Source organism: Mitsuaria sp. BK041 (assembly GCF_014193085.1).
Taxonomy (GTDB): domain Bacteria; phylum Pseudomonadota; class Gammaproteobacteria; order Burkholderiales; family Burkholderiaceae_C; genus Roseateles.
This window is the reverse complement of sequence record NZ_JACHYT010000002.1, coordinates 1,302,039-1,524,255: the sequence shown is the minus strand read 5'-3', so window position 1 is coordinate 1,524,255 and position 222,217 is coordinate 1,302,039. Positions and strand designations below refer to the sequence as shown.

General features: G+C 70.2%; 209 protein-coding genes and 1 tRNA gene (2 of these 210 only partly in view). 96 read left to right on the top strand and 114 right to left on the bottom strand.

Translation table 11 applies throughout. The annotated features are described in order from the left end of the window. From FHT38_RS22640 to FHT38_RS22600, 9 genes are all read left to right on the top strand, one after another. A protein-coding gene (locus FHT38_RS22640) for a S1/P1 nuclease (RefSeq protein WP_183493300.1) crosses the window boundary here: on the top strand, positions 1-600 show its 3' portion. The gene continues 441 nt to the left of window position 1, outside the view; 600 of the gene's 1,041 nt are visible here — the last part of the coding sequence; its start codon lies beyond the left edge, outside the window; its stop codon occupies positions 598-600. Between the two features lie 338 nt (positions 601-938). Continuing rightward, positions 939-2,051, top strand: coding sequence for a 6-carboxytetrahydropterin synthase (locus tag FHT38_RS22635; RefSeq protein ID WP_183493299.1), 1,113 nt, complete (start codon positions 939-941; stop codon positions 2,049-2,051). After that, entirely contained in the window at positions 2,048-2,695 is a 648-nt protein-coding gene (gene queE, locus FHT38_RS22630; RefSeq protein WP_183493298.1) for a 7-carboxy-7-deazaguanine synthase, read from the top strand. Before FHT38_RS22635 ends, queE begins: the two co-directional genes overlap by 4 nt. Before the next feature lie 393 nt (positions 2,696-3,088). Next, on the top strand, positions 3,089-3,403 hold the full coding sequence (locus FHT38_RS22625; protein WP_147239893.1) for a nucleotide pyrophosphohydrolase: 315 nt from the start codon (positions 3,089-3,091) through the stop codon (positions 3,401-3,403). Beyond that, on the top strand, positions 3,400-4,062 hold the full coding sequence (locus FHT38_RS22620; protein WP_183493297.1) for a PolC-type DNA polymerase III: 663 nt from the start codon (positions 3,400-3,402) through the stop codon (positions 4,060-4,062). Before FHT38_RS22625 ends, FHT38_RS22620 begins: the two co-directional genes overlap by 4 nt. 151 nt (positions 4,063-4,213) lie before the next feature. Next, a complete protein-coding gene (locus FHT38_RS22615) occupies positions 4,214-4,732 on the top strand; it encodes a GNAT family N-acetyltransferase (RefSeq protein WP_147239891.1) in 519 nt (172 codons plus the stop codon). A 3-nt stretch (positions 4,733-4,735) separates the two neighbouring features. Next, positions 4,736-5,068 carry an AbrB/MazE/SpoVT family DNA-binding domain-containing protein gene (locus tag FHT38_RS22610; protein ID WP_221213877.1) on the top strand — a complete coding sequence of 111 codons (333 nt, stop codon included), beginning with the start codon at positions 4,736-4,738 and terminating at the stop codon, positions 5,066-5,068. After that, complete coding sequence (locus FHT38_RS22605) at positions 5,065-5,547, top strand: putative toxin-antitoxin system toxin component, PIN family (protein ID WP_183493296.1); 483 nt, start codon at positions 5,065-5,067, stop codon at positions 5,545-5,547. Before FHT38_RS22610 ends, FHT38_RS22605 begins: the two co-directional genes overlap by 4 nt. Positions 5,548-5,562: 15 nt before the next feature. Next, positions 5,563-5,781: a hypothetical protein gene (locus FHT38_RS22600; protein WP_091729668.1), complete on the top strand. Its 219-nt coding sequence runs from the start codon at positions 5,563-5,565 to the stop codon at positions 5,779-5,781. Positions 5,782-5,817: 36 nt separating this feature from the next. Here FHT38_RS22600 and FHT38_RS22595 read toward each other — a convergent pair whose 3' ends face one another. Continuing rightward, positions 5,818-6,906, bottom strand: coding sequence for a hypothetical protein (locus tag FHT38_RS22595; protein WP_183493295.1), 1,089 nt, complete (start codon positions 6,904-6,906; stop codon positions 5,818-5,820). A 158-nt stretch (positions 6,907-7,064) separates the two neighbouring features. Here FHT38_RS22595 and FHT38_RS22590 point away from each other — a divergent pair, with 158 nt between their 5' ends. Beyond that, positions 7,065-8,045: a YafY family protein gene (locus FHT38_RS22590; RefSeq protein WP_183493294.1), complete on the top strand. Its 981-nt coding sequence runs from the start codon at positions 7,065-7,067 to the stop codon at positions 8,043-8,045. Between the two features lie 10 nt (positions 8,046-8,055). Here FHT38_RS22590 and FHT38_RS22585 read toward each other — a convergent pair whose 3' ends face one another. Together FHT38_RS22585 and FHT38_RS22580 are read right to left on the bottom strand one after the other, a co-directional pair. Further along, entirely contained in the window at positions 8,056-8,670 is a 615-nt protein-coding gene (locus FHT38_RS22585) for a cob(I)yrinic acid a,c-diamide adenosyltransferase (protein ID WP_183493293.1), read from the bottom strand. A 67-nt stretch (positions 8,671-8,737) separates the two neighbouring features. Then, complete coding sequence (locus FHT38_RS22580) at positions 8,738-9,049, bottom strand: hypothetical protein (protein WP_091729652.1); 312 nt, start codon at positions 9,047-9,049, stop codon at positions 8,738-8,740. A 268-nt stretch (positions 9,050-9,317) separates the two neighbouring features. Between FHT38_RS22580 and FHT38_RS22575 the strand changes: the two genes are divergently transcribed. Beyond that, positions 9,318-10,685, top strand: coding sequence for an FAD-binding oxidoreductase (locus FHT38_RS22575; RefSeq protein ID WP_255488971.1), 1,368 nt, complete (start codon positions 9,318-9,320; stop codon positions 10,683-10,685). Here FHT38_RS22575 and FHT38_RS22570 read toward each other — a convergent pair whose 3' ends face one another. The 5 genes from FHT38_RS22570 to FHT38_RS22550 all read right to left on the bottom strand — a co-directional run bounded on the left by FHT38_RS22570 (position 10,686) and on the right by FHT38_RS22550 (position 17,564). Next, positions 10,686-12,194, bottom strand: coding sequence for a SpoVR family protein (locus FHT38_RS22570; protein WP_254783525.1), 1,509 nt, complete (start codon positions 12,192-12,194; stop codon positions 10,686-10,688). 113 nt (positions 12,195-12,307) lie between these two features. Then, complete coding sequence (locus FHT38_RS22565) at positions 12,308-13,597, bottom strand: YeaH/YhbH family protein (RefSeq protein ID WP_183493291.1); 1,290 nt, start codon at positions 13,595-13,597, stop codon at positions 12,308-12,310. Positions 13,598-13,628: 31 nt separating this feature from the next. Next, complete coding sequence (locus FHT38_RS22560; protein WP_091729643.1) at positions 13,629-15,551, bottom strand: PrkA family serine protein kinase; 1,923 nt, start codon at positions 15,549-15,551, stop codon at positions 13,629-13,631. Between the two features lie 426 nt (positions 15,552-15,977). Then, complete coding sequence (locus tag FHT38_RS22555; protein WP_091729640.1) at positions 15,978-16,886, bottom strand: ParB/RepB/Spo0J family partition protein; 909 nt, start codon at positions 16,884-16,886, stop codon at positions 15,978-15,980. An 87-nt stretch (positions 16,887-16,973) separates the two neighbouring features. Continuing rightward, positions 16,974-17,564 carry an alpha/beta hydrolase gene (locus FHT38_RS22550; RefSeq protein ID WP_091729637.1) on the bottom strand — a complete coding sequence of 197 codons (591 nt, stop codon included), beginning with the start codon at positions 17,562-17,564 and terminating at the stop codon, positions 16,974-16,976. Positions 17,565-17,643: 79 nt separating this feature from the next. Here FHT38_RS22550 and argC point away from each other — a divergent pair, with 79 nt between their 5' ends. Together argC and FHT38_RS22540 are read left to right on the top strand one after the other, a co-directional pair. Beyond that, entirely contained in the window at positions 17,644-18,609 is a 966-nt protein-coding gene (gene argC, locus FHT38_RS22545) for an N-acetyl-gamma-glutamyl-phosphate reductase (RefSeq protein ID WP_183493290.1), read from the top strand. After that, positions 18,609-19,058 (top strand): GNAT family N-acetyltransferase, encoded by a 450-nt coding sequence (locus FHT38_RS22540; protein WP_183493289.1) that lies wholly within the window; start codon positions 18,609-18,611, stop codon positions 19,056-19,058. Before argC ends, FHT38_RS22540 begins: the two co-directional genes overlap by 1 nt. Before the next feature lie 25 nt (positions 19,059-19,083). On the opposite strand, the gene FHT38_RS22535 is transcribed toward FHT38_RS22540, so the two are convergent. The 4 genes from FHT38_RS22535 to mnmG all read right to left on the bottom strand — a co-directional run bounded on the left by FHT38_RS22535 (position 19,084) and on the right by mnmG (position 23,450). After that, positions 19,084-19,878 (bottom strand): GNAT family N-acetyltransferase, encoded by a 795-nt coding sequence (locus FHT38_RS22535; RefSeq protein ID WP_183493288.1) that lies wholly within the window; start codon positions 19,876-19,878, stop codon positions 19,084-19,086. Between the two features lie 13 nt (positions 19,879-19,891). Then, the gene (locus tag FHT38_RS22530) at positions 19,892-20,665 is read right to left on the bottom strand and encodes a ParA family protein (protein WP_091729619.1); all 774 of its coding nucleotides are present in this window, start codon (positions 20,663-20,665) and stop codon (positions 19,892-19,894) included. Positions 20,666-20,753: 88 nt separating this feature from the next. Then, the gene (gene rsmG, locus FHT38_RS22525; RefSeq protein ID WP_183493287.1) at positions 20,754-21,434 is read right to left on the bottom strand and encodes a 16S rRNA (guanine(527)-N(7))-methyltransferase RsmG; all 681 of its coding nucleotides are present in this window, start codon (positions 21,432-21,434) and stop codon (positions 20,754-20,756) included. 48 nt (positions 21,435-21,482) lie between these two features. Beyond that, positions 21,483-23,450: a tRNA uridine-5-carboxymethylaminomethyl(34) synthesis enzyme MnmG gene (mnmG, locus tag FHT38_RS22520; protein WP_183493286.1), complete on the bottom strand. Its 1,968-nt coding sequence runs from the start codon at positions 23,448-23,450 to the stop codon at positions 21,483-21,485. Between the two features lie 210 nt (positions 23,451-23,660). On the opposite strand from mnmG, the gene FHT38_RS22515 reads away from it, so the two are divergent. Both FHT38_RS22515 and FHT38_RS22510 read left to right on the top strand, forming a co-directional pair. Continuing rightward, a complete protein-coding gene (locus tag FHT38_RS22515; RefSeq protein ID WP_091729611.1) occupies positions 23,661-23,921 on the top strand; it encodes a YkgJ family cysteine cluster protein in 261 nt (86 codons plus the stop codon). A 90-nt stretch (positions 23,922-24,011) separates the two neighbouring features. After that, positions 24,012-25,013, top strand: a complete 1,002-nt coding sequence (locus FHT38_RS22510) for a tripartite tricarboxylate transporter substrate binding protein (RefSeq protein WP_183493639.1) — start codon at positions 24,012-24,014, stop codon at positions 25,011-25,013. A gap of 219 nt (positions 25,014-25,232) precedes the next feature. Here FHT38_RS22510 and FHT38_RS22505 read toward each other — a convergent pair whose 3' ends face one another. The 4 genes from FHT38_RS22505 to FHT38_RS22490 form a co-directional block, all read right to left on the bottom strand. Further along, positions 25,233-27,413, bottom strand: coding sequence for a peptidase domain-containing ABC transporter (locus FHT38_RS22505; protein WP_310737416.1), 2,181 nt, complete (start codon positions 27,411-27,413; stop codon positions 25,233-25,235). Further along, the gene (locus FHT38_RS22500) at positions 27,406-28,650 is read right to left on the bottom strand and encodes an HlyD family secretion protein (RefSeq protein WP_183493285.1); all 1,245 of its coding nucleotides are present in this window, start codon (positions 28,648-28,650) and stop codon (positions 27,406-27,408) included. The genes FHT38_RS22505 and FHT38_RS22500 overlap by 8 nt, the downstream gene beginning before the upstream one ends. 56 nt (positions 28,651-28,706) lie before the next feature. Further along, positions 28,707-28,895: a hypothetical protein gene (locus FHT38_RS22495; protein WP_091729598.1), complete on the bottom strand. Its 189-nt coding sequence runs from the start codon at positions 28,893-28,895 to the stop codon at positions 28,707-28,709. Positions 28,896-29,020: 125 nt separating this feature from the next. Continuing rightward, positions 29,021-29,734 carry a helix-turn-helix transcriptional regulator gene (locus FHT38_RS22490; RefSeq protein WP_091729594.1) on the bottom strand — a complete coding sequence of 238 codons (714 nt, stop codon included), beginning with the start codon at positions 29,732-29,734 and terminating at the stop codon, positions 29,021-29,023. 363 nt (positions 29,735-30,097) lie between these two features. Here FHT38_RS22490 and FHT38_RS22485 point away from each other — a divergent pair, with 363 nt between their 5' ends. Continuing rightward, positions 30,098-30,343 (top strand): hypothetical protein, encoded by a 246-nt coding sequence (locus tag FHT38_RS22485; protein ID WP_091729590.1) that lies wholly within the window; start codon positions 30,098-30,100, stop codon positions 30,341-30,343. Positions 30,344-30,345: 2 nt separating this feature from the next. Here FHT38_RS22485 and FHT38_RS22480 read toward each other — a convergent pair whose 3' ends face one another. The 4 genes from FHT38_RS22480 to FHT38_RS22465 all read right to left on the bottom strand — a co-directional run bounded on the left by FHT38_RS22480 (position 30,346) and on the right by FHT38_RS22465 (position 34,477). Beyond that, a complete protein-coding gene (locus FHT38_RS22480) occupies positions 30,346-31,524 on the bottom strand; it encodes an ABC transporter permease (RefSeq protein WP_183483602.1) in 1,179 nt (392 codons plus the stop codon). After that, positions 31,521-32,336 carry an ATP-binding cassette domain-containing protein gene (locus FHT38_RS22475; protein WP_091729580.1) on the bottom strand — a complete coding sequence of 272 codons (816 nt, stop codon included), beginning with the start codon at positions 32,334-32,336 and terminating at the stop codon, positions 31,521-31,523. The genes FHT38_RS22480 and FHT38_RS22475 overlap by 4 nt, the downstream gene beginning before the upstream one ends. After that, complete coding sequence (locus FHT38_RS22470; RefSeq protein WP_255488891.1) at positions 32,333-33,814, bottom strand: alpha/beta hydrolase; 1,482 nt, start codon at positions 33,812-33,814, stop codon at positions 32,333-32,335. Before FHT38_RS22470 ends, FHT38_RS22475 begins: the two co-directional genes overlap by 4 nt. Before the next feature lie 165 nt (positions 33,815-33,979). After that, positions 33,980-34,477 (bottom strand): MaoC family dehydratase, encoded by a 498-nt coding sequence (locus tag FHT38_RS22465; protein ID WP_183493283.1) that lies wholly within the window; start codon positions 34,475-34,477, stop codon positions 33,980-33,982. 202 nt (positions 34,478-34,679) lie between these two features. Between FHT38_RS22465 and gstA the strand changes: the two genes are divergently transcribed. After that, entirely contained in the window at positions 34,680-35,288 is a 609-nt protein-coding gene (gene gstA, locus FHT38_RS22460; protein WP_183493282.1) for a glutathione transferase GstA, read from the top strand. A gap of 33 nt (positions 35,289-35,321) precedes the next feature. Here gstA and FHT38_RS22455 read toward each other — a convergent pair whose 3' ends face one another. The 3 genes from FHT38_RS22455 to FHT38_RS22445 form a co-directional block, all read right to left on the bottom strand. Continuing rightward, positions 35,322-36,911, bottom strand: coding sequence for a thioredoxin fold domain-containing protein (locus tag FHT38_RS22455; RefSeq protein WP_255488890.1), 1,590 nt, complete (start codon positions 36,909-36,911; stop codon positions 35,322-35,324). An 88-nt stretch (positions 36,912-36,999) separates the two neighbouring features. Next, positions 37,000-37,488, bottom strand: a complete 489-nt coding sequence (locus FHT38_RS22450; RefSeq protein WP_183493281.1) for a GFA family protein — start codon at positions 37,486-37,488, stop codon at positions 37,000-37,002. Positions 37,489-37,615: 127 nt separating this feature from the next. Then, on the bottom strand, positions 37,616-38,407 hold the full coding sequence (locus FHT38_RS22445) for a helix-turn-helix domain-containing protein (protein ID WP_255488889.1): 792 nt from the start codon (positions 38,405-38,407) through the stop codon (positions 37,616-37,618). A gap of 121 nt (positions 38,408-38,528) precedes the next feature. Here FHT38_RS22445 and FHT38_RS22440 point away from each other — a divergent pair, with 121 nt between their 5' ends. Then, a complete protein-coding gene (locus FHT38_RS22440) occupies positions 38,529-38,864 on the top strand; it encodes a DUF2834 domain-containing protein (protein WP_183493279.1) in 336 nt (111 codons plus the stop codon). Here FHT38_RS22440 and FHT38_RS22435 read toward each other — a convergent pair. Beyond that, positions 38,840-39,568: a hypothetical protein gene (locus tag FHT38_RS22435; RefSeq protein WP_091729554.1), complete on the bottom strand. Its 729-nt coding sequence runs from the start codon at positions 39,566-39,568 to the stop codon at positions 38,840-38,842. The genes FHT38_RS22440 and FHT38_RS22435 overlap by 25 nt on opposite strands. A 383-nt stretch (positions 39,569-39,951) precedes the next feature. Continuing rightward, on the bottom strand, positions 39,952-41,241 hold the full coding sequence (locus FHT38_RS22430) for a DUF4397 domain-containing protein (RefSeq protein ID WP_183493278.1): 1,290 nt from the start codon (positions 41,239-41,241) through the stop codon (positions 39,952-39,954). A gap of 204 nt (positions 41,242-41,445) precedes the next feature. Between FHT38_RS22430 and FHT38_RS22425 the strand changes: the two genes are divergently transcribed. Both FHT38_RS22425 and FHT38_RS22420 read left to right on the top strand, forming a co-directional pair. Then, entirely contained in the window at positions 41,446-43,506 is a 2,061-nt protein-coding gene (locus FHT38_RS22425; protein ID WP_183493277.1) for an FAD-dependent oxidoreductase, read from the top strand. A 171-nt stretch (positions 43,507-43,677) separates the two neighbouring features. Next, on the top strand, positions 43,678-45,969 hold the full coding sequence (locus FHT38_RS22420; RefSeq protein WP_183483590.1) for an EAL domain-containing protein: 2,292 nt from the start codon (positions 43,678-43,680) through the stop codon (positions 45,967-45,969). On the opposite strand, the gene FHT38_RS22415 is transcribed toward FHT38_RS22420, so the two are convergent. After that, positions 45,970-46,323 carry a hypothetical protein gene (locus FHT38_RS22415; RefSeq protein ID WP_183493276.1) on the bottom strand — a complete coding sequence of 118 codons (354 nt, stop codon included), beginning with the start codon at positions 46,321-46,323 and terminating at the stop codon, positions 45,970-45,972. It lies immediately after the preceding gene. 142 nt (positions 46,324-46,465) lie between these two features. Then, the gene (locus FHT38_RS22410; protein WP_183493275.1) at positions 46,466-46,936 is read right to left on the bottom strand and encodes an Lrp/AsnC ligand binding domain-containing protein; all 471 of its coding nucleotides are present in this window, start codon (positions 46,934-46,936) and stop codon (positions 46,466-46,468) included. A gap of 114 nt (positions 46,937-47,050) precedes the next feature. Here FHT38_RS22410 and FHT38_RS22405 point away from each other — a divergent pair, with 114 nt between their 5' ends. Then, complete coding sequence (locus FHT38_RS22405) at positions 47,051-50,641, top strand: L-glutamate gamma-semialdehyde dehydrogenase (RefSeq protein ID WP_183493274.1); 3,591 nt, start codon at positions 47,051-47,053, stop codon at positions 50,639-50,641. Between the two features lie 82 nt (positions 50,642-50,723). Here the strand turns inward: FHT38_RS22405 and FHT38_RS22400 are convergent, their stop codons facing one another. Further along, positions 50,724-51,158 (bottom strand): hypothetical protein, encoded by a 435-nt coding sequence (locus FHT38_RS22400; protein ID WP_183493273.1) that lies wholly within the window; start codon positions 51,156-51,158, stop codon positions 50,724-50,726. A gap of 197 nt (positions 51,159-51,355) precedes the next feature. Between FHT38_RS22400 and FHT38_RS22395 the strand changes: the two genes are divergently transcribed. The 5 genes from FHT38_RS22395 (at position 51,356) to FHT38_RS22375 (ending at position 56,224) form a co-directional block, all read left to right on the top strand. Next, positions 51,356-52,795 carry a PLP-dependent aminotransferase family protein gene (locus tag FHT38_RS22395; RefSeq protein ID WP_091729525.1) on the top strand — a complete coding sequence of 480 codons (1,440 nt, stop codon included), beginning with the start codon at positions 51,356-51,358 and terminating at the stop codon, positions 52,793-52,795. 41 nt (positions 52,796-52,836) lie between these two features. Then, positions 52,837-53,652 (top strand): pyrroline-5-carboxylate reductase, encoded by an 816-nt coding sequence (gene proC / locus FHT38_RS22390; RefSeq protein ID WP_183493272.1) that lies wholly within the window; start codon positions 52,837-52,839, stop codon positions 53,650-53,652. A gap of 66 nt (positions 53,653-53,718) precedes the next feature. Beyond that, positions 53,719-54,279 (top strand): chorismate lyase, encoded by a 561-nt coding sequence (locus FHT38_RS22385; protein ID WP_091729518.1) that lies wholly within the window; start codon positions 53,719-53,721, stop codon positions 54,277-54,279. Between the two features lie 75 nt (positions 54,280-54,354). Then, positions 54,355-55,524, top strand: a complete 1,170-nt coding sequence (locus tag FHT38_RS22380) for an HPP family protein (protein ID WP_183493637.1) — start codon at positions 54,355-54,357, stop codon at positions 55,522-55,524. Positions 55,525-55,609: 85 nt separating this feature from the next. Next, the gene (locus FHT38_RS22375; protein WP_147239983.1) at positions 55,610-56,224 is read left to right on the top strand and encodes a DUF4337 domain-containing protein; all 615 of its coding nucleotides are present in this window, start codon (positions 55,610-55,612) and stop codon (positions 56,222-56,224) included. Between the two features lie 72 nt (positions 56,225-56,296). Here FHT38_RS22375 and ubiA read toward each other — a convergent pair whose 3' ends face one another. Continuing rightward, on the bottom strand, positions 56,297-57,214 hold the full coding sequence (ubiA, locus tag FHT38_RS22370; protein WP_183493271.1) for a 4-hydroxybenzoate octaprenyltransferase: 918 nt from the start codon (positions 57,212-57,214) through the stop codon (positions 56,297-56,299). A gap of 128 nt (positions 57,215-57,342) precedes the next feature. Between ubiA and FHT38_RS22365 the strand changes: the two genes are divergently transcribed. Together FHT38_RS22365 and FHT38_RS22360 are read left to right on the top strand one after the other, a co-directional pair. Next, the gene (locus tag FHT38_RS22365) at positions 57,343-58,533 is read left to right on the top strand and encodes a helix-turn-helix transcriptional regulator (RefSeq protein WP_310737415.1); all 1,191 of its coding nucleotides are present in this window, start codon (positions 57,343-57,345) and stop codon (positions 58,531-58,533) included. Positions 58,534-58,539: 6 nt separating this feature from the next. Beyond that, positions 58,540-59,145: a hypothetical protein gene (locus FHT38_RS22360; RefSeq protein ID WP_183493270.1), complete on the top strand. Its 606-nt coding sequence runs from the start codon at positions 58,540-58,542 to the stop codon at positions 59,143-59,145. Here the strand turns inward: FHT38_RS22360 and FHT38_RS22355 are convergent. The 5 genes from FHT38_RS22355 to FHT38_RS22335 form a co-directional block, all read right to left on the bottom strand. After that, positions 59,129-60,106 (bottom strand): branched-chain amino acid ABC transporter permease, encoded by a 978-nt coding sequence (locus FHT38_RS22355; protein WP_183493269.1) that lies wholly within the window; start codon positions 60,104-60,106, stop codon positions 59,129-59,131. The genes FHT38_RS22360 and FHT38_RS22355 overlap by 17 nt on opposite strands. Continuing rightward, entirely contained in the window at positions 60,103-60,990 is an 888-nt protein-coding gene (locus FHT38_RS22350) for a branched-chain amino acid ABC transporter permease (protein ID WP_183493268.1), read from the bottom strand. The genes FHT38_RS22355 and FHT38_RS22350 overlap by 4 nt, the downstream gene beginning before the upstream one ends. Before the next feature lie 89 nt (positions 60,991-61,079). Further along, positions 61,080-62,288: an ABC transporter substrate-binding protein gene (locus tag FHT38_RS22345; protein ID WP_091729485.1), complete on the bottom strand. Its 1,209-nt coding sequence runs from the start codon at positions 62,286-62,288 to the stop codon at positions 61,080-61,082. Positions 62,289-62,386: 98 nt separating this feature from the next. Further along, positions 62,387-63,097 (bottom strand): ABC transporter ATP-binding protein, encoded by a 711-nt coding sequence (locus tag FHT38_RS22340; RefSeq protein WP_091729481.1) that lies wholly within the window; start codon positions 63,095-63,097, stop codon positions 62,387-62,389. Next, positions 63,097-63,867 (bottom strand): ABC transporter ATP-binding protein, encoded by a 771-nt coding sequence (locus FHT38_RS22335; protein ID WP_183493267.1) that lies wholly within the window; start codon positions 63,865-63,867, stop codon positions 63,097-63,099. Before FHT38_RS22335 ends, FHT38_RS22340 begins: the two co-directional genes overlap by 1 nt. A gap of 390 nt (positions 63,868-64,257) precedes the next feature. On the opposite strand from FHT38_RS22335, the gene FHT38_RS22330 reads away from it, so the two are divergent. After that, positions 64,258-65,211 (top strand): MBL fold metallo-hydrolase, encoded by a 954-nt coding sequence (locus FHT38_RS22330; RefSeq protein ID WP_183493266.1) that lies wholly within the window; start codon positions 64,258-64,260, stop codon positions 65,209-65,211. A 39-nt stretch (positions 65,212-65,250) separates the two neighbouring features. Here the strand turns inward: FHT38_RS22330 and FHT38_RS22325 are convergent, their stop codons facing one another. Further along, positions 65,251-66,051, bottom strand: coding sequence for an ABC transporter substrate-binding protein (locus tag FHT38_RS22325; RefSeq protein ID WP_221213996.1), 801 nt, complete (start codon positions 66,049-66,051; stop codon positions 65,251-65,253). Positions 66,052-66,275: 224 nt separating this feature from the next. On the opposite strand from FHT38_RS22325, the gene FHT38_RS22320 reads away from it, so the two are divergent. Continuing rightward, positions 66,276-66,818, top strand: a complete 543-nt coding sequence (locus FHT38_RS22320; protein ID WP_091729465.1) for an outer membrane beta-barrel protein — start codon at positions 66,276-66,278, stop codon at positions 66,816-66,818. Positions 66,819-66,873: 55 nt separating this feature from the next. Here the strand turns inward: FHT38_RS22320 and FHT38_RS22315 are convergent, their stop codons facing one another. The 3 genes from FHT38_RS22315 to FHT38_RS22305 all read right to left on the bottom strand — a co-directional run bounded on the left by FHT38_RS22315 (position 66,874) and on the right by FHT38_RS22305 (position 70,481). After that, positions 66,874-68,514 (bottom strand): peptide chain release factor 3, encoded by a 1,641-nt coding sequence (locus FHT38_RS22315; protein ID WP_183493265.1) that lies wholly within the window; start codon positions 68,512-68,514, stop codon positions 66,874-66,876. A gap of 27 nt (positions 68,515-68,541) precedes the next feature. Continuing rightward, entirely contained in the window at positions 68,542-69,180 is a 639-nt protein-coding gene (locus tag FHT38_RS22310; protein WP_183493264.1) for a DJ-1/PfpI family protein, read from the bottom strand. A gap of 80 nt (positions 69,181-69,260) precedes the next feature. Then, on the bottom strand, positions 69,261-70,481 hold the full coding sequence (locus FHT38_RS22305; protein ID WP_183493263.1) for an acetate/propionate family kinase: 1,221 nt from the start codon (positions 70,479-70,481) through the stop codon (positions 69,261-69,263). Between the two features lie 292 nt (positions 70,482-70,773). On the opposite strand from FHT38_RS22305, the gene FHT38_RS22300 reads away from it, so the two are divergent. Further along, on the top strand, positions 70,774-71,736 hold the full coding sequence (locus FHT38_RS22300) for a phosphate acetyltransferase (RefSeq protein WP_183484184.1): 963 nt from the start codon (positions 70,774-70,776) through the stop codon (positions 71,734-71,736). Between the two features lie 78 nt (positions 71,737-71,814). On the opposite strand, the gene FHT38_RS22295 is transcribed toward FHT38_RS22300, so the two are convergent. The 3 genes from FHT38_RS22295 to FHT38_RS22285 all read right to left on the bottom strand — a co-directional run bounded on the left by FHT38_RS22295 (position 71,815) and on the right by FHT38_RS22285 (position 75,042). Beyond that, positions 71,815-72,339 (bottom strand): Dps family protein, encoded by a 525-nt coding sequence (locus FHT38_RS22295; protein WP_091729451.1) that lies wholly within the window; start codon positions 72,337-72,339, stop codon positions 71,815-71,817. A 438-nt stretch (positions 72,340-72,777) separates the two neighbouring features. Next, positions 72,778-73,893 carry a trypsin-like serine protease gene (locus tag FHT38_RS22290; RefSeq protein WP_183493262.1) on the bottom strand — a complete coding sequence of 372 codons (1,116 nt, stop codon included), beginning with the start codon at positions 73,891-73,893 and terminating at the stop codon, positions 72,778-72,780. Positions 73,894-74,121: 228 nt separating this feature from the next. Continuing rightward, complete coding sequence (locus tag FHT38_RS22285) at positions 74,122-75,042, bottom strand: hydrogen peroxide-inducible genes activator (protein ID WP_091729441.1); 921 nt, start codon at positions 75,040-75,042, stop codon at positions 74,122-74,124. Between the two features lie 95 nt (positions 75,043-75,137). Here FHT38_RS22285 and panB point away from each other — a divergent pair, with 95 nt between their 5' ends. From panB to FHT38_RS22270, 3 genes are all read left to right on the top strand, one after another. Next, positions 75,138-75,986 (top strand): 3-methyl-2-oxobutanoate hydroxymethyltransferase, encoded by an 849-nt coding sequence (gene panB, locus FHT38_RS22280; RefSeq protein WP_183493261.1) that lies wholly within the window; start codon positions 75,138-75,140, stop codon positions 75,984-75,986. A 2-nt stretch (positions 75,987-75,988) separates the two neighbouring features. Continuing rightward, a complete protein-coding gene (gene panC / locus FHT38_RS22275; RefSeq protein ID WP_183493260.1) occupies positions 75,989-76,822 on the top strand; it encodes a pantoate--beta-alanine ligase in 834 nt (277 codons plus the stop codon). A gap of 216 nt (positions 76,823-77,038) precedes the next feature. Beyond that, positions 77,039-77,758, top strand: a complete 720-nt coding sequence (locus FHT38_RS22270) for a peptidylprolyl isomerase (RefSeq protein ID WP_183483564.1) — start codon at positions 77,039-77,041, stop codon at positions 77,756-77,758. A gap of 9 nt (positions 77,759-77,767) precedes the next feature. Here the strand turns inward: FHT38_RS22270 and recG are convergent, their stop codons facing one another. Then, positions 77,768-79,948: an ATP-dependent DNA helicase RecG gene (recG, locus tag FHT38_RS22265; protein ID WP_183493259.1), complete on the bottom strand. Its 2,181-nt coding sequence runs from the start codon at positions 79,946-79,948 to the stop codon at positions 77,768-77,770. Between the two features lie 130 nt (positions 79,949-80,078). Between recG and FHT38_RS22260 the strand changes: the two genes are divergently transcribed. From FHT38_RS22260 to FHT38_RS22240, 5 genes are all read left to right on the top strand, one after another. Then, the gene (locus FHT38_RS22260; RefSeq protein WP_183493258.1) at positions 80,079-82,445 is read left to right on the top strand and encodes a YCF48-related protein; all 2,367 of its coding nucleotides are present in this window, start codon (positions 80,079-80,081) and stop codon (positions 82,443-82,445) included. Positions 82,446-82,682: 237 nt separating this feature from the next. After that, positions 82,683-83,444 (top strand): ABC transporter substrate-binding protein, encoded by a 762-nt coding sequence (locus tag FHT38_RS22255; RefSeq protein WP_183493257.1) that lies wholly within the window; start codon positions 82,683-82,685, stop codon positions 83,442-83,444. Positions 83,445-83,548: 104 nt separating this feature from the next. After that, positions 83,549-84,592 (top strand): tRNA preQ1(34) S-adenosylmethionine ribosyltransferase-isomerase QueA, encoded by a 1,044-nt coding sequence (gene queA, locus FHT38_RS22250; protein ID WP_183493256.1) that lies wholly within the window; start codon positions 83,549-83,551, stop codon positions 84,590-84,592. 71 nt (positions 84,593-84,663) lie between these two features. Next, positions 84,664-85,695, top strand: a complete 1,032-nt coding sequence (gene sigJ / locus FHT38_RS22245) for an RNA polymerase sigma factor SigJ (RefSeq protein ID WP_183493255.1) — start codon at positions 84,664-84,666, stop codon at positions 85,693-85,695. Positions 85,696-85,842: 147 nt separating this feature from the next. Beyond that, on the top strand, positions 85,843-86,517 hold the full coding sequence (locus FHT38_RS22240; RefSeq protein WP_183493254.1) for a PEP-CTERM sorting domain-containing protein: 675 nt from the start codon (positions 85,843-85,845) through the stop codon (positions 86,515-86,517). Positions 86,518-86,642: 125 nt separating this feature from the next. Here FHT38_RS22240 and argG read toward each other — a convergent pair whose 3' ends face one another. After that, positions 86,643-87,983: an argininosuccinate synthase gene (gene argG, locus FHT38_RS22235; RefSeq protein ID WP_183493253.1), complete on the bottom strand. Its 1,341-nt coding sequence runs from the start codon at positions 87,981-87,983 to the stop codon at positions 86,643-86,645. Between the two features lie 216 nt (positions 87,984-88,199). Here argG and FHT38_RS22230 point away from each other — a divergent pair, with 216 nt between their 5' ends. Both FHT38_RS22230 and FHT38_RS22225 read left to right on the top strand, forming a co-directional pair. After that, positions 88,200-88,508 (top strand): helix-turn-helix domain-containing protein, encoded by a 309-nt coding sequence (locus tag FHT38_RS22230; RefSeq protein WP_183493252.1) that lies wholly within the window; start codon positions 88,200-88,202, stop codon positions 88,506-88,508. After that, the gene (locus tag FHT38_RS22225; RefSeq protein ID WP_183493251.1) at positions 88,505-89,737 is read left to right on the top strand and encodes a type II toxin-antitoxin system HipA family toxin; all 1,233 of its coding nucleotides are present in this window, start codon (positions 88,505-88,507) and stop codon (positions 89,735-89,737) included. Before FHT38_RS22230 ends, FHT38_RS22225 begins: the two co-directional genes overlap by 4 nt. On the opposite strand, the gene FHT38_RS22220 is transcribed toward FHT38_RS22225, so the two are convergent. Together FHT38_RS22220 and FHT38_RS22215 are read right to left on the bottom strand one after the other, a co-directional pair. After that, entirely contained in the window at positions 89,734-90,330 is a 597-nt protein-coding gene (locus tag FHT38_RS22220) for a YigZ family protein (protein WP_183493250.1), read from the bottom strand. The two genes, FHT38_RS22225 and FHT38_RS22220, sit on opposite strands and share 4 nt — an antisense overlap. 39 nt (positions 90,331-90,369) lie before the next feature. Next, a complete protein-coding gene (locus FHT38_RS22215) occupies positions 90,370-91,149 on the bottom strand; it encodes an ABC transporter substrate-binding protein (protein ID WP_183493249.1) in 780 nt (259 codons plus the stop codon). Between the two features lie 112 nt (positions 91,150-91,261). Here FHT38_RS22215 and tgt point away from each other — a divergent pair, with 112 nt between their 5' ends. Beyond that, the gene (tgt, locus tag FHT38_RS22210) at positions 91,262-92,389 is read left to right on the top strand and encodes a tRNA guanosine(34) transglycosylase Tgt (protein ID WP_183483545.1); all 1,128 of its coding nucleotides are present in this window, start codon (positions 91,262-91,264) and stop codon (positions 92,387-92,389) included. Positions 92,390-92,451: 62 nt separating this feature from the next. After that, a complete protein-coding gene (locus FHT38_RS22205; RefSeq protein WP_183493248.1) occupies positions 92,452-92,952 on the top strand; it encodes a hypothetical protein in 501 nt (166 codons plus the stop codon). Positions 92,953-93,018: 66 nt separating this feature from the next. On the opposite strand, the gene FHT38_RS22200 is transcribed toward FHT38_RS22205, so the two are convergent. The 5 genes from FHT38_RS22200 to FHT38_RS22180 all read right to left on the bottom strand — a co-directional run bounded on the left by FHT38_RS22200 (position 93,019) and on the right by FHT38_RS22180 (position 97,271). Further along, positions 93,019-94,968 (bottom strand): MFS transporter, encoded by a 1,950-nt coding sequence (locus FHT38_RS22200; protein ID WP_183493247.1) that lies wholly within the window; start codon positions 94,966-94,968, stop codon positions 93,019-93,021. A gap of 57 nt (positions 94,969-95,025) precedes the next feature. Continuing rightward, entirely contained in the window at positions 95,026-95,853 is an 828-nt protein-coding gene (locus tag FHT38_RS22195; protein ID WP_183493246.1) for a DUF2145 domain-containing protein, read from the bottom strand. Beyond that, positions 95,850-96,296, bottom strand: coding sequence for a hypothetical protein (locus FHT38_RS22190; protein ID WP_091729364.1), 447 nt, complete (start codon positions 96,294-96,296; stop codon positions 95,850-95,852). The genes FHT38_RS22195 and FHT38_RS22190 overlap by 4 nt, the downstream gene beginning before the upstream one ends. A gap of 62 nt (positions 96,297-96,358) precedes the next feature. Further along, positions 96,359-96,829, bottom strand: coding sequence for a YiaA/YiaB family inner membrane protein (locus FHT38_RS22185; protein WP_091729361.1), 471 nt, complete (start codon positions 96,827-96,829; stop codon positions 96,359-96,361). A 178-nt stretch (positions 96,830-97,007) separates the two neighbouring features. After that, complete coding sequence (locus tag FHT38_RS22180) at positions 97,008-97,271, bottom strand: hypothetical protein (RefSeq protein ID WP_183483532.1); 264 nt, start codon at positions 97,269-97,271, stop codon at positions 97,008-97,010. Positions 97,272-97,345: 74 nt separating this feature from the next. Here FHT38_RS22180 and FHT38_RS22175 point away from each other — a divergent pair, with 74 nt between their 5' ends. Continuing rightward, the gene (locus FHT38_RS22175) at positions 97,346-98,110 is read left to right on the top strand and encodes a helix-turn-helix transcriptional regulator (protein ID WP_091729355.1); all 765 of its coding nucleotides are present in this window, start codon (positions 97,346-97,348) and stop codon (positions 98,108-98,110) included. 9 nt (positions 98,111-98,119) lie between these two features. Here FHT38_RS22175 and FHT38_RS22170 read toward each other — a convergent pair whose 3' ends face one another. The 4 genes from FHT38_RS22170 to FHT38_RS22155 all read right to left on the bottom strand — a co-directional run bounded on the left by FHT38_RS22170 (position 98,120) and on the right by FHT38_RS22155 (position 101,163). Next, positions 98,120-98,794, bottom strand: coding sequence for a CAAX prenyl protease-related protein (locus tag FHT38_RS22170; protein ID WP_183493245.1), 675 nt, complete (start codon positions 98,792-98,794; stop codon positions 98,120-98,122). 54 nt (positions 98,795-98,848) lie between these two features. After that, positions 98,849-99,256 carry a DUF2000 family protein gene (locus tag FHT38_RS22165; RefSeq protein ID WP_183493244.1) on the bottom strand — a complete coding sequence of 136 codons (408 nt, stop codon included), beginning with the start codon at positions 99,254-99,256 and terminating at the stop codon, positions 98,849-98,851. Between the two features lie 34 nt (positions 99,257-99,290). Continuing rightward, positions 99,291-100,193, bottom strand: coding sequence for an AraC family transcriptional regulator (locus tag FHT38_RS22160; RefSeq protein ID WP_183493243.1), 903 nt, complete (start codon positions 100,191-100,193; stop codon positions 99,291-99,293). Between the two features lie 61 nt (positions 100,194-100,254). Continuing rightward, a complete protein-coding gene (locus FHT38_RS22155) occupies positions 100,255-101,163 on the bottom strand; it encodes a LysR substrate-binding domain-containing protein (RefSeq protein WP_310737414.1) in 909 nt (302 codons plus the stop codon). A 159-nt stretch (positions 101,164-101,322) separates the two neighbouring features. On the opposite strand from FHT38_RS22155, the gene FHT38_RS22150 reads away from it, so the two are divergent. After that, positions 101,323-101,964 carry an NAD(P)-dependent oxidoreductase gene (locus FHT38_RS22150; protein WP_183493242.1) on the top strand — a complete coding sequence of 214 codons (642 nt, stop codon included), beginning with the start codon at positions 101,323-101,325 and terminating at the stop codon, positions 101,962-101,964. A gap of 31 nt (positions 101,965-101,995) precedes the next feature. Here FHT38_RS22150 and FHT38_RS22145 read toward each other — a convergent pair whose 3' ends face one another. Next, the gene (locus tag FHT38_RS22145) at positions 101,996-102,850 is read right to left on the bottom strand and encodes a 23S rRNA (adenine(2030)-N(6))-methyltransferase RlmJ (protein WP_091729347.1); all 855 of its coding nucleotides are present in this window, start codon (positions 102,848-102,850) and stop codon (positions 101,996-101,998) included. Between the two features lie 30 nt (positions 102,851-102,880). Continuing rightward, the gene (locus tag FHT38_RS22140; protein WP_183493241.1) at positions 102,881-104,089 is read right to left on the bottom strand and encodes a right-handed parallel beta-helix repeat-containing protein; all 1,209 of its coding nucleotides are present in this window, start codon (positions 104,087-104,089) and stop codon (positions 102,881-102,883) included. Positions 104,090-104,415: 326 nt separating this feature from the next. Between FHT38_RS22140 and FHT38_RS22135 the strand changes: the two genes are divergently transcribed. Continuing rightward, positions 104,416-105,492, top strand: coding sequence for an alkene reductase (locus FHT38_RS22135; RefSeq protein WP_183493240.1), 1,077 nt, complete (start codon positions 104,416-104,418; stop codon positions 105,490-105,492). Between the two features lie 22 nt (positions 105,493-105,514). Here FHT38_RS22135 and FHT38_RS22130 read toward each other — a convergent pair whose 3' ends face one another. The 3 genes from FHT38_RS22130 to FHT38_RS22120 form a co-directional block, all read right to left on the bottom strand. After that, positions 105,515-106,087 carry an MOSC domain-containing protein gene (locus FHT38_RS22130; RefSeq protein WP_091729337.1) on the bottom strand — a complete coding sequence of 191 codons (573 nt, stop codon included), beginning with the start codon at positions 106,085-106,087 and terminating at the stop codon, positions 105,515-105,517. Next, positions 106,053-107,366, bottom strand: coding sequence for a GAF domain-containing protein (locus FHT38_RS22125; protein WP_183493239.1), 1,314 nt, complete (start codon positions 107,364-107,366; stop codon positions 106,053-106,055). The genes FHT38_RS22130 and FHT38_RS22125 overlap by 35 nt, the downstream gene beginning before the upstream one ends. A gap of 166 nt (positions 107,367-107,532) precedes the next feature. Further along, a complete protein-coding gene (locus tag FHT38_RS22120) occupies positions 107,533-108,462 on the bottom strand; it encodes a DMT family transporter (protein WP_183493238.1) in 930 nt (309 codons plus the stop codon). A 107-nt stretch (positions 108,463-108,569) separates the two neighbouring features. Here FHT38_RS22120 and FHT38_RS22115 point away from each other — a divergent pair, with 107 nt between their 5' ends. After that, positions 108,570-109,070 carry an Lrp/AsnC family transcriptional regulator gene (locus tag FHT38_RS22115; RefSeq protein ID WP_183483519.1) on the top strand — a complete coding sequence of 167 codons (501 nt, stop codon included), beginning with the start codon at positions 108,570-108,572 and terminating at the stop codon, positions 109,068-109,070. A 33-nt stretch (positions 109,071-109,103) separates the two neighbouring features. Here FHT38_RS22115 and FHT38_RS25495 read toward each other — a convergent pair whose 3' ends face one another. After that, positions 109,104-109,919: a YafY family protein gene (locus FHT38_RS25495; protein ID WP_310737413.1), complete on the bottom strand. Its 816-nt coding sequence runs from the start codon at positions 109,917-109,919 to the stop codon at positions 109,104-109,106. A 2-nt stretch (positions 109,920-109,921) separates the two neighbouring features. Continuing rightward, positions 109,922-110,854: an NAD(P)-dependent alcohol dehydrogenase gene (locus FHT38_RS25490; RefSeq protein WP_183493237.1), complete on the bottom strand. Its 933-nt coding sequence runs from the start codon at positions 110,852-110,854 to the stop codon at positions 109,922-109,924. Between the two features lie 388 nt (positions 110,855-111,242). On the opposite strand from FHT38_RS25490, the gene FHT38_RS22100 reads away from it, so the two are divergent. Next, entirely contained in the window at positions 111,243-113,111 is a 1,869-nt protein-coding gene (locus tag FHT38_RS22100; RefSeq protein WP_183493236.1) for a phosphoenolpyruvate carboxykinase (GTP), read from the top strand. 203 nt (positions 113,112-113,314) lie between these two features. On the opposite strand, the gene FHT38_RS22095 is transcribed toward FHT38_RS22100, so the two are convergent. Continuing rightward, positions 113,315-113,557: a hypothetical protein gene (locus FHT38_RS22095; RefSeq protein WP_091729319.1), complete on the bottom strand. Its 243-nt coding sequence runs from the start codon at positions 113,555-113,557 to the stop codon at positions 113,315-113,317. A 297-nt stretch (positions 113,558-113,854) separates the two neighbouring features. Between FHT38_RS22095 and FHT38_RS22090 the strand changes: the two genes are divergently transcribed. Together FHT38_RS22090 and FHT38_RS25115 are read left to right on the top strand one after the other, a co-directional pair. Further along, positions 113,855-114,799, top strand: a complete 945-nt coding sequence (locus tag FHT38_RS22090) for a LysR family transcriptional regulator (protein WP_091729316.1) — start codon at positions 113,855-113,857, stop codon at positions 114,797-114,799. Further along, on the top strand, positions 114,796-115,617 hold the full coding sequence (locus FHT38_RS25115; RefSeq protein ID WP_221213874.1) for a UPF0149 family protein: 822 nt from the start codon (positions 114,796-114,798) through the stop codon (positions 115,615-115,617). The genes FHT38_RS22090 and FHT38_RS25115 overlap by 4 nt, the downstream gene beginning before the upstream one ends. Positions 115,618-115,657: 40 nt before the next feature. Here FHT38_RS25115 and FHT38_RS22080 read toward each other — a convergent pair whose 3' ends face one another. Beyond that, positions 115,658-116,473 (bottom strand): IclR family transcriptional regulator, encoded by an 816-nt coding sequence (locus tag FHT38_RS22080; RefSeq protein WP_183493235.1) that lies wholly within the window; start codon positions 116,471-116,473, stop codon positions 115,658-115,660. A 148-nt stretch (positions 116,474-116,621) separates the two neighbouring features. Here FHT38_RS22080 and FHT38_RS22075 point away from each other — a divergent pair, with 148 nt between their 5' ends. Beyond that, positions 116,622-117,824: a CaiB/BaiF CoA-transferase family protein gene (locus FHT38_RS22075; protein WP_183483511.1), complete on the top strand. Its 1,203-nt coding sequence runs from the start codon at positions 116,622-116,624 to the stop codon at positions 117,822-117,824. Between the two features lie 152 nt (positions 117,825-117,976). Next, a complete protein-coding gene (locus tag FHT38_RS22070; protein ID WP_404935748.1) occupies positions 117,977-118,741 on the top strand; it encodes a citryl-CoA lyase in 765 nt (254 codons plus the stop codon). Here FHT38_RS22070 and FHT38_RS22065 read toward each other — a convergent pair. Next, positions 118,728-119,570: a metallophosphoesterase gene (locus FHT38_RS22065; protein ID WP_183493234.1), complete on the bottom strand. Its 843-nt coding sequence runs from the start codon at positions 119,568-119,570 to the stop codon at positions 118,728-118,730. The genes FHT38_RS22070 and FHT38_RS22065 overlap by 14 nt on opposite strands. A gap of 195 nt (positions 119,571-119,765) precedes the next feature. Here FHT38_RS22065 and FHT38_RS22060 point away from each other — a divergent pair, with 195 nt between their 5' ends. Then, positions 119,766-120,188 carry a universal stress protein gene (locus tag FHT38_RS22060; protein WP_091729294.1) on the top strand — a complete coding sequence of 141 codons (423 nt, stop codon included), beginning with the start codon at positions 119,766-119,768 and terminating at the stop codon, positions 120,186-120,188. A gap of 48 nt (positions 120,189-120,236) precedes the next feature. Here FHT38_RS22060 and FHT38_RS22055 read toward each other — a convergent pair whose 3' ends face one another. Next, positions 120,237-120,455 (bottom strand): hypothetical protein, encoded by a 219-nt coding sequence (locus tag FHT38_RS22055; protein ID WP_183493233.1) that lies wholly within the window; start codon positions 120,453-120,455, stop codon positions 120,237-120,239. Between the two features lie 274 nt (positions 120,456-120,729). Here FHT38_RS22055 and FHT38_RS22050 point away from each other — a divergent pair, with 274 nt between their 5' ends. Next, positions 120,730-120,942, top strand: coding sequence for a hypothetical protein (locus FHT38_RS22050; protein WP_091729289.1), 213 nt, complete (start codon positions 120,730-120,732; stop codon positions 120,940-120,942). 31 nt (positions 120,943-120,973) lie between these two features. Here the strand turns inward: FHT38_RS22050 and FHT38_RS22045 are convergent, their stop codons facing one another. Then, on the bottom strand, positions 120,974-121,936 hold the full coding sequence (locus FHT38_RS22045) for a LysR family transcriptional regulator ArgP (RefSeq protein WP_183493232.1): 963 nt from the start codon (positions 121,934-121,936) through the stop codon (positions 120,974-120,976). Positions 121,937-122,057: 121 nt separating this feature from the next. Between FHT38_RS22045 and FHT38_RS22040 the strand changes: the two genes are divergently transcribed. The 4 genes from FHT38_RS22040 to FHT38_RS22025 all read left to right on the top strand — a co-directional run bounded on the left by FHT38_RS22040 (position 122,058) and on the right by FHT38_RS22025 (position 128,167). Then, the gene (locus tag FHT38_RS22040; protein ID WP_183493231.1) at positions 122,058-122,678 is read left to right on the top strand and encodes a LysE/ArgO family amino acid transporter; all 621 of its coding nucleotides are present in this window, start codon (positions 122,058-122,060) and stop codon (positions 122,676-122,678) included. 54 nt (positions 122,679-122,732) lie between these two features. Beyond that, positions 122,733-124,046 (top strand): D-amino acid dehydrogenase, encoded by a 1,314-nt coding sequence (locus FHT38_RS22035; RefSeq protein WP_183493230.1) that lies wholly within the window; start codon positions 122,733-122,735, stop codon positions 124,044-124,046. Between the two features lie 113 nt (positions 124,047-124,159). Then, positions 124,160-125,479: an Hsp70 family protein gene (locus FHT38_RS22030; protein WP_183493229.1), complete on the top strand. Its 1,320-nt coding sequence runs from the start codon at positions 124,160-124,162 to the stop codon at positions 125,477-125,479. 114 nt (positions 125,480-125,593) lie between these two features. Next, on the top strand, positions 125,594-128,167 hold the full coding sequence (locus FHT38_RS22025) for a S9 family peptidase (RefSeq protein ID WP_183493228.1): 2,574 nt from the start codon (positions 125,594-125,596) through the stop codon (positions 128,165-128,167). Between the two features lie 3 nt (positions 128,168-128,170). Here FHT38_RS22025 and FHT38_RS22020 read toward each other — a convergent pair whose 3' ends face one another. The 4 genes from FHT38_RS22020 to FHT38_RS22005 all read right to left on the bottom strand — a co-directional run bounded on the left by FHT38_RS22020 (position 128,171) and on the right by FHT38_RS22005 (position 132,854). Further along, entirely contained in the window at positions 128,171-128,992 is an 822-nt protein-coding gene (locus tag FHT38_RS22020) for a YecA family protein (protein WP_183483502.1), read from the bottom strand. Between the two features lie 448 nt (positions 128,993-129,440). Next, positions 129,441-129,950 carry a DinB family protein gene (locus FHT38_RS22015; protein ID WP_183493227.1) on the bottom strand — a complete coding sequence of 170 codons (510 nt, stop codon included), beginning with the start codon at positions 129,948-129,950 and terminating at the stop codon, positions 129,441-129,443. 79 nt (positions 129,951-130,029) lie between these two features. Continuing rightward, entirely contained in the window at positions 130,030-130,452 is a 423-nt protein-coding gene (locus FHT38_RS22010; protein WP_183493226.1) for a hypothetical protein, read from the bottom strand. Continuing rightward, entirely contained in the window at positions 130,449-132,854 is a 2,406-nt protein-coding gene (locus FHT38_RS22005; protein ID WP_183493225.1) for a S8 family serine peptidase, read from the bottom strand. The genes FHT38_RS22010 and FHT38_RS22005 overlap by 4 nt, the downstream gene beginning before the upstream one ends. Positions 132,855-133,118: 264 nt before the next feature. Between FHT38_RS22005 and FHT38_RS22000 the strand changes: the two genes are divergently transcribed. Further along, on the top strand, positions 133,119-133,898 hold the full coding sequence (locus tag FHT38_RS22000) for a DeoR/GlpR family DNA-binding transcription regulator (RefSeq protein WP_183493224.1): 780 nt from the start codon (positions 133,119-133,121) through the stop codon (positions 133,896-133,898). Beyond that, a complete protein-coding gene (locus FHT38_RS21995) occupies positions 133,895-135,058 on the top strand; it encodes an MFS transporter (protein WP_183493223.1) in 1,164 nt (387 codons plus the stop codon). The genes FHT38_RS22000 and FHT38_RS21995 overlap by 4 nt, the downstream gene beginning before the upstream one ends. A 4-nt stretch (positions 135,059-135,062) precedes the next feature. On the opposite strand, the gene FHT38_RS21990 is transcribed toward FHT38_RS21995, so the two are convergent. Continuing rightward, positions 135,063-136,025, bottom strand: coding sequence for a LysR family transcriptional regulator (locus FHT38_RS21990; RefSeq protein WP_183493222.1), 963 nt, complete (start codon positions 136,023-136,025; stop codon positions 135,063-135,065). Positions 136,026-136,125: 100 nt separating this feature from the next. Here FHT38_RS21990 and FHT38_RS21985 point away from each other — a divergent pair, with 100 nt between their 5' ends. From FHT38_RS21985 to FHT38_RS21975, 3 genes are all read left to right on the top strand, one after another. Continuing rightward, positions 136,126-137,661 carry a CoA-acylating methylmalonate-semialdehyde dehydrogenase gene (locus FHT38_RS21985; protein WP_183493221.1) on the top strand — a complete coding sequence of 512 codons (1,536 nt, stop codon included), beginning with the start codon at positions 136,126-136,128 and terminating at the stop codon, positions 137,659-137,661. Positions 137,662-137,762: 101 nt separating this feature from the next. Further along, the gene (locus FHT38_RS21980) at positions 137,763-139,418 is read left to right on the top strand and encodes a GGDEF domain-containing protein (protein WP_183493220.1); all 1,656 of its coding nucleotides are present in this window, start codon (positions 137,763-137,765) and stop codon (positions 139,416-139,418) included. Positions 139,419-139,686: 268 nt separating this feature from the next. Then, positions 139,687-141,957, top strand: coding sequence for a TonB-dependent siderophore receptor (locus FHT38_RS21975; protein ID WP_183493219.1), 2,271 nt, complete (start codon positions 139,687-139,689; stop codon positions 141,955-141,957). Positions 141,958-141,990: 33 nt separating this feature from the next. Here the strand turns inward: FHT38_RS21975 and FHT38_RS21970 are convergent, their stop codons facing one another. From FHT38_RS21970 to FHT38_RS21960, 3 genes are all read right to left on the bottom strand, one after another. Next, the gene (locus tag FHT38_RS21970) at positions 141,991-143,169 is read right to left on the bottom strand and encodes a diguanylate cyclase (RefSeq protein WP_183493218.1); all 1,179 of its coding nucleotides are present in this window, start codon (positions 143,167-143,169) and stop codon (positions 141,991-141,993) included. A 25-nt stretch (positions 143,170-143,194) separates the two neighbouring features. Beyond that, positions 143,195-144,349, bottom strand: a complete 1,155-nt coding sequence (locus FHT38_RS21965) for a diguanylate cyclase (RefSeq protein WP_183493217.1) — start codon at positions 144,347-144,349, stop codon at positions 143,195-143,197. 175 nt (positions 144,350-144,524) lie between these two features. Then, positions 144,525-145,799, bottom strand: a complete 1,275-nt coding sequence (locus FHT38_RS21960) for a septal ring lytic transglycosylase RlpA family protein (RefSeq protein ID WP_183493216.1) — start codon at positions 145,797-145,799, stop codon at positions 144,525-144,527. Between the two features lie 98 nt (positions 145,800-145,897). Here FHT38_RS21960 and FHT38_RS21955 point away from each other — a divergent pair, with 98 nt between their 5' ends. The 8 genes from FHT38_RS21955 to FHT38_RS21920 all read left to right on the top strand — a co-directional run bounded on the left by FHT38_RS21955 (position 145,898) and on the right by FHT38_RS21920 (position 152,039). Then, positions 145,898-146,596: a fumarylacetoacetate hydrolase family protein gene (locus FHT38_RS21955; RefSeq protein WP_091729217.1), complete on the top strand. Its 699-nt coding sequence runs from the start codon at positions 145,898-145,900 to the stop codon at positions 146,594-146,596. A gap of 25 nt (positions 146,597-146,621) precedes the next feature. Next, the gene (nadC, locus tag FHT38_RS21950; protein WP_183493215.1) at positions 146,622-147,482 is read left to right on the top strand and encodes a carboxylating nicotinate-nucleotide diphosphorylase; all 861 of its coding nucleotides are present in this window, start codon (positions 146,622-146,624) and stop codon (positions 147,480-147,482) included. 143 nt (positions 147,483-147,625) lie between these two features. Next, a complete protein-coding gene (locus FHT38_RS21945; RefSeq protein ID WP_183493214.1) occupies positions 147,626-148,417 on the top strand; it encodes a GntR family transcriptional regulator in 792 nt (263 codons plus the stop codon). After that, on the top strand, positions 148,414-149,223 hold the full coding sequence (locus tag FHT38_RS21940) for a transporter substrate-binding domain-containing protein (protein WP_183493213.1): 810 nt from the start codon (positions 148,414-148,416) through the stop codon (positions 149,221-149,223). The genes FHT38_RS21945 and FHT38_RS21940 overlap by 4 nt, the downstream gene beginning before the upstream one ends. Before the next feature lie 72 nt (positions 149,224-149,295). Further along, a complete protein-coding gene (locus FHT38_RS21935) occupies positions 149,296-150,021 on the top strand; it encodes an amino acid ABC transporter permease (protein WP_091729201.1) in 726 nt (241 codons plus the stop codon). Continuing rightward, complete coding sequence (locus FHT38_RS21930) at positions 150,018-150,671, top strand: amino acid ABC transporter permease (RefSeq protein WP_091729197.1); 654 nt, start codon at positions 150,018-150,020, stop codon at positions 150,669-150,671. The genes FHT38_RS21935 and FHT38_RS21930 overlap by 4 nt, the downstream gene beginning before the upstream one ends. Next, positions 150,655-151,473, top strand: coding sequence for an amino acid ABC transporter ATP-binding protein (locus FHT38_RS21925; RefSeq protein ID WP_221213872.1), 819 nt, complete (start codon positions 150,655-150,657; stop codon positions 151,471-151,473). The genes FHT38_RS21930 and FHT38_RS21925 overlap by 17 nt, the downstream gene beginning before the upstream one ends. 95 nt (positions 151,474-151,568) lie before the next feature. Next, positions 151,569-152,039, top strand: coding sequence for a DUF4440 domain-containing protein (locus FHT38_RS21920; RefSeq protein WP_091729191.1), 471 nt, complete (start codon positions 151,569-151,571; stop codon positions 152,037-152,039). Between the two features lie 15 nt (positions 152,040-152,054). Here FHT38_RS21920 and FHT38_RS21915 read toward each other — a convergent pair whose 3' ends face one another. The 6 genes from FHT38_RS21915 to FHT38_RS21890 form a co-directional block, all read right to left on the bottom strand. After that, entirely contained in the window at positions 152,055-152,681 is a 627-nt protein-coding gene (locus FHT38_RS21915; RefSeq protein ID WP_183493212.1) for a DUF4276 family protein, read from the bottom strand. A 4-nt stretch (positions 152,682-152,685) separates the two neighbouring features. Further along, a complete protein-coding gene (locus FHT38_RS21910) occupies positions 152,686-153,876 on the bottom strand; it encodes an AAA family ATPase (RefSeq protein ID WP_255488885.1) in 1,191 nt (396 codons plus the stop codon). A 204-nt stretch (positions 153,877-154,080) separates the two neighbouring features. Further along, complete coding sequence (locus tag FHT38_RS21905; protein WP_183493211.1) at positions 154,081-154,815, bottom strand: proteasome-type protease; 735 nt, start codon at positions 154,813-154,815, stop codon at positions 154,081-154,083. A gap of 51 nt (positions 154,816-154,866) precedes the next feature. Then, on the bottom strand, positions 154,867-155,730 hold the full coding sequence (locus FHT38_RS21900; protein WP_183493210.1) for a transglutaminase family protein: 864 nt from the start codon (positions 155,728-155,730) through the stop codon (positions 154,867-154,869). Between the two features lie 54 nt (positions 155,731-155,784). Further along, positions 155,785-156,753, bottom strand: a complete 969-nt coding sequence (locus FHT38_RS21895) for an alpha-E domain-containing protein (RefSeq protein ID WP_183493209.1) — start codon at positions 156,751-156,753, stop codon at positions 155,785-155,787. Positions 156,754-156,832: 79 nt separating this feature from the next. Next, positions 156,833-158,263: a circularly permuted type 2 ATP-grasp protein gene (locus FHT38_RS21890; RefSeq protein ID WP_091731745.1), complete on the bottom strand. Its 1,431-nt coding sequence runs from the start codon at positions 158,261-158,263 to the stop codon at positions 156,833-156,835. A gap of 234 nt (positions 158,264-158,497) precedes the next feature. Here FHT38_RS21890 and FHT38_RS21885 point away from each other — a divergent pair, with 234 nt between their 5' ends. The 7 genes from FHT38_RS21885 (at position 158,498) to FHT38_RS21855 (ending at position 167,193) form a co-directional block, all read left to right on the top strand. Then, positions 158,498-160,633 (top strand): diguanylate cyclase domain-containing protein, encoded by a 2,136-nt coding sequence (locus FHT38_RS21885; RefSeq protein ID WP_183493208.1) that lies wholly within the window; start codon positions 158,498-158,500, stop codon positions 160,631-160,633. 86 nt (positions 160,634-160,719) lie between these two features. Beyond that, positions 160,720-161,043, top strand: a complete 324-nt coding sequence (locus FHT38_RS21880) for a winged helix-turn-helix domain-containing protein (protein WP_183484171.1) — start codon at positions 160,720-160,722, stop codon at positions 161,041-161,043. 287 nt (positions 161,044-161,330) lie between these two features. Continuing rightward, the gene (gene modA / locus FHT38_RS21875; RefSeq protein WP_183493207.1) at positions 161,331-162,098 is read left to right on the top strand and encodes a molybdate ABC transporter substrate-binding protein; all 768 of its coding nucleotides are present in this window, start codon (positions 161,331-161,333) and stop codon (positions 162,096-162,098) included. Between the two features lie 21 nt (positions 162,099-162,119). Continuing rightward, a complete protein-coding gene (modB, locus tag FHT38_RS21870; RefSeq protein WP_183493206.1) occupies positions 162,120-162,788 on the top strand; it encodes a molybdate ABC transporter permease subunit in 669 nt (222 codons plus the stop codon). After that, positions 162,785-163,483 (top strand): sulfate/molybdate ABC transporter ATP-binding protein, encoded by a 699-nt coding sequence (locus FHT38_RS21865; protein ID WP_183493205.1) that lies wholly within the window; start codon positions 162,785-162,787, stop codon positions 163,481-163,483. Before modB ends, FHT38_RS21865 begins: the two co-directional genes overlap by 4 nt. A 35-nt stretch (positions 163,484-163,518) precedes the next feature. After that, positions 163,519-165,501 carry a patatin-like phospholipase family protein gene (locus tag FHT38_RS21860; RefSeq protein WP_183493204.1) on the top strand — a complete coding sequence of 661 codons (1,983 nt, stop codon included), beginning with the start codon at positions 163,519-163,521 and terminating at the stop codon, positions 165,499-165,501. Between the two features lie 138 nt (positions 165,502-165,639). Next, positions 165,640-167,193 (top strand): methyl-accepting chemotaxis protein, encoded by a 1,554-nt coding sequence (locus FHT38_RS21855; RefSeq protein WP_221213871.1) that lies wholly within the window; start codon positions 165,640-165,642, stop codon positions 167,191-167,193. Here FHT38_RS21855 and FHT38_RS21850 read toward each other — a convergent pair. Further along, positions 167,180-168,166 (bottom strand): NAD-dependent epimerase/dehydratase family protein, encoded by a 987-nt coding sequence (locus FHT38_RS21850; RefSeq protein ID WP_183493203.1) that lies wholly within the window; start codon positions 168,164-168,166, stop codon positions 167,180-167,182. The genes FHT38_RS21855 and FHT38_RS21850 overlap by 14 nt on opposite strands. A 122-nt stretch (positions 168,167-168,288) precedes the next feature. Next, positions 168,289-168,363 (bottom strand) — tRNA-Arg (locus FHT38_RS21845). 285 nt (positions 168,364-168,648) lie between these two features. Between FHT38_RS21845 and FHT38_RS21840 the strand changes: the two genes are divergently transcribed. Next, the gene (locus tag FHT38_RS21840) at positions 168,649-169,248 is read left to right on the top strand and encodes a cytochrome c5 family protein (RefSeq protein ID WP_147240591.1); all 600 of its coding nucleotides are present in this window, start codon (positions 168,649-168,651) and stop codon (positions 169,246-169,248) included. Between the two features lie 63 nt (positions 169,249-169,311). Here the strand turns inward: FHT38_RS21840 and FHT38_RS21835 are convergent, their stop codons facing one another. The 9 genes from FHT38_RS21835 to FHT38_RS21795 form a co-directional block, all read right to left on the bottom strand. Further along, positions 169,312-169,851 carry a DUF2946 family protein gene (locus FHT38_RS21835; protein WP_183493202.1) on the bottom strand — a complete coding sequence of 180 codons (540 nt, stop codon included), beginning with the start codon at positions 169,849-169,851 and terminating at the stop codon, positions 169,312-169,314. Between the two features lie 31 nt (positions 169,852-169,882). Next, positions 169,883-170,926: a YheT family hydrolase gene (locus tag FHT38_RS21830; protein ID WP_183493201.1), complete on the bottom strand. Its 1,044-nt coding sequence runs from the start codon at positions 170,924-170,926 to the stop codon at positions 169,883-169,885. A 13-nt stretch (positions 170,927-170,939) separates the two neighbouring features. Continuing rightward, positions 170,940-171,401 (bottom strand): nuclear transport factor 2 family protein, encoded by a 462-nt coding sequence (locus FHT38_RS21825; protein WP_091729141.1) that lies wholly within the window; start codon positions 171,399-171,401, stop codon positions 170,940-170,942. A gap of 69 nt (positions 171,402-171,470) precedes the next feature. Further along, a complete protein-coding gene (locus tag FHT38_RS21820; protein ID WP_147240588.1) occupies positions 171,471-171,686 on the bottom strand; it encodes a zinc-finger domain-containing protein in 216 nt (71 codons plus the stop codon). 54 nt (positions 171,687-171,740) lie between these two features. Next, positions 171,741-172,664 (bottom strand): branched-chain amino acid transaminase, encoded by a 924-nt coding sequence (locus FHT38_RS21815; protein WP_183493200.1) that lies wholly within the window; start codon positions 172,662-172,664, stop codon positions 171,741-171,743. Positions 172,665-172,716: 52 nt separating this feature from the next. After that, positions 172,717-173,130: a hypothetical protein gene (locus FHT38_RS21810; RefSeq protein ID WP_183493199.1), complete on the bottom strand. Its 414-nt coding sequence runs from the start codon at positions 173,128-173,130 to the stop codon at positions 172,717-172,719. A 70-nt stretch (positions 173,131-173,200) separates the two neighbouring features. After that, on the bottom strand, positions 173,201-173,593 hold the full coding sequence (locus FHT38_RS21805; protein WP_183493198.1) for an antibiotic biosynthesis monooxygenase: 393 nt from the start codon (positions 173,591-173,593) through the stop codon (positions 173,201-173,203). 60 nt (positions 173,594-173,653) lie between these two features. After that, a complete protein-coding gene (radA, locus tag FHT38_RS21800; RefSeq protein ID WP_183483432.1) occupies positions 173,654-175,012 on the bottom strand; it encodes a DNA repair protein RadA in 1,359 nt (452 codons plus the stop codon). Between the two features lie 219 nt (positions 175,013-175,231). Next, on the bottom strand, positions 175,232-176,698 hold the full coding sequence (locus FHT38_RS21795; protein WP_183493197.1) for a sodium:solute symporter: 1,467 nt from the start codon (positions 176,696-176,698) through the stop codon (positions 175,232-175,234). A gap of 162 nt (positions 176,699-176,860) precedes the next feature. Between FHT38_RS21795 and FHT38_RS21790 the strand changes: the two genes are divergently transcribed. Together FHT38_RS21790 and FHT38_RS21785 are read left to right on the top strand one after the other, a co-directional pair. Then, positions 176,861-177,493, top strand: a complete 633-nt coding sequence (locus tag FHT38_RS21790) for a LysE family transporter (protein ID WP_091729120.1) — start codon at positions 176,861-176,863, stop codon at positions 177,491-177,493. Positions 177,494-177,658: 165 nt separating this feature from the next. Further along, on the top strand, positions 177,659-178,543 hold the full coding sequence (locus FHT38_RS21785) for a DMT family transporter (RefSeq protein ID WP_175538385.1): 885 nt from the start codon (positions 177,659-177,661) through the stop codon (positions 178,541-178,543). A gap of 300 nt (positions 178,544-178,843) precedes the next feature. Here FHT38_RS21785 and FHT38_RS21780 read toward each other — a convergent pair whose 3' ends face one another. From FHT38_RS21780 to alr, 3 genes are read right to left on the bottom strand one after another with little or no spacing between them, the layout of a single operon-like run. Then, positions 178,844-179,611, bottom strand: coding sequence for a hypothetical protein (locus FHT38_RS21780; protein ID WP_183493196.1), 768 nt, complete (start codon positions 179,609-179,611; stop codon positions 178,844-178,846). 22 nt (positions 179,612-179,633) lie between these two features. Continuing rightward, positions 179,634-180,041: an alternative ribosome rescue aminoacyl-tRNA hydrolase ArfB gene (gene arfB, locus FHT38_RS21775; protein ID WP_183493195.1), complete on the bottom strand. Its 408-nt coding sequence runs from the start codon at positions 180,039-180,041 to the stop codon at positions 179,634-179,636. A gap of 31 nt (positions 180,042-180,072) precedes the next feature. Then, positions 180,073-181,176: an alanine racemase gene (gene alr / locus FHT38_RS21770; protein ID WP_183493194.1), complete on the bottom strand. Its 1,104-nt coding sequence runs from the start codon at positions 181,174-181,176 to the stop codon at positions 180,073-180,075. 219 nt (positions 181,177-181,395) lie between these two features. Between alr and lplT the strand changes: the two genes are divergently transcribed. Then, positions 181,396-182,673 (top strand): lysophospholipid transporter LplT, encoded by a 1,278-nt coding sequence (gene lplT, locus FHT38_RS21765; RefSeq protein WP_091729106.1) that lies wholly within the window; start codon positions 181,396-181,398, stop codon positions 182,671-182,673. Between the two features lie 63 nt (positions 182,674-182,736). Here the strand turns inward: lplT and FHT38_RS21760 are convergent, their stop codons facing one another. Further along, positions 182,737-183,678: a hypothetical protein gene (locus FHT38_RS21760; protein WP_147242530.1), complete on the bottom strand. Its 942-nt coding sequence runs from the start codon at positions 183,676-183,678 to the stop codon at positions 182,737-182,739. A gap of 231 nt (positions 183,679-183,909) precedes the next feature. Between FHT38_RS21760 and FHT38_RS21755 the strand changes: the two genes are divergently transcribed. The 3 genes from FHT38_RS21755 (at position 183,910) to FHT38_RS21745 (ending at position 186,545) form a co-directional block, all read left to right on the top strand. Further along, positions 183,910-184,770: a DMT family transporter gene (locus tag FHT38_RS21755; protein ID WP_183493193.1), complete on the top strand. Its 861-nt coding sequence runs from the start codon at positions 183,910-183,912 to the stop codon at positions 184,768-184,770. Positions 184,771-184,829: 59 nt separating this feature from the next. Next, positions 184,830-185,327 (top strand): glutathione peroxidase, encoded by a 498-nt coding sequence (locus FHT38_RS21750; protein WP_091729093.1) that lies wholly within the window; start codon positions 184,830-184,832, stop codon positions 185,325-185,327. 63 nt (positions 185,328-185,390) lie between these two features. Continuing rightward, positions 185,391-186,545 carry a DUF2332 domain-containing protein gene (locus tag FHT38_RS21745; RefSeq protein ID WP_183493192.1) on the top strand — a complete coding sequence of 385 codons (1,155 nt, stop codon included), beginning with the start codon at positions 185,391-185,393 and terminating at the stop codon, positions 186,543-186,545. Positions 186,546-186,594: 49 nt separating this feature from the next. Here the strand turns inward: FHT38_RS21745 and FHT38_RS21740 are convergent, their stop codons facing one another. Next, positions 186,595-187,065 (bottom strand): BON domain-containing protein, encoded by a 471-nt coding sequence (locus tag FHT38_RS21740; protein WP_310737412.1) that lies wholly within the window; start codon positions 187,063-187,065, stop codon positions 186,595-186,597. A 319-nt stretch (positions 187,066-187,384) separates the two neighbouring features. Here FHT38_RS21740 and FHT38_RS21735 point away from each other — a divergent pair, with 319 nt between their 5' ends. Then, positions 187,385-188,692 carry a glutamate carboxypeptidase gene (locus FHT38_RS21735; protein WP_091729083.1) on the top strand — a complete coding sequence of 436 codons (1,308 nt, stop codon included), beginning with the start codon at positions 187,385-187,387 and terminating at the stop codon, positions 188,690-188,692. Positions 188,693-188,719: 27 nt separating this feature from the next. Here the strand turns inward: FHT38_RS21735 and FHT38_RS21730 are convergent, their stop codons facing one another. Beyond that, positions 188,720-189,121, bottom strand: coding sequence for a PaaI family thioesterase (locus FHT38_RS21730; protein ID WP_091729078.1), 402 nt, complete (start codon positions 189,119-189,121; stop codon positions 188,720-188,722). Positions 189,122-189,261: 140 nt separating this feature from the next. Between FHT38_RS21730 and FHT38_RS21725 the strand changes: the two genes are divergently transcribed. The 6 genes from FHT38_RS21725 to FHT38_RS21700 all read left to right on the top strand — a co-directional run bounded on the left by FHT38_RS21725 (position 189,262) and on the right by FHT38_RS21700 (position 195,097). Then, on the top strand, positions 189,262-190,455 hold the full coding sequence (locus FHT38_RS21725; protein WP_183483412.1) for an amino acid aminotransferase: 1,194 nt from the start codon (positions 189,262-189,264) through the stop codon (positions 190,453-190,455). A 213-nt stretch (positions 190,456-190,668) separates the two neighbouring features. Next, on the top strand, positions 190,669-192,012 hold the full coding sequence (locus FHT38_RS21720; protein WP_310737430.1) for a D-amino acid dehydrogenase: 1,344 nt from the start codon (positions 190,669-190,671) through the stop codon (positions 192,010-192,012). 111 nt (positions 192,013-192,123) lie between these two features. After that, the gene (locus tag FHT38_RS21715) at positions 192,124-193,353 is read left to right on the top strand and encodes a serine hydrolase (protein ID WP_183493189.1); all 1,230 of its coding nucleotides are present in this window, start codon (positions 192,124-192,126) and stop codon (positions 193,351-193,353) included. An 18-nt stretch (positions 193,354-193,371) separates the two neighbouring features. Then, positions 193,372-194,280: an LD-carboxypeptidase gene (locus tag FHT38_RS21710; protein ID WP_183493188.1), complete on the top strand. Its 909-nt coding sequence runs from the start codon at positions 193,372-193,374 to the stop codon at positions 194,278-194,280. A 189-nt stretch (positions 194,281-194,469) separates the two neighbouring features. Next, complete coding sequence (locus FHT38_RS21705; RefSeq protein WP_183493187.1) at positions 194,470-194,778, top strand: type II toxin-antitoxin system RelE/ParE family toxin; 309 nt, start codon at positions 194,470-194,472, stop codon at positions 194,776-194,778. After that, entirely contained in the window at positions 194,750-195,097 is a 348-nt protein-coding gene (locus FHT38_RS21700; RefSeq protein WP_147242107.1) for a DNA-binding transcriptional regulator, read from the top strand. Before FHT38_RS21705 ends, FHT38_RS21700 begins: the two co-directional genes overlap by 29 nt. Positions 195,098-195,171: 74 nt before the next feature. Here FHT38_RS21700 and FHT38_RS21695 read toward each other — a convergent pair whose 3' ends face one another. After that, on the bottom strand, positions 195,172-198,081 hold the full coding sequence (locus tag FHT38_RS21695; protein WP_310737411.1) for a TonB-dependent receptor domain-containing protein: 2,910 nt from the start codon (positions 198,079-198,081) through the stop codon (positions 195,172-195,174). Between the two features lie 225 nt (positions 198,082-198,306). Here FHT38_RS21695 and dacB point away from each other — a divergent pair, with 225 nt between their 5' ends. Beyond that, positions 198,307-199,740 carry a D-alanyl-D-alanine carboxypeptidase/D-alanyl-D-alanine-endopeptidase gene (gene dacB / locus FHT38_RS21690; RefSeq protein ID WP_183493186.1) on the top strand — a complete coding sequence of 478 codons (1,434 nt, stop codon included), beginning with the start codon at positions 198,307-198,309 and terminating at the stop codon, positions 199,738-199,740. A 19-nt stretch (positions 199,741-199,759) separates the two neighbouring features. Here the strand turns inward: dacB and FHT38_RS21685 are convergent, their stop codons facing one another. The 4 genes from FHT38_RS21685 to FHT38_RS21670 all read right to left on the bottom strand — a co-directional run bounded on the left by FHT38_RS21685 (position 199,760) and on the right by FHT38_RS21670 (position 204,122). Further along, complete coding sequence (locus FHT38_RS21685; RefSeq protein ID WP_183493185.1) at positions 199,760-200,836, bottom strand: LD-carboxypeptidase; 1,077 nt, start codon at positions 200,834-200,836, stop codon at positions 199,760-199,762. A 74-nt stretch (positions 200,837-200,910) separates the two neighbouring features. Next, positions 200,911-201,519 (bottom strand): M15 family metallopeptidase, encoded by a 609-nt coding sequence (locus FHT38_RS21680; RefSeq protein ID WP_183493184.1) that lies wholly within the window; start codon positions 201,517-201,519, stop codon positions 200,911-200,913. Further along, positions 201,516-202,418 carry a LysR family transcriptional regulator gene (locus FHT38_RS21675; protein ID WP_091729036.1) on the bottom strand — a complete coding sequence of 301 codons (903 nt, stop codon included), beginning with the start codon at positions 202,416-202,418 and terminating at the stop codon, positions 201,516-201,518. The genes FHT38_RS21680 and FHT38_RS21675 overlap by 4 nt, the downstream gene beginning before the upstream one ends. 105 nt (positions 202,419-202,523) lie before the next feature. Further along, positions 202,524-204,122, bottom strand: a complete 1,599-nt coding sequence (locus FHT38_RS21670; RefSeq protein ID WP_183493183.1) for an ABC transporter substrate-binding protein — start codon at positions 204,120-204,122, stop codon at positions 202,524-202,526. Positions 204,123-204,389: 267 nt separating this feature from the next. Between FHT38_RS21670 and FHT38_RS21665 the strand changes: the two genes are divergently transcribed. After that, the gene (locus FHT38_RS21665; RefSeq protein ID WP_183483396.1) at positions 204,390-204,680 is read left to right on the top strand and encodes a type II toxin-antitoxin system RelB/DinJ family antitoxin; all 291 of its coding nucleotides are present in this window, start codon (positions 204,390-204,392) and stop codon (positions 204,678-204,680) included. Beyond that, positions 204,643-204,963 carry a type II toxin-antitoxin system YafQ family toxin gene (locus FHT38_RS21660; RefSeq protein ID WP_404935747.1) on the top strand — a complete coding sequence of 107 codons (321 nt, stop codon included), beginning with the start codon at positions 204,643-204,645 and terminating at the stop codon, positions 204,961-204,963. Before FHT38_RS21665 ends, FHT38_RS21660 begins: the two co-directional genes overlap by 38 nt. Positions 204,964-204,977: 14 nt before the next feature. Here the strand turns inward: FHT38_RS21660 and FHT38_RS21655 are convergent, their stop codons facing one another. From FHT38_RS21655 to FHT38_RS21600, 12 genes are all read right to left on the bottom strand, one after another. Beyond that, positions 204,978-205,955 (bottom strand): dipeptide ABC transporter ATP-binding protein, encoded by a 978-nt coding sequence (locus tag FHT38_RS21655; RefSeq protein ID WP_183493631.1) that lies wholly within the window; start codon positions 205,953-205,955, stop codon positions 204,978-204,980. A gap of 35 nt (positions 205,956-205,990) precedes the next feature. After that, positions 205,991-206,935 (bottom strand): ABC transporter ATP-binding protein, encoded by a 945-nt coding sequence (locus FHT38_RS21650; RefSeq protein WP_183493182.1) that lies wholly within the window; start codon positions 206,933-206,935, stop codon positions 205,991-205,993. Further along, positions 206,935-207,819, bottom strand: a complete 885-nt coding sequence (locus FHT38_RS21645) for an ABC transporter permease subunit (protein ID WP_183493630.1) — start codon at positions 207,817-207,819, stop codon at positions 206,935-206,937. Before FHT38_RS21645 ends, FHT38_RS21650 begins: the two co-directional genes overlap by 1 nt. A gap of 64 nt (positions 207,820-207,883) precedes the next feature. Further along, positions 207,884-208,894: an ABC transporter permease subunit gene (locus FHT38_RS21640; RefSeq protein ID WP_091729016.1), complete on the bottom strand. Its 1,011-nt coding sequence runs from the start codon at positions 208,892-208,894 to the stop codon at positions 207,884-207,886. A gap of 13 nt (positions 208,895-208,907) precedes the next feature. Further along, the gene (locus FHT38_RS21635; RefSeq protein ID WP_183493181.1) at positions 208,908-209,750 is read right to left on the bottom strand and encodes an N-acetylmuramoyl-L-alanine amidase; all 843 of its coding nucleotides are present in this window, start codon (positions 209,748-209,750) and stop codon (positions 208,908-208,910) included. Next, complete coding sequence (locus FHT38_RS21630; protein WP_183493180.1) at positions 209,747-210,745, bottom strand: N-acetylglucosamine kinase; 999 nt, start codon at positions 210,743-210,745, stop codon at positions 209,747-209,749. Before FHT38_RS21630 ends, FHT38_RS21635 begins: the two co-directional genes overlap by 4 nt. 187 nt (positions 210,746-210,932) lie before the next feature. Further along, entirely contained in the window at positions 210,933-214,364 is a 3,432-nt protein-coding gene (locus tag FHT38_RS21625) for a carboxypeptidase regulatory-like domain-containing protein (RefSeq protein ID WP_183493179.1), read from the bottom strand. A gap of 534 nt (positions 214,365-214,898) precedes the next feature. Continuing rightward, positions 214,899-216,425: a glycoside hydrolase family 10 protein gene (locus FHT38_RS21620; protein ID WP_183493178.1), complete on the bottom strand. Its 1,527-nt coding sequence runs from the start codon at positions 216,423-216,425 to the stop codon at positions 214,899-214,901. A 33-nt stretch (positions 216,426-216,458) separates the two neighbouring features. Further along, positions 216,459-217,625 carry a heparan-alpha-glucosaminide N-acetyltransferase domain-containing protein gene (locus FHT38_RS21615; protein ID WP_310737410.1) on the bottom strand — a complete coding sequence of 389 codons (1,167 nt, stop codon included), beginning with the start codon at positions 217,623-217,625 and terminating at the stop codon, positions 216,459-216,461. Next, complete coding sequence (locus tag FHT38_RS21610) at positions 217,622-218,863, bottom strand: MFS transporter (RefSeq protein WP_183493177.1); 1,242 nt, start codon at positions 218,861-218,863, stop codon at positions 217,622-217,624. Before FHT38_RS21610 ends, FHT38_RS21615 begins: the two co-directional genes overlap by 4 nt. A 151-nt stretch (positions 218,864-219,014) precedes the next feature. Continuing rightward, positions 219,015-219,917: an N-acetylmuramic acid 6-phosphate etherase gene (locus tag FHT38_RS21605; protein ID WP_183493176.1), complete on the bottom strand. Its 903-nt coding sequence runs from the start codon at positions 219,915-219,917 to the stop codon at positions 219,015-219,017. 169 nt (positions 219,918-220,086) lie between these two features. Beyond that, a complete protein-coding gene (locus FHT38_RS21600) occupies positions 220,087-221,532 on the bottom strand; it encodes a hypothetical protein (protein WP_183493175.1) in 1,446 nt (481 codons plus the stop codon). Between the two features lie 110 nt (positions 221,533-221,642). Here FHT38_RS21600 and FHT38_RS21595 point away from each other — a divergent pair, with 110 nt between their 5' ends. Then, positions 221,643-222,217, top strand: partial view of a phospholipase A gene (locus tag FHT38_RS21595; protein ID WP_183483376.1) — the 5' portion only. The gene runs 622 nt beyond the window's last position; the window shows 575 of its 1,197 coding nt (coding positions 1-575); its start codon is at positions 221,643-221,645; the stop codon falls past the right edge of the window.

The window sequence follows — 222,217 nt, the reverse complement described above, 5'->3', positions numbered from 1 at the left end:
CACGACATCGTGCCGGCGCTGAAGGCCGCGATCCTCGTGCTCAAGACCGGCCGGCAAACGCCGCCGATGGATTTCAACGAGCGCGAGGCGCTGGCACTGGTGGTCCACGCGCTGGGCGACATGCATCAGCCGCTGCACATGGGCTCGCTCTACCTGGACGCCGACGGCAAGCCCTATGACCCGGACCGGCAGGGCGCGGATGCGCTGACGCACACGGTCGGCGGCAATGCGATCACGATGCCGCGTCCGGACGGCACGCCGGGCGGCAACCTGCACAGCTACTGGGACGGCCTGCCAGGGCGCCTGAGCGCCGAGCAACTGGCCGCGATGCCGGCGCTCGCCAAGGCCGTGCCGCCGACCACGGGGAATCCGGACGACTGGCCGGTGCTGTGGGCGAGTGAATCGCTGCTCGGCGCGAGGGAGGCTTTCGAGGGCATGAGTTTCGGCGCCCGCCAGCAGAGCTTGCGCGGCCCGCGCTGGATGGGCACACCGCCGGCCGGTTATGAAGCCCGCAGCCTGGAACAGACCCGCGAGAACGTCATCAAGGGCGGCGCGCGTCTGGCGCAGCTGCTGCGGTCGATCTGGCCGGACAAGCCCTGAGCCGTTGAACCCGGCCTCGTGGCCAGCGCCCCGCTATCGCGGGGCTTTTTTTCGTCCTGACGGACGATCCGGTCTTGAGAACGGGCCTGTGCACAAGCCTGGGGATGGCGCTTGAACAACTCGGCGCTTGTCCACAGCGGCGTGGCCGCGCCGGAAGTTGTTGTCTCGCCATCCCGCCGTTGCCCCGGGTCCGGCCCACACCGTTGCGCCGGTCGCAAGTCCTTGTCGGGCCACGGAAAACGGTGGTTGTCCACAGAAACCCGCCAACACCTACCAATACGACCAAAGAGATATTCAACACAAGGAGATAAGAAAACCCGGCGTGTCACACTGTCGGGATGTCTGCTTTTCCTGCTTCCCTTTTCACCGCTTCGGCCGGCTTCGAGTCCGCCTGCCAGATCGACGCGCTGCCCCCCGGCCACCGCTCGCGCGGCCTGCACGGCCACAGCTACCTGGCCACCATCCGCGCCGAACTTCCCGCCGGCTGGGCCCCGTTTCCCGGCGCTGAAGTCAGCGCGCTGCGCGACTGCCTCGAGCGCTGCATCGCCCCGCTGGACCATGGGCTGCTGAACACGCACATCCCGCAGCCGACCGACGAGAACATCGCCCGCTGGATCCGCCAGCGCCTCGAATCCGAATTCCAGGTCCCCGGCATCACCCAGGTCGGCATCCAGAGCACCTCGAACTCGGGCGTGGACCTCGACGCCAACGGCCATGCCCATGTCTGGCGCCGTTATCGCTTCCAGGCCGCTCACCAACTGCCCAATGTTCCGATGGGCCACAAGTGCGGTCGCATGCACGGTCATGGCTTCGAGTTGATCCTGCATGCCAACCAGGACCTCGGCGAGCGCGACCTGAGCATCGACTACGACCACCTCGACGAGCTCTGGGCGCCGTTCCATGCGCAGCTGAACTATCGCTGCCTCAACGAGATCGAGGGCCTGTCCAATCCGACCAGCGAGCTGATCTCGTCCTGGCTGTGGGCGCGGCTCAAGCCGCAGTTGCCGGAACTGAGCTGGGTGACGGTGTACGAGACCGGCTCCAGCGGTGCGAACTTCGACGGCGAGCGCTACCGGATCTGGAAGGAATTCACCCTCGACAGCGCGGTGCAGCTCAACCGGGCGCCGGCAGACCATCCGCTGGCCGGCATCCATGGCCACACCTTCACGCTGCGACTGCACCTGAGCGCCGCGCTGGACCAGGTGTTCGGCTGGGCGATGGACTTCAGCGACGTGAAGCTGCTGTTCGATCCCATCTTCAAGGCCATGGACCACCATCCGCTGCATGAACTGGCCGGATTGCCGGACGCCGACACCGCCAGCCTGGCCGCGTGGGTGCTGCGTCAGGCCAAGGCCCAGTTGCCGCCGCTGGAGCGCGTCGACCTCTACGAGACCCGCGGCAGCGGCGTCATCGTCAGCCACGGTCCGTTCGAGGAGCTGATTCCGGTATGACCTACGCCGTCAAGGAAATGTTCTACACGCTGCAAGGCGAGGGCGCCCAGGCCGGCCGCGCGGCCGTGTTCTGCCGCTTCGCCGGCTGCAACCTGTGGTCCGGCCGAGAGCAGGACCGCGAGAAGGCCGTCTGCAGCTTCTGCGACACGGACTTCGTCGGCACCGACGGGCAGGGCGGCGGGAAGTTCGCCTCCGCCGATGCGCTCGCGGAGGCGATCGACGCGCAGTGGCCCAAGGACACCGACGGCCGCAAGACCGGCACGCCCTACGTCGTCTGCACCGGTGGCGAACCGCTGCTGCAGCTCGACGGGCCGCTCATCACCGCGCTGAAGGCCATCGGTTTCGAGATCGCCGTCGAGACCAACGGCACTCAGCCGGCGCCGGAGGGACTGGACTGGATCTGCGTCAGTCCCAAGGCGGACGCCGAACTCGTGCTGACCCGGGGCAACGAGCTGAAGCTGGTTTATCCACAGCCTCTGGCCTTGCCCGAGCGCTTCGCCGACCTGGACTTCGACCACTTCTTCCTGCAGCCGATGGACTCGATCCTGCAGAAGCAGAACACCCGCGAGGCCGTCGCGTATTGCATGGCGCATCCGCAGTGGAAGCTGTCGATCCAGATGCACAAGGTGGTCGGGATCGATTGACGCGATGCCGGGAACGGGCGGCAGTTGTCCCCAGTTCGGCGCTCGCTAGCGCATCCGGGAGCGGGCTGTAAAGCCAACAACGCTGTGGAAAACTTTCTGGCAACCGGGGGCTTCTCCACAGCCGGAGGGGGTCCACCCGGTCTTGTTGTTGGTTCATGCAACGCCAAACCGGCCCTCCGCGCACAGGGTTTGGATGCAGATAAGTCGTTGGCTTCAAAGAGGAATTTGGACTTGTCCACAAAATTACGGCCCTCTACTAAGACGACCAGAGAGATATATAAAACCTTGATGTTGAAAAGAGAGGCAGGAAATTTCGTCCCGGCGTTGCTGTGGGGCGCTTCCTGCGCACAGGCCGCTTGAGCGGGCGACGCCGGACTTGCACACTGCCGACCCATGGACATTGCCGACCTGCAACGACGGCTGCGCGAATTCGCCGCAGCCCGCGACTGGGACCCCTACCTCACGCCGAAGAACCTGGCCATGGCGCTGGTGGTGGAGTCGGCCGAGCTCGTCGAGATCTTCCAGTGGAAGACGGCCGAGGAGTCGCAGCAGCTGTCGCCCGACGAGCATCGCCACCTCGGCGAGGAAGTGGCCGATGTGCTGATGTACCTGCTGCAGATCGCGGACCGCGCCGGCATCGACGTGCCGGCGGCGGTCGACCGCAAGATCGCGATGAACGCGAAGAAGTACCCCGCGCCGACCGCATGAAACGCACGATCGCCGTCATCGACTTCGAGACCACCGGCCATTCGCCGCAGGGTGGAGGACGCGCCACCGAGATCGGCGTGGTGCTGCTGCGCGACGGCGAGATCATCGGCCAGTACCAGAGCCTGATGAACACCGGCGCCTGGATCCCGCCGATGATCGAGCGCCTCACCGGCATCAGCAACGAGATGCTCGAGGATGCCCCCGATGCCGCCCGCGTCATGCGCGAGGTCGCCGAGTTCACCGCCGGCTGTGGTTTCGTCGCGCACAACGCGGGTTTCGACCGCGGCTTCTGGCTGCACGAACTGGACCGCGCGGAAGCCGCGCCCCGCATCGCGCCGGAGTTCGCCTGTACCGTGAAGCTGGCTCGGCGGCTTTATCCGGAGTCGCCGAACTGCAAGCTCGGCACGCTGGCCAAATACCACGGCCTGCCCGACAACGGCCGCGCGCACCGCGCGCTCGCCGATGCGATGACCACCGCGCAGCTGGTGCAGCGCATGCAGCGCGACATCGGCACCGAACTTGCCGAGTTCCTCGGAGAGTTGTCCGTCGAGCACGAATTGCTGCTGCGCTTGCAGGCGGTCGCGCGGCCGCAATGGCACAAGGCGGCCACCGGCTTCGCGCGCGATTTCCGTCGGCATCTGCAGGCGTCGCTGGTCTGAAGTTCGGATGTGGTGACGTTCTGGTGCGTCGTCCTGGTGATGCCGTGTCCGGCGATCAAAGGTCAGCAAAACATTTGCTGTCAAGGTGCCCGTTTCGCCGCATTGGCTGGGACAATCCCGCCCTTTCCTGAATTGCGTTTGTTCTCAAGGTATGTCGAGTATTCAGATTCGCCCGGCCACGCTGCGTGATGCCAAGGCCATCGCCCAGATCCAGGTGAGTTCCGCTCAGGACGCGTACAAGGCGTTCTGGCCCGACACCGCCCTCAACGGGTTGTCCGTCGCCCAGCGCCAGGCCTACTGGCGCGAGGCCATCAACATGTGCGAGCCGCAGGTGCTGGTCGCGCACCTGGACAACGAGGTCATGGGCTTCGTCGGCTTCGACCGTTCGCGCGACAAGGGCACGCCGTCGACGACGGGCGAGATCTGGGCCATGTACGCGGCACCGTCCCACTGGGACAAGGGCGTCGGTCAGGCGCTGGTCGAGGCGGCGCAGGAAGGTCTCCAGGAAGAGGGCTGCACCCGCGTCACGCTCTGGACCTACAAGAACAACGAGCGCGCGATGCGCTTCTTCGAGATCGCCGGCTTCCGCGCCGAGTCGGACAGCGTCAAGGCGGTGGACGTCGAGGGCAAGCCGCTGGAGCAACTGCGCCTGCAGCGCTCGCTGGTCTGAGCCGTGCTGGCGAAGCTGACGTCCAAGAACCAGCTCACCCTGCCGAAAAACGTCACCGAGAAGCTCGGTCCGGTGCAGTACTTCGAGGTCCAGCTGCAGGCCGGCCAGGTGCTGTTGACGCCGGTGCGCATCCAGCGCGGCGATGCGGTGCGGGCCAAGCTGGCGGAACTCGAGCTCGGTGATGAGGTGGTCGCTCAGGCGATCGCCTTCGCGTCCAAGGCCGCCAGGCCGGCTGCGAAAGCGGCGGCAAAAGTGGCGGCGAAAAAGCCGGCGAGAACTGCGAAGTCCCCGGCCGCGAAACAGGCCGCTGGCAAGAAGACCCGCAAGTCCGCATGAACCGTCGACCGAAGCCGGCGGCGCCGGTGCTCGTCGTCATCGATCCCGCCCTGATCCTGAACGCCTTGCTGAGGTCCGGCGGCGAATCGCTGGGCCTGCGTCGCGCCTGGCAGCAGGGCGTGCTGCGCCCGCTGGTCAGTCCCGGGCTCGCGTCGACGCTGATGCGCGCGCTGGCCTATCCCAAGCTGCAGCTGTCCGCGGCGCAGCAGCAGGAACTGCTGGCTGATTTCCTGCCGTATGCGCAGGTCGTGAAGCCGCAGCGGCAAGCGCGTCTGGCCGGTGTGCCGGAGGACGCCCAGGCCCTCGTCGAACTGGCGCTGCAAGGCGAGGCCTCACTGCTGCTCAGCGACGATGCGGTGCTCGCGGAATGGTCTGCGAACAGTCGAAGCCAGGCCGCGCGGCAACTCTGCACGGTCCAGTCGATGTCCGCATGGTTCCAGGTGTTGCCCCCCTCCCAACGCGACCTGCTGCTTTGCTAGATTCCGCGGTCGCATATGGCCAGCTTCCAAGACCGCATCCCTGCCAACATGTGGCGCGTGGTGTTCTATGAACGCCGCGGCAATCGCGTCCACCTCGACCGCACCGGCCCCTGGCTGCCGGAAAAGACCCTCGCCCGCAACTGGGCCCACTGGTTCATCGAGCGCGGTTATCACGTCGCGCTGCAGGACCAGAACGGCGGCCTGGAGAAGCTGCACGTCGGACTGCCCGGTTGAGGCCGGCCGCCCACGTGCCGCGTCTCGCGTCGCCTCTCACGCCGCCGCGCGGAACCCCTGACGCTCAAGCGCCCAGCCGTCGGTGGGCGCGGCGTGGCTCTGCACGCGAATGTTGCTCAGCTGCTTCTTCGCGGCACGCTGCACCAGTTGTTCGGCCTGCTCGGGGGTCAGTTGTTGCGCGAAGTGCGTCCAGCGCTTCTGCAGCAGCGGATCGCGCCACGCGTCTTCCAGGGCCCAGCGGATCTCCATCGGATCGGTGAGCGACTGGCAGCGCAGCACGCGCGGCACCAGCGCCAGCACGAATTTCGAGAAATCCGCGCGCTGCTGCGTGGCCATCAGCGCCTCCAGGCGCGTCAGCCGCTGGCTCCAGCCGGGCGTCGCCAATTGGCGCGTCACCAGCGCCTGCAGCGCCTGGACGGGGTTGAACAGGCGCAGCCGATTGGGCGGCAGCACCAGCATCGGCAGTTGCGCGGCCAGCTCGTGTGCCATCGGCGTGACGAAGCTCGCCAGGATCGCCATCCGTTCCCAGGCCTCGGCGTTCAAACCGCCGGCCATCGTCATCGGGCCCTGGCGCAGGCTCTGGCCCATGGCCCAGCATTGCTGCCAGCTGCGGTCCAGCTTCGCGACGTTGGCGGCGTGGCTCATCAGCGCCAGGTTGCCAGCCGCATAACCGGCGTCGTCACGGACCCGGTCGATCGAGCGGCGCTGCGGGTGGTCCGCTTCGTCGCTGAACGGCAGGCGGCTGACCGGGCAATGGCTGGTGTCCAGCTGCTGCAGGTAGTTGGGCGTGACCAGCAGGGTTTCGAAGCTGCGGCCGCGCTGCCAGGCATGCAGGCGCAGCGAGAGCCACAGCTGCGTGTGCCGATGAGACTTCAGCGTGCGGGCGCCGAAGGTCGAGCGTCCCAGTTGCCATCCCTGCTGCAGCGGCGACTGGCGGAACAGCTGCTCCACCGGTGGCGTCAAGCCGTGATGGGCATAGTCCCAGCCCAGTTCGAAGCCGACGCGCTCATGGCTCGACGCGCCGGCTTCGTCCTTCCGGTCCTCCAGCGTGTCGGCGGCCGTCATCGGCAGGGCCAGTTGCTGGAGGGTGATGTCGTCGGCATTGCGGTGGATCGTGGCGACCATGGGCTGCTCCTTGAAGACTGGGATGCGGGTGGCCTGCGGCTACTGCTTCAGGCTTGGGATCCAGTATTCAAGTTGGGTAGCTCATAGAATGAGCCACCCCGAAATCGGTCAGCAGAAAGTCGGGGCTGACCCACCTAAATCTGTCAGGAGGCCCCCGCATGGATCGCACCGAGCGCTTCTACAAGATCGAGATGCTGATCCGCAGCCGCGGCTGCGTGAGCTTCGCGGAGATGCGCAAGCTGCTGGAGGTCTCGCCGGCGACGCTCAAGCGCGACCTGCAGTACCTGCGCGAGCGGATGGACGCGCCGATCGAATACGACGCCACGGAGAACGGCTATCGCTTCGGGCAGCAATGGCGGGGTCAGCGGCATGAACTGCCGGGCGTCTGGTTCAGCGAGAAGGAGCTGCACGCGCTGCTCACCATGCATCAGATGATGGCGGGTCTCGACGAGAACGGCCTGCTGAGCCGGCACCTGCAGCCGATGCTGGACAAGCTCACCGGCATGCTGGGCGGCGATGCCGCCGAGGCGCAGGAAATGACGCGGCGGATCAAGCTGATCTCGACGGCGCGGCGCCGTGTGCCGTCGGAGCATTTCGAGACCGTGGGCAGCGCGGTCGTGAAGCGCCAGCGGCTGCGGATGCGTTATCGCAAGCGGGGAGCGGGGGGCGGCTCGGTCAGCGAGCGCGTGGTGTCACCGCAGCGCCTGGTGCATTACCGCAATACCTGGTACCTGGACGCGTGGTGCCATGCCAGCGATGGGCTGAGACGGTTCGCGCTCGACGCGATGGAGGATGCGGAAGTCCTCGAAGGGCAGGCCGCGCGCAGCCTGCCGTTGAAAGAGCTCGAAGGGGAACTGGACCAGGGCTACGGGATCTTCGCGGGTGGCGATCCGCAATGGGCGACGGTGGTGTTCAGCGCGCAGATCGCCGCGTGGGTGTCGAGTGAGGAATGGCATCCGTCCCAGCGCAGCGAATGGCTGCCCGATGGACGCTGGCAGCTGGAACTGCCCTTCGTGGACGCGACGGAACTGCTGATGGACCTGCTGCGCCATGCCGGCCAGGTCGAGGTGCTAGCCCCGCCCTCGTTGCGCGAGGCTTACGCGAAGCGCCTTACCGCCGCTGCAGCTGCCCTTGCCTGAGCCCTTGTCCTCACGCCTGTCCGCGGTCTTCCTGAGCCTCTTGAGCCTCCTGCGCCTCATAGCGCGCCAACCGCTCGCTCTTCCAATAGACGTCATCACCCCCCTTGCCGTCGAGGTTGGCGCGATTGAGAACCCGCGCCAGCACGAACAGCAAATCCGACAACCGGTTCAGGTAGTGTCGCGGCGTGGCGTTGACGGCCTCGTTCGCGGCCAGCGTGACCACCGCCCGTTCGGCGCGGCGGGCGATGGTGCGGCAGACATGCGCGATCGCCGCGCTGCGGGTGCCAGCCGGCAGGATGAACTCCGCCAGGCGGGGCAGGGCGGCGTTGTGGTCGGCCAGCGCCTGGTCGAGGTGGAGCACCGCCGCTTCCTTGAGCAGGCTGTAGCCCGGCATGCACAGCTCGCCGCCCAGGTTGAACAGCTCATGCTGGATGGTGACCAGCAGTTCGCGCACCTCGTCGGGCAGCGGCTCGGCCAGCAGCACGCCGATCTGGGAGTTCAGTTCGTCCACATCGCCCATCGCCTGGATGCGCAGGTGGTCCTTGGGGACGCGGGTGCCGTCGCCGAGGCCGGTGGTGCCGTCGTCGCCGGTGCGGGTCGCGATCTGGGAAAGTCGATTGGCCATGGCGGATGCCGCGCGGGCTGCGGAAGTGCAAACCCGGCATCTTGCCGCAACTCGACCGGCAAGGCGGTCAGTTGCGGCTGCCGCTGCGATGGAAGACCGGGCGATGGTGCGACATGGCGGCGGCATGGCCATGCACGTCGTGCACGGTGTGTCTCGGGATGCCGACCGGCCGGGGCACATGCGGCGCCGGCTGACGGCCGCCGGGTTCGAGGTGGCCGCGGGCGGGCTGTCCGGGATCGATGTCCTCGTCGGCAGCGTCGCCGGGCAGGTGGCGGAGCTGATCCATCCACCAGACCCTCAGCCAATCCATGCGCAGGGTGGCCAGCACCACCAGCGCCAGCAGCAGGGCCCAGATCGTCCATAACCACAGGTGGGACATGGCGGACTCCTCGTGGCGCGCGACCAGGCGCGCGATCCGTTCATGCTGTCACTGTGCGGGTCGCGGCGCAAGCGGGACGATGCAAGTGAATGCAGCGACGCGTCTTCCTAGAATCCATCGCATCGACGAGCGATGACCCGCCGGCCGATCGGTGCTGCCGATCCGGGAACGGCGGCACCAGGAGACCACGATGAACGCGCCTCGAGAACTCGGTGACGACCAGGGAGACCCCGGCGCGCCGCACCAGCCGGTCTACGCCCCGCGCGCGATGCCGGCGGCGATGCTGGAGGCGCTGAAGGCGCGCTTCGGCGACCGCTGCAGCACCGCGATGGCCCTGCGCGAGCAGCATGGTCGCGACGAATCGCCCTTCGACGTGCCGCCGCCGGAGGCGGTCGTCTTCGCCGAAAGCAACGACGAGGTCGCCGCGGTGCTGGCCCTGGCCAACGCGCATCGCGTGCCGGTGATCCCCTACGGCGCCGGAACCTCGCTCGAAGGCCACCTGCTGGCGGTGCAGGGCGGCGTGAGCCTGGACCTGTCGCGGATGAAGCGCCTCCTCAGCGTCAACGCCGAGGACCTGACGGTGACCGTGCAGGCCGGCGTCACGCGCAACCAGCTCAATACGGAGATCCGGCACCAGGGACTGTTCTTCCCGATCGACCCCGGCGCGGATGCATCGATCGGCGGCATGTCGGCCACGCGGGCCAGCGGCACGAATGCGGTGCGCTACGGCACGATGAAGGAGAACGTGCTCGGGCTGACGGTCGCGACGCCGGACGGGCGGCTGATCCGCACCGGCTCCCGCGCGCGCAAGAGCAGCGCCGGTTACGACCTCACGCGCCTGTACGTCGGCAGCGAGGGCACGCTGGGCGCGATCTGCGAGATCACGCTGCGGCTGTACCCGCTGCCGGAGGCGGTGTCGGCGGCGGTCTGCTCGTTCGAGTCGATCGATGCCGCGGTCCGGACCACGATCGCGGTCATCCAGATGGGCGTGCCGATCGCGCGTTGCGAGCTGCTCGATGCCCACGCGGTGCGGGCGGTCAACCGCCATGACAAGCTCACGCTGCGCGAGGCGCCGATGCTGCTGATGGAGTTCCACGGCTCCGAAGCCGGCGTGGCGGAGCAGGCGGCCACCGTCCAGGAGATCGCCGCCGAGCACGGCGGCACCGGCTTCGAGTGGGCGACCACGCCGGAGGAGCGCACGCGCTTGTGGACGGCCCGGCATCACGCCTACCTGTCCGCGCTGCAGATGAAGCCCGGCTGCCGCGCGGTGACGACCGACACCTGCGTGCCGATCTCGCGCCTGGCGGAGTCGATCAATGCGTCGGTGGAGGAAGTCGAAGCCAGCGGGCTGCCGTACTTCATCGTCGGCCACGTCGGCGACGGCAATTTCCATATGGGCTACCTGATCGATCCCGCCATCCCGGCCGAACGCGAGACCGCCGAGGCGCTGAGCGCGCGGATGGTGGCGCGCGCGATCGCGCTCGAAGGCACCTGCACCGGCGAGCACGGCATCGGCCTGCACAAGCAGGGCTTCCTGCTCCAGGAGGCCGGGGAGGGCGCGGTCGATCAGATGCGAGCGCTCAAGCGGGCGCTCGATCCGAACGACATCATGAATCCGGGGAAGGTCTTCGCCTGATCAATGCTGCGGTGCCGGCACGCTCCACCGGCGCGTGACATCGCCGCGCGCATTGACGCTCTCCAGGTGGACGCCGAAGCCCCACAGGCGCGCCACATGCTTGAGCACTTCCTGGGCGTCGTCGTGCAGCGGGCGGTCCAGGTGCTGCTGGTGGCGCAGGGTCAATGAGCGGTCGCCTCTGAGGTTCACGTTCCAGACCTGGATGTTGGGCTCCCGCGTGGACAGGTCGTACTGCCGGGACAGGGTCTGGCGCACGTGCTGGTAACCCTGCTCGTCGTGGATCGCGGAGATCTCGTACTCCGCCTGGTGCTCGTCGTCCAGGATCGAGAACAGCCGGAAGTCGCGCATCATCTTCGGGCTCAGGTACTGCGCGATGAAGCTCTCGTCCTTGAAGTTGCGCATCGCGTGATCCAGCGTCGGCAGCCAGTCGCTGCCGGCGATCGCGGGGAACCATTCGCGGTCCTCGTCGGTGGGGTGCTCACAGATGCGCTTGATGTCGGTGTACATCGCGAAGCCCAGCGCATACGGATTGAGCTGCGCCATCGGCGGCTGGGCCACCACGTTGGTGTGGGACTTGAGCCACTCGATCATCATCCCGTCCGACAGGTAACCGTCGTCGTACATCGTGTTCAGCAGCTTGTGATGCCAGAAGGTGGCCCAGCCCTCGTTCATCACCTGGGTCTGCCGCTGCGGGTAGAAGTACTGCGCGATCTTGCGGACGATGCGGACGATCTCCCGCTGCCAGGGCTCCAGCAGCGGCGCATTCTTCTCGATGAAGTACAGCAGGTTCTCCTGCGGCTCGTCGGGGAAGCGCCGCTTCTCTTCCGCCTTGGCCTCGTCCTCGGGCCGGCGCGGCAGCGTGCGCCACATGTCGTTGACCTGCTGCTGGGCGTAGGACTCGCGGTCCTTGCGCATCGCCTGCTCCTGGGCTAGCGACAGCTTGGCCGGGCGGCGGTAGCGGTCCACGCCGTGGTTCATCAGCGCATGGCAGGAATCCAGCGTCGACTCCACCGCATCGAGTCCGTGGCGCTGCTCGCAGTCAGCGACATAGTTCTTCGCGTAGACCAGGTAGTCGATGATCGACGACGCATCGGTCCACATCCGGAACAGGTAGTTGTTCTTGAAGAAGCTGTTGTGACCGTAGCAGGCATGCGCGATCACCAGCGCCTGCATCGCCATCGTGTTCTCCTCCATCAGGTAGGCGATGCACGGGTCGGAGTTGATGACGATCTCGTAGGCCAGGCCCATCTGGCCGCGCTTGTAGTGGCGCTCGGTCGAGATGAACTCCTTGCCGTAGCTCCAGTGCCGATAGTTCACCGGCATGCCGACCGACGCGTAGGCGTCCATCATCTGCTCGGCGGTGATGACCTCCAGCTGGTTTGGGTAGGTGTCCAGGCCGTAGCGCTCCGCGGTCTGGCGGATCACCTCGTGGTACTGCTCGATCAGATCGAAGGTCCAGTCGCTGGGCGACTCGAGCGGCCGGTCGGGCCGCTTCTCCAGGGGCCGCATCTTCGTCAGCGGCGCGCGCACGCGGCGGCCGCCGTATTCGTTGGCGCCCACGCCCACGCCCACCTGGCGACGGTTCTCGAGACTGCTCATGGTGCTGTCCTCCGGCGTCGCGCTCACGCGGCCGCCCCTTCCTTCTTGAACAGGTCGCGGAAGACCGGATAGATCTGCGCGACCTCGACCGCCTTGCGCATCGCGAAGTGAGGCACGTCCTCCTCGAGCTTCGCGTACTCCTCCCACAGGTTCTGCTCGGCTTCCGCCACCTGCACGTAGGCGTAGTAGCGGCACAGCGGCAGGATCTTGTCGGCCAGCAGCTCGCGGCAGCGTCCGCTGTCGTGATGCCAGTTGTCGCCGTCGCTGGCCTGCGCGCCGTAGATGTTCCAGTCGCCGGAGGGGTATCGCGCCCGGATGATCTCTTCCATCAGGACCAGCGCCGAGGACACCACCGTGCCGCCCGTCTCCGTGGCGTGGAAGAAGTTCTGCTCGTCGACTTCCTGCGCCTGCGTGTGGTGGCGGATGAAGACGACCTCGATCTTCTCGTAATGCCGCGTCAGGAACAGGTAGAGCAGGATGAAGAAGCGCTTGGCCAGGTCCTTGCGGCTCTCGTCCATCGAGCCCGACACGTCCATCAGGCAGAACATCACCGCGCGCGTGGTCGGTTGCGGCACCTTGATGCGGTTGCGGAAGCGCAGGTCGATCGGGTCCAGGAAGGGGATGTTGGACAGGCGCTGGCGCAGCAGCACGATGCGGGCCTCGGTCTCCGCGACCAGCGCCTGGACCTCGGGCTTGCGCGCGTCCTCTTCCTGGGTGAGCGTCTGCAGCCGGGCTTCGAGCTCATGCAGCTCGCGCCGCTTCTCCATGCCCAGCGCGATGCGGCGCCCCAGCGCCCCGCGCATCGAGCGCACCACATGCAGGTTGGTGGGCGTGCCGTCGGTGACGTAGCCGGCGCGCACGGTCTTGTACTCGGGCGTTTCGGCGAGCGTGGTGCGCGCCAGGTTGGGCAGCGCCAGGTCCTCGAAGAAGACCTGCATGAACTCCTCCTTGCTGAGGTGGAAGACGAAGTCGTCCTCGCCCTCGCCGGAGTCGCTCGCCTGCGACCCGCCGCCGCCGCCCTGGCCGCCCTGCGGCTTGCCGATGCGGTCGCCCTTGATGTGCTCGGTGTTGCCGGGCCGCACCACCTCGCGGATGCCGCCCTCGCCGTGGCTGAAGACCGGTTCGCTCAGGTCGCGCTTGGGGATGTGCACGTCCTCGCCGCGCTCCATGTCCCGGATGCCGCGCTTGTCGACCGCCCGCCGCACCGCCTCGCGGATCTGGTCCTTGTAGCGGCGCAGGAAGCGCTCCCGATTCCCGATCGACTTGTTCTTGCCCGACAGCCGCCGATCGATGATCTGTTGAAGGCCTGTCATGTAGGGACCTTTCCGGTGGCGTCCGTTCGGCTCAGCTCGACTTCCGCACGCGCAGGTACCACTCGCACAGCAGCCGGACCTGCTTGGGCGTGTAGCCCTTGTCGACCATGCGCTGCACGAAGTTCTCATGCTTCTTGGCCTCGTCCGCGCTGGCCTTGGCATTGAAGCTGATCACCGGCAGCAGCTCTTCGGTGTTGGAGAACATCTTCTTCTCGATCACCGTGCGCAGCTTCTCGTAGCTGGTCCACGTCGGGTTCTTGCCGGCGTTGTTGGCCCGCGCCCGCAGCACGAAGTTCACGATCTCGTTGCGGAAGTCCTTGGGATTGCTGATGCCCGCGGGCTTCTCGATCTTCTCGAGTTCCGCGTTCAGCGCCGAGCGGTCGAACACCTCGCCGGTGTCGGTGTCGCGGTACTCCTGGTCCTGGATCCAGTAGTCGGCGTAGGTGACGTAGCGGTCGAAGATGTTCTGGCCGTACTCGCTGTAGCTCTCGAGGTAGGCGGTCTGGATCTCCTTGCCGATGAACTCGGCATACCTCGGCGCAAGCACCTCCTTGATGAAGCCGACGAATTTCTGTTCGGCTTCCTGAGGGAACTGCTCGCGCTCGATCTGCTGCTCCAGCACGTACATCAGGTGGACCGGATTGGCCGCCACCTCGGTCGAGTCGAAGTTGAAGACCTTCGACAGGATCTTGTACGCGAAGCGCGTGGAGATGCCGGCCATGCCTTCGTCGACGCCGGCGTAGTCGCGGTACTCCTGGATGGACTTGGCCTTGGGGTCGGTGTCCTTCAGGTTCTCGCCGTCATAGATCTGCATCTTGCTGAAGGCGCTGGAGTTCTCCGGATCCTTCAGCCGCGTGAGCACCGCGAACTGCGCCATCATCTTCAGCGTGCCGGGCGCGCACTTGGCCTCGGCCAGCGAGGAGTTGCGGATCAGCTTCTCGTAGATCTTCACTTCCTCGCTGACGCGCAGGCAGTAGGGCACCTTGACGATGTAGATGCGGTCGAGGAAGGCCTCGTTGTTCTTGTTGTTGCGGAAGCTCTTCCATTCGCTCTCGTTGCTGTGGGCGAGCACGATGCCGTCGAAGGGAATGGCGCCGAAGCCCTCGGTGCCCTTGAAGTTGCCTTCCTGGGTCGCCGTCAGCAGCGGGTGCAGCACCTTGATCGGCGCCTTGAACATCTCGACGAACTCCAGCAGCCCCTGGTTGGCCAGGCACAGGCCGCCGGAATAGCTGTAGGCATCGGGGTCGTCCTGCGCGTAGGTCTCGAGCTTGCGGATGTCGACCTTGCCCACCAGCGAGCTGATGTCCTGGTTGTTCTCGTCACCGGGCTCGGTCTTGGCCACGCCGACCTGCTTGAGCACGCTGGGCAGCCGCTTGATGACCTTGAACTTGCGGATGTCGCCGCCGTATTCGTCCAGGCGCTTGACCGCCCAGGGGCTCAGGATGCGATTGAGGTAGCGACGCGGGATGCCGTACTCGCGCTCGAGCAGCGGGCCGTCCTCGACCGGGTCGAACAGCCCGAGCGGGCTTTCGTTCACCGGGCTGTCCTTCAGCGCGTAGAAGGGCACGTGCTCCATGAGCTGCTTCAGGCGCTCGGCGATCGAGCTCTTGCCGCCGCCCACCGGCCCGAGCAGATAGAGGATCTGCTTCTTTTCCTCCAGCCCCTGCGCGGCATGGCGGAAGTAGCTCACGACCTGCTCGATCGCGTCCTCCATGCCGAAGAACTCGGCGAAGGCGGGATAGATCTTGATGACCTTGTTCTGGAAGATGCGGGACAGCCGCGGGTCGTTGCGCGTGTCCAGCATCTGGGGCTCGCCGATCGCCTTGAGCATGCGCTCGGCCGCGGTGGCGTAGGCAAGGGGGTTGCGCTTGCACTCGTCCAGGTACTCCTCCAGCGTGAGTTCCTCGACCTTGCTGCGTTCATAACGAGCCGCGAAATGGCTGATCACATCCATGCTGACCTCCGGAGTAGTTCGTAGGGAGGCGACGCGCGTCCAGGTGTGACCACGGACCTCGCATCGTCCAGGAAGTTCTGGCGACGTCCATGACTCAAGGCGTCATCAGAGCTTTCCGAGCTCAGCAAGCATTCAGCAAACGGCCAGCCCATGCTGGCCCAAAGTCCTTCGCCCTGTCGCGGATCGCGATCGACAACCTCAAGGGCGGCGCGGCTTTGGAGGCCATGCTACGCCCATCGAGAGCGATGCGCGATAGCAAGACGTGACCCCGTTGTACTCCCTCGTGCAACGTCTGTGAAGCACTGCCGTTGACGGCCCCCCGTGTGTGGGGCACCTGTGGGAAGTACGAAGAAGACAGCACGCGTCCCGCGTGCCATCCTCATGGATTGAGTCGACGGGCCGGCGCGCAACGCGGCCCGTCCGCCCTCACTCCTCCGCGCCTGGCGGACGCAGCTTTTGCAGCAAGCCGTTCAATTCGTCGAGCGAGCCGAAGCTGATCGCCACCTCGCCCTGTTCGCCGCGCTTGGTCTTCTTGCGGACGCGGATCTCGACCTGCGCCGTCAGCAGGTCCGACAGCTCTTCCTCGAGCCGCAGCACGTCGCGGCTCTTGTCCGACTTCACGCGCAGCAGCGGGGCCTGGCGGCCCGCGCCCTGCTGGCGCTGGACCAGCTTCTCGGCCTCGCGCACGCTGAGCTTCTTGGCGGCGATCTCGGTCGCGCTGGTGATCTGGTGGGCCCCGTCGAGCGCCAGCAGCGCGCGCGCATGGCCCATGTCGATGTCGCCGGCCATCAGCATGTTCTGGACCGGCTCGGCCAGGTTGAGCAGGCGCAGCAGGTTGGACGCCGCGCTGCGCGAGCGGCCCACCGCCTGCGCGGCCTGGTCATGGGTCAGGCCGAACTCGTCGACCAGCCGCTTCAGGCCCTGCGCCTCTTCCAGCGCGTTGAGGTCCTCGCGCTGGATGTTCTCGATCAGCGCCATCGCCGCGGCAGCCTCGTCCGGCACCGGCTTGACCAGCACCGGCACCTCGGCCAGCCCGGCCAGCCTGGCGGCGCGGAAGCGCCGTTCGCCGGCGATGATCTCGTAGCGGACCGCGCCCTGGGGCGCGATCGGGCGCACCAGGATCGGTTGCATGATCCCTTGCGCCTTGATGCTCTCGGCCAGCTCATACAGCGAGCCCTCGTCCATGCGCGTGCGCGGCTGGTACTTGCCGGCCTGCATCTGCGCCAGCGGCAGCACGCCGGGTTCGCCTTCGCGCACCGCCGGTGCGTCGCTCACTTTGGGGCCCAGCAGGGCCTCCAGGCCCATGCCCAGGCCCTTGGGTTTCTTTGTCGCCATGGGGCGCGATTCTCCGTGATTCCTTCGCTCTTCCGACGGCCCCCGCCGACCACCTTGCGGGGGAGGGCTCGCGGCCGACCGGGCGCCTCAGCGGGCGAGGCGCTGCAGCATCGCCCGCCCTTCCGGCCAGGCACCGAGTCCGGACGCCGCGTTCAGGTGGCCGAGCGGGCCCGCCAGGACGAATTCGGCACCCCAGTCCGCGGCCATGCCGGCGGCGCGTTCGGGGCGGCAGAAGGGGTCGTCGGTGGAGGCGACCACGATCGCCGGGAACGGCAGGCGAGGGCGGCGGATGGGCCGCCAGTTGTGCAGCTGGGGCGGGGTGTCCTCGCGCTCGGTGTCGGGCGGCGCGACCAGCAGCGCGCCGGCCACCAGGCGCGTGTGGCTGGAGTGGTCGGCCCAGGCCGCCACCAGCTGGCAGCCCAGGCTGTGGGCGACCAGCAGCGCGGGCCGTTCGACCAGGCGCGCATCCTGCTGGAGCACCTCGTCCAGGCGCGCCATCCAGTCGCCGCGGCGAGGCCATTCCCAGTCGTCCTGTTCGACACGCGTGTCGCCATGGCGGCGTTGCCACTCGCTCTGCCAATGGTCGGGATCGGAATTCAACCAACCCGGAAGCAGGTAGACCGGACCCGCCAAAAGGGGATCGTCGAGGTCATTCGAGGGAAGGGCGTGCTGTGACATCTGTTGGCCTTATGCTTCGCGCTTTCTTTGGCGCCATCGGGGAAGGGCCCCGGCGGCAGCGGATTTTGCAGGAGCGGCGATGAAGTACGCGGTGTATGTCGACGGGCAGGAAGGCACGACCGGCCTGCGCATCAATGAATATCTGGCGCAGCGCGCCGACATCGAGGTGCTGCGCATCGACGCCGACAAGCGCAAGGATCCCGCCGAGCGCGCCCGGCTGCTCAACGCTGCCGACGTCGCCTTCCTCTGCCTGCCGGACGCCGCCTCGCGCGAGGCGGCGGCGATGGTGACCAATCCCAAGACCTGCCTGATCGACGCCAGCACCGCGCACCGCACCGCGCCGGGGTGGGCCTTCGGCCTGCCGGAACTGGCCAAGGGCCAGCGCGCCAGGATCCGCGAATCGAAACGCATCGCCAACCCCGGCTGCCATGCGAGCGCCTTCATCCTGGCGGTGCGCCCGCTGGTCGATGCCGGCCTGCTGTCGCCCGACGCGCTGGTGACCGCGACCTCCATCACCGGCTACTCCGGCGGCGGCAAGTCGATGATCGCGGAGTACGAGGCCGGCGGTCAGCCGAAGCTGACGGCGCCGCGTCCTTACGCGCTGGGCCTGGCCCACAAGCATCTGCCGGAGATGATGGCCCACACCGGCCTGAAGCAGGCGCCGGTGTTCATGCCGATCGTCTCCAACTTCTACAAGGGCTTGGCCGTCACGGTGCCGCTGCACCTGAGCCAGCTGCGCGCCGGCACGACGCCGCAGCAGGTCCGCGACGCGCTGGCTGCGCATTACGAGGGCGAACGCTTCGTCCACGTGAAACCGCTGCGCGACCCGGACACGCTGGCGGGTGGCTTCTTCGACGTGCAGGCCTGCAACGACACCAACAACGTCGACCTTTTCGTCTTCGGCAGCGAGCAGCAGGTCCTCGTCATGGCGCGTCTGGACAACCTGGGCAAGGGCGCCAGCGGCGCCGCGGTGCAGAGCATGAACGTGCACCTGGGCGTCGACGAATCGCTGGGCCTGACCGGTCCGGACCTCAACAGCATCTGATGGCGGATCCGACGCGGATCGCCAGCCGCGAATGGCGCCGGGATGGCGCCGTTCCGCAGGCTGACCTGGACGCCATCCGCGACGGCGTCATCACCCACGGACGCCAGCAGACCCAGGGCAGCGACGCCCGCGACATCGCGGTGGCGCTTTACGACGGCGACGCGCTGATCGCCGGCGGTTTCGGCCGCACGGAGTTCCAGCGGCTCTACATCAGCTACCTGTGGGTCGATGCGGACCACCGCGGCCAGGGCTTGGGCGGCGACTGCCTGCGCCAGCTCGAGGCGCTGGCCCTGCAGCGCGGCTGCGTCGATGCGCTGATCGAAACCTTGCTGGACGAGGTTGCCGAGCTCTACGAGCACCTCGGCTACGCCTGCATCAGCCACGTCCACGACTTCGTGCCGGGCTTCACCCGGCACACCTTGCTGAAGGTCTGGCAGGCGCGCGACTGAGCCTCGCCGCGCGAGGCGAGGGCGCTCAGGCCCAGGCGCGAGGATCGTCGCTGCGGTAGTGGTAGCGGTAGGCCTGCAGGAAGCCCAGGCGGGCATACAAGCGCTGCGCGGCGTCGTTCTCGGCGCCGACCTGGAGATAGGCCGTCGTGGCGCCCTCCACGCGCGCCTGGGCCAGGAGCGCGGCGCAGAGCCGATGGCCGTGCCCACGACCGCGTTGATCCTCGGGCGTGAAGATGTCGAAGAGTCCCGCCATGCCGCCCACCGAGGTGCCGGCCGGCCCGGGATCGATGGCCACCTGACCGCAGGCGAGCAGCACGCCATCGCGTTCCAGCTTGAAGGCCTGATGACGCACGCTGGCTTCTTCGAGGCGCCGCGCATGGCCGGTGATCTCCTCGACGCTGGAGCGGCGCAGCGCGCCGATCAGTGCAGCGTAGTCGGCGGCGGAAAGCGGCGTCAGCGGGTCCGACGGACCGGGCTCGTCGAAGCCGTCCAGGGACGGCAGCACCATCACATCGGCCGGATCGAAGCGATGCCAGTGCATCGCGGCGAGGCGGTCGTCGAGGTCGTCCGGTTGGCTGAACGGGGTGAGGCGCAGGATCAGCGGCAGCCCGGCCTGCTCGAAGCTGACGCGGCAGCGGCGCAACAGCTCTTCCAGGGGAAGCGATCCCCCCGCAAGGGGGTTCACACAGCGAGACCGCTTGGCCTTGCCCGGCGACAAGCGCAGCAGCCACCCCTCCACCTGGGCTTCACGTGGCGCCGACGCTGCGTTGAGACCGGCCAGTTCGGCGCGGCGGGCGAGGGCGTCCAGTTCCGGCGACATCGATGGGACGCGCTCAGCGCATGCCGCCGACGCGCTTCACCATTTCCTTGGCGAAGTCGATGAAGGCATGCGCACCCTTGGATCCACCATCGAAGACCACGCCGGGCAGACCGTAGCTGGGCGCTTCGGCAAGACGGACGTTGCGGGGGATGACGGTGTCGAAGACCTTCTCGCCGAAGTGCGCCTTCAGCTGCTCGCTCACCTGCTGCTGCAGGGTGATGCGCGGATCAAACATCACGCGCAGCAGGCCGATGATCTGCAGGTCCGGGTTCAGGTTGGCGTGGATCTGCTTGATCGTGTTGACCAGGTCGGTCAGGCCCTCCAGCGCGAAGTACTCGCACTGCATCGGCACGACCACACCGTGGGCCGAGCACAGGCCATTGAGCGTCAGCATGGACAACGAGGGCGGGCAGTCGATCAGGACGAAGTCGTAATCCTGCGCGGCGGCGGCCAGCGCGGTCTTCAGGCGCTGCTCGCGGCGTTCCAATTCGACCAGCTCCACCTCAGCGCCCGCCAGTTCCCGGTTGGCGCCCAGCACGTCATAGCCAGCCTTCTCGCTGCGCTGCCGGGCTTCGGCGATGGTGGCCGATTCCAGCAGCACGTCGTAGACAGTGAGGGCCAGGGCGCGCTTGTCGATGCCCGACCCCATCGTCGCGTTGCCCTGCGGATCCAGGTCGACCACCAGCACGCGCTGGCCGACCTTGGCCAGGCCGGCGGCCAGATTCACGGTGGTGGTCGTCTTGCCGACGCCACCTTTTTGGTTCGCAACGCAAAAGATCTTGGCCATGAATGCTGGGAGAACGAACTCGGGAGAGGGCGCAGCTTAACCGCTGGCGCAAGGGTCGGCGACGCAGAGTCGCCGGGAGAGGGCGACCTCAGGCTGCGGATGTCGCTTCCGCCCCAATGGGGCGAATCCAGAGCAGGCAGCGCTGGGCGTCAAGCCCGGGCACGATCAGCTGTTCCACGTGAAACACGCTCAGGTCCGGGGCCCGTTGACGGAGTTCAGCAAGCTCCTCGACCGGTTGCTGCCCCTTCATGGCTGCCCACACGGCGCCGGGCTTCAGGTGCATGCGGGTCCACTCGGTGAAATCCGCCAACGAGGCGAAAGCCCGCGAGGTGATGACGTCGAACGGCGCCGTCTTCAGCTGCTCCACGCGGGAGTGCTCTGCATGCAGATTGGGCAGGCCGATCTCCGCCGCGACCTGAGCGATGAAGAATGCCTTCTTGCCGACGGTGTCGACGCAGGTCACATCAATGCTCGAATCGCAGATCGCGATCACCACGCCAGGCAAACCGCCACCGCTGCCGACGTCCATCAGGCGAAGCGGCTGGCCGGCGGCATGGCGGCGCAGGGGAGGGATCAGGCTGAGGCTGTCGACCAGATGCTGGGTGAGCATGGCCTCGGGATCCCGGACGGCCGTCAGGTTGTAGACCTTGTTCCACTTCGACAGCAGCTGGAGGTAGGCGATCAGCTGATCCAGCTGCTGGTCGTTCAGACCGAGCGCCAAGGTCTGGGCGGCGGCGGCAAGTCGGGAGCGCAGGTCGAGGTCGGTCATCAACGGCGTGGTCGGTCGATTCAGGATCGGAACGTGGGAAGGGATGAATCAGGCGGCGGCCGATTCGGCGGTTGCATCCTGGTCGGTAAATCCCTTGAAGCGGCCCTTGCGCAGGTGGATCAGCAGCAGCGAAATCGCCGCCGGTGTGATGCCCGAGATGCGCGAAGCTTGGCCCAGGGTTTCGGGACGATGCTTGTTCAGCTTTTGTCTGGCCTCGAAGGAGAGGGCGGTGACCAAGCCGTAGTCCAGGTCTTCGGGCAGCTTCAGGTGCTCGTAGTTGGAGGCGCGGGCGACGTCCTCCTGCTGCTTGCTGATATAGCCGGCGTACTTGACGCTGATTTCGATCTGCTCGACCACCGCATCGCTCAAGTCCGCGCCGACGGACGCGGCCAGCGCGGCGCGCGACACGCCGGCTTCCGGACGTGCAATTGCCGCCACTTCAGCGATGGTATTGAAGGTGACGCCAGGGCGGCGAAGCAGGTCGATGAGGTTGTATTCGCGCTCGAGCGGCTTCCCGACCAGACGTTCCGCATCGGCGGCCGGAAGGATGTTCGGATGCACCCAGGTCGACTTCAGTTTCTCTGTTTCACGTGAAACAGCATCACGCTTGCGGTTGAAAGCATCCCAGCGGGCATCGTCCACCAAGCCCAGTTGCCGCCCCGCTTCGGTCAGTCGCATGTCGGCGTTGTCCTCGCGGAGCTGGAGCCGGAACTCGGCGCGACTCGTGAACATCCGGTAGGGCTCGGTGACGCCCTTGGTAATCAGGTCGTCGACCAGCACGCCCAGATAGGCCTGGTCGCGGCTAGGCAGCCAGGCGTCCTTGCCTTGAACCTGCAGCGCCGCGTTCAGGCCGGCGAACAGCCCCTGAGCGGCCGCTTCCTCGTAGCCGGTGGTGCCGTTGATCTGGCCGGCGAAGAACAGGCCCGCGATGGCTCGCGTCTCGAAGCTGGACTTCAACTCGCGCGGGTCGAAGTAGTCGTACTCGATCGCATAGCCCGGGCGCAGGATGTGCGCGTCTTCCAGTCCCGGGATGGACTGGACGGCCGCCAGCTGGATGTCGAAGGGCAGGGAGGTCGAGATCCCGTTCGGATAGAACTCGTGCGTCGTCAGGCCTTCGGGCTCCAGGAAAATCTGATGCGAGTCCTTGTCGGCGAAGCGATTGATCTTGTCCTCGATGGACGGGCAGTAGCGCGGACCCACGCCCTCGATCACGCCGGTGAACATCGGACTGCGGTCGAAGCCGGAGCGGATGATCTCGTGCGTGCGGGCATTGGTGTGGGTGATCCAGCAGGGCAACTGCCGCGGATGCTGCGCGGCGCTGCCCATGAAGCTGAACACCGGCACCGGGTCCAGGTCGCCCGGCTGTTCGGCGCACTTGGAGAAATCGATGGTGCGGCCGTCCAGGCGCGGCGGGGTGCCGGTTTTCAAACGGCCTTGGGGCAGCTTCAATTCCTTGAGCCGGCCGGACAGCGACACGGCCGGCGGGTCGCCGGCGCGACCGGCGGCATAGTTGTCCAGGCCGATGTGGATCCGGCCGTCGAGGAAGGTGCCGGCGGTCAGCACGACCGCCCGGGCGCGGAAGCGCAGGCCCGACTGGGTGACCGCGCCGACGACGCGGTCCCCCTCGACCATCAGGTCGTCGACGGCCTGCTGGAACAGCATCAAATTGGGCTGGTTCTCCAGCCGGCGCCGGATGGCGGCCTTGTAGAGGATGCGGTCCGCCTGCGCGCGGGTGGCGCGGACCGCCGGGCCCTTGGAGCCGTTGAGGATGCGGAACTGGATGCCGCCCTCGTCGGTCGCCGCGGCCATCGCGCCGCCCAGCGCGTCGACTTCCTTGACCAGATGGCCCTTGCCGATGCCGCCGATCGACGGGTTGCAACTCATCTGGCCCAGCGTCTCGATGTTGTGGGTCAGCAGCAGCGTGCTGACGCCCATGCGGGCCGCCGCCAGTGCGGCCTCGGTGCCGGCATGGCCGCCACCGACCACGATCACGTCGAACTCTTTGGGATAAAACATGGCAAGGCGTCCAGCGGAATCGGCGATCGGTCGATCGAGGCCATCGCGGCGCGCGGAAGGCGCGAATCCAGGCGATGGACAGCCGGCTGGCGTTCAGATGAGGGAAGGGCGCGATTTTACGCGGGGCTGTGGATAAGTCACTGCCTCAGGGAGATAGCGGGCGGACCTTGTTGGCGTCTGCGAAGGGCGTGCGGCGACAATCCCGCCGTCATGAACTGCCGCCCCCACTGCGCCGCCTGCTGCATCGCCCCGTCGATCAGCAGCCCGATCCCCGGCATGCCCGACGGCAAGCCGGCCGGCGTGCGCTGCATCCAGCTCGACGACGAGCTGCGCTGCCGGATCTTCGGCCGGCCGGAGCGGCCCTCGGTCTGCGGATCGCTGCCGCCATCGGAGGACATGTGCGGCGACTCCCGCGAGCAGGCGATGCGCTGGCTCGGCTGGATGGAGGAGCAGACCGCGCCCCCGGCCTAGGCCCTCACGCGGCGCCGACGGACCGACAGCGCCTTGAAAGCGCGTGTTCGTAGAGTCATCCTCTCCAGAAGAACCGACCGGAGACATCGCATGACCCCCACGAACGAGGACCGCCGCCGCTTCCTCCTCCAATCCGCCGCGCTCAGCGCCACGGGCACGACCCTCGGCGCAAGCGCCCCCGCCTTCGCGCAATCCACCTGGCCGTCGCGCAACGTGCGGCTGGTCGTGCCCTTCGCGCCCGGCGGCAGCAGCGAGATCGTGGCCCGCGCCACCGCCGCCGAACTGAGCAAGACGCTGGGCCAGGCGGTCTACGTCGACAACAAACCCGGCGGCGGCGGCAACATCGCGATGGTGGAGGTGGCGCGCGCGGAAGACCAGCACACGCTGATCCTCGGCCACATCGGGACGCTGGCGGTGAACCCGTACATCTACGACAAACTGCCCTACGACCCCAACCGCGACTTCAAGCCGATCACGCTGCTAGCCAAGGTGCCCAGCCTCTACGTCGTCCATCCCGACGTGCCGGCGAAGAACCTCAAGGAATGGGTCGCGCTGGTGCGCAAGAACCCTGGCAAGTTCAGCTACGGCTCGGCCGGCAACGGCAGCGCGGGGCACCTGGCGATGGAGTACCTCAAAATGGTCGCCGACCTCTTCATCCTCCACGTCCCGTACCGCGGCACCGGCCCACAATTGACCGACCTGCTGGCGGGACGGCTCGAGGCCGCGTCGGTCGGCGCGCCGGCCATTCTTCAATTCATCAAGGCCGGGAAGCTGCGCTGTCTGGCGACCGGCTCGAAGGAACGCCTGCCCCAATTGCCCGACGTGCCAACCGTCGCCGAGCAAGGCTACCCAGGCTTCGAAATGACCCAGTGGTACGGGCTGTGCGCGCCGGCCAATCTCGCGGCGGCAAACACGGACAAACTCGCCGTGGAATCGGCGAAGGCCATCCGATCGGTTTCTGCGAAGGAGCGCCTCAGCCACGATGCGGCGGAACCGATCGGCAATACGCCGGCGCAATTCGCGGCGTTCATCGCGCAGGAACAGCAGCGCTGGAAGCAGGTGGTGGCACGGGCGAAGATCAAGCCCGATTGAGGGGGCTTCTGTGACCCCTCCGGGGGGCCAATTGGGGTGCCCTCGGGAGGGCGACTGCGGTTGGCCAAGCGCGGGCTCTCCACGACGCGGGGGGCATCCCGTCCGGGAACCCCCCGCATCATTCCGGCCCCACATTCGCTCGCTGACGCCGCGTGCGCGTGGCACTGGCTGACGCCGTGAGGGCGTCGGGGCGGTGGCGGGGAGGGGGTGTCGGTTGGGTCAGCGGTGCTGGACCGAGCGCAGGTCCTGCACGACGCGGCCACCTTGCAGGCTGACGACGCGCTGCGCCGCGGCGATGGTCTCGGGGCGGTGCGCGATGACGATGCGCGTCAGCGAGAGCTGGCGCAGGCTGGCGTTGACGAGGCGCTCGCGCTCGACGTCGAGCGCGCTCGTCGCCTCGTCCAGGAACAGGAACTGCGGGCGCTTGTAGAGCGCTCGGGCCAGCAGGATGCGCTGGCGCTGGCCGCCGGACAGGCTCGAGCCCATGTCGCCGATCAGCGTCTGGAAACGCATCGGCATGGCCTCGATGTCCTCCAGGACGCAGGCCAGTCGCGCGCATTCGCGGACCCAGTCAGGATCGACGTTGAGGTCGAAGAAGCTGATGTTGTCGGCGATGCTGCCGGCGAAGAGCTGGTCGTCCTGCATGACGGTGCCGATGCGCTCGCGCCAGGCATTGGTGCCCAGCTGGGCGAGGGCGACGCCACCGATGCGGATCTCGCCGTGCTGCGGCGCGTGGATGCCCAGCATGAGCTTCATCAGCGTGGTCTTGCCGCAGCCCGACGGGCCGACGATGGCGACCGATTCGCCAGGCTCGATGCGCAGTGAGCAGCCGGCAATGACCTCCGGCTCGCCGTCGGCGTAACGGAAGCGCAGGCCGTCGAGCTCCAGCGGCGCCTCGCGCGGCACCGCGCGGCCGGGCGCGTCCAGGTCGGCCTCGGGCGCGGTGAGGACGATGTCGGCCAGGCGCTCGCCCTGCAGGCGCAGCATCTTGAGCGCGACGACCTTGTCGATCAGGCCGGCGATGCGTTGGCTGAATTGGTCCTTGTAGGCGAGGAACGCGAACAACATGCCGACCGAGAGTTCCTTGTCCAGCACGAGCATCGCGCCCAGCCCGACGATGGCGACACGCTCGAGCCCGAACAGCAGCTTGTTGCCCTGCGTCATGCCGAGCTCGAGCTTGCGGCCGGTCAGTGAGGCATTCATCTGCTCGACGACCAGGTTGGCGAAACGCGCGCCGCGATCGGCCTGCGCGTTGAAGAGCTTGATCGCCTGCGCACCGCGCAGCGATTCGAGGAAGTGGCTGTTCTGGCGCGCCTCGTGGGTCAGCGCTTCTTCCTGGGCGTCGCGCAGCGGCCGGAAGCAGGCCCAGCGCAGCAGCGCGTAGCCGGCCACGGCGGTCAACGCGACCGCCGTGAGGCGGCCGCTGTAGAGCACCATCATCGCCAGCGTGAGCAGGACCATGAGGCCGTCGAGCACGGCCTCGATGAAGCTGCCGGTCAGCGTCTTCTGGATTTCCTGGACGCTGGAGAAGCGCGACCAGATGTCGCCGAGATGGCGTTTCTCGAACCAGGCCAGCGGCAGCCGCAGGAGGTGCGAGAAGACGTTGGAGAGCCACTGCAGGTTGAGCGAGGCCGACAGGATCATCACCGCCCATGAGCGCAGCAGGCCCATGCCGACCTGCAGCAGCACGAGCAGCGCGAAGCCGATGCCCAGCGTGACGAGCAGGTCGCGGTCGGCGCTGACGATGACGCCATCGACGGTCCATTGCAGCAGGAAGGGCGCGAGCAGGCCCAGCAACTCGAGTCCGAGCGCGAGCGCGAGCACCTGCGCGATGGAGCGCTTGAGCCCGCTGACGTGGCCGAGCAGCTGCCGCCATTGGGGCGCCGGCGCCGGCGCCTTGCGGGCGAAGTCCATGCCGGGCCGCAGTTCGAGCGCGACGCCGGTGAAGTGCTTGGAGACCTCGGCCAGCGGCAGCCGGCGCTCGCCGTGCGCGGGATCGAGCACGACCGCGCGGTCGCCGTCGACGCGGTCCAGCACGACGAAGTGGTTGAAGTCCCAGTGCAGGATGCAGGGCGTGTGCAGCTTGTGCAGCGTGTGCGGCTCGGCGCGCAGCGCGCGGGCGGTGAGGCCGAGCTGCGCGCCCATGCGGACCAGGTCCGCCATCGTCAGGCCCTTGAGCGAGACGGCGAAGCGGTCCCGCAGCTCGCCCAGCGCCCAGCGCTGGCCGTGCGCCGCGGCGACCATGGCCAGGCAGGCGAGGCCGCACTCGGCGGCCTCGGTCTGCAGGATGACGGGACGGCGGCGGCGCCAGCCGAGGTTCAGCTTCGCCAGGAAGCCGGTGGGCGCGGCGCCCGGCGGCGGAGCGCCTGGCGGGGCGCCGGAGGCGGGGACGTCAGACACGGCGGGCGAGGCTCAGCAGCGGTTCGAAGATCCATTCAATCAGGCGGCGCCGCTCGAGCAGCACGTCGGCCTCGAGCAGCATACCGGGGCTGAGCGTCTGGTCCTGCCCGTAGGCCTCGACCGACTGGCGCTGCAGCTGCACGGTGATGCGGTACATCGGCTCGCCTTGCGCCATCGCGGCCGGCAGGCCGAGCTGGGCGAGCTCCGCGGCCTGCAGCGGGGTGCGCGCGACCTGCAGGACCTCGCCGGCCTGCTGGCCGAATTTCTGGTACGGGAAGGCCTGGTAGCGCAGCAGCACCGCCTGGTGCGGGCGCAGGAAGCCGACGGCGCTGGACGGGGCGTAGAGATGCGCCTGCAGCGGCGTGCGGGCGGGGAGCAGGGCGGCGAGTTGCGTGCCGGCCTGCACGACCTGGCCCGGCTCGGCCAGCACGGTGCTCATCTGACCGTCGCTGGGCGCGCGCAGCACGAGCCGGCGGCGCGCCTCGTTCTCGACGCCCTGCGCCTGCAGCGCGGCGATGTCGCGCGCGAGTTCCCCTTGCTGGACCTGTGCCTTCAAGGGAATCGCCTGAAGCTCAGCTTGCAAGCCCAACGCCTCCCGCTGCAGGTTTTCGCGCTCGCGCGAAAGTGCCTGCCGTTGGGCCTGCAAGCCAAGCAACTCCTCCCGCTTGGTCTGGACCTGGGCGCTCGATACGAACTGGTCCTTCGCCAGCGATTCCAGCCGTCCCAGACTCTGCTGCGCCAGCGCCTCGCGCTGGGCATGCAGCTGCAGCTCGGCATCGGCCTGGCGCAGCGTGGATTCGAGCGTGGCGATCCGCGCCTTCAGCGAGGCCGCCTGGCTCTGCGCGAGTTCCCGCTGCTGCGCCTGCGCGGCACCCAGCGATTGCTCGCGGTCCTTCAAGGTCCGCGACAGGCTGTCGCCCGTCGGATTCGCGCTGTCCAGGGACAACACGAACAGCACGTCGCCCTCACGCACCTGCTGCCCATCCTGGACGGGCCGTGCCACGACGGTGGCGCTCTGCGGCACGCTCAGCCGCATCACGCCGCGCTCGGGCACCAGCAGGCCGTTGACGCGGGCCTTGCGGGTGTATTCGGTACTGAACAGGAAGGCGCCGACCGCGACGACACCCCCCAGCGCCAGAAGGCTCAACCAGCGCAAGGTGGCGGGCCGATGCAGCTGCACCGATCCCAGCCAGGCCTGCTGCTGCGAGGCCTGGGCTTCGGCGCGGAAGAGCGCCACCACGATTTGCTACGCCTGGTTGCGAACCTGACGGATCGCGTGTGAGCCGCGAGGGCTCACCAGGTGCCCTTGGGCGCGGGTTCCACGTCCGCCGACGCGGCCGCGGCCAGCGTGGCATCGCTGCCGACCAGCCAGGTGCCCTTCGGGGCGCCGCCGCCGACGTGAACCAGGGCCTGCAGGTCCAACTCGACCAGACCTTCTTCGACTTGCGTGGTGACAGCGACGTTTTGCGGTTGGGCTTGCATAAGAGGCTCCAGATTCGGTGACGTGCCCGGAAAAGTGTTGAGCACGGGACGCATTGAAGCAGCGCGCCGCCTGACGCATAACTGTCAGCTCTTACAGTGTTTACAAGGTGCCGCCGCGGGCAGCATCAGCGAATCAGGCCCAGCCGGAGCGCCTTCAGCACCGCCTGATGCTTGTTGGAGCAGCCCAGCTTGTGCATCGCATTGTTGATGTGCAGCACCGCCGTGCGTTCGGTGATGCTGAGGATGGCGCCGACTTCCCAGGCGGTCTTGCCTTCCATCGTCCAATGCAGGCACTCGAGCTCGCGCGGCGTGAGCCGCGGCGATTCGGTGACCTTCTCCTCCGGCAGCAGCACGCGCAGCGCGGTGTCGACCGCGTGCACCGCGAACAGCTGCAGGTCCGCGACCATGCGCGTGAGCTGGCCCGAATCGCTGGGCAGCGGCTGGTCGCGATCGACGCCAAGCACGAAGTGCCGCCCTTCGGGCAGGTGCAGCGCCAGGCAGATGCCGGTGCTGTAGCCGAATTGCGCCTGCGATTCCCAGATGTCGCTCGCGCCGTGGCGGGCGTAGGTCTGGCGGTCCCACACGATGGGCATGCTGTTGCGCTTGCAGTGCTGCATGACCGGATCGCGGCGGCCGAATTCGGGCGCGTGCATCACCTCCGCATAACCGGCGGGGCAGTTGTCGATGGTGATGAACTCGGTGTCGGCCAGCGTGTGGTCCACCACCGTGATCGCCGAGACCGTCTGGAAATCCAGTTTTTGCGCGAAGCGGATCACCTCACTGCGGAACTCTTCGCGTGAGCGCGCTTCCAGGACTGATTGATAACCGCCTTGCAGCATTGATCGCTCCGGCCCATCGGCCGGCCTTGTGGGCCTCTTCGGGTGGCTGTCGCGGGGGGGCGCCGGGCTCGTCGGGGTTCCGCCACGCGCCCACTGCGACCGCATAGGCCACGTGACGCATTCACGCCCCTGACAGGGTTTACAGCTGGCGGGTCGTGCTCATCATGACCACACTGCTGGTCAAGGGGAGAAGCAGCAACCGCCGATCCGCAATAGCCAAACCAAACAATTCTGACAATGACACCAGCTTGGATTGTGTACGCGTGGCCACGAATATTGTGTGATGTGCAGCGTCTACCCCGCTTACAGTTCGCGCATTTGAGCACGCGCGTGTTGGTGGCGGGAGACGAGGATCACCCGGCCATGGGGCAAACCCTGTGGAGTGGCGAGTCGGAATTCGGCGCCGCCGGCGTGGCATGGGACTGGGTGCGCATGCCTTACGGCATCGTGTCGATGGTCGATCCGATGGCACTGGTGACCAATCTCCAGTTCCTGAATGGCGAGGGCGAGGTGCTCGCTCCCATCGAATCGGCCATCCAGCTCAACGGCATCGTGCACACGCTGCCGTGGCAGGAGCAGGTGCAGCTGGCGCTCGCGACGCGGCACTGAGCTCATCGCGCCACGGCCGCGCGCATCGAGCGCGCCACCAGCGCCAGCCCGGCCACGGTGAGCGCGGCGCCGACGATCACCGTCGGCATCACCTTCGCGAAGGTCAGCGGCTCGCCCTTGAGCACCTGCATCATGAGCAGGTTCTGACCCAGCCCCGGCACCCACAGGTGCCAGGAGGCCTCGCCGCCGGGATGGATGATGGCCACCACCGGCGCCAGCGAGATCGCGGTCACCACCAGCGTGGTGCTGGCCTGCGCTTCCTTGAAGGTCTTGGTGCGGATGGCCAGCGCCATCAGCACCGCCGCCAGGCCCGCGGCCAGCGGGATCTGCAGCAGCAGGAAGCGCAGCGCCTCGCTCCAGCCGAACTGGAACATCGCCGCCAGCGCGTCGCTGCGCATCAGCCACTGGCCGGGCAGGAAGCTGAGGTTGGACAGCACGGCCACCGCCAGGCCCGCCATCATCACCGCGGCCCACTTGCCGGCGACGATGGCGGCATGCGGCGCCGGATTGACCAGCAGCGGCTCGAGCGAGCCGCGCTCGCGCTCGCCGGCGGTGCTGTCGAGCGCGGCGGTCAGCGCGCCGTAGAGCACCGCCATCATGATGAACATCGGCAGGATCTGGGTCAGCCGCGTCGAACGCGCCTGCAGGCTGGCGAGGTCGCGTTCCTGGACCTCGACCGGCTGCAGCTGCCGCGCGCCGATGCCGCGCATCGCCAGCGTCAGCGTCGCGCGCTCGCTGCCGAAGCCCTGCAGCAGGCGGCCGATCGTGCCCACGCCGGCCTCGGCGCGCTGGTTGGCGCTGTCGGTGACGATCTCGATGCGCGGCGCCTCGCCGCCGGCCAGCAGCGTCTCGAAGTCGGCCGGCACGACCATCACCGGATCGCTCAGCGTGGACGAGCGCAGTTGGGCCTCGTAGTCGGCCGGCGCGGCCTTGATCGTGTAGTTCTGGCGCTCGAGGTAGTTGCGCAGCGTGGGCGCATGCTCGATGCCCACGGCGAGCAGCTCGCGCTGCTCGGCGCGCTCCTGCAGCGAGGCCGTCAGGCCCGACATCAGCATCAGCAGCAGCGGCCCCATCAGCACCGCCGGAACCAGTAGGCGCAGCAGCGTGCGGCGGTCGCGCAGCGCGTCGACGATCTCCTTGGCGAAGACGGTGCGGAAAGCCTTGAGGAAGGGACCGTTCATGCGGACTCCAGGTGGCGCGCGTGCGCGGCCTCGGGGAAGGCGAGGTCGACGAAGGCGTCCTCGAAGCGTTGCCGGCCGGTCTGCGCGAGCAGGCCGTCGACGGTGCCGGTCGCGACCGAGCGCCCATGCGACATGACCACGACCTGGTCGCAGAGCTGTTCCACCTCTTGCATGATGTGGCTCGAGAAGACGATGCACTTGGCGCCGCCAGCCGGCGAGCGCAGGTGGCGCAGCACCTCGCGCAGCGCGCGCGTGGCGACCACGTCCAGCCCGTTGGTCGGTTCGTCCAGCACGATGTTGGCCGGGTCGTGCACCAGCGCGCGGGCCAGCGCGGTCTTCATCCGTTCGCCCTGGCTGAAGCCCTCGGCGCGGCGGTCCAGGATGGCGCGCATGTCCAGCAGTTCCGCGAGCGACTCCGCCCGCGCCTGGGCCTGCTCCATCGGCAGGTCCTGCAGCCGCGCGAAGTAGACGATGTTCTCCCGCGCGGTCAGGCGCGGGTACAGGCCATGGGCATCGCCCAGGATGCCCATGCGCGACAGCGCCTCGCGCGGCGAGCGCAGCACGTCCACGCCGTCGACCTCGATCGCGCCCCGGTCCGGCGGGAACAGGCCCGCCAGCATCCGCAGCGAGGTCGTCTTGCCCGCGCCGTTGGGGCCGAGCAGCCCGGTGATGCGGCCGTTGGGCGCGTCCAGGTCCAGGTGATCGACCGCGACGACGGTGCGCGCCGGGCCCTTGCGGCCGAAGCGGGCCGCCAGCGAGCCGCCGCCGCCGCGCGTCTGGAAGGCCTTGTGGAGGGCATGCAGGCGGATCATCGGTCGGACTCCCGGACGGCGGAGGCGGCGGCCGCGAGGGTCGCCGGGGTGGGGGGCAGGAAGGCGGGCGGGCGCGGCAGCTTGAGGGCGCAATTCGCGTCGACGGCCAGGGCATCGGCATCCCGCGGCGCGTCGATGAAGCGGAACAGCACGTCGCGCATGCAGGGCAGCGCCAGCACGACGCCATGGCCCGCGGTGGGCACGACCACATGCCGCGCCTGCGCGCCCAGCGCGGCCTGCACGCGCTGTCCGTGACGCTCGGGCGTCGCGGGATCGCTGCCGCCGCTGGTGATCAGCACCGGATGGCGGGCCGGGGGGAGGGCATAGAACGCGGGCTCGACCGCGCCGCGCGGCCAGCTGGCGCAGACGCGCGCGTAGAGGTCGCGGTCCAGGGTGCCGAAGTCGGGCGAGGGCGCCTCGGTCGAGGCGGCGATGCGGGGCGCGTCCTCGGCGCAGATCACCGAGAAGTGCATGCCCTCGAAGATCCGCATCGCGCGCGAGCCGCCGCTGAGCTGGCCGGCCAGCCCCGCCAGCGCGTCGAAGCGGCCCAGCGACGCTTCATGGATGGCCGCCGGCAGCGCCGCGGCGACCTGGGGCGCGTACAGCGGCGGGCGCACCAGGCCCAGCAGGCCTTCGCGCGTCAGGGTGACTTCCTCCGGCCGCCCGGTCAGCGGATGGGTGAAGGCGACCTTGCGCGGCATGCCCTTGAGCAGCGCCTGCCATTCCGCCTTCAGCGCCGGATAGCGGGCCTGGCAGTCGGCGGCCTGGGCGCAGGCGGCGAAGCTGAGGTCCAGCGCGCGCTGCGCGTCCTGCGAGAAGCTGACCGGCAGCACCATGTCCGGCGGCGCGACGCCGTCGATGACGGCGCGGCGCACCCGGTCGGGGAACTGGCGCTGGTACTCGAGCGCCGCGCGGGTGCCGTAGGACGCGCCGATCAGGTTCCAGCGCTCGACGCCGAGCGCCGCGCGCACGGCGTCCATGTCCTGCATCGCGATCGTCGTGGTGTAGAAGCGCAGGTCGCCGTGGGGCAGCCGTTGCAGCGCGTCGCGGCATTGCTCGAGCAGCCGGACCTTGGCGCCGGGCTTGAGCAGCTCGTCCAGGCTGCGGTCGCTGTTGTCGGGGCAGGAGAGCGGCGCCGAGCGGCCGGTGCCGCGCTGGTCGATGAACACCAGGTCGCGGCGATAGTTCAACCGCGACAGCCGGGGCATCACCGAGGCCGTCAGCGCGATGGCGCTCTGGCCGGGACCACCGGCCAGCAGCAGCACCGGGTCGGGCAGCTTGTTGCGGGCCAGCGCGGGCACCACGACGTAGCGGATGTCGATGCGCACGCCGTCGGGCCGGGCCGGATCGAGCGGCCGGCTCACCTGGCCGCACAGCACCTCGGTGGAGACACCGTCGACCCGGCAGGCCTTCAGCGGCGGGGCCGCCTCGGGCGATGCGGCGCGGGCGCCGCCGGCGGCCAGCGCGAGCGCTGCCAACGCTGCTGCTGAAGCCGCCACTGAGGCCGCCGCCTTCGGTCGCAGGGCCGGGACCGGCCGGGCTCGGGGGGCAGGCCTTGCCCCGGGACGCGTCAACATGGACTCTCTCCTCCGTCGTGCCCGGCGATTATGGCCAGCGGGAGGGACGCGGCCGGGTGCCTTCGGTCAGGTCCCGCGGCGACCGAACATGCCCCAGCCTTCCATGGTCATGACCAGCTCGTCCTTCTGGTTGAAGACCTCCCAGCTCGAGCGCACCAGCCCGATGGCCGGGCGGCTGCGGCTGTCCTTGGTCTCGAGCACGGTCATGCGCACCCGCAGCGTGTCGCCGGGGCGCACGGGCTTGAGCCAGCGCAGCTGGTCGATGCCGGGGGAGCCCTGGCTGGTCGAGTCCAGCAGGTAGGCGTCGCACATCATCCGCATCACCAGCGCGCAGGTGTGCCAGCCGCTGATCGAGAGGCCGCCCAGCACCGAGGCGGTGGCGGCGTCCTCATCCAGATGCAGCGGCTGCGGGTCGTAGGCCGCGGCGAAGGCCAGGCCCTCCTCGCGGTCGACAAGGCGCGAGCCGAACTCACGGACCTGGCCGACGCTGAAGTCCTCGAAGGCATGGGTCGGGGAGGGGGTCGGGGCGGAAGTCTGGGCGGGGGTGGGCGTGGGGGAGCGCATCGATGAGGTCCTCGGACAAGTCTCGATCGGGCGACTGTAGGCGCGCGGCCGCCGGGCGATTGGCGCGACGGCGACATCCCCGCGCGCCGCCCTCGGCATTGCGCCCGTCCGGCTGGGCGCGTATGGTCCCCGGGTTCCGCTTCCCCAATCCGTTCCCCAATCGCCCGCTCGCTGCCGAGCGGGCCACGTCGAAGGAGACCCCATGAAGCTCTACTACAGCCCCGGCGCCTGCTCGCTGTCGCCGCACATCGTCCTGCGCGAGGCCGGCCTGGCCTTCGAGCCGGTGCTGGCCAGCACCAAGACCCACAAGCTGCAGGACGGGACCGATTACTACGGCATCAATCCCAAGGGGTATGTGCCGCTGCTGGAGCTCGACGACGGCCAGCGGCTGACCGAAGGGCCGGCGATCGTCCAGTACATCGCCGACCAGGCGCCCGACAAGCAGCTCGCGCCGGCCAACGGCACGATGGCGCGCTACCGGCTGCAGGAGTGGCTCAACTTCATCACGTCCGAGCTGCACAAGACCTTCAGCCCGCTGTTCAACCCGGCGGTCTCGGAGGACGCCAAGGGCGTGTTCCGCAGCAAGCTGCATGAGCGCTTCAAGTGGATCGACGGCCAGCTCGAAGGCAAGCAGTTCCTGATGGGCGAGCAGTTCTCGGTCGCGGATGCCTACCTGTTCACCGTCTCGAACTGGGCACAGCACGTGGGCGTGGATCTCGCCGGTTATGCCAATCTGGTGGCCTACCGCGGCCGCGTCGCGGCCCGGCCGGCCGTGCAGGAAGCGATGAAGGCAGAAGGCCTGCTGAAGTAGTCGGGCCCTCGGTGGGGGTGAGGGCCAGCGGCCTCACCCCTTCTTCAGCAGCGACTCGCAGGCGCCCTTGTCATCGGCGTCCTGCTTCGCGCACACGCCATCGAGCTGCGTCCGCAGCCGCGCGAGGGTGGCCTCATGCTGCCCCTTCGCGTTCCACGCCACCAACTGGCTGCCGACCTTCTGCAGCGCACGCGCGCTGCGCTCATAGAACGCGCCCTTGTCCTTCCCCGCCTCGGCCAGCAGCTGCGAGGCGGCCTTCTCGATGCGTGCCGCGTCCTGCGGCGCCAGCTCGACCAGCGCGCTCAGGTAATTCGATCCCCACTGCAACCGCGTCGCCGGCCCTTCGCTCTTGTTGAAGGCCTCCTCGTACCAGCGCAGCGCCTCTTCCTTGCGGCCTTGCTTGCGGGCGTTGCCGCCCAGCGAGCTCATCAGGTAATACGGGCTGTGGCTCTTGGCCAGGCTGGCCTTGAGCAACGCGTCGCTGTCGCTCCACAGGCCGGCGCGCCCGAGCAGGAAGGCCGCCGAGGTGATCACCGCCTGGCGCTCATAGCCGTCGGTGACCTCCTTGTCGACCTTGGCGGCATGCGCCTTCACCTCCGCCAGCAGCGGCGCGGGCAGCTTGGGCGTCAGCTCGGTCTTGGACTGGTCCAGCCGCGCCAGCTCGACCCGCGCGATCAGCGATTGCAGGCGGTCGGCCCGCGACAGGGAGGCGTCGGCCTCGAAGCGCTTGAGCGCCGCGTCGAACTTCGCGACCAGCGCCTGCCGCTCCGGACCCGCAGCGGGCGCCAGCGCGCGGACGATGTCGTCGCCGTTGTTGCTCAGCACATCCATCTGCGCGCGGGCAGCGGCCGGATCCGCCAGCACCTGCTCCACGCGGGACCGCAGCGCGGCATCCGCCTTGAGCGCGCCGCCGCCCTCGGTGGCGGCCAGCGCCTTGAGCCACAGCCGGGTGGTGGTCTCCTCATCGACGCCCTGGCTCGCCGCGGCCAGCCGCGCCAGCAGCGCGGGCCGCTGCGCGGCGGGCACCAACTGCTGCTCGTCGGTCTCCCAGGAATAGAAACCCAGCAGCTTCCACTCGTTGGCGGACAGCTTCCGGCCCGCCTGGGCGTCGGCCAGCACCGTCTTGACGGGGCGGCCGCCGGCCAGGCCCAGCTGCAGCACGCGCAGCACCTGCGGTGCGTCGACCTCGCCCGGCAGGCGCGTGAGCTCCTGGCCGTCGTTGCCGAACAGGATCATGGTCGGATAACCGCGCACCTTGAAGCGCGCGCCCAGGCGCTGGGCGCCGGGGTTGTCGCCGTCGATGTGGACCGCGACGAAGGCGCGCGACTGCTCGATGAAGTCGGCGCGGTTGAACAGTGTGGCCTTGAGCTGGTTGCACGGCGGGCACCACTTGGCGCCCCAGTACAGCAGCACCGGCTTCTTCTCGCCGCGGGCCTGGGCGAAGGCGCGCTCGATGTCGGCGTCGCCGGAGGCTTCCTGCCATGACACCGAGGACGCCGCGCTCGCGGCGGTCGCCACGGGCATCAGCGCCGGGATCGCGCCGATCGTGGACAGCGCGGCGGCAAGGACGGTCAGTCGGGCGGCCGAGCGCAGGCGCCGGGCGGTCGAGGTGCGGAAAGTCATGGCGGAACGCGCGGCCTCGTGAGCCGTTGGTGTCGAGGGAAGGCGGCATTGTGGCGCCGCGCCGGCCCGCCCGATATGCGGGACGCTTCTAACCTTGCTTGCCCCGCAGGATCGCGCCGCGCCGCAGGCTCTCGGCGGGCCAGCGCTCGCGGGTGTCGTAGTACTCGGGCACGGCGACGGCGCCCGGCGGCAGCTGCACCCAGGGCTGTTTGGAGGCGGTGAAGATGTGGATGTCCGGCGGCAGCCGGTCCGGCTCGTCGAGTGTGCCCACGCGCACGAAGCGCATCGCGTCGCCGGCGCCGGCGTAGTTGCTCCACACCGCGATCCAGCAAGTCGGGCAGCGCCAGATCTTCTGACCCTTGCCGCTCGCCGACGGGTTCATCACCGGTACCGGTTCGCCCGCGAGCAGCTCCACGCGGTCCGCCTCGATCAGCGCGTTGAGCGCGAAGGCCGCGCCGCTGGCGCGCTGGCACCAGCGGCAATGGCAGCAGTGGACGAACAGCGGCCGGCTGGTCATGCGGTAGCGGACCTGGCGGCAGTCGCAGCCGCCTTCGAAGCTCTCCGGGGTGTCGCTCATGGCGTGTCTCCTCCTGATCCGGAGGGCGCAGGATAGCCGGCCGAAAACGGCGAGTGCCAGCTCCGCGCCGCGCCGCCGCGCGAAACGGGGACGGCGCGGCTCGCGGCCGTCGCCGGCGGCGCAGGGCTCAGCCGTCCGCGAGCGCGCGCCGCGTCGCGGCGTCCGCGGGGAAGAAATGCTCCACGCGCAGCGACGCCAGCGTGACGTCCAGCGGCGAGCCGAAGCTGGTGAACGCCGAGAACAGGCTGAGCACGCCCGCCGACGAACGCAGCCGCGTGTGCAGCAGCGGCGTGTGGGCGTGCGGCGCGACGCGCTGCGGCACATGCGGACGCAGTTCCTCCAGCAGCGGCTTGAGCTCGGCGAAATGCGCGGCCTCGTGCTGGGCGCGGCTCCAGAGCGCGGCGCAGACCTCGGCCTCGTTCTCGCACAGGGCGCGCAGCCCGCCCGGCTGCAGGCAGGCGCGCAGCAGGTTGAAGCCGGGCTGGAGCATCGCCTCGGCGTCGACGCCCAGCAGCGTCATCAGCCGGTGCGCGCCGCGGTTGGCCATCACCAGGTTCCAGCCGCCGTCCAGCACCAGCGCGGGCGCGGGGTCGTGCGCGTCGAGCAGATGGCGCAGCGCCTCGCGCACCGCGCCGAGGTCGGGATCGTCGAGCGAGCGGCGCGGATAGTGCGGCGCGTAGCCGGCGGCCAGCAGGGCCTCGTTGCGGCGCGGCAGCGGCGCGTCCAGCGCGTCCAGCAGCGCGATCAGCATCTCGCGGCTCGGCCGCGCGCGGCCGGTCTCGATGCAGCTCAGGTGGCGCTGCGACACGCCCACGCGCAGCGACAGCTCGAGCTGGCTCAGGCGGCGCTCGCGGCGCAGCTGCGGCAGCAGCACCGTGACGGGGGAGGTCGCGGAGGTCGAGGCGGTGAACGTGTTCATGCGGGGCATGCTAGCCGCGGGGTGGAGGGCGGCAATGACCTCGGAGGTCATTGAGCCGGCGCGCGCCGCCGCCGAGACTGACCGCCATGTTCAACCCGTCGATGACCTCAAGGAGCCCGTCATGCTGAAGATCTCCCTCGCCCTGGTGTTGGCCGTGTTCGGCGCGTATTCGATGCACGTCGTCGTGGAGCTGGGTTACGTCGGCCTGTGGATGTCGCTGTTCGAGCGGCCCGGCAGCCGTCAGGCGGTGGCCGACCTGATGATCGCCTGCGTGCTGCTGCTGAGCTTCCTGTGGCGCGACGCGCGGCAGCAGGGCCGTCGCTTCTGGCCGTATGCGGTGATCACGCTGGCGGCCGGCTCGGTCTGTCCGCTGCTGTACCTGCTGCTGGCGCCCAAGGCCGCGACCGCGCCGGCGCCCCGGGCCGACGGCCTTCAGGCCTCGCCCAGCAAGTCCTGACCCTCGTCCAGCGGCGGCGCCTCGGGCGCCGCCTTCGCGAGCGCCATCCAGGTGCCGAAGTCCGGCTTCATCGGCCGGCGCGGCGCCGGACGGCCCAGCTCGAAGCGCCAGCCCTCGCCCAGCTCATGCGCGAACAGCACGCCGAAGGCGGGCGGGATTTCCTCCACCGCGGCGATGCCCGCGCGCAGCACGTACCAGCACTGGCCGCTCAGCGCGAGGTAGGCCTGTGCCTTGGCCGGGCGGCGGAGTTCCGAGAGCAGGTCGGCGCGGCTGACCTTGATCTCGTGGACGGCCGGTTCGAGGTAGTCCTCGACGGTGGTGTTGCGCACCGAATAGACGTCGGGCATCGCGTTGACCCAGCGCAGGCGGTCGGGTTCGTCCTCGCGCGGCAGTCCGGCGCGCAGCGACAGTCCGCGCCAGACCACGCGCCCCGCGCGCTGCAGCTCCACGGCCATCCGGCCGACCAGGTCCTCGTGCCGGTCGCGGGCGGCGCGGTTCCTGCGCAGGCCCAGGTGCAGGACCTCGATGCCGGGGGCGGTCAGCCGCAGCGTCTCGCGGCCGTGCGCGTCCTGCTGGCGCTCCAGCCAGCCCAGCGCCAGCAGCTCCACCTCCAGCATGTCCTGGCACGGCCAGCCCGCCGAGCGCCACAGCTGGCGCAGGCGGCGGATCTGGATCACGGTGGGACGGAGCGGCGGCGAGGACATCCGGCGATGTTGCCCGACAGGCATGGCGAAACCCGGCAGTAGCCACGTCGCGGCATGCGCGGTGCTGCCTGACGCGCTTGCCCGGCCGGGCCTGGACACGTGCTACCACGCGCCCCGTCGCCTATCACGCCGCCCGGTCGAATAATGGACGTCATGGCGACTATCAGGGCTCATAAAGGTTCTGATGGGAGCCCTAAACCCGACAGACCTCTTCCGGTCCAGCCATGCGGACCGCGAAAGGTGGGCGAGGATCTCAACAGGAGAAAAAAAGCCACGCCTCGTGAGAGGACGTGGCCAACAGGGAGGAAGTTGCCGGGGCCCGGAGCGTCGGGCCCGAGGGCCGGGCGAGGGCCCGGCCGGCGCATTCCAGCGCTTTCGGCGCGTCAGTTGTTGGTGCGTTCGCGGCGCAGCGAGCCCACCATCGCGGTGTTGTCGCCCATCACGAAGACGGTGTAGACGTACCCTGCCGCGATGCCCAGGTCGCTCAGCGAGTACACCGGCGTTGTCGACGACGGCGAGGTCACCGTCAGCAGCGCCGAGGTCGAGGCCGGCGTTGTCTGCGCCGTCGAGGCGGTCCCGGCCACCACGTTCGACGCCAGCGCGCTGTAGTCGACGTTCAGTGTCAGGCCGGTCGCGGCGCTCGCCACGCCGTTGACCAGGCGGATCTTGGCGGTCGTCGTCGGGCTGGTGGGCAGGCGGTTGTCATCGGTCAGCACCGCCAGCTGCGGACTCGCCGCCGGGCCCCACACCATCAGGGTGTAGTCGTTGCCCGCCACCAGCGTCGGCTTGGCGAAGGACATCAGCTGGCCGTTGACGTAGACCGACAGGTCGGCCGCGCCGGCCGTGAGGGTGGTGTAGTCGCCGATCGTCGGCGCGACCGAGGTGGGCATCAGCGCCGTCTGGCCGACCGAGCCCGACACCAGCGCGCTGCCGCCCACCGCCGCCACCAGCCGCGCCCGCGCGGTGGTATTGGGGAAGTTGGTCGTCGCGCCCTGCTGGATCAGCTGGATGCCGTTGACCAGCACGCCGCCGGCGCTGCCGGTCAGCACCAGCGTCGAGACGCCGGCCGAGGGCAGGGTGATGCTGGGGATGTCCAGGCGCACGTCGCTCTTGGAGCCGGCGGCGGTCAGGCGGACCCGGAAGGTGCCGCTGTTCAGCGACACGTAACCGCTGCCCGAGCCGGCCGCGATGCCGGCCGCCACCGTCGACGCGGTGTCCAGCGTCTCGTCCGCGCCGGTGACGTAGACGTCCATCGAGCCCGCGTCCGGCGCCAGGTTCAGCACCAGCAGCTTGGACTTGCCGGAGGCCGGCGCTTCCTGGTCCTCCTGCAGCAGCGTCGTCTGCAGCGAGCCCGCCGAGCCGTAGGCGATCATCGCGTAGTGGCTGCCGGCCGCCAGCGTCGGCGTGGACGAGGCCAGCGTGCTGCCGACGCTGTTGCTCTGGATCTCGGTGCCGGTGGCGGAGGTCTTCACGTCGGCATAGCTGCCGACCCCGGCGTAGGCCACGGCGGAGTTGACCGTCGTGCTGTCCACCGACATATCCAGCGCGGCATAGCCGATGCTGGCGTTGAGAAGGCGCATCTGCGCCGTGCTGCTGTCACCGCCGCCCCCGCAGGCGGTCAGCAAGGTGGCAGCGGCCACGCTCAGGCCCCAGGCCCAGGTCTTGAATCGCATCGTCCGACACTCCGATTGAGGATGGCGGGATTGAACGAGGCCCGTGTTGCTGCGGCTTGTGGCCGCTTGCCAGGTTTGTGTAGTTCCATATCAAGACTGACACAGCATTGCTGGCGCCTCGGCCCAGCGCGGGCGTACCTGGGGTCTTCCCTCCTGGGTTCCACTCTCTAAACGGCCGGCGGGCGCGCCGCTAGCATCCGCGCCATGAATGCCTACCCGCAGCTGCTGTCGCCCCTGGACCTGGGCTTCACCACCCTCAGGAACCGCGTGCTGATGGGCAGCATGCACACGGGGCTGGAGGACTCGCGCAAGCACATCGGGCGCCTGTCCGAGTACTTCGCCGAGCGCGCCCGCGGCCAGGTCGGCCTGATCGTCACCGGCGGCTACGCGCCCAACATCGCCGGCTGGGCCAAGCCCTTCGCCGGCACCTTGATGACCGGCGGCGCCGCGCGGCGGCACCAGGCCATCACGCGCGCGGTCCATGCCGAGGGCGGCAAGATCGCGCTGCAGATCCTGCACACCGGCCGCTACGGCTACCACCCGTTCAACGTCGCGCCTTCGGCGCTGAAGTCGCCGATCTCGCCCTTCACGCCGCATGCGCTGAGCGAGCGCGGCATCGAGCGCCAGATCCGCGCCTTCATCCGCTGCGCCGTGCTGGCGCGCGAAGCGGGCTACGACGGCGTCGAGGTGATGGGCTCCGAGGGCTACTTCATCAACCAGTTCCTGGTCGCCGCGACCAACCGGCGCGACGATGCCTGGGGCGGCGACTTCGCGCGCCGCATGCGGCTGCCGGTGGAGATCCTGACCCGCATGCGCGAGGCCGTCGGGCCGGACTTCATCATCATCTACCGCCTGTCGATGCTGGACCTGGTCCCCGACGGCGGCAGCTGGGACGAGGTGCTGCAGCTCGCGCGCGCCGTCGCCCAGGCCGGCGCGACCATCATCAACACCGGCATCGGCTGGCATGAGGCCCGCATCCCGACGATCGCCACCAGCGTGCCGCGGGCCGGCTTCGCCTGGGTCACGAAGAAGCTGCGCGACCAGCTGCACGCCGAGGGCCTGCGCATCCCGCTGATCACCAGCAACCGCATCAACACGCCGGAGGTCGCCGAGTCGGTGTTGGCCGACGGCTCGGCCGACATGGTCTCGATGGCGCGGCCGCTGCTGGCCGACCCCGCCTTCGTGCGCAAGGCCGCGGAGGGCCGCGCCGACGAGATCAACACCTGCATCGCCTGCAACCAGGCCTGCCTGGACCATGTCTTCAAGCAGGAGGTCGCGTCCTGCCTGGTCAACCCGCGCGCCGGCCACGAGACGCTGCTGCGCATCGTGCCGGTGGCCCCGGAGCAGCGGCGCAAGCGGGTGGCCGTGGTCGGCGCCGGACCGGCTGGCCTGGCCGCCGCGACGACGCTGGCCGAGCGCGGCCATGCCGTCACCCTGATCGACGCCGCCACCGAGATCGGCGGCCAGTTCAACCTCGCCAAGCGCATCCCGGGCAAGGAGGAGTTCCACGAGACGCTGCGCTACTTCAAGCGGCGGCTGGAACTGCTGGGCGTGACGCCGCAGCTGGGCCGGCGCGTCCGTGCCCAGGACCTGATGGACTACGACGAGGTGCTGCTCGCCACCGGCGTCACGCCGCGCGACCCGCGCATCCCCGGCCAGGAGGAAGGCGTCGCTCGGGGCCAGGTTCTGACCTACCTGGAAGTGCTGCGTGGCGAGAAGCCGGTCGGCCGCCGCGTGGCGGTGGTCGGCGCGGGCGGCATCGGCTTCGACGTGTCGGAGTTCCTGCTCGAGCAGGGGCACTCGCTGGCGCTGGATGCGCCCGCCTGGCGCCGGCATTGGGGCGTCGGCGATCCGCAGGAGACCCGCGGTGGCCTCGCCCGTCCGCAACCCCAGCCGGCGGAGCGCGAGATCACGCTGCTGCAGCGCCGCGCCGGCAAGCTCGGCGCCGGCCTGGGCAAGACCACCGGCTGGATCCATCGCGCGGCGCTGAAGACGCACGGTGTACGGATGATCGGCGGCGTGCAGTACGAGCGCATCGACGCGGCCGGCTTGTGGATCAGCCGGGGCGAGGATCGCACCGAGCCCGAGCGCATCGACTGCGACACCATCGTGCTGTGCGCCGGCCAGGAACCCTTGCGCGAACTCGAGGCGCCGCTGCGCGCGGCGGGCCGGTCGGTGCACCTGATCGGCGGTTCGGCCGAGGCGAAAGAATTGGACGCAAAGCGTGCAATCCTGCAGGGAACCCAGGTGGCGGCCTCGCTGTAAACCCTAGCGGCCCCTTCAGCCGCGCGCCGATACTCCGAAGGTCGAGCCAAAGGGAGCGGCCGCCACACGCGGTCGCCGCCGACCTGGGGCCAGCTGTTGCCCCTCCATTCATAAGAAAAGCTTGGGTGAGCCATGCGTCTTCGCCTGACCCGTCGTTGGGGATGCCTTGCCGTGTCCGCGCTGCTGCCTGCGTGCCTGAGCACGACGGCATGGGCCGGCGCGTCCGCGCCTGCGTCGGTCCAGGCGGCGGCGACCGGGATGGCCTCGCGCCTGCCGGCGTGGATCGATTCCGGCTCGACCGTGTTCTGGCTGGGCGCCGGCTGCGTGATCGGCGGCCTGACGCTGGGCGTGATGGTCAGCCTGTTCGTGCAGCAGCGCGGCCGGCTGCAACGCCGACGCGAGGAACTCAAGCGCGTGCGCCGCGAGCGCGCCCGCCTCAGCGCGCTGCTGAACGCGATCCCCGACCCGATGTATTTCAAGGACGCGAATGGCGCCTATGAGGGCTGCAATCCGGCCTTCGAGCGCGCCGTCGGCCTGAGCGAGCAGGAGATCATCGGCCGCCGCGACGCCGACCTGCCCAACCCGCCGGGCTGGGTCGACACGCAGGCCGACGGCCGCACGCTCACCTGGCGTGATGGCGCCGACGGCGGCGCCCGCTGCCTGGACGTGCTCAGCGCGCCGGTGGTCGACGACGACCAGTACCTCGGCCAGGTCGCCATCGCGCGCGACATCACCCAGCTGCAGCAGGCCACCGATGCGGCCCGCCGCGCCGCCACCGTCTACGAGCACTGCGGCGAAGGGATCATGGTCATCGACCACAACCTGCGCATCGTCGACGTCAATCCGGCGCTGGTCGCGATGGTCGGCCATGATCGCCAGACGCTGCTGGGCAAGCGCCCGCTGCTGCTGCGCGAGGCCGAGCAGGACCCCGAGAAGCTGCGCGCGCTGTGGGCCGACATCGAGTCCCGCGGCAAGTGGAGCGGCGAGGTCACCGAGCGCCACAAGAACGGCGAATCGATCCCGATGTGGGCCACCTTCGTGAAGGTGCCGGCGCCGTCGGGCGATCCCGACCAGGTGCAGTACCTGAGCGTGCTGACCGACATCTCCCGCATCAAGCAGACCGAGGCCGAACTGCTGCACCAGTCGCTGCACGACAGCCTGACCGGCCTGCCCAACGCGGCGCTGCTGCGCGACCGCATCTCGCGCCAGATCGGCAACGCGCAGCGCGAGCACACCTGCGTGGCGGTGCTCTACATCGACCTGGACGGCTTCCGCGACGTCAACGACATCGCCGGCCATGCCGCCGGTGATCAGGTGCTGCTGACGGCCGCGGCGCGTTTCGCCAATGTCACGCGGCTGAGCGACTCGGTGGCGCGGGTGGGCGCGGATGAATTCGTCGTGGTGCTGTCCGGCCTGGTCGACGAGGAAACCGCGATGCGCCTGGGCGACCGCCTGATCCAGGCGATGGACGAGCCGGTCATCATCGACAACCACCGCTTCAATGTCGGCGCCAGCATCGGCCTGGCGCTGTTCCCGGCCGACGGCACGCAGGTCGACGAGTTGCTGCGCAATGCCGAGGTCGCGATGGTGCGCGCCAAGCTGCATGCGCGCGGCTCGGTCCAGGCCTACCGGCCGGAGCTGACCCAGGCGGTGCAGCAGCGCTTCGAGCTGACGCACGCGCTGCGCCAGGCCAACGAGGCCGCGCAGTTCCGCCTCGAATACCAGCCGCAGGTGCGCCTGAGCGACGGCCAGCTGATCGGCGCCGAGGCGCTGCTGCGCTGGCGGCATCCGACGCGCGGGCCGATCTCGCCGGCGGACTTCATCCCGCTGGCCGAGGAGACCGGCTTGATCATTCCGATCGGCCGCTGGGTGCTGGAGCAGGCCTGCGCGCAGGTGGCGCGCTGGCAGGGCCAGGAGGGCAAGCCGCAGCAGGTCGCGGTCAACGTGTCCGCCCGCCAGCTGCGTCAGCCCGATTTCATCGAGACGCTGGACTTCATCCTCGGCGAGACCGGCTGCCCGCCCAGCGCGCTGGAGCTGGAGGTCACCGAGAGCCTGCTGCTGGAGGACGCCGAGCAGGCCATCAGCCTGCTGACCCGCATCTCCAAGCGCGGCGTGCGCGTGGCCATCGACGATTTCGGCACCGGTTATTCCTCGCTGGCCTACCTGAAGCGCATGCCGGTCAGCACGCTGAAGATCGACCGCAGCTTCGTCCACGAACTCAGCAGCGACGCCAACGTCGCCGCGATCGCGCGCACGGTGATCGTGCTGGCGCGCAGCCTCAACCTGGACGTGCTGGCCGAGGGCGTGGAGACGCTCGAGCAGGCCGAGTGGCTGCGCCGCGAAGGCTGCGACTGGGCCCAGGGCTGGTACTACGGCCGCCCGATGCCGGCCGAGGACTTCGTGCTCACGCCGCCGCCCGAGCCGCTGCGCCGCGCGCCGGCCAAGCGGCTGCAGCTGGCCTGATCAAGGCTCGCCGTTGCCGTTCACGCGGCGCCGGGGCGCGGTCGGCGGAGCCGGCTCGCTGACCCAGAGCCGCCATTCGCGGGCGCTGATCTCGCGCACTTCCAGGCCGCGCCTGAGGACGTAGCTCGAGTCATGCCAGCTCTCGACCGGACCGGCGACGGTGCGCTTGGGCGGGGGTTCGAAGCCGAACTCGGAGTCGCCGAAGCTGCTGCCGCTGTCCGCGTACTGGCTCTCGCCATGGCTGAAACGGCTCTCGCCGTAATGGCTGGGATACAGGCTGTCGGACCCGCCGCCGGTCGCCATCGGCCTGGACGCCGCGGGCGGGAGCTGTGGGAGGGAGGACCGGTACTTCATCGCTGGAACTCCGGGATCACGGGGAAGGGGCACTCCATGGTGATCCTCTCGGCCCGCGACCGTCAGCCCGCAGATGGAGGGGCTGGCGGGGGAGGACATCTCCCCCTTGAAATCACTTGCCGGCGCCGGCGGTGTGTGCAAGTCACAGCGGTAGCGCTGTCGTGTGCTTCACCTCTTCCATCACCGCGTAGGTCCGCGTCTCGCGCACACCGGGCAGCGTCCAGATGACGGCGCCGATGAACTCGCGGTAGGCCGCCATGTCCGACACCCGCGTCTTGAGCAGGTAGTCGAAGCCGCCCGCCACCAGGTGGCATTCCAGGATCTCCGGCCGCGCCTGCACCGCCGCGCGGAAGTTGTCCATGACGTCGTGGACGGTGCGGTCCAGCAGGATCTCGATGAACACCAGCATCTGCGCGCCCAGCTTGGCCGGATTCAGGCGCGCCTCGTAGCCGAGGATGAAGCCCTCGCGCGTCAGCCGCCGCACCCGCTCCAGCACCGCCGTCGCGGACATCTGCACCTCCTCCGCCAGCTTCAGGTTGCTGATGCGCCCGTCCTGCTGCAGCAGCGCGAGGATGCGCCGGTCGATCTTGTCCAGGTCCTGGAGGCCGCTCATGCTGGATTCCGTGCGGTGGATGGCTTAAACATTGGAGATTAATTCGGAGTCGTCCTTTTTACACTCCCGATATTCGCTAGGGGAGCGCCCCTCGCACGAACATTCGAGGATCCCATGACCGCTTTCGCCCTGCCGCCCGAGACCTCCCGCCTGCCCGACCCCTACCGCGAGGAGCTGCCGCTGGTGCGCGCGCTGGCCGCGCCGCTGCAGACGCTGCACTGGCCGGCGGTGGTCGACCAGGCGCGCCCCTGGGTGCAGCAGGTGCGCGCCAACCCGGCGCCGTTCTGGGCGATGGAGTCGCTGCTGCGCGAGTACCCCATCACCAGCGCCGAGGGCCTGGCCCTGATGCGCCTGGCCGAGGCGCTGCTGCGCGTGCCCGATGCGGAGACCGCCATCGCGCTGACCGCCGACCAGCTCGGCCGCGCCGACTTCGAAGGCGGCGCGGACGGCCCGCACAAGATGCTGGCCGGCCTGGCGGCGAGCGCGATCTCGCTGTCCAAGAAGTTCCTGCCGGACGCCGAGTCCGACGGCGGCCTGATGAAGCGCCTGGGCGCGCAGACGGTGGTGGCCGCGACGGTGCGGGCGATCCAGTTGCTGGGCCGCCAGTTCGTGCTCGGCCGCAACATCCAGGAGGCGATGAAGGAGGCCGACGCCGCGCGCAAGGCGCAAGCGCAGCTGCGCTTCTCCTACGACATGCTGGGCGAGGGCGCCCGCACCGAGCGCGATGCCGAGCGCTACCAGGCCTCCTACCTGAATGCGATCGCCGCCATCGCCGCCGGTCGCAAGGCCGAGTCGCCGGAGGGCAGCGACGGCATCTCGATCAAGCTGTCGGCGCTGTTCTCGCGCTACGAGGTGCTGCAGCGCGAGCGCGTCTACGCCGAGCTGCTGCCGCGCGTGTGGCAGCTGGTCGAGAAGGCGGCGCAGGCCAACATCAACCTGACGATCGACGCCGAGGAGGTCGACCGGCTGGAGCTGTCGCTGGAGCTGCTCGACGCGCTGGCGGCGCGCATCGCCACCCACTTCCCGCAGTGGCGCGGCTTCGGCCTGGCGGTCCAGGCCTACCAGACGCGCGCGCGTGACGTGGTGGAGGCGGTCGCCGCGATCGCCCGCCGGCATGGGCTGCGCTTCATGGTGAGACTGGTGAAGGGCGCCTACTGGGACGGCGAGATCAAGCGCGCCCAGGAGCAGGGCCTGCCCTGCTACCCGGTCTACACGCACAAGCCGCACACGGACGTGTCCTACCTGGCCTGCGCCCAGGCGCTGCTGCAGCACCACGACGTCATCTACCCGCAGTTCGCGAGCCACAACGCCGGCACCATCGCCGCCATCCTGCAGATGGCCCGCGCGCTGGGCGCCAAGTTCGAGATGCAGCGCCTGCACGGCATGGGCGAGGGCATCTACCGCGAGGTGCTGAAGGACGGCAGCATCCCCTGCCGCGTCTACGCGCCGGTCGGCGAGCACCGCGACCTGCTGGCCTACCTCGTGCGCCGCTTGCTGGAGAACGGCGCCAACTCCTCCTTCGTCCACCAGCTGGCCGATCCGACGGTGGCGCCGGAGGAGCTGCTGGCCTCGCCGATGACGCAGATCCAGGAGGCCGCGGCGCTGCCGCTGCCGGTGGCGCTGTACCGCGACGCGGCGGGCCGCGGCCGCGACAACTCCGCGGGCCTGGACCTGGCGGTGCCGGCGCAGCGCCAGCCGCTGCTGGACGCGCTGGCCGCCTGCAGCGTGCCGACGCTGACGGAAGCCTCGCCCGATGAAGTGGACGCGGTGATGGCGCGCCTGCAGGGCGGCTTCGCCGGCTGGAACGCGACGCCGGTGGCCGGGCGCGCCGCGGTGCTGCGCCGCGCCGCCGACGCGCTGCAGGCACAGCTGCCGCAGTACTGCGCGCTGCTGGTGAAGGAGGCCTACAAGAGCTTCGGCGACGCGATCAGCGAAGTCCGCGAGGCCATCGACTTCCTGCGCTACTACGCCGATGAAGCGGAGCGCCTGGCCGCCGATGGCGTCGCGCTGAACGGCCGCGGCGTGTTCGTCTGCATCTCGCCGTGGAACTTCCCGCTGGCGATCTTCGCCGGCCAGGTGGTGGCGGCGCTGGCCGCCGGCAATGCCGTGGCCGCCAAGCCGGCCGAGCAGACGCCCGCGGTCGCGGCCGAATGCGTGAAGCTGCTGCATGCCGCCGGTGTTCCCGAGGACGCGGTGCAACTGGTGCATGGCCGTGGCGAGACCGTCGGCGCGCGCCTGGTGGCCGCGCCGCAGACGGCGGGCGTGTGCTTCACCGGCTCGACGCAGGTGGCGCAGATCATCAACCGCCAGCTGGCGGCCAAGCCCGGCGCCGCGGCGCTGCCGCTGATCGCCGAGACCGGCGGGCTGAACGCGATGATCGTGGACTCGACCGCGCTGCCCGAGCAGGTCATCGACGCCGTCGTGCAATCGGCCTTCCGCAGCGCCGGCCAGCGCTGCTCGGCGCTGCGCCTGCTGGCGGTGCACGAGGCGGTGGCCGATGGCGTCATCGAGATGCTGCGCGGCGCGGTCAAGGAACTGCGCGTCGGCGACAGCGCCGACCTGGCGACCGACGTCGGTCCGCTGATCGACGACGAGGCCTTCCAGGGCGTCTCCCGGGAAGTCCAGCGCCTCAAGCGCGAGGCGACGCTGATCGCCGAGGCCGTGCCGGCCGATGCCTGCCCGCGCCTGCTGCCGCCGGTGGCGGTCGAGCTGCCGACGATCGCCTCGCTGAAGCAGGAGATCTTCGGCCCGGTGCTGCATGTCGTGCGCTGGAGCGGCGATGTGGACGGCGTCGTGCGCGAGATCAACGCGCTGGGTTACGGCCTGACGCTGGGCATCCAGACCCGCATCGACAGCCGCGCGCTGCGCCTGGCGTCGCAGGCGCGCATCGGCAATGTCTATGTGAATCGCAACATCATCGGCGCGGTGGTCGGCGTGCAGCCCTTCGGCGGCGAGGGCATGTCGGGCACCGGCCCGAAGGCGGGCGGCCCGCACTACCTGCTGCGCTTCGCGGCGCAGCCCAAGGTCGAGGCGACCGAAGCGGCGGCCCCGGCGTTGGTGACGACGGTCGCCGGCGCGGACCTCGGGCCGCTGTTCGCGGCGCACGAGGCCTGGGCCGAACGCGCGCTGGACGAGCGTGCCACCGCGCTGGAACGCGCCAGCGCCGGCCAGCCGCCGGTGGTGGCCGGAGCCTGGCGCACGATGGGCGCGGCCGCGCGCCGTGCGCTGGTGGATGTGAAGCTGCCCGGCCCGACCGGCGAGAGCAACGAGCTGCGCCTGCATGGCCGTGGCGTGATCGCGGTGCTGGCGCAGGGGGCGTCGACCGAGGAACTGGCGCGCGCGCTGGGCGCGGCGCTGGTGGCGGGCAACGCGGTGGCCGTGGTGGGCGGCGGCGACGCGGCGCAGGACCTGCGCACCGCGCTGATGCGCGGCGGCGTGGCGGCGGCGGCGATGCAGCTGCTGCCGGCCGACCAGCTCGGCGCGGTGCTGCGCGCGGCGAAGCTGGCCGGCGTGATCGCGCCCGCGGGCCTGCAGCTGGCGGCGCAGCGCGAGCTCGCCGGCCGCGACGGCGCGATCCTGCCGGTCGTGCCGATGATGGAACTGGCGGATGCGCGCCAGCTCTACCGCCTGGTCGCCGAGCAGACGCTGACGATCAACACCGCGGCCGCCGGCGGCAACGCCGCGCTGCTGGCAGGCGTGCACTGAGCCTCAGCGCTTCAGCGCCCCCCAAGCGCCCCCCAAGCGCCGCGTGCCTGGCGCTCGGTGCTCGGTGCTCGGCACCCGGCGCTCAGCCCCGAAGGCTGAACCGGCCGACGCCGTCCCGGGAGGGACGGCCGTCGATCCGCCACCAACCGGTGCGCGGCACGATCCAGGTCTCGCCCGCGCGCAGGCGCATCGGTTGCGGCCAGCAGTGGTCGGCCCACAGCGTGGGGGCGTCCTCGACGCTGACTTCGCCGCCGCGCAGGTGCAGCACCGTGCCGCGGGCCAGCCGCAGCAGCGTCGACTGACCGGCCGCCAGCGCGTGATCGTCGGCGTGGAGCGCCGAGCCCGGCGCGGATGCGGATGCGGATGCCGACGTCGCTCCCGACTGCGACTGTGATTCAGAGCGCGCGTGGGCTTGGCCTTGGCTTGGCGCCTTTGCCATCGCCTTCGCCAGACGGGTCGGCACGTGCTGCCCGGACCACGGCGCGGGCAGCCATCTCAGGACATGGGTGAGGAACATGAGGTCATCGCCCGACCGGTCGCGGGTCCGGGCGCCATGAGGATGATGGGGACCAGTGTTCCGATCGCCGCCGCGTCGCGACAGGTACAGCCGACCGATTTGTTCTGCGCAACAGCGCTCGCGCGCTTGCTGTTCCGTATCCACTGCCCGCCCGCTGTTCCGGTGTCGCGCGGATTGCCAGGCGCAGAATCGCCGCCATGGACGCCACCGACCCCCTCTACGCCCAGGTCGCCGCGCATTACCGCCAGGCCATCACCGCCGGCACGATGCCGCCGGGCAGCCGGATGCCGTCGGTGCGCACGCTGATGGGGCTGCACCGGGTGAGCCTCAGCACCGCGCTGCAGGCCTATCGGCTGCTGGAGAGCCAGGGCCTGCTGCAGGCCCGGCAGCGCGCCGGCTACTTCGTCCGCCCGCCACGGCCCACGCGCCTGGCCCGCGCGGCCGAACCGCGCCAGACGCAGGCGGACCCGGCGCGTTTCGTCGGCGTGCATGAGCGGATCTCGGACATCCTCACCCGCGGCATCGCGGCCAAGCCCGAGGTCAATCTGTCCGGCGCCTGCGCGCATCCTTCGCTGTATCCGACCCGTGCGCTGGCGCTGCACGGCCAGCGCCTGCTGCGCCGCCGTCCGGAGATCCTCGGCACCCAGCCCGATCCGCAGGGGCTGCTCGGGCTGCGCCAGGCGCTGTCGCGCCTGGCGCTCAATGCGCAGATCCAGCTCGACCCCTCGCAGCTGGTCATCACCCATGGCTGCACCGAGGCGCTGAGCGTCGCCCTGCGCGCGGTGACGACGCCTGGCGATGCCGTCGCCGTCGAATCGCCCACCTACTACGGCCTGCTGCAGCTGCTCGAAAGCCTGGGCCTGCGCGCGCTCGAGATTCCGACCAGCCCGCACACGGGCCTGTCGGTCGAGGCCCTCGAGGCCGCCGCCGCGCAGGAGCCGCGGCTGAAGGCGGTGGTGGTGGTGCCCAACCTGCAGAACCCGCTCGGCGCGGTGATGCCCGACACGGCCAAGCAGGCCTTGCTGGCGCGCTGCGAGGCCCGTGACCTGGCACTGATCGAGGACGACACCTACGCGCTGCTGTGCGACACGCCGCAGCGCGCGATCAAGTCCTGGGACACGACCGGGCGGGTGATCTTCTGCTCCTCGCTGCACAAGACGCTGGCGCCGGGCATGCGCGTGGGCTGGATCGCCGCCGGGCGCTGGCAGCCGCGGGTGGAGATCCTCAAGTACGCGCAGAGCCGGCCCAACGAGATGCTGGGGCAGGCGATCCTCGCGGAGTTCCTGGCCGGCGGCCAGATCGACCGCCACCTGCGGGCCCTGCGCGCGAAGCTCGCCACGCAGCGCGAGCAGATGGCCGCGGCGCTGTCCGACGAACTGCCGACCGGCACGCGCCTGTCCATGCCGCCGGGCGGCCCCAGCCTGTGGGTGGAATTGCCCGAGGGGCTGTCGTCGCTGGCGCTTTTCGACGCGGCGCTGGAGAAGGGCGTGCGGCTGGGCCCGGGGCTGATGTATTCGAACTCGGACCGCTTCGACAACTTCATCCGCATCAACGCCGGCAATCCGATGGACGAGGCGCAACGTCGCGCCATCGCGACGCTGGGCCAGCTCTGCGCGTCGATGCTGCGCGGGCGCTGACCGTCCTCCCGCCCGAGGGCCCGCGGCTACACTGCCGGCCCATGAGTTCCTGCATCGCATTCATCGGTGGCGGCAACATGGCCAGCGCCATCATTGGCGGCCTGCGCCGCGCCGGGCATCCGGCCGAGGACCTGCTGGTGGTCGAGCCTTTCGAGGCGCAGCGCGAGCGCCTGGCCGCCGACTTCGGCCTGCGTCCGATGGCGGCCGCCGATGCCGCGCTGTCGCGCGCCCGCGCGGTGGTCTGGGCGGTCAAGCCGCAGCTGTTCCAGGAAGCCGCCGCGCCGGTGGCGCCGCACGTGGGCGGCGCGCTGCAGCTGTCGGTGATGGCCGGCCTGCGCGCCGACGCGATCGCCCGCGCGACGGGCGCCGCGCGCGTCGTCCGCGGCATGCCCAACACGCCGGCGCTGATCGGGCAGGGCATCACCGGCCTGCATGCGAGCGCCGCCGTGACCACGGACGATCGCGCGCTGGTCGAGCAACTGCTGCAGGCGACCGGTCGCACGCTGTGGGTCGATGCCGAGGGCGACCTCGACACCGTCACCGCGCTGTCGGGCTCGGGCCCGGCCTACTTCTTCTTCCTCGTCGAGCACATGGTCGCCGCCGCCCGGGCGCTGGGCCTGGACGAGGCCAAGGCCCGCGAGCTCGCGCTGGCGACCTGCGGCGGCGCCGCCGCGCTGGCCCTGCAGTCGGGGGAATCGCCGACCGCGCTGCGTGAGAAGGTGACCTCCAAGGGCGGCACCACGCATGCGGCGATCACCAGCCTGCAGGCGGACGGCGTCGGCGATGCGATCGAGCGCGCGGTGAAGGCCGCGCATCGGCGCGCGGGCGAGCTGGGCGACGAGTTCGGGCGCGGCTGAAGCCCCGTGCTTCACGCGCTGCGTCGACGTCCGCCGATGTCCTGATCCAGAGTTCCGTTCCGACCGATGGGGATCGCCGATCGCTGGGGCCTGCGCGCGTGGCTGCGCGCGCCGGGCTCGCTGAGCAAGCGCCTGGCCGCGACCGGCCGCCGCTACGAGGTGCTGGTGCTGCGCCAGACGGTGGCGCCGCTGCGGCCGCAGGAGCGCGCCGCGCTCGGCTTGCCGCGTCGCGGCCTGACCGTGGTGCGCGAGGTGCTGCTGCATGTCGACGGCCAGCCGCTGGTGTGGGCGCGCTCGGCGGTGCATGGCCATTCGCTGGCGGGCCCCTGGAAGGCGCTCAAGGGACTGGGCAGCCGGCCCCTGGGCCATCTGCTCTACGACGATCCCCGCATCCATCGCAGCGAGCTGCAGCCGCGCCGCGTGACCCGCCATGGCGCGACCCACCGGCAGATGCAGCGCCAATGGCTGGCCGCGACCGGCACCGAGGCCCCCGCGCGGATGCAGTGGTCGCGCAATTCCGTCTTCACCCGGCACGGCCAGCAGCTGCGGGTGATGGAGATGTTCGTGCCCGACGTCGCGCTGCGCGACCCCGGGCCGCTGCGGCGCAAGTCGCGGCCGCGGCGCTGAACGCCGCCGAGCCGCGCGCGACGCCCACCGGAGACGCCGATGCCTGATCCGACTTCCCCTGCCGATGCCGGGCCGATGACGCTCGGGGCGCGCCTGGTCGGCGCGTTCCGGCGCTGGCTGCAGGCGCTGCGGCCCGCACCGATGCGCGTCGATGCCGGCGAGCGCCTGCGCGTGGTGGCCGGCGCGATCGCCGGCGTGCTGGTGACGGCCATGCTGATGGAGCTGCTGTCGCGCCATGCGCCGGGCGTGCCGCGCCTGGTCGCGCCGCTCGGCGCGAGCGCGGTGCTGGTCTTCGGCGTGCCCGCCAGCCCGCTCGCGCAGCCGTGGGCGGTGGTGGTCGGGAACACCGCGTCGGCGCTGGTGGGCATCGCCTGCGTGCACCTGTTCGGCGGCGTGCCGGAACTGGGCGCCGCCATCGCCGTCGGCGGCGCCATCGGGCTGATGTTCCTGCTGCGCTGCCTGCATCCGCCCGGCGGTGCGGCGGCGCTGCTGATGGTGCTGTCGGGCGCGCACGATTGGCACGTCGCGCTCGACACGGTGCTGCCGAACTCGGTGCTGCTGGTCGCGGCGGGCATGCTCTACAACGGCGTCACCGGCCGGCGCTATCCCCACCCGCAGGTGGCCGCGCCCGCCGCGGCGCCGGCTCGCGGCGGTGCGGCCGGCGAGGCGACCGCCTTCAGCGGCGCCGACCTCGAGACCGTGCTGGCCCATTACAACCAGGTGCTGGACATTCCCCGTGACGACCTGCAGGCCATCGTCGACGAGGCCGGCCTGCTGGCCGCGCGGCGGCGGATGACGACGCTGCGCTGCGCCGACGTGATGTCGCGCGAGGTGAAGACGGTGGAATGGGGCACGCCGCTGCAGGAGGCCTGGTCGCTGCTGCGGGAACACCACATCAAGGCGCTGCCGGTGGTGGACCGCGCGCGGCGCGTGGTCGGCATCGTGACGCTGGCGGACTTCCTGCGCGGCGCCTCGCTCGACCTGCACGCGGACTGGGCGACCCGGCTGCGACAGCTGATCCGCCCGACGCCCTCGACGCACAGCGACAAGGCGGAGGTCGTGGGCCAGATCATGAGCCGGCAGGTGCGGGTGGCCAGCGCGGACCGCCCGCTGGCGGACCTGGTGCCGCTGTTCGCGGCCACCGGGCACCACCACATCCCCATCGTCGGCGACGAGGCGCGGCTGGTCGGGATCCTGACGCAGTCCGACCTGGTCGCGGCGCTGGCCCGGGTGGATCGCCTGTAGGCCGCCTGGCGCGGCGATCCGTACAGGTCCCGCTCAGGTTCGCTCGGTATGCTGCGGCCGCTCCGTTTTCCTGGATGCCGCGCCGATGGACATCGACCCCGAAGAACTGATCGAGAACGCCCGCCAGGCCGTGGACCGGCCCGAGGCCGCCGCGCGCCCATCGCGGCTCAATGCCGTCGTGGCGGTGACCGTCGCGCTGCTGGCGACCTTCATGGGCATCTGCAAGGTCAAGGACGACAACATCAACCAGAACATGCAGCAGGCGCAGGCCGACAAGATCGACCACTGGGCCTTCTACCAGGCGCGCAACGCCCGCGAGGAGATCGCCAAGGCGGCGCTGACGCAGCTGAAGCTGCAGGCGCTTGGCGCGCCGGAGTCGGCCGCCGACGGCTACCGGCAGGCGATCGCGCATTACGAGACGCTGGCGGCCGAGCAATCGGCCAAGAAGGACGAACTGCGCAAGCAGGCCGAGGCCGACCAGCAGCGCTACGACGCGCTCAACTTCCGCGACGACCAGTTCGACCTGTCCGATGCGTTGCTGGCCATCGCGATCGCGCTGCTGGCGATCACGGCGCTCACGCAGATGTGGGCGCTCTTCGCGGTGGCCATGGTGCCGACGGTGTTCGGCGTGCTGATGGGCCTGGCGGGCCTGGGCGGCTGGCCGCTGCATCCGGACCTGATCGTCCAGCTGCTGTCCTGAGCCGCGCGCCGGGCTGGACGTGGGAACGGGCGCACGAGGCGCCCGTTTGTCATGGGATCGCGACCGCGGCGCTCAGCGCAGCGCCAGGTCCAGCACCGTGCCCGCGAAGATCGCGAAGCCGACCCAGTGGTTCTCGCGGAAGGCCTTGAAGCAGCCGTCGCGGCCGCGGTCCTTGATCAGCGTGTAGTGCCAGACCACCTGCGCCGCCGCGGCGGCCAGGCCAGCCAGGAACCAGTGGCCCATGCCCAGCCGCAGGCCCAGCGCCGCCCACAGCGCGAGGAAGACGACGTAGAAGGTCATCACCCCGATGACGTCGAAGCGGCCCAGCGTCAGCGCGGAGGTCTTGATGCCGATGCGGATGTCGTCGTCGCGGTCGACCATGGCGTATTCGGTGTCGTAGGCCAGCACCCAGAACAGGTTGGCGGCGAGCAGTCCCCAGGCCGACAACGGCACCGAGGCGGCGATCGCCTGCAGGCTCCACTCGCGCCCGCCCAGCGCCGCGGAGAAGGCCATCGGGATGCCGAAGGAGAACGCGACGCCCAGCACGGCCTGCGGCATCGAGACCCAGCGCTTGGTGAACGGATAGAGGATGGTCACCGCGAGCGCGGCGAAGGACAGCAGGATGGTGGGCGGGTTGGTCGTCAGCACCAGGCCGAAGGCGACCAGCGACAGCGCCGCGCCGAGCACCAGGGCTTCCTTCACCGAGACCAGCCCGGCGGTGACGGGTCGCTGGGCGGTGCGCTTGACGTGCTTGTCGAAGTCGCGGTCGGCGACGTCGTTGACGGCGCAGCCGGCGCTGCGCATCAGGAAGGTGCCGATCGTGAAGACCAGCAGCAGGTGCCAGCCCGGCCAGCCGTCGGCGGCCATCCACAGCGCGGAGAGCGTCGGCCACAGCAGCAGGTAGGTGCCGGCCGGCCGATCCCAGCGGATCAGGTTCAGGTAGAGCGACAGACGCGACGGCGCGGCGGGGGAGGGGGCGGCGGGAGTCATGGCGGGGATTGTCGCGCTCGCGCCCCTGATTGGGAGGCGGAAGGAACCGACTGGTCGCTCAGCGCAATGCTCGTTAAATCGAGCGTTAAGTCGATAAGGCTCGATTTAACGAGCATCGGCCCGCAGCGGTGAACGTCCGCAACTTGAAAAAACTTGATCCGGCGGCGAGCAACGCAGACAATCGATCGGCTATGCACAAGGTTGTCCACAGCGAGAACATCAGGGCCGCCCTTGCCCAGAAGGGGTGGACGCAGAAGCAGTTGGCCGAGGCGTTGGATGTGTCCGCGCAAGCAGTGACCTTGTGGCTCAAGGGAGAAGGCCTTCCGCGGCCGGACAAGCTCCTGAAGCTCGCCACCACGCTGAAGCTGTCGCTGGGGCAACTGGTCAAGTTCGAGGATCCGGACCGTCCCGTGATCGCGTTCAGGAAGCGGGCTGCCACCAAGACGACCCAACAGCATGTCGACGACGCGGTCACGCGCGGAAAGTTGCTGCGGGCGTTGGTGCCCTCGCTCCCGGAACTGAAGGCGCTTCGTACCGAACTGCCCAACCCGAGCGTCGCTTACGCGGACCTGCAAAGGGCCGTCAGTCAGACGCGAACCAAGCTGGGCATCGGGCAGGACGCGAAGCTCGCGTATTCGGTGCTCATCAGCGAATTCGCCGCGAACGACGCCTTCATCGTGCCCGTGCTCTGGGGCGAGAAGAGTCGCCACGAGAACGCGCTGCACATCCTGCTTCCAGCCACGCGCGTCACCTTCATCTACTTGAATCTTGACGCCCGGATCGAGGACTTCAAGTTCTGGATGGCGCATGAGCTGGCGCACGTCTATACGCCGCAGCTGGCCGGGACCGATGATGGCGAGGATTTCGCCGATGCCTTTGCCGGAGCGTTGCTGTTCCCTCAAGCGCTTGCTGAACGGGCATGGCGCGAGGTCTGCGCCTGCCGTCGCAAGGCCGACGTCATCGCCACGTTGAAGCGTCACGCTGCGGAGCACGAGATCTCGCTCTTCACCGTGTACCGTCAGGTGCAGGATTACGCCATGGCGCATGAAGCGAAGCCGCTGGCCTTGAATGAAGGGGTCGACATCCACGCGGTGCGAAGCGCGATTCGTGGCAGGACGGTCGCGCAGGATCTCTTCGGGAGCGAGCCGCCTGAACCGGCCGCCTATCTGGCTGCGGCCCAGAACGTGTTCCGCAGCGAGTTCTTCCCCTCGTTGCAGCGCATGTTCAGGGCCCACGGCACCGGCCCAGCATATCTGCAGCAGATCCTGGATCTGCCGCTCTCCGATGCGACCTCACTTCATGCGGCGCTGATGAGGTGATCTCCGTTGACGCTGCTGTTGCTCGATACCTGCGCGTACCTGCGATTGGCACGTCGCGTGAAGCCGTTGCTCGGCGTCGAGTTCGGGCAGAAGCGGTATGTGTTGACGGTGCTGCCCGACGTCGAGCAGGAAGTGCTGCGCAGCGGACGCCTGCGTCATCTCTTTCCCTGGTTCTCCAGCGATCAGACCGCGGCCGCTGAACGCCTCGCGCAGAGCGTCCGGCTGACAGCGGCGCAACGTCAGGAGCTCGAGATTGCGGCCAGGTTCCTGCACGACTGGGTCGTGGAAGAGGCCGTGAGCTTCGCGTCGAGGGGACGGACACCACCGAGCCGGGTGGACTGCCGCGTCCTGGCCTTCGGTCAGACGCATGGAGCGACGATCGTCACGGATGACCTGGCCATGCACGATCTGGCCGGCACCTTCGACATCGAGGTACTTCACGGGCATGAACTGTTGGCCAAGTTGCGCACGGCCAAGTTGATCGATAACGCGCTCGTCCGCGAAATCTACGAGGCACTCGACCGCAACTGCGATCTCCCGGCCTCCTGGCGCGCGGCCAAGCACAAGACCTTCCTGAAGGTCTTTGGCCCGGAGCTCAAGCGTTCTTCCTGAGCCGCTCCCACAACGCCCCCGCCTCGCCCACCAGTCCGCGGCGGAAGGCCAGCACGCACAGGATGAAGATCAGCCCGGTCACTAGGCTGACGGACTCGCCCAGGCCGGTGAACCACTGGATCCCGGTCACGCCGGCCAGCCACTGGCCCAGGTCGCCGATCTTGTTCTCCAGCGCGATGATCACCAGCGCGCCCACGATCGGCCCCACCATCGTCCCCATTCCGCCCACCAGCGTCATCAGGATCACCAGACCCGAGGTCGTCCAGATCGCGTCGGTCAGCGTCGCGAAACCCAGCACCAGCGTCTTGGTCGCGCCCGCCAGCCCCGCCAGCCCCGCCGACAGCACGAAGGCCATCAGCTTGAAGCGCGCCGCGTCGTAACCCAGCGAGGTCGCCCGCGCCTCGTTCTCGCGGATCGAGGTCAGCACCTGCCCGAACGGCGAATGCACCGTCCGGTAGATCAGCCAGAAGCCGAACACGAAGATCGCCAGCACCAGGTAGTACAGCGCGGTGTCGTTCTCCAGGTTGATGCCCAGGACGCTGCCGCGCGGCACCGACTGCAGGCCGTCCTCGCCGCCGGTGAACGGCGCCTGCAGGAAGTAGAAGAACAGCATCTGCGCCAGCGCCAGCGTGATCATCGAGAAATAGATCCCCGATCGCCGGATCGCCAGCAGCCCGAACACCAGCCCCGCCAGCGCCGCCATCAGCGTGCCGAAGGCGATGCCCAGCAGCGGCGGGAAGCCCCAGACCTTCAGCGCATGCCCGGCGGCGTAGGCCGCCGCGCCCAGGAAGGCGGCATGGCCGAAGCTCAGCAGCCCGGTGAAGCCGATCAGCAGGTTGAAGGCGCATGCGAAGAGCGCATAGCACATCACCTTCATCGCGAAGATCGGATACACGCCCAGGAAGGGCAGCAGCGCGATGGCGACGAACAGGGCGGCGTAGCCCAGCGGTTTCTTGTTCATTTCTCTTTGCCGAACAGGCCGGCGGGACGCACCAGCAGCACCAGGGCCATGATGACGAACACCACGGTGTTGGAGGCTTCCGGATAGAAGACCTTGGTCAGGCCCTCGATCACGCCCAGCCCCAGGCCGGTCAGGATCGAGCCCAGGATGGAGCCCATGCCCCCGATCACCACCACCGCGAAGACGACGATGATCAGGTTGGAGCCCATCAGCGAATTCACCTGCAGGATCGGCGCCGCGAGCACGCCCGCGAAGCCCGCCAGCGCCACGCCGCCGGCGTAGGTCAGCGTCACCAGCCGCGGCACGTTGACGCCGAAGGCCTGCACCAGCTTCGGGTTCTCGGTGCCGGCGCGCAGCGTCGCGCCCAGCGAGGTCTTCTCGATCAGCACCCACACGCCCAGGCACACCACCAGCGAGGCGACGACCACCCAGGCCCGGTAGTTCGGCAGGATCATGAAGCCCAGGTTGGTGGCGCCCTGCAGCGCCTCGGGCGCCGAGTAGGGCTGCCCGCCCACGCCGAAGAAGGAGCGGAAGACGCCCTCGATCACCAGCGTCAGCCCGAAGGTCAGCAGCAGGCCGTAGAGGTGGTCCAGCTTGTAGAGCCACTGCAGCAGCAGCCGCTCGATGACCAGGCCGAAGGCGCCCACGATCAGCGGCGCGATCAGCAGCATCGCCCAGTAGTTGACGCCGAAGTACTCCAGCCCCATCCACGCCAGGAACGCGCCCATCATGTAGAGCGCGCCGTGGGCGAAGTTGATGATGTTCAGCATGCCGAAGATGACGGCCAGCCCCAGCGACAGCATCGCGTAGAACGAGCCGTTCACCAGCCCCAGCAGCAGCTGGCCCAGCAGCGCGGGCAGGGGGACACCAAAGAAGTCGGTCATGCGTCGTCGCTCATCGTCATCGTCTTGGACATCGCGGCGGACCGGCGCGTGCGCGGCCAGGCCGCGCGACGCGCCAGCGCCGGTTCAGCTCACTTCTTGACCAGCGGGCACTTGGAGTCGGCCAGCTTGGTGAAGGCGTCGTCGCCCGGGATGCGGGTCACGACCTTGAAGTAGTCCCAGGGCTCGGTGGACTCCTTGGCCGACTTCACCTGCAGCAGGAACATGTCGTGCACGCCGCGGCCGTCTTCCTTGCGGATCGTGCCCTTGGTGTAGAAGTCGTTGATCGGCGTGGCCTTCATCTGGGCCACCACCTTGTCGCCGTCGTCGGTCTTGATGGCCTCCACCGCCTTCAGGTAGTGCGCCACCGCCGAGTAGTCCGCCGCCTGCAGCGACGAGGGCATGCGCTTCATCTTCTCGAAGAAGCGGCGCGCCCAGGCGCGTGCCTCGGGGCTCTGGTTCCAGTACCAGCTGTCGGTCAGGTACATGCCCTCGGTGGTCTTCAGGCCCAGCGAATGCACGTCGTTGATGAACATCAGCAGGCCGGCCAGCTTCATCGTCTTGGTGATGCCGAACTCGTTGGCCGCCTTGACCGCGTTGATGGTGTCGCCGCCCGCGTTGGCCAGGCCCAGGATCTGGGCCTTGGAGCTCTGCGCCTGCAGCAGGAAGGAGGAGAAGTCGCTCGCGTTCAGCGGGTGCTTCACCGCGCCCAGCACCTGGCCGCCGGACTTGGTCACCACCGCCGAGGTGTCGGCCTGCAGCGAGGTGCCGAAGGCGTAGTCCGCCGTCAGGAAGTACCAGCTCTTGCCGCCGGCCTTGGTCACCGCCGCGCCCGTGCCGTTGGCCAGGGCCACCGTGTCGTAGGCGTAGTGGATGGTGTAGGGCGTGCATTCCTCGTTGGTCAGGCGCGAGGTGCCGGCGCCGATCGAGATGAAGGGCTTCTTCTTCTCCGCCGCCACCTTGGCCATCGCCAGGCTGGTGCCGGAGTTGGTGCCGCCGATCAGCAGGTCCAGGCCCTGCGTGTCGAACCACTCGCGCGCCTTGGACGCGGCCACGTCGGCCTTGTTCTGGTGGTCGGCGAAGACCAGCTCGATCTTCTTGCCGGCGGCCATGCCCTTGGCATCCGCGATCGCGAGGCGGATCGCCTCCACGCCGCCGGCGCCGTCGATGTCCGCGTAGACGCTGGACATGTCGGTGATGATGCCGATCCTGACCACGTCGCCGGAAATCTGCGCCTGCGCGCCGAAGCTGCCGCAGGCCAGCACCGAGGCCAGGGCAAGGGTCTTGAGGGTCGTCTTCATCGCTTGTCTCCTTTTCTAACGGCCTCGTCGGGCCACGCGGGTTTCAGACTCGAAGCTCGAAATCAACGGGTGCGGTCACGCGGTGACCGCACGGGGATTCACACGCTCAGCAGCTCGTCGAGCAGCGCGCGCTTGCTCTCGAGCTGCGCGGCGGCGAAGGACTCGACCACCTGGCCGTGCTCCATCACGACGAAGTGGTCCGCCAGCGGCGCGGCGAAGCGGAAGTTCTGCTCCACCATCACGATGGTGAAGCCCTGCGCCTTGAGCGCGGTGATCATGCGGGCCAGCGCCTGGACGATGACCGGGGCCAGGCCCTCGGAGATCTCGTCCAGCAGCAGGATGTCGGCGCCGGTGCGCAGGATGCGGGCCACGGCCAGCATCTGCTGCTCGCCGCCGGACAGCCGCGTGCCCTGGCTGTGCCGGCGCTCGGCGAGGTTGGGGAACATCGCGTAGATCTCGTCCTCCGACATCACCTTGCCGCGCCCGCCCTTGAGCGTCGGCGGCAGCCGCAGGTTCTCCTCGGTGCTGAGCGACGCGAAGATGCCTCGCTCCTCCGGGCAGTAGCCCAGGCCCAGGCGCGCGATGCGGTGCGTGGGCAGCTGCACGGTTTCCTGGCCGTGGACCTTGATCGAGCCGCTGCGGCGGTCGGTCAGGCCCATGATGGCGCGTAGCGTCGTCGTGCGGCCGGCGCCGTTGCGGCCCAGCAGGGTCAACACCTGGCCCTGCGGCACGGCCAGGTCGATGCCGTGCAGGATGTGGCTTTCGCCGTACCAGGCCTGCAGGCCCTTGATCTCGAGCGCGTACGCCATCAATGGGCTCCCTGCAGCTCGGCGGCCTCGGAACCCATGTAGGCCTCGAGCACCTTCGGATGGCGGGAAACGGTGGCGTAGTCGCCCTCGGCCAGCACGGCGCCGCGCGCCAGCACGGTGATGCGGTCGGCGATGCTGCTGATCACCTTCATGTTGTGTTCCACCATCAGCACGGTGCGGCCTTCGGCGACGCGCTTGATCAACGCGGTGACACGGTCCACGTCCTCGTGGCCCATGCCCTGGGTCGGCTCGTCGAGCAGCATCAGCTCCGGCTCCATCGCCATCGTCGTGGCGATCTCCAGCGCCCGCTTGCGGCCGTAGGGCAGGTCGGCAGCACGCAGCGCGGCCATGTCGCGCAGGTCGACGAGCTCCAGCAGCTCCAGCGCGCGGCCGTCCAGCTGGCGCAGGCCGCCCAGGCCCTTCCAGAAGTGATAGCTCGTGCCGGTGAAGCGCTGCAGCCCGATGCGCACGTTCTCCAGCACCGTCAGGTGGGGGAACACGGCCGAGATCTGGAAGGAGCGGATCACGCCGCGGCGGGCGATCTGGGCGGGCTTCTCGCCGGTGATGTCGTGGCCGTTGAAGAGGATCTGGCCGCGGGTCGGCGTCAGGAACTTCGTGAGCAGGTTGAAGCAGGTGGTCTTGCCGGCGCCATTGGGGCCGATCAACGCATGGATGTGACCGCGCTGCACTTGCAGGTCGACGGAGTCCACGGCGGTGAAGCCCTTGAACTCCTTGGTCAGTTTGCGTGTCTCCAGGATGAGGGTGCTCATCGGCGCAAGGTGGGCGCCGGTGTGCGGAGCCTCTGTAGTGGAGCCAGGAATTTAGGGCCCCGGCGGGCGCCCTCGACAGCGTAAAACCCTTTACGCAGCATTGCGCAAGGGCTAACCCGGGGGCCTTCGTCAAGGGCGTGCCCGGCAGGTTCGGATCACGCAACAGGCGTCTTTCACGAGGCTGACGAACGGGGGCCAGGACGTGCCACAACAGCGGCACAGCGAACGCGTGTCACCGGAATCTCCTGCGGGAGAGCGGTGCTTCTTCCGATCGGGGAGCGCGCGCCGCGGGCCGCGTGGCTATGCTGCGCGCCTGCTCGAACGCAGGACATCCCCGAGGCGCGCCGGACGCGCCTCGCGACACGACATGACAAGCACAGGAGGTTCCTCATGATCCGTTCCGGAAAGTTCGCCGCCCTCGGTCTCGCGCTCGCGCTGGCCGCGGCGGGCGTGCAGGCGGCGGCCCCGCAGGTGAAGACCCAGGCGCCGGGCTACTACCGCCTGATGCTGGGCGATTTCGAAGTCACCGCCCTCAGCGACGGCACCGTCGACCTGCCGGTGGACCAGCTGATGGACAAGGCCAAGCCCGGCAGCGTCGTGAAGGCGCTGGGCAAGCAGTTCCTGAAGCCGCCGGTGGAGACCTCGATCAATGGCTACCTGATCAACACCGGCACCAAGCTGGTGCTGATCGACACCGGCGCCAATGGCGCCTTCGGTCCGACCACCGGCAAGCTGCTCGCCAACCTGAAGGCGGCGGGCTACCAGCCCGAGCAGGTCGACGAGGTCTACATCACCCACCTGCATCCCGACCATGCGGCGGGGCTGAGCAAGGACGGCCAGGCGCTGTTCCCGAACGCGGTGGTGCGGATGGACCAGCACGATGCCGACTACTGGTTGAACCTGGACAACGCCGCCAAGGCGCCGGCCGGGCACAAGGACTTCTTCGCTGCCGCGATCGCGGCGCTCAAGCCCTACAAGGACGCGGGCCGGCTCAAGCCGTTCAGCGGCGAGACCGAGCTGGTGCCGGGCGTGCGCACGCACGCGGCCTACGGCCACACGCCGGGCCACACGGTCTACATGGTCGAGAGCCAGGGCCAGAAGCTGGCGGTGTGGGGCGATCTGATGCATGTCGCCGCGGTGCAGTTCCCGGACCCGTCGGTGACGATCGCCTTCGACACCGATTCGAAGGCGGCGATGCCGCAGCGCAAGCTGGCCTACGCCGATGCGGCGAAGCAGGGCTACTGGGTGGCGATCGCGCATGTGTCCTTCCCCGGCATCGGCCACGTGGCCGCTGACGGCAAGGGCTATCGCTGGGTGCCGGTGAACTACAGCGTCAAGCCTTGAGGGGCAGGGCGACGGCGGGCGTGCCTCCCACCGACGCCCTCAATCGAAATACTGCTGCCGCAGGCGCTCGTAGCGCCCATCCCGCCTGAGGCGGTCCAGCGCGACCTGCAGCCGCCGCGCGACCGCCGGGTCGCTGTCGGCGGGCAGGCCGAACCAGTAGGCCTTGTCCACGTCCATCGACAGCACCGGCGTCAGCGTCGAGTACGGCAGCTTCAACTCGCGCAGGTGCCAGGCCGCGGCCCAGTCCAGCATCACGATCAGGTCCATGCGGCCGGCGAGCAGCTTGCGCAGGTTGGTGGCGTCGTCCAGGCCCAGTTCCAGCTCCTGCTCCGGCCGCAAGCCGTCCGCCAGCAGCTGACGGGCGGCGGCCGAGTCCCGCGACACCCCCAGCCGCAGCCCGTTGAGCTGCTTGAGGCTGGCCGGACGCACGTCCGTGCGGTGGCGCAGCCGGTACACGAGGATCCGGCGCGGACTGATCGGCCCGACCCAGCGGTATTGGTGTTCGCGCTCTGGCGTGCGCACCAGCGAGAACAGCACGCTGTCGGCGCGCCGCGCCGCTTCCTGCACCGAGCGCTGCCAGGGCAGCACCTCTATGCGCAGCCGCACGCCGGCCTCGGCGCTCATCAGACGCAGCAGCTCGGTGCTGAAGCCGCTCGCCTCGCCCGCTTCGGCGTAGTTCAGCGGCGGCAGGTTCTCGGTGAAGGCGACCAGCTCGCGCGGCGCGTCCTGGACCGCGCTGGCCGGCACCTGCGCGGCGATCGCCGTCGGCATCGCGCCCGCGATCAGGCCCGCCGCCAGCAGGAGGCAGCTCAGACGGCGCTCCTGCAGGGGCTCGATCACGTTCGGCATCGGCGCAGTGTAGGAAGCGGTGATGACACGGCGCCAACGGGGCGCCCGGTGAAACGTCAACAAGGTCACGGCATCAAGCCCGGGGAAGCCCTTTCCCTCCGAAGAGGGGAACGGCGTGCAGGCGCGCGCCCGTCGGCGCGGCGACGGCTATCCTGCGCGCCGCCGCGAAGTCGCCAGGATCGGCGCCGCGCTACGTTTCCCAGGGAGAACACCACATGAAGACGCTTCGGGTCGCCGCGATGGCCGCCCTGATGGCCACCGGGGCCACCTCCGCCACCTCGACCATGGCCGCCACCGCCGCCGAATTGGGCGAGCCGCTCGTTTATGCCTCGATCGCCGTGGGCGGTGTCGACGGCAGCCATGAGTCCTACAAGCGCGACGGCAGCCAGCTGTCGATCGGTTATGGGCTGGGTTATCGCTTCAATGCCAACTACAGCGTCGAGCTGTATTCACGCAGCCTGGAGTTCAAGATCTTCGGCCCGCGCCGCGACTTCGAATATCCGGACTCGCATGTCGGCATCGCGGCCGTGGGCCGCTATCCGCTGGCGCGGATGTTCAGCCTGACCGGTCGCGTGGGCATCGGCCGCACCAAGATGTCCCGCGACGACGGCGTGAACCCGAGCGACAAGACCACCGTGACCGCCGGCGTCGGCGCCGCGCTGGAGTTCGGCCGCCACGTCGCGCTGACCGCGGGCTACGAGCGCTTCTCCGGCATCAACACCGGCCTGTGGCTGGTGGGCTGGCAGCTGGCGTATTGAGCCACCGGTCGCCGGGGCGCCGCAGCGCCGGCCCCCGGGCCCGCCCCGCGCCGTCTCAGGCGTCCGTCTGCTTCTGGAAGACCAGGCCCGCGTGCTCGCGCAGCGCGTGGAACTTGATCTTGGGCCAGTTCTCCTGCATCGCGCGGAGCTCGCCGGCGTACTCGAGCAGCACCGTCGGCGCGTTGACCGCGTCCCAGGCGACGCGATGGGCGTTGTGGTCGATGAAGCGACGCAGCTCCTTCTCACCGCCGTCGGCCTCGTCGCAGGTCACCCAGCGCGCGACGTTGTAGCGCGCCGGCGTGATGCGGGCCTTGACGCCGTACTCGTGTTCCAGGCGGTGCGCGACGACCTCGAACTGCAGCTGGCCGACCGCGCCCAGCAGCAGCACACTGCCGGCCTCGGGGCGGAAGACCTGGATCGCGCCTTCCTCGCCGAGCTGGCGCAGGCCCTCGCGCAGCTGCTTGGTCTTGAGCGGGTCCGCCACCTCGACCGAGCGGAACATTTCCGGCGCGAAGAAGGGCAGGCCGGTGTACTGCAGCGCCTCGCCCTCGGTGATGGTGTCGCCCAGCTGCAGCACGCCGTGGTTGGGGATGCCGATGATGTCGCCGGCGAAGGCCTCGTCCAGCAGCTCGCGGCGCTGCGACAGGAAGCTCACCACCGTGTTGGGCCGCAGCTCCTTGCCCGAGCGCACGACCTTGAGCCGCATGCCGCGCTCGAAGTGGCCCGAGGCCACGCGCAGGAACGCGATCCGGTCCCGGTGCGCCGGGTCCATGTTGGCCTGGATCTTGAAGACCACGCCGGTGAACTTGGGCTCCTCGGGCTGCACCACGCGCTGCATCGCGGCGCGCTCGGCGGGCGCGGGTGCCAGCTCGACCAGCGCGTCCAGCACTTCCTGCACGCCGAAGTTGTTCACCGCGGAGCCGAAGAACATCGGCGTCTGCCGGCCGGTGAGGAACGCTTCCTCGTCGAAGGCGGGGGCCGCCTCGTTGACCAGCTCGATCTCGCCCTGCGCGTTCTCGTACTGCATGCCGAAGCGCTCGACATAGGCCGGGTTGTCCAGGCCCTCCAGCACTTCCTCGGTGCCGGCGGCGCGGTCCTCGCCGGGCGAGAACACGCGCATGCGCTGCTGACGCAGGTCCATCACGCCGTGGAAATGCTTGCCCATGCCGACCGGCCAGGTGAAGGGGACCACCGTCATGCCCAGTTCGCGCTCGATCTCGTCCATCAGCGCCAGCGGCTCCTGGACCTCGCGGTCCAGCTTGTTGACGAAGGTCAGGATCGGCGTGTTGCGCGCGCGGCAGACCTGCAGCAGGCGGCGGGTCTGCGGCTCCACGCCGTTGGCCGCGTCGATGACCATCAGCGCCGCGTCGACGGCGGTCAGCACGCGGTAGGTGTCTTCCGAGAAGTCCTGGTGGCCCGGGGTGTCCAGCAGGTTGATGACGCAGTCGCGGTATTCCATCTGCATCACCGACGAGGCCACCGAGATGCCGCGCTGCTTTTCGATCTCCATCCAGTCGGAGGTCGCGTGGCGCGAGGCCTTGCGCGCCTTCACCGAGCCCGCGATCTGGATCGCGCCGGAGAACAGCAGCAGCTTTTCCGTCAGCGTGGTCTTGCCCGCGTCAGGGTGCGAAATGATGGCGAAGGTGCGACGGCGGCGCACTTCGGACTGGATACGGCTGGGCTGATCGGTGGACATGACGGCTCTTGGGCGGCGAACCCGCGATTATCGGGGTTCTTCCTTGCCGCGACCCGGCCCCCAGGCCGGTGTCATGAACGGACGCACCCGCGCCAGCAGGCGCTCCACGTAGTCCGCCTTCTCGCCGACGGGCGCCGCGTAGGTGAGCGCGTCGCGCGTGGCGGCCTCGCCGGCCTTGCTCCACATCAGCCACGCCGCCAGGTATTGCGAGGCCAGGCAGCCGCCCGAGGTGGCCACCGGGCCGCGCGCATGGAAGGGTTCGTCGAGCACCCGCACGCCGGCCTCCACCAGCCAGGGCCGGGTGCTCGCGTCGGTGCAGGCCGGTGCGTCGCCCAGCAGCCCCAGGCGCGCCACCAGCAGCGCGCCGGAGCACTGCGAGGCGATCAGCTGCCGCGTCGGATCGATCTGCAGCCGGTCCAGCAGCGCCGAGTTCTCCGCGATCGCCCGCGTGTAGATGCCGGAGCCGAACCAGACCGCGTCGGCCTCGTTGGCCCATTCGAGCGGGCGTTTCAGCTGCACGGTGACGCCATTCATCGAGGTCACCGCCGGACCCGGCCCGCACAGCTCGGCGGACCAGCCCTGCGGCTTGAGCCGGTTCAGCAGTCCCAGCGGAAGGAAGCTGTCGATCTCGTTGAAGCCGTCGAAGGAGAGGATGGCGATGCGCATCGGAGGTCCCACCAGGCGATGCGGCCGACTGTAGCGCTCACACCCGCGCCGCCCAAGCCGGTGGGGTTATTGCCGCGGGCTCACTCGCCGGCCAGCAGGCGGAAGGTGTGGCGCGCCATCATGAGTTCCTCGTCGGTGGGGATGACCCAGGCCTCGCAGCGGCTGTCGACGGTGCTGAGGCGGCGTTCGGGCGGGCCGTCGCGGTTGGCGGCCTCCTGCACCGACACCCCCAGCCACAGGCAGCGCGACAGCACCCGGCGGCGGATCTCGGCCGAGTGCTCGCCGATGCCGGCGGTGAACACCAGGCCGTCGAGGCCGCCCATCTCGGCGGCCAGCGCGCCGATCTCGCGCGCGACGCGATGCACGAACACGTCGACCGCGAAGCGCGCCCGCGGCCCATCGCTGGCCAGCAGCTGCCGCATGTCGCTGGACACGCCCGACAGCCCCAGCAGCCCGGACTCCTTGTAGAGCAGCGTCTCCAGTTCGCGCGCGTCCATGCGGTGCTCGTCCATCAGGTAGAGCAGCACGCCCGGGTCGACGGCGCCGCTGCGCGTGCCCATCGGCAATCCGTCGACGGCGGTGAAGCCCATGCTGCTGGCGATGCTGCGCCCGCGATGCAGCGCACAGGCGCTCGCGCCGTTGCCCAGGTGCAGGACGACGACGCGCCCGTCCGCCAGCCGCGGCGACAGCGCCGGCAGCCGCGACGCGATGTACTCGTAGCTGAGCCCATGGAAGCCGTAGCGCCGCACGCCGGCCTCGAACAGCGCATACGGCAGCGCGAAGGCGTCGGCGACGTCGGACTGGCCGCGGTGGAAGGCGGTGTCGAAGCAGGCCACCTGCGGCAAGCCGGGCAGGGCGGCGAAGGCGCGGCGGATCGGCGCCAGGTTGTGCGGCTGATGCAGCGGCGCCAGCGGGACCAGCGTCTCCAGCTGGCCGAGCACCGCCGGCGTCACCACCACCGGTTCCTGGAAGGCCGTGCCGCCGTGCACGACGCGGTGCCCGATGCCCAGCATCGAGAGGCCCGGGAATTCGTGCCGGACGAATTCGACCAGGTGCTCGAGCGCCCCCTCGTGGCCGAGCTGCTCGCCCACCGGCCAGTCGCGCGAGCCCGCCTTCGTGCCGTCGGCATGGGCGGCTTCGAAATGCGGCGTCGCGGTGCCCAGGCCCTCGACCTGCGCGCGCAGTTCGAGCCGCAGGGGCCCCTGCCGGCGATCGTCGTGCAGCGAGAACATCGACAGCTTGATGCTGGACGAGCCGGCGTTGACGACCGCGATGAACTCGCCTTCCAGCCTTGGACCCATCGCTCACCCCTTCATGAGGACCGCCATCGATGCCAGACATCTGCCCGTTTCCAGCACCGCCGCGCGACCCCCGCGTCGCTTGATTTGTTGCAGCGCAGCATGCATCATCGACCGCGACTCGTCGTGAAAGCCCGAGGAACAAACAGGGTCAAGCGCGCGGCGGGTCGGGGCGTCGGAAAACTTGTCCGAGCGCGCGGCGACAACGGGACGCCGTGCCGTCTGCAGCACAGGGAGCCAGCCAGTGATCACCTCGTTCCGAAGCGCCGGAGGGCCGGCCGGCCAGGTGCCGTCCATCGCGCCATCCATCGCGCATCCGCCCAGCGCCCATCCCCATTACGACCGCCTCATCGAGGCCGTGCGGCACCTGCCGCCGCTGCGCATGGCCGTCGTGCATCCGTGCAGCGACGTGGCGCTGCTGGCGGCGACCGAGGCCGCCTCGCTCGGGCTGATCGAGCCGGTGCTGATCGGCCCGGCGGGCAAGGTGTCGGAGGCCGCGGCCGCCGCCGGCGTGGACCTGGCGCGCTTCACGCTGTTCGATGTCCCGCACAGCCACGCGGCCGCCGAGATGGCGGTGACGATGGCGCTCAAGGGCAGCGTGGACGCGCTGATGAAAGGCAGCCTCCACACCGACGAACTGATGGGCGCCGTCGTGCGCCGCGAGGGCGGGCTGCGCACCGCCCGGCGCATCAGCCACTGCTTCGTGATGGACGTGCCGGGGCATCCCCAGCCGCTGATCATCTCGGACGCCGCGATCAACATCGAGCCGACGCTGGAGGAGAAGGTCGACATCGTCCAGAACGCGATCGACCTGGCCCATGCGCTGCGCCTGCCCGAGGTGCGGGTGGCGCTGCTCTCGTCGATGGAGACGGTGAATCCGAAGGTGCCGTCGACGATCGACGCGGCGGCGCTGTGCAAGATGGCCGACCGCGGACAGATCACCGGCGCGGTGCTGGACGGCCCGCTCGCGATGGACAACGCGATCGATCCGGAGGCGGCCCGCATCAAGGGCATCGTGTCGCCGGTGGCGGGCCGGGCCAACGTGCTGATCGTGCCGGACCTGGACGCCGGCAACATGCTGGCCAAGAGCCTGAGCTTCCTGGCGCAGGCCTACGCGGCGGGCGTGGTGCTGGGCGCGAAGGTGCCCATCGTGCTGACCAGCCGCGCCGATTCGCGCACCGCGCGGCTGGCGTCCTGCGCGCTGGCCTCGATGCTGGCCGAGGCCCGCCGTGGCGGGCGCATCAAGGCGATCGGCTGAGACCGCGACCGGCCCACGAAAAAGGGGACCTCGCGGTCCCCTGGCTGCCGGCGGCGGGTGCGCCCGCCGTCGCGGCGATCACTCTTCCAGCAGCGAGCGCAGCATCCACGCGGTCTGCTCATGCACCGTCAGGCGCTGGGTGAGCAGGTCGGCGGTCGGTTCGTCGCTGGCCTTGTCGACCAGGTCGAACAGCGCGCGCGCGGTGCGGGCCACGCCTTCATGGCCGTCCACCAGGATGCGCACCATGTCCAGCGCCTTGGGCGGCGTGGCCGGCGCGTCCGGCAGCGAGCTCAGCTGCGCGAACTGGGCGTAGGAGCCCGGTGCCTTGTGGCCCAGCGAGCGGATGCGCTCGGCCACCGGGTCGACCGCGTTCCACAGCTCGGTGTACTGGGCCATGAACATCGCGTGCAGCGAGTTGAACATCGGCCCCGTCACGTTCCAGTGGAAGTTGTGCGTGGTCAGGTACAGGGTGTAGGTGTCGGCCAGCAGCTTGGACAGGCCCTGCGCGATCGCGGCGCGGTCCTTGTCGCTGATGCCGATCTGGAGGGACGGCGCACCCTTGGCGGAGGGCGCCTTGGCGGGAGAGGGGCTCTTCTTGGCCATCGAGGGACTCCTTCTGGGAATGGAAGACAAAAGACGCTGCGCAGCCTAACTGATCCACGGCCGCGGTCGTGTGAACGGCGCGCGCGTCAGACGACGCTGTGGCGCATCCAGTCGATCAGCGTCTGCGTGTTCAGCGCGGCGCCGGCGGCGACCAGCAGCCAGCCCACGGCGCGTTGCCCGGATCGAAGGGTCATGTCTTGCTCCTTGCAGATGAACCCGCGACGGGACGCGCCTCGGGCGCTGGCCGCGTTTGTAGGTCCTCGATTCGCCGCCGACATCTCCCGGACGGAGGATGCCGGCGGCCGATGAGGTGCTACTTTAGTGATTGACTATCGATACGACTATTCGAATAGCCTCACCGGCGTCATAGCCAGAATCAAACGCGGCGGCACCAACGAAAAAGCCGCCCGGAGGCGGCTTCGCTGGGGCGTCGGGCGATCAGGCCTGGACGCGACGGCGGCGGCTCCAGCCCAGGCCCAGCAGGCCCAGGCCGGCCAGCGCGAAGGAGGCCGGTTCCGGCACCGCATTGGCGTTGATGAAGTCGCGGTGGATGCTCACCGGCACGAAGCCGTTGAACTCGCCGAAGCTGCTGTTCAGCGCGTCATCCACGTCGCCCCAGAAGCTGCCGAAGGTCAGGCCGAAGGAGGTGACCGACGCCACCTTGCCGTCGATGAACTCCGGACCGCCCGAGTCGCCGCCGGCCGAGGACACCTCGTTGGCGCCGCGGCCGGTGTTGCAGAACTTGGCGCTGGGCGGCAGGCCCAGGCCGTCGACCGCGATGTTGCAGGCCAGGTCGTTGGCGGGCAGGCCGTTGTCGAAGTCCGACAGGTAGGTGTGCTCGATCTGCTCGGCCGGCTCGCCCAGGATGTCGGCCCAGACGCCGCCGAAGTCGGCGTCGCCGAGGCGGAAGTCATAGCGGTTGTCGCCCTGGCGCAGGCGGCCGGTGCCCAGGTTGTCGCCGACGTTGCCGCCGGTGTCCGAGCGCGCGCCGTAGCCGGCGATGTTGAAGTCCTTGCCGGTCAGGTCATCGCCTTCATACAGGCCGTGGGACTTGATCGACCAGTCCACCAGCTTGTCCAGCGACAGCACGGCGATGTCGTTCTGGTCGATCACCTCGCCGGTGTAGGCGGCGTGGACCGCGTAGTTGGTCACCTGGTAGGCGAACGAGGGCTGGTTCCAGGTGATGTTGTCGGGGTCGTTGCCGGTATAGAAGTAGACCGAGGTGCTCAGCGGGCGCGCGTTCGTGCCGTCGCTGACGCAGTGGGCGGCGGTCAGGATCGAGCGCTGGTTGGGCAGCAGCGTGCCGGAGCAGATGAACTGGCCGGCCGCGCCGTAATCCATGATCAGCGTCGCGACGCCGCCGTACTGCGAGCGCGGCGCGAAGTAGCGCGGATCGCCGCCGCCGGCGGCGGTGGCGGTCGAGGTCACGCCGACGATGGTGCTGGCGGCGGTCCAGCTCAGGCCATTGGCGGAGCCCGACACGGTGGTCGGGCCCGCATGCGCCACGCCCGCGGTCAGCAGCGCGGCGGCGAGGAGGGTGGGTCGAAGTTTCAAGATTTCCCCCTGATGCGATGGTTGGACATGGCGACGCCCCCAGGACCCTGCGTCCGGGGCGAGCGCGGCCACGGAGCCGGGTAGGCGCCGTGCGCATAGCGAGGCTATCGGTGACGACTTCGTGAGAAATTCACGGATACCCTGACGACCCCCGCTTCGAGGGGGGCGGGTCTTGCCAGCCCGTCGCGGCCCGTCGCGGCCGGCGGCGGGGGGACTACCGCGGGCCGGTCAGGAGAGCAGCTTCACGCCGCTGAGCTTGCAGGCGTAGACCGCGTTGCGCAGCGCGGCGACCGCCTCGTAGCGGGTGAAGGTGCGGCGCCAGGCCAGCACCACGCGGCGCGTCGGGGCCGGGTCCTCGAAGGGCACGTAGCGCAGGTGCGGCGGCACATGCTCCGGCACGCTCAGCGCCGGCACCACGGTGACGCCCATGCCGGAGGCCACCATGTGCTTGATCGTCTCCAGCGAGCTGCCCTCGAAGCTCTTGCGGATGCCCTCGGCGTCGGTGGAGAAGCGCGCGAATTCCGGGCAGACCTCCAGCACGTGATCGCGGAAGCAATGGCCGTTGCCCAGCAGCAGCATGGTTTCGGCCTTGAGCTCCTCGGCGCTGATGCGCTCCTTCTTCGCCAGCGGATGCACCGCCGGCACGGCGACGACGAAGGACTCGTCGTACAGCGGCGCCACCGCCAGGCCGGCGTCGGGGAAGGGCTCGGCCATGATGGCGCAGTCCAGCTCACCGGTGCGCAGCATGTCCAGCAGCTTCTGGGTGAAGTTCTCCTGCAGCATCAGCGGCATGCGCGGGTAGAGGTCGATGCAGTGGCGCACCAGCTCGGGCAGCAGGTAGGGCCCGATCGTGTAGATGATCCCCAGCCGCAGCGGGCCGTCCAGCGGGTCCTTGCCGCGCTTGGCGATGTCCTTGATCGCGCTGGCCTGCTCGATCACCGACTGGGCCTGGCGCACGATGTCCTCGCCCAGCGGGGTCATGGTCACCTCGTTGGCGCCGCGCTCGAAGATCTTGACGTCGAGCTCCTCCTCCAGCTTCTTGATCGCCACCGACAGCGTCGGCTGCGAGACGAAGCAGGCTTCCGCCGCGCGGCCAAAGTGGCGCTCGCGGGCGACGGCGACGATGTAGCGCAATTCGGTCAGGGTCATGGGCCGGCATTGTCCTCAGAATGCGGCCTTCTGGCACCGTCCCGTACACTGCCGCCCCACCCCAAGGGCCCCGGCCCATCCTCCAGGGGACACGCATGACCGAACCGACCCCCCCCTACGCCGCGCCGCGCCCGCAGGCGACCGCCGACCGCAAGCCCGTGACGCTGCAGCGCCTGCTCGACATGCATGCCGCCGGCGAGAAGATCGCGATGCTGACCGCCTACGACGCCACCTTCGCCCATGCGATGGAGGAGGCCGGCGTGGATTCGATCCTGATCGGCGACTCGCTGGGCAACGTGGTGCAGGGGCTGCAGACGACGGTGCCGGTCACGCTGGAGTCCATGGTCTATCACACCGCCTGCGTGGCCCGCGCGCGCCGCCTGGCCTGGATCGTGGCCGACCTCCCCTACGGCACGTATCACGAGTCGCCGCAGGTCGCCTGGCGCCATGCGATGCAGCTGGCGCAGGCCGGCGCCCACATGGTCAAGCTCGAGGGCGGCGGCTGGACCACCGACACGGTGCGCTTCCTCACCGAGCGCGGCATCCCCGTCTGCGCCCACCTCGGACTCACGCCGCAGACCGTCACCGCGCTGAGCGGCTACAAGGTCCAGGGCCGCGATGAAGCCGGCGCCGCGCAGATCCGGGCGCATGCGCGCGAACTCGTCGACGCGGGCGCGCAGATGCTGCTGCTCGAGATGGTGCCCGCCGCGCTGGCCGGCGAGCTCACGCGCTCGCTGGGCGTGCCGGTGATCGGCATCGGCGCCGGCGCGGAATGCTCCGGCCAGGTCCTGGTCATGCACGACATGCTGGGCGTGGGCGGCGGCCGCAAGCCTCGCTTCGTGCGCGACTTCATGCAGGGCTCGGCCTCGGTCGGCGAGGCCTTCGCCCGCTACGTCGCCGACGTCAAGTCCGGCGCCTTCCCGGCGCCCGAGCACAGCTACTGATCATGCAGATCCATCACGACATCGCCGGCCTGCGCGCCGCGCTCGCGGGCGACCGCCCGGTCGCCTTCGTGCCCACGATGGGCAACCTGCACGACGGCCACCTGGCGCTGGTGCGCCAGGCCCGCGCGGCGGTGGGCGAGGGCGGCCTCGTGGTCGCCAGCATCTTCGTCAACCGGCTGCAGTTCGCGCCGCACGAGGACTTCGACCGCTACCCCCGCACGCTGGCGCGGGATGCCGAGCTGCTCGAGGGCGCGAGCTGCGACCTCGTCTTCGCGCCCGACGAGCGCGAGATGTATCCCGAGCCGCAGGGCTACAAGGTGCATCCGCCCACCGAGCTGGCCGACATCCTCGAGGGCCACTTCCGCCCCGGCTTCTTCGTCGGCGTCTGCACCGTGGTGGCCAAGCTGTTCCAGATCGTGCAGCCGGACGTGGCCGTCTTCGGCAAGAAGGACTACCAGCAGCTGATGGTGATCCGCCGCATGGTCGACCAGCTGGCGATGCCGATCCGCATCCTGGCCGGCGAGACCGAACGCACTGCCGATGGCCTGGCGCTGTCCTCGCGCAACGGCTACCTGAGCGAGCAGCAGAAGCAGGACGCGCTGCTGCTGTCGCGCACGCTCAAGGCGATGATCGGCCGCTGGCAGGCGGGCGAGCGCGACCTGGACCGCATCGAGGCCGACGCCATGCAGGCGCTGCGCGACGCGGGCTGGGCGCCGGACTACCTGACGCTGCGCCGCCGGCATGACCTCGGCCCGGCGCGCGAGGGCGAGGCGTTGGTCGCGCTGGCGGCCGCCCGGATCGGCCAGACGCGCCTCATCGACAACCTCGAGTTCTGAAACCGACGGTGTCTTTCCGTCGCCGATCCTGGGCACTCCGGGGCGCGGATGGCGACGCTGGGTGACACCCATCACCCTGTGAAGGTGTCGTTAGGGAAAGCCCGATCGGTTTTCGTGCGGGCCGCGCACCGGGGCCATGACGTGTGTCGAGGCGACCACGATACTTCGCGCTTCTTTGCCAGAAGCGGGGGCCACAAGCTCCCATTGCGAGCCCCCATGAAGACGACTTCCTTCTCTTCCTCGATCGCCGCCGCTCCCCGGTGGCTGGCCCTCTCGGCCGCCCTGGGCGGTGCCCTGATGCTGGCCGCCTGCGGCGGTGGCGATGACAACGACAGCGGCAGCCCGGCGCAGAGCCCCAAGCCCAACCCGGTGACGACGCCGCCGACGCTCACCTGCAGCGCCGCCGGCATTGCCGCGTCGAACGCCAGCACTGCCGCGCGCACCGTGTGCATGCTGACCAGCGACGGCGAGATCGTCATCGAGCTGGACGCCCGCACGCCGATCACCACCGACAACTTCCTGAAGTACGTCAGCGCCAAGTACTACGACAACACCATCTTCCATCGCGTCGTGCCGAACTTCGTGGTGCAGGGTGGCGGCTTCTCGACGGGTTACGTGGCGAAGAATCCTGGCGCCAACCTGGGCGGCACGATCAAGCTGGAGACCAACGTCGGCCTGTCCAACACGAAGTACACGATCGCGATGGCGCGTGGCACTGCGGCCGACTCGGCGACCAGCCAGTTCTATTTCAACTCGGTCGACAACAGCGCGACGCTGGACTACAAGAGCGCCTCGCAGCCGGGTTATGCCGTCTTCGGTCGCGTCATCTCGGGCCAGGCCACGGTCGACAAGATCAACGCCGAGCCCCAGCTCTACAGCGGTTCGGAAGTGACCGCCACCGAAGTGCTGCTGTACTGGGCCATCCAGCTGAAGTAAGGGCCCTGACTAGGCCTTGAGGTACTCGGTCTTGTGACCGAGCCACCGCTCCACGTGCAGCCGCGCCGCCCGCGGCTGCTCGTCGAGCAGTTTCGGCGCCAGCGCGCGCGCGGCGCTCAGCAGCGGCGCGTCTTCCTGCAGGTCGGCGAAGCGCAGCAACTGCGCGCCGCTCTGCCGCGCCCCCATGAATTCCCCCGGCCCCCGGATGTCGAGGTCGCGCCGCGCGATCTCGAAGCCATCGGTGGTTTCGGCCATCGCGCGCAGGCGTGACTTGCCGGTGTCCGAGAGCGGCCCGGTGTAGATCAGCACGCACACGCTGGCGACCGAGCCGCGGCCGACGCGTCCGCGCAGCTGGTGCAGCTGCGACAGGCCGAAGCGTTCAGCGTGCTCGATGACCATCACGCTGGCGTTGGGCACGTCGACGCCGACCTCGATGACGGTCGTCGCGACCAGCACCTGCATCTGCCCGCCGCTGAACAGCGACATCACCGCCGCCTTTTCCGCCGGCGCCATGCGGCCATGGAGCAGCCCCACCATCTTTCCGGGCAGCGCGTCGCCCAGCTCGGCGTGGGTTTCGGTCGCGTTCTTGAGGTCGAGCGCTTCCGACTCCTCGATCAGCGGACAGACCCAGTAGACCTGGCGGCCGTCGTCGACGGCCGCGGCGATCTTCTCGATCACGTCGTCGCGCCGGCTGTCGGCGAACACGCGGGTCACGATGGGGCTGCGGCCGGGCGGCAGCTCGTCGATCGTCGACACGTCCAGGTCGGCGAAGTAGGTCATCGCGAGCGTGCGCGGGATGGGCGTGGCGCTCATCATCAGCAGGTGCGGCTCGAGCGGGCCTGAACCGGGCGGCACGCCCGGCCCGGCGGTGGCCGCCGCGCCGGCCGCCTCGTCCGCGAGCTTCTTGCGCAGCGCCAGCCGCTGCGCCACGCCGAAGCGGTGCTGCTCGTCGATGATGGCCAGCCCCAGCCGGTGGAAGCGGACCTTGTCCTCGATCACCGCGTGCGTGCCCACGATCAGCGTCGCCTCGCCCGAGGCGGCGGCGTCGAGCATCTTCTGCCGCGCCTTGCCCTTGACGCTGCCGGTGATCCACGCCACGCGGATGCCCAGCGGCTCCAGCCAGCCGATCAGCTTGCGGAAATGCTGCTCGGCCAGGATCTCGGTGGGCGCCATCAGCGCGCACTGCCAGCCGGCGTCGATGGCCACGGCCGCCGCGAGCGCCGCCACCACCGTCTTGCCGGAGCCGACGTCGCCCTGCAGCAGCCGGTGCATCGGCTGGGGGCGGGCGAGGTCGGCGGCGATCTCCTCGGCGACGCGGCGTTGCGCGCCGGTCAGCGCGAAGGGCAGGGCGGCGAGCAGCCGTTCATGCAGCCCACCGGGCGCGCCACGCAGCACCGGCGCGCGCAGGTGGGCGCGCTCGCGCTGGGCGCGCTGCTGGCTGAGCTGCTGCGCGAGCAGCTCCTCGAACTTGAGCCGTTGCCAGGCCGGATGGGTGTGATCTTCCAGTGTCGACAGGCCGGCCGACGGCGGCGGGTGATGCAGGAAGTTCAGCGCCTCGCGCAGCGGCGGCAGGCCGCGCGGAATCAGCGCCTGCGGCAGCACCTCGTCCAGCGGCGCGCGGCGCAGCGCCGAGGCGACCGCCTTGCGCAGGTAGGCCTGCGGCAGTTGCGCGCTGGTGGGGTAGACCGGCGTCAGCGACGCGGCCAGCGGCGTGTCCGCGTCGACCTTGCGGAAGCTGGGATGGACCATCTCCCGGCCGAAGAAACCCACGCGGATCTCGCCGCGCACGCGGGCGCGGGTGCCGACGGCCAGCGTCTTCTGGTGCGAGGGGTAGAAGTGGAGGAAGCGCAGCGTCAGCAGGGCGCCGTCGTCGTCGCGCAGCTTGACCAGCAGTTGCCGCCGGCCGCGGATCTCGATGCGGCTCTCGATCACCTCGCCCTCGCACTGCAGCGTGTCGCCATCGCGGGCCTGGCCCAGCGGCGTCAGCGTGGTCTCGTCCTCGTAGCGCAGCGGCAGGTGCAGCGCGAGGTCGATGTCGCGCGTCAGCCCCATTTTTTCCATCGCCTTCTGCGGCGCGGACTTGGCGGCCGGCGTCTCGGTCGCCGGCGCGCGCCCGCTCGGATCGGCCCCCGCGCGTTTCGCGGCGGGCGACGACGGCGGCGGCGGGACGGTGCTGCGGGCCTCGGACATGGCCGCGATTCTGCCTCGGCGTCTCCCCCGTTCGGGTGGAGCGGGTGCACCCGGGGCTGGCGCGGCAAGGGCCTCGGGCAGAATCCGCCCGCTTCAAAAAGAAGACAAATTGATACATCGGGAGGATTTCTTGAATACGAACAAGCGTATGCGCGCCGGCTGGGCCGGCGTGCTGATCAGTGCCGCGCTGCTGAGCGCCTGCGGTGGAGGCGGTGGGGGCGATGACGCGCCACCGCCGCCGCCGCCGGTCCAGGGCGTGGCCATTCCGGACAACCTGGCGATCGCCGCCGCCGCCTCGACCGACGTCACGTCCGGCACCGCCTTCACCAGCAATGCCGCGGCCACCACCGGCCTGAGCTTCGCGTGGAACTTCGGCGACGGCACGACCAGCACCGAGGCCAGCCCCAAGCACGACTACGCCAAGGTCGGCGACTACGCGGTGACGCTGAAGGTCTCCAACGCCGCGGGCGCTTCCAAGGAAGTGAAGTGGACGGTGTCGGTCAACAACCGCACCCACGTGCAGGGCCTGAGCTGCACCGGCGCCGAGGGCGCCGGCTGGTGCTGGCAGGCGCCGCGGCCGACCGGGACCGTGCCGGCGGCCTTCTTCTTCATCGACGCGAGCAATGGCTGGTCGGTCGGTGACAACGGCGAGATCCTGCGCACCCGCGACGGCGGCGGCAGCTGGACCAAGCAGGCCTCCGGCCTGACGACGCGGCTGACGACGATCCGCTTCTCCGACGCCAACAACGGCTGGGCCGCCGGCGACGCGGGCGCGCTGCTGCGCACCACCGATGGCGGTGCGCGCTGGACGCTGCAGCCGACCGCGCAGCCGCCGATGACCGGTGCCTCGCTGCAACTGGCCGGCGCCGGCACGATGGTGATGTCGATGAACGGCCTGATCCGCGCGACCGCGGACGGCGGCGCGACCTGGAGCCAGGCGACGCTGACGCAGGAGCCGATGCTGGCCGCCGACGGCACGCTGTGGTGGTTCGACAGCGGCGCGCTGCGCAAGTCCACCGACCTGGGCAAGACCTCGACGGTGGTGCTGCCGGCCACGCCCAACGTGCCGCTGAGCGGCTTCCAGGTCTTCGGCAACGCGGTGGTGGCCACCGGCACGAGCTCGAACTACGTGAACGGCCAGGGCTGGGTCTACACCCTCTCGATCCGCCAGAGCGCCGATGGCGGCCAGAACTGGGACACGGTCGTCCCGCAGGGGCTGCCGTCGACCGGCTACTTCTCCTCGGGCAATCCGCAGTTCGTCGATGCGTCCACCGGCGCCGTCGTCACCAACGGCACGCTGTACCGCAGCGTCGACGGCGGACGGAACTGGTCCGCGGTGGCAGCGCCGGCGAACGTGTACCCCGGGTTCACGGTCAGCTACAGCCTGGCCGCCCGCGGCGTCTGGATGCGGCAGTACTACGCCGCGTCCGGCCTCGGCACCGTGACCGAGCTCAGCACCGACCTGGGCCTGACCTGGCGCGCCGCGCGCCTGGACTTCGGCGGCCAGCTCACGCCCATCGACGGGCAGACCTGGCTGGTGACCGGCTGGGACAGCGTGACGCGGATCAGCACCGACCTGCGGACCTGGAAGCGCATCGCGGGTCCGGACGCCGATGCGGCGGGCAAGACGCTGCAGGCCTTCTGGTTCTTTGATGCCAAGCGCGGCCTGGCCCTGTCGGCCAAGGGCGACCTGATGGAAACCGCCAACGGCGGCCTGGACTGGACCGTCAAGGTCGGTGGGCTGACCAGCTCGGGCTACTACTCGATGCTGCCGCGCTTCCAGTTCGTCGACGCGAAGAAGGGCTGGCTGCTGGCGGCGGACGGTCGCATCTACCTCACCGACGACGGCGGCCTGAGCTGGCTCACGCCGCTGCAGTCGAGCGGGCGCACCGTCACCGCCTTCCACTTCATCGACGCGAGCACCGGCTTCGCGCTGGCCAGCGACTACCAGCAGTCGCAGCAGCGTCAGTTGCTGCTGGCGACGACGGATGGCGGCAAGTCCTGGACGCAGCAGGCGACGCTGGACGGCTACTACAACGACCTGAAGTTCAGCGGCCCACTCAAGGGCACGCTGGTCGGCAACGGCGGCGCGGTGGTGGTCACCAGTGACGGCGGCAAGACCTTCACCGGTCGCTTCTCCGGCACCAGCGCGACCCTCCACCAACTGGCCTTCAGCGATGCCGACACCCTCTGGGCGGTCGGCGATGGCGGCCTGCTGATGTCGAGCAAGGACGGTGGCGCGAGCTGGACCCTCCAGACCAACGTCAGCCTGCCGATGACCGGCCTGCGCGCTATCCGCTTCCTGACGGCGCAGCAGGGCTGGGCGGTCGGCGACAGCGGCACCGTGCTGATGACCACCGATGGCGGCGCGACCTGGAAGAAGCAGTTCGTGGGCACGCAGGGCTCGCTGACGCAGGTGTTCTTCGTCGACGCACGCACCGGCTGGGTCGCGGGCAGCGCCGGCACCTTGCTGGCCACCGGCACGGGCGGCCAGTAAGCCGTCGCACGGCCCGCGACGGCCCGCGACGGCCCGCGACGGCCCTCGACGGGCCGTCGCCCGTCCCCTGAAGCCGGCCCGGTCGCGAGACCCGGCCGGCTTTTTCACGGCCCTGCGTGATCGATTGCCGCTTCCGGGCCCGCAACCGGGCATTTCCCCCGGGTCGTCGAGGCGACCGCCGCCACGGTCCGCTGCTAGGCTATGCCGACCTCCCTGGCCCGTCCGCACCGACCGATCATGACCACCCGCCGCGACAGCCTCCTCCGGCTCGCCGCCGCCGCCTTGCCGCTGCTGCCGGCGCTGCCGGCGCGGGCGGCGGAGCGACCGCTGCGCCTGGTCGCGACCGAGTTCCCGCCCTACACCGGCAGCGCGCTGCCGGGCGGCGGCGTGGCCTGCGAGGTCACCCGCGCCGCGCTGCGGCAGGCCGGTCGCGAGATGGAGCTGAGCTTCCGGCCCTGGGCGCGTGCGCTGCTCGAGTTCCAGCGCGGCGACCACGACGGTGTCATCGGCACCTGGCGCTCCGAGGAACGCGAGCGCACCATGCGCTTCCCGCCGCCGCTGGGCATCGTGAACCAGGTCGGCTTCATGGCGCGGACCGACCGCAAGCGCCGCATCGATGACCTGGGCGCGCTGGCCGGGCTGCGCATCGGCGTCGTCCACGGCTACGTGAATCCGCCCCGCTTCGACGCGGCGAACCTGTCCGTCGAAGGCGCGGTGGACGACCTGGCCAACCTGCGCAAGCTGCTGGCCGGGCGCGTCGACCTGGTGCTGATCGACAAGGGCGTCGGCGCCCACCTGATGGAGACGCAGCTGCGCGAGGCGGCCGGCAGGTTGACCTGGCTCGATCCGGCGGTCTCGGAGATTCCGCTGTACACGGTGTTCTCCAAGGTCCGGCCCGAGGGCGAGCGCTTCGCCGCCGCGCTTTCCCGAGGCGTCGGCGAGCTGCAGGGCACTGGCCGGCTGGCGGCGCTGCTGCACCAGGGCGCGCGCTGGCAGTGAGGCCCCGCGGCCCGGCCGCGCCGGGCGCCCATGGGAGAATCGCCGCTTCCGTTCCCCCTCCGTTCCCTTCCGATTGGCACGGGTCCGTCCGGCCCTCAACGCGCATGTCCCGTCACTTCACGGTGAGCGATTTCGACTTCGCTCTGCCCCCCGAACTCATCGCCCAGCATCCCGCCGCCGAGCGCAGCGCCTCACGGCTGCTCGATGGCCGCGCCGACCCACCGGTCGACCGCGTGTTCCGCGAGCTGCCCGAGCTGCTCCATCCCGGCGACCTGCTGGTGTTCAACGACACCAAGGTCATCAAGGCGCGCCTGTACGGCGCGAAGGCCAGCGGCGGGGCGGTCGAGGCCCTGGTGGAGCGGGTGCTGCCCGGCACGCGCGAGGTCTGGGCCCACATGCGCGCCAGCAAGAGTCCCAAGCCGGGCGCGGTGGTGCGTTTCGCCAAGGCCTTCGATGCCGAGGTGCTGGGCCGCTGCGGGCCGGACGACGGCCTGTTCCACCTGCGCCTGTCCGGTGATCCGTTCGAGCTGCTGGAGCGGCACGGCCATGTCCCGCTGCCGCCGTACATCGCCCACGACGACTCCGCCGACGACGTGCGGCGCTACCAGACCGTGTTCGCGCGTGAGCCCGGGGCCGTCGCCGCGCCGACCGCCGCGCTGCACTTCGACGAGGCGCTGCTGGCGCGCCTGGCCGAGCGCGGCATCGGCACGGCGCATGTGACGCTGCACGTCGGCGCCGGCACCTTCCAGCCGGTGCGGGTCGAGTCGCTGGCTGAGCACAAGATGCACAGCGAGTGGTTCCAGGTCACGCCCGAGACCGTCGACGCGATCGCGCGCTGCCGCGCCGCCGGCGGCAAGGTCACGGCGGTCGGCACCACGACGCTGCGGGCGCTGGAGTCGGCCGCGCTCGGTGGTGGCCTGAAGGCCGGGGCGCGCGAGACCGACATCTTCATCACGCCCGGCTTCGACTTCCAGGTCGTGGACCGGCTGGTGACGAATTTCCATCTGCCCAAGAGCACGCTGATGATGCTGGTCTCGGCCTTCGCCGGTTACGAGCCGGTCATGGCGCTGTACCGCCACGCGATCGCCCAGCGCTACCGCTTCTTCAGCTACGGCGACGCGATGCTGCTGGAGCGCACCCGCGGCTGAGCCCGCCCGCCGGTGTCACAACCGGGTAGGCTGCGTCGTCTTGTGAGCAAGACGACACCGGACGACGCGCCATGCCCGACATCGATTCCTCCTCTGCTGCTTCCGATGGCGGCCACGCCGCGCCGGCGGCGGCCGACCAGTCCCCGGCGGCCCGCGCGCTGCGCTTCGACCGCGAGCACGCGCGCCCGCTGCGCGCGCTGGCCTACCGGATGCTGGGCTCCCGCGCCGAGGCCGAGGACATGGTCCAGGAAGCCTGGCTGCGCTGGGCCGATGTCGACGAGACCACGGTGCGGCACGTGGGCGCCTTCCTGTCGCGCCTGGTGACCAACCTCTGCCTGGACCGTCTGCAGTCGGCGGCGGCGCGGCGCGAGCAGTACGTCGGTGTCTGGCTGCCGGAGCCGCTGGTCGACGAGGCCGGCGACTGGTCGCCCAGTCCCGAGGCGCAGGCCGAGTTCGCGCAGGACGTGTCGGTGGCCTTCCTGTTGACGCTGGAGCGGCTGTCGCCGCTGGAGCGGGCCGCCTTCCTGCTGCATGAGGTCTTCGAGCTGGACTTCGACGAGATCGCGCGCCGCCTGGGTCGCAGTGCCGCGGCCTGCCGCCAGCTGGCGAGCCGGGCGCGGCAGCACGTCAAGGCGGACTACGCGCGCCACGAGGTCGAGGACGAGGAGCGCCAGCGCCTGTTCCAGGCCTTCATGGGGGCGCTGCAGTCCTTCGACGTCGAGGGCCTGGCCCGCGTGCTGACCGACGACGCGGTGCTGCTGGCCGACGGCGGCGGCAAGGCGTCCGCGGTGCCGCGGATGCTCGAGGGCGGCGCGCTGGTGGCGCGGACCTTCGTCGGCTTCGTCCGGATGCGCACCAGCCGGGACTGGCGCGTGCGGCCGGCGCAGGTCAACGGGCTGCCGGGCTACATCGTCTACGACACCGCCGGCGAGCCGATCCAGACGGTGGCGCTGCGACCCGCTGCGGCGCCCGGCCGCATCAGCGCGATCTACGTCCAGCGCAATCCGGACAAGCTGCGCCACCTGCCCCGCATGGAGCCCTTGGCGACCCCCGCACCGGATCGGCCCGCGATGCCCGATCCGGGGGCGGACACGCCCCCCTGAAGCGCGGGATGCGCCCATCCGGGGCGTGACGCAAGTCCCGACCCCCGATGCGGACTGTGGTGTCCCCCCGCGCCCACGGGGGGTTGTGAATCCCTACCTTTAGGGACAATCGCCGCCACAAGACCTCTTCACTGCTCGGGACCTCTCATGACGCCGTTGGTTCGTACTTCCATCGCTGTGGCCGCCACGCTGTTCAGCGGCCTGGCCGCCGCCACCACCATCGGCGGACTGGTGAACACCGGCGCCGGCCTGGCTGCCGGCAGCAAGGACAGCAACTACTCGTTCTCCGCGATCGGCAACGCGGCCGGCCTGAGCGGCAACGGCATCGTCAGCAACGGCAGCCTGGATCCGTTCCCGAGCTGGCTGGCCAACACGGCCAGCTCCTCGTGGCTGATCCCCGGCGCCAACCAGAACACGAACTACAGCCCGACCTCGAACTCGGTCTTCACCTGGTCGCTGAGCTTCGACCTGACCGGCTTCGACGCCAGCAGCGCGTCGTTCACCGGCCAGTGGGCGGCGGACAACAAGGGCGTGCTGCTGCTCAACGGCAACGTGATCTCGACGATCTCCAGCCAGCGCGGTTACGCGGGCTGGACCTCGTTCGCCGCCTCGACCGGTTTCCTGGCGGGCGTGAACACGCTGCAGTTCGTCGTCACCGACAACGTCGACCGCACCTACAACTTCACCGGCCTGCGCGCGGAGTTCCTGAGCTCCAACGTCAACGCGACGATCGCGCCGTCGGTGCCGGAGCCGCACAGCTACGCGCTGATGCTGGCCGGCCTGGGCGCGCTGGGCTTCGTGGCGCGTCGCCGCCGCGGCTGAACGCCCGCGCCCGATGAGCAGAAGCCGCTGAGAGATCAGCGGCTTTTTTCATTGCACTGACCACCGGTCGCCCAACGAAAAAGCCGCCGATGAATGGCGGCTTTCGAGCCAGAGGCGCGGAGGGCTTATTCGTCGCCGCCGGTCAGCAGCGGGATGGAACCCTCGGAGTTCTTGCCCAGCAGGCCCGCGCGGCTGTACACGCCGAGCTTCTCGCGCGTGTCGGCGATGTCCAGGTTGCGCATGGTCAGCTGGCCGATGCGGTCGGCCGGCGAGAACGCCGCGTCTTCCACCTTCTCCATCGACAGGCGCTCCGGCGCATAGGTCAGATTGGGGCTGACGGTGTCCATGATCGAGTAGTCGTTGCCGCGGCGCAGCTCCAGCGTCACCTCGCCGGTGATCGCGCGGGCGACCCAGCGCTGGGCGGTCTCGCGCAGCATCAGGCACTGCGGGTCGAACCAGCGGCCCTGGTACAGCAGGCGACCGAGCTTCATGCCGTTCATGCGGTACTGCTCGATCGTGTCCTCGTTGTGGATGCCGGTGACCAGGCGCTCATAGGCGATGTGCAGCAGCGCCATGCCGGGGGCCTCGTAGATGCCGCGCGACTTGGCCTCGATGATGCGGTTCTCGATCTGGTCGCACATGCCCAGGCCGTGGCGGCCGCCGATGCGGTTGGCTTCCATGAACAGCTCGACGGCGTTCGCGAACTGCTGGCCGTTGAGCGCGACGGGGACGCCTTCCTCGAAGCGCACGGTCACCGTCTCGGCCTTGATCGCGACGTCGTCCTTCCAGAAGGCCACGCCCATGATCGGGTTGACGATGTTCATGCCCTTGTTCAGGAACTCCAGGTCCTTGGCCTCGTGGGTGGCGCCCAGCATGTTGGAGTCGGTCGAGTAGGCCTTCTCCACGCTCATCTTGTAGTCGAAGCCATTGGCGATGAGGTATTCGCTCATCTCCTTGCGGCCGCCGAGTTCATCGATGAAGGTCTGGTCCAGCCAGGGCTTGTAGATCTTGAGCGCCGGATTGGCGAGCAGGCCGTAGCGGTAGAAGCGCTCGATGTCGTTGCCCTTGAAGGTCGAGCCATCGCCCCAGATGTTGACGCCGTCCTCGCGCATGGCCACGACCAGGGCGGTGCCGGTGACGGCGCGGCCCAGCGGCGTGGTGTTGAAGTAGGTGGCACCGCCGCTCCTGATGTGGAACGCGCCGCACTGGATGGCGGCGATGCCTTCGGCCACGAGCTGCGCGCGGCAGTCGATCAGGCGGGCGATGTCGGCGCCATAGGCCTTGGCCTTGCGGGGGATCTCGTCGTAGTCGGACTCGTCGGGCTGGCCGAGGTTGGCGGTGTAGGCGCAGGGGATCGCGCCCTTGCCGCGCATCCAGTGCACCGCGGCGCTGGTGTCCAGGCCGCCCGAGAAGGCGATGCCGACGCGCTCGCCGGCGGGAATCTTTTGGAGGATGGTTGCGGCCACGGGCAGTCTCGCGCGAAGTGGGAAAACAGCCGGCGATTCTAGGGCGCGCCCGGCGGGCAGGCTTCGCGGATGGGCGATACAGGGGTGAGGTGGCGCCATCCGGCGACGGCCAGCCAGCGTTTCGCCGCGTCAAAATGCCGCGAGACATAAGAGACCATTCAAGGTACGCTAAATCCAGAAATTTGAGATAACGGCCCTTTTAAGGATTTATTCGGCATGGACTTCAGACTGGCTTCCGCGAGAGAGATCCAGGACGAGATCGGCGCCCGGCTGCGCCATCAGCGCCTGCAGCGGCGGTGGACCCAACAGGAACTCGCCACGCGCGCTGGCATAGCGCTGAATGCCGTCAAGAACCTCGAGTCCGGTGGCAATGCCACCATTTCCTCCTTGGTGAAGGTGCTGCAGGTGTTGTCCCTCATCGATGAACTTTCGGACGCGTTCAAGGCGACCGCGACGCTCAGCATCGCGGACCTCGAGCGCCTCGAACAGCCGCAGCGTCAGCGGGCCAGGAGCCGCAAGACATGAACAAGGTCGATGTGGAATGGCGGGCGTGGGGGGAGTCCTGGACGCTGGGCACGCTCGCTGAGCGAGGCTGGGTGACGCTGTTCGAGTACTCGAGCGAGGCGCTGTCGCGGGGCGTCGACTTCTCTCCGCTGCACGTCCCCCTGCGGGCTCAGACGTACTCGGGTTTCCCGGACCATCTGGGCGGCGTGCCAGGTTTCATCGCGGATGCGTTGCCGGACGGCTGGGGCCTGCTGCTCATGGATCGTGTCTTCCGCAAGGCCGGCCGCGATCCGGCGCAGATCAGCACGCTGGATCGCCTGAGCTTCATCGCCGACCGCGCCATGGGAGCGCTCGCGTTCAAGCCGGCGAGCGACCTGGAGATCACGCAGGAGGACATGACCTTGCTCCAGTTGGCCCAGGCCGCTCACGACGTGATCGAGGACCGGGACACGGACGCGCTGAAGACGCTCGCGCTGGTCGGCGGCTCGCCGCAAGGCGCGCGGCCGAAGGCGTTGATCCAGTACGAGGTGCCGACCCGCAGGGTCAGCACGGATCCGGCAGCGGCGGGGGATCCCTGGCTCGTCAAGTTCCCGGCGCAGAACGAGCATGTCGAGGTCTGCGGCATCGAAGTCGCCTACGCGAACCTGGCTCGGGCGGCCGGCATCGACATGCCGGACACGCAGCTGTTCAAGATCTCCCCCAAGCTCGCGGCTTTTGGTGTCGAGCGCTTCGACCGCTGCGACGGCATGCGCGTGCCGGTGCAGTCCCTGGCGGCGCTGCTGCATGCCGATTTCCGCCTGCCCTCCGTCGACTATCAGCAACTGCTGCAGGCCACGCGATTCGCCACCGCCAGCCACCCGGAGGTGCTCAAGGCCTTCCGGCGCTGCGTGTTCAACGTGGTCTTCAACAACCGGGACGATCACACGAAGAACTTCGCCTTGAGGATGAACCGGCGCATGGCTTGGGAACTGGCGCCGGCGTTCGACCTCACCTTCAACACGGGGCCGGGCGGATACCACCAGATGTCCGTCATGGGCGAGGCGAAGTCACCGTCGCGGGACCATCTGCTCAAATTGGCGCGGGCTTGCGACATTGCCGAGGGCGCGGCTGCCGACACCATCGACGCGATCTGCGAGGCCGCGCGCGGCCTGGACGCGGCGCTGGACCGCGAGGGCGTTCGGCGGACCACGCGAAAAGCGATAGGCGTCGCGGTAGATGCGAACTTGCGGCGCTGTTCGGCGGCTGGCTAGTCCCGCTCGGACTTGAGCCACCCGATCCGCCCCTGCCCCGACTCGCCGAGCGAGGCCATGAAGCCCTCGGCCGCCGACTCCGGCAGCCGCAGCGTGACCTCGACGAGCGCGCCGTGCGCCACCTCGACCAGCTCGGCGCCCGCCTTCTCCGCCTCGCGCCGCAGCAGGCCTTCCTGCGCATAGGGCAGCGTGCAGCGCAGCGTCCGCAGCCGCACCATCGGCACCTTCTCCGCCTTCAGCAGCGCCTGCGCCACCGCGTCGGTGTAGGCCCGCACCAGTCCGCCCGCGCCCAGCTTCACGCCGCCGAAGTAGCGCACCACCGTCGCCAGCACGCCGTCCAGATCCTGGTGCCGCAGCACCTCCAGCATCGGCCGGCCGGCGGTGCCGCCGGGCTCGCCATCGTCGTTGGCGGCGGACTGGCCCCCCGCCATCAGCGCCCAGCAGACATGCGCGGCGCCGGGGTGCTCGGCGCGGAGCTGCGCGACGCGCGCCAGCGCGGCGGCCCGGTCGGGCACGGCCTCGACACAGCCGAGGAAACGGCTCTTCTTGATGATCAGTTCGGCGTGGACCGGCGCGGCAAGGCTCGAAGGCATGGGCGCGATTGTCGCGGCGCGCCGGTCATGCGGTCGCGCTCACGGCGTGTCGGAGAGATCGCCGAGATGCCGCCGCTTGATCGACTCCACCGTGCCGTCGCGCAGCATCTCATCCATGGCGTGGCGCATGCGGTCGCGGTCCTGCTGCGGCACGCGCTGGCGGGAGAGCGCCAGCGCGCCGATGCTGCGTTCGTGGGGCGCGTAGGACATCGCCACGAAGGACGCGAAGGCAGGGTCGGCCCGCCGGGCGCTCGCGAGGCTATGGGCGCCCAGCACGACGGCATCGCCCCGGCCGGCCTTGAAGATGCGCACCGCGGTCGGCTGGTCGGGGGCGTCGTCGATGCGGCCCTGGGTGCGCAGCGTCGCGATCCAGGACTCCAGCGTCGGCGTGAAGGCATAACCGCGCACGACGATCAGGCGCCGCTTCGAATCGGCGAGGAAGGCCGCCGGCGTCGTGAGCGCGCCCGCCAGCGCCGGCCGCATAACCACGTACTGGCGGGACTCGATGTAGGGGATGAACTCGACGAGCAGTTCGCGCTCGGGCGTCATCAGCGCGGAGACCGTCATGTCCATCTGGCCGGCGCCGATCTGCGCCCAGATGCGCACGCGGGATTCGGTGCGCGCCACCAGCTTGCAGCCGCTGCGGCGGGCCAGTTCGTCGATGACGTCCTTGTCGATGCCGGTCCAGCGGCCCTGGGCGTCGCGGTAGTAGAGGGCGCTGTACTCGTACAGGCCCACCGAGTACGGCCCGCAGGCGTGCGCGCTCGTCGCGGCCAGACAGGCGGCCGTCGCGGCCAGGGCGGCGATCCAGGACCTCAAGATGCTTCTCCCAGGAGTCTGCGCCCCCAATTGGGACGGGAGTCTACGTCGCCCCTGGGGGAGCCGGTCGGGCGAAACCCCCATCGAAGGGGGGCCGATAATCGCGGCCATCATGCTGAAGTTCGAACTGCTCAAGACCGAGGGCCGCGCGCGACGCGGCGTCATGACGCTCAACCACGGCGTCGTGCAGACGCCCATCTTCATGCCGGTGGGCACCTACGGCACCGTCAAGGGGGTGATGCCTCGTTCGCTCGAGGAGATGGGCGCTCAGATCATCCTGGGCAACACCTTCCACCTGTGGATGCGGCCGGGCCTGGACATCATGAAGCAGTTCGGCGGCCTTCATAAGTTCGAGAGCTGGAACAAGCCCATCCTGACGGACTCGGGCGGCTTCCAGGTCTGGTCGCTCGGCGAGATGCGCAAGATCAGCGAGGAGGGCGTGAAGTTCGCGTCCCCGGTCAATGGCGACAAGCTGTTCCTCACGCCCGAGATCTCGATGCAGATCCAGACGATCCTCAACAGCGACATCGTCATGCAATTCGACGAGTGCACGCCGTATGAGACCAAGGGTCAGCTGACGACCGAGAAGGAAGCCCGTCTCTCGATGGAGATGAGCCTGCGCTGGGCCAAGCGCTGCCAGGACGAGTTCGCGCGGCTGCAGAACCCGAACGCGCTGTTCGGCATCGTGCAGGGCGGCATGTTCGAGCAGTTGCGCGACGTGTCGCTGGCCGGGCTCAAGGACCTGGACCTGCCGGGCTACGCGATCGGCGGGTTGTCGGTCGGCGAGCCCAAGGCGGACATGCTGCGCATCCTGGACCACATCGCGCACCAGCTGCCCGACAACAAGCCGCGCTACCTGATGGGCGTGGGCACGCCGGAGGACCTGGTCGAGGGCGTGCGCCAGGGCGTGGACATGTTCGACTGCGTCATGCCGACCCGCAACGCGCGCAACGGCCACCTGTTCACGCGCTTCGGCGACCTGCGGCTGCGCAATGCGCGCTACAAGGCCGATGAGAAGCCGGTGGACGAGACCTGCAGCTGCTACTGCTGCGCCAACTTCAGCCGCGCCTACCTGCATCACCTGGACCGCTGTGGCGAGATGCTGGGCCCGATGCTGACCAGCGTGCACAACCTGCACTACTACCTCAACCTGATGAAGGAAGTGCGCGAGTCGCTGGACGCCGGCGACTTCGAGGGCTTCCGCACCCGCTTCCTGGCGGATCGGGCGCGCGGGATCTGAGCTTCGGAAACCCCGGGGGCGGATTCAGAGGGCCCTAAGACGCGGCGTGTGAAGATCGCCCGATGCTGAAGCTGCTCATCGCGCCGTTGCGCTGGCTGATCCGCGTCGTCCTTGCCGTCGTCATCCTCTTCGAGGAATGGGGCTGGGAGCCGCTGCAGCGGGTGATGGCGGCCATTGGCCGGCTGCCGGTGCTGCGGCAGCTGGAAGTCGTGGTGCGACGGCTGCCGCCGTACCTGGCGCTGGTCGTGTTCCTGCTCCCGGGCCTGATGCTGCTGCCGATCAAGCTGCTGGCGCTGTGGCTCATCGGCATCGGCCGCCCGGGACTCGGGCTCGCCGTGATCGTGCTGGCGAAGGTCGTTGGCACCGCGATCGTCGCGCGGATCTTCGCGCTCACGCATCCCGCGCTGATGACCCTGCCGTGGTTCGCGCGGCTCTATGGCCGTTGGACCGTCTGGAAGGAAGCACTGCTCGCCTGGGTCCGGGCGAGCGCGGTGTGGCGATCGGCGCGGGCGCTCAAGCTCAGGATCCATCGGTTGCTGCGACGCGGGACGCACAGCGCCTGATTGACCCATCCCGACCTGATCACCCCGTCCTTGACCCCTTGCAGCCTCTCCTCAGGACGGGACCACTCAGCCCCGCGCCTCCGACGGCTGCGGCCGGCTCGCCGCCGCAACCGGGTCGAGCAGGCCCTGCACCTTGGCCCGAAGCTCCTCGACGCTCACGTCGTGCGGCAACGGCGCCCCGACCTTCACCTCCAGCCGCCGTCCCGGGCGCAGGCTCCCCAGCCGCGCGGCGGTCGATTTGCCGTTCCTCGCGAACGCGGTCTCCCACAAGCCGCTCAGGCCCACCGGGATGACCGGCACCGGGTTGGCGTCGAGCATCCGGCGGATGCCGGGCTTGAACTCCGCCAGCTGACCATCGCGGGTCAGCGCGCCCTCGGGGAAGACGCACACCAGCTCACCGTTGCGCAGGGCCGCATCCACCGCGGCCAGCGCCCGCTCGAGCGTCTCGGGTTCCTTCTTCGCCGACGCGATGGGAATGGCGTTGACCTGGCGGAACAACCACGACAGCACCGGCACCCGGAAGATGCTCGCGTCCATCACGAAGCGGATCGGCCGCGGGCAGAGCGCGCTCAGGACCAGCGCGTCCACGTAGGAGACGTGGTTGGGCGCGAGGAGGGCCGGTCCTTCCTCCGGAATGTGATGGGCGCCCGTGGTGCGGAGCCGGTAGATCGTGTGGACCACGAACCAGCTCAGGAAGCGCCACAGGAACTCCGGAACGGTCCGGTAGATGTAGATCGCCACCAGCGCGTTCAGGCCGGCGCAGATCAGGATGATGCTCGTCACCGAGACGCCGTAGGCGAGCAGGCCGGCGGACATGCCGGCCGCGATGACCATCGCGACGGCGTTCAGGATGTTGTTCGCGCTGATGATGCGCGACTGCCGCTCCGGCGCGGTGCGCAGCTGGACGAAGGCGTACAGCGGGACGATGAAGAGGCCGCCGAACAGGCCCAGCAGCGCGACGTCGCCGAGGACGCGGAGGCTGCCGCTGGTGGCGAGGAACTGGGTCCAGGTCAGCGGCAGGCTGGCCGAGGAGGCCTGCAGCGCCGCGGCGAAGCTGTCGCAGGACCAGGCCAGGTCCGCGGTGAACAGCGACAGGCCGATGGAGCCGATGGGCACCAGGCCGATCTCCACCTTGTGGCCCGACAGGCGCTCGCACAGCAGCGAGCCCGCCGCGATGCCGATGGAGAAGGTGGCCAGCAGGACCGTCACCACCGTGGTGTCCCCTTGCAGCACTTCCTTGCCGAGCCCGGGAATGTGCGAGAGGACCACGGCGCCCACGAACCAGAACCAGGAGATGGCGAGCAGGCTGTTCCAGACGCCTTCGCCTTCACGCTTGCCCATCTTCACCGTCGCGAGGGTCTCGGACACCACGCTGAAGCGGAGCTTCAGGTCGGGCGCCGCCTCGCCGGTGGCGGGGATGAACAGACTGGAAGCCAGGCCCAGGATGGCGAAGGCCAGCAGCGCGATGGACAGCCAGAGCGGGTTGGTCGTCATCGCAGCCATGACGCCGGCCACCAGCGTGCCCAGGAGGATGCTGAGGAAGGTGCCCATTTCCAGCAGACCGTTGCCGCCGGTGAGTTCCTCCTTGGCCAGGACCCGCGGCAGCAGCGAGTACTTGACCGGGCCGAAGAACGCCGAGTGGCAGCCCATGGCGAAGATGGAGGTGAGCAGCACCGGCAGGCTCTTCATGTAGAAGCCCGCGCTGGCCACGACCATGATCGCGACCTCGGCGGCCTTCACCGCGCGGATGACGCGGGCCTTGTCGAACCGGTCGGCCAGCTGCCCGGCGTAGGCCGAGAACAGCACGAACGGCAGGATGAAGAGACCCGCCGCCATGTTCGCGACCAGCCCCGCGGACAGCGTCGTGTACTCGGTGGCGTGGAAGGTGACCAGCAGGATGACCAGCTGCTTCAGGAACGAGTCGTTGAACGCGCCGGCCAGCTGCGTGGCGAAGAACGGTCCGAACCGGCGCTGCCCCAGCAGGGCGAATTGGCTGGTGTGGGAAGAGTCGCTCATGGGAGGGCTCGCTGAGGGAGTCAGGGGGAGGGTGGGGGCGTTGGCGGCGGGGCCCGATCAGGGGCCGGCCGTGACGCGCTGCGTCGCCTGGCCGCGGCCGGTGCGGCTCAGCCAGCTGAAGATCGTGTCGGCCGTCGTGGTCTCGATGTGGCCGGAGAAGCGGCGCGCCGACGGATGGTCGTCGAAGGCGACGTTGGCCATGCCGATGCGCGCGCCCAGCCGCTTCGCGGTCGACAGGCGCAGGTCCGACGGCGTGTAGCCCTGGCGCTTGAGCCAGTCCTGCGCCTGGGCGCGGTTGAAGACCTCGCGCGGCGCGGCCGCCGCGGCCAGGGTCTCCAGCGCCCACTGGTTGCTCTGCTGGTACTCGCGCGACCAGGGGTAGGCCACCATGCTGTAGGCCGGCGTGTGCATGGCCGCGGCCCGCGCGTTCTCGCGCAGCAGCGGCAGCAGCGCCTGCTGCAGTTCGGGCTGCAGCACCGAGAAGGCGGCCTCGTAGCGGGCCGGGTTGTCCATGAAGAACTCGCCCAGGCCCTGCCGGTACAGGTCGGCCAGCGCCGTGCCGCACTGGTTGAGCTTGTGCATCACGCGCCAGACCGGCCTGGCGGTCGCGCCGCTGCCCGCCGTGTCGCGGTAGACGAAACCCACATGCGACCAGCGCAGGCCGTACTCGGTCAGGTCCTGGCCGGCGCGCGCGAGCAGCACCACCTCGGCGCCGCTGCGGTCCAGCGCCGCGGCGGTGGCCTGGGCGAGGTCCATGCCGCGGCGGATCTGGTCGGGCGAGGGCGGCTTGTCCTCGCACGGCCGGCCGGCCTGCGCCGGACCCGCCGCCAGCAGCGCGCCCAGCGCGGCGGCGACCAGCAAGCCCCTGGGGTGCGCGCCGCTCATGGCGTGACGCGGTCCCGGTGGGTGACGCGTTCGTTGTGGAGCAGCGAGGCGCCGATCTCGTTGGGGATGAAGGCGATGGCCTCCCCGGCGGCGGACAGCACGTAGCCGGTGCTGATCGCGGTCACGACGACGGCCGTGCCGATCGAGGTCGCGGCGCCGGCGACCACCTTGCCGGAGAACTCGACGCTGAGGCGCGCGCCGTCGGACGCGCGCTCCAGCACCCAGACGGTGCCGCGGGCGGTGCTCTCGATGGCGACGACCACGAAAGCCGCGCCGGCGGACAGCACCACCGACGGCGCGACCACCGAGATGGCGACCGGCACCGCGGACAGCGCCGCGCTGGCGTCGCTCGGTCCGCCGTGGGCGCGGGCCGCGCCGCTGGCGCCCAGCAGGGCGAGGGTGGTGGCGGTCAGGACGCTGATCAGGGACAGGCGGGCACGCATGGCGGAGCTCCTGGAAGGCGGGCGAGCGGGGCTTGGACGGGGCGGCGAGGCGGGCGGGCGCATCACTCGGCGGCCGCGACGGCTTCGCGGTGGGCCTCGCGGCGGCCTTGCAGGCGGGCCTCGGCGAGGTCGGCCTCATGCGCGTCGCGCAGCATCTTCGCGAGGGTGAACACGTTGGAGATCAGGTAGAGCCAGCACACCAGCAGGTAGGCCTTCCAGACGGGCTGGATCTCCATGCGCCACAGGCCCCAGCCGGTGAGCGCCATGGCCAGGCCGAAGCCGCTCCACACCACCAGGCCCCACATCGGGGTGTCGGTGCGGGTGGCCTGGTTGTCGCGGATGTACTTGGACAGCGCGAATGCCGTGGACAGGCAGAACACATAGCCCATGACCATGAAGGCCCGGTCCAGGTCGGCGCCCGGTAGCCAGGCCAGGCCGATGGCGCACAGCGCCACGCTGATGCCGAAGGAGATCCACACCTGGTAGCGCCAGGCCTGGGTGTCGCGCTGGACGCGGATGTGCGGGGTGTTCATGTCGTCGTTCCTCCTCGATGAAAGGTCCCTCGGGACCGATGGGTTGCCGGTGGCGATGGCGCGACTGTCGCCGTCCTCGCCGGGGCCCCCCTGATGTTTGGCGGCGAGTATCGCGCGCCGCCCGTTCCGGTATCGATCCGTGCTACCGCGCGGGACGGCCCGGTTCAGGGGGGGGCGATCAGGCGGGCGTCGGGCCGAAATGCCGGGCGGTCGCGTAGACCGACGCCCCCAGCGCTTGCCCTTGCCAGCGAGCCAGCCGCTTGAGGGCGAGATCAAACATCAGGGGGTGGTGGTCCCGCAACGCCCCCAAAGGAGCGACGTGGCTCTCATCGAGTACCCCCGCCCGGACGAGTTGCGGCAGGCGCACCAGCGGCAGCACGCCCGGCAGCGGGTAGTCGGAGCCATGCAGCAGCCGGTCGTGCCAGTCCTGGCGGCGCAGCACCGGCCGCTGCGGGATCGCGAGGCGGCCCCCGCGGGGTCGATCAGCGCTACCGAACTGCGCTAACGTCCGCCGCCATGGCGAGCACGCAATCCCTCATCGACCTCATCAAGGCCGAGCTGAAACAGGCCGGCATCAGCTACGCGCAGCTGGCGACGGCGCTGGACCTGTCCGAGTCCAGCGTCAAGCGCATGTTCGCCGCGGGCGGCGAGATGCCGCTGTCGCGGATCGACGAGCTGTGCCGCGTCCTCAAGACCGACTTCGCCGAGCTGTCCCAGCGCCTGGCGCAATCCCAGCCGCTGCGCCGCGAGCTGACGCTGCAGCAGGAACGCGAGGTCGTCGCCGACGAGAAGCTGCTGCTGACCGCCCTGTGCTGCCTGAGCCAATGGAGCTTCGAGCAGATCGTGGCGACCTACCGGATGAGCGAGGCCGACGTGACGCGCGCGCTGGCGCAGTTGGACCGGCTCGGCATCATCGAGCTGCGGCCGCTGAACCGCTATCGGCTGCAGGTCGCCAAGACCTTCCGCTGGCGACCGCAGGGGCCGGTGATGGGCTTCTTCCGCGAGCACGTCATGCAGGACTTCTTCGCCGGCGGCTTCGACAACGATGCGGAACTGCTGATGCTGGTCCATGGCCAGCTCAGCCCCGGCATGGCGCGCGAACTGCGCGACCGGCTGCAGCGTGTCGCCGAGGACTTCGCCCGCCAGCACCTGCTCGACCAGAAGCTGCCCGACCACGAGAAGCGCCAGTTCACGCTGGTGATGGGCATGCGCTGCTGGCTGTTCGAGCGCTTCAAGCACCTGCAGCGGCCGGCCGGTGTCACGAAGGCGATGAGCCGCTGATCGCGCCTGTCACCAGAACTCCCAGCGCCCGCTGTACACGACCCAGATCCCGAGCACGCCGTTCGTCACCGCGTGCGCGATGACGGCCGTCCACAGCTTGCCGGTGCGCACGTAAAGCCACGCATAGGCCGCGCCGGCGACGATCGCCGCCAGCCACAGCGTGTGCGCGAGCATGAAGACGAAGGTCGAGAGCACGATCGCCCGCAGGCCCGCCGCTCTGGGATCGACGCTCTCGAACCGCGGGCTGGCGATCCAGCGCATCAGGAAGCTGCGCCAGAAGAGCTCCTCCATCACCGGCACGACCAGCGCCGCGCCGATCCAGCGCACCGCGATCAGCGGCCAGTCGAGAGTGCCCGCCGTGGTCATCGGCACGAAGGGGGCGGTCGCGTCGCCGAGCCGCATCCACGGCGCATCCAGCGAGATCCAGAGCCCGAAGACGACCAGGCCGACGACGACGCTCAGTCCCGCCTCGCCGGCCGTGGGGCGGTTCTGGCGGGCGAACTCGCCATAAGCGCGCCAGAACCAGGCCAGCGCGCCACCGACCACGACGAGGTTCAGCGCATAGATCCAGCGCGGGTCGAGGCCCCAGGCTTTTTCCTCGGGCAGCGCGCCCCGCAGCGCCAGCAGCGACATGAAGAGCGCGAACGGGACGATGCGGGCCCAGGCGGCTTGACTCAATGGCATCCGGCGAATGTAGCGGCCCGGGGCGACAGCTCCATGCGGACAACCGAGCCCCGGTCAACGGTGCAGCGAGAGGCCCTTGGCCGCCCGGTCGACCGCCTTCCTCGTGCCCCGCAACGCCAGGCCGACCAGGTCCGGCCGATCCGCGTCGCCGGCCAGGAAGACCTGGCGGTTGGCCTCATCGTGACCGGTCGAGAACATCGCGTGGACATAGGGCACCAGCGTCAGACCGGCGTCCAGGCCCTTGCGGTGCGCCGCCTGCAGCCCGGCGAGGTCCGCCTCGAAGACCAGCATCGGCTGACCCAGCATCGCGGTGTAACGGCGCCCCCGCGCATCGACGTAGGGCTCGCCCAGGGCTTCCGGTGCCGAGGCGGCCACGCCGGTGGCCAGGAAGGCCACGACGTTCAATCGTTGCCAGGTCGCGAGGTCGTCGCGGACGATGAGCGCCACTTTCGTATCAAACATGGACATCGCACGGCGTGCTTCAACAATGAAGCCGTCATCGTCTGCGCGTGCCCGGCTCGGGGTCTAGAACGTTTGTGCAGCGGCGCCGATAGTCGGCCGGCGTGAGGCGGTAGGCGCGCTGGAACCAGCGGCCCAGGTGGCTCTGGTCGGAAAAGCCGACCGCCGTGGCGACCTCCGACGGCCGTTGGCCCTCAGCGAGCAGCGCCCGCGCCGCGCGCAGCCGCAGGCTCACCAGGTAGGCATGCGGCGACTGGCCGAAGGCCTGCTTGAACTGCCGCGTCAGCCGGAAACGGTCCATGCCGGTGTAGGCCGCAAGCTCGTCCAGGCCGATGTCGCCGGCCATGCCGTCGTGCAGGAAGTCCCGGGCGCGCACCATCGGGCGGGCGGCGTCGCCGCGCGGCGGCGACTCGCCGAGCTGTCCGGCGAGCAGGCCAATCAGCGCATCGAGTTGCTGGTCACAGGCGAGGCGGCCCTCGTCGAGGTGCAGCGCCAGGAAGGCTTGCCGGATGGCGGCGCAGAGCCGACTGTCGTCGGCCAGCGTGTGGCGGAAGGCGGGCTGCAGCGCGCTCAGCCCGCCCAGCTCATGGCGGGCCAACAACTGCGCCGTCCAGGCCTGCGGCAGGTACAGCATCGCGTAGGTGAAGCCGCCGGCCTCCGGCGCATGGCCGTCATGGATGGCGCCCGGCTCGATCAGGATCGCCCGGCCGGGCGTGCTCGTGTGCAGCGAGCGGTGGCAGCGGAAGCGCTGCACCCCCTGCAGCGTGACGCCGATGAGCAGTTCGTCATGTCCGTGCGGGTCGTAGGCGTGGCCGTCGAAATGGGCGCGCACGGTCTCGATGCCGGTGCGTGCGTCCCGCCGCAACTGGAGCCAATGACCATCCGAGGCCGCGTGCGTCGCGCCGTCCGCCTCCTTGGCCTTCACGGCCGTCGTCGTCATGGTCGTCATCGCCGTCGCCACCATCGTCGCCGTCGTCCTGCCTGCGGGAAGCCGTCGTCGATCATCCGCCGACATCGCGGACCGCGCCGAACGCATGGCGCAGCGCCTCGATCGCGTGCCGGACTTTCGCCGGCTGGGCATCGCGTTGCGGCGTCATCACGTAGACCGGCAGGGTCGGCAGCGACCAGCCCGGCAGCAGCGGCAGCAGGCGACCCTGCGCCTGCGACTCGTCGACGTCCTCGGCGCCGAGCATGGCCAGGCCCATGCCGGCCTCGCAGAACTGCTGCAGGCTGAGCTGGTTGTTGCTGCTGGCGCGCGGGCTGATGCGCAGCATCTCCTCGCGGCCCTCCGGGCCCACCAGCGAGAAGCTCCGGATCGCGCCCGTGTCCGAGCGCAGCAGCAGCCAGTCGTGCCGCGTCAGGTCCGACATCGACACCGGCACGCCGCGGCGCGCCAGGTAGGCCGGCGCCGCGTAGAGGCCGACCGTCTTCTGCCCGATCCGCTGTGCCGCCCAGCTGCTGTCGGGTAAGCGGCCGAAGCGCACCGCCAGGTCGATGCGCTTGGCGACGAGGTCGGTGAAGCCGTCGTCGACCTCCAGGTGCAGGCTCAAGCCCGGATGCGCCGCCAGCAGCGGCGCCAGCGCCGGCCCGATCTGCCGCGCCGCGCCGACCGGCGCGCTGATCCGCAGCTCGCCTTCCGGCGCGTCGCGCAGGTGGTTCAGCTGGGACTGCGCTTCCCGCGCGGCCGCCAGCATGGCCTGACAGCCCTGCACGAAGCGCTCGCCGGCCGGCGTCAGGCCGATGCGGCGCGTGGAACGGTGCAGCAGCGTGACGCCCATGTCGCGCTCCAGGGCGCGCAGCTGCTGGCTGACGGCGGAGGTGGTCGTCTGCAGCTGCCGGGCCGCCGCCACCAGGCTGCCCTGCTCGACGACGGTGGCCAGCACGGCCATGCGGCGGAGTTGATCCAACATTGCGGGGATTGTGTAGGCCGTCTAAAGAATGAAGGCGGATTCTGAGGACTTCATCGGCGATTGTGAAGTTCCTACAGTGGATCCCATCGCGACGCTCCTGTCGCATCCCCCCGAATTCCTCGGAACCACCCTCGGAATCTCCCTCGAAAGGACCCCCTCATGAAAGTCGCCCTGATCGGACCCACCGGCTTTGTCGGCAGCGAAGTGCTCAAGGAACTGCTGGCCCGCGGCCACGAGGTGATCGCGCTCGCGCGTGATCCGTCGAAGCTCGAAGCGCGCAGCGGCCTGACCGTGGTCCGGGCCGATGCCAAGCAGGCGGACCAGGTGGCCGCGGCCGTCGAGGGCGCGGACGCGGTCGTCAACGCCTTCAACCCGGGCTGGTCGGTGCCGGACATCCACACCGAGTTCCTGGAAGGCACCCGCGCCATCTATGCCGGCGTGAAGCGCGCCGGCGTGAAGCGCCTGCTGGTGGTCGGCGGCGCGGGCAGCCTGTACGTGGCGCCGGGCGTGCAGCTCGTGGACACGCCGGAATTCCCGGACCAGTGGAAGCAGGGCGCGCTGGCCGCGCGCGAGGCGCTCAAGCTGATCCGCGAGGAGTCCTCGCTGGACTGGACCTTCCTGTCGCCGGCCGTGCACCTGGAGCCGGGCGAGCGCCGCGGCAGCTACCGCGTCAGCCTGGACACGCCGGTGATGGACGCCCAGGGGCCGGCCCATGTGTCGACCGCCGACCTGGCCGTCGCGATCGTCGACGAGCTGGAGCGCCCGCAGCACATCCGCCGACGCTTCACCGTCGGGTACTGATCGCGTCGTCCGCGCCCGCGGGCGCGGGCGCTCAGGCGCTCTGCTGCTCGAGCAGGTAGTTGGCGTCGTCGTACTGGCCGAGCGTGTCCACCAGCGTGGGCAGGCATTCGGCCAGCTTGTCGTGCAACACGAAGGGCGGATTCACGACGAACATGCCGCTGCCCATCATCCCGAAGCCGCGTTCGTCCGCCTGCGCGACGGTCAGGCGCACATGCAGCCAGCCCTTCTTCGCGACGGGCTCGGCCGCGGCCTTCAGGCGCTGCACCAGCTGCACCGACTCGACCGTCTGCAGCTGCGGATACCAGATCGCAACCGTGCCGTCGGCGAAGCGCTGCAGCGACTCGCGCAGCGCGGCCACGACCTTGCCGTAGTCGGCCTTGATCTCGTAGGGCGGGTCGATCAGCACGACGCCGCGGCGCGACGGCGGCGGCAGCTCGGCCTTCAGCGACGCGAAGCCGTCCTGCTGCAGCACCTGGGTGTTGGGCCGGTCCTCCAGGTAGCTCGCGAGGATGCGGTGGTCGGTGGGATGCAGCTCGTAGCAGCGCAGCCGGTCATCGAAGCGCATCAGCATGCGCGCGATCGCCGGCGAGCCGGGGTATTGCTCCAGCTTCTTGCCGGGGTTGAAGTCGTGCACCAGCTGCACGTACTGCTGCAGCGGCCCGGGCAGGTCCTTGCGCGCGTAGAGGGCGGCGATGCCGCCCAGGTGCTCGGCGTTCTTCTGGGCGTAGCGGCCGTCGAGCGCGTAGCCGCCGGCGCCGGCATGGGTGTCCACCACGGTGTAGGCCTTGTCCTTCTCCGCCATGTAGCGGAGCACCTCGGCCAGCACCAGGTGTTTGAGCACGTCGGCATGGTTGCCGGCGTGGAAAGCGTGTCGGTAAGCGAGCATGGGCAGGACTGTAGCGTGCCGGCCCGGGCCTCACAGCTGGAAGGCGCCCGGCGAATACGGCGTTCCCGCCGGCACTTCCTGGAGCGCGCACGGATGCAGGTACTGCATCGCCGGCTTGAGCCGCTGCCCGTCGACCGCGCCCGCGTCCACCGCGCGCCCGATCAGCGGCGAGGCCGGCCGCAGCCGGAAATCGAATCGGTCCGGATCGACGAAGCTGTCCAGCTCGACGAAGTAGTTGTGGTGCTGTTCCCGGTCGGGCCCGGCCGGCAGCTCCTGCTTGCCGCACAGCAGGTTGTTGATCAGCCGCAGCTGCTGCGCGCGCTGCGCCATCCGCAGGTAGACGCCGCCGGCCTGCCGCCGGTCGACCAGCGTGTTGTTGATCAGGTGCAGCTCATGGCGCCGGTGCGTCAGCCCTTCGCTGCCGTAGGCGATCAGGTGGTAGTTCTCGGTCGACGGGCTCTGCTGGATCAGGTTGCCCATCACCAGCGCCAGGCCGCCGTTGGGGAACTCGAGCTCGAAGCTCGCGCGGCCGGTTTCGTCGGTCAGCCGGTTGTAGAAGATGTGGTTCACCGCCGCCCGCGACTTCAGCAGGTGGCCCGAGGCGCCGTGGTGGAAGTAGCTCGCCAGCACCGTCAGGCGGCCGATCGCGCCGACGTAGCAGGTGTGGGTGCGGCCCTCGCCGGGCGCGATGGGCCCGAAGTCGCAGGACTCGATGCGCAGCTCCATCGTCGGATCGTTCCCGGCGAGCAGGCCGTTCTCGTTGTCCTGGAAGCGGCAGTCGCGCAGCGTCAGCGAGCCGCGCTCCAGCCGCACGCCGGCGCCGTTGCGATCCGGCACGCGGGCGCCGATGAAGTCCAGGCCCTCGATCGTCATCCGTCGGCCGGTGGTGACGAAGATGCCCTTGCCCTGCGCATGCGCCCCGTTGGCCAGCAGCCGCACCCGCCCGCCGACGGCCCGCAGCGTCAGGTCGTCCTGCGGCCAGACGGCCACGTCACCGGGGTAGTCGCCGGCCTGTATTTCGACCGTCATGCCGGGCCGCGCCTGGGCGGCGGCCGCGGCGAGGGTCTTCACCGGATGGTCCGGACCGACGCGCAGCACCGCCGTCGCGCCGGCCGGGGCCTGGGCTCGCGCCCCGATGAGCCAGGGTGGCAGCGCCAGCAGGGCACCCGTGCGCAGCCACTGGCGACGGTCGACGCCGAGGACGGCACGACGGGGATCGAACGGGGAACCGGATGTCATCGGGGCCTCCCAGGTCATGGCGGTATCAGCATCGCGGGACATGCGCCGGGCCTGCAGGGCGCGTCGGCGCGCGTCATGCACACGTCAAAGCCCGGTCGGGCGCGCGCCGGGCGGGACAGCGCGCCATGGACGTGGCGCCCCGCGCGGACGGGCGAGTGTAGCCAAGCGACCTGGCGCGCCTGCGGCCCGCCGCCAAGCCCCCAGCGAGCGTCCGGACTGTCGCCAAGGCGCTGCGCCGGCCGGGTTCGCTCGCTAAGCTGCGGCCCATCCTGAACCGGCGCCCCGCGTGGGCGCCTTCGCCTTCCCTTCCGCATTCCAGAGTCACCATGCCCAGTCTCTTCGACCCCCTGCAAGTCGGCGCCGTCTCCCTGTCCAACCGCGTCGTGATGGCGCCGCTGACGCGCAACCGCTCCGTCGGCCTGGTGCCCGGGCCGCTGGCCGTCGAGTACTACCGCCAGCGCGCCTCGGCCGGCCTGATCATCAGCGAGGGCGCCCAGATCATTCCCGAGGGCCAGGGTTATCTGGATACGCCGGGGATCCACTCGCCCGAGCAGATCGCCGCCTGGAAGCAGGTCACCGACGCGGTGCATGAAGCCGGCGGCAAGATCGCCGTGCAGCTGTGGCACGTCGGCCGCATCTCCCATGCGGACTTCCAACCCGCCGGTGCCCCGCCGCAATCGGCGACCGACCGTCAAGCCAAGAGCAAGACCTTCACCAAGGACGGCTTCGTCGACGTGGCCGCGCCGCGGGCGCTGACGACCGAAGAACTGCCCGGCATCGTGCAGGCCTACGTCCACGCGGCCCATGCGGCGATGGCCGCGGGCTTCGATGCGGTCGAGGTGCATGGCGCCAACGGCTACCTGCTGGACCAGTTCCTGCGCGACAGCATCAACGACCGCAGCGACGCCTACGGTGGCTCGATCGAGAACCGCGCGCGGCTGCTGCTCGAGGTGATGCAGGCCATCGCCGAGGCGATCGGCGCCGACCGCACCGGGCTGCGCCTGTCGCCGGTCACGCCGGTCAACGACGCGGGCCAGGACAGCGATGCCCAGGCGCTGTTCAACCATGTCGTCGAGCAGCTGTCGCCGATGAAGCTGGCCTTCCTGCATGTGATCGAGGGCCACACCGGCGGTCCGCGCGATGTCGCGCCGTTCGACTACGGCGCGCTGCGCGAGCGCTTCAAGGGCGTGTACATCGCCAACAACGGCTACACCCGCGAGATGGCGATCGAGGCGGTGTCCAACGGCCACGCGGACGCGGTGGCCTTCGGCCGCAGCTTCATCTCCAATCCGGACCTGGTGCGCCGGCTGCGGCTCAATGCGCCGCTGCAGAAGGCCCATTCGGCCACGATGTACGGCGGCGGCGCCGAGGGCTACACCGACTATCCGGCGCTGGCGGACTGAGCGGGGCGCCGCAGGACGAGGGTCAATCCTTGCCCTTCGTCTTCGACCGGAAGAGCTCGGCGATCGAGACCTCGCGCGGCCCGGGCCGGACGGTGAAGGCCTGCCCCGCCGCGATGGTGCCGGGCTGCCGCACCGCGAGGTAGAACCCGCACCAGCCGCTCTGGGTCATCATCTTCGCGGCCTTGTTGAAGCCCATGACCGCGTTGAACTTGAAGCAGGGATAACGCGGCTCGCTGATCGCGAGCTCGCAGTCGGGGAAGACCAGCACGTCGCCGATCCAGGCGTCGCCTTCGAGCAGGCCGGTGATCGACAGGTTCTCGCCCACCGCGCCCCAGGGCAGCGGCGCCTCCCAGCCCGCGACCTGCGCCTGGGCGCGCACCGTGCGCCAGAAGTCGTAATGCTCGGCGGGGTACGCGTAGACCGCCTTGGACAGGCCGCCGTGGACGCTGGGATCGGCTTGCTCATCGCCCTCCACGCCGAGGGGGCGCACCTCGCGCGCCTCGGCCACGGGCTGCTTGCGGATGCCGGTCATCACCGGCCGGCCGTCGATGAGCAGCGGTTCAGCGCGGGCCGTGTTCAGACTGATCAGTTGCATCCGGCGATTCTGCCGCAGGCGTGGTTTCGACCAGGCCGGGCTCGCGCTGGCGCAGCGCCTCGCGCAGGGCATCGAGCTCGCGCGCCTGATGGCGCTCGCGCCGCAGGTGCTCGAGCGCGAAGGACAGGTCGCCGGCCATCTCGTCCAGCAGTCCCATCACCTGGGGATCGAAGAAGTCCGGCTCACCCGCGAGCAGGCTGAGCGCGCCCACCACCTCGCCGCCGCGGCGCAGCGGAAAGGCCGCCATCGATTCGACGCCCGGCGGGATCAGCGGCGCCCCGGGCGCCGTCAGGCTCGGATCCTCGAGCGCGCGGTTGCTGACCTGATGTGTGCCCTCGAGGACGGCGCGGGTCGCCATCGAGCTCCGCGCGAACGGCGCATCGGCACGCCAGCGCTGCGGCGCGCCGGGCATCAGGCGGTCGGCGGGGCCGTGGTCGGCGACGCGCTCGAAATGATCGCCATCGACCAGCACCACCGCGGCGAAGCGCGCATGGCCGGTCTCGACGCAGATGCGGCACAGGTCCTCGAACAGGTGCTGCTCCGCGCGGGGATCGTGGAGCGCCTCGGCCTCGCGGCGCACGATGCGCTGGTTGGTCTGCGACAGCGCCTGGTAGAGCCGCTGCAGCCGTTGGCGCGACTCCTGGCCGGCGCGGCGCTCCTCGTCGTAGCGGGTCCAGACGGTGCAGACGACAACGCCGCACAGGCCCGCGGTGAGCAGCACCAGCAGCAGGCCGAGGTGGGCGGCGTCGGTGGCGCCTTGCCGGGCGCGTTCGGTGTCGACGCGCGCCTGGCTGAGCTGGAAGGCGATCAGCTCGTCGAGCATCCGCATCGTGGCCAGGCGGCGCTGGTTGAGCTCGCGCAGGGCTTCGGGGGTCGGCGGCAGGTTGGCGGTCAGCGCGGCCCAGAGCTGGTCCAGCTGCGGCTGGGTGCGGGCGATCAGGGCGGTCTCGGCCGGCGCCATGCGGGTGGCCAGGTAGCGGCGCCAGAGCGCGCGGGTGGCATCGGCCAGGCGACGGCCGGCGCTGTCCAGCTGCGCGGCGTCGGGCTGCTGCGCCTGCGCGATCAGCAGCGCGCCCAGGTGCTGTGCGCCGAGCGTGTGCTCGATCTCCCGCAGCAGGTCCACCGGCACGAGGCGGTCTTCATAGAGGGATTGCGCGATGCCGGCCAGCCGGCTCGACTGCCACCACCCCAGCAGCGCCGACGCGGCCACCAGCGCAAGCGCGAGGCCCAGGACCAGGTACAGGCGGGCGCGGAGGCTGAGGCCGGTGGGAGCGGACATGAGCGTCGGGAACCTCGCGGTGGACGCGCCGAGCATAGGGGCTTTCGACGTGCCGGCGCGGCCCCGGCGGGTCGGGACTTGCCCGAGCAGCGTGGGGGCACAACGCTGGCCTGTCACCGGCGGAGTGCCTCGCCGGGTGAGCTCAGGTCCCGCTTACGGGGGGCCTTCAGCGGGGCGCCGTGCTGGCCCGGACGGCGAGCACCACGCCGAGGCTGACCACCATCACGCCAAAGGCGGTCAGCGCGGTGGGCGACTCGCCCAGCAGGGGGATGGCCAGCAGCGTCGCGAGCACCGGCGCCAGCGCGCCCACCATCGCGCACTTCGCTGCGCCGAGCAGTCGGATCGACATGCCATACAGCAGCGTCGAGAACAGGCCGACGCCCACGCCCTGGACCGCGGCGAACATCAGCAGCTCGTTTACCGGCGCCGCCGCGAGTCGCGACTCCACCAGCCCCGAGCCGACCAGGGCGGCGAGCGCGACCACCGACGGGTAGGTCGCGACCATGACGCCGGACAGCGGGTCCAGCCCCGCCAGCCGCAGGCCATGGGTGTAGATCCCCCAAAGGAGGCTGGCGAGCAGCAGCACGCCCGCGCCGACCATGGCATGCGGCGATTGCGCGCCGAACCCCCACACCATGAGGGCCACGCCCACCAGGATGAGGGCCAGCCGCCGCATCCGCGCGGGGGAGACCGGCTCCCGCCACAGCAGCCAGCCGATCACCGCGAAGGACACCGGCGTGGTGCCGGCGATGAGCGCGCTGACATGCGCGGCCGAGGTGAACTTGCCGCCCAGCGAGGCGATCAGGAAGAAGGGAAGTCCCGCGCCGCAAGCCACCATGACCCAGCATTTCACCGGCAGCGCCCGGAGCGCGGCGAACCGCGAGGGCAGGAAGGGCGCCAGCGCGAGCGCCGGCACCAGGAAGCGGATCAGCGCCACGTCGGTGGGCGCGAGGCTGGAGCTGCCGATGGCGCGGATCGACAGCGAGAAGCTGGCCCAGATCACCAGCGTCAGGCCCATCGTCAGCCAGCCCACCCACGGGCGGGGCGGCGCGGCGATCGAAAGGGGGGAGGCGGAGATGGGCTGGAGGGACTTCATGGCGTTCTCGTCGGACCCGGGAATTCTCGATTCGCCGGTCCAGCGGAAGCGTTCAAAGTCACGCGTTATCGGGCTTGTGGTTGGCAGAAGCTGCTAATGTCCAGCACATGGACAGCAAGGACTACCAAATCATCGCCGCTCTCCAAGCCAACGGGCGAATGACCAACCAGGAGTTGTCGGAGCAGGTGAGCCTGACGCCGACCCCCTGCCTGCGCCGGCTGCGCATGCTGGAGGAGTCCGGGATGATCCGCGGCTACACGGCGGTCGTCGACGAGGAGGCCTTCGGCCTGCCGGTGACCGCCTTCGTCGGTGTGAAGCTGAAGGAGCACACCGCCGACGCCGTGCGCAAGTTCGAGCGCGCCATCCAGGCGGTCGACGCCGTGCTGGACTGCTACGTGATGACCGGTCAGGTGGATTACCTGCTGCGCGTCCTGACGCAGAGCCTGAAGGACTACGAGCGCTTCGTCCGGCAGGAGCTGCACGCCATCCCCGGGATCCAGTCCATCGACACGAGCTTCGCCTATGGGCGGGTGAAGCGCAGCGTGGTGTTTCCGAGCCTGGATTTGAAGACGAAGCGGATCACCCGCGGGCCTCGCACAGGGGAGTGAGCCACCGGATCGCAGCTGACCCCATTCCGCCTTTCATCTATGGTGCGGCTCAGTTGCATCAGGCGATCCTTCGCCACCACCCTCGAGCGGCTCGGGCCGGAAGGTGGCGAGGGATGGCTCGTGCAGGCCGGCGTCGGTGGGACGGGACGCCAGGTCGGCGTCCGCCATGCGCCGGGCGTCGACCTGCGCGCACCATTCCTTCGCCATCTGCCGACGGCTGCGCGGATAAGTGTCTTCCAGGAACTCGACCTTGGAGATCCGGTCCGCCCGGAACAACCGGAAGTCCTGCCGCAACTCGCACCAGCCGGCGATGAAGCGCTGGGACTGGACGAAGCCCAGCACGACCGGCCAGATGATGCGCTCGGTCCGGCTGCCGTCCTGGTCCATGTAAGCGATGCGCATCTTGCGCTGCTCGCGCATGGCCTGCCGCACTCTTGCCAGATCGAGCCCCGACTCGTCCTCGCGCTCGCGGGCGACGTACATGGAGTCGTCGTCCAGCACGCGCCGCGCGTCGGGCGGCAGCACGCCGCCGATCTTGGCCAGCGCGTTCTGGGCCGCGAGCGCGAGCGCATCGTCGGTCTGGCGGCTCACCCATTGCGCGCCGACCACCAGGGCCTGGATTTCCTCGGTGGTGAACGACATGGGCGGCAGCAGGAAGCCGGGACGGAGGATGTAGCCGATGCCGGCCTCGCCCTGGATGTCCGCGCCCATGGCCTGCAGGGTCGCGATGTCACGCCGGATCGTGCGCAGCGACACGCCGGTTTCCTGGGCGAGCGTCTGGCCTGACACCGTTCCGCGGTGCCGGCGCAAGACCTGCATGAGATCGAACAATCGGTGGCTGCGGGTCACGTCTACTCCATGGCAACGAGGCCCTTTCCGTTGAGCTTCTTGCCTGCCTCGAGGTCGGTGAGCAGGCGGATGGCGTCGCTCAAGGGCACGATCTGCGCGACGGGCAGGCGCAGTGTGCCCTCCCCGGCGGCCCGGGCCAGGCCATCGAGGACCTCGGACCGGGGCGAACAAACAATGGGCTTGAGCCGCCGGTTCAGGATTGCGCGCAGGAACTTGGCCGGGGTCGGGTCGATGTCGAGGAACACGCCGTTCTTGCGCAGCAGGCCCAGGCCTTCGGCCACCGTCATGGTGCCCGCCGTGTCGTAGACGACGTCGTAGCGCTCCTCGAGGTCGGCGATCCGGGTGGTGCGGTAGTCGTGGACCGCGATCACGCCCAGGGCGCGGGCGCGCTCCATGGCGTCCGCGCCACAGATGCCGGACACCGTCGCCCCCCATCGGCGTGCGAGCTGCACGGAGGCCTCGCCCACGGCGCCGGTGCAGCCGTTGATGAGGACGTGCATGCCGGGCTTCAGCCGGGCCTTGTCGACAAGGCCGTTCCAGGCCGTCACGCCCGGTGTGCCCAGGCACGCCGCCTCCTCGAATGTCACGTTGCGAGGCTTCTTTGCCAGGAAGGCGTCGCTCGTGATGACGGCTGGCGCGAGCGCGCCGCTTTCCTTGATGCGGGCGGAACCGAAGACGGCGTCGCCGCGCTTGAAGCGGGTGACGCCGGGCCCGACCGCGGTCACCACGCCGGAGAAGTCACTGCCCATGGCGCGCGGAAAGGCCTTTCCGGTCACCAGCTTCAAGTAGCCATTGCGGATCTTCCAGTCAACGGGGTTGATCGCTGCGAACTTCACGTCGACGGCGACTTCGCCCTTGGCGGGCGCAGCAAGCCGGAAGTCCGCGAGCCTCATGCCGCCCGGGCCGCCGTACTGGTCGTATTGGATGCGCTTCATTGCGGGCCGGTCCTTCGCGGCGACGCTTCGACAGGGGACTGATCGACCGCCTGGATGGCGGCTGGGACGGGATGCATGGTGGGCTCCGGTGGGTGAGGGGAAGCCCAATGTAGGAAAACATGGTGCCAGTTCCCGGCACCATCGGTCCCACCTCGGGCGGCCTCCCGCGCGAGCGCACCCGAGCATCAATCCATTCCAGAAACGCATAACCCCGCCGAGCACGCGAGTTACGGCGTGATTACATTGGAACCAGTGTTCGGCGAGGCACCAGCCATGGCGTGCGGCATTGGGTCAGCTCCGCGGTCTTCTCCTCTGTAGGCAGAGCGGGAAGCCACCGGATCGGAGCTGACCCAATTCCGCTTTTCATATCCTCAAATTGGGAATCGCCATGAACCGACCTGTAATGGAAGGCTTGCGCCTGAACGTGCCGGCTTACGTGAAACACCAGCGCCTGATCGCCTGGGTCGCCGAGATCGCCGCGCTCACCGAAGCCAAGGACGTCTACTGGTGCGACGGCAGCCAGGCCGAGTACGACCGCCTGTGCCAGCAGCTCGTCGACGCCGGCACCTTCCAGAAGCTGAACCCGGCCAAGCGCCCCGGCAGCTACCTCGCATGGAGCGACCCCAGCGACGTCGCCCGCGTCGAGGACCGCACCTTCATCTGCACGAAGAACAAGCTCGACGCCGGCCCGACCAACAACTGGATGGAACCGGCCGAGATGCGCGCGCTGCTGCAAACCGGCGACAAGGCGCTCTTCAAGGGCGCGATGCGCGGCCGCACGCTGTATGTCGTGCCGTTCTCGATGGGACCGATCGGCTCGCCGATCGCCCACATCGGCGTCGAACTGTCCGACAGCCCCTATGTCGCCGTGAACATGCGCATCATGACCCGCATGGGTCGCGCGGTCCTGGACACGCTGGGCGACAACGGCGAGTTCGTGCCCTGCGTCCACACCGTCGGCGCGCCGCTCGAACCAGGCCAGGCCGACGTCAAGTGGCCCTGCAACAAGACGAAGTACATCGTCCATTACCCCGAGACGCGCGAGATCTGGTCCTACGGCTCCGGCTACGGCGGCAACGCGCTGCTGGGCAAGAAGTGCTTCGCGCTGCGCATCGCCTCGACCATGGGCCGCGACCAGGGCTGGCTGGCCGAGCACATGCTGGTGCTGGGCGTCACCTCGCCGGAAGGCAAGAAGCATCACGTCGCGGCCGCCTTCCCGAGCGCCTGCGGCAAGACCAACTTCGCGATGCTGATCCCGCCGGCCGGCTTCGAGGGCTGGAAGGTCACCACCATCGGCGACGACATCGCCTGGATCAAGCCCGGCAGGGACGGCCGCCTGTACGCGATCAATCCGGAAGCCGGCTACTTCGGCGTCGCCCCGGGCACGAACTCGCTGACCAACCCGAACTGCATGGCCAGCCTGGACAAGGACGTCATCTTCACCAACGTCGCGCTGACCGACGATGGCGACGTCTGGTGGGAAGGCATGACCGACACGCCGCCCGCGCACCTGATCGACTGGCAAGGCAAGGACTGGACGCCCGCGATCGCCAAGGAAACCGGCGCCAAGGCCGCGCATCCGAACGCCCGCTTCACCGTCGCGGCAACCAACAATCCGGCGCTGGACGCCGAGTGGGACAACCCCGCCGGCGTGCCGATCGACGCCTTCATCTTCGGCGGGCGCCGCTCGACCACCGTGCCGCTGGTGACCCAGGCGCGCGACTGGACCGAAGGCGTCTACATGGCCGCCACCATGGGGTCGGAAACGACCGCCGCGGCCGCCGGCCAGCAGGGCGTCGTGCGCCGCGACCCGTTCGCGATGCTGCCCTTCATGGGCTACAACATGGCCGACTACTTCCAGCACTGGCTGACGCTGGGCGCCAAGCTCGCCCAGTCCGGCGCGAAGCTGCCGGCGATCTTCTGCGTCAACTGGTTCCGCAAGGGCGCCGACGGCAAGTTCGTCTGGCCCGGCTACGGCGAGAACATGCGCGTGCTGAAGTGGATGCTCGAACGCGTGGACGGCCAGGGCCAGGGCGTCGAACACGCCTTCGGCACCAGCCCGCGCTACGAGGACCTGAACTGGCAGGGCCTGGCCTTCACGCCGGAACAGTTCAAGACCGTCACCCAGATCTCGAACGAGGACTGGGCGACCGAGCTCAAGCTGCACGATGAGCTCTTCACCCAGCTGGCCCAGGGCCTGCCGGCCGAACTGCCGGCCACCAAGGCCAGGATCGAACAGCGCCTGGCCCAGGCCTGATCGACGGCGGGCCACCCGGCCCGCAGCCCCGCTGCCCCGCAAACGGGGTGGTGCCTTCATCGGCGCCGCAAAAGGCAAAGCCCGCTCGAAGCGGGCTTTTGTTTTGCTCGGCCTGGAGCGCCTTTCGAGGAGAGCCTGCGCTCACCTTACGAGGGTTCCTGGCTTCGCGACCGGGCCTGTACGGCGCCCGGTGGGGCGGCGTGTCAGCCGTTGCGACGGGCGTTGGCGGCGCGCAGTTCAGCGGCGAAGGAGGGCATGCTCTCTTCATACTGGGCGGCGAGGGCCAGCAGCTCGCGCTCGGCGCGGGCCATCTTGGCGGACTCGATGCGGGCCTTCACGTTGGTGATGGTGCGGGCCCAGACGCGGGCACCGATGGTGGCGAACGTGCCGCCGCGACGCACCGTGCGGCTCAGCGGCAGACCGAAGGTTTGGGTAGCGACGCTCATGGCGATTTCCTTTGATTGGCTGGGTTGTGCGGCTCTGTAGAACCGACGGAACGAACTATAGGGTTTCCCCTAGACATGACGCCAATGAAAGATGGGCATCGAATGTATAAACGCCGTGCATATCATTGCGCGGCCCGCGTTCCGACCGTGACCGGCATCACGGTGTGCACCGCCAAGCGCGAAGGAATGCGCAATTCGCGCCGCGAATCACCCGTTGGAGTGCCGTCGTTGGAGCGCGTCGCCGCACCGATGTGCGCGCGTTTCCCGTGAAGAAGTGCCTGCTTTGGAGGGCCCCCCGTGAGCTTCCGCAACCTGGATCTCAACCTGCTGAAGGTCTTCGACGCCGTGATGGCGGAGCGCTCGATGACCCGGGCCGCGGAGCGGCTGTCGATGACGCAGCCGGCGGTCAGCCATGCGCTCAAGCGCCTGCGCGAGGCGCTGGGCGAGGACCTGTTCGTGCGCCAGGCCTTCGGGATGAAGCCCACGTCCCGCGCCGAGGGCCTGTGGCCCGAGGTCCGGTCGGCCCTGACGCGGCTGCGGGTGGCGCTCGATCCGGGCGACTATCAGCCCGGCTCGGAGGAATACACCTTCCGGCTGGCGATGGCCGACGCCACCGCGGCGCTGATCCTGCCGCCGCTGATGCAGCAGCTGGAGCGGCTGCGCGCGCTGGCCAATGTCCATGTGCTGCCGCTGACGACCCGCGATCCCCGCTCGCTGCTGGAGCAGGGCGAGGCCGACTTCGCGCTGGGCTACTTCCCGACCGCCGTCGCCGCGCTCAAGGGGCAGGGCGACATGGCGGCCATCCGCCAGCAGCGGCTCTACGACTCGTACTACGTCTGCGTGATGCGGCGGGGCCATCCGCTGGCGGACCAGGAACTGACGCTGGACGCCTTCTGCCAGGCGCATCACCTGCTGGTGAGCTTCTCCGGCCGGCCTTACGGCTTCGTCGACGAAGCGCTGGCGGCGCTCAAGCGCAGCCGCCGGATCGCGCTGACGGTCAACCAGTTCTTCACCGCCGGACGGGTGGTCGCGCATTCCGATCTGCTGACGGTGCTCCCTCAATCCTTCATCACCGCCACCGGTTATCAGGACGCGCTGATCTACCGGCCGCTGCCGATGCAGCTCTCGCCGGTGCACGTGGACCTGCTCTGGCACCTGCGCAATGAAGACCGCAGCGCCCAGCGCTGGATGCGCGAACGGCTGATCGAATCGGTCGCGCCCGGCGACAATCGCGCCCCATGAGCATTGCCCACGACCTTTCCGACGCCGAGTTCGACGAACTCGACGACCTTCTCGCCGCCACGCCCGCGCCGCTCGAGCCGCTCGATGCCTCGATGCTGGACGGCTACCTGGCCGGCGTGCTGGTGCAGCCGCGCCTGATCCCGATCGAGGAGTGGCTGCCGCCGGTCTTCGACTACGAAGGCCGCCCGCTGCCTGACGACGTCGACCCCGCCTGGCTCGCCCGCATCCGCGCGCTGGTGGAGCGCCGCTTCGCCTCGCTGAACCACAGCATGCTGGAGCAGGGCTGGTTCTATCCGCTGGTGCTGGATCTGGACGCGGAGGACGCGACCGAAGGCGAGAGCGGCGAGGGGAGCGGTGAGGCCGAGGAGCAGGCGCAAGACGCCGTCGAGGCCGCCGCCGAGATCGCGGCCGCCGAAGGCATCGATCCCGACGCGGTGACACTGCCCGAGGACCCGATCACCCGCGCGCTGCTGCCGTGGGTCGGCGGCTTCGAATACGCCGCGGTGACCTTCCCCGACCTGCACGAGCAGGCCGACGACAACGTCAACGCGCTGCTCGCCCGCCTGTACCGCCACCTGCCGGCCGAGACGCCGGAGGAGCGGGAGGTCGTCGAGCTGCTGGATCGCGAGCATCCGCTCAAGAACATCGACGAGGCGATCGAGGATCTGATCCTGACCGTGGTCGACCTCCAGGAAGCGACCGAGTCGCAGCGGTATCACGTCGAGCAGGTCCGCCGCGACGCTCCCAAGCTGGGTCGCAATGATCCCTGCCACTGCGGCTCGGGCAAGAAGTTCAAGAACTGCCACGGCGCGGCTTGATCGCCTCGCCGGGGGCCGCGGTCGCTGATGCGCGCGGCGCTCAGGCGCCGCCGCTGAACTGGTCGGGGCTGAGCGCGCGCGACGCGGCATCGAGCCGCGCGACGTCGCCTCCCAGCAATCGCGTCGCTTCCCGGGCGGCGCCCAGGACCGCCTGGCAAGCCGCCAGCATCGTCGTCGGAGGCGACAGGCGGATGCGCGGTCCGGAGACCGCGATCGCCCCGTGTGCCCGTCCGTCGGCCGCCAGCACCGGTGCGGCGACCGAGGCGGTGTCCGGCTCGCGCTCGCCGTAGGAATCGGCCCAGGCCCGCGTCCGGATGGCTTCGAAGCCGGCGCTCCGGTCCTCCGAGAACGCGCACAGCACCTTGCCCGAGGCGCCCTGGCGCAAGGCGTACTGCTGGCCCACCGCCACCGCGGCGCGCACCGAGCGCGCCGGCTCCCAGCGGTAGAGCGCGATGCGGGCGTCGCCGTGCCGGACGTAGAAGGACGCCGTCTCGCCGGTCTCCGCGCTCAGCTGCTTGAGCAGCGGCTCCACCGCCGGCCCGACCTGGAACGAGCGCTGGTAGATCGTCGCCAGCCGCAGTGGCGCCGGGCCGATGGCGTACTGGCCGTCGGACAGCCGGCGCACGAAGCCGCCGTGTTCCAGCGCAGCCAGCAGCCGCAGCACCGTGCTCTTGTAGAGATCGGTCCGGCGCGCCAGTTCCGCCAGCGACAGGCTGTCGTCGTCCTGACCGAAGGCCCCCAGGAGAGCGAAGGCGCGGTCGAGCACCGCCACCCCGCTGGAGTCAACGTCCGCTGACGAGCCCCCTCCATCGGCGGGTTCCGGGGGGCGGGCGGGGGCGGTCTTGCGGTCAGCCATGGGTATTCCCTCGTAATTCCCTTGTCTCAGGCCCTGTTCAGGCGGATCAAGTCGTCCTAGAGTTCTATCAGACAAATCAACGTTCTGTCAGATAGAACTTTCACCAACGCATGCGGACACAACGCAGGCATGCGCGACGGAGCCCACCATGAGCCTTTCCCCGCTGCGCGGCGTCCGCGTCCTGGACCTGACGAACGTCCTCGCGGGCCCATTCGCCTGCCACCAACTGGCCCACCTGGGCGCCGATGTCATCAAGGTCGAGGCGCGCGAAACCGGCGACCTGGCCAGGCAACTCGGTGCCGACCCCGCGCTCAACGAGGCGCGGATGGGCGCGTCCTTCCTGGCCCAGAACCCGGGCAAGCGCTCGATCACCATCGACCTCAAGCGCCCGGCCGGCCAGGCGGTGTTCCGCAAGCTGGTAGCGACCGCCGACGTGGTCGTCGAGAACTTCCGTCCCGGCGTGATGCAGCGGCTGGGCGTCGGTTTCGAGGCGCTTCGCCTGATCCAGCCGCGGCTCGTCTACTGCGCGATCTCCGGTTTCGGCCAGGACGGCCCGCTGCGCGACCTGCCGGCCTACGACCAGATCATCCAGGGCATGTCCGGGATGATGAGCATCACCGGCGACGCGGCGACGGCGCCGCTGCGCGTCGGCCATCCGGTCGCCGACACGATCGGCGGCCTGACCGCCGCGATGGCGATCGCCGCGGCGCTGGCCGACCGCGACCGCGATGAGGCCGTCTTCATCGACGTCTCCATGCTCGAGGCCGCGATGGCGACGATGGGTTGGGCGGTATCGAACCTGCTGGTCGCGGGCCAGGAGCCGCGGCCGATGGGCAACGACAACGTGACGGCCAGCCCGTCCGGTGCCTTCCGCACCGGCGACGGGCTGCTGAACATCGCGGCCAACAAGCAGGAGCAGTTCGAGGCCGTCTGCGACGTGGCCGGCCATCCCGAGTGGAAGACCGATCCGCGCTTCGTCGATCGCCAGGCGCGGCTGCAGCATCGGGCCGAACTCAAGCAGCGGCTCGAGGCCGCATTGGCCGCCCGGCCGGCCAGCGAGTGGTGGCAGCGCCTCAACGCGGCCGGCGTGCCGGCGGGGCCGGTGCTGTCGGTGAAGGCGGCGCTCGAGCAGCCGCAGATCGCGCAGCGCGGCCTGGTCGAGCGCTTCGAGGACGTGCCCGGCGTCGGCCGCGACATCCACGTGCTGCGCACCGGCTTCAAGCTCAATGGCGAGGCGCCGTCGGTGGACCGGCCGCCGCCGCGGCTCGGCGAGCACACCGGCGCCATCCTGGAGGAACTCGGCTACGGCGCCGCCGAGCGGGCGGCATTGATCGAGGAGAAGGCGGTATGAGCGGGCAGGAATTTCCGGCGGCGGATGGCGACATGCCGGCGCCCGCAATGGACGACGTCGCGCATGGGGCCGTGACGCATGAGGCCGCGACGGGCACCGCGTCCGCTCGTGATCCGCGCGTGGCGGACTGGTGGCGGACGTCGATCATCGAGATGTCGCCCGGCGTGATCCGCTACCGCGGTCATGCGATCGAGAACCTGATCGGTCAGGTCAGCTTCGCGCAGATGATCTGGCTGATGACGCGCGGCGAGCTGCCCGGCGCGGAGCAGGCCCAGTTGCTGGACATGGCGCTGATGGCGGCGGTCGACCACGGGCCGCAGGCGCCGAGCATCGCGATCGCGCGCATGGCGGCCACCTGCGGCGTGGGCCTGAACAACGCGATGGCGTCGGCGATGAACGTACTGGGCGACGTGCATGGCGGCGCGGGCGAGCAATGCGTGGAGATGCTGCAGTCGATCGCGGCGCGGATGGACGACGGCGCGACGCTGGAGGCGGCCGTCGCCGCGGGCCTGGACGAGGCCATCGCGCTGCGGGGCAAGTTCGTCTCGGGCTTCGGCCACCGCTTCCACCCGGTGGATCCGCGGGCGCCGCGGCTGCTGGCGCTGGTGGACGAAGCCGCGCAGCTCGGCGTGGTGTCGGGCCGTTTCGCGTCGATCGGGCGCGCGGTCGAGGCTGAGCTGCAACGGCGCAAGGACGGCCGGCGCATCCCGATGAACATCGACGGCGCGACGGCGGTGATCTACGCCGAGCTCGGCTTCCCGGCGCCGCTGGCGCGCGGCCTGTTCTGCCTGTCGCGCTCGGTCGGCATCCTGGCCCACGCGTGGGAGCAGACGCAGCAGGGCGGCCGCAACAAGGGCCCGATGCCGCGCGACTACCTCTGGACCTACGACGGCCCGCCGCCCGTCAGACCTCGATGACGAGCTCGGGCCGGTAGTCCTCCTGCTCGCCCTTGCTCGCGTAACCCAGCGGGTTCGCGACGACCCGGCAGCGGTGCGGCAGCTCGCCGCGCGGGCCCGAGGGCGACTCGACGACATAGTCGTGGGCGCAGTGCAGGTGCCCGTGCAGCCACAGGTCGGCGAAGGGGAGCAGCTCGTCGAGCGAGTTGCAGAAACCCGCGGTGCCCGGCGTCAAGCCATAGCGGGGATCGGCGCTGCGCAGGCTCGGCGCGTAGTGCGTGACGGCCACCGTCTTGCCATCGAACGGGACGGCCAGCGCCGTGCGCAGCCAAGCTTGGCAGTCCAGCGCGAGTTCCCGCTGGCCCTCGGCCAGCAGGTGCTGACCGTCGACCAGCGTCGAGTAGCGGCGCAGGTAGAAATTCGCGGCGCGGAAGGCCTTCTCGCGCGCCGCCAGCTGTTTCGTCACGGTGGCTTCGCGCGCGGCCAGCGCGTCGAAGTCGGCCCACAGCGTGGTGCCGATGAAGCGCACGTCGCCGATGACGATCTGCTCGCGGTCCAGCCACTCGATGCCGAGGTCGGCACAGGTCTGGCGCAGCCGCGCTTGGGCGGTGGTGAACTCGAGGCCGTCGTACTCGTGGTTGCCCGGCACGTAGAGCACGCGCCGCCATGGCGCGTCCGCGCGCCGCGGCGAGAAGCGGCCCAGGCCGAAGTCGTCGGTCACCAGCCGCGAGCCCGCCTGGTACGAGCCGACGTCGCCCGCCAGCACCAGCAGATCGACATCGGGCGCGGCGACGGTCTGGAAGTCGGTCTGGCGCTCGAGGTGGAGGTCGGAAATCAGTTGCAGGCGCACGGCGGAGGGACGGTTGAGCGGATGGCGGAGGAAAGGTCCGGGAACGCGGCCCGGGCGGCTCGCGACCGGCCGGGAAGCCCGCATTGTCCAACGTCAATTCAGCCGCCGCCTGCGCCCAGGGTGCGGCTTTCCAGAGGGCGCTCTGTGCCACACTGCCCCGCGGCCGGTCGTCGGCCGACAGAGAGGGACACCGCCATGAAGATCCTGGTCGCCGTCGATGGCAGCACCTATTCCAAGCGCATGCTGGCTTATCTCTCCGCCCACGACGAATGGCTGGGCGGAGCCCACGACTACACGGTGGTGCACGTGGTGGCCGGCGTGCCGCCCCGCGCGGCCGCGGTGCTCGACAAGGCGGTGCTGGCCGATTACTACCAGGAAGAGGCGGAGAAGGTGCTCAAGCCGATCCGTGCCTTCATGGACAAGCGCGGCATCAAGGCCCAGTACGTCGTCAAGACCGGTCACGCGTCGGACGCGATCACCGCCGTGGCGGAGAAGGGCCGCTTCGACCTGCTGATGATGGGCTCGCACGGCCACACGGCGCTGGGCAAGCTGGTGCTGGGCTCGGTCGCCACCAAGGTGATGGCGCACAGCGACGTGCCGGTGCTGCTGATCCGCTGACACCGCCTGGCCCAACGAAAAAGGCGCCCGACGGGGCGCCTTGTCGATTCATCCGCGGCGGGCCGCCATCCAGGACAGCGGCGAGCTGACCGTCGCCGGCGGTACGGCTTCGGACTCCAGGCCGTAGTCGCTGCGCCGGAAGTCCTCGTACTCGCTGTCGTCGCCGAAGCTCGCTTCCATGCCGAACGCGGTCCCCATGTCGGCCGGTTCCGGCTCTCGCGCGGCACTGGGGCGACGGAAAAGGCTCAGGGCGGAGGTGATGCGCATGATGGACCTCGTCGAAAAGCACGGGGTGAGTCCGCCGCCCGGTGCCGATGCGGAGCGCCGCGCGGTGATCCCCAGTTTGCGCGCCTTCGTCTTCGGGAGAATCCCCAGATCGCGGGTGCTCCGGAATCGTGTTCACAAATACACACAGATTGGGGTGACCCCGCCACAGCTGAGGCGGAATAACCACGCACCCCACTTAGGTGTGATCCCCCCCTCAATCGGGGGTGACTATGCTCCGGGCCTTCCCTAATACCTCCGCCGCCTGGCCCCCCTCATGTCCCCGCTGATCCACAAGTCGATGACCTGGGCCATCGTCAGCAGCGTCGTGCTGACCTCGGCGTGGCTGGCGAGCTCCGTCCAGGACAAGCACGAGCGTGGCGGTTTCCGCCTGCACCTGGCCCAGCAAGGCGCCGCGCCGGCCTCGGCCGTCCCGGCCGCCCAGCTCCAGCCCCAGACCAAGATCCAGCTGGCCGCGGTCAAGCGCTGACGCGCTGCGTCAACGCATCGACCCGCCGACCTCAGGCCGGCATCAACGCCTCCCGCGCGCCCCGCGCCAAGGCCTCGCCAATCTGATCCAGCAAGGCCGGCGGTGTCCTTCCTTCAGGGGCCGCGCGCCGGGGCTCTCCCCCGACGGCCGTCTCGCCGCCCAGCTTCCACTGGTGCCAGTACAGGGCGACCGCCACCTGCACCTCCGGCCGCAGCGCCACCAACTCGCCGCTCGCGAGCAGCGGCCGCACCTGCAGCTCCGGCGCCACGCCCACCCCCCAGCCCATCCGCACCGCGTTCACGTAGCCCTCGCTGGACGGCACATAGCGCGCGTTCAGCCGCGCCGAGCGCAGGCCCATCGCCTGGCGGACCCACTGCTGCTGCGCGTCGTCCTTGCGGTTGAAGACCAGGAAGGGCACCTGCGCGAAGTTGGCCTCGCCCAGCCCATGGGGCAGCATGCGCGCGGCGAAATCCGGGCTGGCGATGGCGATGTAGCGCATCACGCCCAGCGGCTGCGCGATGCAGCCGCGCAGCGCCTGCGGCACGGTGGTGACGCAGCCCAGCACCTCGCCCTGCCGCAGCCAGTCGTGGGTGAAGTCCTGGTCGTCGACGACCAGCTCCAGCCCGAAGCCCTCCCGCAGGCCGCGCTGCACCAGCGGATCGAGCGCCGGTAGCACCCAGGTCGCGAGGCTGTCGGCGTTCACCGCGATCGGCAGGCGCTCCGCCTGGGCCGACTGCACGCCCAGTTCCCGCACCACGTCCGAGCGCAGCGCCGCCAACTGGCGGGCATAGCGCAGCAAGCGCTTGCCGGGCTCGGTCAGCCGCAGCGGCCGGGATCGCACGACCAGCAACTGGCCCACCTGCGCTTCGAGATTGCGCAGGCGCTGCGAGACGGCGCTCTGCGTGATCGCCAGCGTCTCCGCGGCGCGCTCGAAGCTGCGCTCGTCGGCCAGCGCGGCCAGGCAGTCCAGCCCCGCAGCGTCCAGATCCTTCATCGAGGCCTCCAATAGCTCTATTAGCGGTCCTAATGTATGCGCTGAGATATTAATCCCGCTTCATGGAATGACGGCGGCTCACCACAATCCGCTGCTCCACCCGCCCGCCCAAACACCCCCGATGTCGTCCCCCAGCGCAGCCCTGTTGCAAGGCTGGCTCACCGGAGCCGGCCTGATCGTCGCCATCGGCGCGCAGAACGCGCTGGTGCTGCGCCAGGGCCTGATGCGCCAGCACGTGGCGCCGGTGGTCCTGGTGTGCGCGCTGTCGGACATGCTGCTGATCTGGCTGGGCGTGTTCGGGCTGGGCCGGCTGATCGCCGCGAGCCCGCTGCTGATGGAGGTCTTCCGCTGGGGCGGCGCGGCCTTCCTGCTGGCTTACGGCCTCAAGGCCGCGCTGCGCGCGATGTCGCCGCAGGCCGGCCTGCAGGCGCAGGCGGGCAGTGGCTCGCTGGGCGCGGTACTGGGCAGCACGCTGGCGATGACCTACCTGAATCCCCACGTCTACCTGGACACCGTGGTGCTGCTGGGCACCGTTGGCGCGCAGCAGCCGGCCGGCATGCAGCTGCCCTTCGCGGCCGGCGCCTCGGTGGCGTCGTGGATGTGGTTCTCGCTGCTGGGCTTCGGCGCGGCGGCGGTGGCGGTGCCGTTGCGCCGCCCGGCGGTCTGGCGCAGCATCGATGCCTTGATCGCCCTCGTGATGGCCATCCTGGGACTGCAGCTGATCCTGCGCCCGCTGGCCTGAAGCCCGCCCCACGCTGCATCGAAGCGGAACCACAAGTTCACCTGGAGCTCTCCCATGAAGGTCATCGTCCTCGGCGCCGGCATCATCGGCATCCACACCGCCTGGTACCTGCTGGACCAGGGTCACGATGTCGTCGTCGTCGACCGCCAGCCCGATGCGGCGCTGGAAACCAGCTTCGCCAACGGCGCGCAGATCTCGGTCTGCTTCTGCGAGCCCTGGGCCAATGCCGGCGCGCCGTTCAAGGTCGCCAAGTGGTTGCTGAAGGACGATGCCCCGCTGCTGTTCCGCCCGCGGCTGGATCCGGCGCAATGGCGCTGGGGCCTGTCCTTCCTGGGCCAGTGCACGACGGCCGCGTTCGAGCGCAACGTCGAGCAGCTGGTGCGCCTGGGCCGCTACAGCCACGAATCGCTGCAGGCGCTCGTCGCCGAGACCGGCATCCAGTACAACCGCCTGCAGAAGGGCATCCTGCACTTCTTCGGCAGCGAGGCCGACTTCGAGGCCGGCGCGCAGGGCGCCGAGATCATGCGCCGTCACGGCGTCGACCGCCGGGTGCTGAGCCGCGACGAGGTCCTGGCGATCGAGCCGGCGCTGCGCTCGGCCCAGCAGGCGGTCTTCGGCGGCACCTACACGCCCAGCGACGAATCCGGCGACGCGCGCGTCTTCACCCAGGCGCTGGCCAGGCTGGCCGAACGCCGCGGCGCGCAGTTCCTGTGGAACCACGACATCGTGACGCTGCAGCCGCAGGGCGACGAAGTCGCCGGCGTGCAGGTCCAGTCCCGCGAGACCGGCCAGACGCAATGGCTCAAGGGCGATGCCTACGTCGTGGCGCTGGCCTCCTACGCGCCCGGCCTGACCAAGCCGCTGGGCGAGCACCTCAACATCTATCCGGCCAAGGGCTACTCGGCCACGCTGCGGCTGAAGCGGCCGGAGCAGGCCAGCAGCGTCAGCCTGCTGGACGACGCGCGCAAGATCGCGATCTCGCGCCTGGGCGACTTCGTCCGCATCGCCGGCACCGCCGAGCTGGTGGGCCTGGACACCAGCCTGGACAGCCCGACCTCCAAGGTGCGCTGCGAGTCGCTGGTGCGCCGCTACGAGGAGCTGTTCCCCGGCGTCGCCGACCTGTCCGAGCCGAACTACTGGACCGGCCTGCGGCCCAGCACGCCGACCAACGTGCCCTACATCGGGCGCAGCCAGAAGGCCTCGAACCTGTGGATCAACGCCGGCCACGGCACGCTGGGATGGACGCACGGCGCGGGCTCCGGCCGCGCGCTGGCCGAGCTGATGAGCGGCAAGCGTCCGGACCTGGACTTCGGTTTCTACGGCGACGCGCTGCCGGCGCGCGCGGTGCGCAGCCTCCAGGCCGCCTGAGCGCCGGCCCGCCCGACTGGCGGAGCCCCTGCCGGCGTCATCGGCACGCCGGGACCCCGAAAAAAGGGCGCGGCTAGAATCCGCGCCCTTTTCGCATTTCCGACCGCCGCGCCATGTCCTCCCCGTCCACCGACCTGCCGCGCGACTTCTGCGCCATCGACTTCGGCACCTCCAACTCGGCCGTCGCCGTGCCCGACGCCGCGCGCCCCGGCGCGATGCGCCTGGTGCCGCTGGAGGACGACAAGGTCACGATGCCGACCGCGGTCTTCTATTACGCCGAGGGCCGCCACGATGCCGACGGCCCGCCGCGCGCCTTCGGCCGCGCGGCGATGGCCGCGTATGAGGAAGGCGTCGACGGGCGCCTGATGCGCTCGATGAAGAGCATCCTCGGCTCCAGCCTGATCGACCAGGTCACCGATGTCGGCGGCGGACGGGGCGTGAAGTACGCCGACATGCTCGCCGGCTACCTGAAGCGTCTGCGCCGGCAGGCGGCGCGGGGCGGGCACGAGCCGCGCCGCGTGGTGCTGGGCCGCCCGGTCTACTTCGTCGACGGCGAGCCCGAGCGCGATGCGGCCGCGCAGGCCTCGCTGGCCGCGGCGGCGCGGGCGGTGGGCTTCGAGGACGTGCACTTCCAGTTCGAGCCGATCGCCGCGGCCTTCGACTTCGAGCAGCAGGCCGATCGCGAGCAGCTGGTCCTGGTGGCCGACATCGGCGGCGGCACCTCCGACTTCTCGCTGGTGCGCGTCGGGCCGGAGCGCATCCGGCGACTGGACCGCCGCGACGACATCCTCGCCAACCACGGCGTCCACATCGCCGGCACCGACTTCGACCGCCACATCGAGCTGACCGGCATCCTGCGCGAATTCGGCTATCGCGCCCTCGGTCCCGCCAAGCCGGGCCAGACGCCGCGCGAGGTGCCCAGCGGCGTCTACTTCGACCTGGCGACCTGGCACCTGATCAACACCTGCTACAGCCCGCAGCGAGTGATCGAACTGCGCAACATGAAGGGCTTCTACGGCGACCCGCGCCATCACCAGCGCCTGATGACGGTGCTGGAGGAGCGCCTGGGCCATGAGCTCGCCCATCGGGCCGAGGAGGCCAAGATCGAGGTCGCGGCCGGCGGCGACTGCACGATCGACCTGGGGCTGATCGAATCGGGCCTGTCCGTCGCCTTGTCCGAGGCGGCCGCGATGGGCGCGCTGCGCGACGACATCGAGCGCATCGCGCAGGCGGGCCGCGAGACCGTCGAGCGGGCGGGGCTCCAGCCCTCGGACGTCGATGCGCTGTACTTCACCGGCGGCTCGACCGGCCTGACGGTGCTGGCCGACCGCATCGCCGCCGATTTCCCCGCGGCGCGGCCCGTGCGCGGCGACCGCTTCGCCTCCGTCGCCACCGGACTCGGGCTGCACGCCGCGCGTCTGTTCGCTGCGTGATCCGGACGTGAGCGAGCGGGCCTGAAACCTCGGGATCACCCCGAGCGACACGCCCCGTCAGCGGCGGAGGGCGCTGCTAGATTGCCGCCTTCCTTTGCTTCACGGTGTCGATCCATGCCCCAAGCGCGCGTCCCGTCGCTGATCCCGCTCACCCTGTCCCTGGCCGCCGCGTTCGGCGGGTTTGCCGCGAGCGCCGCCCGCGCCGCGCCGGCGGACGAGCCGGCCGCCACCTCGGCGCTGACCTCGGCCGCGACGCTCGCGCAGATCTACCAGCAGCCCTCGCCGGCGATCCGCGCGGTGCTCGATGCGAAGGCGCTGCCGAGCTACCTGGTCTCCCCCGACCAGCGCACGCTGGCCATCGTGGTGCCGCGCAAGCTGCGCACCGTCGCCGAACTGGCCCGGCCGGTGCTGCGCCACGCCGGCCTGCGCTACGACCCGGCGACCGACAGCCCGCAGCTGATCACCGCGATCGAGTCGCTGTCGCTACGCCCGCTGCAAGGCGGTGCCGAGGGCACCGAGCGCCCCGTCGCGCTGCCGGCCGGCGGCGCCTTCCATCAGCTGCGCTTCTCGCCGGACGGCAAGCGCTTCCTGCTGAACCGCCGCACCGACACCGCGGTCGAGCTGTGGGTGGGCGAGGTCGCGACCGGCAAGCTCAAGGCGGTGCCCCGGCTCAAGCTGCACACGATGCTGGAGAACGACGTCGTGTGGCTCAACGACCATGAGCTGGTCACGCTGACGGTGCCCGCCAAGCGCGGGCCGGCGCCGGTGTTCAACGCGCCGTCGGGGCCGTCGATCCAGGAATCCATCGGCCGCAACTCGCCGGAGCGCACGCAGCAGGACCTGCTGGGCAACGCGCAGGAGGCGGCCGTCTTCGCGCATCACGCGAGCTCGCAGCTGGCGCGCGTCGACCTGAACACTGGCGCGGTGCGGCCGATCGGCGAGCCGGGCCTGTTCAGCCACTTGGAGGCGCTCGGTACGCCGGGCCAGCTGCTGACGATGCGGCTGCTGGAGCCGTTCAGCTACCAGGTCGGCTGGGACGACTTCGCGGCCCAGGCCGAGGTGCGCGGTGTCGACGGCAAGGTCGTGCCCGTCGGCCGCACACGGCTGAAGGAAGGCGTGCCGGTCGAGGGCGTCATCACCGGGCCGCGTCACTTCTTCGCCTCGCCGGGCGCGGACGGCGCCGTCTACTGGGTCGAGGCGCTCGACGGCGGCGACACCCGCGTGCCCGCGCCGCACCGCGACCGCCTGATGCGGCTGGACGCGCCCTACACCGGCGAGGCCCGCGAGGTGCACCGCGTCGCGCAGCGGCTGAGCCGGCTCGATTTCCTCGAGGGCGGCCGGCAGGCGCTGGTGCAGGACTTCGACCTGGCGAAGATGCGCACCTCGACTGAGCTGGTCACGATGGACGGCGGCGCGGCCGCGCAGCGGCTGATCGAGCGCTCGGTGCGCGACCGCTATCGCGATCCCGGTACGCCGCTGCAGCGGATGTTGCCCACCGGCCGCGCGGTCGTGCGGGTCGACGAGGGCGCGCTCTGGTACTTCGGCACCGGCGCCAGCCCCGAGGGCGACAAGCCCTTCATCGACCGCCTGGGGCTCGCCGACAACAAGAAGTCGCGGGTGTTCCAGTCCGGCGCGCCGGTCAACGGCGGCGACGCCGCCCACCATGAGCGTCCGCTGGCGGTGCTCGATGGCGAGGGCCGCCGCGTGCTGACGGTGCGCGAGAGCGTCAGCGAACCCGGCAACGTGGTGCTGCGCAGCGGTCCGTCACTGGCCGAGCTGACGCCGCTGACGGACGTCAAGGACCCTGCGCCGCAGCTGCGCGAGATCCAGCGCGAGTTCGTGCGCTTCAAGCGCGAGGACGGCGTGGCGCTGTCGTTCTGGCTGTACAAGCCGCCCGGCTACCAGCCCGGCGAGCGCCGGCCGACCGTCGTCTGGGCCTATCCGCTGGAGTACACCGACGCCTCGACCGCGGGCCAGGTCAGCGGCTCCAGCAACCGCTTCAACGTCTTCCCGGGCACCAGCCCGCTGATGCTGCTGCTGGACGGCTACGTCGTGCTGATGGACGCGACGATGCCGGTGGTGGGCGATCCCAAGACGGTGAACGACAGCTTCATCGCGCAGATCACCGCCAACGCGCAGGCCATCATCGACAAGGCGGTGGACCTGGGCGTCAGCGACCGCGACCACATGGTGGTGGGCGGCCACAGCTATGGCGCCTTCATGACGGCCAACCTGCTGGCGCACACGCGGTTGTTCAAGGCGGGCATCGCGCGCAGCGGCGCCTACAACCGCAGCCTCACGCCCTTCGGTTTCCAGAGCGAGCGCCGGACCTACTGGGAGGCGCAGGAGGTCTACCAGAAGCTCTCGCCGTTCAACTACGCCGACCGGCTCAAGGAGCCGCTGCTGCTGATCCACGGCGAGCTGGACAACAACCCCGGCACCTTCCCGATGCAGAGCGCGCGGCTGTACCAGGCGCTCGCGGGCACCGGCGGCTCGGTGCGCTACGTCACGCTGCCCTTCGAGTCGCACGGCTACTCGGCGCGCGAGTCGGTGGGGCACACGCTGTGGGAGATGAGCGAGTGGATGAAGCGCCAGGTGGGGCCCGGCGCGCCGATTGCGTCCATCGCACCGAGCGCGACGCCGTCCGCCGCGGAGGACGCCGAGCCCAAGCCGCCCGCCGCGCGCTGAGCCTCAGCGGGGCCGGCGGGGCGGCGGTCCGCCGCGGCGCGGACCGGCGGGGCCGCCTGGGCCCCTCGGTCCGCCGGGACCGCCCGACCGCTGCGGCTTCGGCGCGGGGCGCGGCCGCGAGATGTCCGCCAGCAGCAGGCTGGCGCGCACCAGGCTCTCGACGGCCTCGTCCAGTTCCTCGGGCGGCTCCAGGCTCTCGATCTCCTCGAGCAGCGCGTCCGCGTCCTCGAGGTCCTCGGGATCCAGATGCATGTAGAGCTGGGCGAGCGGCTCGTTGAGCTCGGACTCGTCCAGGTTCATCAGCGCCGGGAACAGGTCGGCGGCCAGCGCGAAACCGGCGACCCAGGGCAGCACGGTCTCCGACGGGGACGCGTCCTCGTCGAGCTCGAAGACCCAGGGGTCGAACCACTGCCGATCGGCGATGGCCTGCTTGAGCTGATGCTCGCGGCGCTGGACCAGCTGCAGCAGCGGCTGGGCGTCGTAGCGCGCCGGGGCGGGCCGGCCCTCCTCGGCGTCGAGCACCCAGCGCCACCAGTCGGACAGCGGCACCGGCTTGGGCTGCAGGATCAGCGCGACCAGGAAGCCGTCGAGCATCGAGGCATCGAGCGGCTCCAGCGGCGCCGGGACTTCGTCGAGCAGCGACTGCAGCTCGTCGAGGTCGTCGTCGCTCCAGGGCTCCGGCGGCGCGCTGGGCGCGTCGATCGCGGGGCGGTGAGGCTGCGGACGCGGCCCGTGCGACGGCGTGCCGGCCCTGGCGGGCGAGCCCGAGGTCTTGCTTGCAGGCGGCCGGGGCGCGGACTTCTTGGGAGGCTTGGGCGCGGTCATGGGGCGGGATTATCCGGCGCGCGTGTGGGCCGCCTGAAGCGACCCCCGGCGCAACCGCGTTGTCCACGACACCAGCGACAGGATCCGCGCCCGGGCACGGCGACCGGGGTGCCTTGTGTGCGCCGGCGAACGGAAGTCATGGGTCGCGGCGTGAGATCCGCCGCGGTTTTCCGTAATGCGGAGTGCTCCTTACACCTGCTGACCAATTTCCCCAGGTATCCCACCTTGAGGGGATGCCGCGTCCTCAGGGTTCGCCCTAGAGTCCACCTCACGCCTTCCAACGGCGCGGCCTTCAGCCCCGATGGACGGCACCGATCCCAACGACGTCCTTTCTAGGACTTGCAACGCCCGGTCAGCTCCGCTGGTCGGGCGTCCTTTTTTGGGGGATGGCGGGGGGCACGAATTGGCCACCCGAAGTCATCGGAGGTCCGTGTCGGGTGAGCCCGGTTCAACCCTGCCCGCGCCGCTCCGGCTGATCCTGATGCAGGAACACCGCGAAGGTGTCCCACGGCAGCGGTGACTGGATCTGCTTGAGCATCCGTCCCACCTCGCCGCGGTGGTACCCGTCATGGGTCACCACATGGAAGAGCATCTCCTCGCGCGTCATCGCGCCGCGGCCGCCGTCGGTGAAGTTGAACGCGATGCGCTCGGCCAGTTGCTCGGGCGTGATGGCCGCGACGTACTCCAGCAACCAACGGTCTGACGCCGCATGCGCCGCGCGCAGCGCCTGCGGCGTGGGCGTGTCGACGGTGTTGTTGGCCTCGTAGCCGTGCGGCTGGCCGGTCAGATGGCCGGTGAAGATCTGGTTGACCACGTAGACGTGGTTCAGCACGCGCAGCGCCAGGTGGCGCGCTTCCCCGAACCGCTCGGCATCGAGGTCCTCGATCGCCCGCAGGAACCCGTCGTGGGCCCAGGCCTGGTAGCGGAACAGGGTCGACAGCATCGATGCGGTGCTCATGGGCGCTCCTTGGCAATCGGCCCGGGATGGGCCTCGGCTCGGCGACATCATGACAGCGCCGCTTCCGCCTCGCCGAAGGTCAGCTCGGGGGCACGGCCTCGTCCGGCTGGACGCCGATCACCTCGCAGCTCGCGAGCACCACCCGCAGCTGCGCGGCGGTGAGCTCGGCGACCAGCAGCGGCCGGCCGCCGACCGGCTCGCCCGCGGCCTTCGCCGCGTCGAGCGCGCGCCGTGCGCCGGCCATCGCGGCCGGCCCCGGCTTGAGCCGCAGCAGCACCCGGGCCGTGCGGTCCGGGCTGCGGTCCAGCGACGCGAGCAGCGCCGCGGCGCCTTCGATGGCCTCCATGGCAGGGCACTCCACGGTGGAAGAAAACAGCGGCGCGCCCGGCGAGCCGGCCACCGCGCCGTCGCCGCCCATCAGCGCGCAGGCCATGCCCATCAGGGCGGCGGCGATGCACGCCGGCATGCGCAGGCGCGACAGACGCGGTGACCGGGCCCTCATGGCTGGGCCGTCACGATGGTGCTGGTCGCCGGATTGTTGTCCAGCATCACCCAGCCCGGGCAGCTGTTGCCGGAGCAGGCCGCGCCCGTCGAGCGCCAGATGCGGCCATTGCCATGGCGCTGGTAGAGCCCGCTGGTGGCCGCCTCGATCTGCACGGTCGCGCCGTTGTTGTCGAGCATCGTCCAGCCCGGGCAGCTATTGCCGGAACACACCTGGCCGGTGAAGCGCCAGACCTTGCCGTCCGCATGGCGCTGGAACAGCCCGCCGACGTTGGCCGCGATCTCGCGCGCCGCCGGGTTGTTGTCCAGCATCGTCCAGCCGGGGCAGCTGTTGCCGGTGCAGGCCACGCCGGTCGAGCGCCAGATCGCGCCGGTGTCATGCCGCTGGTACAGCTGGCCGCCCGCCGCGGCCAGCGCCTTGGCATGCGGGTTGTTGTCCAGCATGGTCCAGCCGGGGCAGCTGTTGCCGGAGCAGGCCGCGCCGGTCGAGCGCCAGATCGCGCCGGTGTTGTGCAGCTGGTAGAGCCGCGTGCCGTCCGCGACGATGTCGATCGTGGCCGGGTTGTTGTCCAGCATCGTCCAGCCCGGGCAGCTGTTGCCCGAGCAGGCCGCGCCGGTCGAGCGCCAGATCTTCCCGTCCGCATGCCGCTGGTAGAGCGAGGTGCCGCCCGCCGCGATCTGCTTCGTCGCCGGGTTGTTGTCCAGCATCTGCCAGCCCGGGCAGGCATTGCCGCCGCAGCGGATGCCGGTATAGCGCCAGACCTTCCCGTCCGCGTGCAGCTGGTACAGCGCGTTGCCGCCGGCCGCGATCGCGCGCGTCGCCGGGTTGGCGTCGAGCAGCACCCAGCCCGGGCAGCCGGCGCCGTTGCAGGCCACGCCGGTGTGGGCCCAGATGCGACCGTCGGCATGCATCTGGAACAGCATGCCGCTGGACAGCGCGAAGGGCTGCGGCGCGAGCTGGTTCACCGCCGCTTCCAGATTGATGCGCCGGCGCGTGAGGTTGTTGCGCGTGTCGGTGATCGCGACGCCGGTGGCCTGCAGCGCGCCGAGGATGTCGCCGACGTTGGCGCCCGGGACGACCGAGCGGATCGCCGCGAAGGCGCCCGCCACATGGGGCGTCGCCATCGAGGTGCCGTTCTTCGCGCCGAAGCCGCCGCCGGTCACCGACGAGGTGATGCCCGATCCCGGCGCCAGCAGGTCCACCAGCGCCGCGCTGTTGGAGAAGCTGGAGACGAGGTCGCTCTTGGTTGTCGAGCCCACCGTCACCGCGGTCGAGATGCAGCCCGGCGCGCTGACGCCGGTGGCCGAGCCGTTGTTGCCCGACGCGATCACCGTGGCCACGCGCACGGCCAGCAGGTCGTCGATGACGTCCTTGCGGGCATCGGCATCGCAGGCCGCGGCGTTGACGCCGCCGCCCAGGCTCATGTTGGCCGAGACGATGTTGCGCGCCGCGCGCCGCTCCAGCACCCGCTGCAGGCCGCGGATCTGGTCCGAGGTGAAGCTCAGGATGCAGGGCGAGGCCTTGTTCGAGTTCGCGCAGGGCGTGTTCCCCGGCGAGTCGGTGAAGCGCGAGAACACCTGCACGGCCATGAGGTTGGCGTCCGGCGCCATGCCGTTGAAGGTGGTGGCGCCGGTGGCGCGGCCGGCGGCGATGCCGGCCACGTGGGTGCCATGGTCGCAGCCGCTGATCGCGCAGGCCGCGCCGGAGCCGACCGCCGTGCTGCTGGACGCGCCGCCCGGGCAGAGCGAGGTCGAGTTGTTGGCCGCCGAGGTCGTCGAGAAGCAGGCCTCCTCGACGACGCGCCCGTTCAGGAACGGATGGTTGGCCTGCACGCCGGTGTCGAGGATGGCCACCGTCGTGCCGGCGCCGCGCGCGCCCAGTGCATGGGCCTGCGGCGCCCGCACCAGCGGGCCGGACTCGGCCAGCGTTGCGGGCACCGGCACGTCCTCGGTCAGCTCGGCGATCTCGCCGTTGGCGACCAGCGCATCGAGCTGGGCCGCATCGACCTCCATCACCACCAGCGCGGTGTCGGGCAGGCCTTCCACCGCGTCGGCGCCGCGGGCTCGCAGGCGCAGCACCAGCTGGTCGCGTGCGCCGCGGATCGCGGGCGTCTCGCCGATCGCGCGCAAGGGCTCGCCGGCGGGACCGGCCCCGGTCGCGTGGGCCGACAGCCGCGCGATCACCCGCAGCTTGCGCGGCGATTGCAGCGCCTTCGCGCGCAGCGCCGAGTAACCGCCCACGCGCAGCGCCTCGCCGGTGCGCAGGGTCACGCCCTGGACCACGTCGGTCTCGGGCTTGAGGGTTTGTGCCGCGGCGGGCGTCATGCCCAGCAGCGCGGCGGTCGCGCCGCACAGGGCCGCCCAGGCGGCCATGCGACGACGCATCACAGTCAACGAAGTCATACCTGTCTCCTGACGGCCAACATCGACCGCCCGGGGCGACTTTCGGCGGCGGCGCTTCACGAAAAAACCCATGGACTAGGGAGGCCGACCCCCATGGGAGGGAAGGCGAGGCCCCTCGGATCAGGGATGTTTCCCCACGGCGGGGGAGGCAGCAGGGGCGAAACGGCCGCCGGCTGCCGTGCGAGCAGCGGCTGACAAACCATGCATAAACGTGCAAGAACGGGATTGATCATGCATACTCCGGCGCTTCAACCGAGGCGCGACATGACGCAACCCGACCTTCCCCAAGCCCGCCGACAGCTCATCGCCGAGCGCCTCTCGGCGGGCCAGTCCGTCGTGGCGGCGGACCTCGCCACCGAATTCAAGCTCTCCGAGGACGCGATCCGCCGCGACCTGCGCGCGCTGGCGGCCGATGGCCTGTGCCGCCGCGTCTATGGCGGCGCGGTGCCGGTGCAGGACAGCGACCGTCCGCTGGCGGCGCGGCTGCGTGAGGCGCCGGGGCGCAAGTCGGCGCTCGCGCGGGCGGGCGCGGCCACAGTCCGGCCGGATGAACTGGTCTTCATCGACACCGGCAGCACCAACCTCGCGCTGGTCGAGTTCCTGCCCGAGGACGCCGGGCTGACCATCGCCACCAACGCGGTCGACGTGGCGGCGGCCGTGCTGCGCCGGCAGGACCTGCGGCTGCTGATGCTGGGCGGCGAGGTCGACCGCCACCTGGGCGGCTGCGTGGACGCGGCCGCGGTCGATGCGCTGTCCCGGATGCGCATCGACCGGTGCTTCGTCGGCGTCTGCTCGCTGTCGGTGGCGGACGGCGTCATGACGACGCAGTTCAGCGAGGCGGCGTTCAAGCGCACGCTGATCCAGAACAGCCGCCAGGTCGTGGCGCTGCTGACCAGCGACAAGGCACGTGCTTCCGCTCCGCATCACATCGCCGACTTCGCGATGCTCAAGACGGCGGTGATCGAGCAGGACCTCGATGCCGGCGTGGTGCGCGGCCTGCGCGAAGCCGGGGTCGACGTGATCGCCGTGGAGACCGCGGCATGAGCGCCGCGCCGCAGAGCCTCACGGGCGCCGAGCCCGTGGTCGAGAAACCCGAGCATCGCCTCGCCGTGCGCCTGGCCTTCCTGGTGGCGGGCTTCGGCGTCGCCTGCTGGGCGCCGCTGGTGCCTTTCGCGCGGCAGCGGCTGGGCGTCGATGAAGGCGCGCTCGGCGTGCTGCTGCTGTGCCTGGGCTTGGGCTCGGTCGTGGCGATGGTCGCCGCCGGCATGCTGAGCACGCGCTTCGGCACGCGCTTGGTGATGGTCTGCAGCGGCTTCGGCATGGCGGCGCTGCTGCCCTTGCTGGCCTTCGCGGGCTCGCCCTGGACTCTGGGCCTGGCGCTGGCGGCTTTCGGCGCATGCCTGGGATCGCTCGACGTCGCGATGAACATCAACGCGCTGGAGGTCGAGCGCGCGGCGGGCAAGCCGCTGATGTCCGGATTCCATGGGCTCTACAGCGTGGGCGGCTTCATCGGCGCGGCCTTCATGACGCTGCTGCTGTCGATGGACTTCGAGCCGCTGCACGCGACGCTGCTGGGCGCCGCGCTGATGGCGCTGGCGGTCGTGGTCGCCTGGCCCTATGTGCTGGAGACGGCGCGCTCGTCCAGCGGGCCGCTGTTCGTGATGCCGCGCGGCCTCGTGTGGTTGATGGCGCTGCTCGCCGCGGTGACCTTCCTCGCGGAAGGCGCGGTGCTGGACTGGAGCGCGCTGCTGCTGATCGAGGCGAAGCTGGTCGCGCCGGCGCAAGGCGGCATCGGCTTCATGCTGTTCTCGATCGCGATGACCGCGGGCCGGCTCACCGGGGACGCGGTGGTCGCGCGCCTGGGCGATCGCCGGACGCTGGTGGTGGGCGGCGTGGTCGCGGTGCTGGGCGTGGCGGCCCTGCTGCTCGCGCCGGTCCGCGCGGTGGCCTTCGCGGGCTTCGTGCTGATCGGCCTGGGCGCGTCCAACCTCGTGCCGGTGCTGTTCCGGCGCGCCGGCCAGCAGGCGGTGATGCCCGCTGCATTCGCCGTCTCGGCGGTGACGACCGCGGGTTATGCGGGCGTGCTGCTCGGGCCGGCGTTGATCGGCTTCCTTGCTGCGGGCGTCGGACTGTCGACCGCGTTCTGGCTGCTGGCCGCGCTGCTCGCGCTGGTGCCCTTGAGCGCGGTGAAGGTCACGCGCTGAGCCCTCAGTAGCCGCCGCCCATCACGCCCTTGAGGTGGTCCACCAGCAGCCGTACGCCCTGCGGCGTGTGGCTGCTCCACGGATGGATGGCGTAGATCGCGTCGCCGAAAAAGCCCACGGCGCGCCAGTCCGGCAGCACCTCGACGAGACGGCCGTCGCGCATCGCGTCGCGGGCGCTGAAGTCCGGCAGCAGCGCGATGCCCAGCCCCGACAGCGCCGCGTCGCGCAGCACCTCGCTGTTGCTCGCGCGGAAGAGGCCTTGCACCGGCACGCGCAGGCGCTCGGGCGCCGGCGCGCTGGCGGCGCGCTCGAAGAACCATTGCGCCGGCCCCGGCCGCAGGTAGGGCAGGCAGTGGTGCTGCGCCAGTTCCGCCGGATGTTGAGGCCGGCCCGCGCGCGCGAGGTAGGCCGGGCTGGCCGTCAGCAGCGCCCGCGACGGGCAGAGCTTGAAGGCGACATGGGTGTCCGGCGGCGCGCTGGTGTGCCGGATCGCCAGGTCGAAGCCCTCCTGCGCCAGCGGCACCAGGCGGTCGGACAGGTCGAGCTCGATGCGCAGTTCCGGATACCGCTCGAAGAAGGCCGGCAGCGCGGGCGCCACATGCTGCCGCCCGAGCGCCACCGGCGCGGTCACGCGCAGCAGGCCGCGCGGCGCGCCGGCGGACTCGCGGGCCTCGCCCAGGCTGCGGCTGAGCAGGGCCAGGCCGGGCTCGGTCTGCTCGACCAGGCGCGAGCCCGCTTCGCTCAGCCGCACCGAGCGCGTCGTGCGCTGCACCAGCTGCTGGTCCAGGTGGCGTTCCAGGTCGGCGATCCGCTGGCTCACCGCCGCCTTGGACAGGTTGAGCCGCTGCGCCGCCTTCGTGAAGCTGCCCAGCCGCGCGACCGCGATCAGCGCCTGCAGCTGCGACCACAGGAGTTCGTCCCGGACTTCGGCGCGGACGGGGGAGGGGGCAGGGGAGCGCGGGGCCATTTGTTCAGTCTATCGAACAATGTGATCGGCGATCTGGCCTAGGCGGGGCAGGGCGCGCTGCCTAGACTCATGGCGATCCCCCAAGAAGCAGGAGACCGCCATGAGCCAGAGCGCCCCCGTCGCCCCCGTCGCATTCACCGACAACGCCGATATCACCCACTTCATCGCCGGCGAGCGCCGCCCGGCGAGTTCGGGACGCAGCCAGGCGGTCTTCAACCCGGCGACCGGCCAGGTGGCGCGGCAGCTGCAGCTGGGCAGCGCGGCGGACGTCGATGCCGCCGTCGCCGCGGCGCAGGCCGCCTTCCCAGCCTGGGCCGACGCGCCGCCGCTGCGCCGGGCGCGGGTGATGTTCAAGTTCCTCGAGCTGCTGAACCAGCACCGCGACCGCCTCGCCGCGATGATCACCGCCGAGCACGGCAAGGTCTTCACCGACGCCCAGGGCGAGGTCTCGCGCGGCATCGACGTCGTCGAGTTCGCCTGCGGCGTGCCGCAGCTGCTCAAGGGCGACTTCACCGAGCAGGTCTCCACCGGCATCGACAACTGGACCACCCGCCAGCCGCTGGGCGTGGTCGCGGGCATCACGCCCTTCAACTTCCCCTTCATGGTCCCGATGTGGATGGCGCCGATCGCCGTCGCCACCGGCAACGCCTTCATCCTCAAGCCCAGCGAGCGCGACCCCTCGCCCAGCCTGGCCATCGCCGAGCTGTTCCAGCAGGCCGGCCTGCCGGACGGCATCTTCCAGGTCGTGCAGGGCGACAAGCAGGTCGTCGACGCGCTGCTGCACCACCCCGACGTGCGCGCGCTCAGCTTCGTCGGCTCCACGCCGATCGCGCAGTACATCTACGAGACCGGCGCCCGCCACGGCAAGCGTGTGCAGGCGCTGGGCGGCGCGAAGAACCACATGGTCGTCATGCCCGACGCCGACATCGACCAGGCCGTCGACGCGCTGATCGGCGCCGCCTACGGCTCGGCGGGCGAGCGCTGCATGGCGATCTCGGTGGCGGTGCTGGTCGGCGACGTCGCGGACCGCATCGTGCCCAAGCTGGCGGAGCGGGCGAAGGCGCTCAAGATCAAGAACGGCATGTCGCTGGATGCCGAGATGGGACCGATCGTCACGCGCGAGGCGCGCGACCGCATCGAGGGCGCGATCGCCCACGGGGTCGCGGAAGGGGCGACGCTGGTCGTCGACGGCCGCGGCCATCAGGTGGAGGGCCTGCCGGACGGCTTCTTCACCGGCGGCACGCTGTTCGACCACGTGCGGCCGTCGATGCGCCTCTACAAGGAGGAGATCTTCGGCCCGGTGCTGGCCTGCGTGCGGGTGAAGGACTTCGGCGAGGCGCTGGAGCTGGTCAACGGGCATGAATTCGGCAACGGCGTCGCCTGCTTCACCAGCGATGGCAACGTGGCGCGCGAGTTCGCGCGTCGCGTGCAGGTCGGCATGGTCGGCATCAATGTGCCGATCCCGGTGCCGATGGCCTGGCATGGCTTCGGCGGGTGGAAGAAGAGCCTCTTCGGCGACATGCATGCCTATGGCGAGGAGGGCGTGCGCTTCTATACGAAGCAGAAGAGCGTCATGCAGCGCTGGCCGGCGAGCATCGCCAAGGGCGCCGAGTTCGTGATGCCCACCAGCAAGTAGACGGGTCGGGACTGCCATCGCCGCTGGGCCGGTGGTGAGCGCGCCGCCCGATCAGCTACGCTTGCCGGATGTTTCCGAGCGGCGATCCCTCCTCCGATCCGATGTCCCCGGCAGCCCTCGACGGCGTGCCGCTGAGCGAGCTGCTCGCGCGCGCCCGTCTGGCGCAGCAGCAGGCGCGCCTGGACGACGGCCTCGCGCTGGCCGATGCCGTCTGGCATCGCGCCGATGCCGAAGGCTTCATCAACGAGCAGGCCGAAGCCGGCAAGCTGCGCGGCTTCTTCCGCCTGCGCATGGGCGACCTGCCGGGCATGCTGGACGTCGGCGAGCGCGCGTTGCGACTGATGCGGCCGCTCGGCGCCAGTCCCGCCGCCTGCGAACTGCTGCGCTGGATGAGCCTGGCCGCCTGCGAGCTCGGCGCCTACGAGCAAGGCCTGGCCTGCGCGCATGAGGCGCTCAAGCTCGCCGGCGAGCTGGGCGACCTGCGGCTGCACGCCGTCGCGCTGAACGGCCTGGGCGCCTGCTTCGAGCGCATGGGCGACCCGTGGCAGGCCGAGCGCCTGATGAGCGAGGCGGCCGGCCTGCTGCGCACCAACCCCACGCCCTACGAGCGCGTGGTCACGCTGACCAACCTGTGCACCGTCGCGCTCGGCGCGTACCACCTGCAGCGCGACGGCGCCGCGCCCGAGCAGGCGCCGCGCACGCTCGAGCGCGCGCTGGAACTCGCCCGCGAGGCGCGTCCGCATTCGCTGCAACTCGGCGACCGCTACGGCATCGCGCTGACCGCCTCCAACTTCGGCGAGGTGCTGCTGCTGATGGGCCGCCTCGACGAAGCCGAGCCGCTGCTGACCGAGGCCCGCGACGACAGCCAGCGCGCCGGCTTCCGCCTGCTCGACTGGCGCCTGCGCTGCATGCTGGCCGAGCTGCAACTGGCGCGCGGCCAGTCCAGCGCCGCGTGGCAGCAGCTGCAGGCGCTGCATGAGGAGACGGTGGCGCTCGGCGCGAACGCCGGTGCCGATCCGCACGCCGCGGCGACCGCGCCCGCCGCGCCTTCGCAGGTGCCGCTGTTCCTGAGCCTGCGTCTGCATCACGCCAGCTACCGCGCGGCCCGGGCGCTGGCGCTGCTGGGGCCATCGCTGTTCCACCTGGAGCAGGCGCGCACGCTGGAGCGCCGTCGCGCGGTCGGGCAGCTGATGGCGCAGTCGCAGTACTTCGTCTCGCGGATGGAAGCGGAATTCGCCAGCGGCGCGACGAGCGGCGACACGCGCGACACGGCCGAGTTCAATGATCCGCTCACCGGGCTGGGCAACCGCCGGTGCCTGGAGGCCCGCATGCCGCCGCTGCTCCGCGCGGCGGAGCAGGAAGCGCGGCCGCTGACGGTCGCGCTGATCGACGCCGACGGCCTGCGCAACATCAACGAGCGGCATGGCCACGAGACCGGCGACCGCGTGCTGCAGGAACTGGCGCAGCTGCTGCGCGAGAACACGCGCGGCTCCGACCTGCTGCTGCGCTGGAGCGGCGAGGAGTTCCTGGTGGTCTTCCCCGACACCGTGGCGGACCGCGCCTTCGAGGTCTGCGAGCGCATCCGCGCCAGCGTGTCGGTGCATCCCTGGCACCAGCTCGCGGCGGGCCTGGACGTGACCCTCAGCATGGGCCTGGCGAACGCGCCGCCCTATGCGACCGACCTGCTGATCGCGCGCGCCAACGCCGCGGTCGAGCGGGCCAAGCACCTGGGTCGCAACCGCGTCGCGCTGGCCTGAAGACCGCACACAGGGACAGGCTTTGCCTGTGGCGCCTCCGCGCCTGTTTCTACAATGAGAAGAGTTCTCATCTGGCCGGTAAACCGGCGCGGTTGAGCCTCGCGCCAGCCTGATTCCCACGCTCCACCGCGCCCCGCGACCTTGGTCGCGCGCCCCGCGCGATGCCGGAGCCGGACCCGCAAGCCCATCCCCTCCACCTCCCTTCGGGGCCGGTGCGCCCGTGCGCGCCGGTGTGCGGGCTTGCGCCCGCCTGCTGCTGCTCTTTCCCATGTCGCGTTCTTCCCTGTCCCCCATCGCGGCCGCCGTCGCGCTGCTGATGTCCACCGGCCTGGCACTGGCCGAGTCCCACCCCCGGGCCGTCCGCGCCGCCGACGCGCCGGCGACTGAACCCGCCGGGTCCACCGTCTCCGCGGACGCCGCCGTCGCGGCCGCCTCCGACGCGGCGGAGCCGTCGTCCTCATCCGCGGCCGAAGACGGCCCGCGCGCCGGTCGCCGCAACGCGCTGGACCGCGTGACCATCAGCGCCGCGCGCAAGAAGCTCGAGGGCGCCAGCACGCGCCTGCCGCTGAGCGCGCGCGAGACGCCGCAGTCGATGAGCAGCATCGACGCGAGCCGGCTCGAGAACGAGACGCTGATCAGCATCAACGACGTGATGCAGAACATCACCGGCGTGAACGTGTCCTTCTACGACACGCAGCGCCCGCTGTACTTCGCGCGTGGATTCCAGATCACCGATTTCCAGATCGACGGCATCCCCACCTACAGCGGCAACACGCAGCAGGAGTTCGACACCGTCTTCTACTCGCGCATCGATGTCGTGCGCGGCGCCAACGGGCTGACCACCGGCGCGGGCGTCCCGTCCGCGACCGTCAACATGATCCGCAAGCGGCCCGAGAAGGCCTTCTCCGCCTACGGCGGCCTGGTGATGGGCACCGACGACTTCCACCGCATCGAGGCCGACGTCAACACGCCGCTGACCCAGGACGGCCGCCTGCGCGCGCGCTTCATCGCGGCGGCGCAGGAGCGCGACGGCTTCCGCCAGCGCCACAGCGAGACCAAGACGGCCTTCATGGCCACCGTCGAGGCCGACCTGGGCGCCAGCACCACCGTCACGCTCGGCTACCAGGACCAGAACAACGTGCCGCAGGGCCCGATCTGGGGCACGATCCCGCGCTTTGCCTCGGACGGCTCGCTCGCGGGCCTGCCGCGCGAGACGAGCTTCTCGCCGTCCTGGACCCGCTGGTCGCGCCAGAACGGCACCTTCTACGCGCAGCTGGAGCAGAAGCTCGGCGACGACTGGACGCTCAAGGCCATCGCCAACCACAGCGAAGGCGACACCTTCCGGCTGGCCACCTACGCCAGCGGTTATCCGGACCCGGTCACCGGCGCCGGGCTGAAGCTGCTGGCGGCCGTCGGCAAGAGCTGGGAGCGCCGCGACAGCCTGGACGTCTACGCCGCGGGCACGCTGTCGCTGTTCGGCCGCAAGCATGACCTGGTGATCGGCGCCAACGGCGTGAAGACCACGACCGTCACGCCCACGCTCACCTCGGTGGCCGCCTGGAGCTACGCCATCCCCGACATCCGCAGCTGGGATGGCAGCGCGCCGGCGCCGACCTTCAGCGCCACCGGCGCCAAGCGCGTCGCCGAGACTGAGCAGAGCGGCCTCTTCGCGATGGGCCGATGGAAGCTGCTGGAGCCGCTGTCGCTGGTGACGGGCGCGCGGCTGAGCTACTGGAAGACCGCCACCGACGCCTTCAACACGGCGGGCACCTACACCGGCACGACCGGCGCCTACAAGGTCAGCAACGAGGTCTCGCCGTATGTGGGCATCGTCTACGACCTGAGCGATGCGCTGTCGCTCTATGCGAGCTACACCGATCTGTTCAAGCCGCAGAACTACAAGGACCGCAACGACAACCTGCTCTCGCCGATCCGCGGCAGCAACACCGAGTTCGGCATCAAGGGCGAGTTTCTCGACAAGCGCCTGGCGATGTCGGCCGCGGTCTTCGAGGCCAAGCAGGACAACTACGCGGTGCGCGACGTCGCGGTGCCGGAGGGCTCGCTGCCGGACGGCAGCTCCGCCTACGTCGGCGTGAACGGCACCCGCACGCGGGGCTTCGAAGTCGACGTCGCCGGCCAGATCGCGCCGGGCTGGACGCTGAGCGCCGGTTACGCCAACACGCGCATCACCCGCCACGCGCTGGACCTGATCTACGCGAACCTGCCGCGCCACACGCTGCAGCTGAGCACCAGCTACCGCTTCGGCGGCGCCTGGGAGCGGCTGAGCGTCGGCGGCGGCGTGAACTACCAGAGCACCGTCACCGGCTACGGCATCGCGCATCCGACCCTGGGCACGACCACCGTCACCCAGGGCGCCTATGCGCTGCTGAACCTGCATGCGACCTACCAGCTCAACGAGCGCTTCAGCCTGGGCCTGTCGATCCGCAATGCGCTCGACAAGACCTACTGGACCAACCTGGACTATCCCAACTACGGCGATCCGCGCAGCGTGATGCTGAGCGTGCGCGGCCGCTTCTGACGCGGGTCGCGATCGCGCCGCTCAGCGCACTGCTCAACGCGCCGGTTCCAGCTCCACCGCCTGTACGACGTTGCGGCCCTGCGCCTTGGCGCGGTAGAGCGCCTGGTCGGCGCGCCGCAGGACCTCGGCGGCGCTGACGTCGGCGGCCGAGGACTCCGCGATGCCGAAGCTGGCCGTCAACGTCCAGGCCTGCCCTTCCCAGGCGAAGGCGTGTCCGGCCAGCAGCGCGCGCATGCGCTCCGCCACCAGCGCGGCGCCCGCGATGCCGGTGTGGGGCAGCAGCACGCAGAACTCCTCGCCGCCCAGGCGCGCGAGGCGGTCGACCTCGCGCAGGCAGGGCCGCAGCACCCGCACCAGTGCCTTCAAGGCCGCGTCGCCGGCCGCATGCCCCAGCGTGTCGTTGAGCTGCTTGAAGCGGTCCATGTCCAGCAGCACCAGCGCGTAGCCGTGGCCGCGCATCTGGCGCGAGTGCTCGGCATCGACCGCCTCGGACAGCGCGCGCCGATTCAGCGCGTCGGTCAGCGGGTCGCGCTCGGTGAGGCGGCGGATCTCCAGCACCAGCTTCATCAGCAGCAGGAAGGCGATCCAGCCGTTGATCAGCAGCGCCAGCACCAGCGACGCCCACAACCAGGCGATGTTGAAGTCGGAAGCGACATCGATGTCCGCGGTGCGGCCCGGCGCGAGCAGCGCCTCCACCGGCCGCGCCAGCAGCAGCAGGCCGACCGCCATCAGCGGCGCGGCCAGCGCCAGCGCCGCGCGCGGAGCCAGGCCGCGCGCGCGCAGCAGGCGCCAGGCATCGACCGCCGCCAGCATCGCCAGCGCCGCCATCGCGCCGTAGATCAGCAGCTTGTGCCCGAGCGTGTCCGGCCCGCCGGTGAAGCGCGCGACGACGATGCCCACGGCGATCGTCGCGCCGCCGACCGAGCGCCAGGGCGCGGGCCGCTCGCCCACCACCGGCACCGCCAGCCGGATCAGCGCGAAGGCGATCAGCGACAGCAGGTCCGACCACCAGTAATGCTGCGGCGACACCAGCCCGAGCGCCTCGTGGAGCAGGAACGAAGCGCCCAGCGCCGCGTTGGCGCCCGACAGGCAGGCACAGGCGCCGGGCGATTCGCGCAGGCCGGCGGCGATCATCAGCCAGACCACCGCGGCGATGCCGAACAGCACCACCAGTGCGGCGATCAGCGAGACCGGATCGGCGGCGGGCAGCATCAGGCGGGCTCCATCGTCGGGGGACTCACGCGAACTCCGCTTCGCCGGCGGCGCGCAGGACGCGGTTGCGGCCACGCGCCTTCGCGGCATACATCGCCGCGTCGGCCCGCGACAGCGCACCCTGGCCATGGGTGTCGCCGGCGCGCATGGTGGCGACGCCGAAGCTCGCGCTGATCGGCCAGAGCTTGTCGCCCCAGGCCAGCGGGTGTTTCTGCAGCAGCTCGCGCAGGCGCTCCGCGACCAGCATCGCGCCGTCGAGCTCGGTGTCGGGCAGCAGCACGGCGAACTCCTCGCCGCCGAGCCGGCCGAAGCAGTCGGTGTCGCGCAGCGTCGCGCCCAGGACGGCGGCCAGGTGCTGCAGCGCGGCGTCGCCGCCGGCATGCCCCAGTTCGTCGTTGATGCGCTTGAAGTGGTCCACGTCCAGCACCATCACCGCGTTGGCGCAGCCGCGCTCGGTCAGCGCCTGCAGGCGCGCGAGATGGTCCTCGATCGCGCGCCGGTTCAGCAGGCCGGTCAAGGCGTCGCGCCGCGTCAGGTGGCGCACGCGCGCGATCAGGCGCTGCATCACCAGCGCGATCAGGCCGGTGGCGATGGTCAGGTCGACGACCAGCCGCAGCATCGCCAGCGGCGCGTTGGCGCCCAGCCCGGTGAGGCCCAGTCCGGCCGACGTCCAGCCCAGCAGCCCGCCCGCGCGCCAGAGGCAGCCGCCGGCCAGCACGAGGTAGGGCGTCACGACGATGGCGGTCAAGCCGGCGCGGAAGCCGGCGCCGAGGGCGACGTCCCAGGCGGCCATCAGCGCGAGCACGCCGCCAGCGATGTTGGAGACGGCACGCGCCGAGGCCAGGTCCGGATCGCCCGCGGTGAGGGCGGTCGCCACCAGGCCCAGCACCACGATCGCGAGGATGTCCGGGGCCCCGTAGCGCACCCGCATCAGCCCGCGCACGCCGGCGGCGAGCAGTCCCGCCGCGATCACGTCCAGCGGCAGCGCGACCAGGCGCTCCATCGCGGCCGGCAAGGCGGGCCACCAGGCCAGCGCGCACACGCCGTGATAGGCGGAGAGCCGACGCGCCGCGCGCGGCGCGATGCGCAGCACCTCGCCCAGCGCGAGCCAGACGATGCACGCGACGGTATCGATGACGGCGATGACCATCAGCAGCGTGGCGGCGTCGAGCGGCGGCATGCGGGTCATCTTCGCAGGGCGATGCGCGGCGCACCATCGCGCCGTCGTCACCGGCCCCGGCTTCCTCTCCCAGGGACGAAGCGCCCCACGGCGCCCCGCGTGGAACGGGGCAATCGGCGTGCGGGCCGCGCCCGGTCAGGGTGACCGACGGGCGCTCGCCGGTGTTCCGCGGCGCTCAGCGGCGCTCGACCAGCACCGGCGTCAGCGACATCGCGGTGCGCACCCGGTCGGCGGCGGCGCGCGCGTCCTCGCGGCTCGCGAAGGGGCCGGCCTGCAGGCGGTGCAGGTTGCGGTCCTTGAAGATCGTCAGCATCGGTGCGATCTCCTCCATGCCGCGGGTGAACTGCTCGCGCAGCTGCTCCGCGCCTTCGAGCCGCGAGAAGGCGCCGAACTGCAGCCAGAAGCCCTGCGCCGCCGCGGCGATCTTGAGCGCGGGTACCGGCGCCTGCGGATCGGCCGCGGCGATGGCGCCGGCGGTGGCGACCGCCATGGCCTCGGCCTTGGACTGGCCGGACGGCGGCAGGTCGCTGCCGGGCGGCAGCGCGGTGATGGGGATCGGCGTCAGGCTGGCATCCGGCCTGGCGTCCGGATTGGCGGACGGCGTCGTGCCCGTTGCCGTGCCCGTGCCCGTGCCCGTCGCCGCGCCGGTCGACGTTCCCGGCTTGTCGGCGCGCGCCACCGCCGGAACCACCGGCACCGGCAGCGGCACCTGCGCCGGCACGGTCACCGGCGCGGCCGGCGGACGCAGCTGCGCGGTCGTCGTCGGATCGGGCGCGCCGCTGGGCGTCGCGGCGGCATAGACCGGCGTGTCGGGCGCGACCTTGGGATCGGGCGACAGCGTGTCGCGGTCGCGGGTCCAGGCGCCGGTGCGGATGTCCTCGTAGGTGATGCGCTCGATCTCGACCGGCGCCACGCCGTTCAGCACGCCCAGCTTGAGCGCGGCGGTGTAGCTCAGGTCGATGATCCGGCCCTTGTGGAACGGTCCGCGGTCATTGATGCGGACGATGACCTCGCGGCCATTCTTGGGGTTGCGCACGCGCGCGTAGCTCGGGATCGGGATGGTCGCGTGGGCGGCGGTCATCGCGTACATGTTGTAGATCTCGCCGCTGGACGTCGGCCGGCCGTGGAACTTGCGGCCGTACCAGGACGCCAGGCCCTTCTGGACCAGCGGCTTGTCGTCGGCGATCGGCTCGTAGCGCTCGCCCAGCACCTCGTAGGGCTTGTTGGGGCCGCCCTTGCGGATGGATTCCAGCCGCGGCACCGCGTCGGGCACCTTCTGCAGGTCGGGCGGGACGACGGCGTCGGGGCCGTCGCGGTCGGGCCAGGAGGAGGGCTTGGGGCCGCCCGGGGCGGGGCGGCTGGGGGTGGGACCGCGGCTGGCGCAGGCGGCCAGGATCAGGGCACACGTCAGGACGGCCAGGCGCTGGCCGGCGGGGCGGGCTTCAAACATGGCCGCAACCCTAGCAATGCCGCGTGGATTTGCCAAGGTTATGCTCCGCGCTCCCCTCCTTCCTTGCACGATCGTTGCGATCGTTACCTCCGCACGCCATGAGCACTTATGTCTTCCCCCCAGCGCCGCAGGCCGCCGTGGCCGTGCGCGGCAGCGATGCGCGCTATGCCGTGAGCCGCATCTTCTGCGTCGGTCGCAACTACGCGGCGCATGCCCGCGAGATGGGCAGCGATCCGGACCGCGAGCCGCCGTTCTACTTCACCAAGCCGGCCAGCGCGCTGGCGCCGTCGGGCGGCACCATCCCCTACGCGCCCGGCACGAAGAACCTGCATTACGAGATGGAACTGGTCGTGGCGATCGGCAAGCCGGTCTTCAAGGCCACGCCCGAGCAGGCCGCCGACGCGGTCTGGGGTTACGCCGCCGGCCTGGACATGACGCGCCGCGACCTGCAGAACGAGGCCAAGGCCATCGGCCGGCCCTGGGACCTGGGCAAGGGCTTCGAGCATTCGGCCGTCATCACTCCGCTGGTGCCGCGTTCGGAGCTGGGCGAGCTGTCCCAGGGCGCGATCACGCTGGCGGTGAACGGCGTCGAGAAGCAGCGCGGTGACCTGTCCGACATGATCTGGAGCATTCCGGAGCTGGTGGCCAACCTGTCGCAGTTCTATCACCTGGCGCCGGGCGACCTGATCTACACCGGCACGCCCGAAGGCGTCGGCCCGGTGAAGCCGGGCGACGTGATCACCGGCGTCATCGAGGGCTTCGGCGAGCTGTCGATCACCATCGGCGACGCCGAGTAATCCAGAGGCAGCCGGGACCGCGACGATGTTCGACCACAACGAGACCCTGGACGAGGCCCGCGCGCGCAACATCCGCGACGCGCTGTTCGAGGACATCGGCATCAGCGACTGGACCGCGCGGCTGGTGCCGTCGGGCCGGCGCGTGCAGGCCCATGTGCGGGTGCGCGAGGCGGCGGTGCTGTGCGGCCGCGACTGGTTCGAGGGCGTGTTCCTGGCGCTGGACGGCTCGTCGCGGATCGAGTGGCTGTACGACGAGGGTGCCGACATGGCGCCCGACACCCTCGTCTGCCGCATCGAGGCCGAGAGCCGCTCGCTGCTCTCGGCCGAGCGGCCGGCGCTGAACTTCCTGCAGCTGCTGTCAGGCACCGCGACGGCGACGCGCGCCCATGCCCGCGCCATCGAGGGCGCCAGTCCGAACCCGCGCGGCTGCGCGGTGCTGGACACGCGCAAGACCCTGCCCGGGCTGCGCCTGGCGCAGAAGTACGCGGTGCGCGTGGGCGGCGGCGCGAACCAGCGCCTGGCGCTGTACGACGGCATCCTGATCAAGGAAAACCACATCGCCGCGGCCGGCGGCGTGACGCAGGCGCTGCGGCAGGCGCAGGCGCTGAACGCCGGCGTGTCCATCCAGGTGGAGGTCGAGACCCTGGAGCAGCTGCGCGAGGCGCTGGCCGCCGGCGCGGTCAGCGTGCTGCTGGACAACTTCAGCGAGCCGATGATGCGCGAGGCGGTGGCCATCGCCGGCGGCCGGGCGCTGCTGGAGGTGTCGGGCGGCGTGGCCATCGACCAGCTGCGCTGGATCGCGGCCACCGGCGTCGACCGCATCTCGGTCGGGCGCCTCACCAAGGACGCCAAGGCGGTGGACTACTCGATGCGGGTCGAGGGCTGAGGCCAGGCACCGGGACGGTGCCTCGCACACCAAGCTTGTGCGCAACGGCGGCACGCGTGTGTCGTCCTGGCTTGCATACAAGACAGATGCGCCAGTGAGGCACGCGTGGCGGCCGCTGGCACGGAAGCTGCAATGCCCTGGGCATGGGCATCACCGCCACCGACATCAGCCAACGGATCATCGACGCCGTGCTCGCGCAGAAGCTGGCGCCGGGCACGCGGCTCGGCGAGCAGCCGCTGGCGCTGCTCTTCGACTGCAGCCGCACCATCGTCCGCGAGGCGCTGACGCGCCTGGCCGCGCGGGGCATCGTCACCGTCAGCGCGCGGCGCGGCTGGTACCTGATCGCGCCCTCGCGCGAGGAGGCCCGTGAAGCCTTCGAGGCGCGCCGAGTCATCGAGCTCGGCCTGCTGCGGGGCCGCCGCGCCCTGGACAAGCCGGCGCTGACGCGGCTGAAGAAACACCTGGCGCAGGAGAAGGCCGCGCTGCGCGGCGACGACGTCGGCGCGCGCAGCTTCCTGCTCGGCGACTTCCATGTCTGCCTGGCCGAGTGCCTGGGCAACAGCCTGCTCGCCGACACGCTGCGCGACTACACCGCGCGCACCACGCTGATCGCGATGCTCTACCAGTCGTCGCACGAGGCGGCGCAGTCCTGCCAGGAGCATGTCGCGATCGTCGCGGCGCTCGAGCGGGGCGACGCCGCGGGCGCCGAAGCGCTGATGGCCGCCCACCTGGCCAGCGTGCAGTCGGGCCTGCAGCTCGACACGCAGACCGACGACCCGCTGCATCAGCTGCGGCAGGCGCTGACGCCGCTCGCGTCGCCGGCCGCCACCGCCGCATCCGCCGCTCCCTCGACCTCCCGCCGCCCGCGCGCCGCGCGCCGCGACGGGTCCGACTCCGCCGATCCCGCCCCCGCCTACCTAGGAGCCTTGTTATGAGCCACGCCGTCCGTTCCTCCGTCCACGCGCTGCCGCGCCGCCTGCTGCTGGCCGCGGGCCTGGGCCTGCTCGCGCTGGGCGCCCAGGCGCAGACCGCGCTGGACACGATCACCAAGGCCAAGACCATCAAGATCGCCATTCCGACCGACTACCCGCCCTATGGCTTCGTCGGTCCCGACATGAAGCCGCAAGGCCTGGACGTCGCGATGGCCGAGTTGATCGCCGCCAAGCTCGGCGTGAAGGTCGAGCTGGTGCCGGTGACCAGCGCCAACCGCATTCCCTACCTGCAGACGAAGAAGGCCGACCTGGTCATCTCCACGCTCGGCAAGAACCCGGAGCGCGAGAAGGTCATCGCCTTCAGCTCGGCCTACGCGCCTTTCTACCAGGCGGTCTTCGCGCCCAAGAGCCTGGCGATCAAGAGCTTCGCCGACCTCGCCGGCAAGAGCGTCGCGGTCACGCGCGGCGCGATGGAGGACCAGGAGCTGGCCAAGGTCGCGCCGTCGACGCTGGAGTTCAAGCGCTTCGAGGACAACAACGCGACCATCGCCGCGTTCGCCGCCGGGCAGACGCAGGTGCTGGCCACCAGCGCCGCGGTCGCCGGCAACCTGATGCAGCGCCAGCCCGGCCTGAATGTCGAATACAAGCTGCTGCTCAAGGACAGCCCCTGCTTCATCGGCGTCGCCAAGGGCGAGGACGCGCTGCTGGCCAAGGTCAACGCGATCATCGCGGCGGCCAAGCAGGCGGGCGAACTCGAGGCCCTGTCCAAGAAGTGGCTGGGCCGCGGCGCTGGCGAGCTGCCGCTCTGAGCGGACGCGGATCGCCGCCGTGCCTGACGTGAGACCGACCGCGCCATTCGCTGGTCCCTCCGGGAGCCGCCCATGATCGAGTTCGACTTCGGCGCCGTCCTCGCCGAATGGCCGCTGCTGCTGCGCGGCCTGGCGTGGACCGTGGGCCTGACCGTGATCGCGGTGCCGCTGGGTCTGGCGATCGCGACGCTGGGCGCCTGGACGCGCGCCTGCGGCCCGGCCTGGGCGAGGCGCCTGGTCGGCGTCTATGTCGAGCTGCTGCGCAACACGCCGTTCATCGTGCAGCTGTTCTTCGTGTTCTTCGGCCTGCCGTCGCTGGGCGTGAAGCTGTCGCCGACCAGCGCCTCGCTGATCGCGATGACGCTGAACCTGGGCGCCTACGGCACCGAGATCCTGCGCGCCGGCATCCAGGCCGCGCCCAAGGGCCAGTGGGAAGCGGCGCAGAGCCTGGCGCTCGGGCCGACGCAGGTCTTCACGCGCGTGATCCTGCCGCCGGCGTTCAAGCGGGTGTGGCCGGCGATGACGAGCCAGATCGTGATCGTGATGCTGGGCTCGGCGGTGTGCGGGCAGATCTCCACCGAGGAGCTCAGCTACGCCGCCAACCTGATCCAGAGCCGCAACTTCCGCGCGTTCGAGGCCTTCATCGTCGCGACGCTGATCTACCTGGCGCTGTCCGTGCTGGTGCGGCGCCTGCTGCTGTGGGCCGGGCCGCGGTGGTTCTTCGGCGGCGCACCGGCGCCGACACGGCCGGCGCTGTGGCGACGCCTGGCCGGCACCGGCACGGGGAGCCGTCCATGATCGAGTTCACCCTCTGGGACATCCTGCGCAACCTGGCGCTCGCGCTGCGCTGGACGGTGGCGCTGTCGCTGATCGCCTTCATCGGCGGTGGCCTGGTCGGCGGCACCCTGCTGTGCCTGCGCATCGGCCTGGGCCGCAAGACGCAGCGCCTGATCGGCGCCTACGTCGCGCTGTTCCAGGGCACGCCGCTGCTGATGCAGCTGTTCCTCGCCTACTTCGGGCTGGCGCTGCTGGGCATCGAGGTGTCGGCGTGGACGGCGGCGTCGCTGGCGCTGACGCTCTACACGAGCGCCTACCTGGTCGAGATCTGGCGCGGCTGCGTCGAGGCCGTGCCGCGCGGCCAGTGGGAGGCCGCGCGCAGCCTGGCCATGAGCTTCGGCGAGCAGCTGCGGCACGTGATCCTGCCGCAGGCCGCGCGCCTGGCGATCGCGCCGACGGTCGGGTTCCTGGTGCAGGTGATCAAGGGGACCGCGCTGGCCTCGGTGATCGGCTTCGTCGAGCTGACCAAGGCGGGCGGCATGATCGCCAACGCGAGCTTCAAGCCCTTCCTGGTCTTCGGCTGCGTGGCGCTGTTCTATTTCGCGCTGTGCTTCCCCGTGAGCCTGGCTGCCCAACATCTGGAGAGGAAGCAACATGGCCGTGCTGCCTGAGACCGTGAGCGCCGATACCGCCAACGCCGCCGACGTCGCGACCGCCGCTTCCACGCCCGTGCCGGGCGTGCCCATCGTGCGCATCACCGCGCTGCGCAAGTCCTACGGGACCAACGAGGTGCTCAAGGGCATCGACCTGGACGTGATGCGCGGCGAGGTGATCGCGCTGATCGGCAAGAGCGGCTCGGGCAAGAGCACGCTGCTGCGTTGCATCAACGGCCTGGAGCAGTTCCAGGACGGCTCCCTGCGCGTGGCCGACAAGCCGCTGCTGCACGACAGCGCGATGGCGATGCGCGCGCTGCGGCAGCAGGTGGGCATGATCTTCCAGGGCTTCAACCTGTTCCCGCACCTGAGCGTGGGGCGCAACGTGATGCTGGCGCCGACGCTGGTGAAGAAGCGCTCCGACCAGGACGCCGCCGAGCAGGCGCGGACGCTGCTGGCGCGGGTGGGGCTGGCGGAGAAGTTCGACGCGATGCCGGACCAGCTGTCCGGCGGTCAGCAGCAGCGCGTGGCGATCGCGCGGGCGCTGGCGATGGAGCCGCAGGTGCTGCTGTGCGATGAGATCACCTCGGCGCTGGACCCCGAGCTGGTGGGCGAGGTGCTGCGGGTGGTGGAGTCGCTGGCCGAGGAGGGCATGACCCTGCTGATGGTCACGCACGAGATGAGCTTCGCGCGCAAGGTGGCGGACCGGGTGATCTTCATGCACCAGGGCCGCGTGCACGAGATCGGACCGCCGGCCGAGATCTTCGGCGCGCCGAGGACGCCGGAGCTGAGGCAGTTCCTGAAGTCGCTGGATGAGTGAGTCGCTCGGGAGGGGGCCGTCGAAAGGGGCGTGTCCATCGGCATGAGGGCGCGCGCGGCCTAGACTCCTCGGCCTACGTCACCAGGAGCCTCGCCATGCCCGACCGCCGCTCGATCCTTCGATCCCCCTTGGCATTGACCGCCGGCATGCTGGCGGTTTCGTTCATGGCGCCGTTGCAGGCGCAGGCGGTGGCGCCGAGTGGCGCGTCCGCGGTGCGCGAGGCCGAGATCGCCTTCGCCGCGACCATGGCCAAACGCGACTTCAAGGCATTCGCCGAATTCGTCGCGGAGGACGCGATCTTCATCAACGGCAGCAAGCCGCTGCGCGGCCGGGCAGCCGTGCTCGCGGAATGGAAGCGCTTCTTCGATGGCGCCGAGGCGCCGTTCTCATGGGCGCCCGATCTCGTCGAGGCGCTGCCGGACGGCACGCTCGCCTATTCGACCGGACCGGTGCATGCGAAGGGCAAGCTGGTCGCGCGCTTCGCATCGACCTGGCGACTCGATCCCGATGGCCGCTGGCGCGTCGTCTTCGACAACGGCAGCGACGTCTGCGACTGCAAGCGCTGACGGGCCGCTGCCACCTCAGGGTGCCTGAAGCGCCTCAAGAAGCGCGCGTCGAAATGCCTTGAAGCTTGAAGACCTGCATTCGTCAATGAGGATGCGCCGGCCGAGGCGTCGCGCGGTATCGATCTTCGGCAGACCTTCCTTGAAGTAGCCGTGATTCTGGAGAACTCGCTCAAAAGCCTCCCAAGTGCCGCCAAGGATTGCATCCGGATCTCTGAAGCCCTGGCGCTGGGGAACATTCGGTGAGACGCGAGGGAATTCTGCGCGGACGGCATCCCAGTCTCCAAAGTACCAAGCTTCCAGTTCCTCGATGGCAATGCGATTCACCACCTGCCAGGAAGGGTCGCGTCCCGCTTGGCCTTGCACACGAAGTCCTGCGCGGCTGGCCATTCTGTCCAAGCTTCGCTTCAAGCTCCGGCAATCCTCGTCGTCGCAGTCGACCAGGACAAAGAGCCGCCAGTCTTCCGGTAGCCACTGCGAGTAGCCCCTCAGGCGTGCTTCAAGCTTGGCGAGCAGGTCGGACTTCCCCTGGAACGCGTGAATCTCGAAGGTGGTCGTGGCAGGCAGGATGCGGGGCAGAAGCGACTGAAGGAACGCTTCCATCGATGGCTCCTCGACCAAGAGCGCGATGTGGCTCGTGGGCATTCGTTCAGCGCCCTCGCATCAAGGGGCGAGTTGGGGCACCCTGGTTCGTCAGCGGATCTCCGATACCAAGTTGCCCCTCCATCCAGAGATGTCCAAGGAGCGCTCCTTGTTCCATGAATTGCGGAATGCCCGGAAGATCCGACGCTCGCTGCACCTGCGTGTAGCCATGATCATCACGCCACAGTACCCGTACTTCATTGGCTCGCAGGACGTTGAGGAAGAAGGGCGAGTGGGTCGTGACCAGGAGTTGCGTCGAGTTCACCGCAGTGCGGCACTCCTCCGCCAGTTCAGGCAAGAGGCGAGGGTGGAGATAGTTCTCAGGCTCCTCGATGCCGATGAACGGCGGCGGCGCTGGATCATGAAGGAGCAGCAGATACGCCAGCATCTTGAGCGTTCCGTCTGATGCGAAACGGGCCAGGACCGGATGACTGAAGGGGGCGTCCTTGATCTGCAGCAGCAAACGACCGTCAGGCATCGTTTCCGCGAGCACTCGTTCAATTCGAGGCACTCGCTGGCGCAGTATCTCGAAGACTCTCTCAAGCCTTGCGGGATGAAGTTCGCCGAGGAACTGAATGACGTTGGCGAGGTTGTCGCCGGTACGAGTGAGTCGCTCTTGGGGTCCAGCCTCGGGTTGGCCCCTGGCGCTGTCGGCCGAGAGATACGAGACATACCAACCGGTGATGAACTCTCGCAGCGCTGCCACGCGAGGATGTTCCGCGAATTGCCCCAGCGCATTCACAGCGAGCAGATCCGGCGACTTCAGAGGGGTCTCAACGCGCCGGTCTTGTTCGTCAGGCTGTTCGCCGCTGGTTGCTCGCCCTTGCCCCATCCGATAGTCCAGGAACCTGAACGGCTGACCATGGCTACCGCGCTTCCATCGAAGCCACTCTTCCACCACCACTGGCCCACCGCCTTCTTCGTCCACGGCGAGGTGATACGTGATCAGTGGGAAATTCGGTTCGCGATACTTGATCTCAATGACGATCGGGCCGTCCGCGCCCCGTGTCTTCAACTCTCTAGCGCGGCCGCGCTTATCCCAGGCCCTTCGTAGGCCAAGCTCAAAACACTCGGCAAGGAATGCGAAGACGTCGAAGACCGTGGATTTGCCGCTGCCGTTAGGCCCAAGCAGTACGGTGAATGGAGTAAGGTCCTTGAACTCGACGTCCCGAAGTGCCCTGAAGTTCTGAACCTTCAAGTATTCAATGCGCGCCGGAGCGCGGGGACGGAGCCGAGTCCCGGCTGAGGAACGGGTGGCGGGCATCTCGTGATCTTTGCAGGCTTTGTCTGGCTCCGACGCCAGAAATCAAAGCGGCAAGTCTAGAGCCATCGGTCCCACTTGCAATGGGGAATCGGCGTGGCGGACTCCCACCGGGTGCCACCGCGAGATTGAGGTGTCACCTCACGCGAACCAGTCCTCGTCCGGCAACTGCTCGAAGACGCGCTTGAGGCCGCCGCCCCAGCCCTGGCTCACCTTCATGAAGTAGGGATCCTCCCGCGTGATGCGGTGGGGCTGCGCGGGCGCGAAGCTGTCGGTCTTGTAGAGCAGCATGTCGATCGGCAGGCCCACCGACAAATTGCTGCGGATCGTCGAGTCGAACGAGATCAGCGCGCACTTGGTGGCCTCGGCCAGCGAGCTGTCGAAATCGATCACGCGGTCGATGATGGGCTTGCCGTACTTGGATTCGCCGATCTGCAGGTAGGGCGTGTCTTCCGTGGCCTCGATGAAGTTGCCCTGCGGATAGACATGGAAGATCCGCGGCGGCTCGCCCCGGATCTGGCCGCCGACGATGAAGTTGGCGCCGAAGTCCACGCCCTGGTTGAGCTGGCCGGGACCATCGCTGTCGCGCGCGACCACTTCCTTGAGGGTCTTGCCCACCAGCTCCGCGACGTCGTACATCGAGGTCAGGTTCATCAGGTGCGCGCCCTGGCCGACCGCGCGCTGGCGCAGCAGGCTCACCACGCTCTGCGTCGTCGCCAGGTTGCCGGCGTTGAGCAGCGTGATCAGGCGTTCGCCAGGCTGCTCGAACACATTCATCTTGCGGAAGGTGGCGATGTGATCCACGCCCGCGTTGGTGCGGGAATCCGACGCGAACAGCAGGCCGGCACGCAGCCGCATGGCAACACAGTAAGTCATGGGGCGCGAGCGTAGCCGATCAATCCGCGCTTGTGGGCGAGGCGCCCTTCGTCATTGCTGGTCGGTCGTGCCGGGCTTCACGAGCACTTCGGCCCGCATGGTTTCGAGCCCGCCGCCTGTTCGTACGCCGCGCACGGGACAGGCGTCCAGATAGTCCGCGCCGATCGCCAGCTTCACGTAGCGACCATCGGCCAGGCACTGGTTGCTGATGTCGTAACCCAGCCAGCCGCCCGCCATGCCGTGCGATGCGTCATGACCGTCCGTCGCCGCCGTCGCCGTCGTTGCGGCGTCGGGCAGCCGCACCTCGGCCCAGGCATGGCTGGCCACGTGCTCGAAGTCGGTGGCCAGGTAACCCGACACATATCGCGCCGGCAGCCCCAGCAGCCGCGCGCAGCAGACGAAGACCTGCGCGTGGTCCTGGCAGACGCCGTGACCGGTGGCGAAGGCCTGCGCCGCCGGCGTGGCCGCATCGGTGTAGCCCCGCACGTAGGGCATGCGTTCGCCCAGCGCCGCCATCAGCGCCAGCAGCGCGCCGTGGGCATCGGCGGTCGTGGCGTCGGCGAAGCTCGCGGCGAACTGCCGCAGCGGCTCGTCCGCGCGCGTCAGCGGGCTGTCGCGCAGGAACAGCGGCGCGGGCAGCTCATCCTCGGGATCGGGCGTGGGGGGCGCATCGCTGGTGTCGACCTCGCCGACCGCGCGCAGGACGATGTCGCGCCGCGGACCGTCCAGGCTCAACACATGCATGGTGTTGCCGAACGCGTCCTTGCAGGCGCTCGCCGGTGCCGGCAGTTCCAGATGCCAGTGCAGCACGCGCAGGCCACGGCCCGCGCGCGGCGTGAGGCGCAGGTACTGCGTGCTGCGCGCCACCGGCGCGTCGTAGTCGTAGACCGTCTCGTGCGAGATGTGCAGGTGCATGCCTTGTCTCCGGGGGGCGTCCGCCGCGTCGGAACGACGCGGTCGGCGCCGAGGTCATTGCGCTTCGAAGTAGGCCTGCTGGATGTCCAGGCTCAGGCGGGCCGAGTCTTCCAGGAAGCCCGTCAGCCACGGATGCAGGCCCTGCTCGAGGATCTCGTCCACCGCACCGTACTCCAGCCGCAGCGCGAGCCGGCTGGCGCTCTGCTTGGCGGTGCGGCCGGCGTCCTCGGCGCCGCCGCGGGCCTCGATCTGCGGCAGGATGGACCGGATCTCGTCGCAGCAGGCGCGCAGCGAGCGCGGCACGTCCGGGCGCAGGATCAGCAGCTCCGTCACGCGGCGGCCGTTGAGGCTGTCGCGGTAGGCCGCGTGATACGCCTCGAAGGCCGAGAGCGAGCGCAGCAGCGCGTTCCACGCGTAGAAGTCGGGCGCGCTCTCGCTGGGCGCGTCGACCGGCGCCAGCGTGTCCACCGCCGGCGCGATCAGCTGGGACTTCACGTCCAGCAAGCGCGCGGTGTTGTCGGCGCGCTCGACGAAGGTGCCGAGCCGGATGAAGCAGTAGGCGTCGTTGCGCTGCAGCGTGCCGTAGGTGGCGCCGCGGAAGAGGTGCGAGCGTTCCTTCACCCAGTCGAAGAAGGACGATGGCTCGGCGAAGCCCTTGCGCGCGAGTCCTCGCGCTTCCAGCCAGCTGGTGTTGATGGCTTCCCACATCTCGGCGGTGATCTGGCCGCGCACCGCATGCGCGTTCTCCCGCGCCTGACGGATGCAGGACAGCACCGACGCCGGGTTGTCCAGGTCCAGCCCCATGAAGCGGAACAGCTGCTCGGCGCTCAGGCCGGGATGGCGCGCCTGGTAGGCCTCCAGCGTGCCGGTCACCGCGAGCGGCGCGGCCAGCTCCGTCGCGGCGCCGCGCGACTGCGGCAGCAACGACAGCGAATGCGTCACGTCGAGCATGCGCACGAGGTTCTCGGCGCGCTCCAGGTAGCGGCTCATCCAGTAGAGCTGGGCGGCGGTGCGGCTCAACATGTCGAGCCTCCTGCCGGGCCGCGCTCCAGGGATGCTGGCGCCGCGTCGACGGCCAGCGAAGGAAGTGGGCGTGCGCGCATCATGTTCTCTCCAGGATCCAGGTGTCTTTCGTCCCGCCGCCCTGCGACGAATTGACGACCAGCGAGCCAGCCTTCAGCGCGACGCGCGTCAGGCCGCCGGCCACCATGTTGACCTCGCGGCCCGAGAGCACGAAGGGCCGCAGGTCGATGTGGCGGGGCGCGATGCCGCGCTCGACGAAGGTCGGGCAGCTTGACAGGCACAGCGTCGGCTGCGCGATGTAGTTGGCCGGGTTGGCCTTGACCCGCTCCTTGAAGTCGGCGACCTCGGCCGCCGTCGACGCCGGCCCGACCAGCATCCCGTAGCCGCCGGCGCCGTGGACCTCCTTCACCACCAGGTCCGCCATGTGGTTCAGCACATGGTCGAGGTCCTCGGGCTTGCGGCATTGCCAGGTCGGCACGTTGTGCAGGATGGGCTCCTCGCCGAGGTAGAACCGGATCATGTCCGGCACGTAGGGATAGATGGACTTGTCGTCCGCGACGCCGGTCCCGATCGCGTTGGCCAGCACCACGTGGCCCTGCTTGTAGACCGACAGCAGCCCCGGCACGCCCAGCATCGAATCCGCGCGGAAGGCCAGCGGGTCGAGGAAGGCGTCGTCGATGCGGCGATAGATCACGTCCACGCGCTTGGGGCCGACCGTGGTGCGCATGAACACGAAGCCGTCCTTGACGAACAGGTCCTGGCCCTCGACCAGCTCGACGCCCATCTGCTGCGCGAGGAAGGCATGCTCGAAGTAGGCCGAGTTGAACGGTCCCGGCGTCAGCACGACGACGGTCGGGTTGTCCGCCGGGCTGGCCTGGCGCAGCGTGTTGAGCAGCAGCGCCGGATAGTGCGCGACCGGCGCGATCGCGTACTTGGCGAACAGCTCGGGGAAGAGCCGCATCATCATCTTGCGGTTCTCCAGCATGTAGCTGACGCCGGAGGGGACGCGCAGGTTGTCCTCGAGCACGTAATAACCGCCGTCGGCGTGTCGGATCAGGTCGACGCCGGTGATGTGGGCGTAGACGCCCAGCGGCAGGTCCAGCCCCTGCATCGCCGGCTGATACTGCGCATTCGCGAAGACCTGCTCGGCTGGGATCAGCCCGGCCTTCACGATCTCATGCTCGTGATAGATGTCCCACAGGAAGCGGTTGAGCGCGGTGACGCGCTGGCGCAGGCCGCGTTCGAGCATCCGCCATTCGTCGGCCGGGACGATCCGGGGGACGGTGTCGAAGGGGATGAGGCGCTCCGCGCCGGCCTCGTCGCCATAGACGGCGAAGGTGATGCCCACCTTGTGGAACAGCAGGTCGGCCTCGGCCCGCTTCTTCGCGAGCGCCTCCGGCGTCTGTGCGTGCAGCCAGTCCGCGAAGGCCTGGTAGCTGGGCCGGATCGCGCCGCTTTGCAGCAGCATCTCGTCGTAATGGCCGGCGGCCGGCAAAGTCAGCGCATGCATGGGGTCTCCAGGGACGGACCGCCTCCGGGCGGCGGCCCGGCGGGGCAGGTTGCAAGGCCCGTGCCCAGCCCGACGCCCTGGTGGGGCCGGCACGGGCCCGAGCTTGACCGGTTTTGGTGCGCCTGCAAAGCCTGCCCCGTGACGGTGCCTCGGCAGGTTCCGTCATCGCCCACCGCTGGTGCAGTGGCACTATCCCGCGTTGCGGCCGGTCGCCGCTCTCGATACAACCCCGTGATGCACGATCACTCCCAGGCGCTCCCGCCGCCTCCCACGCCCGGACGACCGGGCGGCTCCGCCGCCGCCGGCGGTCACGATGGTTTCATTCCGCCGCGCGGCTCGCGGGCCTCGCTCGGCCGCTGGCTCACCGCGATGGTGCTGGCTGCGGTGGCCACGGCGCTGTTGATCACCGCGCTGCTGATCGAGAACTTCGCCCGCGCCCACGCCGAGCGGCGCGCGGTGGAGTCGCTGCGGCAGGTGGCTGTGGACTTCCGCGACGCGCTCGACCGTGGCATGGCGCAGCAGTTCAAGGAAGTGCGGGTGCTGGCGCAGCTGGAGCCCTTCCGCCGCTTCGACGATCCCGAGGCGATGCGCCGCGCGCTGGATCAGGTGCAGGTCGGCTTCGACCACTTTGCGTGGCTGGGTGTGACCGACGCGCAAGGCAAGGTGCTCGCCGCCGCCGGCGGCCTGCTGGACGGGGTGGACGTCTCCAAGCGACCGTGGTGGCAGGGCGCGCGGAGCGGCCAGCCCTTCGTCGGCGACGTGCATGCGGCGCTGCTGCTGGAAAAACTCCTGCCGCGCCAGAACGAGCCCTGGCGTTTCGTCGACTTCGCGGTGCCGCTGCTGGATGGGCGCGGGCAGTTGCAGGGCGTGTTCGGCGTCCACCTGAGCTGGGGCTGGGCGCGCCAGATCAAGAGCGAGCTGATCGACGCGACCATGGCCTCCCACCAGGCCGACGCGCTGGTGCTGGGCAAGGATGGGGTGGTGATCCTGGGACCCTCGGACCAGGAGGGCAGGAAGATGCCGATCGGCGCGGAGAGCGGGCAGGGCCTGCGTCACCATGAGGCCGGCGGCGTCGAGTACTTCGCGGTGAGCGTGCCCAGCCAGGGCTACGGCCCGTATCCGGGACTGGGCTGGACGGTGCTCGTGCGCCAGCCGGTGGCCGTGGCGCTGGCCGACTACTACGGCCTGCGGCGTCAGATCGCGCTGAGCGCGATCCTGATGCTGGCGCTGGCGGTGCCGCTGAGCTGGTGGCTGGCCCGGCGCATGAGCCGGCCGCTGCGCGAGCTGGCCGCCGCGATCGCGCAGCGCCGTCATCTCAGCGAGGACCATTTGCCGGCCGTCGGTGGCTACCGCGAGGCGGCGGTGCTGTCGCAGGCGCTGAACGACCTGGCGCACCGCCAGGCCGATCAGGACCGCTCGCTGGCCGAGCTGAACGCGTCGCTGGAGCTGCGCGTGCAGGCGCGCACGCTGGAACTGCACGACGCGCTGCTGCGCCAGGAGTCCATCGAGCGCCGGCTGCGCACCATCGCCGACAACCTGCCGGTGCTGATCTCCTACATCGACTCGGAGCACCGGCTCCGGTTCCTCAACGCGACCTTCCGCGCCTGGATGGGCATGGCGCCGGAGGAGGCGCTGGACCGGCCGCTGGCTGAGGTCATCGGGCCGGTGCTGCACGAGCAGCGGCTGCCCTTCCTGAAGGCGGCGCTGGCCGGCGCGCGGCAGCGCTTCGAGACGCGCTCCGAAGCCAACGGCGTGGTGCGGGACCTGCTGGCCGAATACGTGCCCGACGTTCAGCCCGATGGCAGCGTGGCCGGCGTCTACACGCTGGCCACCGACATCACCGCGTTCAAGCAGGTCGAGCGGGAGCTGGACCAGCTCAGCCGCGTCGATCCGCTGACAGGGCTGCCGAACCGGCGGCAGTTCGAGTCCCGCCTGTCGGAATCGCTGGCGCGCAACCGCCGCAACGGCCGGACGCTGGCGCTGATGTTCCTGGACCTGGACCACTTCAAGCAGGTGAATGATTCGTTGGGGCATGCGGCCGGCGACGCGGTGCTGCGCGCCTTCGCCGACCGGGTGCGCGGCGCGATCCGCGAGACCGACCAGCTCTGCCGCCTGGCCGGCGACGAGTTCGTGCTGATCCTCGAGAACCTGAACGCGCCGGACGAAGCCGCCGGCGTGGCGCGCAAGGTGCTGGACGCGGTGAAGGCGCCGCTGACGCTGCAGGGCCAGCAGCTGCAGCTGTCCACCAGCATCGGCATCGCCTGCCACGACGGCGGCCAGGAAGGCGAAGTGGCGCTGCTCGGCCGCGCGGACGATGCGCTCTATGCGGCGAAGGCGGCCGGCCGCGGCTGCTGGCGGCTGGCCGATTGAGCGCGGCGGCATCAGGTTTAATGCGCGGCATGGTGGCCCGCTCGACTCCTCCTCCCGTGAAGCCCAAGCCAAGCCTCAAATTCCGCATGCGCGTGACCGTCGGCGACATCATCGCCATCGGGCCCGGGAAAATCGCCTTGCTCCAGGCGCTCGACGAAACCGGCTCCATCACGGCAGCCGCCAAGTCGCTGGACATGTCCTACCGACGCGCCTGGCTGCTGATCGATGAACTCAACCGCGCACTGAAAACGCCCGCCGTCGCCACCGCAGCCGGCGGCGCCAAAGGCGGTGGCAGCGCGCTGACCGAGTCAGGTCGGGCGCTGATCACGCTCTATCGACAGATCGAGGACACCGCACTTCAAGCTGCCAAGCCGGAAATCCGAGAGTTGATGAAACTGCTGGCGACTTGAGGCACGGCCACGGCGCGGCGCGAGGCGGCCAGGCACAGACCGAGCAGACGCCGGCAGCGCCGGTGCCCCTCCTCGCTCAAGCGCCTCCGCACGCTCGGCAATCGCTCGGAGGGGCACCGGCGCCGCCAGCGTCGACACACCGAGCCATTCAACGAAGCGCAGTGCGGTGGGGGAGCCCTTCAACGAGGCGCAGTGCGGGGGAGGGAGTCGGTCGGCGAAGGGGTGCGCAATATCCTGGGATATATTGCGTGGCTTCGTTTCGTCGACGGCTCCTACGAGGAATCGCCATGCGCTCGACCTCCCTTTCGATCACCCGACGCGTCGCCGCGCTGGCCCTCGCGCTGATGGCCTCGGGCCTGGCGCAGGCGGCCGAGATCACCGTCTCCGCAGCCGCCAGCCTGACCAACGCGTTCAGGGAACTGGCACCAGCCTTCGAGGCCGCGCATCCGGGCACGAAGCTCCAGTTCAACTTCGCCGCATCGGACGCACTCCTCGCCCAGATCGCCAAGGGCGCGCCAGTCGACGTCTTCGCCTCCGCCGACCAGGAGACGATGGACAAGGCCCAGCAACAGAAGCTGCTGGTCGAAGGCACGCGGCGCAACTTCGTCAGCAACGCACTCGTGGTGATCACGCCTGCGGAAGGCGGCGTGGCGTTGAAGACCCTTTCCGACCTGCAGCAGTCCGCCGTGAAGCGCGTCGCGGTCGGGCGGCCCGAGGGCGTGCCCGCCGGCCGCTACGCCAAGGCCGCCCTGGAGCAGGCCGGGCTGTGGTCGGCCATCGAGCCCAAGGCGGTCTTCGCGCAGAACGTGCGGCAGGCGCTGGACTACGTGTCGCGCGGCGAGACCGAGGCCGGCTTCGTCTACATGACCGACGCGCTGGTGTTCAAGGACAAGGTGCGCGTCCTGTTCGGCGTGCCGACCCCAGCGCCGATTTCCTACCCGATCGCCGTGACCTCCGGCGGCGCGAATGCCGAGGGCGGCAAGCGCTTCCTGGACTTCGTCACCTCGGCGACCGGCCAGGCGGTGCTCGCCCGGCACGGCTTCCAGAAGCCCTGATCGGCCGGGAGCGCAGCGCACGTGGAACCCGCCTGGATCGCGCTCGCGCTGTCGCTGAAAGTCGCCGGCTGGGCGACGGCGCTGAACCTCGTGCTCGGCGTGGCGGCGGGCTTCGCGCTGGCGCGTTTCCGGTTCCCGGGACGGGAACTGCTGGACGCGGTGCTGACGCTGCCGATGGTGCTGCCGCCGACGGTGCTGGGCTACTACCTGCTGGTGATCATCGGCAAGCGCGGCTGGCTGGGCGCCTGGCTGTGGGAGAGCTTCGGCATCAACCTGATCTTCACCTGGCAGGGCGCGGTGATCGCGGCGACGATCGTGGCGTTCCCGCTGGTGATGAAGTCGGCCCGCACGGCCTTCGAGGGTGTGGATCCGCAGCTCGAGCGCGCCGCCCGCGTGCTCGGCCTGGGCGAGTGGGCGCTGTTCTTCCGCGTGACGCTGCCGATGGCCTGGCGCGGCGTGCTGGCCGGCGTGCTGCTGGCCTTCGCCCGCGCGCTGGGCGAGTTCGGCGCGACGCTGATGGTCGCGGGCAGCATCCCGGGCAAGACGCAGACGCTGTCCGTGGCGGTCTATGAGGCGGTGCAGGCCGGGCAGGACGACACCGCCAACCTCCTGGTGCTGATCGTGTCGCTGACCTGCGTCGCGGTGCTGCTGGTGGCGGGCCGGCTGGCCGGTCCAAGGAGCGGCGCATGAGTTTCGAGCTGCGCATCCGCAAGCGCGTGGAGGGCGGCGGCCGCCGCTTCGAGCTCGATGTCGCCTTCACCACCGACGCTCGCCGCACGGTGATCCACGGCCCGTCGGGCGCCGGCAAGAGCCTGACGCTGTTGGCGATCGCGGGGCTGCTCAAGCCGGACGAGGGGTCGATCCGCGTCGACGGCCAGCCGGTCTTCGACAGCGCGTCGGGCATCGACGTGCCCGCCCGCGAGCGCCGCCTCGGTTTCCTTTTTCAGGACTACGCGCTGTTTCCGCAGCTGACCGTGCGGCAGAACATCGCTTTCGCGCTCAAGCGGGGCTGGCTGAATCCGTCGCGCCGTGAGGGCGGCGAGGCGGTGGACCGCTGGATCCAGGCCTTCGAGTTGGAACGCGTCGCGCAGCAGCGGCCGCACCAGCTGTCCGGCGGTCAGCGGCAGCGCACCGCGCTGGCCCGCGCGCTGGTCAACGAGCCGCGTGCGCTGCTGCTGGACGAGCCGTTCTCGGCGCTCGATCCGGAACTGCGCGGCCGCATGCGCGCGGAGCTGGACACGCTGCTGGCGCGCATCGGCATGCCGATGCTGATGATCACGCACGATCCGGAGGATGTGGCCCGCTTCGGCGACCGGCGCGTGATGCTGCGCGAAGGCGTCGTCCAGGGGCTGGCGACGTCCGGGGACGGGTCGGAGCGCTCCTGACACCGATGGTCGCCAGGGCGCCGAGAATCGGCGTCATGCACAGCGACGACCAGCGGCAGCCGGAGGCGGACGACGTCAGCCATTGCGACCTCGTCATGAAGGGCGGCGTGACCAGTGGCGTGATCTATCCGCGACTGGTGGCGGCGCTGGCCGACCGGTACCGGTTCAAGAACATCGGCGGCACTTCGGCCGGCGCGATCGCGGCCGGGGCGAGCGCGGCCGCGGAGCTCGGCCGCCAGCGCGGCCATGTCGGCGCCTTCGACCAGCTCGCGAAGCTGCCCGAGGAACTGGGCGCGGAGGTCGCTGCGGATCGGCGCCAGCCCGGCCGCAGCCGCTTGTTCACCCTGTTCCAGCCGGTGCCCGCACTGCGTCGCCACTTCGACGTGCTGTCGCGCGCGCTGGGCAAGTCCCGCGGCCAGGCCGTCGCCGCGGTGGTGGGCGGCATGCTCACCGTCCATGCGAGGGCCGCGTTGGGGGTGGCTGCGGGCGGGCTGCTGCTGGCCTGGCCGGCGCTGCATCTGTTGATCGACGGGACTGGCGCGTCGCCGGGCCTGCGCTGGCTGGCCGCGGTGGCTGTGGTGGGCATTGCGGCGCTGACCGCCGCGGCCGCGGTCGGGGCGACGGCCGCGCTGTTCGTCCGTGGGCTGGCGCGCGGCCTGCGCGACAACGGCTACGGCCTGTGCAGCGGCCTGACGCAGCCGGACCAGGGCGGCCGGACCGCGCTCACCGACTGGCTGCACGGCTACTTCAACCAACTGGCGGGCAAAAGCATCGATGGGCCGCCCTTGAGCTTCGGCGATCTGTGGGGGCCCGACCCCACGACGCGGCGCATCCATCTGGAGGTGATCACCAGCGCGGTGAGCCAGCAGATGGTCTACAGCATCCCGTTCCGGCCGGGAACGCCGATGTTCTATTACGACCCCCAGGAGTGGTCGAGGCTGTTCCCGCCCGCGGTGATGGCCGCGCTGGCGGCACCCTTCGCCGGCGGCGACGACGGGCCGGTGATCGAGAACGCGCAGGGGCGCGAGTTGAGACCGCTGCCGCGACACGGCGAGTTGCCGGTCGTCGTCGCGGTCCGGATGAGCCTGAGCTTCCCGCTGCTGCTGTCGGCGGTGCCGCTGTACGCGGTGGACTGGTCGCGCACCGCGAACCAGCGCGCGCAGGCCCAGGTCCGCGCGGCGGAGACGGCCGAGGCCCGGCGCCAGCTGCGCCTGCGGGCCACGCGGATCTGGTTCTCCGACGGCGGCATCGGCAGCAACATGCCGCTGCACCTCTTCGACGCGATGCTGCCGCGGCATCCGACCTTCGCCGTCAGCCTGAAGGCGCCGCATCCGGACCATGGCATCCAGCCCGCCGTCTCGGGCAACGAGGGGGGCCGCGTCTATCTGCCCGAGGACGATCGCGGCGGCCGGCTGCGCTATTGGCCGGAGCCGGACCTGGTCCCCGACTGGGAGGAGCGCGAGGCGGCCGCGCGCGAAAAGACGCCGCTGGCGGGGCTGGCGGGTTTCCTCTGGAGCATCGTCGGGACGATGCAGAACTGGCGCGACGAGATCCTGTTCCCGACGCCCGGCTTCCGCGACCGCATCGTGCAGATCAGCCAGAAGCCCGACGAGGGCGGGCTCAACCTGACCATGGCCTCCGGCACGATCGCGACCCTGGCGGATGCGGGCGGCCTGGCGGCACAGCGCCTGATTGCGCGCTTCCACCCGCAGGGCGCGGAAGGCGGCGCGGGCTGGGACGACCATCGCCGCGCGCGGCTCACGACCTTCCTGGGCGTGATGCAGCCGGCCACGCTCGAAGTGGTAGCGGCCGGCGCGCCGGCGGACTGGCTGGCGCTGCTCAAGGACGATCCGCGGTATCGGCGCTCGTCGGCGATGCGGGCGGAGGCGGACCGGTTCCTCACCGGGCTGCAGGGCCTGGGCGCGGCCGTGCCGCTGAAGCAGTCGGGACAGCCGCGCACGCTGGAGGTCGGCTCGCTCAAGCCGATCCCGCAGGTGCGCCTCGTGCCACGCGTCTGAGTGACAGCCACCCCGGTTCGCCGGGGGCGGGGCGCCGGCCCCTTAACGCCGGCCGGAGATCGGAGTACGGTTGCGCGTGCCACATCGTGCCGCGTCGAGGTCCGATCTCCCTTCGGGCCGGCGTCCGAGGAGAACCACATGATGTCCAACACGAACGCCCGGGGGTCCATCGGTCGTCGTCTGGGAATGGTCCAGACCGGCGTCCTGGTGATCGCGCTGATCGGATCGGCGCTGGGGTACTGGGGCCTGAACCGCGTCGCGGAGCAGACCGCCGCGATGTACACCGACGCGATCGTCACCGAGCGCACCGCGTCCGACTGGTACCGCAACGTGTTCAACGGCACGACGCGCACCACGGCGATCGCGGTCAGCGCGGACCCGGGCCTGGCGACCTTCTTCACCCAGGCCGCCGCCGAGGCGACCAAGGTCTCGACCGAACTGCAGCAGCGGCTCGACAAGCTGCTGACGAAGCCCGAGGAACGCGCCACCTTCGACAAGGTGGCCGAGCTGCGCAAGACCTACCTGACGGTGCGGGACGCCATCACCGCGGCGAAGAAACAGGGCGACATGGCGCAGGCCAAGCAGATCTTCGACGAGCAGTTCCAGAAGGCGTCGAGCGCCTACCTGGACGGCATCCGCGCCGTGGCGCAGCAGCAGCGCGACCAGCTGGACCAGGCGATCCTGGCGCTGGCCGCGACCAACGAACGCGCCCGGATCGCGCTGGTGGTGTTCGGGCTGGTGGCGCTCGCGGCGGGCGGCGCGCTGGCGGTGTGGCTGACGCGTTCGATCACCCGGCCGCTGGGCCAGGCGGCGCAGGTGGCCGACGCGATCGCGCGCTTCGACCTGACCGGCCGCATCGAGACCCGCGGCAGCGACGAGACCGCGCAGCTGCTGCGCGCGCTGGATGCGATGCAGGGATCCCTGCTGCGGCTGATCGGCGAGGTGCGCGGCTCGACGGACAGCATCGGCACCGCCAGCGCCGAGATCGCCAGCGGCAACATGGACCTGTCGGCGCGCACCGAGCAGACGGCGTCCAACCTGCAGCAGGCGGCGGCCTCGCTGACGCAGCTGACGGGCACGGTGCGGCAGACGGCGGATGCGGCGCTGACGGCCAACCAGCTCGCGAGCTCGGCCGCGGAGACGGCGCAGCGCGGCGGCTCGGTGATGGGGCAGGTGGTCACGACGATGGGCGAGATCAGCGACAGCTCGCGGCGCATCGCCGACATCATCGGCGTGATCGACGGGATCGCCTTCCAGACCAACATCCTGGCGCTGAACGCGGCGGTGGAGGCGGCGCGCGCGGGTGAACAGGGGCGCGGCTTCGCGGTGGTGGCGGGCGAGGTGCGCTCGCTCGCGCAGCGCAGCGCGGAGGCGGCCAAGGAGATCAAGTCGCTGATCGCGACCAGCGTGGACCGCGTGGAATCGGGTTCGCGCCTGGTGACCGACGCGGGCACGACGATGACCGACATCGTGACCAGCGTGCAGCGGGTGACCGACATCATTGCGGAGATCCGCGCGGCCTCGCAGGAGCAGAGCGACGGCATCAACCAGGTGAACGCCGCGGTGGGCCACCTGGACCAGATGACGCAGCAGAACGCGGCGCTGGTGGAGCAGGCCGCCTCGGCGGCGGAGAGCCTCAAGGACCAGTCGAAGCGGCTGTCGGCCGCGATCGCGGTGTTCAGGCTGGCGTGACCGGCCGGGCGTCGAGGCACTCGGCCTCGCGCGCCGGGGTCAGCGTGGCGACGAGCTTGCTGGCATCCCAGTCCGGCTCGCGCGGTGCCAGCGCCCAGGACAGCGTGTCGGCGGCGGTGTCCTCGATGGCGCGGCAGGTCAGGCCCGCGGCTGCCGCGCGCGTGGCGTCGCCGAGCAGCATGCCGCCATGGGTCGGGTCGTTCTCCGGCAGCCAGAGCGGGAGTTGGGTCCAGGGCGCCATGCCCAGCACCAGCAGTTGGTCGTCCGGCATCCAGGTGAAGCGCGCGCCGGCCTCCGGCGCGGCCTGGACGCAGGCGTCGAGCAGTGCGTGCATCGGCATCCGCGGCCCGACGGCATTGAAGCTGCCGGTGACCCGCGATTCGGCGAGGGCCAGGCAGAACGCCGCGAGGTCGCGGACATCGATGACCTGGACCGGACGTTCCGGCCGACCGGGCGCGAGGATCTCACCGCCGCGCGCGACGCGCGTCGGCCAGTAGGTGAAGCGGCCGGTCGGGTCGTGCGGTCCGACGATCAGCCCGGGCCGGACGATGGCGTGACGATCGGGCAGGGCGCGCGTGAGCGCCTCTTCCGCGCGGGCCTTGAGCGGGCCGTAGCCCTCGTGGCCCGGCGCCAGCGGCGCCGATTCGTCGAAGACCCGGTGCGGCGGGAACACGCCGTAGGCCGAGATCGACGAAACCAGGACCACATGCGGGGCGCCGGTGTCGAGCGCGGCGAGGCTGCGCTCGACCTGCGCGGGAGTGAAGGCGGTGCAGTCGATGACGGCGTCGAACGCGCGGCCGCGCAGAGCGCTCATGTCGCCGTCGCGATCGCCGACGAGGCGCTCCACTTCGGGGAACAGCCCGCGGCCGTGCCGGCCGCGGTTCAGCATCGTGACCGCATGGCCTCGCGCAAGCGCGGCGTCGATGACGTGGCGCCCGAGGAAGACAGTGCCGCCGAGGATGAGCAGTCGCATGGGGAGCTCGCGTCGCGATGGGACAGGGCGCAGTATCCGCCGTCGGCAGCACGCATCCGCAACGACGAGCGGCAATGAAAAAGCCGGTTGCCACGCGTGTGACAACCGGCTTCTCGGTGTTCTGGTGCGACCGGCAAGAATCGAACTTGCGACTAGGCCTTCGGAGGGCCCAATGATATCCACTTCACCACGGTCGCCATGGGAAGCGCGCATTCTAGCCTCGTTCTGGCCCCGCTCGGCCCAAGCCGATTCAAGTCGTTGAAACGGCACCAGGGCGAACCCGCTGCGCGACCCTCGCGCAACACCTGGCCCGCCCCCGTGCCGACCTTGACGAAAGCCCCAGGGTGGGGCGCCAGGGGGCTGGCTATACTGCGCCGATTTGCTGTTCCCCCGTCCGGTTTCCCGAGGGCCGATCAAGCCGCGAAACCCCTGCGAAACACGGACGCGCTTCTGCCGTAGTCGATTCGATTCACGAGGAATTCATGAGCGGAACCCAGGACCACGCCAACGCCCAGGACACGCACGCCGACGGTCACGACGCCCACGAAGGGCCCATCAAGACACCCAAGCAGTTGATCGTCGCGGTCTTCTTCGCGTTCGTGATCCCGATCGTGATCATCGTGATGCTCGCGAACTACGTGTCCAGCGAGATCAAGCCCGGCGCCGGCGGCAGCGGACTCGAGGAGCAGGCCGTCGCCGCCCGCATCCAGCCGGTGGGCTCGATCGAACTCAAGGACCTGGCCAACCCCGCCGCGATGAAGTCCGGCGAGCAGGTCTTCCAGGCGCAATGCGCCGCCTGCCACGCCACCGGCGCCGCCGGCGCGCCCAAGCTCGGCGACCATGACGCCTGGGGCCCGCGCGTGAAGACCGGTTTCGACACCCTGGTGCACTCCGCCCTGAAGGGCAAGGGCAACATGGGCCCGCAAGGCGGCGGCGACTTCAGCGACTTCGAGATTTCCCGCGCGGTGGTCTACATGGCCAACCAGGGCGGCGCCAAGTTCGACGACCCCAAGCTGCCGGCCGCGGCCGCTTCCGGCGCCGATGCAGGCGCCTCGGCGCCGGCGAACGCGGCCTCGCAGTAAGCCCTACTCGCGCCAATAGGAAAGCCGACCCGCGGGTCGGCTTTTTCACGCGTGGCGCCAGCCTCACCCCCGGGCGACGGCCCCCTTCGGGTCGAGGGGGGACAGCACCACCCCATGGCGGGTGACGAGCTCGGCGTGCGTCGCGTTCGTCATCGACCAGCGACCGGCTTCGATCGCGTCCGCCGCCGGCCCCATGTCCTGCGTGTGGACCAGCCCCAGGCCGAGGTCGGTCTCGAGGAACAGGCGATCGGCCTCGTCCAGCACCGCGCCGGTGACCTGCGCCTCGCGGCCGGTGTGGCTCAGCACGCGGCCGTCGGGCTGCAGCCGCCAGATCCAGGGCGCCGCTTCCAGCTGCACGTAGACCCGCTGCGGTCCGTTCTGGAAGAACCATGCCCCCGCGTCGTCGACGCCATAGTTGCGGTCGATGAAGCCGATCAGCTTGTCATGCACGATGCGGCTGCCCTTGACGGCCGGGAACGGGCCCGCCGCCTGGATGCGCTCGTCGCGCATGTACCAGTCGCCGCGTGCATCCAGCGCCAGCCAGCCGTAGCAGTGCGGCACGTTGGGCCACTTCTTCAGCGCGGCCTCGACGATCGCATCCATGGGCGCTCCTTCGGTCCTTGTGCGGGGCGGCTCAGAGCCGCATCGCCAGCCAGTCGGTGACCCGTTCGGGCATCGTGCGCACGTGGCCCGGCGGGCGACCCGACGGGAATCCGACATGGCCCCCCTCGCGGGGTTGCCACAGCGTCACGTGCGCGCCCACATGGCTCTGCGCCGGCAGGCTGTGGGCCGGCACGAACGGGTCGTTGCGCGCGTTCAGCACCAGCGCTGGCACGCGGATGCGCGCCAGGTGCGGCTTGGCGGAGGCGCGCAGCCAGTAATCGTCGACATCCCGGAAGCCGTGCAGCGGCCCGGTGAAGAGGTTGTCGAACTCGTAGAGGTTGCGCACCCGCCGCATCCGCTCCGCGTCGAACAGCCCCGGATGCTGCTTCAGCTTGCTCATGGCCTTGGGCATCATCGTGCGCAGGAACATGCGGGTGTAGACCAGCTTGTTGAAGCCCTTGCCGATCGCATGGCCGGCGGCGGTCAGGTCCAGCGGCGAGCAGATCGAGCTGACCGCCTTGACGGTGCCCGCGGCCGTGTCGCCGGCCTCCTGCGCCCAGCGCAGCAGCGCATTGCCGCCCAGCGAGACACCGGCCGCGATCATCGGCCCGCGGTGGGCCGCGCGGAACTGGGACAGCATCCAGCCGATCTCGACGTAGTCCCCCGAGTGGTAGGCCCGCGGCGCGAGGTTGAGCTCCCCCGAGCACCCTCGGAAGTAGGGCATCGCGAAGGCCCAGCCGCGGCGCTGCGCGACGGCGGCGAAGGCCTGCACGTACTGGCTGTCGACCGAGCCCTCCAGGCCGTGGAACAGTACCAGCAAGGGCCGCTCCGGTCCCGCGGCATGCGGACCGGTCGTGCCCGCGGCAGCCGTGGCAGCCGTGGCGGCGGAAGGGGTGGCATCGGTGGGGGCGGCCGGATCGACCAGCCACTCGACGTCGATGAAGTCGCCATCCGGTGTGTGCCACCGCTCGCGTCGGAAGCGCGGCGCGGGGCCGTCGTAGCGCCGCGCGAACAGCACGGGCCAGATCGTCTGGGCATGGCCTCCGGGCAACCAGGGAGGCGCCTGGTACTGCATCAGCGGACCTCTCTCAATGCAGGGTGGTGGGCGCGCCCACGGACACGATCGACAGTTCCTGCTTCACGTCCTGCGAGGTGCCGGGGCTGGCGTGGTGCGCCACCAGCCGCCAGCCCAGCGCCGTCTTCAGGTAGACATTCGTGGCCACGACCCAGGCGCTCTGCGTGCCGTCCTCGTCGGTGATCTCGACGCGCTCCAGCACCTGGTGGATCGCCGTGTCGCCGTTGACCAGCCGGCGCTGGCACTCGGGATGCACCGGGATCGCGCCGCGCGCGAAGATCTGCTCGAAGCTCGCCCGGATCGCCGCCGCGCCGACGACGCGCGGTCCGCCCGGATGCACGCAGCAGACCTCGTCCTCGTCGCCCCAGACGGCCATCAGGCGTTCCAGGTCGCCGGCCTGCAAGGCCTCGTAGAACTGCGCTTCGGTGTCCTCGGGAGAGGCCAGCAGCAGGGCGGTCTGAGGCTTGCGCACCATGGATCTCGTTCCTTGTTCAAGGGAGCGGGGCAATGACCGGATCCCCACGTCGGGGGACGGCCGGGGGGATCAGTGGCCGGAGGGCAGCTGCTCGCCGGCCTTGAGCTTGTAGAGCGTGCCGCAGTAGGCGCAGGTGCCTTCGCCGCCGTGGCTCAGGTCGATGTAGACGCGCGGGTGGTTGCTCCACAGCGGCATCTTGGGATTCGGGCAGAAGACGACGCCCGGACCTTGCAGGTCCTGCGCGGTGACTTCGACGGTGGCCTTGGGCGTGGTGGTGGTGCTCATGATCTTGTTCTTGCGGGCTGGCGAGGGCGGGCGCGTCCGGACGGGGGATCCCGATCAGACCAGCGTCAGCCAGTGGGCGTACTTGGGATTGCGACCGTTGACGATGTCGAAGAAGGCCGCCTGGATCTTCTCGGTGATCGGGCCGCGGCTGCCGATGCCGATCTCGATGCGGTCGAGCTCGCGGATCGGCGTGACCTCGGCGGCGGTGCCGGTGAAGAAGGCCTCGTCGCTGATGTAGACCTCATCGCGGGTGATGCGCTTCTCCACGAGCTTCAGGCCCAGGTCCTGGCAGATCGCGAAGATGGTGTTGCGGGTGATGCCGTTGAGCGCGCCCGCCGACAGGTCCGGCGTGTAGACGACGCCGTTCTTGATGATGAAGAGGTTCTCGCCCGCGCCCTCGGAGACGAAGCCCGAGGCGTCCAGCAGCAGCGCCTCGTCGTAGCCGTCCTCGGTCGCTTCCATGTTGGCCAGGATCGAGTTGGTGTAGTTGGACACCGTCTTGGCCTGCGTCATCGTGATGTTGACGTGGTGGCGGGTGTAGCTCGAGGTCTTGACGCGGATGCCGCGCTTGAGGCCTTCCTCGCCCAGGTAGGCGCCCCAGGCCCAGGCCGCGACCATCAGGTGGACCTTGTTGCCCTTGGGGCTGACGCCCAGCTTCTCGCTGCCGATCCAGGTCAGCGGGCGCAGGTAGCAGCTGGCCAGCTGGTTTTCGCGGACGACCGCCTTCTGCGCTTCCTCGACCTGCTCGATCGAGAAGGGCAGCTTCATGCGCAGGATCTTGGCGCTGTTGAACAGGCGCTCGGTGTGCTCGCGCAGCCGGAAGATCGCAGTGCCCTTGTCGGTCTGGTAGGCCCGCACGCCCTCGAAGGCGCCGCAGCCGTAGTGCAGCGTGTGCGTCAGGACATGGATCTTGGCGTCGCGCCAGTCCACCAGCTCGCCGTCCATCCAGATCTTGCCGTCGCGATCGTCCAGAGACATGGGTCTTCCTTTTCGGCCGCGAATCGGCCGGGTGCTGCAAAAGTCGTGGATTTTATGCGGCCGGGGTGTCGGAAGGGGCGCCCGTGTGCGCCTGCGCGTCCGCCGCGCGGATCAGCGTCCAGCGGGTGACCAGGCTCCGCGCCAGCACCACGTCCACCGCGTCGCCGCCGGCGTCGGTCCAGCGGTAGGTGTTCGGGTCGACCTTGACGCCGAGCGAGCCGCACATGCGGATCAGGTCCAGCAGCTTCATGCCGGCATGCAGCTTCGAATGGAGCATCACCGCGCTGGCGACATGGCCCAGCGGCGCATTCTGGGCGGTGCGCATGACGCGCATCAGCTGGGAGAACTGCAGCAGCAGGAAGAAGACGACGCAGGACAGGCCCAGGATCGCGCCCTTCCAGCCGAAGAAGACGCTGCCCGCGACGATGGCGGCCAGGGCGAGGAGGATGCCGGCGAGGCGGTTCATGCGAGGGAACTCCGAAGGGGGAAGAAAGGGGTGAAAGCGGGGGCAGCGGGAGGAGCGGCGCGGTGTCGCCTCAGCGCTGGGCGACGGGCACCGGATCGTCGGTCCCGGCGGATTCGTCCCAGTGGTAATGGCGCTCGACCTTGGCGATGCGCAGCTCGTAATGGCGGTACCAGTCGCGCCGGCCCTGGTCGCGGGCGGCGGTGTGCTCGGTGACCGCGCGCCAGGCCCGGATGTCCTCCAGGCTGCGCCAGTAGGAGACGGTGATGCCCAGGCCGTCCGCGCCGCGGGCGCTCTCCACGCCGAGGTAGCCCGGTTGCGCTGCGGCCAGCGCCGCCATGCGTTCGGCCATCGCGCCGTAGCCGTCGTCGGGCGTGGCGTCGGTGCGCTGGCTGCAGAAGATCACCGCGTAGTACGGCGGCTGGATCGACGGCGAGGCGGGCGGCGGGAGGTCGGTGGCGCTCATGGGGAGGTCCGTGGCGGTGGGCGTCGGGCGGAGCGCGCATTGTCGTCGCCCCACGCGGCGTCACATCCCGCGCAGGATCTCGATCGCGTCCTCGATGCGCGCCACCGCGTGCACCGTCAGCCCGTCGATCGGCTTCTTGGGCGCGTTGGCCTGCGGCACGACCGCGATCGAGAAGCCCAGTTTGGCCGCCTCCTTCAGGCGTTCCTGGCCGCGGGGCGCGGGCCGCACCTCGCCGGCGAGCCCGACCTCGCCGAAGGCGATGAAGCCCTTGGGCAGCGGCTTGCCGCGCAGCGAGCTCTGGATCGCCAGCAGCACCGCCAGGTCGGCCGCGGGTTCGCTGATGCGCACGCCGCCGACCGCGTTGACGAAGACGTCCTGGTCCATCGTGGCCACGCCGGCATGGCGGTGCAGCACCGCCAGCAGCATCGCCAGCCGGTCACGCTCCAGGCCCACCGAGAGCCGCCGCGGGTTGGGCCCGCCGCCGTCCACCAGCGCCTGCAGTTCGACCAGCATCGGCCGGGTGCCCTCCAGCGTGACCAGCACGCAGGAGCCCGGCACCGGATCGCCATGGGTGGAGAGGAAGATGGCGCTGGGGTTGGTCACGCCCTTCAGGCCCTTCTCGGTCATCGCGAAGACGCCGATCTCGTTGACCGCGCCGAAGCGGTTCTTGATCGCGCGCACCAGGCGGTAGCTGCTGTGGGTGTCGCCCTCGAAGTACAGGACGGTATCGACGATGTGCTCCAGCACGCGCGGCCCGGCCAGCGCGCCTTCCTTGGTCACGTGGCCGACCAGCACCATCGCGCAGCCGGTGGCCTTGGCGGTGCGGGTCAGCTGCGCGGCGCATTCGCGCACCTGCGCCACCGAGCCGGGCGCCGAGGACAGCTGTTCGGAATAAAGCGTCTGGATGGAATCGATGACGCAGAAGTCGGGGCGCTCGGCCTCGAGCGTGGCGAGGATCTTCTCCAGGCCGATCTCGGCCAGCACGCGCACCTGCGAGCCGTCCAGCCCCAGCCGGCGCGCGCGCATGGCGACCTGCGCGCCGGACTCCTCGCCGGTGACGTACAGCACCTTCATCTGCTTGGACAGCGCCTCGACCGCCTGCAGCAGCAGCGTCGATTTGCCGATGCCCGGGTCGCCGCCGATCAGCACGACGCCGCCGGTCACGATGCCGCCGCCCAGCACCCGGTCCAGCTCCTCGAGCGAGGTCGGCGTGCGGTCGAAGTCGCGGGCCTCGATCTCGGACAGCGTGGCCACGGGCTGGCTGCGGGCCAGCGCCTGGTAGCGGTTCTTGCCGCCGGTGGGCTCGGCGGCGGTCTCGACCAGGGTGTTCCAGGCGCTGCAGGACGGGCAGCGGCCCAGCCACTTGGCGCTGGTGGCGCCGCATTCGGAGCAGACGTAATGGGATTTCGGAGCAGCCATGGGGCGCGATTGTCGCCGCCCGCGCTGTGGACAACCCTGTTGAGAAGCCTGTGAATTCGCTGTGCGGCGGCTGTGATTCGCCTGTGACCGGCTTGTGGGCGGGATGTGGGCAGGGTGTGGGCGAGCGGGGGACAACCAGGCCCCCGCCTGTGGGCAAGCGGTGGGCAAGCGGCGTCGCCGCGGGGGAGGAGCTGTGGACAGGCTGGGGCCAGCCTGTGTTCAAGCGGCCTTCGGCTGGGGATAAGCAGCGGGGCGCGAGCCGAGCCACAGCCCCCCGAAGGTCAGGGCGGCATTGACCAGCAGCAATTCCAGCCCCATACGGTAGTCCCCGAAGAGGGTGGCCTGATGGGCGTCGACGATCCAGCACAGGGCCGGGGCCGCCAGGGCGATCCAGGGCAGGACGCCCGGGCGCAGGGTGCGCGAGCTCAGGATGCCGAAGGCGAACAGGCCCAGCAGCGGGCCGTAGGTATAGCCGGCCAGTTTCAGGATCAGGTTGACCATGCTGGGGTCGTCGAGCCAGCGGAAGCCCAGCGTCAGCAGCAGGAAGACCGCCGCGTACCCGAGGTGGACGGCCTTGCGGACGCGGCGCTTGCGGGCCTCGTCCCAGGCGCGCCGCTCCTGCAGGCCGAGCAGGTCGATGCAGGTGCTGGAGGTCAGCGCGGTGATGGCGCCGTCGGCGCTGGGGAACAGCGCGGAGATCAGCGCGACGACGAAGATCAGCTGCACCCACGCCGGCAGGTGGTCCATCACCACGGCGGGGAACAGCCGGTCGCCCTGCGCGGCGAGGCCCTGCTGGTGCGCGTACAGGCTCAGCAGGCCGCCCAGGAACAGGAACAGCAGCACGACGCCGGTCATGATGGCCGCCATCACCATCATGTTCTTCTGGGCGTCGGCCAGCCGCCGGACCGAGATGTTCTTCTGCATCATTTCCTGGTCCAGGCCGGTCATCGCCACCGCGATCGCGGCGCCGGCCAGCAGCTGCTTGGCCCAGTGGGCGGCGCTCATCGGGTCGGTGACGAAGACCTCGGCCAGCCCGGCGGCGCGCATCGCCTGCCAGCCGCCGGCCAGGTCCAGGCCCAGCGCGTGCAGCAGGAAGACCACGCAGATCACCAGGCCGGCGAGCATGCCGGTGGTCTGCAGCGTGTCGGTCCAGACGATGGTCTTGACGCCGCCCTCCAGCGTGTAGAGCAGGATCATCACGAGCACCAGCAGCGCGCTGAGCCAGAACGGCATGCCGAACTGGGCCAGCACCAGGTCCTGCAGGATGCGCACGACCAGGTAGAGCCGCGCGGTGGCGCCCAGCGTGCGCGACAGGATGAAGAAGCCCGCGCCGGTGCGATGCGCCGCCACGCCCAGGCGGGCGCCGAGGTAGCGGTAGATCGAGCTGAGCTGGAGCCGGTAGTACAGCGGCAGCAGCACGAAGGCCACCACCGCGTAGCCGGCGACCTGGCCCAGCATGATCTGGAAGTAGCTGAAGGCGCCGCTGCCGACCGAGCCCGGCACGCTGATGAAGGTCACCCCGGAGAGGGAGGTGCCGATCATGCCGAAGGCGACCAGCCCCCAGTGGCTACTGCGGTTGCCGATGAAAAAGCTGTCGTTGTCGGCCCGGCGCGAGGTCCACCACGCCACGGCCAGCAGCAGCGCGAAGTAGGCGGCGATGACGACGAGCAGCACGGTGGCGGACATGGCGCGGGATTATTGGAGCGCCGCCGCCACGGACGCATTCCGAATCGGACGGGGGACATAACCGGCCGGGGAGGGCGATCCGGACGCGCCTGGCGTTAACCCTGACCTTCGTCCGCTGGCGGGCGGCGTGCTACAACCTCGGGTCCGTCGAAGGAGTCGATCATGGAGTTGTCAGTCTGGCTGGGGTTCTTCGCGGCCTCCTGGGCCATCAGCCTGTCCCCGGGCGCGGGCGCCATCGCGGCGATGAGTGCCGGACTGAATCACGGCTTCCAGCGCGGCTACTTCATGACCATCGGGCTGATCCTGGGCATCCTGACCCAGATCGTGGTGGTGGGCGCCGGCCTGGGCGCGCTGATCGCGGCCTCCGAGCAGGCCTTCGCCGTGGTGAAGTGGGCCGGCGTGGCCTACCTGGTCTACCTCGGCATCCAGCAATGGCGTTCGCCGGCCCGGCCGCTGGTGGCGGAGCAGGCCGAGGCCAAGCAGGTCTCGCGCCGTGACCTGGTGCTGCGCGGCTGGGCGATCAACGCGGTGAACCCCAAGGGCACCGTCTTCCTGCTGGCCGTGGTGCCGCAGTTCCTGAACCTGCATCACAGCCTGACGCAGCAGTACGCGGTGATCGGCGCGACGCTGGCCTTCACCGACGCCGTCGTGATGGCCGGCTACACGCTGCTGGCGGCGCGGGTGCTGCGGGCGCTGCGTTCGGAGTCCCACCTGAAGGCGATGAACCGGATCTTCGGCTCCTTGTTCGTCGGTGCCGGCGCGCTGCTGGCGACCTTCAAGAAGGCCGCCGACTGAGGGCCGACGCGCCCCCATTCCGCAGGTTTCCGAAGTTCCCCCCGGCGGCCCGCGTCAGGACCGCCTCCCACCGAAGGCCGCCCCCAAAGGGCGGCCTTGTTGTTTTCCCCGGCCCGCTGAATGCGTCCCCGCGCGGGCGGCCGGTACAGATCGCTGCCGCACATCATGTCCACCGTTTCCGACCGCTGGTTGTTCTGGGGCCCGACGCTGATCTGGGCCAGCACCTGGCACGTGATCCTCTACCAGTTGGGCTCGGGGGTGCCGATCCTGAACTCGGTCGGCTGGCGCTTCGGGCTGGCGGCGCTGATGCTCGCGGGCTTCGCGCGCTGGCAGAAGCTGTCGCTGAAGCTGCCCTTGTCGGCGCACGGGCTGATGCTGGCGACCGGCATCGTGCAGTACAGCGGCAACTACTTCTCCGTCTATGAGGCGGAGCGCCACATCCCCAGCGGCCTGGTCGCGGTGCTGTTCTGCCTGATGGTGTTCGGCAATGCCCTGTCCGGGCGGATCTTCTTCGGCCAGCGGGTGACCGGGCGCTTCCTGGCGGCCTCGGCCGGCGCGGTCGCCGGCGTGGTGATGATCTTCTGGCCGGAGATCGCCTCGACCGGCGCGCGCCCGACGGCGGCCTACGGCCTGGCGATCGGACTGGCAGCGGTGCTGGCCGCCTGCATTGGCAACGTGCTGACGCTCACCCTGACCCGGCGCGGGCTGCCGCTGGTGCCGGTGCTCGCCTGGAGCATGGGCTACGGCGCGGTCTTCCTGCTGGTGGCGTCGGTGGCGACGGGGCAGGGCCTGAACTTCGCCTGGACCTCGTCCTATGTGCTGAGCCTGCTGTACCTGGCGGTGTTCGGCTCGGTGATCGCCTTCGTCCTGTACTTCAAGCTGGCGCAGCGCCAGGGCACGGCGCGCGCGGCGCTGACCGGGGTGGTGATCCCGGTGATCGCGCTGGGGATCTCCGCGATCTTCGAAGGCTGGCGGCCGACGCTGCTGGCGCTGGCCGGCATGGTGCTGTGCCTGGGCAGCATCTACGCGGCGACGCGGCCGCAGCGCTGAGTTCAGCCGCCGCAGGATCCGCTGGAGGACCTCAGGCCTTGAGCGCGGCGCCCGCCTTGCGCCGGCGCGCCGCCACGCCGATCGCGGCGACGCCGGCCAGCATCAGCGCTTAGCTCGCCGGCTCCGGCACCACCTCCGCATCGAGCTGGCGCAGGCTGCGGCCAGCGCCGCCACGGCGAGCATCCGCCCGCCCATCTTCTTGTGCATGAGGTCCCTCCCGAACCGAGGGGATTCTCTTCGTGTCAGTTCTGCAAAGCCGCCGATCACCCCCCGCATTCGCAGGGGGCTGCTCGCGCATCGTCACTTCGCCCAGCCGATCTCCGCCGCCGTCGCCGGACCGATGACCGTCTCGCCCAGGTTCGAGGGAATGCGCGCCTCGCCCTCGCGCACCGGGATGCGGCCGGCCATCAGTTCCGCGGCGGATTGCGGGTAGCGCGGCTCCTGCCGCGGCGCGGCGTAGCCGTCGGGAAACACCGGCGCCAGCGTCGAGCGGTCGTACTTGTCCGTCGCGCCGAAGGTGTGCAGCGCCTCGTGCGCGATCACCACCTCGTTCTGCGCCTGCTGGCCGCGCGCGGCGAAGAGATGCACCAGCCCCAGCCGCCCCTTCTCCAGCCCGATCGAGTGCGGCAGCGCGCCGGCGTAGTCCGGCGGGTGATACATCAGGAACAGCTTCACATCGGGCACCGGCGAGCTCGCCGGCGTCTGGCGCCAGGCCCACCAGCGCATCCGCAGGCTCCAGGCGATCGCCGACAGCGGATTGGCGCTGGCCGGCGCCGGCGGCGGGGCCACCCGCACGTGCTTGCCCAGCACCACCCGCACCGGCTGCGACAGCGGCACGCCGTAGCGCCGCGCCTCGTCCTGGAAGTAGGGTTCCAGCCGCGCGAAGGCCGACTCGTCCAGCCGGCCCAGGTAGGCCTCGGTCTCGGCGTCACCGCCGGCGCTGATCGGATAGAGCGTCACCACCTGCGGCCGCTTCCACGACTGCGCCTGCCAGCGGCCGACCAGCGTCGTGCCCGCCACCGTCACCAGGATCCCGAACAGGACCAGGATGCGGAGTGCCTTGAACATGTGTTCTCCCTCGTGAATGGCGTCAGTCGACGCGCACCTTGCCGCGTCCGGCCTTGATGTCGCCGCGCTGGGACTTGGCCTCCAGGCGGCGCTTCTGCGAGCCGTGCGTCGGCCGCGTCGGCCGGCGGGTCTTGGGCGTGTGGGCCACGCTCTGCGCCAGGGCGACCAGCCGCGCGATCGCGTCGGCGCGGTTCTGCTCCTGGCTGCGCGACTCCTGCGCCTTGATGACGACGATGCCCTCGGCCGTGATGCGCTGGTCGCTGAGCGCCAGCAGCCGTTCCTTGATCACCGCCGGCAGCGTCGAATGCCGGATGTCGAAGCGCAGGTGGACGGCGCTGCTGACCTTGTTGACGTTCTGCCCGCCGGGTCCGCTGGCGCGGATCGCGGAGATCTCCAGCTCCCAGTCGGCCGGCGTCCAGTCCAGGTGCATGACGCCGACGCGACCAGGCGCTCGCCGGGCCTCAGCCCAGGGTCTCGACGTGCACCGGCACGCGCCGGGTCAAGGCGCACATCAGCTCATAGCCGATGGTGCCGGCGGCACGGGCCACCTCGTCGATCGGCAGCACCGCGCCCTGCGGGCCCTGGCCCCACAGCGTGACCTCGCTGCCGATGCCCTCGGCCGGCAGGTCCGTCAGGTCGACCGCCAGCATGTCCATCGACACGCGCCCGATCGTCGTGCTGCGCTGGCCGCCGACCAGCACCGGCGTGCCGTGCGGCGCGTGGCGCGGGTAGCCGTCGGCATAACCGCAGGCCACCGTGCCGATGCGCATCGCGCGCTGCGCCACGAAGCTGCTGCCGTAGCCGACGCTGTCGCCCTCGCGCAGATGCTGGACCGCCAGCACCTTGGCCCGCAGCGTCATCGTGGGTTTCAGGCCCCAGTGGGCGATGTCGTGCTCGGGGAAGTCCGGCGCGCTGCCGTAGGTCATGATCCCGGAGCGCACCCAGTCGGCGCGCACCGCCGGGTCCTGGCTGTGGCGCAGGATCGCGGCGCTGTTGCTCAGCGAGCGCTCGCCGGGCAGGTCGGCCGTCGCCTCCTTGAAGACCGCCGTCTGGTGCGCGATGCCGCGCGGGCCGTCGGCGTCCGAGAAATGCGTCATCAGCGAGATCTCGTCCACCTGCGGCAGGGCGTTCAGCCGCGTCCAGGCGCCGCGGAAGGCGCTGGGCGTGAAACCCAGCCGGTTCATGCCGCTGTTGAGCTTGAGGAACACCCGGTGCGGCTCGTGCGTCTTGTGCATCGCCAGCCAGTCCACCTGCTGCTCGTGATGGACGGTGTGCCAGAGCTTGAGCCGCGAGCACAGCTCCAGGTCACGCGTCTCGAAGCAGCCTTCCAGCAGCAGGATCGGGCCGCGCCAGCCCAGGTCGCGCAGGCGCTGGGCCTCGTCCAGGTCGAGCAGCGCGAAGCCGTCGGCGGAGCGCAGCGCGTCGAACACGCGCTCGATGCCATGGCCGTAGGCGTTGGCCTTGACGACGGCGAAGACCTGCGCGTCCGGCGCGCGGGCGCGGGCACAGGCGATGTTGTGGGCCAGCGCGGGCTGGTGGACGATGGCTTCGATCGGACGCGGCATGGGTCGGCATTGTGCCGCGCAGGAACGGTTTCACGCCCCGCGGCGGTGCGAGGGGGGAGAGGTCGCAAGGGTCGGAAAAGCGGTGCGAAATAGCACAGAGCCGCTGTCCCGGGAAGGTCTGTTACGAAAACGAGCGCGTGCTATAAACCCGCCGCAGCGCTGCCTTTCCCCACCCCGTGGACCCAGCGTGATCACCGCAGTTCCAGGTATGCCGGGTCGATGAAAAAAGGCTTCTACACCATCATGTCAGCGCAGTTCTTCAGCTCGCTGGCTGATAACGCGCTGTTCGTCGCCGCCGTGGAACTGCTCCGCACCAGTGGAGCCGCCGAATGGCAACGCGCCGCGCTGGTGCCGATGTTCGCGCTGTTCTACGTGGTGCTCGCGCCCTTCGTCGGTGCCTTCGCCGACGCGGTCCCCAAGGGCAAGGTCATGTTCATCTCCAACACCATCAAGGTGCTGGGCTGCCTGAGCATGCTGGTGGGCGTCCATCCGCTGATCGCCTACGCGATCGTGGGCCTGGGCGCCGCCGCCTATTCGCCGGCCAAGTACGGCATCCTGACCGAACTCCTGCCGCCGTCCCAGCTGGTCAAGGCCAATGGCTGGATCGAGGGCCTGACCATCGCCTCCATCATCCTGGGTGCCGTCTTCGGCGGGCAGCTGATCGGCGCCAAGGCCTCGGCGGTGCTGCTGGCGATCGACGTGCCCTTCATCGACACCGGCATCGACACCCCGCCGGAGGCGGCCATCGCCTTCATGGTGGTGCTGTATTTCATCGCGGCGCTCTTCAACCTGCGCATCCCCCGCACGGAGGCCCCCCTCCAGCCCATCGCCCACAGCGCGACCGACCTGGTGCGGGAGTTCGCCGCCTGCAACTCGCGGCTGTGGCAGGACAAGCTGGGCCAGATCTCGCTGGGCATGACGACGCTGTTCTGGGGCGTGTCGGGCAACATGCGCTACATCGTCTTCGCCTGGGCCGCCGCGGCGCTGGGCTACGGCACGACGCAGGCGTCGGCGCTGGCGGGCGTGGTGGCGATCGGCACGGCGGTGGGCGCGGTGGTCGCCTCGGTGGCGGTGCGGCTGGACAAGGCCACCAGCGTCATCCCGCTGGGCATCGGCATGGGGCTGCTGATGCTGGTGCTGAACTTCATCGACAACCTCTACCTGGCCATCCCGTTCCTCATCTTGCTGGGCGGCATCGGCGGTTATCTGGTGGTGCCGATGAACGCGCTGCTGCAGCACCGCGGCCACAACCTGATGGGCGCCGGGCGTTCGATCGCGGTGCAGAACTTCAACGAGCAGGCCTGCATCCTGGGGCTGGGCGCGCTGTACACGATGCTGACCCGCTTCGGCACCTCGGCTTTCGGCTCGATCACGATCTTCGGCCTGCTGGTGGCGGGGATCATGTGGGTCGTCGGGCGCTGGCATGCGCACAACAAGCGCGAGCACACCGAGGAGCTCGAGCGCCTGCTCGCGATCGCGCGCAGCGACAAGCACTGAGGCCGCTCTCTCCCGCTTGCGGGAGAGGGCAGGGGTGAGGGCCAGCGGCGGTGGCCGGGCGGCTCAGCGCCGCGCGCGGCCTCGGCCGCTGGGCGGCGTCTCGACGACCAGGCCGCCGGTGGTCAGCACCTGCTCGATGTGCTCCGACCACGCGCGGCCAATCTTCAGGCAGCCGCTGTGGTTGAGGTGGATCTCGTTGTGCCAGTCGCCGCTGATGCCGCTGGCGCCGGGCGCGGCCGCGGCCAGCGGCACGGCGGTCGAATCGAACACGAACAGTCCCGGGAACTGCTCCTTGTCCGCCATCAGCGACTTCAGCAGTTGCGCCAGGTGCATCACCATCAGCCGGCTGACTGCGGCCCAGTCGGCCGCCGGGATCGCGTAGGCCTTCAGCGCCGGATACAGCCACGGCCCGTGGCCCGCATCCTCCGCGCCGGCCGGCCGGGGCATCGGCACCGCGTAGCAGTGCATGAACACCGGCTTGCCGGCGGACGGTCCCTGGTCGCGCAGCGTCAGCAGATGACGCAGGTTGGCCTTCAGGTAGTCCGCGTAGGTCGCCCAGCCCGGCTCCGAGAAGTAGCGGCCGACCCCCGCCGACGGCGGCCCCCATTCGGTCTGGCGGCGCAGCAGGCGCAGGTGCAGCGGCACCTCGGCGCCGTCGATCTGGGTCGGGGTCTGCGCCGCCTTGATCAGGTCGTTGCCGCCGACGGACAGCAGGATGCCGTCCCACACCGGCGATTCCGGCGCCGTCAGCAGGCGCACGAAGTCCGGCGCGGATTCGAGCTCGACCACCTTGGACAGGCTTTCGCGCTGGCCGGCGCAGTTGATCGCGACGGCGGGTTTGGTCAGCACCAGTTCCTGGAGCAGGTTCGCGTGCGCGCTGAGCTTGGCCTGGGCGGTGGAGAACCAGGAGTCCCCTTGGGCCAGCAGGCGCCAGTGGTAGCCCTGCAGGTCGGGCCCGGGGGTGGACTGCAGATCCTCGGGGGCGAAACAGGCCAGGTGATCCAAGAGAAGCTCTCCCTAGTTTGGTGGACGGGTCACACGCGACAGGGTAGGCCGCGTGCATGACAGGCGCACGGCGCCCCGATTGGAGGGCAGGGTCAGTCCTTGCGCCATGCTACAAACCCTGGGCATTGTTGGCCGCGCCGCGAGCCGGTTCCAAGTCCCTCCCCCGGGACTGTTGCGCAAGCCCCACCCCTGTCCCTTCCCTCTGTCCCCTGGCCCTCGCCTCGCTCCTGCATGCCGATCCTCGCCCTGATGCTCAACGCCACCATCTGGGGGCTGTCCTGGTGGCCATTCCGTCAATTCGAGGGGGCGGGCATGCACCCGCTCTGGACCACGGTGATCATGTACGCGCTGTCCTGGGCGGTGGTGCTGCTGAGCCAGCGCGGGGCGGTGTCCGAATGGCTGCGCTCCCCCGGCCTGTGGGTGGTGACGCTGGCGGCCGGGATGACCAACACCGCCTTCAACTGGGGCGTGTCGACCGGCGACGTGGTGCGGGTCGTGCTGCTCTTCTACCTGATGCCGCTGTGGGCGGTGCTGCTGGCGCGGGTGGTCCTGCATGAGCCCTTGACGGCGATGGCGGGGTTGCGGATCGCCCTGGCGCTGGGCGGCGCGCTGGCCGTGCTGGCGCCCGCGGACGGCGGCTGGCCGGTGCCGTCCAGCCTGCCGGACGTGCTGGGGCTGGTGGGCGGCATGACCTTCGCGTTCAACAACGTGATGCTGCGCCGCGAGGCCGCCCGCAGCCCGGGGGCGCGGGCGCTGGCGATGTTCACCGGCGGCGTGCTGGTGGCCGGCCTGTCGGCCGTCGCCATGGCGGGCCGCGGCCTGGCGCCCTGGCCCTCGCTGCCGGGCGCGGTCTGGCTGCTGCCGCTGGCGGGCATGGCGCTGCTGTTCTTCGTCTCCAACCTGTCGCTGCAGTACGGCGCGGCGCGGCTGCCGGCGAACGTCACGGCGGTCGTGATGCTGACCGAGGTCCCGGTGGCGGCGATCTCGGCGCTGCTGCTGGGCGGCGGCACGCTGGACGGCAAGACGGCGCTGGGCGGTGCGGCGATCCTGGGCGCGGCGATGCTGGCGGCCCTGGAGCGCCACCGCGCCTGATCCGCCGCGCCGCGCTAGGATGCACCCCGGCCCACCCGGCCCCAACGAGGAGGTCCCCCATGAGCGCCAATGGCAAGACTGCCTTCGACTTCGACGCCGTCAGCATCGCTGGCGAGCCGGTCGCGCTGTCGCAGTACCGCGGCCGCGTGCTGCTGATCGTCAACACCGCCAGCGAGTGCGGTTTCACCCCGCAGTTCAAGGGCCTGGAGGACCTGTGGCGCGACTACCAGGCCCGCGGGCTGGTGATCGTTGGATTCCCGAGCAACGAGTTCGGCGGCCAGGACCCCGGCAGCAATGAGGAGATCGCCTCGTTCTGCCAGCTGAACTATGGGGTCAGCTTCCCGATGATGGCCAAGGTCAAGGTCAACGGCGGTGAGGCGCATCCGCTGTGGCAGTGGCTCAAGGGCGAGAAGCCCGGGATCCTGGGGACGCAGGGCATCAAGTGGAACTTCACCAAGTTCCTGGTCGGGCGCGATGGCCAGGTGCTCAAGCGCTTCGCGCCGAACGACGCGCCGGCGGCGATCCGCGGCGAGATCGAGGCGGCGCTGGGCGGCTGAGCGGCCTCAGCGTCCGGGAAGGCCGGCCGCGACCGGACCGATCCGGCAACGCGGATTTGTCGGATGGCCGACATTCTGGCCGCGCACGACGGCCTGGAGGCCATCGCCATGGAAGACGCACTCGGGCGCATCGCCCACCACTTCGCCCGTTTCGCCGAGATCGACGGCCAGGATGACCCGCTGTACCGCGCCCTCGCGGCGGTCATCGGCGGCGATGCCGCGCTGATGGGCCTGCTCCTGGAGGCGCCGCCGACGCAGCGCCTGCCCGTGCTGCTACTGGCGGCGCTGCATGAGCGGATCCTCGCGGGCGATCCGCATCCGTTGGCGGCGTATTACGCCAGCGTCGGCGGGACGCGCGCGCCCGACGACGCCTTGCCGGCGACCCTGCGGGACTTCATCCAGCGGGAGGACCCGGCGCTGCGCGCGCTGATCCGCACCCGCACGACGCAGACCAACGAGACCGGTCGCTGCGCGGTGCTGCGGCCGGCCCTGCAGGCGCTCGCGACGCGGCTGGGCGGGACGGCGTCGGCGCCGGTGGAACTCGCGCTGTTCGACTTCGGTTGCAGCGCCGGCCTGAACCTGGGCGTCGACCGCTATGCCTATGACGATGGTGTCGAGGTCACGCCGGGCGCGAGCCCCGACGCGCCGGTGATCCGGACGCATTGGCGCGGCGAACGCCCCACCGGCCTGCTGGGCGCGCCGTGCTGGCGGGCGGCGCGGCGGATGGGCGTCGACCTGAACCCGGCCGACCCCGCCGACGAAACCGCCGCTCGCTGGTTGCGCGCCTGCCTGTGGCCCGGCGACGCCGCCCGGCGCGAGCGCCTGGACCGTGCGCTCGCCGATGCGCGGCGGCATCCGGTGCCGCTGGTCCGCTCGGCGGACGGCCTGTCAGTGCTCGAGCGCTGGATGGCGGACCTGCCGGCCGGCGTCACGCCGGTGCTCGTCAATGTCTGGGTGCTGGCCTACTTCGACGCCGAGGCCTTTCGCGCGCACGTCGAGCGCATCGAACGCCTGGTCCGCGAGCGCGGCCTGGCCTGGATCAGCGGCGAGATCGGCAAGCTGGCGCCGCTGCCGTCGCCGCCCGACTGTCCGCCGGGCGAGTCGCCGGGCAGCAGCACCCTGTGGACGCTGCAGTGGGCCGATGGCGGCGAGCCGCGGACCGGGGCGCTGGCGTGGTCCCACCCCCATGGCCGGTGGATCGAATGGCTGGAGGCTTGAAATCCGGCGTTCGAGGCCGGCGGCTGACGCAGGCGCCTCCACCGCCGGTTCAGTGAGAGGCCGCCGCGGCCGGTCCGCCCGGCACGACCTGGAGCTCGTTGATGACGGCCTCGACATCGTCCAGCTGCTTCACCAGCGCTTCCAGCGCCGCGGCGTCCCCGGCGCTCCGCACGCAGCCCTGCAGCCAGATCCAACGCCGCTGGCCGAGCGCCCAGACGCTGGTCGTGGCGGCGAAACGGCCGTCCGCGGCGATGGCTTTCTGCACCCGCGGCATGATTTCCTTGTCGTAGAGATAGGCGTTGGGCAGGCGGCAGCGGCCACTCTGGAAGCAGCTCGTGCCGCGCTCGATGCGACCGTGGGCCTGGGCCCGGACTTCAGCCTCGGTGAGCAGCGGGCCCGCCGGGACCGGGCACACCGAAGGCGGGATCGCCGACGTCAACTGGACGAAGGGATCGTCGAAGACATTGCGGCGGACGTCGTCGCCGAGCGCCGGGCCGGTGGCCAGGGCCAGGACCAGCACGACGCTCCCGAGCCGTCGGCGCCGTGCCGGTGCCGGGCGCGGGAAATCCGTGACAGGGGAGCGGCCCACGGGCGAGGGTGTCGATGGCATGAGCGCGAGCCTGCCTCAACGCGCGCCCGGCCGCCAGGGCCGCCGCGACGGCTGAAGGGCCTCAGCGCATCGGTGACGCCGCCAGGGATGCCGCGAGCGCTTGCGTCGCTCCGCACACGAAACACTTTCAGCGCGGACGGCGGAGCGGTCTGCCGATAGGATCGGCCCTTCCTTCGCTCCCCCGAGGGAGCGGCGACGACAAGCACCCCACCGATCGGAGACCTCGACGATGCTGGCTTCCTTCCCTGTCTGGCGCCGCGCGGCGCTCGCCCTGGCCGCGATGGCCGCCCTCGGCGTCCAGGCGCAGACCGTGCCCGAGCTGCAGGCCTTGGCCGCCAGGGAGCAGCCCCATCTGATGAAGACGCTGCAGCAACTCGTCGAGATCGAGTCCGGCAGCTCCGACCGCCAGGGCCTGGACCGCATCGCCGGCCTCATCGCCCAGCGGCTGCGCGAGCTCGGCGGGCAGGTGCAGCTGATCGATCCCGACACGACCATCGCGTCGCCGACCTCCGACGCCGGCGACGGCCCGGCCAAGGTGGGCCAGATCGTGCGCGCGTCGTTCAAGGGCGGCAGCGCCACCGGCAAGCGCGTGATGCTGATCGCGCACATGGACACCGTCTACCAGCGTGGCGGCCTGAAGCAGCAGCCCTTCCGCATCGACGGCAACCATGCCTACGGCCTGGGCATCGCCGACGACAAGCAGGGCGTGGCGACCATCCTCCACACGCTGGCGATGCTCAAGGCGGTCGGCTTCAAGGACTACGCGGAGATCACCGTGCTGATCAACGGCGACGAGGAGATCGGCTCGCCTGGATCGAACGCGTTGATCACCCGGCTGGGCGGCGAGCACGACGCGGTGCTGTCCTTCGAGGGCGGCGGCGGGCCGACGACGCCGGACACGGTGCGGCTGGCCACCAGCGGCATCGCGTCGGTGGACCTGAAGGTCAAGGGGCGCTCGTCGCATGCGGGCGCGGCGCCGGAGAAGGGCGTCAACGCGCTGTACGAGATGGCCCACCAGATCATGCAGACCCGCGACCTGTCCGACCCGAAGAACGGGAAGCACCTGAACTGGACGATGGCCAAGGCGGGCTCGGTCCGCAACGCGATCCCGGAGCGGGCCGAGGCCAACGGCGACGCGCGCGCGGACCGCGTCGCCGATTTCGACGGCATGGAGGCCGAGCTGCGCAAGCGCATCCAGAACAAGCTGCTGCCGGAGTCGGAGATCACGCTGAGCTTCGACCGCCGCCGGCCGCCGCTGCAGGCGACGGAGGCCTCGCGCGCGCTGGCCGCCAAGGCCAAGGCGCTGGCCGACGAGCAGAAGCTGGAGCTGGTCGTCCGTGACCGTCCCACCGGCGGCGGCACCGATGCGGCCTATGCCGCGCTGGCGACCAAGGCGCCGGTGATCGAGGGTCTGGGCGTGCGCGGCTACGGCGCGCACAGCAGCGACAGCGAGTTCGTCGTCATCGACGCCATCGCGCCCAAGCTCGTGCTGGTCACGCGCCTGGTGATGGCCATCGGCAGCGGCAAGGCGCTCTGACGAACCCCTCGGCGATTCAGGGACGGCTCACGCCTTCGGATACAGGACCATCTGCGTGCAGCGGAACAGCGCGATCGTCTTGCCCTCGTGGCTGACGGTCGCGTCCCAGACCTGCGTCGTGCGGCCCATGTGCACGGCCACGGCGGTGCATTCGATGACCCCGTCGCGGGCGGTGCCCAGGTGGTTGGACTTGAGCTCGACGGTGGTGAAGTTGCTGGCGCCGTCCGGCAGCGAGGCGATGCAGCCGTAGCCGCAGCAGGTGTCGGCCAGCGTGACGACGCTGCCGGCATGCAGGTAGCCGTTGGGCGCCATGACCTGCTGACGCACGGGCAGCCGCGCGTGGACGCGGCCCTTCTCGACCTCGACGATCTCGATGCCCAGGTGGCCCGGCAGGCAGGCGGCGCCACGCGCGTTGAAGTCGGTGATCATGTGATTCGGTGGGGCAGGTGATGCGAAGCCGGCATTGTCGTCGTGCTGTACCGGTGCGCCGGCGGCGGGGCTGTTGCGGTGCGGCGGGGTCCGGCTGGGGATAATGGCCGCCGCCGTTTGTCCAACCTGGAGTTCCCAGCATGTTCCAGCACGTCGACGCCTACGCGGGCGATCCCATCCTCAGCCTGAACGAGGCCTTCCAGAAGGACCCGCGCACGCAGAAGATCAACCTGTCCATCGGCATCTACTTCGACGACGACGGCCGCATCCCGATGCTGGATTCGGTGCGCCGGGCCGAGCTGGCCGTGGTGGAGCAGGCCGGCGCCCGGCCCTACCTGCCGATGGAAGGTGCCGCCAATTTCCGCACCGAGGTGCAGAAGCTGCTGTTCGGCGCCGACAGCGAGGCGCTCAAGAGCAACCGGGTGGCGACCATCCAGGGCGTGGGCTCGTCGGGCGGCCTGAAGGTGGGCGCGGATTTCATCAAGCGTTACTTCCCCGACAGCGCCATCTACCTGAGCGACCCGACCTGGGACAACCACCGCGCCGTCTTCGAGGGCTCGGGGCTGGAGTGCCGCAGCTACCCGTACTACGACGCCAAGACCGGCGGCCTGCGCTTCGACGCGATGCTGCAGGCGCTGTCGGAGGCGCCGGCGCGCAGCATCGTGCTGCTGCATGCGTGCTGCCACAACCCGACCGGCGTGGACCTGTCGCAGTCGCAATGGGACGCGCTGATCCCGGTGCTGAAGGAGCGCGAGCTGATCGCCTTCCTGGACCTGGCCTACCAGGGCTATGGCGATGGCCTGGAGCAGGACACCTTCGCGATCCGCGCGCTGGCCGCCGAGGGGCTGAGCTTCTTCGTCGCCAACAGCTTCTCCAAGAACATGAGCCTGTACGGCGAGCGCTGCGGCGCGCTGTCGGTCGTGTGCCCGGACGCGGCGCAGGCGGCCAACGTGCTGGGCCAGTTGAAGTTCACCATCCGCCGCAACTACTCCAACCCGCCGATGCATGGCGGCCAGGTCGTGGCCAAGGTGCTGGGCGACCCGGCGCTGCGCGCGCTGTGGGAGGGTGAGGTCGAGGAGATGCGCGAGCGCATCCTGGCGATGCGCAACGCGCTGTTCGAGGTCATCACGGCCAAGATTCCGGGGCGCAACTTCGATTACTTCCTGACGCAGCGCGGCATGTTCAGCTACACCGGGCTGACGCCGGAGCAGGTGGACCGCCTGCGCGAGGAATTCGGCGTCTACATCCTGCGCTCGGGCCGGATGTGCATCGCCGGCCTGAACACCCGCAATGTCGAAGCCACCGCGAACGCGATGGCAGCCGTGCTGGCCTGACCGACGTCTCCGTCTGGTCCCTTCGCCTGGGATTCATCCCCTCTCTCGACACCCCTCGCGCCCGCATCATTCCCTCTCCCCCCGGGAGGGGGAGAGGGTAGGGTGAGGGGGTTCTTGCCGTAGCGCTGCGGCAGATCGAAAGACCCCTCACGCCCGCCCTCTCCCCGCGCGGCGGGGAGAGGGAGTAACCCGGTTGGCACCGCATTTGCGCGCATTCAACAGGGTTATGGGTGGCGGCCTCGCTTTCATTGGCTGAGGGCGGCGCGAATCCGTACCCTCCCGGACCATTCAAGAATGAATTCGTCCGGGATGAAGCAACTCGTGGTGATCGGTGGCGGCGTCGTTGGCGTCACCACCGCCTGGGCCCTGGCGGAGGCGGGGCACCGGGTGACGCTGGTGGAGCGCGAGGCCGCGCTCGCCACCGGCGCGAGCCGGGCGAACGGCGGGCAGCTCAGCTACCGCTACGTGTCGCCGCTGGCCGATGCCGGCGTGCCGCTGAAGGCGCTGCGCTGGCTGCTGGACCCCGACGGCCCGCTGCGCTTCAAGCCCGATGGCACCGCCGCGCAGTGGCGCTGGCTGGCCGCCTTCCTCGCCCACTGCCGCGGTCCGATCAACCAGCGCACCACCGAGCGCCTGCTCGAACTGGGCGCCTTCAGCCAGCAATGCTTTGGCGAGCTGCAACGCCACGCGGCCCTCGACGCCATCGAGCTGCGCACGCCCGGCAAGCTGGTCGTCTACCGGAAGGCCGAGGAATTCGCCCGCGTGGCCGCGCGCGCGACGGGCGGACCGGAACGCGCGCTGACCCGGGACGAATGCCTCGCCATCGAACCCGCGCTGGGCGATGGCGGCGCGGACTGGCTCGCGGGCGGCATCTTCACCGCGGGCGAGGCCGTGGCCGATTGCCACGCGCTCAGCGTCCAGCTGGGCGAGCGCCTCGCGCGGCATCCGAATTTCCAGGGACGGCTGCAGGCGCATGCGACCGGCTTCGTCGTCGAGGGCGAGCGCGTCGTCGCGCTGCGCACCGACCAGGGCGAACTGGCGACCGGCGGGGTCGTGCTGGCGGCCGGGCTGCAGAGCGCGGCGCTGGCGGAACTGGTCGGCCTGCGGCTGCCGCTGTATCCGCTCAAGGGCTACAGCCTGTCCGCGCCGATCAACGGCGTGCACCGTCCGCCGACGGTCAGCGTGACCGACTTCGAACGCAAGACGCTCTACGCCCGCATCGGTCAGCAGCTGCGCGTGGCGGCGATGGTCGACCTGGTCGGCGAGGACACCCGCATCGATCCCAAGCGCCTGGCGGCCTTGCAGCGCAATGTGCGCGAGACCTTCCCGAAGGCCGCCGACTACGACCGCGCGGTGCCCTGGGCGGGGCTGCGGCCGGCCACGCCGTCCGGCGCGCCGATGCTGGGCGAGACGCCGCTGCGCGGACTGTGGCTGAATGTCGGCCATGGCGCCCTGGGTTTCACCTTCTCTTTCGGCTCGGCCCGCATCGTGGCCGACCTGGTCTCCGGCAAGCCCAGCCCGATCGCGCTGGACGGCCTGCAGCTGCGCGCTGCCTGAGGGCTCGCGGTGACGGACGGACGCAGCGCGCCCTCGCCCGCCGCGCCATCGCCCGCCGCGCCGGCGGACGGCCGCGCGCCGCTTCGTCCAGGCGCCCGTCCCGCACAGCCCTTGACCCACGGCGCCCTGGCCCAGACCTTGCGCGAGGCGGTCCTGGCGCAGGACTTCGGCGCGACGCTGGATCCGCAGGACGAGGGGCGACCGATCCGGCACTTCCCCAGCATCGACCTGGCCGTCGCGGCCTTCCCCGAGTCGGGACCGCCGGTGTGGGCGAACGTGGCGTTCTCGCGCGAGCATCCGCAGGGCTTGATCGCCGAGCTGCCGGCCGATGGCGGGCCGGTGCGCAACTTGCGCTTCCTGGCGGACCAGCGCGATGCCGACGGGAACTCGATCGCGTGGCGCCCGGGCTCGGATTGGTCCGCGATGGACTGGGTGCCGCTCGCGGGCGCCGTGGGCGAGGGCGGCGGCCGCGTGGTCGCGCCCTATCCGGCGTCGCTGCTGAAGCTGATGGTGCTGGTCGGCATCGGGCGGCTGGTCGACCAGGGACGCGCTGGCTGGTGGCAGTCGCTGGAATACGGCGGCCGCGAGCGCGTGGTGGCCGACTGGGCCTATGACATGGTCACCTGGAGCAGCAACGAGGCGACCTCGGCGCTGGTGACGCTGATGCATGCGGCCGGTGCGATCCGCCGCGACGGAGGACGCGAGGTGCGCAACGAGCTGCATGCGCTGTTCGCGTCGCTCGGGCTGACGACGCTGCGCCTGGCCAACACGACGGCCGAGGGCGGCTGGGGCAACGTGTCGGGGTCCGGCGTCGGGCAGATCCAGATGACGGCGTGGGACACGGTGCGCCTGCTCTGGTGGCTGGACCCGACCGCGCCCCGCGCGCCCTGGCTGGCGGCCGACGCGCCGCGGCTGTCGCCCGAGAGCCGCAACCAGGCGATGCATGCGCTGCAGGACCAGGCGCTGCATCAGGTGCTGTCGAGTGGTGCCTTGGCGGGCGTGCCGGGCTGGGTGCCGGGCCTGCCGGCGCGGCTGCCGTCGCGGTGGTTGCAGCCCGACGGATCGCTGCAGGCGGGCGAGGTGTCGCTGCCCGGCGACCTGCGGCGCTTCGCGGCCGGCGGCGAGGTCTGGTTCGCGCACAAGACCGGCAACACGGAGAACTACGCGTCCGATGCCGGCATCGTGCGCGGCATCGCGCCGCGCCGGCGCCATTACCTGATCGCGCTGCTGACCAGCCTCGGGTCGCGCTACGCTCCCGATCCCCGCTGCCCGACGACGTGGCGCATCCCGGCGCTCGGCGCCGCGATCGACGCGCGGATGGCGGCGTGGCTCGAGGCCTGAACTCGACGGTTGATCGTCATGCCTTCCACCCCCATGCTGCTGCCTCCCCTGCCCGAGCGCGCCTGCCTCGGCATCATCGCCCCCGCCGGTCCGCCGCGCGAAGGCAGGCTCGATCAGGTCGTGCCGATGATCGAGCGGCTGGGCTTTCGCGCGAAGGTGTTCCCGGGTTGCGCGGGTCCCGCCTTCCTCGGCCATCTCGCGGCGGACGACGACCGGCGGCTGAACGACCTGGAGGCCGCGCTGGCCGATCCCGACGTCGACGCCGTCATCGGCCTGCGCGGCGGTTACGGCTGCATGCGGCTGCTGGACCGGATCGATCGCGCGCTGCTGCGCCGCTTTCCGAAGCCGCTGATCGGCTACAGCGACCTGACGGCGCTGATGGCGCTGCGACAACAGGAGGGCCTCGCCAGCTGGCATGCGCCGATGCCAGCCTCGGACTGGTGCAAGGGGGAGTCGGGATGGGCCGATGCCGTCGCGCTCGCGCAGCGGCTCCGGCGGGGTCTGCGGGAAGGGGAGCGGCTTGGGCCTGCGCTCGCACCGCACCCGCTGAATCGCGGGACGGCACCCGTTCGCGGCGTGCTCACGGGAGGCAATCTCGCGGTCCTCGTGGCGCTGCTGGGCACGCCGTTCATGCCGGACCTGCGGGGCTCGGTGCTGTTCCTCGAGGACGTCGGGGAGGATCCCTACATGATCGATCGCCTGCTGTGCCAGCTGCGTCTGAGCGGAGGGCTCGACCAGCTGACGGGCGTGCTGCTGGGCAGCTTCAGTGATGCGGACTCGCCGGATGAGGTGCTGGCCGATTACTTCGGCGGGCTCGGCGTGCCGGTGCTTGCCGGTTGGCCAAGCGGCCATACGTCGCCGAACCTTCCGCTGCCGATCGGTGTGACCATCACGCTGAATCCGGTCGCGAGAACGCTCGAAGCCTGAACAGGTTGCCCCCATCGGAGGCCCGACCTCAGGGCGACGACTTGGCACGCAAGACCTGGCACTCTTCTCGTCCACGAAGATGCGAGGAGGTCGACATGGCTCGAGCCGTCTATCTGGTCCCAGGCTTTCAAAGGTGGAGGCGCAAGCAGGGCATGCGCAGACGGTGATCTCTGCCGTGCCGTGGCTGAAATGGAACGCGGCCTGATCGATGCAGATCTTGGTAGTGGACTCTTCAAGAAGCGGATTGCACGATCCGGCGCCGGCAAACGCGATGGCTTCCGCGTGATCGTCGCCCATCGACGGGGCGCGCCGTGGTTCTTCATCGAAGGCTATGCGAAGAACGTCCTCGCCAATATCGACGACCGGCAGCTTCAAGGTTTCAAGGCGATGAACGTCTCCCTGGCGGCGATGGACATCGTTCAGCGGGATGCCGCAATCAATTCTGGATTTCTGACGGAGGTGCTCTGTGATGCGCAAGCGCAAGTACGACTCGATTGATCGAATGGTGAAGACCGGACGCGGCATGCACGCCTGCGGGTTGGTCAGCGGTGAGCATTTCCAACGCCTGGCCTGGTGCGGCATTGCACCGCCGGCGCCGCTGACGCCCGACGAGGTCCGGGCCATCCGGGAGGAGGCGGACCTCAGCCTCTATGTCTTCGCGAACATGCTCAGCACGACAGCGCGGCTGCTGCGCCGCTACGAGCAAGGGCTGGATCGACCGACCGGTCCGCTCCTGCGATTCCTGCACACGATCCGGGAGCAGGGCGTGAAGCGCATCTTCCCCTTGACCTCGGCCGCACTGGGCGGCAAGGCGTAAAAAAGCCCGCCGGTTCCCCGGCGGGCTTTCGTGTGTCCGAGGCCGCCGCGCGAGGCGGCAGGCCATCGGAGCGATCAGAAGAACTTGTAGTCAAGTCCCAGCGTGAACGAGCGCCCGCGCGGGTCGGCGACGCGCGGCTCCCACGAGCTGCCCGAGCCGGTGTTGCTGTCGTAGCTGTTCGCGAACGGCGGGTCCTGGTCGAGGATGTTCTTGATGCCGGCCGTGATCGTCAGGTTCTTGATGCCGGTGTAGGCCACGCTGACGTGGTGCAGGTAGTACGGCTTGACCCACGGGTCGAAGGCCGGGGCCGTCGCGTTGCCGTTGGCGATGCCCGGCGGCACGTAGCCGTAGTAGCCCGTCGAGTACTGCTGGCGCAGCGACCAGGCCCAGTCGCCATAGGCGTAGGTGATGTAGGCGCTGTGCTTCCAGCGCAGGCCCAGCTCGCTCGAGCGCGTGAAGCGGCCGACCTCGCTCGGCCCGAAGGGCACGTTGTCCAGCAGCTTGGACTTCTTCTCCAGCAGGTAGGTGCCATCCAGGCCGGCCGTCAGGCGGCCGCCGTTGAGCGGCGTGCTGCCGCGCATCGACAGCTCCAGCCCGCGCGTGCGCGTCTCGCCGGTGTTGATCCAGCGCGTGTCGACGATCTTCAGCGCGCCGGTGCTGTCACGCAGGAAGGCCTCGGGGAAGAGCTGGTAGTTGTTCAGGATCTGCGACAGCGTCAGGCTCTGGATCTGGCCGTCGCGCTTGATGTCCCACAGGTCGACGCTCATGTTGAAGGCCGGCGAGGGCTGCCACACGAAGCCGATGTTGGACATCTTCGACTCCTCCGGCCGCAGGTCCGGCTTGCCGCCGAAGAGCGTGTTGAAGGTGATCGCCTGGCAGCCCGGCGCGTTGCTCACCACGTTGCCGGGGCAGGTCGCCGGATCCGGCACGCCGGCGCCGGTGTAGGGCGACTCGGTCACGCCATTGAACAGCTGGTTGAAGGTGGGCACCCGGAAGCCGGTGCTGTACGAGGCGCGGAACACCAGGCTCTCCAGCGGCTGGTAGCGCACCGACGCCTTCGGGTTGGTCGTGCTGCCGAAGCCGGTGTACTTGTCATAGCGCACCGACAGGTTCAGGTCGAGGTTCTTGACGATCGGGATGATGGTTTCGCCGAAGATCGCGCCCACCTTGCGCTTCACGCCGCTCAGCGCGTTGATGTTGTCGAACGGCGCGTTGTAGACCCAGGTGTTGATGTCGTTGGTGTTGACCGAGGTGTTGCCGTCGAAGCGGTACTTCTCGATGCGGTAGTCCACGCCCAGCGCCGCCATCACCTCGCCCGCCGGCAGCTTGAAGACCGGGCCCGACACGGTGGCGTCGAACTGGTCGGTCGTGTACTTGCCGCCATAGAGCTCCGTCCCCGCCGCCGAGATGGCGTTGAGCGCCGCCAGCGCCGCGGGCGTCTGCGACTCGCCCGCCAGCAGGAAGGGATTGAGCACGCCGGTGTTGATCAGGTTGGCCAGGCCGACGTAGTTGTGATAGCCGCTGCCCAGCGTCGAGGTGCTCTTGCTGTAGGCGTGCGAGGCGCCGGCCTTGTAGTCCCAGTCCTTGAGGAAGGGCAGCGGGCCGTCCAGGCTCAGCAGGTAGCGGCCGGTGTCGGTGTCGGTGCCGATGGCGCGCTCGCCGCATTCCATGCAGCGCCAGCGGAAGGTCATCGGCAGGCCCTGGTTGGCGGCCAGCGAGGGGAACTGCGCCACCAGCGCGTCGAACACCCGCTGGTAGCCGGCACCGCTGGACGGATAGGCCAGGTCGGCGAAGGGGTTGCGCGTGGTCGTCCCATTGGGCAGGCCCAGCGTCGAGGTCGACGCGGCGCTGCTGATCTGGTTGGGCGAGAAGTACTTGGTCGACTCCGACTTGCCCAGCAGCAGCTCGCCGGTCAGCAGGTGCTCGCCGAGCTTGAGCTGGCCGCGGGTGACCAGGTTGGTGTTCTTGACCGGCTGCTGGATGACCGCGGCGCGTCCGGTGTCCCAGGCGCAGCCGAACTGGTTGGCCGGCGAGGCGGAGGCCGAGTTCCACAGCTTCTCCGCATACGGCCCCATGCCCGGCTGCGAGGCGCAACCGGCCTGGCCGGGCAGGTCCAGGATGTTGACGCTGTTGATCGCGGCGCCGTTGTACAGCGGGCCGGTGTTGGCGTTGGAGCCCGGGCGGCTCAGCACGTTGCGGATGGTCGTGCCCGTCGTCGTGGGCAGGAACAGCGTCGCGAAGGGCGTGCCGCGCGTGTCAGGCGACAGGCCGCGCTCGGGCTGGAAGCTGTTGACGAAATCGCGCTGCGAGCCGTCCAGGCGCTTGTTGTCGGTCACCGACAGCACCGCCAGCAGATTGAAGCCGTCCTTGTCGATGTTGCCGGCGCCGCCGGTCAGCGACGCGCGGTAGATGTTGCCGCCGCCGTGTTCGGTCACGTCGGTGAAGGCGCTGGCCTGCAGGCCCTGGTAGTCCTTGCGCAGGATGAAGTTGATGACGCCGCCCACGGCATCGGTGCCGTAGGTCGAGGAGGCGCCGTCCTTGAGCACCTCGACGCGCTCGATGGCGGCCATCGGGATCTGGTTCAGGTCGACGACGCCGCCGTTGAGGCCGTGCGCGGCGATGCGGCGGCCGTTCAGCAGGATCAGCGTCGCGTTGGCGCCCTGCAGGCGCAGGTTGGCGGAGGTCGCGCCGTTGTTGCCCCGCGCCTGGCCCGACACCACGTCGGCATTGGAGGCCAGGTTGTCCAGGCCGTTGCCGTTGGCCGAGAGCGTGGCGATCAGCTGCTCGGCCGACACGATGCCCTGGCGGTCCAGGTCCCGGCGGGAGATCGTCTGCACCGGCAGCGCGCCTTCGTCCTGGATGCGCTTGATGCTCGAGCCGGTGATCTCCACCCGCTCCATCTTCTGGACCTCCTGCGACCAGGCCGCCGCATGGGCGCCCAGCCCCACCACCACGAGACAGCGAGCGAGTTGATTCAATTTCACGACCTTCTCCTTGTTAACCGGACCCGGCGTCCTGCAACGCCGCCAACGACGGAGGCGCGACCATTGGCGATCGACCTGTTGCGAGCTGCGAACGATCTTCAAGCACGAGACGATTTCAAGGTCCTAGGAACCTCACCCATTTGTTGCTTCCGTCCCGATGAATGCTTGTCGCGCGGCCATAACCTGCGGGAATGCAAAGGCGCCGGGCCGATACAGTCGCCCCTCATGCGATCGATCACCGCCCTTGCCCTCCTGGTCGCCGCGCTGGCCACGACCGGCTGCGCCACCTTCATCGACACGCCGCCCGCGCCGGTCCAGGCCGCCTTGCGCGAGGCCGGCGTGCCGGCCGCCTCGCTGGCGGTGGTGGCCCATCCGCTGGAGGCGCCCGGCACCGGCCTGCGCCTGAACGCGGACCGGCCGATGGCGCCCGCCTCGACGATGAAGACGATCACCGCGGTGGTCGCGCTGGACCGGCTGGGGGCGAGCAGCCGCGGGCAGACGCAGCTGCTGGCCGCGGGCGAGGTCCGTGATGGGCGACTCGACGGGCCGCTGGTGCTCAAGGGCGGGGCCGACGCGGACCTGGACTGGCCCGCGCTGTGGGCGATGCTGCGCGAGCTGCGGGAGCGCCATGGCGTGCGCGAACTGGCCGGCGGCATCGTCGTCGACCGCGGCCTGTTCCAGCCGTCGCGCTTGGACATCGACGCGCCGCGCTTCGACGAGCAGGCGGAATTTCCCTACAACGTCATCCCCGACGCGCTGCACCTCAACGGCAGCCTGCTGCAGTACGACCTCGCCGCCGACGAGCGCGGGCTGACGGCGCGGCCTTTCCCGCAGTTCGGCGCCCTGGTGATCGACACCAGCGCGGTGAGGCTCAACGACAAGCCCTGCAAGGACTGGGACGACGGCTGGATGCCGTCGCGCTTCGAGCCCTTGCCCGGCGGTGGGGGCCGGCTGGTGCTCGCGGGCGAGTTCCCGCGCGGCTGCCAGGTGACGCAGTCGCTGAACGTGCTGGACCGGCAATGGGAGACGGCGCAGGCCTTGCGCCAGTTGTGGGGTGAGTTGGGTGGGAGCTTGTCGGGCGAGATCCGCGAGGGCGCGACGCCGGAGGGCGCGCGCGTGCTGGTCCAGCATCGCGACCGCCCGCTGGCGGAGCTGCTGCGGCCGGTGATGAAGGTCTCGGACAACGCGCTGGCGCGGTTGCTGTTCCTGCGCCTGGGCGCTGCCGCGGCGCAGCCGGGCGAGGACACGCGCCAGGCCGCCGCGCGCGTCGTGCGCGACTGGTTCGCGGCGCAGCGTATCGACACCACGGGCATGACCCTGGAGAACGGCTCAGGCCTGTCGCGCACCGAGCGGGCGACCGCGGCGCAACTGGCGGCGATGCTGGGGGCGTCGGCACGCGGGCCGCACGGGCCGGAGCTGCTGGCGACGCTGCCGGTGGCGGGCGTCGACGGGACGCTGGCGCGGCGCATGAAGGGCACGGCGGCCGAGGGCCGAGCCCGCATGAAGACCGGCACGCTGCGCGACGTCGTGGCGCTGGCGGGCTACGTGCCGGACTCGACCGGCCGGACCTGGATCGTCGTCGCCATCGTCAACGACGAGCAGGCGATGAAGGCGCGCCCCGCCATCGACGCGCTGGTCGACTGGGTGGCGCGGCAATGAGCGCAGAGGGTGAGGTTCTTCAGCTCACCGCCGGCGACAGCAAGCGCACCGTTCCCGCGGTCGCGTCCATTTCCGCCGGCTGCCCCACCGGCACGGTGAACTTGCGCTTGATGTGGCCGATCATCGCCCCGCGGTACACCGGGATGTTGAGCGGCAGGAAGTAGTCGTCGAACACCTCATCCAGCGTCAGCGTGCCGTAGCTCCCATCCCCGGGCCCGCACTGGGTGAACTTGCCCAGCACCACGCCCGACAGCTGGTCCAGCGCGCCGCACAGCCGCAGCGTCGACAGCATGCGGTCGACGCGGTAGATGTACTCGTTGACCTCCTCGAGGAAGAGGATCGCGCCCCGCGTGTCGGGGAAGTAGGGCGAGCCGGCCAGCGAGCTCAGCACCGCCAGGTTGCCGCCCACCAGCGGTCCGCGCGCCAGGCCCGGTCGCAGCGTGCTGATGCGGTCCTCGCGCTGGACGAGGTGGGCCCCGCGCTCGCCCTGCGGGTTCTGCAGCAGGTCGGCCTGCGCGTCCATCGCCACGGCGCGGAAATGCTGGAGCGAAAACTCGTTCCACTCCGAGCCCGCGACCGGGCAGTGGAAGGTGATCAGCCCCGTCTGCTTGTGGATCGCGTTGACCAGGCTGGTCAGGTCCGAGAAGCCGCCGAAGAACTTCGGCTTGCGCCGGATCAGCGCGTAGTTCAGCTTGTCGACGATGCGGTTGCATCCCGACCCGCCGGTCAGGGCCAGGATCCCGGCCACCTCGTCGTCGGCGAAGGCGTCGTTGATGTCGGCGGCGCGCTGCACGTCGGTGCCGCCGAACTGGCCGTAACGGCCGCGCACGTTGGCCCCGAGCTTGACCTTGAAGCCCAGCGCCTCGAGCGACTCGACGGCGATCTCCAGCGGCTCGCGCTCATAGGTCGCGTTGGCGGGGCTGACCAGCGCGATCGTGTCGCCGGGGCGCAGTCGGCGTGCGCGCAGCGGCTCTGGCGCGGCATTGGGCCGTGCGGCGCGGGCCGGCGCGGCGGTCTGCGCCCGCGCCGGCGACAGCGCGCCCAGTGCGGCCGCCGCAGCGGCGCCGGTGAGGAGGTGGCGGCGGGAAGCGGTCATGAGGATCTCCGGAAGCAGCGACGTACGAGGGTTTCAGGCGCCTGTCGCAGCACGCGAGCGACGCCGGCCACCGCTCACAGCACCAGCGGCAGTTCGCGGCGCACGCGCTCGCGGTCGCCGAAGTCGAAGTGCCACCACTCGGTCGTGATGGTCTGGAAGCCGGCATGGCGCATCGCCGCGCGCAACCAGCCGCGATGGCGCAGCTGGTCCGCGGTGAGACCGCCCGCGGCGAGCTGCTCGGCCTCGAACTCGGGGTGCGAGGCCGGCGTCATTTCGTCGAAACCGGTGCCCATGTCGAGTTCGCGGCCCTGGTCGTCCAGCAGGGTCACGTCGACGGCCATGCCGAATGAATGGATCGAGCGCCGCGCCGGGTGGGCCAGGTACCTGGTGAGCGGCGTGCCCTCCAGTTCGGCCCACAGCGCTTCCTGCACCCGCTGCGGTCGCAGCGCATCCAGCACCACCAGCGTCATGCCCGGGCAGTGGCGAGCCAGCCAGGCGGCCGCCTCGGCGAGCGCATCGGCGGCCTCGCGGCGCAGGAAGGCGCAGTCCAGGCCGCCGTAGACGTTGCGGCCGACGAAGTTGTCCGGCGTCGCGTAGCGCAGGTCCACCGCGATGCCGGGGATGGTGAGCAGCGAGCGGAACTCGGTGTGCGCCGCGATCTCTTCGCAGGGAATGGCATTCATCCGGCGAGGCTGTCCAGGTTGGCGCGGGCCGCGTCCCGCAGGTAGGTGACCAGCCGGCGCGCCGCCTGGGCCAGCGGCGCGCTGGCGGAGGTCAGCAGGTAGAGGTGGATGGCCATCGGCGGCGCCAGCGGCCGGACCTTGACCCGGGTCGGGTCCGCCGACGCGGCGGTGAACGGATCGACGACGGTCATGCCCACGCCCGCCTCCACCAGCGCGCGGGCGAGTTGGTAAGTCTGGACGGTGATGCGGCTGTCCAGGTGCCGGCCCTCGGCCTCGCTGGCGTTGTGCAGCATGTGGCCCAGCGGATCGTCCTCGGCCATCGCGATCAGCTCGGACTGGATCTCCTCCAGCGGCAGCGGGCCGCTGCCCTGCGCCTCGGGACCCTGCACCGGGCACAGCGCCATCATCGTGCCGCTGGCCAGCACCTCGGCCTTGATGCCGGGGTGGCGCGGGTCCTGCAGGCTGAGCGCCAGGTCGGCTTCGCCCAGCAGCAGCGCCGAGACGATCTCGCGGGTGTGGTTGGTGCTGAGCTGGCAGCGGCTGCGCGGGAAGGCCTGCGCCCAGTGCGTCATCGCCGCCGGAATCACCGCGGCGCCCAGCGTCGGCGTGGCCATCAGGCGCAGCGATTCGGACTCGCCGCCGCGCAGGTTGGCCGCCAGGCGCCGGATGGCGACGAGGTCGCGGTTGAGCTTGTCGATCTCGACGAACAGCCGCTGCGCTTCCGGCGTCGGATACAGCTTGCCGCGCACGCGGTCGAACAGCGGCATGCCCAGCTGCAGCTCGCAGTGCTGCAGCACCTTCGTCACGGCCGGCTGCGAGATGTGCAGCAGCTGCGCCGCGCCGCTGATCGTGCCGGCCTGCATGATGGCGTGGAAGACTTCAATGTGACGAAGCCTCATGTCGGCCCCCCGTCCGACGAATACGTCGTCCGGCCCCCCGAGGGGGCCCGGCCCGGCCGGGGGCGGCCCGGCGCTCGGGCCGGCGCGCGAAGAGGAAGAGCAGGCTTATTCACGGTAGACGTTCTCGAAGACCACCCCGCCGTTGGGCTGCATCCTGAAGCCGCGCAGGTCCTTGCTGGTGGGGATGTAGACCGTCGAGTGTGCCATCGTGATCCACGGGCGCTCCCGCTTGAAGATCACCTGCGCCTGCTCGTAGAGCGCGATGCGCCGCGCCTGGTCGGGCGTGGCGCGGGCCGCGTCGATCAGGCGCTCGAACTCGGGGTTGCAGAACTTGACGCCCGACTTGTTGGTGGCGCAGCTGAGGTTGGGCGTCAGGAAGTCGTCGGCGTCGCCGCTCTCGCCGGACCAGCCGCTCATGTAGACCGAGTGCTCGCCGGCGTTGGCGCGCTTGAGGTACTCGCCCCATTCGTAGGTGCGGATCTGCGCGCGCACCCCGATGCGGGCCCAGTCCTGCTGGATCAGCTGCGCCATCAACTGGCCGTTGGGATTGGTCGGGCGCGTGACGGGCAGTGCCCAGAGGTCGATGTCCAGGCCGTCCGGGAAGCCGGCCTGCCGGAGCAGGGCCTTGGCGCGCTCGGGGTCGTACTCGTTCTTCAGCGTGCGGTTGTAGCCGGGGATGGCCGGTGGGAACGGGTTGACCGCCTGCATCGCGTCGCCGCGCGGGAACAGCGCGCGGAAGATCGCGTCGCGGTCGACGGCGATGTCCAGCGCCTCGCGCACCAGCCGGTTGTCGGTCGGCGGCTTGCGCAGGTTGAAGGACAGGTAGGAGATGTTGAGCGCCTGGATCTTCTCCAGCCGGATGCGTTCGCGATGGCGGTCGATGGCGGCGACGTCGATGTCGCGCAGCGGCGAGGTGATCTGGCATTCGCCGGCAAGCAGCTTCTGCACCCGCACCGCGGCTTCGCGGCTGATGGTGAAGATCAGCTTCTGCGTCTTCTGCGGTTCGCCCCAGTAGTCGGGGTTGGCTTCCATGCGGACGACGTCGTCCTTGGCATAGCTGCGGAAGCGGTAGGGGCCGGTGCCGATGGGCAGGCGGTTGATCTGCGCGGCCTTGCCCTCGCGCAGCAGCTGGGCACCGTACTCGGCCGACTGGATGCCCGCGAACGCCATCGCGAACCAGGTGACGAAGGTGACGTTGGGCTGCGCGAGGGTGAAGCGGACGGTGCGGTCGTCGAGCTTCTCCATCTTCGTGATCGCCTTGGCCAGGCCCAGGTTCTGCGGATAGATGAAGTTGGCGGGGAAGGCCTTGTTGAACGGGTGCTCGCGGTTGAGGAAGCGGCCGAAGGTGAACAGCACGTCGTCGGCGTTCATCGGCCGCGTGGGGGTGAACCACGGGCGGGCGTGGAAGCGGACGTGCTCGCGCAGCGTGAAGGTGAAGACGCGGGCGTCGGGGCTGATGGTCCAGGCGGTGGCGAGCGCCGGCTGCAGCGCGGTGCCGCCGCGCTCGAAGCGGACCAGCCCCTGGAACATCTGGTTGTTGACGTTGTTGGTGCTGGCGGAATCCCACAGGCCGGGATCGAAGCCCTCGGGGCTGGCGTCGGTGCAGTAGACCAGCGGCTTGGGCGCGGCGGCATCGGCCGCCTGGACGACGGGCAGTGCCGCGAGCAGCCACGCGGCCAGCGAGAGGGAAAGGGCAGGGCGCATCGGGGGGAGGGCTAGCCGGCGCATTGTCGAAACGCGGGCGCGACGGTCACAACTGAAATGGGGCGGTTGGACCATAACACCGGGTTATGCGGGCGCTCGATGCGCCCTGACGCCTGGTCTCGTACATCGAAGGCGTCAAACGCCCGAGCGCTCGGGGCGACGAACGCAGCATCCTCGTGGAGTATGCGCGATTCCCTCCGGGCCCATGCTGGCGTAGACTCCACATTTGTAGCCACAATGTCGCTACGTTTGAGCGAGAAGTCCATCATGAGCCTGGCCATCAAATCCACCGAACTGCGATCCCGCGTCGAGCCCGAACTCAAGGATTCCGCTGCCGAAGTGCTGGCCCAATGCGGCCTCACCCTGAGCGATGCGATCCGTCTCTTCCTCACGCAGGTGGTGTTGCACAACGGCCTGCCCTTCGAGGTGAAGGTGCCCAACGCGGAGACCCGCGCGGCGATGGAGGAAGCCCGTGCCGTCACCCGAGCTCGGTTCGGTTCCGGAAAGGAACTGATCGATGATCTTGAAAAAAAGGCCCGCCCGCGAAAAACGCGCTGAGCCCCCGCGCGTCACCGACTACGCCGCGAAATTCCTGCGGGACTGGGAACGGCTCTCGCATTCAGGTCGGTACGACATGGGCCGCCTCAAGGCGGCCATGCTCCTGTTGATCGCCAACGACGGGCCGTTGCCCGCCGAGTACAAGGACCACGCCCTCCTGGGCGACATGCGGGATCACCGCGAGTGCCACATCGGTGGCGACTTCCTCCTGATCTATCACCTGCGCGGCGACACCATCGTCTTCGTGCGCGCGGGGACGCACGCGGAGCTCTTCGGGCGCTGAGCGCGGACTGGCGTTCAGATCACATCACACGCCACCAGCCGCCCGTCCAGCTCACGCAGTTCGGGGCGGACCTCGGCGCAGCGCGGCAGGGCCAGCGGGCAGCGCTGGTGGAACGAGCAACCGGTCGGGGGTTTGAGCGGGCTCGGGAGCTCGCCGTGGATGCGGATGCGCTGGCGGCGGTCGGCCGGACGCAGCGCCGGCGTCGCGCTGATCAGCGCCTGCGTGTACGGGTGCAGCGGCCGCGCGAAGATGCGGCGCTTGTCGCCGTGTTCCACCGCGCGGCCCAGGTACATCACCATCACCTCGTCGGCCACATGCTCCACCACCGCCAGGTTGTGCGAGATGAACACGTAGCCGGTGCCGAACTCCTCCTGCAGGTCCATGAACAGGTTGAGGATCTGCGCCTGGATCGACAGGTCCAGCGCCGAGGTCGGCTCGTCCGCGACCACGATGCCGGGCTGCATCACCATCGCCCGCGCGATCGCGATGCGCTGGCGCTGGCCGCCCGAGAACATGTGCGGGTAGCGCTGCAGGTGCTCCGGCCGCAGGCCGACCTTGGCCGCCAGCGCCTCGATCCGCTCCCGCCGCTCGGCACGGCCCAGCGTCGTGTTGATCACCAGCGGCTCCGCCAGCGTCGACGCGATGGTCTTGCGCGGATTCAAGGCGGCGTAGGGGTTCTGGAACACCATCTGCACCTCGCGCCGCAAGGCCTTGCGCGCGGCCGCGTCGGCGGCATCACGACCGTGGATGCGCAGCGTGCCGGCGCTCGGCGCCTCGATCAGCGTCAGCGCCCGCGCCAGCGTGGACTTGCCGCAGCCGGACTCGCCCACCACCGCCAGGGTCTTGCCCGCCGCCAGCTCGAAGCTCACGCCGTCCAGCGCGCGCACCGTTGCGGCCGGCGCGAACCAGCCGCGGCTCACGCGGTAGTGGCGAGCCAGGTCGCGCGCCTGCAGCACCGGCGCCGCGCCTGTCGTCGCGTCCGCCACGGGCATCGAGGACGCCGGCATCGGCGCGTCGTCCGCGGCGCTCATGCGGCGGTCTCCTCGCTCAGCGGATAGAAGCAGCGCACGCCGGCGTCCAGCGCCGGACGCTGCGCGCGGCAGCGGTCCTGCGCACGCGGGCAGCGCGGCGAGAACAGGCAACCCGACGGCCGGTCGAGCGCGCCCGGCACGATGCCCGGAAGCGCCTGCAGGCGGCGTCCGCCGCGGTTGTGCTCGGGGATCGCGGCCAGCAGGGCCGCCGTGTAGGGATGCCGCGGCGACTCGAAGACATCGGGCAGCCGGCCCGTCTCGACCACCTGGCCGGCGTACATCACCGCCACGCGCTGCGCCATCTCCGCCACCACCGCGAGGTCGTGCGTGATCATCACCAGCGCCATGCCGCGCTCGCGCTGCAGGCGCAGCAGCAGGTCCATGATCTGGGCCTGGATCGTCACGTCCAGCGCCGTCGTCGGTTCGTCGGCGATCAGCAGCTTGGGCGAGCAGGCGATCGCCAGCGCGATCATCACCCGCTGGTTCATGCCGCCCGACAGTTCATGCGGATAGGCGCCCAGCCGGCTCGCCGCGTCGGGGATCTCGACCTGCTGCAGCAGCTCCAGCGCGCGCTGCCGCGCCGCCGCGCCGCGCAGGCCGAGGTGGGCCCGCAGCACCTCCTCGATCTGGTGGCCGACGGTGTAGCTCGGGTTGAGCGAGGCCAGCGCATCCTGGAACACCATCGCGATGTCCTTGCCCACCAGCCGCCGGCGCGCGGCCGCGGGCATCGCCAGCAGGTCCTGCTCCTCGAAGCGCAGCGAGGCGGCGCTGGTCACGCCGGGCGCGTCGATCAGCCCCATCAGCGCCATCATGCTGACCGACTTGCCGGAGCCCGATTCGCCGACGATGCCCAGCACCTCGCCGGGCGCGACATCGAGGTCGACACCATCCACCGCCGGGAAGGCGCCGAAGCGCACGCGCAGGTCACGGATCTCCAGCATCACGAGACCCTCTTCAGGCGCGGGTCGAGCGCGTCGCGCAGGCCGTCGCCCATCAGGTTGACGCTCAGCACCGAGGCCAGGATCGCGAGCCCGGGCAGCGTCACCACCCAGGGCGCACGCACGATGTAGTCGCGCGCCGACGACAGCATCGTGCCCCACTCGGCCATCGGCGCCTGGACGCCCAGGCCGAGGAAACCGAGGCCGGCGGCCTCGAGGATCGCGGCCGAGAAGCTCAGCGAGGCGTTGACGATCAGCGGCGCCAGGCAGTTGGGCAGCACCGTCGAGAACATCAGCCGCCAGGTCGACGCGCCCGCGACGCGGCTGGCGGTGACGTAGTCCTTGCCGAGCTCGGCGAGCGCGGCGGCACGGGTGAGCCGGACGTACTCCGGCAGGCTGCCGATGGCGATCGCGATCACCGTGTTCATCAGGCCCGGCCCGAGCACCGTGATCACGCAGATCGCCAGCAGCAGGCCGGGCAGCGCGAGCATCACGTCCATCAGCCGCATCACGACCGGCGCGAGCAGCCGCTGGTGGAAGGCCGCCAGCAGCCCCAGCAGCACGCCGGGGATCAGCGACAGCACGACCGAGGCGAGCCCGATGCCGAGCGACACGCGCGCGCCGTGCAGCAGCCGCGACAGCAGGTCGCGACCGAGTTCATCGGTGCCGAGCAGGAAGCGCGCCTGGCCGCCGTCCATCCACAGCGGCGGGGTCAGCATCGCCTCGCGGTACTGCCTCACCGGATCGTGCGGCGCGATCCAGGGCGCGAGCAGCGCCGCCAGCGCCAGCAGCGTGAACACGACCAGCGCCACCAGCGCACCGCGGTTGGCGGAGAAACCGCGCCAGAACTCGGCCAGCGGGCCGGGCGGCAGCACCGGCGGCGCCATGACGGGCGGGACCTCGGGTGGGAGGCTCGTCGGCGCCGGGCGGGTGGGATCGCTCATGCTCATCTCAGCCCTGCTTGCGGATGCGCGGATTGACCACGCCGTACAGCAGGTCCACCAGCAGGTTGACCGCGATGAAGGTGCAGGCCGAGATCAGGATGCCGGCCTGCACCACCGGATAGTCGCGGCGCGCGATGGCGTCGATGAGCCACTTGCCGATGCCGGGCCAGCTGAAGATGGTCTCGGTCAGCACCGCGCCGGCCAGCAGACTGCCGACCTTCAGCCCGATCACCGTGATGACGGGGATCAGCGCGTTGCGCAGGCCGTGCACCAGCACCACCCGCGCCGGCGACAGGCCGCGGGCGCGGGCGCTGCGCATGTAGTCCTCGCGCAGCACCTCCAGCAGGCTGGAGCGGGTCATGCGCGCGATCACCGCCGTCGTGCTGGTGCCCAGCACCAGCGCCGGCAGCAGCAGGTGGCGCAGCGCCGAGCGCCAGGCGCCGGCCTCGTCGTGCAGCGCCGCGTCGATCAGCATGAAGCCGGTGACGCGCTGCACGTCGTACTCGACGGCGATGCGGCCAGACACCGGCGTCCAGCCCAGCCCGACCGAGAACAGCATGATGAGGATCAGCCCCCACCAGAACACCGGCATCGAATAACCCACCGTGGCCACGCCCATCACGCCCTGGTCCAGCAACGAGCCGCGACGCAGCGCCGCGGCGATGCCCAGGGCCATGCCCAGCACGATCGCCAGCAGCAGCGCGAACAGCGCCAGTTCGGCGGTGGCCGGGAACAGCGCGCGGAATTCGTGCGAGACCGGCTCGTGCGACACCAGCGAGCGCCCCAGGTCACCGTGCAGCAGGCCGCCGACATAGTCCGCGTACTGGCGCCACAGCGGCTGGTCCAGGCCGAGCTCGTGCATCAGCCGCGCATGCGTGGCCTCGTCCAGCGCGCGCTCGCCCATCATGATCGCGATCGGATCGCCCGGCACCAGCCGGATCAGGCCGAAGGCGACCAGCGTCACGCCGATCAGCGTCGGCAGCAAGGTGGCCAGGCGGCGGAGGAAGAAGTTCAGCAAGGCAGGCGCCAGGTCAATACGCCGAGCGCACCTGCGAATCCGCGGCGCGCGGCTGCTTCATGAGCATCCCGCCGGGCGTGGTGACCACCTCCAGCAGCGCGGCGGTCTCGGCATCCATGTCGCCGGCGAAGTTGGCCGGACGGTATTTCATCTGGAAGGTGCTGATCACCTCGCGGGTGGCGATGTCGAACTCGCCGGTGCGCGGCATCTGGTAGCCCACCTGCGCCAGGCGCTGCTGGAACCAGTTCACGTCGGGCACCGGGCCGACCTCGTAGATGGCCCGCTTGACCTGCACCTGCGCCGCGTCCGGCCAGGCGATCAGACCGGCGTCGGCGAGCTGCTTCCAGGGGAACTCCGGACCCGGGTCCTGCTTGCGCCCCGGCGCGATGTCGTTGTGGCCGAGGATGCGATCGGAACGGATGCCGTGGCGCGCGACGATCTCGCGGGTCAGCTGGATGACGTCGTCGATCTGCTTCTGCGGATAGGGCGCGTAGACGCGGCCCAGCGGCGTGTCGGTGAAGCCGGCGTTGACGATCTCGATGCCGATCGAGGCCGAGTTCAGGTTGGTCGCGCCGCCCCAGTAGCTGACGCCGGCGTGCCAGGCGCGGCGGTTCTCGTCGACCAGCTGGTAGACCTTGGACGGGTTGTCCTGCACCAGGTAGTGCGCGGAGACCTTGCCGCCGGTGGTCAGCACCTTCATCGACTTGTCGAAGTCGAGCACCGTGTAGTGGAGGATCAGGAACTGCGCGCGGCTGTCCTGGTTCTCGGAGACATGCGTCTTGTCGATCTGCAGCGTGGGCGAGGCGCAGGCTGCGAGCAGCGCGGCGGCGGCGAGGGTCAGGAGCTTGGTCTTCATGGGGCGAGGGCCGCGCGCCGCGCAGCGGCCAGGGCGGTGTCGGGTTGTTGAACGGCGAGGGGCAGGTCGTGCGGCAGCGCGGCGCGCAGGCCGGCCTCGATCGCCGGGTGCAATTGCAGCACACGTCCGGCGGCGGTGACGGGACGCACGCCCAGGCGGCGCACGAGCGCCAGCGGCAGCCGGGCGAGCTCGCGGCCGGCGCGGTGCAGCAGCGCGAGGGCGTCGGGATCATCGGCCTCGGCCGCGCGCGCGACGGCCAGCGCGAGCCGGCCGATCGAGCCGCGCCGTGCCGCGTTGTCGCCGCCGTACATGAAGGCGCGGGTGGTCGGCCAGTCCGCGCCGCCGAGTTCGTCGAACAGGTGGCGCGCCAGCGCCGAATCCGTCCAGGCGCCGGGGGCCTCGTCCTCGCGTCGCCAGACCAGCGCCAGTGCCTCGCGGGCGATCCACTGGCCGCCGCCTTCGTCGCCGAGCAGCGGACCGCGGCCGCCGGCACGGTGCAGCGCGCCGTCCGCGTCGATGAAGGCCGCGATCGCGCCGGTGCCGGCGTAGACCAGGTAGCCCTCGCCGGGGCGGTAGAGCGCATGCCAGGCCTGGGCGATGTCGCTGTCGCAATGGATCTGCGCCGGCGCCAGGCCCAGCTGCTGCGCCAGCAGCGCACGCAGTTGCCGGCTGGCGGGGCCGTCGGGTTCGCCGAGCCCGGTGACGCCGGCCTGCAGGCCCCGCAGGGCGCCCGGTGCCGCGTGCGCGATCACCGCCGCGGCGAGCGATTGCAGCGTCTGCGCCAGCGCGACGCGGCCGGCGCTGCTGTCCAGCAGCAACGCGCTGAAGCCGCCGACCTCGCCGCGCGCCACCAGCGTGCCGTCGGGCCGCGACAGCGCCCAGCGCGTCTGCGTCCCGCCGGCGTCAAGCCCCAGGCCGAGCCCGGCGCCGGCGCGCGCGCTGCCCGGCCGGTCGGGCGCGTGGGCGGAGGCGGTGGCGTCGGGGGTGAGGCTCATGGGGGAGGGCGTGGCGCGCGGAGCTTAAGAGGCGCGTCGCGGGCCCGCCATTGTCAATGCGCGGGGCGGGTATGAGTTGGGCTCATGGCCGCCATGAAAAACGGGCTCCCGAAGGAGCCCGTGGTGTCCGCGAGGACCGGCCGTCGAGGCCGGTCGCCCGCAGAGAGCGTGATCGATCGTGCGTCGATCAGAACTCGTAGGCGGCCGTCACCTGGATGGCCCATTGCGATTCGCCCTTGACCTGGCGGATGGCCAGGTTGTCGTTGATCGCGTTGGCGTTGGTGCGGTAGACGTAGTTCCCTTGGGCATCGATGCCGGCGAAGTTCACGAAGCTGCGACGGTTGCCACCGGCGGACTGGAAGGTGACTTCGTCGATGCGGCCCCACTTCTTGTTGAGCAGGTTGCCGATGTTCAGGATGTCGAAGGTGACCTTGCCCTTGTGCTGCGGGAAGAAGCCGGGGACTTCCTGGCTGACGCGCAGGTCGAAGCTGTTCACGAACTGCGAGAACGAGCTGTTGCGCGGCACCACGGCGCCCTTGTACTTCGACAGGTCGGGGTTGTTGTCGACGATGTTCCAGAACGCCGCCTCGTCCGCCGGGGTGGCGAACTTGACGCCCGCCGCGCCGCGCGAGGCGGGGATGTACAGCAGGTCGTTGCCGGCGACGCCGTCGCCGTTCATGTCGTTCAGGAAGGTCCAGCTGTAGGGCTTGCCGCGACGGCCTTCCCAGAACAGGCCGACGTTGGTCTTCAAGTTGCTGATGAAGGCCTTCTGCCACGTCACGTTGGCGGTGAAGCGGTCGCGGATCATGTACGCCGAGTTGGCGGCCACGTTCTCGTTCGGATTGAAGACGGCGCGCGAGTTGAAGTTGGAGTTCGCCACCGACGAGGTCAGCGGGCTGACTTCCGACGCTTCCGTGTAGGTGTAGGCGACGCCGAAGCCGAAGCCGTCACGGGCCGGACGCTGGAACGACAGGGTGATGGCGTTGCCGTCGCCCTTCTTGGTCTTCGTGGCCAGGGTCACGTTGCCGAACGATGCGTTGGACAGTGCGCGCGAGCGGCCGTTGGCGCAAGCGCCGGTGGTGCTCAGACTGCCGTTCGTGTTGGTCCAGCAGTTCGGGCTGTAGCTCTGCGGCGTGTAGTACAGCGAGCGGCCGTCAGGACCGGTGGCGGTCGGGTCGCCAAGGTTCAGGTGCTGGTAGTAGATGCCGGTGTTGACCTTGGTGTAGACCCACTCGACGCCGAAGTTCATGCCGAAGAACGGCAGCTCCGCGTCGTAGGCGAGGTTCATCTTCCAGACGGACGGCTGGCCCAGGCCCTTCTGGATGAAGTCGACGTTGGCGGCCGGCGTTGCGCCTGCCAGGATCGGCTGGTTGTTCGGATCAGCGCTGAACACGCCCGAGGCGGTGCCCGAGCAGGCGTTCAGACCGGCCGTTCCACAACCGACCAGGCGCGTGGCCATGCCGGTGTTGGAGTACGGGTTGGTCAGCCAGACCGATGCCGCGGCGCCCTGGAACAGGCCCGCGCCGCCGCGGATCTGCTTCTTGTGGCCGGTGCGGCTGTCCAGCGCGTAGTTGAAGCCGAAGCGCGGCTGGAACAGGTTTTCGCCGTCGACGGTGGTCGAGTTGTCCAGGCCGAAACCGCCCGTGGCACGCGTCACGCTGCTGGCGCCCGTCACCGCGCCCGGCACGACGGCCGCGGCTGCGGCGGCGTTGTAGGTCGGCTTGTCGTTGGTGCTCAGCTGGTCGAGGCGGAAGCCGGCCGTGATGTTCAGGTCCTTGGAGACATTCCAGGTGTCCTGCAGGAACACGCCGGTCTGACCCAGCGTCCACTTGGCGATGCCGTCATCCAGCGTGCCGCCGGCCACGGGAACCTGGACCTGGTAGCTCGAGGGCCGACCGCGGGTGAAGTTCTCCAGCACCGCCGCCTGCACCTGCGCCGCGGAGGCGGTGTTGCAGTTGATCGCGCCAAAGCTGTAGGTCCAAGCGCTTTCGCAGCCGAACGTGTAGTTGCCGTTCACGTTCTGGAAGAACGCGTTGTAGATCTTGTTGCGCTGCAGGTCGCCGCCGAACTTGATCTCGTGGTCGTTCTTGATCCAGGTCGCGCCGAAGTAGGCGTCCAGGGTCTTGGTGTCCAGCACGTTGAACTGGCGGCTCTGCTCGGTGCCGAAGTTCACGAAGCGGTTGCCGGTGCTCGCGCCGGCCGGGGCGCCGTCGGGCAGCGCGCCGTTGAAGCGGATGCCGATCGCGGGCAGGTTGCTGTTGTTCTGCGGAACGCTGTTGTAGTCCCGGTTCGAGATCTTCAGCTCGGTCGAGAAGTCCGGCGTCCAGTCGGCGAACCACTGGCCGACGACGGTGTCGATCTTCTTCTTCTGCTGCCACCACTGCGAGGTCATCTGCAGGCCGGTCGCGCTGTAGCCGCCGAAGGAACCGTTGTTGGTGTCCGACTGCTCGGTGCGCGCGACGCGGATGCTGGCGCGGTGGTTGTCGTTGATGTTCCAGTCGATCTTGGCCAGATAGTCCTTGACCGACAGCTGCGACTGACCGATCACCGAGCCGGTGTCGATGCCGTAGGCGTTCTTTGCGGTCTGGGTGATCGCATCGAGCTGGCCTTGCGAGATCGCGTTGTTGGTCAGCGAACTGCCGATCGGCCCGAACTCGGGCTGGGCGCGGTTGCTCTTGAGCTCTTCATAGTTGACGAAGAAGAACAGCTTGTCCTTGAGGATCGGGCCGCCCAGGGTGAAGCCCTTGGTGTCTTCCTTGAAGGGCAGGAAATCGGTATAGCGCTGGTTGCCGCGGTCGAAGCGCTTGCCCACCATGTCGTCGTTGCGGTAGACGTAATAGACGCTGCCCTTGAACTCGTTGGTGCCCGACTTGGTGACGGCGTTGATGTTGGCGCCGGTGTAACCCTTCTGGGTCACGTCGTAGTTGGACAGGTTGACCTGCACCGACTGGATCGCGTCGATCGAGATCGGCTGCTTGGCCGTCGGCAGGTTGTTGGCTTCCAGGCCGAAACTGTCGTTGATGGCGACGCCGTCAATCGTGATCGAGTTGTAGCGCGAGTTCTGGCCCATCGCCGAGATCTCGCCGCGTTCCTTGTCGGTCTGCGCCAGGCGGGGATCGTTGCGGGCGTAGTCCTGCAGGTTGCGCGCGATCGACGCGTAGGCGTCCAGTTCGGCGCGGTTGATCTGCGTGCCCGAGCCCATCGTCGAGTTGTTGAACTTCGCCGCGGTGGCGCTGCCCGTGGTGACCACGGTCTCGAGCTGGGTGGAGCTCTTGCCCAGCTGCACGTCCAGGCCCAGCGTCTCGGCCAGGGCCAGGTAGACGTTCTCGCTGACCTCGCGGTCGCCACCCTTGGTGACGGTGATGGTGTAGGGACCGCCCACGCGCAGGCCGCGCGCGTTGTAGCGGCCGTCGGCATCGGTGGTCTGCGTGTTCGAGGAGCCGGACTCCTTGTGCAGGATCACCACCGTGGCGCCCGCGACGGGCTTGCCGTCAGCGCCGACCACGCGGCCGCCGATGGCCGAGGTGGTGTTCTGCGCCATCACCGGCGCGGCCGCCACGATGGCGACCGCGGCGGCCAGCGCCGTCCGCGAAAAACCCAACCAATCCTTCTGATTCATTCCTGTGCTCCTGTGCGACGTCAGACCGAAACCCGTTCCGAGGGGGCTGTGAACGTTCCGCAAACGTTTTCCGTCGCCGACTTCAACGCGATGTGGTGCGCGTCGCGGCGATGCCCGCCCTCGTTTGTTGTTGCGTCGGGCGCGCTCTTGGGCGCGCCATCTCCGCTTATGAAGCAAAAAGCCTACCAGCCGAAACCTGCCGCATCAATGCGGCAATATCGGGAGACCTCTCCTTCACAGCGCGTCGTCAATGCCTCATTCGAGCCCTTTTTCGGGGCGCTCACGGCGGCCTCACCAACGCGTCAGCGGCGCAGTCTGGATAGCCAATGTTGAGGAGCTGTGACAAGTGTTCACTGGCGTTTTCAGGTGAGGCACCTACGCCACACCGAAGCGCAACAGCGCCCAGGGACGGGGCGCGCGCGCCGTGGCGCAACCCGCCGATCGGCGTCGATGTTCGAGGGTTTCCCCTAGGGCTGATGAGCGCACGCCGCCGGGGTCGGTCGTTGCGCCGAATCGACAGTGAAGGCCCTGCGTTCAGGCGACGAACGAAGCGCGAGGGCCTTCCTCACCGATCGCATTGATCGCGGACAGCACCAGCGCCTCGCCCGGCGAGGGCCGCGGGATGCGACCGTCCGGCGGCAGGGCCTCGAAGCGCCAAGCCTGGCCGGCCGGGCGGCGCCAGAGCGCGAAGCCACGTGCCGGCGCGCCCGCCGCGGAGGCCCGCAGCGCGCCGTCCGACTCGCGCGACAGCGAGACGGCGCCGCATGCGGGCGCCGACAGCCAGGGCGTGGCGGGCGCGAGCGCCGCCTGCGCATAGGCCCCGTCGCGCAGCGCGTCGGCGATGCCGCGGCGGTTCTTCAGCAGCGCCACCATGCTGAAGTGCAGGTGACCGCCAGTGCCCGGCGCGGCGCGCGTGAGCGCCACCTGCTCGGCGATCTCCTCCAGCGGCCAGCCATCGGCCTCGTTGCCGGCGCGGCTGGTGAACAGCCCCGGCCAGACATGCCGCCCCAGCGGATTGAGTCCTTGCCAGGCCCGCATCAGCGGCTCGAAGGCTTGCGGCTTCTGCGCGCGCGGCCAGTAGAGCTGCGGCGCCAGGTAGTCCAGCCAGCCCATGGCCATCCAATGCTCGACGTGCGCGTAGAGCTTGTCGTACTGCGAGAACCCGGTGATGCCCGCCGGTCGCAAATCGGGCCGCGGCAGGCCGAAGGGACTGATGCCGACGCGCGCCGACGGCCGCAGCTCGCGCACCAGCTCGTACAAGCGCCGCACCAGCTGGTCGACGTTGTCGCGACGCCAGTCGGCCCGCGCCAGCGTGCCGCCGCCTCGGACGTAGCGCAGCCAGCTCGCGTCGTCGGGGAAGTCGATGTCCTGCTTGGCCGCGTCCTGGACCGGGTAGGGATAGAAGTAGTCGTCGATGTGCAGGCCGTCGACGTCGTAGCGGGTGAGCAGGTCGCGGCAGACCGCCAGCGTGTGGTCGGCGGCGCCCGGTTCGCCGGGATCGATCCAGAGCTGGTCGCCGTACTTCTTCACCCAGTCCGGCCGCGTGCGGCTCAGGTGGGTGGCGGCGGGCGCGGACTTGCCGCCGCTCTGCTTCGCGCGATACGGGTTCAGCCAGGCGTGGAGTTCGAGACCGCGCGCGCGGGCCTGCTCGATCCACAGCGCCAGCGGGTCGTAGCCCGGTCCCTGGCCCTGGACGCCGGACAGGTACTCGCTCCAGGGTTCCAGCGTGGAGCGGTACAGCGCGTCCGCGCTGGTGCGGACCTGCAGCACGATCGCATTCAGGCGCAGCGCCCGGGCGTGGTCGAGGATCGCGTGGATCTCGGCGATCTGCGCGGCGTCGCTCAGGCCGCGGCGGCTGGGCCAGTCGATGTTGGCGACCGTCGCCACCCAGGCGGCCCGGAACTCGCGCGGCGCGGGCGGCGGGCCGTCCTCGGCGGTGGCGGCCTCGGTCCGGGCCGGCACGGCGCTCGACCGTCCCGTCGAGCAACCCGGCAGCGCCGTCCCCAGGCTGCCGAACACCGGTGCGGCCAGGGCCGCGGTCATCCACTGTCGTCGTCGCATCGAAACTTCATCCGGCGGCGCCGTGCGGCCCGCTCACACTTTCACGATCCAGCCGCGCCGCCACATCGCCCACGCGATGCCGTAGAACACCGCCACGAAGCCGACGGCGAACAGCAGCGACGCGAAACGCGGATCCACCGGCAGCGCGCGCAGCGGCGCGAAGAGCCAGGCCTTGAGCGACACGCCCTCGGCGACGTGGACCAGCCCGAGCAGCCGGGCCACCAGCCCGGACAGCGCGAACAGGAACAGCGCGTTCATGCCGAACACCACCAGCGGCTGCAAGCGCCGCGCCATTGCGTCGCGCATCCGGGGCAATGGCGCGGCATCGAGGAGCCAGTAGAACACGCCGAACACGAGGCACCCCCAGCCGGTGGTCAGGAAAACGAAGGCGGGCGTCCACAGATTCTTGTTGATCGGCAGCGTCCAGGCATCGAGAACCTGGGTGGCCCAGAGGCAGCCCAGCCCAGCCACCATGAACCACATCGCCTTCTCGGCGGGATCGCGGCCGCGTCGTGCCAGCCAGCGGCCCGCCAGCAATCCCGCTATCTGGCTCGCGACGGCCGGCAGCGTGCTCAACAGGCCTTCGGGGTCCCAGGTCTTGCTCTTCGCCCACAGGTGCCCGCCCAGCAGCGCCCGGTCCAGCCAGGCGCCGACGTCCTCGCCCGGCTGCAGCGAGCCGCGGTGCCAGACGCCCTGCGCATCGGGCACGGCCACGAAGGTCTGGATCAGCCCGTAGCCCAGCAGCAGGCCGATGAACACGGCCAGTTGCGCGCGCCAGCCACACCACAGCGCGATCGGTGCCGCCAGGATCGTGATGAGTCCGAGCCGCTGCAGCACGCCCGGCAGCCGCACCGTCTCGAAGTGGAAGAACGGGAACAGGTTCAGCAGCAGGCCGATCAGGACGATGGTCGTCCCGCGCCGCCAGGCATGGCGCAGCAGCGCGCCGCGGTCGTCGACCCGGCCGCGTCGGGCCAGGCTGAAGCTCATCGAGATCCCGCTGATGAAGACGAAGAACGGGAAGATCCAGTCGGTGAAGGTCCAGCCATGCCACTGCGCGTGGCCGAGCGGCGCGTACAGCGCCGACCAGTCGCCCGGGTTGTTGACCAGCAGCATCGCCGCGATCGCGAAGCCGCGGAAGGCGTCCAGCGACAGCAGCCGCTCGCCGGCCGCCGGTCGCGTGCCGGGCGCGGCCGCGCTCACGCGCCGGGCTCCTTGCGGCCGAAGCCCTCGGGGATGCGGATCAGCGCGGTCATGACCAGCGACGGGATCGTCGCGAGCAGCACCCAGCCGAAGAAGTGCAGGTAGCCGAGCTGGTCCTGCAGCCAGCCGCTCCACATGCCGGGCAGCATCATGCCCAGCGCCATGAAGCCGGTGCAGATCGAGTAATGCGCCGTCTTGTGTGGTCCATCCGCGACCAGCACCATGAACATCATGTAGGCGGTGAAGCCCAGGCCGTAGCCGAACTGTTCCACGGCAAGCGCCGCGGCGACGATCCACAACGAACCCGGATGGGACCACGCCATCGCCAGGAAGACCACGTTCGGAAGGTGCATGGCGAGCACCATCGGCCACAGCGCGCGCTTCAGCCCCACGCGCGAGATCGCCCATCCCCCCAGCAGCCCCCCCACTGTGAGCGCGATCAGGCCCACGGTGCCGTAGACGATGCCGAGTTCCGTGTTGCTGAGTCCCAAGCCGCCCTGGTCCTGCGGGTCGAGCAAAAAGGGCACCGCCAGCTTCAGGAGTTGCGCCTCGGGGAAGCGATACAGCAGCAGGAAGCCGAGGATCACCGCGAGGCCGGGCTTGCGGAAGAACTCCGCAAAGATGTGGACGAAGGTGGCGCTGCTGCGCTCCGAGCGCGGCATCGGGGCGTCGGCGGCCGGGCGAGGCAGGCGCCACCAGTGATAGCCCGCCAGCAGCAGGAAGCCGCCCGCCATCAGCGCGATGACGGTCTGCCAGGCAAGGACCCAGCTGCCGTACGTCTTCTGCACCTCGCCGGCCAGCACGACAAGCCCGCCCATGCAGGCGATGTTGGCCAGCCGGTAGAAGGTGGAGCGCACACCGACGAAGGCGGCCTGCTGATGCTGGGCCAGCGACAGCAGGTAAAGGCCGTCCGCCGCGATGTCGTGCGAGGCCGAGACGAAGGCCATCACCCACAACGCCGCCAGCGACAGCTGGAAGAACGCCGGCAAGGGCAGCGCCAGTGCGACGGCAGTCAGCGCCGCGGCGATCAGGAACTGCGTCGCGACCGTCCACAACCGTTTAGTCGCGAACATCTCCACCAGCGGCGACCACAGCGGCTTGACCACCCACGGAAGGTAGAGGCCCGAGGTGAACAGCGCCATGTCCGTGTTGGAGATGCCGAAGTTCTTGTACATGACCGTCGACATCGACATCACGAAGACGTACGGCAGGGCCTGCGCGAAGTACAGCGTGGGCACCCAGGCCCAGGGACCTCGCGGCGACGGCGAAGCGGGAGTTACGGGAGAAGCGGGAGAAACAGGCGCGGCGGACATGGGCCTCAGTGTCGGTGCAAACGCAGCGGCGGCCGCATGGGGATTGCCGCGCTTGCGTGCGAGGGCCGCTTGCGGATCAACGCTCGGCCAGCGCCCGGCGCAGATTGCCCGCATGGCGCGCGAGCAGCGCGCGGGCCGCATCGGCATCGATCGCGCGCCGCAGCATCACGATCGCCGTCTTGACGTGGAAGCCGCAGCGCTCGAGCGCGGCACGCGCCGCCGGCTCGTCGGCAGCGCTGGCGCGCATCGTCAGCGCGACCGCACGGCGCACCAGCTTCGCGTTGGTCGCCTTCATATCCACCATCAGGTTGCCGTGGACCTTGTGCAGGCGGACCATCAGCGCGCTCGAGAAACTGTTGAGCGCGATCTTCTGCGCCGTGCCGGCCTTCAGCCGCGTGCTGCCCGAGATGACCTCGGCGCCGGTGTCCAGCAGGATCGGATGATCGCTGGCGGCCAGCACCGCGGCGCCCGGGTTGTTGGCCAGCGCCACCGTCAGCGCGCCCGCCGCGCGCCCGGCCGCCAGTGCGCCCAGCACATACGGCGTGTGACCCGAGGCGGCGATGCCGATGACGACGTCGTCCGGCGTCGGCGCGAGCGCCTCCAGGTCGCGGCGGCCCTGCGGCTCGTCGTCCTCCGCGCCTTCGACGGCCACGAACATCGCGCCCTCGCCGCCGGCCAGGACCGCGACGGCGCGCTCGCGCGGCCAGGAGAAGGTCGGCACCAGCTCGACACTGTCCAGCACCCCGAGCCGGCCCGAGGTGCCCGCGCCCGCGTACAGCAGCCGCCCGCCGACCACCAGCCGCGGCAGCGCCGCGTTCACGGCCGCCGCCAGCGCCCCGGCGGCCGCGCGCACCGCCGCCACGGCCGCGCGCTGGTCGTCGATGAAGACCTCCATCAGGCGGAGGCTGTCGTACAGGTCCAGGTCCGGGTGATGCTCGCTCGGGGTTTCAGTGTTCAGAGGCTGCGGGGAATCGGGCATGGTGCGGCCTACTCTAGTGGGCGCGCCCGGCGGCTGCCAATGAAACGGCGCGGGAACGCCATAACCGGTGGTGATCGCAAGGGCTCTGGCAAGGACTGCCACCTTCGGCGCGCAGGCCCGACCAGGGCATGAGGCCTCGCGTCCGCGAACCTCACGCCCTGTTCGAGCCTCACCGGCGGCCGGGCGTGCGGGCCTCGGCGTCGAGCACGGACTGGATCACCTCGGCCAGGGCGACCGGCGTGGGGGCCGGGTCCAGCTCGACCAGCACCATGTAGCCGCGGTCACGGCCCTGGGCGGTGAAGGCCTGCAGCAGTGCGATCTGGTCGCTGTGCACCATCGTGCCCTCCGGCGACCAGTACTCCATCGCCACCAGGCAACCGTCCGACGGCGTGCCCGGGTAGAAGCGGCTGCCGACGTAGTAGCGCGGATCGATGGTGCTGCCATGCATCAGCATCTCGTCGCGACCGGCGCGGCCCGCGAGCCAGGCCTCCTGCAACGGGGCGTAGTCGCGCCAGGACGCAGGCAGCAACGCGCGGTAGCGGTCCAGCGTCCAGGCCGGCTCGTCGGCGCCGGGGACGCGCTGCTCGTACTCGGCGACGCTGGCTTCGCCCGGCACCTTGGTGTGGAGGTAAGGCGTCGGGCCGATCCAGATGTTGGAGGCGGCGCGTCCGGCGCCCTGGATGGTGAACAGGCCCTGCGGAGTGTTGCCCAGCGTGATCGTGCCCGGCAGGCCGCTGCTGGACAGCGCCAGCTGCTCGATGTTGAAGAGCCCGCCATCGGCGCGTCGCACGAAACGGCCGTCGGCTTGCCGCACCAGCGCCAGGCCCATCTGCTGCCGGCCCGGTCGCTGGAAGCTGAACACCACCGGGTAGCCGGGGCGGATCGCCAGCAGGTCCGCCAGCGGCGGACGCGCCGGCTGCGGCACGCCCTGCGCCGTCGCCAGGGCCTGGGCCAGCGCCTGCAGGCGCGGCTCGTCTCGGTCGCGCTGCGCCAGTTGCGACTGGATCAGCGCCAGGTCCGCCGGCTGGCGGGTCTGCATCAGCGCATAGGCGGCGATCGCGAATTCGCGCGGCGCGGCCAGGCGCGGCAGCAGCGGACGCAGCAGCGGCGCCGCGTCGAAGGCGTAGAGCGTGAAGGCGGCCGTCAGCAGCGGGCGCTGGACCTCCGCCGGCTGGCTGTCCAGCGCGGGCAGCGCGGCCAGCAGCGCCGGGCGGGCGGTGTCGATCTCGGCCCGGTAATGGGCAACCAGTCGTAGCGCCTGCGCCAGTTCGCGCAAGGCGGCGCCGTCCTGCGGCGCGGCCAGTGCCTGCGCCGCGGCGGTGCGGATGCGGGCGCGGTCGTTGATCCAGCGCGCCTGCGCGTCGGCGCCGCTGCCGACGGTGGAGCGGAACTGCTCCGGCCGCAGCGCCTGCAGCGCGGCGGGGGCGAAGGGCCCGCCCGGCACGGCCTGAGGCGTGGAAGCCGGGGCCTGGGGCGCGCGCGACCACTGGGCGCAGGCGCTCAGCAGCAGCGGCGCGGCCAGGGCGGCCCATGCAGGCCAGCGGGGCTGGTGGGGCCAGGACTTGTCCGGCGCCGGGGCGGTCGACAAGGAAACGGGGGCGGTGGACGGCTGCATGGCGGCCGATTCTAGGGAGCGTGCCTCGGCAAGTTCTGCCGCCTGGGCCGGGAACGCCGTTTGCATCCCGCCCGCTTCGACTGGACTAGGACGGATGCACGATGGTGTCGATGAGGACGTGGCGCCTGCGCCTCGCGAAGGCGATGACGTGGGCGGCGGCGGTGCTGGCGGCACTGATCGCCGCCTGGTCGGACGAGGCGTCGGCGCAGGTCGCGGCGCTGCCGGCGCAGACTCCGGCCTTGAACGCCGCCGCGGCGGCGAAGACGCCGTCCGAGTGCGCCGCCATCGCGGACAACGACGCCCGGCTGGCCTGCTACGACCGCCTGCATGGCCGCGCGCCCGACGCGGCGCCGCCGTCGGCGGTCGCGCAGGCGGCGCCGGTGCCGGTGCCCGCCGCGCTGCCGGTGGCGGCCGCGGCCAGCGTGCCGCGGGTGGACGATCCGTGCTCGCGCCTGCCGGAGGCCTCGGGCAGCGCCCGCAACTACCTGGGCTCGACGCTGTCCGAGCGCTGGGAGCTGTCCTGCCGTGACCAGCTCCCGCGCTTCCTGCCGCGGCCCTACAAGCCGGTCTACCTGCTGCCGGTGTCCTGGACCTCGCGCTCCAACCGCTCCCCGGCGCCGTCGTCCGAAACGCCGGACAACGGCGTGGTGCAGGCGCTGGACCTGGACAAGAACGAAGCCAAGTT

What these genes read in the sequence shown, in the direction of transcription:
- FHT38_RS22635 (WP_183493299.1), top strand. Translation starts at nt 939, where the DNA reads ATGTCTGCTTTTCCTGCTTCCCTTTTCACCGCTTCGGCCGGCTTCGAG.
- queE (WP_183493298.1), top strand. Translation starts at nt 2,048, where the DNA reads ATGACCTACGCCGTCAAGGAAATGTTCTACACGCTGCAAGGCGAGGGC.
- FHT38_RS22625 (WP_147239893.1), top strand. Translation starts at nt 3,089, where the DNA reads ATGGACATTGCCGACCTGCAACGACGGCTGCGCGAATTCGCCGCAGCC.
- FHT38_RS22620 (WP_183493297.1), top strand. Translation starts at nt 3,400, where the DNA reads ATGAAACGCACGATCGCCGTCATCGACTTCGAGACCACCGGCCATTCG.
- FHT38_RS22615 (WP_147239891.1), top strand. Translation starts at nt 4,214, where the DNA reads ATGTCGAGTATTCAGATTCGCCCGGCCACGCTGCGTGATGCCAAGGCC.
- FHT38_RS22605 (WP_183493296.1), top strand. Translation starts at nt 5,065, where the DNA reads ATGAACCGTCGACCGAAGCCGGCGGCGCCGGTGCTCGTCGTCATCGAT.
- FHT38_RS22600 (WP_091729668.1), top strand. Translation starts at nt 5,563, where the DNA reads ATGGCCAGCTTCCAAGACCGCATCCCTGCCAACATGTGGCGCGTGGTG.
- FHT38_RS22595 (WP_183493295.1), bottom strand. Translation starts at nt 6,906, where the DNA reads ATGGTCGCCACGATCCACCGCAATGCCGACGACATCACCCTCCAGCAA.
- FHT38_RS22590 (WP_183493294.1), top strand. Translation starts at nt 7,065, where the DNA reads ATGGATCGCACCGAGCGCTTCTACAAGATCGAGATGCTGATCCGCAGC.
- FHT38_RS22585 (WP_183493293.1), bottom strand. Translation starts at nt 8,670, where the DNA reads ATGGCCAATCGACTTTCCCAGATCGCGACCCGCACCGGCGACGACGGC.
- FHT38_RS22580 (WP_091729652.1), bottom strand. Translation starts at nt 9,049, where the DNA reads ATGTCCCACCTGTGGTTATGGACGATCTGGGCCCTGCTGCTGGCGCTG.
- FHT38_RS22575 (WP_255488971.1), top strand. Translation starts at nt 9,318, where the DNA reads ATGCCGGCGGCGATGCTGGAGGCGCTGAAGGCGCGCTTCGGCGACCGC.
- FHT38_RS22570 (WP_254783525.1), bottom strand. Translation starts at nt 12,194, where the DNA reads ATGCGGCCCCTGGAGAAGCGGCCCGACCGGCCGCTCGAGTCGCCCAGC.
- FHT38_RS22565 (WP_183493291.1), bottom strand. Translation starts at nt 13,597, where the DNA reads ATGACAGGCCTTCAACAGATCATCGATCGGCGGCTGTCGGGCAAGAAC.
- FHT38_RS22560 (WP_091729643.1), bottom strand. Translation starts at nt 15,551, where the DNA reads ATGGATGTGATCAGCCATTTCGCGGCTCGTTATGAACGCAGCAAGGTC.
- FHT38_RS22555 (WP_091729640.1), bottom strand. Translation starts at nt 16,886, where the DNA reads ATGGCGACAAAGAAACCCAAGGGCCTGGGCATGGGCCTGGAGGCCCTG.
- FHT38_RS22550 (WP_091729637.1), bottom strand. Translation starts at nt 17,564, where the DNA reads ATGTCACAGCACGCCCTTCCCTCGAATGACCTCGACGATCCCCTTTTG.
- argC (WP_183493290.1), top strand. Translation starts at nt 17,644, where the DNA reads ATGAAGTACGCGGTGTATGTCGACGGGCAGGAAGGCACGACCGGCCTG.
- FHT38_RS22540 (WP_183493289.1), top strand. Translation starts at nt 18,609, where the DNA reads ATGGCGGATCCGACGCGGATCGCCAGCCGCGAATGGCGCCGGGATGGC.
- FHT38_RS22535 (WP_183493288.1), bottom strand. Translation starts at nt 19,878, where the DNA reads ATGTCGCCGGAACTGGACGCCCTCGCCCGCCGCGCCGAACTGGCCGGT.
- FHT38_RS22530 (WP_091729619.1), bottom strand. Translation starts at nt 20,665, where the DNA reads ATGGCCAAGATCTTTTGCGTTGCGAACCAAAAAGGTGGCGTCGGCAAG.
- rsmG (WP_183493287.1), bottom strand. Translation starts at nt 21,434, where the DNA reads ATGACCGACCTCGACCTGCGCTCCCGACTTGCCGCCGCCGCCCAGACC.
- mnmG (WP_183493286.1), bottom strand. Translation starts at nt 23,450, where the DNA reads ATGTTTTATCCCAAAGAGTTCGACGTGATCGTGGTCGGTGGCGGCCAT.
- FHT38_RS22515 (WP_091729611.1), top strand. Translation starts at nt 23,661, where the DNA reads ATGAACTGCCGCCCCCACTGCGCCGCCTGCTGCATCGCCCCGTCGATC.
- FHT38_RS22510 (WP_183493639.1), top strand. Translation starts at nt 24,012, where the DNA reads ATGACCCCCACGAACGAGGACCGCCGCCGCTTCCTCCTCCAATCCGCC.
- FHT38_RS22495 (WP_091729598.1), bottom strand. Translation starts at nt 28,895, where the DNA reads ATGCAAGCCCAACCGCAAAACGTCGCTGTCACCACGCAAGTCGAAGAA.
- FHT38_RS22490 (WP_091729594.1), bottom strand. Translation starts at nt 29,734, where the DNA reads ATGCTGCAAGGCGGTTATCAATCAGTCCTGGAAGCGCGCTCACGCGAA.
- FHT38_RS22485 (WP_091729590.1), top strand. Translation starts at nt 30,098, where the DNA reads ATGGGGCAAACCCTGTGGAGTGGCGAGTCGGAATTCGGCGCCGCCGGC.
- FHT38_RS22480 (WP_183483602.1), bottom strand. Translation starts at nt 31,524, where the DNA reads ATGAACGGTCCCTTCCTCAAGGCTTTCCGCACCGTCTTCGCCAAGGAG.
- FHT38_RS22475 (WP_091729580.1), bottom strand. Translation starts at nt 32,336, where the DNA reads ATGATCCGCCTGCATGCCCTCCACAAGGCCTTCCAGACGCGCGGCGGC.
- FHT38_RS22465 (WP_183493283.1), bottom strand. Translation starts at nt 34,477, where the DNA reads ATGCGCTCCCCCACGCCCACCCCCGCCCAGACTTCCGCCCCGACCCCC.
- gstA (WP_183493282.1), top strand. Translation starts at nt 34,680, where the DNA reads ATGAAGCTCTACTACAGCCCCGGCGCCTGCTCGCTGTCGCCGCACATC.
- FHT38_RS22455 (WP_255488890.1), bottom strand. Translation starts at nt 36,911, where the DNA reads ATGACTTTCCGCACCTCGACCGCCCGGCGCCTGCGCTCGGCCGCCCGA.
- FHT38_RS22450 (WP_183493281.1), bottom strand. Translation starts at nt 37,488, where the DNA reads ATGAGCGACACCCCGGAGAGCTTCGAAGGCGGCTGCGACTGCCGCCAG.
- FHT38_RS22445 (WP_255488889.1), bottom strand. Translation starts at nt 38,407, where the DNA reads ATGAACACGTTCACCGCCTCGACCTCCGCGACCTCCCCCGTCACGGTG.
- FHT38_RS22440 (WP_183493279.1), top strand. Translation starts at nt 38,529, where the DNA reads ATGCTGAAGATCTCCCTCGCCCTGGTGTTGGCCGTGTTCGGCGCGTAT.
- FHT38_RS22435 (WP_091729554.1), bottom strand. Translation starts at nt 39,568, where the DNA reads ATGTCCTCGCCGCCGCTCCGTCCCACCGTGATCCAGATCCGCCGCCTG.
- FHT38_RS22430 (WP_183493278.1), bottom strand. Translation starts at nt 41,241, where the DNA reads ATGCGATTCAAGACCTGGGCCTGGGGCCTGAGCGTGGCCGCTGCCACC.
- FHT38_RS22425 (WP_183493277.1), top strand. Translation starts at nt 41,446, where the DNA reads ATGAATGCCTACCCGCAGCTGCTGTCGCCCCTGGACCTGGGCTTCACC.
- FHT38_RS22415 (WP_183493276.1), bottom strand. Translation starts at nt 46,323, where the DNA reads ATGAAGTACCGGTCCTCCCTCCCACAGCTCCCGCCCGCGGCGTCCAGG.
- FHT38_RS22410 (WP_183493275.1), bottom strand. Translation starts at nt 46,936, where the DNA reads ATGAGCGGCCTCCAGGACCTGGACAAGATCGACCGGCGCATCCTCGCG.
- FHT38_RS22405 (WP_183493274.1), top strand. Translation starts at nt 47,051, where the DNA reads ATGACCGCTTTCGCCCTGCCGCCCGAGACCTCCCGCCTGCCCGACCCC.
- FHT38_RS22400 (WP_183493273.1), bottom strand. Translation starts at nt 51,158, where the DNA reads ATGTTCCTCACCCATGTCCTGAGATGGCTGCCCGCGCCGTGGTCCGGG.
- FHT38_RS22395 (WP_091729525.1), top strand. Translation starts at nt 51,356, where the DNA reads ATGGACGCCACCGACCCCCTCTACGCCCAGGTCGCCGCGCATTACCGC.
- proC (WP_183493272.1), top strand. Translation starts at nt 52,837, where the DNA reads ATGAGTTCCTGCATCGCATTCATCGGTGGCGGCAACATGGCCAGCGCC.
- FHT38_RS22385 (WP_091729518.1), top strand. Translation starts at nt 53,719, where the DNA reads ATGGGGATCGCCGATCGCTGGGGCCTGCGCGCGTGGCTGCGCGCGCCG.
- FHT38_RS22380 (WP_183493637.1), top strand. Translation starts at nt 54,355, where the DNA reads ATGACGCTCGGGGCGCGCCTGGTCGGCGCGTTCCGGCGCTGGCTGCAG.
- FHT38_RS22375 (WP_147239983.1), top strand. Translation starts at nt 55,610, where the DNA reads ATGGACATCGACCCCGAAGAACTGATCGAGAACGCCCGCCAGGCCGTG.
- ubiA (WP_183493271.1), bottom strand. Translation starts at nt 57,214, where the DNA reads ATGACTCCCGCCGCCCCCTCCCCCGCCGCGCCGTCGCGTCTGTCGCTC.
- FHT38_RS22355 (WP_183493269.1), bottom strand. Translation starts at nt 60,106, where the DNA reads ATGAACAAGAAACCGCTGGGCTACGCCGCCCTGTTCGTCGCCATCGCG.
- FHT38_RS22350 (WP_183493268.1), bottom strand. Translation starts at nt 60,990, where the DNA reads ATGACCGACTTCTTTGGTGTCCCCCTGCCCGCGCTGCTGGGCCAGCTG.
- FHT38_RS22345 (WP_091729485.1), bottom strand. Translation starts at nt 62,288, where the DNA reads ATGAAGACGACCCTCAAGACCCTTGCCCTGGCCTCGGTGCTGGCCTGC.
- FHT38_RS22340 (WP_091729481.1), bottom strand. Translation starts at nt 63,097, where the DNA reads ATGGCGTACGCGCTCGAGATCAAGGGCCTGCAGGCCTGGTACGGCGAA.
- FHT38_RS22335 (WP_183493267.1), bottom strand. Translation starts at nt 63,867, where the DNA reads ATGAGCACCCTCATCCTGGAGACACGCAAACTGACCAAGGAGTTCAAG.
- FHT38_RS22330 (WP_183493266.1), top strand. Translation starts at nt 64,258, where the DNA reads ATGATCCGTTCCGGAAAGTTCGCCGCCCTCGGTCTCGCGCTCGCGCTG.
- FHT38_RS22320 (WP_091729465.1), top strand. Translation starts at nt 66,276, where the DNA reads ATGAAGACGCTTCGGGTCGCCGCGATGGCCGCCCTGATGGCCACCGGG.
- FHT38_RS22315 (WP_183493265.1), bottom strand. Translation starts at nt 68,514, where the DNA reads ATGTCCACCGATCAGCCCAGCCGTATCCAGTCCGAAGTGCGCCGCCGT.
- FHT38_RS22310 (WP_183493264.1), bottom strand. Translation starts at nt 69,180, where the DNA reads ATGCGCATCGCCATCCTCTCCTTCGACGGCTTCAACGAGATCGACAGC.
- FHT38_RS22305 (WP_183493263.1), bottom strand. Translation starts at nt 70,481, where the DNA reads ATGGGTCCAAGGCTGGAAGGCGAGTTCATCGCGGTCGTCAACGCCGGC.
- FHT38_RS22295 (WP_091729451.1), bottom strand. Translation starts at nt 72,339, where the DNA reads ATGGCCAAGAAGAGCCCCTCTCCCGCCAAGGCGCCCTCCGCCAAGGGT.
- FHT38_RS22285 (WP_091729441.1), bottom strand. Translation starts at nt 75,042, where the DNA reads ATGACCCTGACCGAATTGCGCTACATCGTCGCCGTCGCCCGCGAGCGC.
- panB (WP_183493261.1), top strand. Translation starts at nt 75,138, where the DNA reads ATGACCGAACCGACCCCCCCCTACGCCGCGCCGCGCCCGCAGGCGACC.
- panC (WP_183493260.1), top strand. Translation starts at nt 75,989, where the DNA reads ATGCAGATCCATCACGACATCGCCGGCCTGCGCGCCGCGCTCGCGGGC.
- FHT38_RS22270 (WP_183483564.1), top strand. Translation starts at nt 77,039, where the DNA reads ATGAAGACGACTTCCTTCTCTTCCTCGATCGCCGCCGCTCCCCGGTGG.
- recG (WP_183493259.1), bottom strand. Translation starts at nt 79,948, where the DNA reads ATGTCCGAGGCCCGCAGCACCGTCCCGCCGCCGCCGTCGTCGCCCGCC.
- FHT38_RS22255 (WP_183493257.1), top strand. Translation starts at nt 82,683, where the DNA reads ATGACCACCCGCCGCGACAGCCTCCTCCGGCTCGCCGCCGCCGCCTTG.
- queA (WP_183493256.1), top strand. Translation starts at nt 83,549, where the DNA reads ATGTCCCGTCACTTCACGGTGAGCGATTTCGACTTCGCTCTGCCCCCC.
- sigJ (WP_183493255.1), top strand. Translation starts at nt 84,664, where the DNA reads ATGCCCGACATCGATTCCTCCTCTGCTGCTTCCGATGGCGGCCACGCC.
- FHT38_RS22240 (WP_183493254.1), top strand. Translation starts at nt 85,843, where the DNA reads ATGACGCCGTTGGTTCGTACTTCCATCGCTGTGGCCGCCACGCTGTTC.
- FHT38_RS22230 (WP_183493252.1), top strand. Translation starts at nt 88,200, where the DNA reads ATGGACTTCAGACTGGCTTCCGCGAGAGAGATCCAGGACGAGATCGGC.
- FHT38_RS22225 (WP_183493251.1), top strand. Translation starts at nt 88,505, where the DNA reads ATGAACAAGGTCGATGTGGAATGGCGGGCGTGGGGGGAGTCCTGGACG.
- FHT38_RS22220 (WP_183493250.1), bottom strand. Translation starts at nt 90,330, where the DNA reads ATGCCTTCGAGCCTTGCCGCGCCGGTCCACGCCGAACTGATCATCAAG.
- tgt (WP_183483545.1), top strand. Translation starts at nt 91,262, where the DNA reads ATGCTGAAGTTCGAACTGCTCAAGACCGAGGGCCGCGCGCGACGCGGC.
- FHT38_RS22205 (WP_183493248.1), top strand. Translation starts at nt 92,452, where the DNA reads ATGCTGAAGCTGCTCATCGCGCCGTTGCGCTGGCTGATCCGCGTCGTC.
- FHT38_RS22200 (WP_183493247.1), bottom strand. Translation starts at nt 94,968, where the DNA reads ATGAGCGACTCTTCCCACACCAGCCAATTCGCCCTGCTGGGGCAGCGC.
- FHT38_RS22195 (WP_183493246.1), bottom strand. Translation starts at nt 95,853, where the DNA reads ATGAGCGGCGCGCACCCCAGGGGCTTGCTGGTCGCCGCCGCGCTGGGC.
- FHT38_RS22190 (WP_091729364.1), bottom strand. Translation starts at nt 96,296, where the DNA reads ATGCGTGCCCGCCTGTCCCTGATCAGCGTCCTGACCGCCACCACCCTC.
- FHT38_RS22185 (WP_091729361.1), bottom strand. Translation starts at nt 96,829, where the DNA reads ATGAACACCCCGCACATCCGCGTCCAGCGCGACACCCAGGCCTGGCGC.
- FHT38_RS22175 (WP_091729355.1), top strand. Translation starts at nt 97,346, where the DNA reads ATGGCGAGCACGCAATCCCTCATCGACCTCATCAAGGCCGAGCTGAAA.
- FHT38_RS22170 (WP_183493245.1), bottom strand. Translation starts at nt 98,794, where the DNA reads ATGCCATTGAGTCAAGCCGCCTGGGCCCGCATCGTCCCGTTCGCGCTC.
- FHT38_RS22165 (WP_183493244.1), bottom strand. Translation starts at nt 99,256, where the DNA reads ATGTTTGATACGAAAGTGGCGCTCATCGTCCGCGACGACCTCGCGACC.
- FHT38_RS22160 (WP_183493243.1), bottom strand. Translation starts at nt 100,193, where the DNA reads ATGACGACGACGGCCGTGAAGGCCAAGGAGGCGGACGGCGCGACGCAC.
- FHT38_RS22155 (WP_310737414.1), bottom strand. Translation starts at nt 101,163, where the DNA reads ATGTTGGATCAACTCCGCCGCATGGCCGTGCTGGCCACCGTCGTCGAG.
- FHT38_RS22150 (WP_183493242.1), top strand. Translation starts at nt 101,323, where the DNA reads ATGAAAGTCGCCCTGATCGGACCCACCGGCTTTGTCGGCAGCGAAGTG.
- FHT38_RS22145 (WP_091729347.1), bottom strand. Translation starts at nt 102,850, where the DNA reads ATGCTCGCTTACCGACACGCTTTCCACGCCGGCAACCATGCCGACGTG.
- FHT38_RS22140 (WP_183493241.1), bottom strand. Translation starts at nt 104,089, where the DNA reads ATGACATCCGGTTCCCCGTTCGATCCCCGTCGTGCCGTCCTCGGCGTC.
- FHT38_RS22135 (WP_183493240.1), top strand. Translation starts at nt 104,416, where the DNA reads ATGCCCAGTCTCTTCGACCCCCTGCAAGTCGGCGCCGTCTCCCTGTCC.
- FHT38_RS22130 (WP_091729337.1), bottom strand. Translation starts at nt 106,087, where the DNA reads ATGCAACTGATCAGTCTGAACACGGCCCGCGCTGAACCGCTGCTCATC.
- FHT38_RS22125 (WP_183493239.1), bottom strand. Translation starts at nt 107,366, where the DNA reads ATGTCCGCTCCCACCGGCCTCAGCCTCCGCGCCCGCCTGTACCTGGTC.
- FHT38_RS22120 (WP_183493238.1), bottom strand. Translation starts at nt 108,462, where the DNA reads ATGAAGTCCCTCCAGCCCATCTCCGCCTCCCCCCTTTCGATCGCCGCG.
- FHT38_RS22115 (WP_183483519.1), top strand. Translation starts at nt 108,570, where the DNA reads ATGGACAGCAAGGACTACCAAATCATCGCCGCTCTCCAAGCCAACGGG.
- FHT38_RS25490 (WP_183493237.1), bottom strand. Translation starts at nt 110,854, where the DNA reads ATGAAGCGCATCCAATACGACCAGTACGGCGGCCCGGGCGGCATGAGG.
- FHT38_RS22100 (WP_183493236.1), top strand. Translation starts at nt 111,243, where the DNA reads ATGAACCGACCTGTAATGGAAGGCTTGCGCCTGAACGTGCCGGCTTAC.
- FHT38_RS22095 (WP_091729319.1), bottom strand. Translation starts at nt 113,557, where the DNA reads ATGAGCGTCGCTACCCAAACCTTCGGTCTGCCGCTGAGCCGCACGGTG.
- FHT38_RS25115 (WP_221213874.1), top strand. Translation starts at nt 114,796, where the DNA reads ATGAGCATTGCCCACGACCTTTCCGACGCCGAGTTCGACGAACTCGAC.
- FHT38_RS22080 (WP_183493235.1), bottom strand. Translation starts at nt 116,473, where the DNA reads ATGGCTGACCGCAAGACCGCCCCCGCCCGCCCCCCGGAACCCGCCGAT.
- FHT38_RS22075 (WP_183483511.1), top strand. Translation starts at nt 116,622, where the DNA reads ATGAGCCTTTCCCCGCTGCGCGGCGTCCGCGTCCTGGACCTGACGAAC.
- FHT38_RS22070 (WP_404935748.1), top strand. Translation starts at nt 117,977, where the DNA reads ATGTCGCCCGGCGTGATCCGCTACCGCGGTCATGCGATCGAGAACCTG.
- FHT38_RS22060 (WP_091729294.1), top strand. Translation starts at nt 119,766, where the DNA reads ATGAAGATCCTGGTCGCCGTCGATGGCAGCACCTATTCCAAGCGCATG.
- FHT38_RS22055 (WP_183493233.1), bottom strand. Translation starts at nt 120,455, where the DNA reads ATGCGCATCACCTCCGCCCTGAGCCTTTTCCGTCGCCCCAGTGCCGCG.
- FHT38_RS22050 (WP_091729289.1), top strand. Translation starts at nt 120,730, where the DNA reads ATGTCCCCGCTGATCCACAAGTCGATGACCTGGGCCATCGTCAGCAGC.
- FHT38_RS22045 (WP_183493232.1), bottom strand. Translation starts at nt 121,936, where the DNA reads ATGAAGGATCTGGACGCTGCGGGGCTGGACTGCCTGGCCGCGCTGGCC.
- FHT38_RS22040 (WP_183493231.1), top strand. Translation starts at nt 122,058, where the DNA reads ATGTCGTCCCCCAGCGCAGCCCTGTTGCAAGGCTGGCTCACCGGAGCC.
- FHT38_RS22035 (WP_183493230.1), top strand. Translation starts at nt 122,733, where the DNA reads ATGAAGGTCATCGTCCTCGGCGCCGGCATCATCGGCATCCACACCGCC.
- FHT38_RS22030 (WP_183493229.1), top strand. Translation starts at nt 124,160, where the DNA reads ATGTCCTCCCCGTCCACCGACCTGCCGCGCGACTTCTGCGCCATCGAC.
- FHT38_RS22025 (WP_183493228.1), top strand. Translation starts at nt 125,594, where the DNA reads ATGCCCCAAGCGCGCGTCCCGTCGCTGATCCCGCTCACCCTGTCCCTG.
- FHT38_RS22020 (WP_183483502.1), bottom strand. Translation starts at nt 128,992, where the DNA reads ATGACCGCGCCCAAGCCTCCCAAGAAGTCCGCGCCCCGGCCGCCTGCA.
- FHT38_RS22015 (WP_183493227.1), bottom strand. Translation starts at nt 129,950, where the DNA reads ATGAGCACCGCATCGATGCTGTCGACCCTGTTCCGCTACCAGGCCTGG.
- FHT38_RS22010 (WP_183493226.1), bottom strand. Translation starts at nt 130,452, where the DNA reads ATGAGGGCCCGGTCACCGCGTCTGTCGCGCCTGCGCATGCCGGCGTGC.
- FHT38_RS22005 (WP_183493225.1), bottom strand. Translation starts at nt 132,854, where the DNA reads ATGACTTCGTTGACTGTGATGCGTCGTCGCATGGCCGCCTGGGCGGCC.
- FHT38_RS22000 (WP_183493224.1), top strand. Translation starts at nt 133,119, where the DNA reads ATGACGCAACCCGACCTTCCCCAAGCCCGCCGACAGCTCATCGCCGAG.
- FHT38_RS21995 (WP_183493223.1), top strand. Translation starts at nt 133,895, where the DNA reads ATGAGCGCCGCGCCGCAGAGCCTCACGGGCGCCGAGCCCGTGGTCGAG.
- FHT38_RS21990 (WP_183493222.1), bottom strand. Translation starts at nt 136,025, where the DNA reads ATGGCCCCGCGCTCCCCTGCCCCCTCCCCCGTCCGCGCCGAAGTCCGG.
- FHT38_RS21985 (WP_183493221.1), top strand. Translation starts at nt 136,126, where the DNA reads ATGAGCCAGAGCGCCCCCGTCGCCCCCGTCGCATTCACCGACAACGCC.
- FHT38_RS21980 (WP_183493220.1), top strand. Translation starts at nt 137,763, where the DNA reads ATGTCCCCGGCAGCCCTCGACGGCGTGCCGCTGAGCGAGCTGCTCGCG.
- FHT38_RS21975 (WP_183493219.1), top strand. Translation starts at nt 139,687, where the DNA reads ATGTCGCGTTCTTCCCTGTCCCCCATCGCGGCCGCCGTCGCGCTGCTG.
- FHT38_RS21970 (WP_183493218.1), bottom strand. Translation starts at nt 143,169, where the DNA reads ATGCTGCCCGCCGCCGATCCGGTCTCGCTGATCGCCGCACTGGTGGTG.
- FHT38_RS21965 (WP_183493217.1), bottom strand. Translation starts at nt 144,349, where the DNA reads ATGCCGCCGCTCGACGCCGCCACGCTGCTGATGGTCATCGCCGTCATC.
- FHT38_RS21960 (WP_183493216.1), bottom strand. Translation starts at nt 145,799, where the DNA reads ATGTTTGAAGCCCGCCCCGCCGGCCAGCGCCTGGCCGTCCTGACGTGT.
- FHT38_RS21955 (WP_091729217.1), top strand. Translation starts at nt 145,898, where the DNA reads ATGAGCACTTATGTCTTCCCCCCAGCGCCGCAGGCCGCCGTGGCCGTG.
- nadC (WP_183493215.1), top strand. Translation starts at nt 146,622, where the DNA reads ATGTTCGACCACAACGAGACCCTGGACGAGGCCCGCGCGCGCAACATC.
- FHT38_RS21945 (WP_183493214.1), top strand. Translation starts at nt 147,626, where the DNA reads ATGGGCATCACCGCCACCGACATCAGCCAACGGATCATCGACGCCGTG.
- FHT38_RS21940 (WP_183493213.1), top strand. Translation starts at nt 148,414, where the DNA reads ATGAGCCACGCCGTCCGTTCCTCCGTCCACGCGCTGCCGCGCCGCCTG.
- FHT38_RS21935 (WP_091729201.1), top strand. Translation starts at nt 149,296, where the DNA reads ATGATCGAGTTCGACTTCGGCGCCGTCCTCGCCGAATGGCCGCTGCTG.
- FHT38_RS21930 (WP_091729197.1), top strand. Translation starts at nt 150,018, where the DNA reads ATGATCGAGTTCACCCTCTGGGACATCCTGCGCAACCTGGCGCTCGCG.
- FHT38_RS21925 (WP_221213872.1), top strand. Translation starts at nt 150,655, where the DNA reads ATGGCCGTGCTGCCTGAGACCGTGAGCGCCGATACCGCCAACGCCGCC.
- FHT38_RS21920 (WP_091729191.1), top strand. Translation starts at nt 151,569, where the DNA reads ATGCCCGACCGCCGCTCGATCCTTCGATCCCCCTTGGCATTGACCGCC.
- FHT38_RS21915 (WP_183493212.1), bottom strand. Translation starts at nt 152,681, where the DNA reads ATGCCCACGAGCCACATCGCGCTCTTGGTCGAGGAGCCATCGATGGAA.
- FHT38_RS21905 (WP_183493211.1), bottom strand. Translation starts at nt 154,815, where the DNA reads ATGACTTACTGTGTTGCCATGCGGCTGCGTGCCGGCCTGCTGTTCGCG.
- FHT38_RS21900 (WP_183493210.1), bottom strand. Translation starts at nt 155,730, where the DNA reads ATGCACCTGCACATCTCGCACGAGACGGTCTACGACTACGACGCGCCG.
- FHT38_RS21895 (WP_183493209.1), bottom strand. Translation starts at nt 156,753, where the DNA reads ATGTTGAGCCGCACCGCCGCCCAGCTCTACTGGATGAGCCGCTACCTG.
- FHT38_RS21890 (WP_091731745.1), bottom strand. Translation starts at nt 158,263, where the DNA reads ATGCATGCGCTGACTTTGCCGGCCGCCGGCCATTACGACGAGATGCTG.
- FHT38_RS21885 (WP_183493208.1), top strand. Translation starts at nt 158,498, where the DNA reads ATGCACGATCACTCCCAGGCGCTCCCGCCGCCTCCCACGCCCGGACGA.
- FHT38_RS21880 (WP_183484171.1), top strand. Translation starts at nt 160,720, where the DNA reads ATGCGCGTGACCGTCGGCGACATCATCGCCATCGGGCCCGGGAAAATC.
- modA (WP_183493207.1), top strand. Translation starts at nt 161,331, where the DNA reads ATGCGCTCGACCTCCCTTTCGATCACCCGACGCGTCGCCGCGCTGGCC.
- FHT38_RS21865 (WP_183493205.1), top strand. Translation starts at nt 162,785, where the DNA reads ATGAGTTTCGAGCTGCGCATCCGCAAGCGCGTGGAGGGCGGCGGCCGC.
- FHT38_RS21860 (WP_183493204.1), top strand. Translation starts at nt 163,519, where the DNA reads ATGCACAGCGACGACCAGCGGCAGCCGGAGGCGGACGACGTCAGCCAT.
- FHT38_RS21855 (WP_221213871.1), top strand. Translation starts at nt 165,640, where the DNA reads ATGATGTCCAACACGAACGCCCGGGGGTCCATCGGTCGTCGTCTGGGA.
- FHT38_RS21850 (WP_183493203.1), bottom strand. Translation starts at nt 168,166, where the DNA reads ATGCGACTGCTCATCCTCGGCGGCACTGTCTTCCTCGGGCGCCACGTC.
- FHT38_RS21840 (WP_147240591.1), top strand. Translation starts at nt 168,649, where the DNA reads ATGAGCGGAACCCAGGACCACGCCAACGCCCAGGACACGCACGCCGAC.
- FHT38_RS21835 (WP_183493202.1), bottom strand. Translation starts at nt 169,851, where the DNA reads ATGGATGCGATCGTCGAGGCCGCGCTGAAGAAGTGGCCCAACGTGCCG.
- FHT38_RS21830 (WP_183493201.1), bottom strand. Translation starts at nt 170,926, where the DNA reads ATGCAGTACCAGGCGCCTCCCTGGTTGCCCGGAGGCCATGCCCAGACG.
- FHT38_RS21825 (WP_091729141.1), bottom strand. Translation starts at nt 171,401, where the DNA reads ATGGTGCGCAAGCCTCAGACCGCCCTGCTGCTGGCCTCTCCCGAGGAC.
- FHT38_RS21820 (WP_147240588.1), bottom strand. Translation starts at nt 171,686, where the DNA reads ATGAGCACCACCACCACGCCCAAGGCCACCGTCGAAGTCACCGCGCAG.
- FHT38_RS21815 (WP_183493200.1), bottom strand. Translation starts at nt 172,664, where the DNA reads ATGTCTCTGGACGATCGCGACGGCAAGATCTGGATGGACGGCGAGCTG.
- FHT38_RS21810 (WP_183493199.1), bottom strand. Translation starts at nt 173,130, where the DNA reads ATGAACCGCCTCGCCGGCATCCTCCTCGCCCTGGCCGCCATCGTCGCG.
- FHT38_RS21805 (WP_183493198.1), bottom strand. Translation starts at nt 173,593, where the DNA reads ATGAGCGCCACCGACCTCCCGCCGCCCGCCTCGCCGTCGATCCAGCCG.
- radA (WP_183483432.1), bottom strand. Translation starts at nt 175,012, where the DNA reads ATGGCTGCTCCGAAATCCCATTACGTCTGCTCCGAATGCGGCGCCACC.
- FHT38_RS21795 (WP_183493197.1), bottom strand. Translation starts at nt 176,698, where the DNA reads ATGTCCGCCACCGTGCTGCTCGTCGTCATCGCCGCCTACTTCGCGCTG.
- FHT38_RS21790 (WP_091729120.1), top strand. Translation starts at nt 176,861, where the DNA reads ATGGAGTTGTCAGTCTGGCTGGGGTTCTTCGCGGCCTCCTGGGCCATC.
- FHT38_RS21785 (WP_175538385.1), top strand. Translation starts at nt 177,659, where the DNA reads ATGTCCACCGTTTCCGACCGCTGGTTGTTCTGGGGCCCGACGCTGATC.
- FHT38_RS21780 (WP_183493196.1), bottom strand. Translation starts at nt 179,611, where the DNA reads ATGTTCAAGGCACTCCGCATCCTGGTCCTGTTCGGGATCCTGGTGACG.
- arfB (WP_183493195.1), bottom strand. Translation starts at nt 180,041, where the DNA reads ATGCACCTGGACTGGACGCCGGCCGACTGGGAGCTGGAGATCTCCGCG.
- alr (WP_183493194.1), bottom strand. Translation starts at nt 181,176, where the DNA reads ATGCCGCGTCCGATCGAAGCCATCGTCCACCAGCCCGCGCTGGCCCAC.
- lplT (WP_091729106.1), top strand. Translation starts at nt 181,396, where the DNA reads ATGAAAAAAGGCTTCTACACCATCATGTCAGCGCAGTTCTTCAGCTCG.
- FHT38_RS21755 (WP_183493193.1), top strand. Translation starts at nt 183,910, where the DNA reads ATGCCGATCCTCGCCCTGATGCTCAACGCCACCATCTGGGGGCTGTCC.
- FHT38_RS21750 (WP_091729093.1), top strand. Translation starts at nt 184,830, where the DNA reads ATGAGCGCCAATGGCAAGACTGCCTTCGACTTCGACGCCGTCAGCATC.
- FHT38_RS21745 (WP_183493192.1), top strand. Translation starts at nt 185,391, where the DNA reads ATGGCCGACATTCTGGCCGCGCACGACGGCCTGGAGGCCATCGCCATG.
- FHT38_RS21735 (WP_091729083.1), top strand. Translation starts at nt 187,385, where the DNA reads ATGCTGGCTTCCTTCCCTGTCTGGCGCCGCGCGGCGCTCGCCCTGGCC.
- FHT38_RS21730 (WP_091729078.1), bottom strand. Translation starts at nt 189,121, where the DNA reads ATGATCACCGACTTCAACGCGCGTGGCGCCGCCTGCCTGCCGGGCCAC.
- FHT38_RS21725 (WP_183483412.1), top strand. Translation starts at nt 189,262, where the DNA reads ATGTTCCAGCACGTCGACGCCTACGCGGGCGATCCCATCCTCAGCCTG.
- FHT38_RS21710 (WP_183493188.1), top strand. Translation starts at nt 193,372, where the DNA reads ATGCCTTCCACCCCCATGCTGCTGCCTCCCCTGCCCGAGCGCGCCTGC.
- FHT38_RS21705 (WP_183493187.1), top strand. Translation starts at nt 194,470, where the DNA reads ATGGAACGCGGCCTGATCGATGCAGATCTTGGTAGTGGACTCTTCAAG.
- FHT38_RS21700 (WP_147242107.1), top strand. Translation starts at nt 194,750, where the DNA reads ATGCGCAAGCGCAAGTACGACTCGATTGATCGAATGGTGAAGACCGGA.
- dacB (WP_183493186.1), top strand. Translation starts at nt 198,307, where the DNA reads ATGCGATCGATCACCGCCCTTGCCCTCCTGGTCGCCGCGCTGGCCACG.
- FHT38_RS21685 (WP_183493185.1), bottom strand. Translation starts at nt 200,836, where the DNA reads ATGACCGCTTCCCGCCGCCACCTCCTCACCGGCGCCGCTGCGGCGGCC.
- FHT38_RS21680 (WP_183493184.1), bottom strand. Translation starts at nt 201,519, where the DNA reads ATGAATGCCATTCCCTGCGAAGAGATCGCGGCGCACACCGAGTTCCGC.
- FHT38_RS21675 (WP_091729036.1), bottom strand. Translation starts at nt 202,418, where the DNA reads ATGAGGCTTCGTCACATTGAAGTCTTCCACGCCATCATGCAGGCCGGC.
- FHT38_RS21670 (WP_183493183.1), bottom strand. Translation starts at nt 204,122, where the DNA reads ATGCGCCCTGCCCTTTCCCTCTCGCTGGCCGCGTGGCTGCTCGCGGCA.
- FHT38_RS21665 (WP_183483396.1), top strand. Translation starts at nt 204,390, where the DNA reads ATGAGCCTGGCCATCAAATCCACCGAACTGCGATCCCGCGTCGAGCCC.
- FHT38_RS21655 (WP_183493631.1), bottom strand. Translation starts at nt 205,955, where the DNA reads ATGCCCGTGGCGGACGCGACGACAGGCGCGGCGCCGGTGCTGCAGGCG.
- FHT38_RS21650 (WP_183493182.1), bottom strand. Translation starts at nt 206,935, where the DNA reads ATGCTGGAGATCCGTGACCTGCGCGTGCGCTTCGGCGCCTTCCCGGCG.
- FHT38_RS21645 (WP_183493630.1), bottom strand. Translation starts at nt 207,819, where the DNA reads ATGGCGCCGCCGGTGCTGCCGCCCGGCCCGCTGGCCGAGTTCTGGCGC.
- FHT38_RS21635 (WP_183493181.1), bottom strand. Translation starts at nt 209,750, where the DNA reads ATGAAGACCAAGCTCCTGACCCTCGCCGCCGCCGCGCTGCTCGCAGCC.
- FHT38_RS21630 (WP_183493180.1), bottom strand. Translation starts at nt 210,745, where the DNA reads ATGAGCCTCACCCCCGACGCCACCGCCTCCGCCCACGCGCCCGACCGG.
- FHT38_RS21625 (WP_183493179.1), bottom strand. Translation starts at nt 214,364, where the DNA reads ATGAATCAGAAGGATTGGTTGGGTTTTTCGCGGACGGCGCTGGCCGCC.
- FHT38_RS21620 (WP_183493178.1), bottom strand. Translation starts at nt 216,425, where the DNA reads ATGCGACGACGACAGTGGATGACCGCGGCCCTGGCCGCACCGGTGTTC.
- FHT38_RS21605 (WP_183493176.1), bottom strand. Translation starts at nt 219,917, where the DNA reads ATGCCCGATTCCCCGCAGCCTCTGAACACTGAAACCCCGAGCGAGCAT.
- FHT38_RS21600 (WP_183493175.1), bottom strand. Translation starts at nt 221,532, where the DNA reads ATGCAGCCGTCCACCGCCCCCGTTTCCTTGTCGACCGCCCCGGCGCCG.